We start from the raw sequence: 227,106 nt of genomic DNA, 5'->3' as shown, positions 1-227,106 counted from the left end.
TGGATGTCCTCAATGCGGTTCTGAAAAATCCATTCGCGGATTTAGTCGGCCTCAAGCGATGCTCAAGGCCATGAATGAAGGATTACTGAAGAACGAAGTAATCGTAGCGCATTGACACGCTGACCTCGAACGGCTCGGCCTGTTCGATGACATTCGCCCGCCGTTCGGCACTGGCGCGCCAGCCGTGGGGTGTCATGGCCAACAGGTTGGCGCGGTCCTGACCGCTGGCCAGGATCAACTTGAAGTCCAGGGTTTCGCTGTGTTGCAACTGCATGCCTTCGGGCACCAGTGCCAGATGCTTGTCATCGGTGTATTCACGCACCTCATCGTACAGGCGCTCGCGCAATTCCATCAGATGGCCGCTGGTCGGCCCGACCTTCATCAAGCCACCGCCGGGGCTGAGCAGGCGCTTGGCCTCCAGCCAGTCGAGGGGGCTGAACACGCTGGCGAGGAACTGACAGCTGGCATCGGCCAAGGGCACACGGGCCATGCTGGCGATCAACCAGGTCAGCTGCGGATTGCGCCGGCAGGCGCGTTTCACCGCTTCGCGGGAGATATCCAGGGCGTAACCTTCAGCGTCGGGCAGGGCTGCGGCGATTTGCGCGGTGTAATAACCCTCGCCACAACCGATGTCCAGCCAGCGCTGCGGCGCGACTTCTGCGGCCAGTTCGGCCAGACGCTTGGCTACCGGTGCGTAGTGACCGGCGTTGAGGAAATCGCGACGGGCTTCGACCATCGCCTGGTTATCCCCAGGGTCGCGGCTGTTCTTGTGCTGCACCGGCAACAGGTTCAGGTAACCCTGGCGGGAGCGGTCGAAACGATGCCCGGCGGGGCAGGCCACGCCGTTGTCCACCGCTTTCAGCGGTTCGCTGCAGATCGGGCAGGCGAGCATCAGGCGAGCAACTTGATCAGGGTCTGGTAGTAGATTTCGGTCAGCACGTCGAGGTCGCTGGCCAGCACGCGCTCGTTAACCTGATGGATCGTCGCGTTGACCGGGCCCAGTTCGACTACCTGGGTGCCCATGGTCGCAATGAAGCGCCCATCGGAGGTGCCGCCGCTGGTGGAAGCCTGGGTTTCACGCCCGGTGATTGCCTTGATGCTCGCCGACACCGCATCGAGCAGTGCGCCCGGTTCGGTGAGGAATGGCAGGCCGGACAGCGCCCACTCCACATGCCAATCCAGGCCATGCTTGTCGAGGATATCGGCGACGCGCTTTTGCAGGCCTTCGACGGTCGACTCGGTGGAGAAGCGGAAGTTGAACACGGCGACCAGATCACCGGGGATCACGTTGGTCGCGCCGGTGCCGGAATTCAGGTTGGAGATCTGGAAGCTGGTCGGCGGGAAGAAGCTGTTGCCGTGGTCCCAGTGCTCGGCGGCCAGTTCGGTCAGGGCCGGAGCGGCGAGGTGGATCGGATTTTTCGCCAGGTGCGGGTAGGCCACGTGGCCCTGTACACCGCGTACGGTGAGCCTGGCGCCGAGGGAGCCGCGACGACCATTTTTGACCACATCACCGACCAGCGTCGTGCTCGACGGCTCGCCGACGATGCACCAGTCCAGGCGCTCTTTACGAGCTACCAGACGTTCGATCACCGCTTTGGTGCCGTGATGGGCCGGGCCTTCTTCGTCACTGGTGATCAGGAAGGCCACCGAGCCTTTGTGGTCCGGGTAGTCGGCGACAAAGCGCTCGGCCGCCACCAGCATCGCCGCGAGGCTGCCTTTCATGTCCGCCGCGCCACGGCCGCAGAGCATGCCGTGTTCGTCGATCAATGCGTCGAACGGGTCGGTCTGCCAGGCTTGCACGGGGCCGGTCGGGACCACGTCGGTGTGGCCAGCGAAGCACAGCACCGGGCCATCATGTTTGCCGTGGGTCGCCCAGAAGTTATCCACATCTTCAATGCGCATTGGCTCCAGCTTGAAGCCGGCATCGCCCAGGCGCTGCATCATCAGCTTCTGGCAATCGGCGTCGATCGGCGTCACCGAGGGACGGCGGATCAGGTCGCAGGCGAGTTGGAGGGTCGGCGAAAGGTCGGCGTGGGCCGTCATGTAAAAGCTCCGGTGTGCGCAGCACGATAAACCGTTGAAAAAGGCGACCATTCTAAAGCAAAACGGCGGCCCGAAGGCCGCCGTTTGACGTTATCTAATAACGGATCAAGCAGGTGCCGGCTCGCTCGCCGCCACCGGTTTTGGCAGCGAAGACAGGAAGGCCATGATCAGCGCCGCCAGGTACGGCAGCGACTGTACCAGCAGCATGGCGACCCAGAAGCGCATGTCGTAGCTTGGCAAGCCCTGCACCAGGCAGATGCCCAGCGCCGCGCCCCACAACATCAGCATGATGAACATCTCTTCCCGGGCTTCCGAAATCGCTACCCAAAAACCGTGATTGTCGGCATTTTTCGGCGTACGGAAGAACGGAATGCTGCTGGTGAAGAACCCGTACAACACCGCTTTGGCGATGGTGTGAGACAACGCCAGGCCGGCGAGTGCCGCTGCGAAGGCATCTTTCAGGTTGACCCCGACCGCACGACGGTAGAGGAAGATGATCTTGCCGACCTTGAATACGAACAGCGCCAGGGGCGGGATCGCGAAGATCAGCAGCGGCGGATCGACCCGTTGCGGCACGATGATCATCGCCGCCGACCACAGCAGGGCACCGACGGTGAAGAAAATGTTCATGCCGTCCGCAACCCACGGCAACCAGCCCGCGAGGAAGTGATAGCGCTGGCCACGGGTCAGTTCGGTGTCTTTACCGCGAATCAGGCTGGCGGTGTGCCGCTTGATGATCTGAATCGCCCCATAGGCCCAGCGGAAACGCTGTTTCTTGAAGTCGATAAAGGTATCGGGCATCAGGCCTTTGCCATAGCTGGTGTGGTAATACGCAGCCGACAAACCTTTTTCGAAGATCCGCAGACCCAGTTCGGCGTCTTCACAGATGCACCAATCGGCCCAGCCCAGTTCTTCGAGCACTGAACGGCGGGTCATGGTCATGGTGCCGTGCTGGATGATCGCATCACGGTCGTTGCGGGTGATCATGCCGATATGGAAGAAACCCTTGTATTCCGAGTAGCAGAGCTTCTTGAAGGTGCTTTCGTTCTGGTCGCGATAGTCCTGCGGTGATTGCACCACGGCGATTTTCGGGTCGGCGAAGTGCGGCACCATGTGCTTGAGCCAGTTCGGGTCGACGCAGTAATCGGAGTCGATCACGGCGATGACTTCTGCATCGGGAGCGGTGTGCGGAATCAGATAGTTCAGCGCGCCGCCCTTGAAGCCGGCCAGTGGCGCGACATGGAAGAACTTGAAGCGCGGACCGAGGGTTTCGCAGTAGGCCTGCACCGGTTCCCAGACCGCCGGGTCCTTGGTGTTGTTGTCGATGATCAGGACTTCGAAGTCCGGATAGTCGAGGTTGGCCAGGGCGTTGAGGGTCTGTTTGACCATCTCCGGTGGCTCGTTGTAGCAGGGCACGTGGATCGAGACTTTCGGTCGGTAGTCCGAATCGCCCACCACGGGCAGGAATTCACGCCGGCGTTTATGGGTCCAGACTGCCTCGGCCAGTTCGTGGGCCTCGGTCAGCAACACGATAAACACCCCGAGCGCACCGAGGGCGAGCAGGAAGCCCACTGTCAGGCTGAACCAGGTGCTGTATTGCTGGCTGTAGTCGTAACCGATCCACACCAGCACCGAACCGCAGAGGAACGCGATAAAGGTCAGGAAGGTCCGGCCACGCTGGCGCAGGGCCGAGCCGTCGATCAACAACAAAGCCAGCGAGAGCATCGCCAGCACCACTGAGCCGACGGCCAGGACCCGCCACTGCGGGATCGCGACCACGGGTCCTTCGAAGTTGAATTTCTGCTGGCGTGCGGCGTTGTACACGCCCCAGTAGGCGCCCACCGAACCTTCATCGCTGGCCTTCCACGGCTGGTCGAAGGCTTCGATCACGAAGTAGTTGTAACCCTGGCGATTGAGCTTGTTCACCAGGGTGCGCAAGTAAATCGCCTGATCGGCCGGGGTCGCGTCAGCACCGCCACGCATGCGGCCATTGCTCGGCCAGCCGACCTCGGACAGCAGCAAAGGTTTTTTCGGGAACATCTTTTTCAGATCACGGGCGCGATCGAGGACAAACTGACCGGCCTCTTCCACCGGCACAAACTCCCAGTAGGGCAGGACGTGGGCAGCGATCAGGTCGACGTGCCTGGCCAGGCTCGGGTTCTCTTCCCAGACGTGCCACTGTTCGGAAGTGGTCACTGGCACTTTGACTGCCGCGCGCACTCGATCAAGCATCACGCTCAATTGCTCAGCGGTGATTTCCTTGCGGTAGATCGCTTCGTTACCGACAACGACTCGCACCACGCTGCGGGAACTGTTGGCGATCTCGATGGCGCGCTGGATTTCGCGTTCGTTGCGCTCCAGATCCGGACTGATCCAGATCCCAAGGGTCACTCGCAGGCCAAACTCTTCGGCCAGCTTGGGAATGTCGCCCAGGGTGCCGTCCACCGAGTAGGTGCGGATATTGTCTGTCTGCTTGCTCATGATCTCCAGGTCGCGACGCATTTCATCGTCGGACGGGTACTGGTTTCTCTGTGGGTACTGGCCTTGCTGGAAGGGCGAGTAAGAAAAACCGGAGATTTGTTCAGGCCAGTTGGGCGTTGTGACCGGGCGGTTGACCAGCGCCCAGAAACCGGTGAACAGCGCGGCAATTGCCAGCACCACCACCAGATTGAGTCCAAATTTACGCGATGACATAGCTATTTCGGGTTCCAAAGGGTGTGGAACGAAGAACTGCCGGCAGGTGCCAAACGGCGCGCATCCTACACTGGCCCTCAATTGACCGTACAGCGGACAGGGAAAGGTCCGAACTTGGGCAATTCAAGTCGATTAAAGTTCTTGGCTTGCGGTGTTGTAGCTTAAATCGCAGTGATGCGTAGCCCATTAGAACAGGCTTGGCTGCCGTTCATAGCGTAAAGATGCTCTTGGCGGGCATCGGGCCTATAATGCGCGCCGGTTTTTGGGGTAATGGTCATGAGTGCAGAAGATCCGCGGTTTGCTGGCGTCGCCCGTTTGTATGGCATCGAAGGCCTTGCGCGTTTGCGCGCGGCCCATGTGGCAATCATTGGGGTGGGCGGAGTCGGCTCCTGGGCGGCGGAAGCCATCGCCCGCTGCGGGGTGGGCGAGATCTCGTTGTTCGACCTTGATGACGTGTGTGTCAGCAACAGCAATCGCCAGTTGCACGCATTGGACAGTACTGTCGGCCGGGCCAAGGTCGAGGTGATGGCCGAACGCCTGCGCGGGATCAACCCGGATTGCACGGTGCATGCGGTGGCTGACTTCGTCACTCGCGAGACCATGGCCGAGTACATCACCCCGGACATCGATTGCGTGATCGACTGCATCGACAGCGTCAACGCCAAGGCGGCGCTGATCGCCTGGTGCAAGCGCCGCAAGATCCAGATCATCACCACCGGCGGTGCCGGCGGGCAGATCGATCCGACGCTGATTCAAGTCTGTGACCTGAACCGCACCTTCAATGACCCGCTGGCTTCCAAGGTCCGCTCCACCCTGCGCCGCGATTACGGCTTCTCGCGCACCGTGACCCGTCATTACAGCGTGCCCTGTGTGTTTTCCACCGAACAACTGCGCTATCCGAAACCGGATGGCAGCATTTGCCTGCAGAAAAGTTTTGTCGGTGATGGGGTAAAGCTCGACTGCGCCGGTGGTTTTGGCGCGGTGATGATGGTCACGGCGACCTTCGGCATGGTCGCGGCGACCAAGGCGGTGGACAAGATTGTTGCGGGCGTGCGGCGGCCGGCGGAACGGGTTAAACCTGTGGTTTGAAGGTTGACCGGGAGCCCCTACACGTCGCTGAGGCTCTGCATCCGCTGCAACACCGCATTCAAGCCATTGCTGCGCGATGGCGACAACTGCCGCGACAATCCCAGCTGGTTGAACCATTCCGGCAAATCCACCTGCTGTAATTCTTGCGCCGACAACCCGTTGACCCGCACCAGCAGCAGCGCCACCAAGCCGCGAATCAACCGCGCATCGCTGCTCGCAGCAAACTGCCAGTGACCGTCCTGCAAGGTGCCGATCAACCAGACCTGACTTTCACAGCCATGCACCCGGCTGGCATCGGTCTTGTCTGCCTCGTTCAAGGCCGGCAGCCGGTCGCCCCACTGCATCAGCAGACGTGCGCGCTGCTCCCAGCCGGCGGCGGCCTGGAAGGTTTTCAGCGCGCTCAGTGCTTCACCGGGCAGGCTCATCGCAGCAGCTCCAGGGCTTGATCCAACGCGGTAAAGAAGCGCTCCAGGTCTTCGGAATCGTTATACAACGCCAGGGAGACCCGAATCGCCCCCGGCAGGCCGAAGCTTTTCAGCAATGGCATCGCGCAATGATGGCCGGCACGCACGGCAATGCCCTGCTCGGTCAGCAAATGCGCAACGTCAGAGTTATGCACACCCTCGACGACAAAGCTGGCCAGCGCCAACTGCGGTTTGCCCAACAGGCGAATGCCTTTGCGCGCCTGTAGACCGTGCAGCAGATAGGCATGCAAGGCGGCCTCATGGGCGTTTACCGCTTGCTGATCGAGCCCGCTCAGGTAATCGAGGGTCGCGCCAAGCCCGATAACGCTGGCAATCGGCGGCGTTCCGGCTTCGAAACCGAGCGGGGCTGGGCGGAAGGAAGCGTGCTGATAGTCGGCGTTCTGCACCATTTCACCGCCGAATTGCCAGTGCCGCAGCTGGCGCAATGCCTCATTGCGGCCATACAGCACGCCGAGCCCGTCCGGCCCATAGAGCTTGTGACTGGAAAACACATAGAAGTCGCAACCTAGAGCCTGCACATCGTGGCGGCCATGGACGACGCCCTGAGCGCCATCGACCACGGTCAGCGCGTCATGGGCCTTGGCCATCGTCAACAGTGCCGGCAATGGCTGCCAGGCGCCGAGTACGTTGGACAACTGGCTGACCGCCAGCAGGCGAGTGCGCGGGCCGATCAGGCTGGCTGCGGCCTCGAGATCGATCAGGCCATCGGCGTTCAATGGCAGGACAATCAGCTCAAGGTCGCGACGCAGGGCCAGCTGTTGCCAGGGCAACAGGTTGGCATGGTGTTCCAGGGCGCTGATGACGATTTCATCGCCCGGATTGAATTGGTGTTCCAGGCCATAGGCCAGGAGGTTCAGCGCGGAGGTCGCGCCGTGGGTAAAAATGATCTGCCCCTGATCGCTGGCATTCAGCCACTGGGCAACCTTGCCGCGACTGTCCTCGAACGCCTGGGTGGCGTGAGCGCCGGGCAGGTGTTGGGCTCGATGCACATTGGCCGCGCCGTTGGCGTAGTAGTGCGTCAGGGCATCCAGCAGGGCTTGGGGTTTCTGAGTGGTGGCGGCGTTGTCCAGATAGGTCTGGTCTTGCCGTTGCAGAGCGGCGATGGCCGGAAAGTCGGCGCGCCAGGGAGAGGGCACAAGCATGGTGGTCGAGACTCGTTTGAGCAGGAGGCCGGGCGCTGATGATACGCGCCCAGTCACTGCTGTGGCATCGAGTCGCTGCTTAGTTGTGAGCGTGCAGCGCTTCGTTCAGTTCGATGGCCGATTTGTGGGTTTTGCATTCCACGGCACCGGTCTGCGAATTGCGGCGGAACAGCAGGTCGGATTGACCGGCCAGTTCGCGGGCCTTGACCACTTTGACCAGTTGATTGTTTTCGTCGAGCAGCGCCACTTTGGTCCCGGCGGTCACGTACAGGCCGGACTCGACGGTGTTGCGGTCGCCCAATGGAATGCCGATCCCGGCGTTGGCGCCGATCAGGCAGCCTTCGCCGACCTTGATGGTGATGTTGCCACCGCCGGACAACGTGCCCATGGTCGAGCAGCCGCCGCCCAGATCCGAACCCTTGCCGACGAATACGCCCGCCGAGACGCGGCCTTCGATCATGCCCGGGCCTTCGGTGCCGGCGTTGAAGTTGACGAAGCCTTCGTGCATCACGGTGGTGCCTTCGCCGACATAGGCGCCCAGGCGAATCCGCGAGGCATCAGCGATACGCACGCCGGCCGGTACCACGTAGTCGGTCATTTTCGGGAACTTGTCCACCGAGAACACTTCCAGCAACTCGCCGCGCAGACGGGCTTCGAGCTGATGCTCGGCCAGTTCGCTCAGGTCGATCGCGCCCTGGCTGGTCCAGGCCACGTTAGGCAGCAGCGGGAAGATCCCTGCCAGATTCAGGCCGTGGGGCTTGACCAGGCGATGGGAGAGCAGGTGCAGCTTGAGATAGGCCTCAGGGGTGGAGCTCAGCGCTGCGTCTTCTGCCAGCAAGGTGGCGACCAACGGCTTATGGCTTTCAGCCAGGCGGGTCAGCAACGCGGCTTGAGTGGCATCGACGGCCTTCAAGGCTTCGGCCAGTTGCGCGGCTTGAGCGGTGGTGAAGGCGATGGCCTGGTTACCTTCGGTGTAACCCAGGATCGGAGCAACGGCGGCAATCAGCTCGGCCGATGGATTGAGCAAAGGCTGGGCATAAAACACTTCCAGCCACGCGCCTTGACGATTCTGGGTGCCGACACCAAATGCCAGGCTGAACAGGGTAATGGACATGTAGTTACCTCTTACAATAATGAACGGGCAGGCTTATGCAAAAGCTGCCGCGTAGATATCTGGCTTGAAGCCAATCAGGGTTCTGTCACCGAGATCGAGCACCGGGCGCTTGATCATCGAGGGTTGTGCGAGCATCAGTTCAATGGCTTTCGCCTGGTCGAGATCGGCTTTGCGTTCGTCTTCGAGTTTGCGAAAGGTCGTGCCTGCACGGTTCAATACCACTTGCCAGCCGTGCTCGTTGCACCACTGGGTCAGGTGTTCACGGTCGATTCCGACCGTTTTGTAATCATGGAAGTCATAGCTGACAGCGTTTTCATCGAGCCAGGTGCGCGCCTTTTTCATGGTGTCGCAGGCTTTGATGCCGAAAAGGTGCAACGTTTTGCTTGAAGCGGTCAAGGAATTGCCCCCTTTGCAGGTGCTGGAAACGAAAGGTGAAGGATTATGCCATGACCGGGCGGTTTCGGCGTCGGCGTCGGACGACCTTTGTCGCATTGTGTTACCAGGTCCCGGGTCAACCGCGACTTTTGTGCAGCGGTCAGCTGGAAGCATAAGCGACAAATATGGCACTTCAATGGCGAACTCTTGCCTGGTGTGTGCTATTTCAGTGCCTGGAGCTGTATAGGCTGAGTCGCCACAATCGGATGAGTGATGATGTGTTGTGTGAGGTATTGGGTGAGCTGGATTTGAATGAGGCGAATCTGGGATAAGTGAAATAATCGGGCCCAATGTTCAACGAAGAACGTTGAACATTGGTTCTATCCACTGGAGTTATTTGGGGTAAGCCTTGCGCATCAGCGCGATATCGCCAGCGCTAATTTGCCCGCTCGCTGATTGTCCCCAGTTTCCAGTTGTCCAGTCGTCGATGATCTCGTAATGCATGACCGAGTCTCCGTCATAGGGTTCGTAAGTATATTTTTCGTCTCTAGGTAGGGGTAAAAGGTTGTTGTCTACGTGCTCTTTCGTCCAGCCAAATTTTTGCTTGCAGCTCTCATATGTCTTGGGTATATCCCAGGGAATTCCTGAGTCTGGATGTTGGTGTGCATGTGCTGCACCTAATGCGTGCCCAAATTCATGCAAGACAATATATTCGAATCTAGAGTCGTTGGGTTTCCAGTCCAGAGACATGGTTGGGAGCCCAGGGGCAATGGTTAGCGCATCTGTTCCTATTACAGTGCTGCCACCGCCTGCGCCGCGGTAATTAATGGCTATTCGAATATCGCCATCTTCACCTTCTACAAACTCGAATTCAAGGTTGATACAGGGTAGCCATTTGCTGGCGGCTGTTTTGACGGCCTGTGTGACTTCTTCGTCAGCGTCATACATCGCAATTTTAAGCGTCCTTCCCGGCGTCCAGTACTTGGTATGGACACCTATGTTGCGTTTTGGTCTTTTAGAGTTGCTTTGCGGGGCATTATTTTGCCGTTCATTGATGGCTGCTTCATACGAAGCCTGTTGGCTAACAGGCGTTGTCGCTTTGCAGGGAGGCGATGATGTCATTGTCAATATTCCCGAAAACTGGTTAATGTCTGGTCTATATGAAATAAGCCCGTTCGTGAGCAAGGGTTGATTCTTGCTTTAACGTGTTTGCCGATTGTTTGGCGCATGACCTGACGGAGAGTGTGATGTTTTCTCAGTTGAAGAGTAGCTCGGGATAAGGATCAAGTTAAATTAAATGCTGGAGGGTGTGTGACTTGATATTTAAATAGAGGGAGTCCCGCATTACATTGCGTAATGCGGGACTCTAATTGGATTACTTGTTGCGAGTAATAAAAGAACGAATTCGCTGTGCAGCTTCAACACACTCGGCCAAAGGTGCAACCAACGCCATCCGCACGCGGCCGGCGCCCGGATTAAAACCGTCGACTTCACGGGACAGGTACGAGCCTGGCACCACCGTCACGTGCTCCTGCGCAAACAGTTCGCGGCAGAACTCGGCGTCGTCGCCTTCTACGTTAGGCCATAGGTAAAAGCCGCCATCCGGGCGCTGTACATCAAGTACCGGGCTCAGTATCTCCAGTACCGCATCGAATTTTTCCCGATACAGCGTGCGGTTGGCGCGTACATGTTCTTCGTCGTTCCATGCCGCAATACTTGCGAGCTGAGTCTGAACCGGCATGGCGCAGCCATGGTAGGTGCGGTACAGCAGGAACGCTTTGAGCACCTCGGCATCGCCGGCGACGAAACCGGAACGCAGGCCAGGCAGGTTGGAGCGTTTGGACAGACTGTGGAACACCACGCAGCGCTTGAAGTCCTTGCGGCCCAGTGCGACGCAGGCGCTGAGCAGGCCGGGAGGTGGCGTTTGTTCGTCGAAGTACAGCTCGCTGTAGCACTCGTCGGCAGCGATCACGAAGTCGAATTCGTCGGCCAGGGCGATCAGCTTTTTCAGGGTGTCCAGCGGGATCAGCGCGCCGGTCGGGTTGCCCGGCGAGCACAGGAACAGGATCTGGCAGCGCTGCCAGATTTCGGCCGGCACCGCGTCGAAATTCGGGTTGAAGCCGTTTTCGTCGAGGCATGGCAGATAATGCGGCTGGGCCCCGGCAAGGAAGGCTGCACCTTCGTAGATCTGGTAGAAGGGGTTCGGGCTGATCACCAGCGCTTCATCGCTGCGATCGACCACGGTCTGGGTGAAGGCGAATAGCGCCTCACGAGTACCGTTGACCGGCAGCACGTTGCGCGCCGGGTCGAGCCAGCCGGCAGGAACGCTGAAACGGCGCTCGCACCAGTGAGCGATCGCTTCGCGCAGGGCTGCAATACCCAGTGTGGTCGGGTACACCGCCATCTGGTCCAGGTTGCTGGCCAGCGCTTCGGCGACAAAGCCCGGCGAGCGGTGTTTCGGCTCACCGATGGACAGGGCGATCGGGCGTTTGTCTGCTGCGGGCTGCACGGCCCCGAGCAGAGCGCGAAGTTTTTCGAACGGGTAGGGCTGCAACTGGTTCAGAGCGTTGTTCATTGCTGGCGGATCTCACTCAGGTCATGGCGCGCGGCTAAATGCTGATGCGCGACAGTTCGATATGCGGTTCATGGCTGACGCTCAGCTGTTCGACGATTGCGTCCTGCAAACGGCTGCACAACTGCGGGTCTGAAAGCGGCTGGTTATTGGCATCGGTAATGAAAAATACGTCTTCCACTCGCTCGCCGAGGGTGGCGATCTTGGCGTTCTGCAGCGACAGGTCGAACTCGAGGAAGATGTTGCCGATCCGCGCCAGCAGGCCAGGCCGATCCGGGGCACTCAGTTCGAGAACCGTCACCGGACGCTGGGCATCGTTGTGGATGGTGACCTGGGGCGGGAAAGCGAAGTGCTTGAGCTGGCGCGGTACCCGGCGCTGGATGATGGTCGGGTAATCGTCCGGGTTGCGCAGGGCTTCGGTCAGGCCGTCGCGAATCTGCTTGACCCGTGTCGGGTTATCGCCGATCGAGTCGCCGTCGGTGTCGAGCACAATATAGGTGTCGAGGGTGAACTGACTGCTGGAGGTGATGACTCGAGCGTCATGAATGTTCAGGTTGAGCTGGTCCATTGCGGCCACGGTCACGGCAAAGAAGTCGTGCTGATCCGGCGCATAGATGAAGATCTGGGTTCCACCCTCGAATTCGCGCTGGGTGGTTTCCTTGATCAGCACCAGCGGGCCGCCGTCGGCCGGTTGCTGCAGGATCGCATCGCTGTGCCAGGCCACGTCGCCGGCGGTATGGCGCAGGAAATAGTCATCGCCCAGTTGCGCCCAGAGTTGCTCGACGTCGTCCGGATCGGTGCCGCCGCGCACCAGGATATCCAGAGCGGCACTCTGGGTCTGGCGGATTTGCTCTTCGCGGTCCACCGGGTTTTCCAGGCCGCGGCGCAAGGCGCGCTTGGTCTCGGTGTAGAGCTGACGCAACAGGCTGGCGCGCCAGGAATTCCACAAGGTCGGGTTGGTCGCGTTGATGTCGGCGACGGTCAGCACGTACAGGTAATCAAGATGGGTTTCGTCACCGACGATCTGCGCGAAGTCATGGATTACCTGCGGGTCGGAAAGATCCTTGCGCTGGGCAGTAGTCGACATCACCAGATGGTTCTGCACCAGCCAGACAATCAGCCGGGTGTCCCATTGCGGAAGTTGATGGCGCGCGCAAAACGCCTCGGCATCCACCGCGCCGATATCCGAATGATCGCCATGCCGACCCTTGCCAATGTCGTGATACAGGCCGGCCAGGTAGATCAACTCGGGCTTGGGCAGCTTGCCCATGAGTTTGCTGGCCAGCGGGAATTTCTCGGAAGCCTGGGTGTACTGCAGTTTGCGCAGGTGTTTGATCAGGTTCAGGGTATGGGCATCGACTGTATAGATATGGAACAGATCGTGCTGCATCTGGCCGACAATGAAGCCGAACTCCGGCAAATAGCGTCCGAGGATGCCGTACCTGTTCATCCGTCGCAGGTTGCGGTGGATGCCGATCTCGCACTTGAACAATTCGATGAACAGGCTGGTGTTGCGAATGTCATTACGGAAATCATCGTCGATCAAGTGACGGTTTTCCCGCAGCAAGCGCACGGTATCGGCGCGAACCCCTTTGATCTCCGGGTGCTGGGCCATTAGCAGGAACATTTCCAGCATGGCGAATGGAGTGCGTTTGAACACATTGACCCGGGTGACTTCGATGTAGCCGTCATGCAGCTGGAAGCGCGAATTGAGCGGTTGCGGTGGCGTTTCATCTTCCGGCGCGAGAATGATTTCCTCGAAGTGCTGGATGATCAGGTCGCTGAGCTGGGCGATGCTCATGACCACCCGGTAGTACTGCTGCATGAAGCTTTCGATGGTGTGCTTGGCGTCCTCGCCCTCAAAGCCCAGCAAGCCGGCGATCGAGCGTTGGTGGTCGAACAGCAGACGGTCTTCGGAGCGACCGGCCAGCATGTGCAGGGCGTAGCGGACTTTCCAGAGGAATTCCTGGGACGATGCCAGCAGGGCGTTCTCGCTCTCCACCAGAAAGCCTTCGCCAGCCAGCGCGCGCAGGTTCAGCGTGCCGTACTGGCGCCGGGCGACCCAGAGCAGGGTCTGGATATCCCGCAGGCCGCCGGGCGAGCCTTTGACGTTGGGTTCCAGGTTGTATTCGGTATCGTTGTACTTGTGGTGGCGGGCCTTTTGTTCGGCGCGCTTGGCCAGGAAGAACTCCTTGCTCGGCCACATATGAGCGGTGCTGGTGACTTCCAGCATGCGCTGGCGCAACCGCTCGGGGCCGGTAATGGTGCGGCTTTCCATGAGGTTGGTGACGACTGTCAGGTCGGCTCGGGCCTCCTCTGCGCATTCGTCCACCGAACGCACGCTTTGCCCGACTTCCAGACCGATATCCCACAGCAGCGTCAGAAAACGCTCGATGGAGTCACGGAAGATTTCGTGATCGGCGCTGTCCAGCAGGATCAGCAGGTCGATGTCGGAGTAGGGGTGCAACTCGCCGCGCCCGTAACCGCCGACAGCGACCAGAGCGATGTCGGCGTCTTCGCTCCAGTCGAACTGTTCCCAGGCCTTTTGCAGGATGTTATCGACGAACCAGGCGCGATCCTCGATCAGCCGGCGGATATCCCGACCGCTGCGAAAGCGTCCATCAAGCACCTCGCGGGCCTGACGGATAGCCTTTTTGAAGGCCGCAATCGGGCTTGCCTTCAAGGCCAGTTCAGCCTGGAACTGGCCGCGGTCGAAGAGTTCTGGATCCACCTGCGGCATCGATTGGCTTTCCTTTCTTTCTATAGGGAGCAGCGGGGCAGATCAGGCCGAGACGCGAGGGATGGTGTCATCGCTGCGCAGGGTGAAGATCTCGTAGCCAGTAGCGGTCACCAGCAGGGTGTGTTCCCACTGGGCCGAAAGCTTGCGGTCCTTGGTGATCGCGGTCCAGCCATCGCCCAGGACCTTGGTGTCGGCCTTGCCCTGGTTGATCATCGGCTCGATGGTGAAGGTCATGCCTTCCTTGAGCTCCATGCCGGTGCCGGCGCGACCGTAGTGCAGGATCTGCGGTTCTTCGTGGAACACCTTGCCGATGCCGTGGCCGCAGAACTCGCGAACCACCGAGAAACCGTTCTTCTCGGCATGCTTCTGGATGACTTCGCCGATGTCGCCGAGGCGGCAGCCGGGCTTGACCAGTTCGATAGCCTTGTACATGCATTCCTGGGTCACGTGCGACAGACGCTCGGCCCATACTGGCACAGTGCCAACGTGGAACATCCGGCTGGTGTCACCGTGATAGCCATCTTTGATGACCGTGACGTCGATGTTCAGGGTGTCGCCATCCTTGAGCGGTTTCTCGTTCGGGATGCCGTGGCAGACCACGTGGTTGATCGAGGTGCAGATCGACTTCGGGAAGCCTTTATAGTTGAGCGGGGCAGGGATGGCTTGCTGCTCGTTGACGATATAGTCGTGGCAGATGCGGTCCAGCTCTTCGGTGGTGACGCCGGGTTTGACGTGTTGGGCGATCATTTCCAGCACATCGGCGGCCAGTTTGCCGGCGACTCGCATTTTTGCGATGTCCTCGGGGGTTTTGAGGGTGACGGTCATACAGGCTCTCTAGCGCTCAATGGCGCAAATAAATACGGAAGAGGGATTGCGTGACTGAATGTTGCGTCTAGCGCAGTCCCAAAAATGCGATTCTAACAGACGGTCGAGGCAAATCATGACCGCCCGACCTTCGCTTCACTCTATAATAATGGTGCATTCTGATCCGATTCCAAGGTCAGGGCAAAAGCGGACACGAGGAAGTGTGAATCCTGGTTTCGTTTTCGCCTTTCCTATGGTATAAAATGCGCCGCTTTCCGGGGATGCCCCGAAAGGCTTAAACCCACACACGTGTCGACACGATGACCTGGGTGCCTTCAGCTTGATGCTGCTGGTTGGTCATTGGGATACGTGGAGGCCTAACCCGACTTATCAAGGAACTATCATGTCCCAAGTCAACATGCGCGATATGCTGAAGGCCGGTGTCCACTTCGGTCACCAAACCCGTTACTGGAACCCGAAAATGGGTAAATACATTTTCGGCGCGCGTAACAAGATCCACATCATCAACCTTGAAAAAACCCTGCCAATGTTCAACGAAGCTCTGACTTTCGTAGAGCGTCTGGCCCAGGGCAAAAACAAGATTCTGTTCGTCGGCACCAAGCGTTCCGCTGGCAAGATCGTTGCTGAAGAAGCAGCACGTTGCGGTTCGCCGTACGTCGATCACCGCTGGTTGGGCGGCATGCTGACCAACTTCAAAACCATCCGTGCTTCCATCAAGCGTCTGCGTGACCTTGAAATCCAGGCCGAAGACGGTACTTTCGCCAAGCTGACCAAGAAAGAGGCGCTGATGCGCACTCGCGATCTTGAGAAGCTGGATCGTAGCCTGGGTGGTATCAAGGACATGGGCGGTCTGCCAGACGCACTGTTCGTTATCGACGTTGATCACGAGCGCATCGCGATCACCGAAGCCAACAAGCTGGGCATCCCGGTTATCGGCGTTGTCGATACCAACAGCAGCCCGGACGGCGTTGACTACATCATCCCAGGCAACGATGACGCAATCCGCGCTATCCAGCTGTACATGGGTTCGATGGCTGACGCGGTAATCCGTGGTCGCAACCACGTTGCTGGCGGCACCGAAGTGTTCGTCGAAGACGCTCCGGCAGCGGTAGTTGAAGGCTGAGTAACTAGCGCTTAGCGTTTACTCAGTACGCAAAAAGGGGGCTTGGCCCCCTTTTTGCCACCTCGAAAACCATCTGTTGCAAATGCCCGTGGCGGGTTTTGTCATGCGGCGGTTGCCAGGTGTGCTCGGGGCAAGAATTGAACGCCCGTTCGCTCGGGTGGAATGGTTGAAAACCTATCCAAGAGGATTTTGAAAATGGCAGAGATTACTGCAGCGTTGGTCAAAGAACTGCGTGAGCGTACTGGCGAAGGCATGATGGATTGCAAAAAAGCCTTGACCAAGGCTGACGGCGACATCGAAAAAGCCATTGATGACATGCGTGCCTCGGGCGCTATCAAGGCTGCCAAGAAAGCAGGCAACATTGCTGCTGAAGGCGCAATCAGCATCAAGGAAGACGGCAAGGCTGCCGTGATCATCGAAGTCAACTCGCAAACCGACTTCCTGGCTCTGCAAGACGACTTCAAGAACTTCGTCGCTGCCAGCGTTGAAAAAGCTTTCGCCGACAAACTGACCGACGCAGCTCCGCTGATCGCCGCTCAAGAGCCGGCTCGTGAAGCACTGGTTGGCAAAGTAGGCGAGAACGTCAACATCCGTCGTCTGGCGCGTATCGAAGCTGACGTAGTGGGTTCTTACCTGCACGGCAACAAGATCGGCGTAGTCGTGGCACTGAAAGGCGGCAACGTTGAACTGGCCAAGGACATCGCTATGCACGTAGCGGCCAGCAACCCTGAGTTCCTGCTGCCGTCGCAAGTTTCCGCTGAAGCCATCGAACGCGAAAAAGGCGTTTTCATGAGCCTCAACGAAGACAAGATCAAAGGCAAACCTGCTGAAATCGTCGAGAAAATGGTTGCTGGTCGTATCAGCAAGTTCCTCGCCGAAGCCAGTCTGGTCAACCAGGCGTTCGTCAAGAACCCTGAAGTGACCGTTGGCGAGCTGGCCAAGAAAGGCGGCGCTGAAATCGTTTCCTTTACCCGCTTCCAGGTAGGCGAAGGCATCGAGAAGCCGGTCGACAACTTCGCTGAAGAAGTTGCTGCCCAGCTGGCTGCCAGCAAGAAGTAAGACGGTTTTTGACTGTCGCCCTGAAGAGGCTGCCCGCTCACGCGCGCAGCCTCTTTTCAAATGGGGTGATCAATTTGATTGGTTTCCCTTCGGAACTGGCTTACAAAGCCGTGTTCCGATGGCGCTGTGATAGCGTCAAGCTAGAGTGAACGCTGGCTGTAAACAGCTTGCAAAGAATTTTTGAAAATACGCCGCAGGAGAGATTCGCAATGGCTCAGCAGGGCAGTGGTTATCAGGCTCGCTATAAACGCATTCTACTCAAGCTTAGCGGCGAGGCCCTGATGGGCTCGGAAGAGTTCGGGATCGATCCGAAGGTGCTGGACCGCATGGCGCTGGAAGTCGGCCAGCTGGTTGGTATCGGCGTTCAGGTCGGTCTGGTGATCGGCGGTGGCAACCTGTTCCGTGGTGCCGCGCTGAGTGCTGCCGGGATGGATCGGGTGACAGGCGACCACATGGGCATGCTGGCCACTGTGATGAACGCTTTGGCCATGCGTGACGCGCTGGAACGTGCGAATATCTCGGCCATCGTGATGTCGGCTATTTCCATGGTAGGCGTGACGGATCACTATGATCGTCGCAAAGCCATGCGTCACCTGAACGCCAAGGACGTGGTGATTTTCGCGGCCGGTACCGGCAATCCGTTCTTTACCACCGATTCGGCAGCCTGCCTGCGGGGCATCGAAATCAATGCCGACGTGGTGTTGAAGGCCACCAAGGTTGACGGTGTCTATACCGCTGACCCATTCAAAGACCCGCATGCCGAGAAGTTCGATCATCTGACCTACGATGAAGTGCTGGATCGCAAGCTGGGGGTGATGGATCTGACGGCCATTTGCCTGTGCCGTGACCACAAGATGCCGTTGCGCGTATTTAATATGAACAAGCCCGGCGCCCTGCTGAACATCGTGCATGGCGGCGCTGAAGGGACCCTGATCGAGGAAGGCGAATAATGATCAATGAAATCAAGAAAGACGCTCAAGAGCGCATGCAGAAATCCCTGGAATCGCTGCATCACGCATTCAGCCGGATCCGCACAGGCCAGGCTCACCCGAGCATCCTGGGTGGCGTGATGGTGCCTTACTACGGCGCCGATACTCCGCTGAACCAAGTGGCCAACGTCACCGTCAAGGACTCCCGTACCCTGCAAGTCGTGGCTTTCGAGCGCAACATGCTGCAAGCGGTCGACAAGGCAATCCAGAGCTCTGGCCTTGGCTTCAACCCGACCAACCTGGGGGAGTTGCTGCTGATTTCGATGCCTGCCCTGACCGAAGAAACCCGCAAGGGCTTCACCAAGCAGGCGCGTGAAGCGGCAGAGGACGGCCGTGTAGCAGTGCGCAACATTCGTCGCGATGCCTTGAGCCAGTTGAAAGACCTGGTCAAGGAGAAGGAAATCAGCGAAGACGAAGAGCGCCGTGCGGCAGACGACATCCAGAAACTGACTGACAAGTTCGTGGCGGAGATCGAATCGGCTGTGAAGCAAAAAGAAGCGGACCTGATGGCCGTATAAGGGTCGCGTTTACATGGAAAAGACCAAGCAGGCTGTAGTGTCTTCGGTGCCACGTCACGTGGCGATCATCATGGATGGTAATAATCGCTGGGCGAAAAAGCGCTTTATGCCGGGTGTTGCCGGGCATAAAGCCGGCGTCGATGCTGTTCGTGCGGTCATTGAAGTGTGTGCTGAGGCCAAGGTCGAAGTATTGACCCTGTTTGCCTTTTCCAGTGAGAACTGGCAGCGCCCGGCCGCCGAAGTCAGTGCCTTGATGGATCTGTTCTTCAAGGCGCTGCGTAGGGAGGCCAGGCGCCTCAACGACAACAACATCAGCCTGCGCATCATCGGTGACCGCTCGCGCTTCCATCCGGAGCTGCAGGCGGCCATGCGGGAAGTCGAAGCGTTGACGGCGGGCAGCAATCGTTTTGTCCTGCAGATCGCGGCCAACTATGGCGGCCAGTGGGATATTGCCCAGGCTGCCCAGCACCTGGCGCGCGAGGTTCAGGCCGGGCATCTGCGCCCCGAAGACATCACTCCCGAATTGTTGCAGACCTGTCTGGCAACGGGCGATCTGCCCCTGCCGGACCTGTGCATCCGTACGGGTGGTGAACACCGCATCAGCAACTTCCTGTTGTGGCAGTTGGCGTACGCCGAACTGTATTTCTCCGACCTGTTCTGGCCGGACTTCAAACACGATGCCATGCGCACTGCGCTGGCCGATTACGCTTCTCGCCAACGCCGCTTCGGTAAAACGAGCGAACAGGTCGAAGCGGGAGCCCGGGTTTAATGCTTAAACAACGAATCATCACCGCGCTGATCCTGTTGCCGATCGCCTTGTGCGGGTTTTTCCTGCTGGAAGGCACCGGTTTTGCGTTATTTATTGGATTGGTGGTGACCCTGGCTGCCTGGGAGTGGGCTCGGCTGGCTGGTTTTACTGCCCAGCCGGTACGGGTTGCCTACGCGGCCCTGGTCGCGCTGCTGCTGTTTTTCATGCATGTGCTGCCCGGTCTGGCGCCGTGGGTGCTGGCTGCGGCGGTGATCTGGTGGTCGCTGGCAACCTTCCTGGTGCTGACTTATCCACGCACCAGTGAGCAATGGGCCAGTGCGGCTAGCAAGTTGGTGATTGGTCTGTTGATCCTGTTGCCGGCCTGGCAAGGGCTGGTCCTGATCAAGCAGCAGCCTTTGGGCAACTGGCTGATCATGGCGGTAATGGTGCTGGTCTGGGGGGCTGATATCGGCGCCTATTTTTCCGGCAGGGCCTTTGGCAAGCGCAAGCTGGCGCCGAAGGTCAGTCCGGGCAAGAGCTGGGAAGGGGTTTATGGCGGTTTGCTGGCCAGCTTGCTGATCACTGCCGTTGTCGGCCTGGTCCGTGACTGGAGCGCGGCGCAGATGCTGATGGGCTTGATCGGCGCGGCGATTGTCGTGCTGATTTCGGTGGTCGGTGACCTGACCGAAAGCATGTTCAAGCGTCAGTCAGGGATCAAGGACAGCAGCAGTCTGTTGCCGGGCCATGGCGGTGTGCTGGATCGCATCGATAGCCTGACCGCGGCCATTCCGGTATTTGCCGTCCTGTTGTGGATGGCTGCGCCGTGAATCGCCCACAGCAGATTACCGTGCTGGGCGCGACCGGCTCGATTGGCCTGAGCACCCTCGATGTCATTGCCCGGCATCCCGAGCGTTATCAGGTGTTCGCCTTGAGCGGATTCAGTCGGCTGAGCGAGCTGCTGGCCTTGTGCGTGCGCCACACGCCGCGCTTCGCGGTCGTTCCTGAGGTCGGCGTTGCACGCAGGCTGCAGGACGATCTGCGGGCGGCGGGTCTGCAGACCCGTGTTCTGGTGGGGGAGGAGGGTTTGTGCCAGGTCGCGGCCGATCCTCAGGTCGACGCGGTAATGGCGGCGATCGTCGGGGCGGCGGGTTTGCGTCCGACCCTGGCGGCGGTCGAAGCCGGCAAGAAGATTCTGCTGGCCAACAAGGAAGCGCTGGTGATGTCCGGCGCCTTGTTCATGCAGGCGGTGCGCAAGAGCGGTTCGGTGCTGTTGCCGATCGACAGCGAGCACAACGCAATTTTTCAGTGCATGCCCAATGACTTTGCCCGCGGGCTTGGGGCTGTCGGGGTCCGGCGGATCCTGCTGACCGCATCGGGCGGTCCGTTCCGCCAGACGCCTCTGGCCGAGCTTGAGCATGTAACGCCCGAGCAGGCCTGCGCCCATCCCAATTGGTCGATGGGTCGCAAGATTTCGGTGGATTCGGCAAGCATGATGAACAAAGGCCTCGAGTTGATCGAGGCTTGCTGGCTGTTCGATGCCCTGCCTGCGCAAGTCGAAGTGGTGATTCATCCGCAGAGCGTGATTCATTCGCTGGTGGACTACGTCGACGGCTCGGTATTGGCACAATTGGGCAACCCCGATATGCGCACGCCGATCGCCAATGCCCTGGCCTGGCCGGAACGAATAGATTCCGGTGTGGCGCCTCTTGATCTGTTCTCTATCGCGCGCCTGGACTTCCAGGCGCCTGATGAACAGCGCTTCCCCTGTCTGCGGCTCGCCCGTCAGGCGGCGGAGGCGGGTAACAGTGCGCCCGCCATGTTGAACGCAGCAAATGAAGTAGCGGTAGCAGCCTTTCTCGAACGGCGCATCCGCTACCCGGAGATCGCGAGTATCATCGAGGAAGTATTGAACCTCGAGCCTGTGGTAGCCGTCGAAGAGCTCGACGCGGTGTTCTCGGCTGACGCCAAAGCCCGCACCCTGACCGAGCAATGGTTGAGTCGCCACGGGCGATAGACGTTGCGGCGGGTCCGAGCGTATCGGCACTGGATAGGAATGCGGAGAAAGTAGATGAGCGCGCTCTATATGATTGTCGGCACCCTGGTTGCTCTGGGCGTGCTGGTCACCTTCCACGAATTCGGCCACTTTTGGGTGGCGCGCCGTTGCGGCGTCAAGGTTCTGCGCTTCTCTGTGGGTTTCGGTATGCCACTGCTGCGCTGGCATGATCGCCGCGGCACGGAGTTCGTGATTGCTGCCATTCCCTTGGGTGGCTACGTGAAAATGCTCGACGAGCGCGAAGGCGACGTGCCGCTCGATCAGCTCGATCAATCCTTCAATCGCAAGTCGGTTCGCCAGCGTATCGCTATAGTCGCGGCCGGTCCGATAGCCAACTTCTTGCTGGCCCTGGTGTTTTTCTGGGTCTTGGCCATGCTCGGCAGCGAGCAGGTGCGGCCGGTCATTGGTAACGTTGAAATCGGCAGTATTGCCGCCAGGGCCGGGTTGAGTCCGGGCCAGGAAATCGTCGCGATCGATGGTGAACCAACTACGGGTTGGGCCGCGGTGAATCTGCAACTGGTACGCCGGTTGGGCGAAAGTGGTTCCCTGCAGGTGCTGGTGCGTGAAGAAGGTTCGACCGCCGACTCGCCTCGCGAGCTGGTGTTGGACAAGTGGCTCAAAGGTGCTGACGAGCCCGATCCGATTCAATCCCTGGGGATTCGTCCGTGGCGTCCGGCCTTGCCGCCGGTGTTGGCTGAGCTGGATCCCAACGGACCGGCCCAGGCTGCCGGGCTGAAAACCGGTGACCGCCTGTTGGCACTCGATGGCCAGGCGTTGAGCGATTGGCAGCAAGTGGTTGATCAGGTCCGTGTACGTCCTGAAACCAAAATTGTGCTGCGGGTCGAGCGTGACGGTGCTCAAATCGACGTCCCTGTTACTTTGGCTGCCAAGGGCAAGGCGAAAGTCGCCACCGGATATCTCGGCGCAGGGGTAAAAGCTGTCGATTGGCCATCGTCCATGATCCGCGAGGTCAGCTACGGTCCCCTGGAGGCGATTGGCGAGGGTGCTCGACGTACCTGGACCATGAGCGTCCTGACCCTTGATTCACTAAAGAAAATGTTGTTCGGCGAGCTCTCGGTAAAAAACTTGAGTGGACCGATAACCATTGCTAAAGTGGCGGGCGCTTCTGCCCAGTCGGGCGTCGCTGATTTCCTGAATTTCCTGGCTTATCTGAGTATTAGCCTGGGTGTTCTGAATTTGTTGCCCATTCCTGTACTGGATGGGGGGCATTTGTTGTTTTATCTGATCGAGTGGGCGCGTGGTCGTCCCTTGTCAGATCGGGTGCAGGGTTGGGGGATACAGATCGGTATCAGTTTGGTGGTCGGGGTGATGTTGCTTGCTCTGGTCAACGATCTGGGACGACTGTAACGCTTCGCTGAATTGCGAATCTGCCGCATTTTGCGGCAGTTTGTTTATTGCCAGTTGGAATAAGAAAGGACTTCATGAAACGTCTGCTGCTAACTGCGGTTCTCTCCGTATTGATGATCGCCGAAGTTCACGCTGAGTCCTTCACTATCTCCGATATTCGCGTCAATGGCCTCCAGCGGGTCTCCGCGGGTAGTGTCTTTGGTGCCTTGCCGTTGAACGTCGGCGAGCAGGCGGACGATCGTCGTCTGGTGGAATCCACTCGTGCGTTGTTCAAAACCGGTTTCTTTCAAGATATCCAGCTGGGCCGCGAAGGCAATGTCCTGGTTATCACTGTAGTCGAAAGACCCTCGGTCGCCAGTATCGAGATCGAGGGTAACAAGGCGATTTCCACTGAAGACCTGATGAAAGGTCTCAAGCAATCCGGTCTGGCCGAAGGCGAGATCTTCCAGCGTGCGACCCTTGAAGGGGTGCGTAACGAGCTGCAGCGTCAATATGTCGCGCAAGGCCGCTACTCTGCGACGGTCGATACCGAAGTGGTGCCGCAGCCGCGCAACCGCGTTGCCTTGAAGGTCAATATCAACGAAGGCACGGTCGCTGCCATCCAGCACATCAACGTGGTGGGTAACACGGTCTTCCCCGATGAAGACCTGATCGACCTGTTCGAGCTCAAGACTTCCAACTGGCTGTCGTTCTTCAAGAACGATGACAAGTATGCCCGTGAAAAACTCTCCGGTGACCTGGAGCGTCTGCGTTCCTACTACCTGGATCGCGGCTATATCAACATGGATATCGCTTCGACCCAGGTATCGATCACCCCGGACAAGAAACACGTCTACATCACGGTGAACGTCAACGAAGGCGATAAGTACAGCGTTCGTGACGTCAAACTGAGCGGTGACTTGAAAGTGCCTGAAGACCAGGTCAAGTCGTTGCTGCTGGTGCAGAAGGGCCAGGTATTCTCGCGCAAGCTGATGACCACTACCTCCGAGTTGATCACCCGTCGCCTGGGCAACGAAGGTTATACCTTCGCCAACGTCAACGGCGTGCCGCAGCCCCATGAGGAAGACCACACGGTCGATATCACTTTCGTGGTTGACCCGGGCAAGCGTGCCTACGTGAACCGTATCAACTTCCGTGGCAATACCAAGTCGGAAGACGAAGTGCTGCGTCGGGAAATGCGTCAGATGGAAGGCGGCTGGGCTTCGACCTACCTGATCGACCAGTCGAAAACCCGTCTGGAGCGCCTGGGCTTCTTCAAGGAAGTCAACGTCGAGACGCCGGCCGTACCAGGCACCGACGACCAGGTCGACGTCAACTACAGCGTCGAAGAACAAGCTTCCGGTTCGATCACCGCCAGTGTCGGTTTCGCCCAGAGCGCCGGCCTGATCCTCGGTGGTTCGATTACCCAGAACAACTTCCTCGGTACCGGGAACAAGGTCAGCGTCGGCTTGACCCGCAGCGAATACCAGAGCCGCTATAACTTCGGTTATGTCGACCCCTACTGGACTGCTGACGGTGTCAGCCTGGGTTACAACGCGTTCTATCGCACCACTGACTACGACGAGCTCGATGTCGATGTTGCAAGCTATGCGGTAGACAGCCTGGGTGCTGGCGTCAGCGTCGGTTACCCGATCAGCGAGACCGCGCGTCTGACCTTCGGCCTGACTGCGCAACAAGACAAGATCAAGACCGGTCGCTACACCGTTGACGAGATTTTCGACTTCGTTGAAAAGGAAGGCGATAACTACCTGAACTTCAAGGCTTCGGCCGGTTGGTCCGAGTCGACCCTGAACAAGGGTGTGCTGGCTACTCGTGGTCACTCCCAAAGCCTGGTGCTGGAAGCCACTACCCCTGGCAGCGACCTGTCGTTCTTCAAGCTCGACTACCGCGGCCAGCTGTTCCAGCCGTTGACTGAAAACTACACCATGCGCCTGCACACGGAGCTGGGTTATGGCGATGGCTACGGTTCGACCGATGGTCTACCGTTCTACGAGAACTATTACGCCGGTGGTTTCAACTCGGTTCGCGGTTTCAAGGACAGTACTCTGGGGCCGCGTAGCACGCCTAGCCAGGGCACGAATCCGGGTACCCTCAAAGACCCGGACCAGGATCCGCTGCCGTTCGGTGGTAACGTGTTGATTCAAGGTGGTGTGGAACTCCTGTTCCCTCTGCCATTCGTGAAAGATCAACGCTCGTTGCGGACCTCGGTGTTCTGGGACGTGGGTAACGTGTTCGACAGCAATTGCAGTTCGAGCAAGCTATCTGCTTCCGGCAAAAAGGTTGATTGCAACGACATCGGCCTTGACGGTCTGGCCAGCTCCGTCGGTGTCGGCGTGACCTGGATTACCGCTCTTGGACCGTTAAGTTTTGCTTTGGCGATGCCGATCAAAGAACCGGATGACGCTGAGACCCAGGTGTTCCAATTCTCCCTCGGCCAGACTTTCTAAGAGTCTGACCCAAGATAACGACAATGGATTTTGTAGGAGTGCATCGTGCGTAAGTTGACTCAATTGGTTCTCCTGGCGACAGTCCTGGTAGCGACCCCGGCATTTGCCGAAATGAAAATTGCAGTACTGAACTACCAAATGGCACTGCTGGAATCCAACGCGGCGAAAAAATACGCAGTGGATGCCGAGAAGAAATTCGGCCCGCAGCTGAGCAAGCTGAAAAGCCTGGAAAGCAGCGCCAAAGGCATCCAGGACCGTCTGGTCAGTGGGGGTGACAAGATGGCCCAGGGCGAGCGTGAGCGCCTTGAGCTCGAGTTCAAGCAAAAGGCCCGTGACTTCCAGTTCCAGTCCAAGGAATTGAACGAAGCCAAAGCCGTTGCCGACCGTGAAATGTTGAAACAGCTCAAGCCGAAACTGGACAGCGCTGTGGAAGAAGTCATCAAGAAAGGTGCTTTTGACCTGGTCTTCGAGCGTGGCGCAGTAATTGATGTCAAGCCTCAGTACGACATCACGCGCCAGGTTATCGAGCGCATGAATCAGCTGAAGTAATCCATGGCCGCGACTATAAAGCTCGGCCAGCTGGCCGAGTTCCTCGACGCCACCTTGCGTGGCGACCCGGAGAAAGAAATCACTGGGCTGGCCACCTTGCAGGAGGCAGGCCCAGCTCAGTTGAGTTTTCTGGCAAACCCCCAATACCGTAAATACCTGGCCGACAGCCATGCCGCAGCCGTGTTGCTGAAGGCCGCTGACGCCGAAGGTTTTGCAGGCGATGCACTGGTGGTGGCCGACCCGTACCTTGCCTATGCACGGATTTCCCATCTGTTCGACCCCAAGCCCAAGGCCAGTGCCGGTATTCATCCGACCGCGGTCGTGGCTGAGGGCGCGGTGGTTGATCCGGCGGCGAGCATCGGTGCCTTCGCGGTGATCGAAAGCGCTGCACGGATTGCCGCTGGCGTCACGGTCGGGGCTCATTGTTTTGTCGGAGCCCGCTGTGAAATCGGCGAAGACGGCTGGCTGGCACCGCGGGTAACGTTGTACCACGACGTGCGGATCGGCAAGCGAGTAGTCATTCAGTCCGGCGCGGTGCTGGGCGGTGAAGGCTTCGGCTTTGCCAACGAGAAAGGCGTCTGGCAGAAAATTGCCCAGATCGGTGGCGTATTGATCGGTGACGATGTGGAGATTGGCGTGAATACCGCTATCGACCGCGGCGCGTTGGCCGACACCGTGATCGGCAATGGGGTGAAACTCGATAACCAGATTCAGATCGCTCACAACGTGCAGGTCGGTGATCACACCGCCATGGCGGCGTGCGTGGGGATTTCCGGCAGCACCAAAATCGGCAAGCATTGCATGCTTGCCGGTGGCGTAGGGCTGGTTGGGCACATCGAAATTTGCGACAACGTGTTCTTGACCGGAATGACCATGGTCACCCATTCGATCACCGAGCCGGGTTCCTATTCATCCGGTACAGCGATGCAACCGGCTGCCGAATGGCGCAAAAGCGCGGCGCGGATCCGTCAGCTCGATGACATCGCGCGACGTCTGCGACAACTGGAAAAGCGTGTAGGGGACGTGACCCCTGGCGGTAATGCTTCATCAGATGGCTGATACCATTTCCATATCAAGTGTGCACAGCCGCTAGACTGCCTCCTTGATTTGCTAGAGGAGAGCGCGTCAATCGCGCGCTCCCAATCTTTACATAGGCTTCCCCCCGAAATGATGGACATCAACGAGATTCGCGAATACCTGCCTCATCGTTACCCGTTCCTGCTGGTGGATCGTGTAGCGGAGCTGAATGTGGAGGCCAAGTACATTCGTGCCTACAAGAATGTCAGCATCAACGAACCTTTCTTCAATGGTCACTTCCCGGCGCATCCGATCATGCCGGGCGTACTGATCATCGAGGCGATGGCTCAGGCTGCCGGTATTCTTGGTTTCAAGATGCTGGATGTGAAGCCTGCCGATGGCACCCTTTACTACTTCGTCGGTTCCGACAAGCTGCGCTTCCGCCAGCCGGTAACGCCAGGTGACCAGCTCATACTCGAAGCCACATTCTTGAGCTGCAAGCGTCAGATCTGGAAGTTCGAATGCCGGGCTTCGGTCGACGGCAAGCCGGTCTGTTCCGCGGAAATCATCTGCGCGGAACGCAAACTATGAGTTTGATTGACCCTCGCGCAATCATCGATCCGACGGCCATTCTGGCCGACGACGTCGAGGTCGGCCCTTGGTCGATCGTCGGCGCTGGTGTGGAAATCGGCGAGGGTACAGTGATCGGGCCGCATGTGATTCTCAAGGGCCCGACCCGAATCGGTAAGCACAACCGCATCTACCAGTTTTCCTCGGTAGGTGAGGACACGCCCGATCTGAAATACAAAGGCGAAGAAACCCGCCTGGTGATTGGTGACCATAACGTCATCCGCGAAGGCGTGACGATTCACCGTGGGACCATTCAGGATCGTGCCGAAACGACCCTGGGCGATCACAATCTGATCATGGCCTATGCCCACATCGGTCACGACAGCGTCATCGGCAACCACTGCATCCTGGTCAACAACACCGCGTTGGCTGGCCATGTACACGTTGAAGACTGGGCAATCCTCTCCGGTTTTACCCTGGTTCACCAGTACTGCCATATCGGCGCCCACAGCTTTTCCGGTATGGGTACCGCCATCGGCAAAGATGTTCCGGCTTATGTCACGGTGTTCGGCAATCCTGCCGAGGCCCGCAGCATGAACTTCGAAGGCATGCGCCGTCGCGGTTTCAGCGAAGACGCTATTCACGCCCTGCGTCGTGCCTACAAGGTGGTTTACCGCCAGGGGCTGACTGTCGATCAGGCGTTGGCTGAGCTGGCCGAGTCGTCTGCACAGTTTCCTGAAGTCGCCGTGTTCCGAGATTCGATCCAGTCTTCGACTCGCGGCATTACTCGCTAATCATGGCCACTTTGCGTGTTGCACTGGTGGCAGGCGAAGCTTCCGGCGATATTCTCGGCGCGGGTTTGATGCGCGCGCTCAAGACCCGGCATCCCTCGGTTGAATTTATTGGCGTCGGCGGTCCGCTGATGCAGGCCGAAGGCTTGACCTCCTATTTCCCGATGGAACGCCTGGCCGTCATGGGGCTGGTCGAGGTTCTGGGGCGTTTACGCGAGCTGCTGGCTCGGCGCAAACAGCTGATCAAGACACTGATCGCCGAAAAGCCGGATGTATTCATCGGTATCGATGCACCGGACTTCACCCTCAATATTGAACTCAAACTGCGTCAGGCCGGGATCAAGACCGTACATTACGTCAGCCCGTCAGTCTGGGCCTGGCGTCAGAAACGCGTACTGAAGATCCGCGAAGGCTGCGATCTGATGCTGACGCTGTTTCCGTTCGAGGCGAAATTCTACGAAGAGAAGGGCGTGCCGGTGCGTTTTGTCGGGCACTCCCTGGCCGATGCGATCCCGCTGCAAGCGGATCGTGCCGCGGCTCGTGCCGAACTCGGATTACCCGCCGGCCCGCTGGTGGCGTTGATGCCAGGCAGTCGTGGCGGGGAAGTCGGCCGGCTCGGCGGGCTGTTTCTCGATGCCGCCGAGCGCCTGCGTGCCATGCGTCCGGGTGTGCGGTTTGTCATGCCCTGCGCCAGTCCCGAGCGCCGCGCGCAGCTCGAAGAGTTGCTGGCCGGCCGCGACTTGCCGCTGACCCTGCTCGACGGTCGCTCCCACCAGGCACTTGCCGCCTGCGACGCAGTACTGATTGCCTCTGGCACCGCGACCCTGGAAGCCCTGCTGTACAAGCGGCCGATGGTGGTTGCTTATCGCCTGGCGCCGCTGACGTTCTGGATTCTCAAACGCATGGTCAAAAGCCCCTACATCTCTTTGCCCAACTTGCTGGCGCAGCGTTTGCTGGTGCCCGAGTTGTTGCAGGACGATGCAACTGCCGAGGCTCTGGCGCAGACATTGTCTCCATTGATCGAAGACGGTGAAGAGCAGACCAGAGGCTTCGACCAGATCCACCGGACATTGCGTCGCGATGCCTCGAATCAGGCTGCTGAAGCGGTACTGAAGCTGATCGGCACACTACAATGAGTAAGTTAAAGATGCAGATGGGGTTGGATTTTACCTTGGTCGCCGATGCTGAAGATCTGGTTGCAGGTGTCGATGAGGTCGGTCGTGGCCCGTTGTGTGGTGCCGTGGTTACCGCGGCGGTGATTCTCGATCCGCGCCGGCCGATTCTCGGCCTCAACGACTCGAAGAAGCTCACTGAAGCCCGCCGCGAAAAGCTTTACGACGAAATCTGCGAAAAGGCTCTGAGCTGGTGCATTGCTCGCGCCGAAGTCGAGGAAATCGACGAGTTGAACATTCTGCATGCCACCATGCTGGCCATGCAGCGCGCGGTGGAAGGGCTGAGCATCACACCGAAACTGGCAATGATCGATGGCAATCGTTGCCCGAAGCTGTCGATGCGTGCCGAAGCGGTCATCCAGGGTGATGGCAAGGTGCCGGCAATCGCTGCGGCTTCGATCCTGGCCAAAGTCAGCCGTGACCGTGAAATGGCTGCTTTCGAATTGATTTACCCGGGTTACGGTATCGGTGGGCACAAGGGCTATCCGACTCCAGTACACCTGGAGGCCTTGGCCCGCCTGGGGCCGACGCCGATTCATCGACGCTCTTTCGCTCCGGTGCGGCTGGCTTATGAGGCCCTCGAAGGTTTGATCAAGGTTTAGTCAACAGGCTGATGTTTTGCTCAGGGCCCGGTACAATCCGGGCCTTGTCGTTTTCGAGTTCTACACAGGATCACTATGCCGGCTTCATTCGTTCATCTACGCCTGCACACTGAATACTCCCTGGTCGACGGTCTGGTGCGGATCAAACCGCTGGTCAAGACCCTGGTCGGCATGAACATGCCTGCCGTGGCGGTCACCGACCAGAACAACATGTGTTCGCTGGTCAAGTTCTACAAGGCGGCCATGGGCGCCGGGATCAAGCCGATCTGTGGTGCCGACCTGTGGTTGTCGAACAAGGATCCTGAAAACTCCCTGAGCCGCATCAGCCTGCTGGCCATGAACGGTGTCGGCTATCGCAACCTCACCGAATTGATCTCCCGCGGCTTTATCGACGGTCAGCGCAATGGCTCGATCATCATCGAGCGCGAGTGGGTGGCCGAGGCCAGCGAAGGCGTGATCATGCTGTCGGCGGCGAAGGAGGGCGAAGTCGGTATCGCCCTGCTTGGCGGCAATCCGCAGGAAGCCGAAACCCTGGCGCGTGACTGGATGGCGGTGTTCCCGGATCGTTTCTATCTGGAAGTGCAGCGCACCAACCGCCCGAACGACGAAGAGCATCTACACGCGGCCGTGGCCCTGGCCGAGAAGCTCGGCGCGCCATTGGTCGCGACCAACGACGTGCGCTTTATCAAGCAGCAAGACTTCGAGGCCCACGAAACCCGCGTCTGCATCGGCGAAGGTCGCGCCCTCGACGATCCGCGGCGGTCGAAGAACTACAGCGATCAGCAGTACCTGAAAAGCGCCGAGGAAATGGCCGAGCTGTTCAGCGATTTGCCCGAGGCGCTGGAAAACTCCGTCGAGATTGCCAAGCGCTGCAACATCGAAGTGAAGCTTGGCAAACACTTCCTGCCTAACTTCCCGATTCCCGATGGCATGACCATCGACGAATATTTTCGCAAGGTGTCGTTCGACGGCCTCGAGGATCGCCTGAGCGTTCTGCTGCCCAAGGACACTACCGAGGACTACGATGCCAAGCGTCAGGTCTATGTCGATCGGCTGAATTTCGAGCTGGATATCATCATCCAGATGGGCTTCCCCGGTTACTTCCTGATCGTTATGGACTTTATCCAGTGGGCCAAGAACAACGGCGTGCCGGTAGGTCCTGGCCGTGGGTCGGGCGCCGGGTCGCTGGTCGCCTATGTACAGAAGATCACCGACCTCGACCCGTTGGAATACGATCTGCTGTTCGAACGTTTCCTTAACCCGGAACGGGTCTCCATGCCCGACTTCGACGTCGACTTCTGCATGGACGGTCGCGATCGGGTGATCGATTACGTGGCCGATAAATACGGTCGCAACGCGGTGAGTCAGATCATCACCTTCGGCTCCATGGCGGCGAAAGCGGTGATCCGTGACGTTGCGCGGGTGCAAGGCAAGTCCTACGGCCTGGCGGATCGGCTGTCGAAGATGATTCCCTTCGAAGTCGGCATGACCCTGGAAAAAGCCTACGAGCAGGAAGAGATCCTGCGGGACTTCATCAAGATCGATGAAGAGGCCGCGGAAATCTGGGAGATGGCCCGCAAGCTCGAAGGCGTTGTGCGTAACGTGGGTAAACACGCCGGTGGCGTGGTGATCGCACCGACCAAGCTCACCGACTTCTCACCGATCTATTGCGATGAAGCCGGCGACGGCCTGGTGACCCAGTTCGACAAGGACGACGTCGAGGCGGCCGGTCTGGTGAAGTTCGACTTCCTCGGCCTGCGGACCCTGACGATCATCGACTGGGCGTTGAAGACCATCAACCGCGAACGCGCCAAGGTCGACCAGCCGCCGCTGGACATCGCCTTTATCCCGCTGGATGACAAGCCGACGTACCAGCTGCTGCAAAAGGCCGAAACCACCGCGGTGTTCCAGCTCGAGTCCAGGGGCATGAAAGAGCTGATCAAAAAGCTCAAGCCCGACTGCCTGGAAGACTTGATCGCCTTGGTGGCCCTGTTCCGTCCCGGCCCGCTGCAATCGGGCATGGTGGATGACTTCATCAACCGCAAGCACGGTCGTGCCGAGCTTGCGTACCCGCATATCGACTATCAGTACGACGGCTTGAAGCCAGTACTGGCGCCCACCTACGGCATCATCCTGTATCAGGAACAGGTGATGCAGATCGCCCAGGTCATGGCCGGTTACACCCTCGGTGGCGCGGACATGCTGCGCCGAGCCATGGGTAAGAAAAAACCCGAGGAAATGGCCAAGCAGCGCGGCGGTTTCATTGAAGGTTGCGCGACCAACAATATCGATGCCGACCTGGCGGGTAACATTTTCGACCTGGTGGAGAAATTCGCTGGTTACGGCTTCAACAAATCCCACTCCGCCGCCTATGGCCTGGTGTCGTACCAGACTGCGTGGCTCAAAACCCACTATCCGGCGCCGTTCATGGCGGCGGTACTGTCAGCGGATATGCATAACACCGACAAGGTCGTGACCTTGATCGAAGAAGTGCGGACCATGAAGCTGCGCCTCGACGCCCCGGACGTGAACACCTCCGAGTTCAAGTTCACGGTGAACGATGAGGGCCGTATCGTTTACGGCCTCGGCGCGATCAAGGGTGTGGGCGAAGGTCCGGTGGAAGCCATCAGCGAGGCGCGCCAGGAAGGTCCGTTCAAGGATCTGTTCGACTTCTGCGCCCGTGTCGACCTCAAACGTATCAACAAGCGCACCCTCGACGGCTTGATTCGTAGTGGCGCACTGGATCGTCTTGGTCCGTACTTCCATGATGAGCCTAAAGCCTGGCAAGCGAGCATCGACCAGAACCGGGCGGTGTTGCTGGCCGCGATGGAGGAGGCGATCAAGGCTGCGGAACAAACGGCTCGCACCCATGACAGTGGGCATGCGGATCTGTTTGGTGGCCTGTTCGTCGAAGCGGACGCCGACGTCTATGCTACTCACCGCAAGGCCAAGGAGCTAACCCTCAAGGATCGTCTGCGCGGGGAAAAAGAAACCCTGGGCCTGTACCTGACCGGCCACCCGATCGACGAATACGAAGGTGAAATCCGCCGTTTCGCCCGACAGCGCATCATCGACCTGAAGCCGGCCCGGGATACCCAGACGGTCGCGGGAATGATCATCGCCCTGCGGGTGATGAAGAACAAAAAGGGCGACAAGATGGGCTTCATCACCCTCGATGATCGTTCGGCGCGGATCGAGGCATCGCTGTTTGCCGAGGCGTTCCACTCGGCACAGTCGCTGTTGCAGACTGATGCGATGGTGGTGGTCGAAGGCGAAGTCAGCAACGACGACTTCTCCGGTGGCTTGCGCCTGCGGGTTAAGCGGGTGATGAGCATGGAAGATGCTCGCACCAATTTGGCCGAAAGCCTGCGTTTGAAGGTCGGCACCGAGGCCCTGAAAGGGGATCGGCTGCGCTGGCTGGGCGAGTTGTTCAAGCGTCATCGCGGAGCCTGCCCGATTACCATGGAGTACACCGGCCAGGACGCCAAGGCTTTGCTTCAGTTTGGCGAGACCTGGCGAATCGACCCGGCAGACAGCTTGATTCAAGCCCTGCGTGACCAGTTCGGGCGAGACAACGTCTTCCTCCAATACCGTTGACGGTCAGGTGCCGTTCTTTGCCATTAATGAGCGCGCCCTGATCTCGACCAAATTTTTAATCTCGACCTGAACGCGCCTGTCCCTTAAGGTAGGGCGCGAATAGACAACCGGCCGGCCCAAGCTCCCTTGGACGTCGACCCAAGACGGACGCCTATGAACCCGAATTTTCTTGATTTCGAACAGCCGATCGCCGACCTGCAAGCCAAGATCGAAGAGTTGCGCTTGGTCGGTAATGACAATTCGCTGAATATCGGCGATGAAATCTCTCGTCTGCAAGACAAGAGCAGCACGCTCACCGAAGACATCTTCGGCAAGTTGACCAGCTGGCAGATCGCCCGCCTGGCGCGTCATCCGCGACGCCCGTACACCCTGGATTACATCGATCACATTTTCACCGAGTTCGATGAGCTGCACGGCGATCGGCACTTCTCCGATGACGCCGCCATTGTCGGTGGCGTTGCCCGTCTGGACGACCAGCCGGTGATGATCATCGGTCACCAGAAAGGCCGCGAAGTGCGCGAGAAAGTTCGCCGCAACTTCGGCATGCCGCGTCCGGAAGGCTATCGCAAGGCTTGCCGCCTGATGGAAATGGCCGAGCGTTTCAAGATGCCGATCCTGACCTTCATCGACACCCCGGGTGCCTACCCGGGTATCGACGCCGAAGAGCGCAACCAGAGCGAAGCGATTGCCTGGAACCTGCGGGTCATGGCTCGCCTGAAAACCCCAATCATCGCCACCGTGATCGGTGAGGGTGGTTCCGGCGGTGCGTTGGCGATCGGTGTCTGCGATCAACTGAACATGCTGCAGTACTCGACTTACGCGGTGATCTCGCCGGAAGGCTGCGCCTCGATTCTGTGGAAAACCGCCGAAAAGGCCCCGGATGCCGCAGAAGCCATGGGCATCACTGCCGAGCGCCTGAAAGGCCTGGGCATCGTCGACAAGGTCATCAGCGAACCGCTGGGCGGCGCGCACCGTAATCCGGCCGCTGCCGCGGCTTCGATCCGTGCCGAGCTCAGTTCGCAGCTGGCGATGCTGAAGAAGTTCGATACCGAAGAGCTGCTGGCCCGTCGTTACGAGCGTCTGATGAGCTACGGTCTATGATTCGCGGCTGACTTTTTGCCCGAGGTTGTCTTTGAAAGATCGCAGCCTTCGGCAGCTCCTACGGATTCGGATGTACCCGATAATCAGCGTAGGAGCTGCCGCAGGCTGCGATCTTGGCGATCTCGCCGGCAAAGGTGATTCAAATGGCTGTCCACTCGAGTATGAACAATGATCTGCCAGCCAGGCTTCTTCTGAATCTGGCCCTCTGGCGCAACGCCTCGACCTGGCGCATCGCCTTCTCCGGCGGCCTCGACTCCACCGTCCTGCTGCACCTTCTCGCGCAACTGGCGAAAACCGAATCCCTCCCGACGCTGACCGCCATTCATGTCCACCACGGCCTGCAGGCTGTGGCCGACGCGTGGCCGGAGCATTGTCAGTCGGTCTGTGAGGCCTTGGGTGTGCCGCTGCAGGTGGTTCGCGTGCAGGTCCGGCCCGGCGCCAGTCTTGAGCGTGCCGCCCGGGATGCGCGTTATGGCGCCTTCATTTCGGCGACCGGGCCCAATGATGTGCTGCTGACCGCCCAGCACCGTGACGATCAGGCGGAAACGCTGCTGTTTCGCCTGCTGCGTGGGGCAGGGGTGAGAGGGCTGGCGGCGATGCCGCAACAACGTCCGTTGGGCGCAGGACATCTGCTGCGGCCATTGCTCGATATGTCTCGAGCCGAGTTGCAGGCCTATGCCTCTGAGCAGCAGTTGAGCTGGATCGAGGATCCCTCCAATGACGATCGGCAGTATTCGCGCAATTATCTGCGCCATCAGCTATTCCCGGTGCTGACCGAACGCTGGCCGCAGGCGGTGGTGACCATCGCCCGCAGTGCTGCGCATCTGAGCGAGGCGCAGGGCTTGCTTGACGAGCTGGCAGAAATGGATCTGCGCGAGGCCGTGACGTCCAGCCAGTTCGCTTGGCTGGGATTGCCTTCGCTGGCATTGGCGCCTCTGGAAAAACTCTCGCTGGCGCGCCAGCGCAATGCGTTGAGTCATTGGCTGGCAGCGCTGAGTCGTTTGCCCGACAGTGACCACTGGAGCGGTTGGCAGACCTTGCGCGACGCAACCGGCGATGCACGACCGGTCTGGTGTCTGGCCGACGGCGAGCTGCATCGGGCCGGCGGGCGAGTCTGGTGGTTGTCCGGTGGTTGGCTGCGAGCGGTCGAGCCGGCGCCTGTCTGGGCCGACCCTGGAGCGCCCCTGCAGTTGCCCGGTAATGGTCAGCTGCGCCTCAGTGGCCAGATTCCCGAAGGTCCCTTGCAGGTTCGCTACCGCCAGGGTGGCGAAGTCATGCAGCTGCCGGGACGTGGTCATCGGGACCTGAAGCGCTTGCTCAATGAAAGCGGCCTGCCGCTGTTTGCCCGTGGCAGATTGCCGCTGCTGTACCGCGAAGAGCAACTATTGGCCGTGGCAAACCTTCCCGGACTGGATGCAAGTGCCCATGAATGCTGGCAATTGCATTGGCAGCTACCGACGAGCGATCAAGGTTTGAGCTGAAAGGGGCTTTCCGGTAGACTACGCTCCCTTCTTGATACAACTTCTGCAGATTCACCAGAATTGCAGCAGTTGCCGATTACCAAGCAGTCTTTGCTGGGCGATTCTCAAAAAATGTGTAGCGCGTACCGCATCGGTGTTCAGTGCCGATCTGTTCCAACGCAGCAGTTTTTCGAAAGATGCACTGTAATTAATGCAGGTGATCGGGGGCTTCGGCCTTCCTTCGCTTTCCCCGGCGGCTCTGACCGCTTTAACGCAGACTTCTAGGGTTTTTCATGACGCGCTACATCTTCGTCACGGGCGGTGTTGTTTCTTCATTGGGGAAAGGCATTGCCTCGGCTTCATTGGCGGCCATCCTGGAGGCGCGGGGACTTAAGGTCACCATGCTCAAGCTGGACCCCTACATCAACGTCGATCCGGGCACCATGAGTCCGTTCCAGCACGGTGAAGTGTTCGTCACCCACGACGGCGCCGAAACCGACCTGGACCTGGGTCACTACGAGCGGTTCATCCGCACGACCATGACCCAGAACAACAACTTCACCACCGGCCGTGTCTACGAACACGTCCTGCGCAAGGAGCGCCGTGGTGATTACCTGGGCGCAACCATCCAGGTGATTCCGCACATCACCGACGAGATCAAGCGCCGGATCATCAAGGGCGCCGGCGATGCCGATGTGGCCATGGTCGAGATCGGTGGCACCGTGGGTGACATCGAGTCGCAACCGTTCCTCGAAGCGATTCGTCAACTGCGTTTCGAAGTTGGCGCCAAGCGCGCGATGTTGATGCACCTGACGCTGGTGCCATACATCGCCACTGCCGGCGAAACCAAAACCAAGCCTACTCAGCACTCGGTCAAGGAACTGCGATCCATCGGCCTGCAGCCAGACGTGCTGGTGTGCCGTTCCGACCACCCGATCGACATCGCGTCGCGTCGCAAGATCGCGCAGTTCACCAACGTTGAAGAACGTGCGGTCATCGCGCTGGAAGACGCCGACACCATCTACAAGATTCCGGGAATCCTGCATTCCCAGGGCCTGGATGATTTCGTCGTCGAGCGTTTCGGCCTGGAATGCAACGGTGCCGATCTGTCCGAGTGGGAAGCCGTGGTCGATGCCAAGCTCAATCCTGAGCACGAAGTCACCATCGCCATGGTCGGCAAGTACATGGAGCTGCTGGACGCCTACAAGTCGCTGATCGAAGCGATGAGTCACGCCGGCATCAGCAACCGCACCAAGGTCAACCTGCGTTATATCGATTCCGAAGACATCGAGAACCAGGGCACCGCGCTGCTCGAAGGCGTCGATGCAATCCTGGTTCCGGGCGGCTTCGGTCTGCGTGGCGTGGAAGGCAAGATTACCGCCGTCCAGTTCGCTCGCGAAAACAAGATTCCATACCTGGGCATCTGCCTGGGCATGCAAGTGGCGGTGATCGAGTTCGCGCGTAATGTGCTGGGCTGGAAAGACGCCAACTCCACCGAGTTCGATCGCAACAGCGGTCACCCGGTAGTCGGCCTGATCACCGAGTGGGAAGATGCCACCGGCGCGGTCGAAACCCGTACCGAAGCCTCCGACCTGGGCGGCACCATGCGTCTGGGCGCGCAGGATTGTCTGCTCGAAACCGGCTCGCTGGTTCACGATTGCTATGCCAAGGACGTCATCGTCGAACGTCATCGTCATCGTTATGAAGTGAACAACAATCTGCTGCCGAGCCTGATCGAAGCCGGTCTGAAAATCTCCGGTCGTTCCGGTGATGGCGCGTTGGTCGAAGTGGTTGAAGCACCGGATCATCCATGGTTCGTCGCTTGCCAGTTCCACCCTGAGTTCACCTCGACTCCGCGCGACGGCCATCCGTTGTTCACCGGTTTCGTCAAGGCTGCTTTGACCCAACATCAGAAGAAGGCTTGAGCTCGGAGATGAAAAGCATGGCACAGAAAATTATCCGTGTAGGCAACATCGAGATCGCCAACGATAAGCCGATGGTGCTGTTCGGTGGCATGAATGTGCTGGAAAGCCGCGACATGGCCATGCAGGTCTGTGAAGAGTACGTGAAGGTCACCGAGAAACTCGGTATCCCTTACGTATTCAAGGCCAGCTTCGACAAGGCCAACCGTTCGTCGGTGACCTCTTACCGTGGCCCCGGCCTGGAAGAGGGCATGCGGATTTTCCAGGACATCAAGCAGGCGTTCGGCGTGCCGATCATTACCGACGTCCACGAGCCTGAACAGGCTGCTGTGGTCGCGGAGGTCTGCGACATCATCCAGTTGCCGGCCTTCCTGTCGCGTCAGACCGATCTGGTGGTGGCCATGGCCAAGACCGGCGCGGTGATCAATATCAAGAAAGCCCAGTTTCTCGCCCCTCATGAAATGAAACACATTCTGAGCAAGTGCGTAGAAGCGGGTAACGATCAGTTGATCCTCTGCGAGCGCGGTTCGAGTTTCGGCTACAACAACCTGGTTGTGGACATGCTCGGCTTCGGCATCATGAAGCAGTTTGAATACCCGGTATTCTTCGACGTGACCCACGCGCTCCAAATGCCCGGTGGTCGCTCCGATTCCGCCGGTGGTCGTCGCGCCCAGGTCACTGACCTGGCCAAGGCCGGCATCAGCCAATCGCTGGCCGGCCTGTTCCTCGAAGCGCATCCGGATCCGGACAATGCCAAATGCGACGGCCCTTGCGCCTTGCGTCTGGACAAGCTGGAGCCATTCCTGGCTCAGCTCAAGGCTCTGGATGAACTGGTGAAGAGTTTTCCGACGGTAGAAACCGCGTAACTCTGATTTCTCCGGTAAAGTACCCCACGATTATTGCTCAGGCCTTCGGGTCTGAGCCTTATCGTCCGCAAGTCTGTCCTCTGTCCAACACTTGCCGACGATAAAAGATTTCCTTCAGCTGCGTCGTTTTCGTCAACTTTGGAGTGTTTACAACAATGGCAAAAATCGTCGACATCAAAGGTCGTGAAGTTCTCGACTCCCGTGGCAATCCCACCGTCGAAGCGGACGTGCTTCTCGATAACGGCATCATCGGCAGTGCTTGCGCGCCATCCGGTGCTTCCACTGGCTCGCGTGAAGCACTCGAGCTGCGTGATGGCGACAAGAGCCGTTATCTGGGCAAAGGCGTGCTCAAGGCAGTAGCCAACATCAACGGTCCGATCCGCGACCTGTTGCTGGGTAAAGACCCGGTTGACCAGCAGGCTCTGGACCGCGCGATGATTGCGCTGGACGGTACCGAAAACAAGGCAACCCTGGGCGCCAACGCGATCCTCGCCGTTTCCCTGGCCGCGGCCAAGGCCGCAGCCCATGACCAGGACCTGCCGCTGTACGCACACATCGCCAACCTCAACGGCACTCCGGGTGTCTACTCGATGCCGGTGCCGATGATGAACATCATCAACGGTGGCGAGCACGCCGATAACAACGTCGACATCCAGGAATTCATGGTTCAGCCGGTTGGCGCCAAGACATTCTCCGAAGCGTTGCGTATGGGTACCGAGATTTTCCATCACCTCAAAGCTGTGCTGAAGGCTCGGGGTCTGAGCACTGCCGTCGGTGACGAAGGTGGTTTCGCGCCAAACCTGGCTTCCAACGAAGACGCGTTGAAAGTGATCTCCGAAGCCGTGGCCAACGCCGGTTACAAGCTGGGCACCGACGTGACCCTGGCTCTGGACTGCGCCGCCAGCGAATTCTACGAAGACGGTCAATACAACCTGTCCGGCGAAGGCCAGGTGTTCAACGCTGAAGGTTTTGCCGACTACCTCAAAGGCCTGACCGAGCGTTACCCGATCATCTCCATCGAAGATGGCCTGGACGAGTCCGACTGGGCTGGCTGGAAAATCCTCACCGACAAGATCGGCGAGAAGGTCCAACTGGTAGGCGACGACCTGTTCGTGACCAACACCAAGATCCTGAAAGAAGGCATCGATAAAAAGATCGCCAACTCGATCCTGATCAAGTTCAACCAGATCGGCACCCTGACCGAAACCCTGGAAGCCATCCAGATGGCCAAGGCCGCTGGTTACACCGCAGTGATCTCGCACCGCTCCGGCGAAACCGAAGATTCGACCATTGCCGACCTGGCCGTGGGTACTGCGGCTGGCCAGATCAAGACTGGTTCGCTGTGCCGTTCCGACCGCGTTTCCAAGTACAACCAACTGCTGCGTATCGAAGAGCAGTTGAATGGCAAAGCCAAATACAACGGCCGCAGCGAGTTCCGCGGCTAAGCGGTAGATGGTAAAAAGACAGCGGATTGTGTCGGAAAAGTCGCTACGGCGATGGATTTGCCACTAATCTGATGCCTTATCAAGCACAAGCCTGGTTCTTCCAGGCTTCGTGCTATCAGTCGCTTCAAAGTTGTTGGCATGGCTGTCTTTTTTCACTGGAAACCCGATATTCGATGCGCAGTCCCAATTGGTTGTTCCTCGTCTTGCTCTTGCTGCTGGCTGGCCTGCAGTACCGCCTGTGGGTGGGAAATGGCAGTCTGGCGCAGGTGGCTGACCTGACTCAGCAAATTGCGGATCAACATGCCGAAAACGACGTGTTGCTGGAGCGCAACCGCGTGCTCGACGCTGAAGTCATGGAACTGAAAAAGGGCATGGAGACCGTTGAAGAACGGGCTCGCCATGAGTTGGGCATGGTCAAGGAGGGCGAAACCCTCTTCCAGTTGGCCCAATGATTCAGCCGCTACCGGCCTTCTGGGCCGTTATTCCTGCCGCGGGCGTCGGTGCCCGTATGGCCGCGGACCGTCCCAAGCAATATCTGCAACTGGGCGGGCGCACTATTCTCGAACACAGCCTCGGCTGTTTCCTTGATCATCCTTCCCTGAAGGGGTTGGTGGTCAGTCTTGCTGTTGATGATCCTTATTGGCCGAATCTGGCGTGTGCTGCTGATCCGCGTATTCAGCGGGTTGACGGCGGTTCCGAGCGTTCCGGTTCGGTGCTCAATGCGTTGCTGCATCTGCACGCCCAAGGCGCTGCCGATGAGGATTGGGTACTGGTCCATGATGCTGCGCGGCCGAATCTGGCGCGTGACGATCTGGACAAGTTATTGACCGAACTGGCGGACGACCCCGTCGGCGGTTTGCTGGCGATTCCTGCCCGTGACACCCTCAAACGCGTCGACAAACAGGGCCGTGTGCTGGAAACCATCGATCGCAGTCTGATCTGGCAAGCTTATACACCACAGATGTTTCGCCTCGGCGCGTTGCATCGAGCCCTGGCCGATAGTCTGGTGGCGGATGTGATCATCACCGATGAGGCTTCGGCCATGGAGTGGGCCGGTCTGGCGCCACGGCTGATCGAAGGCCGCGCAGACAACATCAAGGTCACCCGGCCTGAAGATCTTGAGTGGCTGCGCTTGCGTTGGGCTAACCGCCGCTAAAAGATCGCAGCCTGCGGCAGCTCCTTGGGGAATGCGTTCGGCGTAGGAGCTGCCGCAGGCTGCGATCCTTTGATCTTCAACCCATCAAACCCGATACTCCGGCCTCTTGGCCAACCCATCTTTCAGATAATCCACCAGCTTGCGCACCTTCGGCGACAGATGCCGCTGCTGCGGGTAAAGCGCCCACACCGCGGTGTTAGGTGGTTGATGGGCCTCAAGCAAAGAAATCAGCGCCCCACTGTTCAAATGCTCAAGCACGTAGTAATCCGGTAACTGACACAGCCCAACCCCTTGCAGCGCCGCATCCAGCACCGCCTGCCCACTGTTGCAACGCCAGTTTCCCTGTACCCGTTGGGAAAATTCCCGCCCGTTCTGTTCCAGTTGCCACATGTCCGAGCTACCGATGAGGCAGTTGTGGCGGCTTAGTTCCGACAAGCTGTGTGGGCGACCATACCGTTCCAGGTAGGACGGCGATGCGCACAGATACATCCGTCGAGGTGCCAGGCGAGTGGCCACCAGTCGCGAGTCTTGCAGGCGGCCCAAACGAATCGCCAGGTCCAGGCCTTCATGTACCAGGTCGAGTTGGCGGTTGCTCAGTTCGATGTCGACTCGCAATTGCGGATAGAGTCCCATGAAGCGGGTCACCAACGGCACGATGAAGCGTTCGCCGTACGCCACGGCGCAGGTCATGCGCAGCATGCCTTTGGGTTCGCTGGTCAAGTCGCTGACTGCGCGCAAGGCTTCTTCGCGACCATCCTGCAATCGTTGGCAGTGCTGCAGGAACGTCTGCCCGGCTTCGGTCAGGGTGACCCGGCGAGTGCTGCGGTAGAGCAGGCGGGTTTGCAGGCGCTCTTCCAGGCGTACAATTTGTCGACTGATATGCGAGGAAGAAACCCCAAGGCGTTCTGCGGCGGCGGTGAATTGACTGCACTCGGCCACGGCGACGAACTCGTCGATGCCTTCCCAGCGGTTGTCGGTCATCAAGGATTATCCCTGTATGGCAATAATGTTTTGCTTTTGTCCGGATTATTCATCGTAAAGCGCTGTATTACACTCCTTGTCTCGTTTTTATTCACTGGAGAATCCACATGATCAAGTCGCGCGCGGCCGTTGCCTTCGAGGCCAAGAAACCCCTCGAGATCGTTGAAGTCGATGTCGCCATGCCCAAGGCCGGTGAAGTCCTGCTGCGCGTGGTGGCCTCCGGTGTTTGCCATACCGATGCCTACACCCTTTCAGGCGCGGATCCGGAAGGCATCTTTCCGTCGATTCTCGGTCACGAAGGTGGCGCGGTGGTTGAAGCGATCGGCGAGGGCGTAACCTCCGTGGCTGTCGGCGATCATGTAATCCCGCTGTACACCCCGGAATGCCGCCAGTGCAAATTCTGTCTGTCAGGTAAAACCAACCTCTGCCAGGCGATCCGGGCGACCCAGGGTAAGGGCTTGATGCCCGATGGCACATCGCGTTTCTCCTACAAAGGCCAGCCGATTTTCCATTACATGGGCACCTCGACTTTCTCCGAGTACACCGTGCTGCCGGAAATCTCCGTTGCCAGGATTCCTAAAGAAGCGCCGCTGGAAAAAGTTTGCCTGCTGGGCTGCGGTGTCACCACCGGCATCGGCGCGGTCCTCAATACCGCCAAGGTAAAACCAGGTGACACCGTCGCCATCTTCGGTCTCGGCGGCATTGGCCTGTCGGCTGTCATCGGCGCGGTCAAGGCCAAGGCCGGGCGGATCATTGCCATCGACATCAACCCGGCCAAGTTCGAGATCGCCAAGCAGCTGGGTGCCACCGATTGCGTGAACCCGAAAGATTTCGATCGTCCGATTCAGGAAGTTATCGTCGACATGACCGACGGCGGCGTCGACTTTTCCTTCGAGTGCATCGGCAACGTCCAGTTGATGCGTGCTGCACTTGAGTGCTGCCACAAGGGGTGGGGCGAGTCGGTGATCATCGGTGTTGCCGGTGCCGGCCAGGAAATATCCACCCGTCCATTCCAGCTGGTCACCGGTCGCGTCTGGCGCGGTTCGGCATTCGGCGGCGTGCGTGGTCGTACCGAGTTGCCGAGCTATGTCGAAATGGCCGAGACCGGCGAAATCCCCCTGGATACTTTCATCACCCACACCATGGGCCTGGAAGATATCAACAAGGCATTCGACCTGATGCATGAAGGCAAGAGCATCCGTAGCGTCATTCATTTCTGAGGAGCAGCTGCAAGCTTCAAGCTTCAAGCGGCAAGCCGATCGCATCGGCTTGGCGTTTGAGGTTTGGGCTTCCAGTGGGGAGTTTGTTATGAGCCTGGAAAATATCTCCTGCCAGAAAAGCTTCGGCGGCTGGCACAAACGCTACAGGCATCGCTCCGACGTGCTCGGCTGCGACATGGTGTTTGCCGTGTACCTGCCGCCGCAAGCGGAGCAGGGCGGCAAATTGCCGGTGCTGTACTGGTTGTCTGGCCTGACCTGCACCGACGAGAACTTCATGCAAAAGGCTGGCGCCATGCGCATGGCCGCCGAGCTGGGGCTGATCATCGTTGCGCCGGACACCAGTCCTCGCGGCCCCGATGTGCCGGGTGATCCGGATGGCGCCTGGGACTTCGGTCTCGGCGCCGGGTTCTATCTGAATGCCACCCAGGAACCCTGGTCCCGGCATTATCGGATGCATGACTATGTCGTGCAGGAATTGCCGGCATTGGTCGAAGCGCATTTCCCGGCGTCGGACAAGCGCGGCATCAGCGGTCATTCCATGGGCGGCCACGGTGCACTGGTCTGTGCCTTGCGCAATCCGGGGCGTTATCAGTCGGTGTCGGCGTTCTCGCCAATCAATAATCCGCTGGACTGCCCCTGGGGTCAGAAGGCCTTTTCCCGCTACCTGGGGGAAGACCGATCGAAGTGGCGCGAGTGGGATGCCTGCGCGTTGATTGCCGAGGCAAACGAGAAGCTGCCGCTGCTGGTGGATCAAGGCGATCGCGACGATTTCCTGGCCACCCAGCTCAAGCCTGAAGCCTTGCAACAGGCGGCGAAACTGGCCAGCCATCCGCTGACGTTGCGCCTGCAACCCGGCTACGACCACAGCTATTTCTTCATCGCCAGCTTCATCGAAGATCACCTGCAGCATCATGGGCAAGCTCTAGGCGCCTAATGTCGGACAAAGCAGGTAGAATCACGCCCTGACAAAAATCGGGGCGTTTTTTTATGCGTATTGGCCACGGCTATGATGTGCACCGTTTCGCTGAAGGCGATTTCATTACTCTGGGCGGTGTGCGGATTGCCCACAGCTTCGGGCTGCTCGCTCACTCCGACGGTGACGTCCTGCTGCACGCCTTGAGCGATGCCTTGCTCGGCGCCGCCGCGCTGGGCGATATCGGCAAGCACTTCCCGGACACCGACCCGCAATTCAAGGGCGCCGACAGCCGCGCGTTGTTGCGTCACGTGGTTACACTGATCCATGCCAAAGGCTGGAAAGTCGGCAATGTCGATAACACCATCGTTGCCCAGGCGCCGAAAATGGCCCCGCATATCGAATCGATGCGCGCGCTGATTGCCGCGGATCTTCAAATTGAGTTGGATCAAGTGAACGTGAAAGCTACCACCACCGAAAAGCTCGGCTTTGTCGGTCGCGAAGAAGGCATTGCCGTGCACTCCGTTGCCTTGTTGCTGCGCGCATGAACGAACTGCAATTGCTCGGCCCGCGGGCCTATGGCCAAGCCCTCGGCACCGCGGTGCTGAAAGCGACCGCGGAAGATTTCCAGGTCGATGAAGTCCTCGATATTCCCCTGAGCGGCGAAGGCGAACACCTGTGGATCTGGGTGGAAAAACGCGGTCTGAATACCGAAGAAGCGGCGCGGCGGATTGCCAAGGCAGCGGGCGTGCCATTGCGCACCGTCAGTTACGCGGGCCTCAAGGACCGTCAGGCGTTGACTCGGCAGTGGTTCAGTGTGCAGTTGCCAGGCAAGGCCGATCCTGATTTGTCGGCGGCGGAAAACGACACGCTGAAAATCCTCAAGACCGGCCGGCACAAACGCAAGCTGCAACGCGGTGCCCACTCGGCGAATGGGTTCACCTTGCGCCTGACCCGGTTCGCCGGTGACAAGGCGGCGATCGAAGAGCGTCTGCAATTGATCGCCAAACAAGGCATCCCCAACTATTTCGGCGCCCAGCGCTTCGGGCATGACGGCGGCAACCTGGGCGATGCTCGTGATTGGGCCGCACGCAAGGCCCTGCCGGAACAGCGCAACGTGCGTTCGCGCCTGTTGTCCACTGCCCGCAGTTTTCTATTCAACCAGGTATTGGCGGCGCGCGTCGCCGACGGTACCTGGCAGCATGCTCAAGTTGGCGATCTGCTGGCCTTCACCGACAGCCGAAGCTTTTTTCCGGCGGGCGTTGCCGAGTGCAGCGATCCACGTCTGGCGATTCTCGACCTCCATCCAACCGGACCGCAGTGGGGCGAAGGTGACTCGCCGGCGACTGGCGCTGTCCATGATCTGGAGCAGCAAATCGCCGCTCGTGAAGCGGATTTGCGCGATTGGTTAATTAACGCCGGAATGAGCCACGAGCGACGGATCCTGCGGCTGCCCATTGGCGGGTTGACGTGGCATTATCCCGAACCTGACATTCTGCAACTGGAATTCGTCCTGCCGGCCGGATGCTTCGCCACCGTATTGGTGCGCGAACTAGTCGATCTGGTGCCTGTGGGGCAGACGGACAACCCATGCGTATTCTGATTTCTAACGACGATGGGGTAACAGCACCCGGTCTCGCCGCGCTTTATGCTGCGCTGGCGGATTACACCGAATGCGTGGTTATCGCCCCGGAGCAGGACAAAAGTGGCGCCAGCAGTTCGCTGACGCTCGACCGTCCGTTGCATCCGCAAACCCTGGCCAACGGTTTTATCAGCATCAACGGGACGCCGACCGATTGCGTGCACCTGGGCCTCAATGGCCTGTTGGAGCAACAACCGGACATGGTGGTTTCCGGGATCAACCTGGGTGCCAACCTGGGCGACGACGTGCTGTATTCCGGTACCGTCGCCGCTGCACTGGAAGGGCGTTTCCTGGAGCTGCCATCGTTCGCCTTTTCGTTGGTGTCGCGCCAGGTCGAGAACCTGTCGACCGCCGCGTACTTCGCGCGCAAACTGGTAGCGGCTCATGCCCAGCTGGAGTTGCCGCCGCGTACGGTGCTGAATGTGAATATCCCCAACCTGCCTCTCGATCACATTCGTGGCATTCAGCTGACCCGCCTGGGCCATCGTGCCCGTGCTGCGGCACCGATGAAAATGGTCGATCCGCGGGGCAAGGCCGGCTACTGGATTGCAGCGGCAGGCGACGCCGAAGACGGCGGTCCGGGCACTGACTTTCATGCGGTGATGCAAGGTTATGTTTCGATCACCCCGTTGCAGCTCGATCGCACCTTCAACGATGCCTTCAGTAGTCTCGATGGCTGGTTGGAGGGGCTGAACTGATGCGGCGTGAACCAGACGACCTGATGCGCCGAGGTATCGGTATGACTTCTCAACGAACCCGCGAGCGCTTGATTCAGCGGCTGTACGAGGAAGGTATTACCAACACCCAGGTGCTGGAGGTGATCCGTCGTACCCCGCGTCATATGTTCGTCGATGAGGCACTGGCGCACCGCGCCTATGAAGACACCGCGTTGCCCATTGGCCATAACCAGACGATTTCCCAGCCGTATATGGTGGCTCGCATGAGCGAGCTGCTGCTGGAAGCCGGTCCCCTGGACAAAGTGATGGAGATTGGTACCGGATCGGGTTATCAGACGGCGGTGCTGGCACAACTGGTTGAGCGGGTGTTTTCGGTCGAGCGGATCAAGGTGCTGCAGGATCGCGCCAAGGAACGCCTGGTGGAGTTGAAGCTGCGCAACGTGGTGTTCCGCTGGGGCGATGGCTGGGAAGGCTGGCCGGCGCTGGCTCCCTACAACGGCATCATCGTCACCGCCGTCGCCACCGATGTTCCTCAAGCCTTGCTCGATCAACTGGCTCCCGGAGGGCGCCTGGTGATCCCGGTCGGCGCAGGTGAAGTGCAACAATTGATGTTGATCATCCGTGAAGAACAGGGCTTCTCTCGGCATGTACTGGGCGCCGTGCGCTTCGTGCCCCTGCTCAACGGGCCATTGGCCTGAGTATTTGTTTAATAGCGATGAATTCTGTTTGGTCGCGTTTGTCTTACAGCGGGACTGTTCGGATAAACGCGATTGAACGCCAGTCAGCGGCCGTATGCTGCTCCGGAGTGCGCTTTGTCAGCGGTAAACCCGGAGCGGACGGTTATACTGGCGACACTCCAGGCCTGAACAGGCAATCTTTATTATCAGCCACCACATAGGGAGCGGCGGGTGAGTCTCACAGTCATTGCGCAGCGTATGGATATAACAAGCTTTCAGCGACTGGTGATTGGCCTTGTCTTGAGTACCATGCTGGTTGCGTGCTCCAGCAAACCTTCAGGTAGCGCGGGAGTGGTCGACCGCAATAACGCGGCGGCCCAGCGGCCAGCCGTGACCACTGGCCAGTATGTTGTTCGCCGCGGCGATACGTTGTTCTCGATCGCCTTTCGTTATGGCTGGGACTACAAGGCCCTGGCGGCACGCAACAATATTCCGGTGCCTTACACCATTCACCCGGGTCAGACGATTCGCTTCGACGGCCGTTCAGGCTCAACGCCGACAGCGGTGGTTACCAAGGTCGATTCAACACCATCTTCTGCCAGTAAAACCACGGTATTTCGTCGCCCGGTCGGTGCTGCCGCCGGCACAGCAGTCGGCCCTGCATCCAGCGTTGCGAGCAAACCGGCAGCGCCTCCATTCGCGCCTGCCGGGCCTGCGCCCACTGGCTGGGGCTGGCCTTCCAGCGGTATTTTGATTGGTAAATTCTCTTCAAACGGAAGTTTGAATAAAGGCATTGATATCGCCGGAGATTTGGGACAGCCTGTTTTAGCTGCGTCTGATGGCACGGTTGTATACGCCGGGAGTGGCTTGCGGGGCTACGGCGAATTAGTCATTATCAAACACAGCGATACTTACGTAAGTGCTTACGGCCACAACCGTAGGCTTTTGGTTCGGGAGGGGCAGCAGGTCAAAGTCGGACAGGCTATTGCCGAAATGGGGTCAACTGGAACAGACCGGGTGAAACTGCACTTTGAGATTCGCCGTCAGGGTAAACCTGTAGATCCGCTGCAATTCTTGCCACGTCGTTGATCGGTTACCAGCCTGTTCCCTTGCGTAGGAGGAACAGGCTCCAGCGTTGCCAAGGATAAAGGCGTCGCTTGAGCTTGAGGTCGAACTCACCAAAGGACTATAACAATGGCTCTCAGTAAAGAAGTGCCGGAGTTTGACATCGACGATGAGGTTCTCCTGATGGAGACCGGCGTCGCTACGGATACGATGCCGAATGAGGGGGCTGTTACACCCTCGGTTCGCGCTAAATCCAAACACTCCGCTTCACTAAAGCAGCACAAGTACATCGATTACACCCGGGCGCTCGATGCGACCCAGTTGTATCTCAATGAAATCGGTTTTTCCCCCTTGCTCTCCCCGGAAGAAGAAGTTCATTTTGCACGCTTGTCGCAAAGTGGTGATCCGGCTGGGCGCAAACGCATGATTGAGAGCAACCTGCGGCTGGTGGTGAAAATCGCTCGACGCTACGTTAATCGTGGGCTATCACTGCTCGACCTGATCGAAGAGGGCAACCTCGGTTTGATCCGTGCAGTGGAAAAATTCGATCCGGAACGCGGCTTCCGCTTTTCGACCTACGCAACCTGGTGGATTCGTCAAACCATCGAGCGTGCGATCATGAATCAGACCCGAACCATTCGGTTGCCGATTCATGTGGTCAAAGAGCTCAACGTCTACCTGCGGGCTGCACGTGAGCTGACACAAAAGCTCGATCATGAACCTTCCCCTGAAGAAATCGCCAACCTGTTGGAAAAACCAGTGGGAGAGGTCAAGCGCATGCTGGGCCTCAACGAACGGGTTTCTTCGGTCGACGTTTCCCTTGGCCCGGATTCGGATAAAACCCTGCTCGATACCTTGACTGATGATCGTCCAACCGACCCTTGCGAGTTGTTGCAGGACGACGATCTGTCACAGAGCATTGATCAGTGGCTCTCGGAACTGACGGACAAGCAGCGTGAGGTGGTGATACGCCGCTTCGGGTTGCGCGGTCACGAGAGCAGCACACTGGAAGACGTAGGCCTGGAGATTGGTCTGACCCGCGAGCGGGTGAGGCAGATTCAGGTTGAAGGCCTCAAACGCCTTCGAGAAATCCTGGAGAAGAACGGCCTGTCGAGTGAGTCGCTGTTCCAGTAAGCGGAGCGCGTCACTCGACAATAAAAAGCCCCGACTGGCTCGGGGCTTTTTATTGGGCTCAAGATCACCGAATGACAGGACGCTGGCCTTTCGGTCTTTCAGGTTTAGTCTTCAGGTGGTGTAGGTCTTTGCCTACTCTCTCGTACGTGTTTGGTTTTCTTGTCTGAGGGCAGGGGTCCATTGAACTCGGCGTTTTTTCTTATTGGTTTGATTTTGAAGCTTTTTTTTAAAGTGCCGCGGTGAACGCTCAAGCATTGTCGGGCCCGGCGCAGTGATTGCGCTTGGCGGGGAACCTTCTAGTATCAGTGTTGTGTCAAGGGACAGGCACAGCCATCAAGGATGATGGTCAAAGGACATCGCAGGAAGCGATTCATCAGGACGATGAAAAGGAACACAGGGACTAAGGAAAAATGTGGGCGGGTCAAACCGCCCCTTTTTTTTTGCCTGTCCTACAAAGCAAAAAGGCCCACAAGGGGCCTTTTCCAGCACACGGCATATATCAGCGTTCGAGGTCTTTGATCTTGCCCTTAACGCCATCCCACTCTTCTGCATCCGGCAGCGATTCTTTCTTCTCGGTGATGTTGGGCCAGATTTCGGCCAGCTCAACATTCAATTGAATGAATTCTTGCATATCTTCCGGAACTTCATCTTCGGAGAAAATGGCCACTGCAGGGCATTCTGGCTCGCAAAGCGCGCAGTCGATGCACTCATCCGGGTGAATTACCAGGAAGTTCGGTCCTTCGTAAAAGCAGTCCACCGGACAGACTTCTACGCAGTCGGTGTACTTGCACTTGATGCAGTTGTCGGTGACGACGAAGGTCATTTCTAGTTCTCTCCTCAGGCGGCGGCAGCGGAGCCCCTACAGGACGGGGTTCGCCAGGTTCGGGAGCGATAGTCTGCAGACCAGGCTAATAGCCTGCAGCATCCCAAACCGCGCGAGATTCTAACAGCTTGTACCGTTATGCGTTAGATCCGTGTCTTCAATGTATAGAGCATTTCCAGTGCTCTGCGCGGAGTCAAGTCATCCAGGTCAAGCTTGGCCAGTTCATCCAGCACCGGATGTGGCAGGCTGGCGAACATATCGCTTTGCTGTGGGACGGATGCCTTGCTCTTTGTAGGACTTGGCGCTTCATGGGGCAGGCTGTTGGTTTCCAGACGGCTCAGATGCTCGCGAGCCCGTACGATCACCTCCGTGGGTACACCGGCCAGTTGGGCAACCGCCAAGCCGTAGCTCTGGCTGGCAGGGCCGGGCAGAACGTGGTGCAGGAAGACGATCCGCTCGTTGTGCTCGGTGGCATTGAGGTGAACGTTGGCCACCAGTGGTTCGTTTTCCGGCAGTACGGTCAATTCGAAGTAGTGGGTGGCAAACAGCGTGTAGGCGCGCAAATGGGCGAGGCATTCGGCTGCAGCCCAGGCCAGGGACAGACCGTCGAAGGTGCTGGTGCCGCGACCGACTTCGTCCATCAGCACCAGGCTGCGTTCGGTGGCGTTGTGCAGGATGTTCGCGGTTTCGCTCATCTCGACCATGAAGGTCGAACGTCCGCCGGCCAGGTCATCGCTGGAGCCGATCCGGGTAAAAATCCGGTCCACCAGGGACAGCTCACAACTGGCGGCCGGTACGAAGCTGCCGATGTGCGCCAGTAACACGATCAGCGCGGTCTGGCGCATGTAAGTGGATTTACCACCCATGTTCGGACCGGTGATCACCAGCATCCGGGTACTGTCATCCAGGTTCAGGTCGTTGGCCACGAATGGCGTGGTCAGTACTTGCTCGACCACCGGGTGACGGCCCTGGGTGATGCGCATACACGGCTCGCTGACGAAGCGCGGGCAGTTCAGGTCCAGGTTCAGTGCACGCTCGGCGAGGTTACTCAGCACGTCCAGCTCGGCCAGTGCCGCGGCGGTGTCCTGCAGCGGCGGCAATTGGGCAATCAGGTCTTCGAGGAGTGCTTCGTAGAGCATCTTCTCCCGCGCCAGGGCGCGGCTCTTGGCCGACAGCGCCTTGTCTTCGAAAGCCTTCAATTCCGGCGTGATGAAACGCTCGGCACCTTTGAGGGTCTGGCGGCGAATGTAGTCGGCTGGCGCCTGTTCGGCCTGTTTGCTCGGTAACTCGATGAAGTAACCGTGAACTCGGTTGTAGCCGACCTTGAGGTTCGCCAGGCCGGTGCGGGCCTTCTCCCGCGCTTCGAGATCGATGAGGAACTGCCCGGCGTTCTCGCTCAGCGATTGCAGGTCATCCAGTTCGGCGTCGTAGCCGGTTTTCAACACGCCGCCGTCACGGATCACCGCTGGCGGGTTGTCGATGATGGCTTTTGCCAGCAGCGCCGCCAGTTCCGGGTAAGTGCTGGTGGTCGTAGCCAGTTGGTTGAGGTGGGGTGCCTCGAGTTCGATCATCGCCACTTGCAGTTCCGGCAAGGCCGCCAGCGCATCGCGCAGACGCGCCAGATCCCGTGGGCGGGCGTTACGCAGGCCGATCCGGGCAAGGATCCGTTCGATATCGCCGATTTCCTTGAGCTGCGGTTGCAGCTTTTCGAAGCGATAGTTATCCAGCAGACAGGTGATCGAGGTCTGCCGCGCCTGCAGGATCTGCAAGTCACGCAGCGGACGATTCAACCAGCGGGTCAATAGACGGCTGCCCATGGCGGTCTGGCAACGATCCACCACCGATTGCAGGGTATTGTCGCGGCCACCGGCAAGGTTGGTGTCCAGCTCCAGGTTGCGCCGGCTGGCGCCGTCCAGCACCACGGTGTCGTCCAGGCGTTCATGGCGCAGGCGGCGCAAGTGCGGCAGGGCAGTGCGCTGGGTTTCCTTGGCATAGCTGAGCAGGCAGCCGGCAGCGCCGATAGCCAGGGTCAGGTTCTCGCAGCCGAAGCCTTTCAGGTCCTGAGTCGAGAACTGCTGGCAGAGGCTTTTGAGCGCCGAATCCCGCTCGAAATCCCACGGTGCACGACGGCGTACACCACGGCGCTTCTCGGCCGGCAGGTCCTTTGGCCAGTCATCCGGGATCATCAGTTCGACCGGGTTGACCCGCTCCAGCTCCGCCAACAGGTTTTCCCAACCTTTGATTTCCAGAACCGTGAAGTTCCCGCTGGTGATGTCCAGCACGGCCAGGCCGAACAGACGTTCATCGCCCAGTACGGCGGCGATAAGGTTGTCCCGGCGTTCGTCGAGCAGCGCTTCATCGCTGACCGTGCCTGGAGTAATGATGCGCACCACCTGGCGGTCCACCGGGCCTTTGCTGGTCGCTGGATCGCCGACCTGCTCGCAGATCACCACCGACTCGCCGAGTTTCACCAGCTTCGCCAGATAGCCTTCGGCGGCGTGATAAGGAATCCCGCACATCGGAATCGCCTGACCGGCCGACTGCCCGCGCGCGGTCAGGGTGATGTCCAGCAACTTGGCGGCTTTCTTCGCGTCTTCGTAGAAGATCTCGTAGAAGTCACCCATGCGGTAGAACATCAATTGATCCGGGTGCTGGTTCTTCAGGCGCCAGTACTGCTGCATCATCGGCGTGTGGCTGGATAAGTCTGAAAGTGCTTTATTCATCAGTGGTTTTATGAGCGATTCGTCAAAAGTGGGGGGCAAAAACGGGACCTTTGGCCCGGCTTTTTCGCGATGGGCGCAAGGTTACCACGGGCAGTCCGCCCTTCGCAGGCATGAAGGTGCAGCTCACCTGGGCGCAGGTCTATGCATGATTTATGCAAATCAGCATTTGTCTTCGCCCTGAAGAACCTTCACTATGCGAATTATGCAAAAACGCAACGTTTCTACTGTCTTGAGAGAGCTGCTCGATCGCCACGGGATCTCCCCCACGGAGCTTCACCGTCGAACCGGCGTGCCGCAATCGACCCTCTCGCGCATTCTCGGCGGCAAGATCGCCGATCCGTCGGATAAGCACATCTCGCGGATCGCCGAGTACTTCCGGGTGAGCACCGATCAACTGCGCGGACGCGTGGATGTTGCGCCGACCGAAGGCGTGGCGCGCGACGAGCCGCACTCGGAACTCAAGGATATAAGCCTGTGGGATGACGATACTCCCGTCGACGATGACGAGGTGTCGATCCCCTTTCTGCGCGAGGTTGAATTGGCTGCTGGATCAGGAAGATTCGTCATCGAGGAAAGCGAAAAGGCCAGCCTGCGCTTCGGCAAGCGCAGCCTGCGGCACAACGGCGTGCAGTTCGACCAGGCCAAGTGCGTGACCGTTCGCGGCAATAGCATGCTGCCGGTGCTGCGGGACGGCGCTACGGTCGGGGTCAATGCCGGCAAGTGCGGGATTGGCGATATCGTCGATGGCGACCTTTATGCAATCAACCATAACGGCCAGCTGCGGGTGAAGCAGCTTTACCGCCTGCCTTCCGGGATTCGTCTGCGCAGCTTCAATCGCGACGAACATCCGGACGAGGACTACAGCTTCCTGGAAATCCAGGAGGAGCCGATCACCATCCTCGGTCACGTCTTCTGGTGGGGCATGTACGCTCGATAACCACGGCTTTTGAGATCAGGCCCGCCACTGAGCGGGCTCTCTCTCGTCTGTAGAAAACTGCCAGGACCTTTGTCTGATTGGGTTTATGCATTGGTGCATTGACTGTATATGCATACATGCATATTCTTGGTCTCAAGCCGCTCGATAACGGCTCGAAACCAGGCTCTTTGGTTCCACGGCAACAGGCTGGCATCCAGCCAATTCGTTGGTGTTTCTCGATTCAGGAGGCGTGACATGACATACGAGCTGCAAGCGTTGCTGGACATGCCGATCTGGCTGGTCACCATCCTCGCCCTTATCGGCGGGGTGTCTGGCGAAATGTGGCGCGCCGACAAGGAGGGCGCCCGCGGCTGGTCGCTGGTCCGGCGTCTGATCCTGCGCTCCGGCGCCTGCATGATCTGTGGGGTATCGGCGATCATGCTGTTGTATGCCGCCGGTCTGTCGATCTGGACCGCCGGCGCCTTCGGTTGCCTCACCGCGATGGCGGGGGCTGATGTCGCCATCGGGCTTTACGAGCGTTGGGCCACGCGCAAGCTGGGGATTTGCGAAGTCCCGCCGCGTGATTCCAGCCGGGATCGCTAGGCAGTTTTCAGTCGCGGTCACGGGGTGAGCGGCGCCCCTCCTGGTAGCTCAGTGCGCGAGCAAGGGTAGGGTGATGCCTACGTTGGCAGCCGTTCACATTTTGATCGAGCCTGAACCTTGCAAGCGCTATCCGCTCGTGTACGGTAGGCCTCACGCCAGCCTGATCAGGAGAGGTCCGTGAACGAAGTCACCCAGCTTGCCGCCGAACTTGGCCGGCGTTTGCAGGTTCTCAATGCACACGTCAGCACCGCCGAGTCCTGCACCGGTGGCGGAATCGCCGAAGCCATTACCCGGATTGCCGGCAGCTCGGCCTGGTTCGAGGCCGGTTATGTCACCTATTCCAATCGTCAGAAAACCCTGCAATTGGATGTTCCCGCTGAGTTGTTCGCTGAAGTGGGCGCGGTCAGTCGAGAAGTGGTCGAAGCCATGGCTCGCGGTGCTCAAGCAAAAAGTCGCGCGCATTTTTCCGTGGCGGTCAGCGGCGTGGCCGGGCCGGACGGTGGAACGCCGAACAAGCCAGTAGGCACGGTATGGCTGGCCTGGGGAGTGGGCGAGACGATGATTACCGAGTGCCGGTACTTCCCCGGCAGCCGCGATGAAGTCCGCCGACAAACGGTGAAGGCCGCGCTAGAGGGGCTGCTGCAACATGCTGCGGGAGAAATCTCAAATCAGGGGTAGGCGATCCTCAAACGCTGTGGAATAATACTGGCTACTTATACAGGTGTTGGCCGTCAGGCCTTATTGATTACGTGAGGACTTTAATGGACGACAACAAGAAGAAAGCCTTGGCTGCGGCCCTGGGTCAGATCGAACGTCAATTCGGCAAGGGTGCCGTGATGCGTATGGGCGATCATGACCGTCAGGCGATCCCGGCTATCTCTACTGGCTCTCTGGGTCTGGACATCGCTCTCGGCATCGGTGGCCTGCCAAAAGGCCGTATCGTTGAAATCTACGGTCCGGAATCTTCCGGTAAAACCACCCTGACTCTTTCCGTGATTGCTCAGGCACAGAAGATGGGCGCCACCTGCGCCTTCGTCGACGCCGAGCACGCACTGGACCCGGAATATGCCGGCAAGCTGGGGGTTAATGTCGACGACCTGCTGGTTTCCCAGCCGGATACCGGCGAGCAGGCGCTGGAAATCACCGACATGCTGGTGCGCTCCAATGCCATCGACGTGATCGTCATCGACTCCGTGGCGGCCCTGGTGCCAAAAGCCGAGATCGAAGGCGAGATGGGCGATATGCACGTGGGCCTGCAAGCCCGTTTGATGTCCCAGGCGCTGCGCAAGATCACCGGTAACATCAAGAACGCCAACTGCCTGGTGATCTTCATCAACCAGATCCGGATGAAAATCGGCGTGATGTTCGGCAGCCCGGAAACCACCACCGGTGGTAACGCGCTGAAGTTCTACGCTTCGGTTCGTCTGGACATCCGCCGTACTGGCGCGGTGAAGGAAGGCGACGAAGTCGTTGGTAGCGAAACCCGCGTCAAAGTCGTCAAGAACAAGGTGGCTCCACCGTTCCGTCAGGCCGAGTTCCAGATTCTCTACGGCAAAGGCATTTACCTGAACGGCGAAATGATCGACCTCGGGGTACTGCATGGTTTCGTGGAAAAATCCGGAGCCTGGTATGCCTACAACGGCAGCAAGATCGGTCAGGGTAAGGCCAACTCGGCCAAGTTCCTGCAGGAAAACCCGGATATCGCGGCGACCCTTGAGAAGCAGATCCGCGACAAGCTGCTGACTCCTGCGCCGGACGTGAAAGCCAATGCGACCCGCGAGACTGTCGACGATCTGGCTGACGCTGATATCTGATTGATCCGATGACCGTCGTACTCGATACACTCGTCGCGGTGCGACGAACCGCAATGGACCTGCTCGCGCGACGCGAGCACGGTCGAGTCGAGCTGACGCGTAAACTACGTCAGCGCGGCGCCCCTCCCGAAATGATCGACACAGCACTTGACCGTCTGACGGAAGAGGGCCTGCTGTCCGAATCCCGTTACCTCGAAAGCTTCGTCTCATACCGTGCCCGAGCCGGCTATGGTCCTTTGCGTATTCGCGAAGAGTTGAGCCAGCGCGGCTTGCAACGTGCCGATATCGAACTCGCGTTGCGTGAGAGTGGCATCAGTTGGCAAGAGCAACTGGAAGACACCTGGCGTCGCAAGTTCGCCGGGCATTTGCCAATAGACGCCCGTGAGCGGGCCAAGCAGGGCCGCTTTCTGAGTTATCGGGGTTATTCAATGGAAATGATCGGCCGCTTGTTTAGCGGCCGCGGGCTGGATGACTGACGGGTGTGGCTCGGGAACGCTGTGTCTGAGCGTGGGAGCCACTGAGTTGCTTGTCGATCAAGTGACCTTGATCGGTTCTCGCGCGCGTTGCTGCGCCTTGGACTGAGTCTGGGCCCAGTTTTCCGGCAGGTTGATGAAGTCGACCAGTTCACGCAGGCGGCCATGATCGCGGGCGTTGAAGGTGAACGAAAGTCGCGCCAGGTGACTGAACTGTGCTTCGTCGTGTTCCTCTCCACTGTAGGCATGTTGGTGAAAGTGATCGCTCAGGCACAAGTCGGCAAAGGCCGTTTGCATGTGCTCGAGCGCCTGCTCGCTGAGTTTATGGTTCATGCGGATTACAAACTGATGCTTGAGCCAGCGACTGGAGTGGAAGTTGCTGTAGAACTGGTTGATTTGCTCAACCGCGTCTTCGGCGCTGTGCACCAGGCGGATCAGCTTCATGTCGCTGGGTAGAATGTAGCGGTTGTCCTCCAGTTGATTGCGAATGAAGTCCAGGGCGCCTTGCCAGAAATTGCCGCCCGGAGCATCCAGTAGCACCACCGGCACCAGCGGGCTTTTGCCGGTCTGGATCAGTGTCAGTACTTCCAATGCTTCATCCAGGGTGCCGAAGCCGCCAGGGCAAAGAACCAGAGCATCGGCTTCCTTGACGAAAAATAGCTTGCGAGTGAAGAAAAAGTGGAAAGGCAGCAGGTTGCCTGTGCCTTCGACTGTTGGATTCGCATGCTGCTCAAATGGCAGGGTGATATTGAATCCAAGGCTATGTTCGAGGCCGGCGCCTTCATGGGCAGCAGCCATGATGCCTCCGCCAGCACCGGTGATGACCATCAGGTTCGAACGCGCCAGTGCCGCGCCGAGTTCCCGGGCCAGACCGTAGAGAGGGTGTTCGATCGGGGTGCGTGCCGAGCCAAAGACAGTGACCTTGCGTCGACCTTTGAACTGCTCCAGCACACGGAAGGCATGCTCCAGTTCGCGCAGGGCTTGCAGCGTGATCTTGGCATTCCAGCGATTGTGGTCTTCCTGGGCCATGCGCAAGACAGTCAATATCATGTCGCGATAAATCGGAATGTTCGGGCTATTGGGTGAAACCAGGTTGAGTTGCTCTTCGACCTTGCTGGTGAGGTCGATACCGTTGCTTTGAAAATGACGGCTTAGGAGGTCATTCGGTTCATAAGGCATTCAGCTTCTCCTTCTGCACAGAACCTTTGGCACGGGCGAGATATTCGTCAGCGCCACGACACTGCATGTGTCGCTGTCAGATCAGGCTAACGCCTGAGCACTACAACTGACTCGACAAGGCCGTGTAGCACTGATGTGGCGATCGAGTCATCCATACAGGTTCTGTTTTTTTCTTGGATGAAAGAAACATTCGCACTGCAAGACGCGAGCGGGCAACCCCCTTTCCTGCCCCGAAAAAATTAGCGGCAACACACTGAATCTAGACCCTCTCGGCGATTTTTGCTGACTTGATCATGTGCCGGGAAAGTCTTGGCTGGCAATAGTTTATTGCCGATTCGAAATGCAGTTTCACCACTCGTCAGAACTTGCGCCAGGCGGCTTGGGCTCTGATTTACTAAGTGACAACTGTCTTCAAGGAGCGCACGCAAGGTTCCACGCCTGAAGCTTTGATCGCGCAAGCATTCGCGAATCAGCGGGCGGGAGGCTGGAAATGGCCAGGGTGGTCTGGAAATCGATACGCAGCTGTATCGATGGTGCAATTGGCGCCGCAGGTCATCCGAGCGTGAAGATGTATGCCTGCGGCGCTTGCATGAGTTGCAAGCACTGGTGCGTGCTCGCGTCGCAGTATTTATTTTTTCTTCTTCTGCTGTGGGCAGTCGGATTCCTTGAAGCGTTCGGTGGCCACCGGGCGGTTGGTTTTAACCTCGGTGAACTCGTAACGCATGATCGCGCCCTTGGCCATCAGCTTGCGCATGCCCGGGTTGTTGCAGACGGTAGAGCCCAGTTGAAAGTAGACCGCCTTGGGGTCGGCGCGCATTTTGTCGGCATGACTGCTTTGCACGCTGAGGTGATTGATCAGCTCTTTGCCTTCGACGGTATAGCCTTGGTCGAGAATGTCTTCGTTGATCGCCCGCGGCGTGCCGATGCTGCTCTGGGTGGCCACGTTTTGCAGCATTTTGCTCAGCTCCATGTCTTTCAAGGAAGCAGCTTGAGCACTGAAGGACGACGCCAGCAAAACGGCAGCGGTGGGAACGATAAGGCGCAGCATGAAACTCTCCTGGTTCAGTGACTGTTGCTTCGACCAGCCACCGGACTGTGCGTTCAGTGGCGGGGAATTATAGGGGAGCAGGTGTGGACGGTACAGGCTTGCGCGGGCCGCTCTGGTAAACTGCAAGCACTTTTTGCCCCTGCCGAGTGCTCTTTCGTGTCGATTATTTCCCCTTGCCAGCCTTGCCAGCCATGAGTCACGCCGTTTTCCGCTTGCGTGCCCAGCGCCTGGCCCGTGCCATCAGACCCTTCGTCGCACGGGGTTCGCGAGCGGAGCGTTGCCCGGGGTGCCGGGTGATTCCCAGTCATTGCATGTGCGCATGGCGCCCGCAAGTTTCGGCCAAATCGGCGATGTGCCTGATCATGCATGATGTCGAACCGCTGAAACCCAGCAATACCGGCTGGCTGATTGCCGATGTGATTACTGACACCAGCGCCTTTCCCTGGTCGCGCACGGAAGTCGAACCGGAGTTGCTGGCACTGATCGCCGACCCGCAGTGGCAACCCTACATTGTGTTCCCTGGCGAGTTTGTCGCGCCGGAGCGTGTGGTGACTGAGGTCAAGCTCCAGGAGGGTAAGCGTCCGCTGTTCATCCTGTTGGACGCCACCTGGAGTGAAGCACGCAAGATGTTCCGCAAGAGTCCTTATCTGGAGCACTTGCCGGTGCTCAGCCTGGAGCCCGAGCAGCTCTCGCGCTACAAGCTGCGGCGCTCCAAGCGTGACGATCACTTCTGTACCGCGGAGGTCGCGGCCTTGTGCCTGGAGCTGGCCGAGGATCAACCGGCCAGTGAAGTGCTGGACGCCTACCTGGATGTGTTCAGCACCCATTATCTGGCGGCGAAATTCCAACAGCCGATCGATCCGGACGACCAGCCCCATAGCCGCCTGAAGCCTTTTCTCTAGGACTCAGGCGCTCACCAGCTGCGGCTTCCTCGGCCAGAGCTGCGCTACCAGCATGCCTGTCAGCATCAGCGCGCAGCCGAAATAGCCGCGCAGCTGCAAGGATTCATCGAGCAGCCAGGCGCCGGCTATGGCGGCGAAGACCGCCTCCAGTGAGAAGATGATCGCCGCATGGGAAGCGATCGCGTCCTTTTGTGCGATAACTTGCAGCGTGTAGCCGATACCCACCGCAACCATACCGCCATACACAATGGCCGGTCCGGCAGCGATAATGGCGTTCCATTGGAAGGTCTCGAAGACCAGCGCAAGGACCAGACTGACCACTGCGCAGGTGGTGAATTGCAGGAAGGCCAGGCGTATCGGGTCATGGCGACTGGCGAAAACCCCAACCAGCACCACGTGTGCGCCCCAGACAAAGGCTCCGATCAGCTGCAGCCAATCTCCGGAGGCGACCTGGAAATTCTCGCCGACGCTGAGCAGAAACATCCCGACCACCGCCAGCAGTGCGCCGAGCCAAGTGCCCAGGCCGGTCTTATGCCCGATCACCAAACCCAATAGTGGCACTACAATGACATACAAGCCGGTAATAAAACCGGCGTTGGTCACGCTGGTGAACAGCAAGCCGACCTGCTGGAGGTTGATTCCGAGGGCCAGTGCCAGTCCCATCAGGCCGCCTCCGACGAGCAAGCCTTGGGTGAGGAAGGGTTCGTTGTTGGCGTTCTGGCGATTGCCCCGCAACACCAGCGGTAGCAGGCAAAGCGAGCCAAGCGCAAAGCGCAGACCGGAATAGAGGAAGGGGCCGATATGATCCATCCCAGAGGTTTGTGCGACAAATCCCGAGCCCCAAATCATGGCAGTCACAAGCATCAAGACATCGGCACGCAAGGCTCGGCTTCGCATGATGGCACTCTGTATTAGTCAGCCGATGACTTTGCCGCAAAGCATCCAGCTTGACCACCCCGGCTTCGCTGGGCATGCTTGGCGCCGATTAGGGCGCGACCGAGGTTTTAAACGCTGGCTTTCCGGGCTCTTGGCGTTGAACGTGCCCTGTGGGTACGGCCTTTTGACTGTCACCTAGTGTTGCGTTGGCGAGGACTGAATTCTTCAGACCCCCCATAAAAAAACGGGATCATTTGAAAAATGGCCACATACGAAATCCTGATTGCCGATGACCACCCTTTATTTCGTAGCGCGCTGCATCAGGCGGTGACCCTGGGCCTTGGTCCTGAAGTTCGTCTGGTGGAAGTTGCGAGCATTGCCGAGCTGGAAACCCGTCTGACCGAAAAAGCTGACTGGGATCTGGTGCTGCTGGATCTGAACATGCCGGGTGCTTACGGTTTTTCCGGGCTGGTGTTGTTGCGCGGCCAATATCCGCAGATCCCCGTGGTGATGGTTTCGGCACAGGAAGAGGCATCGATCATGGTGCGCTCCCGTGAATTCGGCGCGAGCGGTTTCATTCCCAAGTCGAGTTCGCTGGAAGTCATTCAGAAAGCGGTGCGCAGTGTGTTGGACGGCGACGTCTGGTGGCCGCCGCAAGCCTTCGAGGAGATCAGCGTTTCAGCCGAGGCCAAAGCCGCCAGTGCCGGTCTGGCGAGTCTGACTCCGCAGCAGTTCCGCGTACTGACCATGGTCTGTGAAGGTTTGCTGAACAAGCAGATCGCCTACGAATTGAGTGTTTCGGAAGCGACGATCAAGGCCCACGTTACGGCGATCTTCCGTAAGTTGGGGGTGCGGACCCGGACTCAGGCGGCTTTGCTTTTGCAACAACTTGAGTCAATTTCAAGTAACCAGTGACCTGTTCCTTCACGCTATTTTGACTTTGGTTAAATTAGCTTCCCCACTCCTTTTTGTTCAGTTGCCTACCTTATGTCGCCTTTCAAGGGTCAAACCGGTCTTAAACGCATCCTCAACGCCTCCGGCTACTCTCTCGACGGCCTGCGTGCGGCCTTTACGGGGGAAGCGGCGTTTCGCCAATTGGTAATGCTCAACGTCTTCCTGATTCCGTTGAGCTTCCTGTTCAACGTCAGCCGGGTCGAGCGGGCAGTGCTGATCGCCGTGTGCCTGCTGGCATTGATCGTCGAGCTGCTCAATTCGGCGGTGGAAGCGGCCATCGACCGGATTTCCCTGGACCTGCACCCCCTGTCGAAGAACGCCAAGGACATGGGCAGCGCCGCTCAGCTCGTCGCCTTGAGCATGATCGCCGTGGTCTGGGCGGTCATTCTGCTTTAACGGCTGTTCACGCGATCGTCGGCAGGACGATCTCGTCGCTGCGCTGCACTCCGGCGGTGAAGGCGCGGCACAAATCGAGAAACTCGCGTATGGCCGAGGTCTGGTACTTCTGTTTGTGCCAGATGAAATAGAACTGGCGCAGCAGGTCCAGGTCCGGCGTTTCTAGCGCCACCAGGCTGCCGCGGCGGAACGCATCGCGTAGTGCCAGGCGCGAGATGCAGCCAATCCCCAATCCGGATTCCACCGCGCGCTTGATCGCTTCGGTGTGTTCGAGCTCGAGGCGGATGTTCAGCGTGCTGCGGTGGTGACGCATGGCCTGGTCGAAGGTCAGCCGGGTTCCCGAGCCTTGTTCGCGCAGGATCCAGGCTTCGCGCGTCAGCTCTTCCATGCTCGCCTGACCGCGTTGTGCCAAGGGATGCTGGGGCGCGCAGAACACCACCAGCTCATCTTCGACCCAGCTTTGCACCTCGATATCCGGGTGGCTGCAATCGCCCTCGATTAGACCCAGATCAATTTCATAGTGGGCAACCTGCTGCACAATGTTGGCGGTATTTTGCACATGGAGCTTCACCTGGCTTTCCGGGTGCAGCTGCATAAAGCTGCCGATCAGCAAGGTCGCCAGGTAGTTGCCGATGGTCAGCGTCGCGCCGACCGCCAGTGAACCGAAGCCGGACTTGCCGTTGAGCAGGTCCTCGATTTCCTTGGCCTGATCCAGCAGGGCGACGGCCTGCGGCAACAGTTGTCGACCCAGGGCATTGAGGCTCAGGCGCTTGCCGGCGCGATCAAATAGCTGACAGCTGGTTTGGCGCTCAAGCTCGGTTATAGAGGTGCTGGCGGCCGATTGAGAAAGCGCGAGTAAACCCGCAGCACGGGAGACGCTTTCCTGCTGGGCAACGGCGACGAATACCTGAAGTTGACGGAGAGTAAATCGCATATCTATATAACCGATAACCCTTATCTTAATAATCCATTTAACAGATATTGTCGCCGCCATTAGAATGCGATGCAATTGCGCACATTGTCGGCGCAGGCAATTTCTAGGAGCCCCCGTACATGAGCAACATGAACCACGAACGTGTTCTCAGTGTTCATCACTGGAACGACACCCTGTTCAGCTTCAAGTGCACCCGCGACCCGGGCCTGCGCTTCGAGAACGGTCAGTTCGTGATGATCGGCCTGCAACAGCCCAACGGCCGGCCGCTCATGCGCGCTTACTCGATTGCCAGCCCTAACTGGGAAGAGCATCTCGAGTTCTTCAGCATCAAGGTTCCCGATGGTCCGCTGACTTCCCAGTTGCAGCATCTGAAGGAAGGCGACGAGATCATCATCAGCAAAAAACCGACCGGCACCCTGGTGCTGGACGATTTGAAGCCGGGCAAGCACCTGTACCTGCTCAGCACCGGCACCGGCCTGGCGCCGTTCATGAGCGTCATCCAGGATCCGGAAACCTACGAGCGTTTCGAAAAAGTGATCCTGTGCCATGGCGTGCGTTACGTCAACGAAGTCGCTTACCGCGAGTTCATCACCGAGCATTTGCCGCAGAACGAGTTCTTCGGCGAAGCGCTGCGTGACAAGTTGATCTATTACCCGACCGTGACCCGCGAACCGTTCGAGAACGAAGGACGTCTGACCGACCTGATGCGTACCGGCAAGCTGTTCAGCGATATCGGTCTGCCACCGATCAATCCGCAGGACGACCGCGCCATGCTGTGCGGCAGCCCGAGCATGCTCGACGAAACCAGCGAAGTGCTCAACAGCTTCGGCCTGAAGGTTTCTCCGCGGATGCGTGAGCCCGGCGACTACCTGATCGAGCGCGCCTTCGTCGAGAAGTAAAGCGAGTCCGATCAATGAAAAGCCCGCGCTGCCTGAGAAGGCAGCGCGGGCTTTTTCGTTTTCGGGATTATGCGACGGGAATGACTTCCAGCACGCGGATCAGGCCGGGCTCGGGGTAATGCCAGCGCACATCCAGATCCCAGAACTGTGCGCCGTATTCGCGCTCGGCTGCAGGAACCTGGTAGGCCGGGCGCGGATCCTGGGCCAGACACTGCTCGATCAGCTCCAATAATGGCTCTTGCAGGCGCTGAGCGTGCGTGTGGGCCTGCTGCAGCGCTGTGTCCGTCCACTGCACGGGAATCAGCTCGGGCGCGGCGCTGGCGATGCTGTTGGACGCTGTATCGACGATGTCGGCATAGGGCACGTAGGGTTTGATATCAAGAATCGGCGTGCCGTCGAGCAAATCGATACCGGAGATCCACAGACGATTGGCTTCGACTTTATCCAGCTTGACCACGGATTGGCCGATGCCGTTCGGGCGATGGGTGGCGCGGGTGGCGAAGACCCCCATGGATTTGTTGCCGCCCAGGCGCGGCGGGCGGACCTTGAGTCGCGGTTTGGCTTCCAGGGCCTGATGGAACAGGAACAGCAGCCAGATATGGCTGACCTGCTCAAGCCCTTGCACGGCATCGCCCTGATCGAACGGCGCCACCAGTTCCAGAACGCCACGGGCGGCCGGCGCCAGTTGCGGCTGGCGGGGAATGGCGAATTTCTCCTTGAAGCAGGAGCGCACGAAGCCGATGGGGGAAACGCTGTAGGTCATGGTCTGGGGTCGGAGCGGGGGTGAGATGCGGGCATCATAATCGATGTGAAGATCAAAAGATCGCAGCCTGCGGCAGCTCCTACAGGGAATGTGTTCGGCGTAGGAGCTGCCGATAGGCTGCGATCTTTTCAGGGGTTGCAAGATTTCAGAGGCTGAACCCGCCATCCAGCGGAATGATATTCCCGGTCATGTAAGCCCCGGCGGTACTCGCCAGGCTGATGGCCAGTGCGGCCATCTCTTCCTCGCGCCCCCAGCGTTTCATCGGGATCAGCGCGGTGTCTTCGGCCAGTGCCTGTTCATCGCTGCCGATGTGCTGGGTCATTTTGCTCGGGAAGCGTCCGGGGGCGATAACGTTGACGTTGATGTGCTGGCTGACCAGCTCGCGGGCGAGAATCCGTGACAGGTGATGCAGGGCGGCCTTGCTCGGGCCGTAGGCGTAAGCCTGTTCGCCAAACGAGGAGATCCCGGCCACCGAACCGATATTGATGATCCGTGCCGGGCTCGCCGCTGAGCCGGCCTTGCGCAGCAATGGCAAGAACTGCTGGATGCAGTTGAACACCGAGGTCACGTTGAGTTGCATGACCTTTTCCCAGCCCTTGACCGGGTAGCTCTCCAAAGGCGCGCCCCAGGTGGTGCCAGCATTGTTGACCAGGATATCCAGCTGGCTGATGTGTTCGCCCAGACGGCTGGCCAGTTGCTGCACGCCCTCTTCATCGGCGAGATTGGCGGCGATAGCATGACAGCGGCCCAGGGCGCTCAATTCGTCGGCGGTCTGCTGACAGGCTTGCGCATCGCGGCCACAGACATACACCGTCGCCCCGGCTTCGACGAAGGCCTTGGCGATCATTTTGCCGATACCACGGGTGCCGCCGGTCACCAGGGCGGTGCGGCCTTGCAGGGAGAAGTAAGGGTGCATGGCGAATCCTGAGCGCGATAGGGAATGCATACCCTAGTCGTCAGGCGCGAAAAGCGGAGCCATTATTGTGCAGCGGAATGAACAGGCATGCAGTTTCAGGTGGCCGGGCCCAGCCACCTGAAACCAGGGTAATCAGCCGCGAACGCGCAGGGTCAGACCCTTGAGGAAGTTGCGCAGCAGTTGATCACCGCAGGTGCGGTAGTTGGTGTGGCCGAACTTGCGGAACAGCGCGCTCAGCTCAGGCTTGGATACCGGGAAATCCGAAGCCTTGAGGATCGCGTGCATGTCGTCTTCCTTGAGTTCGAAGGCCACCCGCAATTTCTTCAGAATGATGTTGTTGGTGATCGGCAAGTCGACCGGTAACTGCGGACGGCTGTCGTCCTTGCCGCGCTTGAAGAACACCAGGCCATCGAGAAAATGCGCCATGACCTCGTCCGGGCATTGGACGAAACCTTCTTCCTCATCCTTTTTCAGGTAAGTGAGGACGTCTTCCTTGGTGACTTCCAGACCGCCGAGCTTGATCAGCTCGACGACTTTGTTGTCACTGATGTCGAGCATGTAGCGCACGCTGCGCAGTACATCGTTATGAATCATGTTGGCAATCCTGATCAATCAGCTGTGAACACCGCAAACAAGCGTGCGGCGTCGAAATGTATGGCAACGCAAGAAGCTGTTAGAACTTCTCTTTGCTGGACAGATAGCGCCATTGGCCGACCGGCACTTTGCCGATGGAGACTCCACCGATGCGAATACGACGAACGGCAACGACCTTGAGGCCGACGGCTTCGCAGAACAGCTTGATGACACCCGGCTGTGGGTTTTTCATCGCAAAGCGCAGGCGGTTTTCGTTCTGCCAGCTGGCCTTGACCGCCGGCAGTTCCTTACCCTTGTAGGTCAGGCCGTGGTTCAGGCGGTTGAGGCCGTGGGCGACCATGTCTCCCTCGACCTCGACCACATACTCCTGCTCGATCTTGCTGGCGTCGGCGGTGAGTTTGCGCAGAATCTTCCAGTCCTGGGTGAACACCAGCAGGCCACTGGCGTTGGCTTGCAGGTCCGAGCTGGCGGTCAGGCGCAGGAAGTGCCCTTTGAGCGGACGCTTGCTGTAACGGTGTTCTTCGCTCAGGGTTTCAGGGCCGATCAGCTGCATGGCGCTTTCCGCATCCATGCCCGCCGGCGCATGAAAAAGGATGGTCACCGGCTCCGGCGCAGTGGCCTTGGCTTCGGGATCGAGCTCGACTTTCTGGGTATCGACCTTGAACTGCGGCTCATCGATGACTTCGCCGTCCACCGTGACCCAGCCGCCCTCGATGAACAGCTCAGCCTCCCGACGGGAACAGCCGACGAGTTCGATGAGGCGTTTGGAGAGACGAATCGGGTCATTCATGACAGGGGCCGTAACAAAAGGGGGCGCCCATTGTACCTGCCTGGCGCCGGTTAATCGCGGGTCCATTTGAAGACTGTGGCTTTTAGCCGCTTTGTGCCCGCTGATTTGCCTGTTTCAGGCGCATATGCAGCAACGGATAGGGTTGGCCCATGCCGTCGTGCTCCGAACGGCCGATCACTTCGAAGCCCTGTTTGTGGTAGAAGCCCAAGGCCTGCGGGTTCTGTTCATTGACGTCCAGCTCATCGGCATTCAGGTGATCGATGGCGTACTTGAGCAATTGTTTGCCCAGGCCCTGACCGCGGTGGTCGGGGTCGATAAAGAGCATTTCGATCTTGCCCGCAGCGATGCCGGCAAAACCGGTGATGCGTTGGCGATGATCCCTGGTGCAGACCAGCATCACGGCATCGAGGTAACGGGTCAGCACCAGGTTCTTCAACAGGTCGATGTAGCTGTCGGGCAGGAAGTCATGGGTGGCCCGCACCGACGCCTCCCAGATTCTGGTGAGTTCCGCGTAGTCGCTCTGTTTCGGCGTGTGGATGACTGCGTGATGACGCATGTCGCCGGTTCCTTATGCGGGTGGTGGCGGATGTCCCTTTATTTCACAAAACGATAGACCTAAAAAAGCCCCGCATCTCGTCAGGAGAGCAGGGCTTTTCAATTTTTTACAGTTTAGCGCTTCTCAGCCCACAGGTCGTACTCGTCGGCGTCGGTCACCCGGCACCAGACCTTGTCACCTGGTTTCAGGTCGCTGGCGTCGTCGATAAAGACGTTGCCGTCGATTTCCGGGGCATCGAAGAAGCAGCGGCCAACCGCGCCTTGCTCGTCGACTTCGTCGATCAGTACTTCGATTTCCTTGCCGATGCGCAACTGCAGGCGAGCCGAGCTGATGGCCTGCTGGTGCGCCATGAAGCGATCCCAGCGGTCCTGCTTGATGTCGTCCGGTACCACTTCCAGGTCCAGGTCATTGGCCGGTGCGCCTTCGACCGGCGAGTACTGGAAGCAGCCGACGCGGTCGAGCTGGGCTTCGGTCAGCCAGTCGAGCAGGTACTGGAAGTCTTCTTCGGTTTCGCCGGGGAAGCCGACGATGAAGGTCGAACGGATGATCAGCTCCGGGCAGATGACGCGCCAGTTCTTGATCCGGGCCAGGGTCTTGTCTTCGAAGGCCGGGCGTTTCATTGCCTTGAGGACTTTCGGGCTGGCGTGCTGGAACGGTATGTCCAGGTACGGCAGGATTTTCCCGGCGGCCATCAGCGGAATCAGTTCGTCGACGTGCGGGTAAGGGTAGACATAGTGCAGGCGTACCCAGACACCGAGGCTGCTCAACGCTTCGCAGAGTTCGGTCATGCGGGTTTTCACCGGCGCGCCGTTCCAGAAGCCGGTGCGGTACTTGACGTCGACGCCATAGGCGCTGGTGTCCTGGGAAATCACCAGCAACTCTTTGACACCGGACTTGACCAGGCGCTGGGCCTCGTCGAGCACGTCACCGACCGGACGGCTGACCAGCTTGCCGCGCATCGACGGGATGATGCAGAAGCTGCAGCTGTGGTTACAGCCTTCGGAAATCTTCAGGTAGGCGTAGTGGCGCGGGGTCAGCTTGATGCCTTGTGGCGGCACCAGGTCGATCAGCGGGTTGTGATCCTGACGCGGCGGGACCACGTCGTGCACGGCGTTGACCACTTGCTCGTATTGTTGCGGGCCGGTCACCGCGAGCACGCTCGGGTGGATCTTGCGGATGTTGCCTTCTTCGACGCCCATGCAGCCGGTGACGATGACCTTGCCGTTTTCCTTGATGGCTTCACCGATCACTTCCAGGGACTCGGCCTTGGCGCTGTCGATGAAACCGCAGGTGTTGACCACCACGACATCGGCGTCCTGATAGGTGGACACGACTTCGTAGCCTTCCATACGCAGTTGCGTAAGGATGCGCTCGGAGTCGACCAGTGCTTTCGGGCAACCCAGAGATACAAAGCCGACCTTGGGGGCGGCCGGCGTGGTGACGGTGGACATAGCTAACCTCGGTTTTGTGACGCCTCAAGCCGCGGATGGCAAAGCGACGGATGGGCGCTTGGTGCGCCTCTGATCAAAAAGTGCGCAATTCTAGCGATGGGCAACGCACTTGACCAGCTTTATGCGGGGAATTACGACGAGTGCTGCGCTATGCTTCGCGCCGTTGCGCTGAAATGAATTGTTACGACCCTGTAACCGCAAGAAAAACAGCGCATGCTGCACCACAAAGCATAGTGCTTCTTATAGAGAAGCCCGGGTTTGAGTAACAGGAGTGGTTGATGGGTCAGGCAAGTAGTCAGGCGGCGGGTGCCGAGCATTCAGCGGCGAAACCGTTGAGCATGCTGGTAGCGGCGGTCGGGGTGGTTTATGGCGATATCGGCACCAGCCCTTTGTACACCCTCAAAGAAGTGTTTTCCGGCGACTATGGTGTGCCCGTCAACCATGACGGGGTCCTGGGCATTCTGGCGCTGATTTTCTGGTCGTTGATCTGGGTCGTTTCGATCAAATACATGATGTTCGTGCTGCGCGCCGACAACCAGGGCGAAGGCGGCATCATGGCCTTGACTGCGCTGGCCCGGCGGGCGGCGGCGAACCATCCGCGTCTGCGCACCCTGCTGGTGGTCTGTGGCTTGTGCGGTGCCGCGCTGTTCTACGGTGACAGCATGATCACCCCGGCGATCTCGGTTCTTTCGGCGATTGAAGGGTTGGGGCTGGCATTCGAGGGCATTGATCACTGGGTCGTGCCGCTGTCATTGATCGTGCTGGTGGCGCTGTTCCTGATTCAGCGCCATGGCACGGCGCGCATCGGCATCCTGTTCGGGCCGGTGATGGTCGCCTGGTTTCTGGTACTGGGTGCGCTGGGGGTCTATGGCATCGTCCAGCACCCGGAAGTGCTCAAGGCGATGAATCCCGTCTGGGGCGTGCGCTTCTTTGTCGTTCATCCGGGCATGGGCGTGGCGATTCTCGGCGCGGTAGTACTGGCGTTGACCGGTGCCGAGGCACTGTACGCCGACATGGGCCACTTCGGTCGCAAGCCGATAGCCCGTGCCTGGTTTATCCTGGTACTGCCGGCTCTGGTGCTCAATTACTTCGGCCAGGGCGCGCTGCTGTTGGGCGACCCGGAAGCGGCGCGTAACCCGTTCTACCTGCTGGCGCCAAGCTGGGCGTTGATCCCCCTGGTGGGGTTGTCGACCCTGGCGACGGTAATCGCCTCCCAGGCAGTGATCTCCGGTGCGTTTTCCCTGACCCGTCAGGCGATCCAGCTCGGGTATATTCCGCGGATGCGTATTCAGCACACCTCCAGTGCCGAACAGGGTCAGATCTACATTGGTGCGGTGAACTGGGCGCTGATGGTTGGGGTGATTCTGCTGGTACTGGGCTTCGAGTCCTCGGGCGCGCTGGCTTCGGCCTACGGTGTGGCGGTGACCGGCACTATGCTGATGACCACGATCCTGGTTTCGGCGGTGATGTTGCTCTTGTGGAAATGGCCGCCGCTGCTGGCAGTCCCGGTGTTGCTGGGTTTCTTGTTTGTGGATGGTTTGTTCTTCGCCGCCAACGTGCCGAAAATATTTCAGGGCGGGGCCTTTCCGGTGCTGGCGGGGATTGTCCTGTTCGTGCTCATGACCACCTGGAAACGTGGCAAGCAACTGCTGGTCGAGCGTATCGACGAAGGCGGTCTGCCACTGCCGATTTTCATCAGCAGTATTCGGGTGCAGCCACCCCATCGGATCCAGGGCACGGCGGTGTTCCTCACCGCGCGACCGGATGCCGTACCCCATGCCCTGTTGCACAACCTGTTGCATAACCAGGTATTGCACGAACAAGTGGTGTTGCTGACGGTAGTCTACGAGGATATACCGCGGGTTCCAGCGCAGCGGCGCTTTGAAGTGGCGTCCCATGGTGAAGGGTTCTACCGGGTGATCCTGCACTTCGGCTTTACCGATGAGCCGGATGTGCCGCAGGCATTGAAACTCTGCCATCTCGATGAGCTGGACTTCAGCCCGATGCGCACCACCTACTTCCTCAGCCGCGAGACAGTGATCACCTCCAGACTGGTGGGCATGGCGCGCTGGCGTGCGGCGCTGTTCGCCTTCATGTTGCAGAACGCCAACGGCAACCTGCGATTCTTCAACCTGCCGCTCAACCGGGTGATCGAGCTGGGTACTCAGGTAGAGATGTAAGTACGTGCGCCCCCAAAAGATCGCAGCCTGCGGCAGCTCCTACAGATTTTGCGTACACCTGATGATTTGCGGGTGTACGGAGCCCGCGTAGGAGCTGCCGCAGGCTGCGATCTTGGCGATCGCAACCGCGCCGAAGGTCTCTGGTTTGCGTCGAAAAATAAAAAGCCCCCGTTGCCTTGCGGCAGCGGGGGCTTTTTCATGGGCGATGCTCAGGTCACTCTTCGGCGACCCGGGTCTTGCCCTGGCGTTTCTCGATCGCATCGACCAGGCGTTGAGCCAGGGCGGGATAGTTCTCGTCGAAGTGGTGGCCACCAGGCAGCTTCATGGCTTCACCGACGGCGGTTTTTTCGGTGCAGCCGCTTTCGTCGACTTCTTCTTCACCGTAGATGCACAGCACTTTGTTCGCTGGCAGTTTGGCCATTTCCGGGCCGGTGGCGGCTTCCTTGCCGGCGTTGCCAAGCCAGCCTTCGACTTCGATTTCGAAGCTGCCGGTGCGGGCGAAGGCCAGCAGGATAATGGCGTCGACCCGTTGCTGTTCGGCTTCCGGCAGACGGTTGTAGATGGCTGGCAGCACGTCGGCACCGAAGGAGTAGCCCGTCAGCACGAAGCGTTTGGTGCCCCATTTCTGCCGATAGTGTTGCATCAGTTCGCTGAGGTCGGTGGCGCTTTGTTCCGGGCTCTTGTGCTGCCAGTAGTAGCGCAGGGTGTCGATGCCGACCACCGGGTAACCGATCTTGGCCATTTCGCCGGCCACGTCGCGGTCCAGGTCACGCCAGCCGCCGTCACCGGAGAGGAACAGGGTCACGGTGTCCTTGGCCTGGCCGGCCGGGACTTCGACCACCGGGATGTTCAGGCCGCCATTGCCCTTGTCCGAGCCCATGAGTATTTTGCGCAGCTCATTGTTCAGCACTTGCGGCAGGTTGATGTCGTAGTCGCTGATGCTGGTTTCGGCGTTGGCTTGATCCCGGACGAAGCCGGCACTGGTGTCGTCGGGGTTGTCGTTCCAGGCCACCAGCCAGTGACCGTGGGCCGCGGCTTTTGGCAGCAGATGAGTGCAACCGGGTTTTTCCAGGGCCAGATCCACCGAGATGGCCCGGGCCTTGTCATCTTTCTGCTCGGCCAGCCAGCGCCAGGCCAGGACCGCCCCGGGACCGATGCCGCTGACCAGGGTGGCCGGACCTTTGAGTTGCTTGAGGGCCGATTGCAATGCGCGACCTTGCAGCACGCAATCCTTCGGCAGGATCACCTGAACGATCTGCGCCGCACCGCCACGGCTCAGGGTCAGCAGCTGTTGGTCGTTGAGCTTTTGCTCGGCGGTAACGGCCACCACCACCTGCGCGCGGGCAGCGCTGCCAGGAGTGACGCGGGTCATGGTCGAGCCATCGGTCGGTGTCAGGTGTTCAAGCGTCGGCTCCGGTGCCGGGCGGTTCCAGAACCAATAGCCACCACCGAGGATCAGGGCAAGCACCCCCAGAGTGGCCAGTAAATACCGCCAGTAGCGTTGAATCATCAGCGTTTCACCAATCCAGTCAAGCCGCCCGCAATCAGGGCGGCGGTATCGGCCAATGCCACCAGCGGATCGAGTCCGGCGGGCACGGCCATGTAACGGGGTTCCCAGTCAGGCTGGAACTTGTCTTTGAAGCGGCGCAACCCCTGAAAGTTGTAGAGTTGCTCGCCACGGCGGAACACCATCGAACCGAGGCGCTGGGTCAGTGGCGCCCCGCGCCGGGGTTGTAGCCCCGACAGCGGCACCATGCCCAGGCTGAAACGTGCATATCCGTGATTTTTATAATGTTGAATCAGGCCGACCATCATGAATTCCATGGTCAGCTTTGGCGCTTCAGGATGGGCGCGCATCAAATCGAGGCTGGCCAGGTCATGGTTGTAGGTCTCGAGCAGGTTGGCAAAGGCCACCGGGCGCCCTTCAAATCGGATGATCGCGACGCGAAAGTGCTTCATGTAATCATCGCTGAAACGGCCGAGGGAGAAGCCTTTCTCGCGCACGTTCTTGCCGGTCAGCCAGGCATCGGAGATGACTTTCAGTTCGTCCATCGGCGACTGACCCGGATCAAAGATCTCTAGAGACAGCCCGTCGCGAGTGCCACGATTCCAGGTGTAGCGCAGGTCTTTCATCTCTTTGCATTTAGCCTCGAGATCAAAGCGTTTCAGATTGACCCGGGCTTCTTCGCCGAGTTTGATCGCCGTCAGGCCGATGTCCATGTAGTGCGGCAGATTCTCGGCGCGCACTTGATAGAACACTGGGCGGGCGTGATGGATGTCGCACAGGTCGCGGAATTGCCAGATCATTTCGGCCCGTTGTTGGGGCGGGCCGATGGGGTCGTACAACGCTACCAGGCTGCGACCACGGCGCGCGTACATCAGGAACGCGTCGTCATTGGGGTGAAACAGCAACGCCTTGTCACCCGTCAGGGCCAGGCCGCCGTCCGGTTGGGCCGAGGCCATGAGAATTTTTAGCGCCTTGTCCATTTCTTCAGCGGTCGGCAGATGGATCACCGGGCGCGCGGTGCGCAGCAACCAGGTCAGAGAAACCGCTGCCAGCAGTACCGCGGCGCCGAGTAACGAGCGCAAGCCGCGCGGAGCATTGGCGTCGAGGGTGAATTGCCACCAGAGTTCCCGGCTGTAGGGCACATCCTGGTAGGCAAACAGCAGCAGCCAGATCGACGCCCCCAGCACACAGACGCTGGCCACCAGATATAGCGGCGAGAACGGCAGTTCGGTCAGTCGGCTCGGCCGATAAAACGAGCTGCGGAATACCGCCAGCAGACAGGCAGTCAGGGTCAACAGGCTGGCCTCTTCCCAGTCGAAACCCTTGAGCAGGGAGAGCAGGGCGCCCACCAGCAGCAGAACGATGGTCAGCATCCAGGCCGCCGACAGTCGCCGACGCAAGCCTTGAGCCAGCAGCAGGCAAAGCACGCCGATCAGGCTCGCACCGAAGTGTGAGGCATCGACCAGGCGGGGGGGGATCAGAAAACCGATGTGTTCCAGGCGAGTGTCGATTTCCGGTGTGACACCGGAAAACAGCAGCACAACGCCGGACAGAAACACCAGTACCGCAAGGATCGGTGCGGCCAGACCCGAGGCTGCCCGTAGGGATTGACGAGACTGAAACAGGCGTTGGGCTTCGCTGATCAGTAGCAGCAGGCAGGCCACCAGCAACGGCATGACCACGTAGATCAGCCGATACAACAGCAAAGCCGCGGCCAGGGGGGCGGCGCCCAGTGTGTCGGCGAAGGCTGCCAGCAGAACGGCCTCGAACACCCCGACGCCGCCAGGTACATGGCTCAGTACGCCAGCGGCCAGCGCCAGCAGATAGACCAGCAGAAAAGCGCCGAAGGGCGGGGCCTCGGGCAGCAATAGATAGAGCACGGTAGCCGCGGCGGCCACGTCCAGTGCGGTGATCATCAGTTGCAGGAAGGTCAGGCGGCGCCCGGGCAGACGCAGGGTCCGGCGGCCGATTCGAATCAGCAGGTTGTCCGCCAATGGTTGATCGGGCAGGCGACGGCGGTAGATGCCGATCGCCAGCACCGCGCCAAGGAGCAGCACCGCAATGGCGATCACACCCAGCAGGGGTTCGGGCAGGCGCAGCGCGGCAGAGGCGGCTGGCAGCTCGCTCAGTGTAGCCAGGGCAGCCAGCGGTGGCAGCGCGCAACCCAGCGACAGGCTGGCAAACAGTGTCATGTAGGCGACTTCAGAAGCCCCCACACCAAAGCGCGCATATAAGCGGTAACGCACCGAGCCGCCGGACAGCAGCGAAAGGCCCACGGCATTGCCGATTGCGAAGGCGCTGAATCCTCCGAGGGCCAGGATGCGCGGCGACAGCTTCACGCCGGCATAGCGGCTGGCCGACCACTCGTAGCCCAACATGATGATGAAGCCGACCACGGTTGCCGCCACTGCCCCAAGCAAGGCCGGTTTCGGCACTTCAAGGATGGAGTCGTGCAGGGCATTCAGATCGAGATCGCTCAGCAGGTGGCGACAGGCAATCAGTGCAATAACGAATAACAACAGAGTGACCGCCAGACCGATGGGCTGGCGGTATTTGCTCAACAGATCGAGCCAGCGCAGACGAGTGGCAGGGATCGGTTGGGTCGCTGTGACGGTGTCTTGTGGATCAGACGAGTTGGTGCGCATCAATCACCTCTTGGATCGTGCGCGACAGGATGGGGGTATCCAGCCAAGTTACCAATCCCTATGGAAAAATAATTTCATAATGTTAACGCGTCTCGTGGGGAGGGGGATTGCCTCAGGGTTTTTCGACAGACACAAAAAAGGCCACTCTTTCGAGTAGCCTTTTTTGATGTTTGGTTGCGGGAGCCGGATTTGAACCGACGACCTTCGGGTTATGAGCCCGACGAGCTACCAGACTGCTCCATCCCGCGTCTGTGTGGCGGCATTCTACAGGCGATCGCTTGAGTGTCAACCGTTAATGGCCTGAGGGGTCAAATAAGCGCAAATAGGTCGGAGCAGAGGCTTAAGTGTCAGAGGCGCAACGGATTTTCCTCGCGCGCCAGTTTTTGATGGCTGCGGCGCAGGTTGTGCCAGGGGAGGGTAGAAAGGCACGCGCACAAAAAAGGCCACTCTTTCGAGTAGCCTTTTTCGATGTTTGGTTGCGGGAGCCGGATTTGAACCGACGACCTTCGGGTTATGAGCCCGACGAGCTACCAGACTGCTCCATCCCGCGTCTGTGTGGCGGCATCCTACAGGGGTGCGCTTGAGAGTCAACCATTAATGCTCTGGTGAGGCAAATAAGCGCAAATAACTCGGCTTTTGCTCGTTTCTGCAGAGTAAGTGCCAGAATCACAAAGGTTTTTCACATTAGGCCAACTGCAGGAGGGGTGTGATTGTAAAAGCGACACATACAAAAAAGGCCACTCTTTCGAGTAGCCTTTTTTGATGTTTGGTTGCGGGAGCCGGATTTGAACCGACGACCTTCGGGTTATGAGCCCGACGAGCTACCAGACTGCTCCATCCCGCGTCTGTGTGTCGGCATTCTACAGAGGATCGCCGGCCTGTCAACTTAAATCTTATAAAAACCTGTTCCTGTTCAATCGCTTAGCTTCTCAGAAGGGCAGATCAATATGCCCCGGAGGCTTACTGCGCAAGGCCTCCAGCTCTATTGGACCGCCTGTCCTGATTGAAAAAACGAATCCACTGAGGTTTTTTCCTACATAGGCAGGCGAAGATTCAAAGCACTGGTGCTATATACAGGTGTCGGTGAGATACTGCCGAACAGTTTCATCTTGAACTCTTTTGCCCTTAACGAACACTGCCTTTATATGACGCAGCGCAAAATCATCCACGTCGACTGTGATTGCTTCTATGCCGCTATCGAGATGCGTGACGACCCGAATCTGGCCGGTAAACCGCTGGCTGTTGGCGGGTCGGCGGAGCGGCGTGGGGTGATTGCTACCTGTAACTATGAGGCGCGGGCCTATGGGGTGCGCTCGGCCATGTCTTCGCGGCATGCCTTGAAGTTGTGTCCGGACCTGGTGATCGTCAAGCCGCGCATGGAGGCCTATAAGGAAGCCTCGAAAGAGATCCAGACGATTTTTCGCGATTACACCGAGCTGATCGAGCCCCTGTCACTGGATGAGGCCTATCTCGATGTTTCCGATAGTCCGCATTTTGCCGGCAGCGCCACGCGCATCGCGCAAGACATCCGCCGGCGCGTGTCTAATCAATTGCATATCACAGTGTCGGCCGGGGTGGCGCCGAACAAGTTTCTGGCCAAGATCGCCAGCGATTGGAAAAAGCCCAACGGCCTGTTTGTGATTACCCCGGATCAGGTCGAGGATTTTGTTTCCGCGCTGCCGGTCAGCAAGCTGCACGGGGTGGGGAAGGTGACGGCGGACAAATTGGGCCGGCTGGGCATCGTCAATTGCCTGGATCTGCGGGACTGGAGCAAGTTGGCGCTGGTGCGCGAATTCGGCAGCTTCGGCGAGCGGCTCTGGGGTCTGGCTCGCGGGATCGATGAGCGGCTGGTGCAGAACGACAGCCGGCGGCAGTCGGTCAGTGTCGAGAATACCTACGATGTGGACCTGCCGGATCTGGCCAGCTGCCTGGAAAAGTTGCCCGAGCTGCTGGAAACCCTGAGCGGGCGCATGGCGAGGATTGACAGCAGTTATCGGCCGGGCAAACCCTTCGTCAAAGTGAAATTCCACGATTTTACCCAGACCACGCTGGAACAAGCAGGGGCCGGACGGGATCTGGAGGGGTATCAGCAGCTGCTGACCCAGGCGTTTAACCGAGGCGACAAACCGGTGCGGTTATTGGGGATTGGCGTGCGTTTGCTGGATCTAAGTGGTGGGCATGAGCAGTTGGAGTTGTTTAGCCGGTAGGAGCTGCCGCAGGCTGCGATCTTTTTGCGGGCGCCCTGATATTGGAATTGCCCGCAATCGTAACTGACCTCATCAGGCCCCTGGATCTGCCACCAATCGCCCGGCATCCTTGGTCAATGACTTGAGGAATTCCTGCTGCAACTCGGGATCGTTGCGGGTCAATTCGATCAGGCTCTGTTCCAGTTCGCTGGCTTCTTCTTCCAGGCCCAGTTCCGACAGGCGTTTCACCCTGTGTACCCACTGGCTGACTTCGTCATCCTCGAGGTCGTCGTAGATCAGGCCGTGAGCTTCCAGCATCTTGCCGCGCAAGGTGCTGCTGATGGCCAGGGATGAGTCCGAATGCACCTCGTCCTGGGCATCTTCGACACTGATCTGCAGCTTGCTGAGGTGGTTCAGGTCGTGTTCGGCAAACGGACTGTCCAGCAGGTTCAGGCGCAGAACACCGTTGCGGTCGGTGCTCAGATTGAAAGTGAACTTGCCGGTCTTGACCTCAACCGGGCGCTCGCTCCATGGCAGGCTCGAGTATTCCAGGCGTTTGTCGCGCTGGGTTTCGTCGATACCGGCCAGGTTCTGCTGCGCACGACCATGGGACTGCACGTTCATGAACGGGTTGAGCCCGGCCACGCCGTAACTGATCCAGTCCATGGTGACGCTGTCCGGCAGGTTGCCGAGGGCAAACACGTTGACCACGTTCGCGCCGACGCCAGCCACTACCGCCACGGCACCCAGCGGGATCTCGTAGACCTCCCGCCAGGGTTGGTAAGGCGTGTAGCGATCATAGCGCCGGGTGACTTCGAATTCGGTGACCTCGAAGGTCTTCTGTTCATGGATCCGCACACGACGTTGCGGCAGCTCAAGCACCTTAGGCTCGCCAACATCGATCTGCAGGCTGTGCTCGAGCAATTTGCGCTCGATGCGCTCCTCGTGCTCGCTGCGTTGAGACATCTGGTTGGCACAGCCGCTGAGCAGCAGGGTGCCGCACAGGGCGGCACCACCGAGGCTTAAGGTGTTTCGCTTGAGCATGACTTCTCTTGATCTGGTTTCAGCGGCGGATACGGGCCTGGAGGAATGACAGTACGTCAGCGACCGGCAGCGCATGCGCCTCGGCCTCGGTACGGCTCTTGTATTCCAGGTTGCCTTCGGCGAGGCCGCGGTCACTGACCACGATCCGGTGTGGAATGCCGATCAGCTCCATGTCTGCGAACTTGATGCCCGGGCTGGTTTTCTTGTCGCGGTCGTCCAGCAGTACTTCGAAGCCGGCTGCAGTCAGTTCTGCATAGAGCTTGTCGGTGGCTTCGCGAACCTGTTCGGTTTCGTAGCGCAGTGGTACCAGCGCAATCTGGAACGGCGCCAAAGTGTCGCTCCAGATGATCCCGTTGGTGTCGTTGTTCTGCTCGATGGCCGCAGCCACCACGCGGGAAACGCCGATGCCGTAGCAGCCCATTTCCAGGGTGACCGGCTTGCCGTTTTCGCCCAGCACTTCGCACTTCATCGCTTTGCTGTACTTGTTGCCCAGCTGGAAGATGTGCCCGACTTCGATGCCGCGCTTGATTTCCAGGGTGCCTTTGCCGTCCGGGCTTGGGTCGCCGGCCACGACGTTACGCAGGTCGGCAACGGTCGGAACCGGCAGGTCGCGCTCCCAGTTCACGCCGAAGTAGTGCTTGTCGTCGATATTGGCGCCGATGCCGAAGTCGCTCATCAACTCGACGGAACGGTCGATGATGATTGGCAGCGGCAGGCTCAACGGACCGAGGGAGCCGGCACCGGCGCCAATGGCGTCGCGCAGTTCGGCTTCGGAAGCCATGACCAGCGGGCTGGCAACGCCAGGCTGGTTGGCGGCCTTGATTTCGTTCAGCTCGTGGTCGCCACGGATGATCAGGGCAATCAGCTTGCCTTTCTCTTCAGCGTGAACCACCAGAGTCTTGATGGTCTTCTCGATCGGCAGGTTGAAGCCTTCGACCAGTTGCGCGATGGTCTTGGCGTTCGGCGTGTCGACCAGACGCAGATCTTCGGTCGGTGCGGCGCGGGAGAGTTCGCGCGGCACGGCTTCGGCTTTCTCGATGTTCGCGGCGTAGTCGGAACCGTTGCTGAAGACGATATCGTCTTCGCCGGATTCGGCCAGTACGTGGAACTCATGGGAGCCGGCACCGCCGATCGAGCCGTTGTCGGCTTCAACAGCACGGAACTTCAGGCCCAGACGGGTGAATACGTTGCAATACGCCTGGTACATGCGGTCGTAGGTGATCTGCAGCGAAGGCTGATCAGCGTGGAACGAATAGGCGTCCTTCATGATGAACTCGCGGCCGCGCATCAAACCGAAGCGTGGGCGGATTTCGTCACGGAATTTGGTCTGGATCTGATACAGGTTGATCGGCAGCTGTTTGTAGCTGCTCAACTCGTTACGCATCAGGTCGGTGATGACTTCTTCGTGAGTCGGGCCGGCGCAGAAATCGCGACCGTGGCGATCCTTGAAGCGCAGCAATTCAGGGCCGTACTCTTCCCAACGACCGGATTCCTGCCACAGCTCAGACGGTTGTGTGCTCGGCATCAACACTTCAAGAGAGCCGGCGGCGTTCATTTCTTCACGAACGATGGCTTCGACCTTGCGCATCACTCGCAAGCCCATCGGCAGCCAGGTGTACAGGCCCGAGGCGAGTTTGCGGATCATGCCGGCGCGCAGCATCAGCTGATGGCTGATCACTACCGCATCGGAAGGCGTTTCTTTCTGTGTGGCGAGCAAATATTGACTGGTGCGCATGGTTGGCCGTTGTCGGTTGCTGATGACTAGAAATGACGGAGCATTGTACGGGCGAGATCCGTTGGCGTACAGGATTGCAGCCGGACGAACCGGGGTAGGGCGACCAAAGTCGCCCACTTGGGAGCTTGTCAGGACTCTTCGGTCACCGTGGCGTCATTGGCTATGCGGGCGCGGCGGTGTTCTTGACGCCACTGCAAGCCGATCAACAGCAAGGTGGGCACGCCGAGCAGGGCGGTGATCAGGAAAAAGTCGTGATAGCCGAATTTTTCCACCATCACCCCGGAGTAACCGCCGATCAGCCGTGGCAGCAACAGCATGATCGAGCTGAGCAGGGCGTATTGAGTGGCAGAGAACTTCAGGTTGGTCAGACTCGAAAGGTAAGCGACAAACGCCGAAGTGGCCAAGCCCGAGCTGAAGTTATCCAGCGAGATGGTGGCGATCAGCATGTTCAGGTTGGCGCCCATGTCGGCGAGCATCAGGAACAGCAAGTTGGTGGCGGCCGAGGCGATACCGCCGATCAGCAGGATCGGCAGGATGCCGAAGCGCACGATCAGCAGCCCACCCATGCCGGCGCCGACCAGGGTCATGATCAGGCCGAAAATCTTGCTGACACTGGCGATCTGATCCTTGGTGAAGCCCTGGTCGATATAGAACACATTGGCCATGACGCCCATGACCGTGTCCGACATCCGATAGGTGGCAATCAGGCCCAGCAGCAGGAAGGCCTGCCAGCGATAACGCAGGATGAAGTCGTTGACCGGTGTCAGTACCGGAGCCAGGCCGCGGCGGCCCATGCTCGAGAGGCACAGGCTAGTGAGCGTGACATAGAGGATAGCCCGCAGGAAGGCGCGGTCTTCCAGCAACAGGTCGAGCGGGCTGGTGCCATCGAACAGTACGCTGGAGAAGTCGGTGTTATAGAGCTGGGTAAACATCGCCGGTACGGAAACCAGCAGTACGATCAGGACGAACACCGAGGCCAGTTGATGCGCGAAGCTGTAGCGCCCCGCAGACAGTTGAGTGCGCAGCGGTACGGGCGGTTCACGCATGAAGAAGCTGGTGAGCAGCGCCGGGACCATCAGCGCACCGAACAGGATATAGGTGCCGGCCCAGGCTGAGTGCTTGTAGTTGAATCCGGTGGAGCCGAAACCTTCGGCGAAGAACAGCGCGCCCGCCGTCGCCAAGAGTGCTGCAATTCGATAACCGGACATATAGGCGGCGGCCAGTGCAGCCTGGCGACTGTCTTCGGCAATTTCCAGGCGATAGGCGTCGACTGCAATGTCCTGGGTAGCCGAGGCGAAGGCCACGACTACGGCGATGGCAATCAACCACGATAGGTGTTTCTGTGGGTCGCAGAAGCCCATGCCGACCAATCCGAGGATGACCAGCGCCTGGGCCAGGACCAGCCAGGATCGACGACGACCGAGTTTGCCGAGAAACGGCAGGCGCCATTGATCGAGCAGCGGCGACCATACCCATTTAAAGGCATAAGCGAGGCCGATCAGGCTGGCGTAGCCGATGGTTTCGCGGGCCACGCCGGCTTCACGCAACCAGACTGAAAGCGTCGAAAACACCAGCATATAAGGCAGGCCGGCGGCGAATCCAAGCAGCAACAACACGAGTGTCGAAGGGCTGGCATAGGCGGCAAGTGCGGCGCGCCAGGTTTTACGGGGCATGGACTGGAGTCTGCCTCAGATTACGGAAACAAAGCGCGCACTCTAACCGCTGTGCTCTACCGGGCGCCAGCCATGGCGCTGAATATCAACACGATTGTTCAGGATACTAATGCCCTCCATACGTAAACGTGCGCGCTGCTCATCCCCGGAAGCGCTACCGGCCGGCAGGCTCAGACGCCCGCCAGCACCGAGCACGCGATGCCAGGGTAATTTGCTGTCGCCGGGCAACTGGCTGAGGGTGCGCCCGACCCAGCGCGCGGCACGGCCGAGCCCGGCCAGCTCGGCCAACTGACCATAGCTCACCACTTTGCCCACAGGGACTTGGGCGAGGGTCAAATAGAGCGCCGTGCGTCGGATTTGCGCCGGGCTTTCGGATTCGGCAGATGCGTCAGTCACGCTCAGGGTTCCTGAAGGAGGGGATTACCGTCTGTAGAGTAAGTCCTCAAATGCTGGATGAGAAATGAACTCAATACAAATCGTCGGGTCAGTCTTAGCCAAGGCTTTCTCTATGGGGATAATGCCGCCTTTTTTTCGCGAACCTGAGTCTTGTTTTGCTTATGTTGTCCAGAACTCTGCTGTGCCTCGCTGTTGCAAGTGCCTCCGCCCCTCTGCTCGCCGATACGGTCTGGTTGAAAAACGGTGACCGTCTGAGCGGCAAAATCAGTGTCTTCGATGGCGGGAAACTGCTGATCCAGACCGAATATGCCGGGGCTGTCCCGATTGACTGGAAAGAGGTCAAGACCCTTGAAAGCGATCAGCAGCTGCTGGTCAAACAGGATGCCTATACCGGCGAGAAGGCTAAGGCCTTGCATGCGGCAGAGGACGGCAAGGTGACCCTGGCCAACGGTGATGCGCCCAAGACCGTTGAGCTGGCGAGTATCCAGCAGATCCTCAAGCCCAAGCCGGTCGTCGAAGATCTGGTGTTGAAGGGAAATATTGATATGGCGCTGGATTATCAGCGTGCAGACAAGGATACCGACGATTACGACGTTGGTTTCAAGACCAGTGCGCGTCACGGCAAGTGGCGGCATACGGCTGAAGGCGAATACAACCGCGAGTTCCAGGACGATGTGGTGACCACTGACAACTGGCAGGCCGAATATGCGCTCGATCGCTTCCTGACCGAGAAGTGGTTCTGGCAGGGGCGTGCAATCTACAAGCGCGACAAAGTCGAAGACCTGGCTCGCCAGCGTACCGTGGGTACCGGCCCGGGTTATCAATTCTGGGATAATGAATTGGGCGCGTTTTCCCTGGGCTCGTTGGTAAACCATACCGACTATGAGTATGCGGACGGCGGCAAGGACGACTTCTATTCCCTGGCGATGAAGTGGGACTACAACCGTTTCCTGATCGGCAAGAAGGTCGAGTTCTTCACCAACGGCGAAGTCGGCAAGCCACTATCGGGCGTGGCCGATTACTCGCTTGATGCCGAGCTCGGCTTGCGCTATCGGGTCACGGATTGGGCGTCGCTCAACCTCAAGGCGGAGAAGGATATTGTCAGTGGTGCCGAGGAGGGGGACTTGAGCAAAACCCGTTACACCGCTGGGTTTGGCGTTACCTGGTAAGCGTATTCCCTTCGCCGGCTCCTGCAACGGATGTACCCCGACCCATTGTGGGAGCGAGCTTGCTCGCGATAGCGGCCCGACAAGGCCAAACCGTGTTGACGGAAAGGCTCAGGGCGTGAAGGCGGCCTGGTAGCCGGCCTATTTCTCACTGGTGTACATATCCATTCCTGCGGTAACGGCCACTTAGGGTTTCGCCCTTACGGCGAGGCACTTTTGGCAAACGCCCGGAGTGCCGGCCCAGCCAAAAGTACCCAAAAGGTCTCGCCCCGAGCGTTCGGCCCCTCGCCTAGGCTCGGCGTTCCCTCGCTCCGGCGTCCATCATGGGGCGCCGCGCCGCGGCGGAGTCAGCTTCGCTGACGGCGCTACGCGCCACCCCCCCCTGATGAACACCTCCACTCGGCCTTCCGAAGGGGCGGGTAGATCAAAAGCAAAAGCAAAAGCAAAAGCGAGGCGGCCGGCCCGTTTGTGCGGGGTACGCGCACGCCCGTGTAGGAGCTGCCGCAGGCTGCGATCTTTTGATCTTTGCTCCTGGGCAATCCCCAGAACCGCCAAAAGATCGCAGGCTCTAACCGGGTACACCTGAAGGACAAAACAGACAGGCACAAAAAAGCCCCGCTTTTAAGGGCGGGGCTTTTGCTGTATCAGTTACAAGTTAGATAACTTGAACTTCTTCAGCTTGCATGCCTTTCTGGCCGCGGGTAGCGACGAAAGAGACCTGTTGGCCTTCTTTCAGGCTTTTGAAGCCGTCAGATTGGATAGCTTTGAAGTGAACGAACAGGTCGTCACCGGATTGTGGAGTGATGAAGCCGAAGCCTTTTTCATCGTTGAACCACTTAACGGTACCAGTTTGGCGATTAGACATGGTGTATCTCCTTGGACAAAGTTAACTGCGACTCAGGAAAAGCCCTGGCCGAGACTGAGTGCAAAGAGCAGGAAAAATTCTTGGAGATGGTTGGATCGAAATTCAACATATCGTGTAGAGATTCTCAGTGACACAAGCAGCACAGTGGCACTACCTTAACCCGTTTTCCGGAACGTGCCAATGGTCTTTGCGAAGGTTTCTCTATTTTCGTGACTGACGGTGCGCTGCTCATGGCTGTGTACCGTAACTATTGCTGGGGATCGACGAGAAAAGCCCCCCAGACTTTGAACCCGGCGGCGCGCCCCGGTAAGATGCCGGACAGAATTTTTCCACCTCGCTATTCAGGACACCCGCCATGAGCATCAAATCGGACAAGTGGATTCGCCGCATGGCGCAAGAGCACGGCATGATCGAGCCCTTTGTAGAGCGTCAGGTGCGCGGCGAAGGCGCTGACCGGGTGATTTCCTACGGCGTCTCGAGCTACGGCTACGACGTGCGTTGCGCGGATGAATTCAAGGTGTTCACCAACATCAACTCAGCGACCGTCGATCCGAAGAACTTCGATGAGAAGAGCTTCGTCGACGTCAAAAGCGACGTGTGCATCATCCCGCCGAACTCTTTCGCCCTGGCCCGTACCGTGGAGTTTTTCCGTATACCGCGCAATGTGCTGACGATCTGCCTGGGTAAAAGCACCTACGCGCGCTGCGGCATCATCGTCAATGTCACACCGCTCGAACCTGAGTGGGAAGGCCATGTGACCCTGGAGTTTTCCAACACCACCACGCTGCCGGCGAAGATCTACGCCAATGAAGGCGTGGCGCAGATGCTGTTTTTCGAGTCCGATGAAGAGTGTGAAGTCTCCTACAAGGACCGTGGAGGCAAGTACCAGGGTCAGCTTGGCGTCACCTTGCCGCGTACCTGATCCAGGTATCTGACGAACAGTGGGAATTCTTGAGCGGGCAGATACTCTATTGAAAGTACTGCTCCGGTTCGCGCAATGCGAGCCGGGCCAACGCTCAGGAGTGCCCTATGAAACTCGATCCGCGAATAAGTGCCGAACTGGCAAGGCTTGAGCCCAATCAGGTCGGTGTGCTGGCCTGGTCTCTGTTGGCGCATCCGTCGGTCACGGCGGCGGGCGGCATTCCTGGTCAACCCGATCCGGATACCCCGAACGAACAACCGACCGAACCCGGTGAGCCAACCCTGCCGGATGAGCCGCCTCCCGCGCCTGTTGCCTGACGCAAGGGGTTTGCGGCTCCGCACATTCCTCCCGTAGCAGCTGGCGCAGTCTGCGGCAGCTGCTACATGGACCGCGAAAGGCGTGACCGGCAACAGAGTAGCCGGGGAGGGGGAGCTATTTCAGGTTGCCGCTGAGAAACTGCTTCAACCGTTCACTCTTCGGATTGCCCAGCACCTCATCCGGCGTACCTTCTTCCTCGACCAGCCCCTGGTGCAGAAACAGCACCTGGCTCGACACCTTGCGGGCGAAGCTCATTTCGTGGGTCACCATGATCATGGTCCGGCCTTCTTCGGCCAGGCCCTGGATCACCTTGAGCACTTCGCCCACCAGTTCCGGGTCCAGGGCCGAGGTCGGTTCGTCGAACAGCATGACTTCCGGTTCCATCGCCAGGGCCCGGGCGATGGCCACGCGTTGCTGTTGACCGCCGGAGAGAAACGCCGGGTATTGATCGGCGACCCGGGCGGCCAGACCGACCTTGTCCAGATAACGCCGGGCGCGGTCTTCGGCGTCTTTCTTGCTGCAACCCAGCACCCGGCGCGGAGCCATGGTGATGTTTTCCAGTACCGTCATGTGGCTCCACAGGTTGAAGTGCTGGAACACCATTGCCAAACGGGTGCGGATCCGCTGCAGCTCGTCCTCGTCGGCCACACGGATGCCATGCCGGTCCTTGATCAGGCGGATCGGCTGGTCATCCAGGGTCATGGCGCATTCGTTGGGCTGTTCGAGAAAGTTGATGCAGCGCAAAAAGGTACTCTTGCCCGAGCCGCTGGCGCCAATCAGGCTGATGACGTCGCCGGTTTTGGCCTTGAGCGAAACACCTTTGAGTACTTCATGGTCGCCGTAGCTTTTATGCAGGCCTTCAATGGTCAGTTTGTACATGGGGCATGCATCCTCAAGGCGAAAGTAGGTAGCCGCTGCGATAGGCTTCGGTGCCTGCGACATGGGCGATCACCATGCCGGCGGTGGCCATGCGCCGCAGCGAACGGGCGTACATCAACCCGGCGTTCTTGCAATGGATGGGCGTGACGCGGTCGGTGATCGGGTCGATGACTTCGGCGATCAGTTGCCCGGCCTCAAGGTATTCGCCCGGCAGCGCAGCAAATACCAGCAGGCCGCCAACCGCCGTGGTCACCGGTTCGACGCCCGCCAGCGGGGTGGCCGGGTAGGGCAGCTCGGGCAGAGCCGCCGGTTCGCCGGCGATGGCACCGAAATGTGTCAGATAGTCAATGATCGCCTGGCAGTCCAGGCTGGCCAGCCCGTGATTGACATCCCCCTGTCCACGCAGCTCGACGGTGACCGAAAAGCTGCCCGGCGGAATCTCGAAATGCTCGCCGAAGCGCTGTTGCAACTGCCACCAGAGCAGGGTGAAGCATTCATCGAAGGACTGTCCGCCCGAGTCGGTCGCCAGCAGGCTGGCTTCGGCACCGATGTAGCGTGCCAAAGGCTCGACTTGCGGCCAGGCCTCAGGGGTGGTGTACAGGTGCGCGACGGCTTCGAAATCGCAATGCAGATCCAGCACCATGTCTGCATCGCAGGCCAGTCGTTGCAGGGTCAGGCGCTGGGATTGCAGTTGGGTGCCGGGGGTTTGCCGGGCCAACGCCTTGCGCATACTGCTACGGATCAGTTGGAGGTTATATTTAGGGTCATCCGTGAGCTGCCCCTCGATCTCGTTACCGACTTCTTCACTCAGGTCGACAAACCAGCGATTGAAGTTCTGCCCGCTTTCCAGCTCGTAGCGGCCCAGCGGCAGGTCCATCAGCACCTGTTCCAGGCCGACCGGGTTGGCCACCGGCACCAGCACGATTTCACTGCGCAGGCGGCCTTGAGCTTGCAGCTCGGCCAGCCGCAGCTTGAGGTGCCAGGCCACCAGCATGCCGGGCAGTTCGTCAGCATGCAGGGACGACTGGATGTAGATCTTGCCTTCGGCCTGCTGCGGACCGAAGTGGAAACTGTGAATCTGTCGTGCAGTGCCCGGCAGCGGGGCAAGCAGGTCATGAATCTGGTGGCGCATTGGAAGGTCCTAGTGGGTCGGCCCGAGGAAAGCCAGCCATCGGCGTTCGGCGAGGCGGAACAGACCGACCAGCGCAAAGGTGACGGTCAGGTAGATCAGCGCGGCGATGCCGAACGATTGAAAGGTCAAAAAGGTCGCCGAGTTGGCGTCGCGGGCGACTTTCAGGACATCCGGGATGGTCGCGGTGAAGGCCACGGTGGTCGAGTGCAGCATCAGGATCACTTCGTTGCTGTAGTACGGCAACGAGCGGCGCAGTGCCGAAGGCATGATCACATAGGCATACAACTTCCAGCCGCTAAGGCCATAGGCTTTGGCCGCTTCGACTTCACCGTGGTTCATGCTGCGGATTGCCCCGGCAAAAATTTCCGTGGTGTAGGCGCAGGTGTTCAGGGCGAAGGCGAGGATGGTGCAGTTCATCGCATCGCGAAAAAACGCATCGAGCACCGGTTGCGAACGCACGGCGGCCAGACTGTAGATCCCTGTGTAGCAGATCAGCAACTGGATATAGAGCGGCGTACCGCGGAACAGGTAGGTGTAGAACTCCACCGGCAAGCGGATGTAAAACTTGGGTGAAACCCGGGCGATGGACAGCGGGATCGACACCAGGAAGCCGATGAAGATCGAGGCGCTGAGCAGCCACATCGTCATCGCCAGGCCGGTGATGTGGTAGCCGTCGCTATAGAGGAAGGGTCTCCAGTACTCCTGCAGAAGTTCGATCATCGGACGGCCTCCCGGGAACCGGCCGAGTAACGGCGTTCGAGCCAACGCAGGACAACGTTCGAGGCACTGGTGATCATTAGGTAGATCAAGGCTGCCAGCACCAGAAAGTAGAACAGTTGATAGGTGCTTTTGCCGGCATCCTGAGCCGCCTTGACCAGGTCGGCCAGGCCGATGATCGACACCAATGCCGTAGCTTTGAGCATTACCATCCAGTTATTGCCGATGCCCGGCAGGGCGAAGCGCATCATCTGCGGGAAGACCACCAGGCGAAAGCGCTGGCCGCGTTTGAGCCCATAGGCGGTGGCGGCTTCGACCTGACCACGGGGCACGGCGAGAATTGCACCGCGGAAGGTCTCGGTGAAATACGCACCATAAATGAAGCCCAGGGTAATCACCCCGGCGCTGAACGGGTTGATCTCGATGTATTCCCATTCCATGAAGTCGGTAAAGGTGGTGAGCCAGGTTTGCAGGCTGTAGAAAATCAGCAGCATCAGCACCAGGTCCGGTACACCGCGAATCAGCGTGGTATAGAGCTGGGCCGGAACCCGCAACAGCTTGATGGGGGAAAGCTTGGCACTGGCGCCGATCAGGCCGAGCAGAACGCTCAGCAGCAACGACAACACCGATAGTTGGATGGTCATCCAGGTGCCTTCCATCAGCAGCGGGCCGAAACCCTGCAGGCTGAAGGCGGAAAGTCCCAAGGTTTGTAACAAGTCTTCGAACATGGGTCGTGCCTTTGACAATCGAAAAAACGCCCACCGTTTTCGGTGGGCGCCAAGGGGTTATTTCCCGCTGTAAAGATTCAGATCGCCAAAGTGTTTCTTCTGAATGGTGGCGTAGGTGCCATCATCGTGTAACGCTTTGATACCCTTATCGAGTAGTTCCTTGAGCTCTTTGTTACCTTTCGAGATACCGATCGCGGTCTTGGCTGGCAACAGTGGGCTGTCGACTGGTTTGCTGACTTCGAAATCAGCGCCTTGTGGGGACTTCAAGAAGCCCAGTTCGGCTTGCAGCATGTCCTGGATCGAGGCATCAAGACGGCCGGAAAGCAGGTCGGCGTAGACCTGGTCCTGATTCTGATAGGCCTGGGTTTTAACCCCGGCCTTGTCCAGCACGGCTTTGGCGTAGGCTTCCTGAATGGTGCCTTGCTCGTAACCGACGGTTTTACCCTTGAGCGAAGCGGTGTCTTCGGTCAGCCCCGAGCCCTTCTTGAACACAAAGGAGGTCGGGCCGGAGAACAGCTCGTTGGAGAAGTCGATGACTTTCTCACGGGCTGGGGTCACGGTCATGGAGGAGATCACACCGTCGAATTTATTTGCTTTGAGGCCCGGGATCATTCCGTCGAAATCGCTTTCGACCCATTTGCACTTGACCTTCAATTCGGCGCAGATCGCATTGCCCAGATCGATATCGAAGCCCACCATGCTACCGTCAGCCGCTTTGGACTCGAACGGTGCATAAGAGGGGTCAACACCAAAACGCAGCTCTTTATATTCCTTGGCCAACGCGGAACCGGCTGCCATGCACAACGCCAGTGCAGAAAAGGTCAGCAATGCTTTTTTCATTATTCAATCCCTAAAAACCAATATGAGCGCTTGTGGCGCAGAATTATTGTTACTGGAAAGCGTAAGACCCATAGAAGGTAGCAATTTCCGAACCATAGTCCCGAACAAGTGTTTTAAAAGCTGCTTTTCGCCAGAGGTATTGCTGTAGCGTGCCCGAAATCGGGCAGGTGAAAATGACTGCACCAGGCTGGCGCTTATGATCGTTCCCACGTTTTGCGCAGGAACGATCATCGGCGTTTACTTGCCAGGTACCAGGGTCAATCGCGTCTTGCCGTAGACCTTGTCCAGGTTCTGCGGCTGCATCGGGAAACTCGTGTACTGGCCCTTGAACCAGGGATCGATGCTGTTGAGGTAATGCGGGCTGGCCGGGTTTCCGGATTGGCCGGTGCTGTTGAGGCCCATCATCGGTTCGGCCTGGCCGAAGTCGACGACAAAGCGCATGGCCGGGATCAGTGTGGTATCGAAACTCTCACCCCAGGAGTAGGCGGCGGTATTCAGCGTGGTGTGATCGCCGCCCGCAGGTTGTGGGCCGCGCACTGTCTGGCCACCGGCGTTTTTCCACTCGTAGCGGTGCAGTTTTCCCCACTGCCAGGCCCGGCGATCGGCACCCATCTGGCTGTCACCGGCAGTAACTCCTGCTGCCAGGCTGCGGGCGAGGATCGCCGGTTTGTCTTCTTTGCCCGGCGTGCGGCTGTCGTCCCAGAACGGACTGTCTTCGCGGCCGAGCAAGTGGTCAGCCTGAGCCGAGTAGGACAGATTGCCGTTGGCGACGAAGGCTTTCCAGGCCGGACTGGATTCCGGGCCCAGCTCGTCGAGGAAGATCTGCCGGGCGCTCTCCTGTAGGAACAGTTCATAGATGGCGGCATCAGCCGAAGTCGGACTGAGTTTGCCGTCGAACGCCATCAAACGGCTATAGGCTTCGCGGGCCTTGCCCCGTTCGGCTTCGGGCAGGGCTTCGATGGCCTGCTTGAGCGGCTGGGACATGCCCGGGGTCTCGAACATTTTCTTCAGCTTGGCGGCGAAGGTGGTGGTCTGGTCGTATTGCATGGCGATCATGCTGCGAGTGTCGTGCTTGCCGGCACCGGCCAGTTCAGCGATGCGCTCACCGCGCTCCGGGTAATACCAGGAGTTGGATAGCTGCATGCCATAGCCGTGGGGGATGATTCGCTGATTGGCAGTGCCGAGCCAGCCCTGAGCCGGATCCTGGTCATACGGATGCAGCATCGGGTCGGCGTAACCGTCCCAATCGTAGCGACCTTCCCAGCCCGGTGACGGCAGCAGGCCTTCACCTTCGCGACGGTTGGGGAAGCGGCCGGTCACTTGCCAGCCGATGTTGCTCGCGTCGGCGAACACCATATTCAAGGCGATGGCGCGAATCTCGCGGCTGGCGTCGGAAGCCTTCTCGACGTTTTGTGCGCGGGAAAGGTCGAAGAACGCATCCAGGCTCTTGTCGTCCTTGAGGTCCGGCATTTGCAGTGCCAGGCCATAACCACTGCTCAGCGTGGTGCCCAGCCCACTGTTAAGCAGTGGACCGTGACGGGTTTCGTACACCACTTCGCGAAGCGGCCGCTGACCTTTGACGAAGTAGGTTTCATTACGAACGATAGCCGGCTGCCATTTGCCGCCAACCTCGTAGTAGAGCGCGCTGCCCTGGCGTTTGAGTTTTTCGAGGAACAGGTCCTGATTGTCGCCCATGACCATGCTCATGCTCCACGCGACCTTGCCGTTGAAGCCGGCAATGATGGCCGGGATCCCGGCGACCGATACCCCGGCGGCCTGGTATTTCGGTGCGCGCAGTTGCACGTAGTTCCAGAGCGACGGGACGGCGATCGGCAGATGGCTGTCGCTGGCCAGCAGGCTTTTACCGCTGCGGCTGCGCTGTGGTGCAACGGCCCAGTTGTTCGAAGCCGCGACGCTCAGCAGATTCAGTTTGGAAAGTTGATCGGTGACCTTGCCAAGGCCAGCCAGGCCCGGGACTTGTCCGCTGAGATTCAGGCCCTTGAGCTTTTCCGCTTCGGCGAAAGGCAGCTGTTCATCCGGGTACGACGGGGTCAGCCAGGCGAGCTTGTCGGTACTGACATTCTGCGCCAGTACCAGCGAGGAGATTTCTTCCTGCAGGTTGGCCGATTGGCTGAAGTTGAGCAGGCAAAAGATCAGCGCCGAATCTTCCGGTTTCCAGTATTCCGGCGTGTAGCCAGTGGCAGCCAGGTCCGGCGGCAGCTTATCGCGGTAGCGGAACAGGTAGGCGTTGACGCCGCGCGCATAGACTTCGAAGAAGCGCTTGATACGTGGCGAGGCGGCGGTATAAAGCTCACCAGCACTTTTCTTCAGATTGACCGCTCGCATCAACCGGTCGGCTTCCAGCACATCGGGGCCGGACATTTCGGCCAGACGGCCCTGAGCCAGCAGGCGCATGGTGACCATCTGGGTGATGCGGTCACTGGCGTGCACGTAACCCAGGGTAAAGAGTGTGTCGTGGAAACTGTTGCTCTCGATCAGCGGCATGCCCATGGCATTGCGCCGCACCGATACATTCTGTGCCAGTCCTTTGAGCGATTGCACGCCGGTAGTGGGTGGCACAGTGTCTTGAGTGTTCCAGGTCTGACACCCGGTCAGGCCCAGAGCACCGGCTACTGCAGCGGCAACGCCGAACCGGGGAATAAAATGTGTGAAGGCTGGCGAGGCCATGGCAAAGCTCCTGCGGGGGTAGTGCTGATAAAGGCGCTACGTTAGTGAGCAGGAGGTTGCCGCGCAAGCGGGATGCGAGTGTTATTTCTACTTTGTCAATTAAACCGCTTTCGCGGACAAGCCCGCTCCCACAGGTTTTGCGGTGTTTTTGTGGGAGCGGGCTTGCCCGCGAATGATCCAATGACCGCCGAAAAGCTCAGGATTTAGGCGGATTGATTTTCGCTGCCAGGGCATAGGCCCTTACCGTCGCCGGCCGATCCTGGATGTGATTGAACCAGCGCTGCAGATTGGGGAAGTCCTCCAGGTTCTGGCTTTGCCACTTGTGCGAAACGATCCAGGGGTAGATCGCCATGTCGGCGATGCTGTATTCGGTCCCGGCGACAAAATCACGGTCGGCCAGTTGCTTGTCGAGGACGCCATACAGTCGGGCGGTTTCGTCGGTGTAGCGCTTGATCGCGTAAGGGATTTTTTCCGGGGCGAACTGGCTGAAGTGATGATTTTGCCCGGCCATCGGCCCCAGGCCACCCATTTGCCAGAACAGCCATTGCAGCGTTTGCTGGCGACCGCGCAGGTCCTTGGGCAGGAACTTTCCGGTTTTTTCCGCGAGGTACAAGAGAATCGCGCCGGATTCGAACAGCGCCAATGGCTCGCCACCATCCGCCGGCTGCTGGTCGACGATGGCCGGGATTCTGTTGTTCGGGGATATCTTCAGAAACTCAGGCTTGAACTGCTCGCCGTTGCTGATATTCACCCCGTGCACCTTGTACGGCAGGCCGGCTTCTTCCAGGAACAGGGAGATTTTATGGCCGTTAGGGGTGGTCCAGTAATACAGGTCGATCATGGAGTTCTCCAGGTGAGATGCGTCTTTGTATACGGACAGCAAACTCCGGCATCAGGTCGTCCTGTTTGCTTTCGATGGCTTGCCAGTAGGAATAGGTGATGTTGAAGTGCGGAAAATTCAATGACCCAGCAAGAGAAAAGTCGGCATGGAACTCAAGGCAAACGCGACGCTGATTCTGATCGATCAACAAAAAGGCATTCTTCACCCCAGACTCGGACGGCGCAACAATCCCCACGCCGAGAAGCGGATGGCCGAATTGCTGGGTCATTGGCGCAACACTGCGCGGCCGGTGATTCATGTGCAGCATGTGTCCCGCTCACCCGACTCGGTGTTCTGGTCGCAGCAGTCGGGTGTCGAGTTTCAGCAGCGATTTATGCCATTGCCCGGTGAGCGGGTGATCCAGAAACAGGTGCCGGATGCGTTTTGCGCAACAACGCTGGTTGAATGCTTGCGAGAGGCGGGGATCGAGCAACTGATCATCGTCGGCGTGGCGACCCATAACTCGGTCGAGTCCACCGCACGGACGGCGGGCAATCTGGGGTTTCAAACCTGGGTGGTGGAAGACGCCTGCTACACCTTCGACAAGGCTGATTATTTTGGCAATGCGCATTCAGCCGAAGCGGTGCACGCGATGTCGTTGGGTAATCTGCATGGGGAATATGCGACGGTGGTGGCGACCGAGGAGATTCTGAACAGAAATTGATGCTAAGCGGCTATAGCGGCTATAGCGGCTATATGGGGCGGCTATTGTAGGAGCGAGCTTGCTCGCGATGGACTCAAGGTTGGCGCGTTTATTCAGAAAACACGCGTTATCGTTAACGACCATCGCGAGCACACTCGCTCCTACAAGGGGAGCTAGTGCATCAAGCGCCGTGGCACTTCTTGAATTTTTTGCTGCTGCCGCACGGGCAAGGGTCGTTGCGGCCGACGTCTTTCAACGCATTGCGCACGGGTTCCTGGTGAGCGTGACCGCAGTCGGGGCCGTGAACATGGCCATGGTCGTGATCATGGTGCTGGTGCTGGTCATGATCGTGGTTGCAGTCAGGGCCATGGACATGAGGTTCTTGGGTCATCGAGGTCACTCCGGATTAAAATCGGCGGGAATTATCTCGCCATTACGCTTCAGGTGCACGTCATAGCCGATGAATAATCCGGTTTCCAGTACACCTTCCAGGCGATAAGGGATGGGTTGCTGGGGGTTTCGCAGCAGTTTCACTACTTCGCGCACCTTCGGCCAGAGATTGGTGCGGATCGGCACTTGGTAATAGCCGCTGCTTTTCGGCTTCACGGTGAACCACTTTCCGTAATCGCCTTCAGTCAGCAACATGTGGCCCAAGTGAATCCGATACTCCAGTCCGCGGACCGTCAGGTCACTGTCGTTGGGATTGTCGACGCGAAAGTACAGACGAAACCTTTGCTCCAGGAGTTTGGCCCGGACCACTTCAACCTTGACCAGATGCACTTGCGGCTCCTTCCAGTCCTCGTCGATAAACCAGGACACGCAGCCGCCAAGTGTCAGCGCCAGGAGCAGGCTGATTATCCTTAACGCTCGAAAATCAGAGACCATGCCATTACCCCCTTGATACCCAGTCTAGCTAGCACCAGGTGTTCGGAGTGTTGGAGGTGGCCTGTATCGAAACTCAGCTGGCGAAATAGCTCGAGCAGCACTTCTTGAATTTTTGACCGCTGGCACAGGGGCAGGCGTCGTTGCGTCCGGCCTTGAGCGGCACCGTGGGATCGATAAAGTACCAATGGTCGCTGTGCTGCACGAACGACGAGCGTTCGCGGTGGCTGTGTTCTCCGCCGCTGTCATGCCAGCGCGCGGTGAAAGTCACGAAAGCATGTTCGGGTTGGCCACCAAACACCTCGGAGCTTTCCACTTCCAGGCCCAGCCACGTGCTTTGGGCGCTCCACTCACTGATCGATTGACGATCCAGACCGGCCTGCTGCGCGGGCAGGGTAGTCGCCACCAGATAATCCACCAGGCCCAGCACATAAGCGCTGTAACGCGAGCGCATCAAGGATTCGGCGCACGGCGCCGGGTGGCCTGCATGGTAGTGGCCGCAGCAGACATCGAGCAGGTTGCCGCTACCGCAGGGACAAATCGAGGTACTCATCGCATTACCACCAATACTTGCCAAAGTTTTCCGGATTGGCCCAGAACCGGGCATTCAGCCAGTCTGGCACTTGTTTGTATTCAAGCAGATCGTAGGTGAACAGGGTCAGCTCCTGGTCCTCGCGCTGGAAGCGTTCGCTGGCCTGCAAAGCCAGGGAGAAAAAGTCGGTTTCCCGCCAGCCACAGGCCGAAAGATCCGCCAGCACGGCAATGCGGCTGGCATTGAGGTTGCGGATCCCCCCTAGCAGGTTCAGACCATCGCGCTTGGGCAAATGCTCAAGGCAATCGACCACCAGAGCCAGGTCGAAGCGCCGCGCCGCCAGCTCTGCCGGTAGAGGGCCGGGCGCGGCTTGTGCAACACAGGTGTCCGGATGCGCCAGCTTGAAGGCTTCGAGTGCCGGGAAGTCGCTGGCACCGATCAATAACAGACGATGGGGTGCATAGCGATCGAGCAAAGCGGCGAGGGCTTGCTGGGGCGTGCGCGTAGAAATACCTGCGGTCATCGAAAATCCTCAATCAGAACAGCGAAGACTAGCGCGCTCGAACGGTCGGGCCTAGCCGGTTTTATCTAAATGACGGCATCTGCGGCGAATACCGGATAAAAACGCAGATGGCGTATGGCGCTGTACCAAGAATTTTTTGTTGCCTCTGGCTAATCTCTCGTGGAACTCGGTACTGTGCGTGCAAAGAATAATTCTCAACGGGGGAGCGTATGAAGGTGTTTTGGGGGCTCGGGAAGTTTTTGACCTTGCTGTTCTGGCTAGTGGTAGTAGTCAATCTGCTCAGTCCGTTGATCAATCCGTTTAATCTATTGCTCAATATTGTCGGCAGCCTGTTGTTGCTGACCCATCTGCTGGAATTGGTGCTGTGCAATCGAAGCCTGAGGGGTCGCGCCCATCCCTGGCGTGATCGCTGGAAGATTTTGTTGTCGGGCGTTTTTCATCTGCAAACCATCCCGGAGCGCAAGCATGCGTAGTCTCTGTCTGCTGGCCGCTTTGTGCAGCCCATTGGCCTATGCCCAAGTGGTAACGGTCGAAACCAATTCGTTGCTGCGCTTGCCCAATACCACCAGCGTCCTGCACCTGGAACGACTGGAAGTCGCCGACTACGGCACTCTGTTGATTCCTTCCAACGTAACCGAAGTGACTGTCGGCGAACTGCATCTGGGCCACGAAGCACGGATCGCTATCGTACCCGCTGCCCAAAGCCTGCAATTGAACGTCAGTCGTGCTCAATTAGGCAGCGGCAGCCAGATCACCTCGCGCGGTGCGCCCGGTACATATCTCAAGGCGGCCAAGCCAGGGCGAAATCTCAACCTGCGGATCAACTCGTTGAATGCTCCGCAATTGTCGGTCGATGCTCGCGGCGGCGCTGGTGCGCCGGGTTATGCGGGTCTGGATGGCGCCAACGGTAAGGCGCCCGGTTGCACCTGGGGCCAGGCCGGTCGTGGTGCCGATGGCGACAATGGCGGTGATGGCCATCCCGGAGCAAGCGGTGCGCAGGTTCGGGTGGAGTTGCCAAGAGACTATCCGGCTGCGCAGATCAACGTCCGGGTCGACGGTGGCGCCGGTGGGTTGGCCGGAGCGGCTGGCAAGCCAGGCGCGGGCGGCAAGTCGAAAGGTTGCTTCGTTTACCGCGCCGATGGCGGCAAGAGCGGGCGTCCCGGCGTTGAAGGCCAGCCAGGGCCTGCCGGTGAGGCAGGATCGGTGACGGTGCTGCGGTTGTAGGCCCCCCTGTAGGAGCGAGCTTGCTCGCGATGGACGTTAACGATAACGCGTATTTTCTGAATAAACGCGCCGCCCTTGAGTTCATCGCGAGCAAGCTCGCTCCTACAGTAGCTCTTGATCTAACTCAAAACATCGGCCTTGCCGAAGCCACCGCTACCAGCAACAACCCGATCACCAGATTGATCCCCACCAGACGCCGGATCTTGCCCAGGGTCGCCGCGCCGTTCGGCCAGTCTTGCGCCAGCACCGCTATCCGCAGCTCCGGCAGTTGCAGCGCCGAAATACGGATAAACAATGCCGTCATCACCACATACAGTCCCATCATCACCTGCACGTAACGCGGTGCGGTTTCAAAGCCGTTGAAGCGTAAATGGATCAGGCCGACCCCACTGATCGGCAAAAGCACCACCGCGACCCAAACCCACACAAAAAAACGTTGAAACACTTCTACCCACAGCTTCAGTCGTGCCGGACCTTCGAGTGCCGCCATAGCGGCCGGACGCAGGACCAGCCAGGCGAAAAACATGCCGCCGACCCAGACAATGGCCGCCAGTACATGCAGGGTGTAAGCAAGGCTAAAGGGTGTCATTCGGTTACTCCGTTCTGCGCGGGATGAATTAGCGGGTTATGATAGCGACCGATTCGAACCACTGAAAATTTATCCAGCATTTCTCGCGCCCGAAGACCATGATCAGCAACGAACTCAAATCCCAGATCCAGGGCGCTTATTCGCGTTTTCTCGAAGCCAAGAGCCTCAAGCCGCGTTACGGCCAGCGGTTGATGATCGCTGAAGTGGCCAAAGTCCTTGGTGACATCGATACCGATGACGAAGGCCGGCGCAGTGGCGACCCCGCGGTAGTGGCGGTGGAAGCCGGCACCGGTACCGGGAAAACCGTGGCCTACAGCCTGGCGGCGATTCCGACCGCCAAGGCCGCGGGCAAACGCCTGGTGATTGCCACCGCGACCGTCGCGTTGCAAGAGCAGATCGTCTACAAGGATCTGCCGGACCTGATGCGCAACAGCGGCTTGAACTTCACCTTCGCCCTGGCCAAGGGCCGCGGGCGCTACATGTGTCTGTCCAAGCTCGACATGTTGTTGCAGGAAGGCCACGCGAAAACCGCCACGGCGCAGCTGTTCGAGGAAGAAGGCTTCAAGATCGAGGTCGATGAGACCAGTCTGAAGCTATTTACCAGCATGATCGAAAAACTCGCCGGGAATAAGTGGGACGGCGACCGTGACAGCTGGTCCACCGCCCTCGAGGATCAGGACTGGGCGCGGCTGACCACCGATCATAGCCAGTGCACCAACCGTCATTGCCCGAACTTTGGCCAGTGCGCCTTCTACAAGGCCCGTGAAGGCATGGGCAAGGTCGACGTGATCGTCACCAACCACGACATGGTCCTGGCCGACCTGGCGCTGGGCGGCGGTGCGGTGCTGCCGGACCCGCGCGATACCCTCTACGTGTTCGACGAAGGGCATCACCTGCCAGACAAGGCCATCGGCCATTTCGCCCATTACACCCGTCTGCGCTCCACTGCCGACTGGCTGGAACAAACCGCCAAGAATCTCGCCAAACTGCTGGCCCAGCATCCGTTGCCCGGCGATCTGGGCAAGCTGATCGAGCAGGTTCCGGAGCTGGCGCGCGAGATCAAGACCCAGCAACAATTCATGTTCACCGCTTGCGAGCAAGTGGCCGACTTCAAGCCCGGTGAAGACGTGGAGGGCCGTGAACGGCCGCGCCATCGTTTCGTCGGTGGGGTGATTCCCGAGCACATGCGCGAAATGGGCGTCGAACTGAAGAAGGGCTTTTCGCGCCTGACCGACGTCTTCACCCGGCTCACCGAGCTGCTCAAGGAAGGCATGGATGGCGAGGTCAACATCGGCATCGCCAGCAATCAGGCAGAAGAATGGTACCCGTTGTTCGGTAGCCTGCTGTCGCGCTCCCAGGGCAATTGGGAGCTGTGGACCGCATTCACCGCCGAAGATCCGCAAGACAACCCGCCGATGGCCCGTTGGCTGACCCTGGCCGAGAGCGGTTCGCTGTTCGATATCGAGGTCAATGCCAGCCCTATCCTTGCGGCAGAAATGCTTCGGCGCAACCTGTGGAACGTCGCCTACGGCGCGCTGGTGACCTCGGCCACCTTGACCGCCCTCGGTACTTTCGACCGCTTCCGCATGCGCGCCGGGTTGCCGAAAAAAGCCGTGACGGCGGTGGTGCCAAGCCCCTTCCATCACGCCGACGCCGGTGTGCTGCGGGTTCCGGACCTGCGTGCCGACCCTCGGGATGCCCCGGCGCATACGGCGGCGATCATTCGCGATCTGCCGTCGCTGGTCGAAGGCTCGCGCGGCACTCTGGTGCTGTTTTCCTCGCGCAAACAGATGCAGGACGTGTTCGACGGCCTGGACCGCGACTGGCGCAAACAAGTGTTCATCCAAGGCAACCTGTCGAAACAGGAAACCCTGAACAAGCACAAGGCGCGGGTTGATAGTGGCGAATCCAGTGTGCTGTTCGGCCTGGCCAGTTTCGCCGAAGGCGTGGATTTGCCCGGCGCCTATTGCGAGCACGTGGTGATCGCCAAGATTCCGTTCTCGGTACCGGATGATCCGGTCGAAGCGGCACTGGCGGAATGGATCGAGGCCCGCGGCGGCAATCCGTTCATGGAAATCTCCGTGCCAGACGCCTCGCTGAAACTGGTCCAGGCCTGTGGCCGGCTGCTGCGCACCGAGGAGGACCGCGGCACCATCACATTGCTCGACCGGCGCCTGGTCACCCAGCGCTACGGCAAGGCCATCCTCAATGCGCTGCCGCCATTTCGTCGGGAAATTTCTTGAGACAGGGTGGGCGAAATTCGTCCACCCCGTTGTCTATCTCCTATCACCGATTTTCCCCAGGCCGTTAACTGGTCGTTAGAGAGAACCTCGTTCCTATGATTCGCCGTTCGTTGCCCGCCGTTTTTGCTCTGTTGTTCGCTGCGCCGCTGTTGGCCGCGCCTGCTGGACAACAGACGCTGTTCAATTTTGTCCGCCCCGCCGATGTAGTGCAGGTGGCAACTGAAGATGCCAGCCTGCCGCAGTCCAACGCGGAGCAAACGGCTGAAGGCGAAGTGTTGCGTCGGGTGACTTTCAACCCGGCAACCCGGCCGAACCTGCGCCTGACACCGCAATCCGGTGCCTGGGACTGGTCGCAGTCGGGAGCCATGAGTCTGCGGATCCAGAGCGCGATGAACTGGGCGCTGACCCTCTACGTGACCATTCAGAGCAATGACGGCAAGACCCTGGTCAGCCGCATCGACCTGCCAGCCGGGCCGGTCCAAACCTTGTTGGTGCCATTGCAGGCCAGCTCGCCTCTGAGCCAGGGCATGAAAGCCGGGCCACCGATGCCGATGACAGTCGAGGGTCAACGGCTTTTGCTCGCAAGCAGCAGCGGTGAGCTGGATCGCAGCCAAGTGGTGTCGGTCACGCTGTCGATGGACCAGCCGAAAGTGGCGCAAAGCATCATGCTCGAGCGCTTCGGCGTGCAGGACGGCGAAGCCGTGGTGAAAGCTGCTTACAGCTCGCTGGTCGATGCCTACGGTCAATCCACTCGGGCCAAATGGCCGGAGAAAGTCGCCAGCGACGAGCAGCTCAAAAGCGCCGCCGGCAAAGAACAGCAGCAGCTGAAAACCTGGCTCGCCGAGCGTGAACGTTCATCCCTGGACACCTATGGTGGCTGGAACAAGGGCCCGGCCTTTGAGGCGAGCGGCTTCTTCCGCACGGAAAAGCGTGACGGGCGCTGGTACCTGGTGACCCCGCAAGGTCACCCGTTCTATTCCCTGGGGGTCAACGCGGTCACCGCCGATACCAATCAGACCTATGTCGCCGGCCGTGAGTGGATGTTCGGCGCGCTGCCCAAGGCCGATGAGCCATTGGCCAGCTATTACGGTGAGGGTGACAACCGTGGTGGGAACGGTGTCGACAAGGGCCGCGGCTTCAACGCCGGCCAATGGTATGACTTCTATGGTGCCAACCTGCAACGGACCTATGGTCAGCCTTGTGTGCCGACCAGTGAAACCCAGGCCGGCGTAGCGGCGGCAGCCCAAGCCGATGCCAATGAGGCGCAGGCCGAGAAACTCGACGACACACCGGCGTCTGCGCCTTGCGCCGCGCCAGCCTTTGACGAAAAGCGCTGGACCGGACATACCCTTGATCGTCTGCAAGCCTGGGGCTTCAACACCATCGGCAACTGGAGCGCCCCGGCGCTGGGCCTCAGCGATCGGGTGCCGTACACCTTGCCGTTGTCGATTGTTGGCGACTACACCAGCATCAGTACCGGCATCGACTGGTGGGGAGGCATGCCCGACCCATTCGATCCGCGGTTTGCCATGGCCACCGAGCGCGCCGTCGCTATCGCCACGCGCGATCATCGGGATGATCCCTGGGTGATCGGCTATTTCGCCGATAACGAGCTGGCCTGGGCCGGCCCCGGTGATGATCCGAAGGCTCGTTACGCATTGGCTTATGGCACGTTGCGGATGACCACCGACGTCCCGGCCAAACGCGCATTCCTCAAGCAGTTGCGTGACAAATACCGCAACCAGGCTGGCCTGTCGAAGGCTTGGGGTATTGACCTTCCGGCCTGGGAACTGATGGAAGACCCGGGTTTCGAGCCGCCGCTGCCAAGCCCGGAATATCCGGAAATCGAAGCCGACTTCAAATACTTTCAGAAAGTCTTCGCCGATACCTACTTCAAGACCATTTCCGACTCGCTGAAATGGCATGCACCGAACCACCTGTTACTGGGTGGTCGATTTGCCGTCAGTACCCCTGAAGCGGTGGCATCCTGCGCGCAATATTGCGACGTAGTGAGCTTCAACATGTACACGCTCAAGCCGCAGGACGGCTATGACTTCGCCCGGTTGCGCGAGCTGGACAAGCCGGTGTTGATCACCGAGTTCAACTTCGGCTCTCGGGATCGTGGTCCGTTCTGGGCCGGTGTCACTGAAGTGGCGAAGGAGGAAGATCGTGGTCCGGCCTATGCCAACTTCATCAAGCAGGCGCTGGCCGAGCCGTCGATTGTCGGTGTGCACTGGTTCCAGTACCTCGATCAACCGGTGACCGGTCGTCTGCTGGATGGCGAAAACGGCCACTTTGGTCTGGTGGGGATTACCGATGTGCCGTTCCAGGGCTTTGTCGACAGGGTGCGCAAGAGCAACCTGCAGGCGGTCGATCAGCTGGGCAAAGAGACCGAGCAGGCCAAGGCCGCTGCCGATAAAATCGCGACCCACAAGGATGAAGGTGGCAAGCAAGGCAGCCCGGGCAAGAGCGCGGGGCAGGGCGGACATACCGGTGGGCATTCGGCGAATGGCCACTAAAGGCTGATTTTCCACAGCAAGACCGAGTCAGTCGAGCGCGACCCCGGGTCTTCGCGAGCAAGCTCGCTCCCACAGGTCCAGCGCGGCCTTTGTGGGAGCGAGCCTGCTCGCGAAAGCGTCCTGACCGGCAGCGAAAATTTCGGATCCAGCCCCCCAAGGGCGACCGCCCAGCCCGAGTCGGTTCCCAAAACCCTCTAGGGCTGGAACAATGCATAACTTTGTAGTGTGTTTGTCTGGAGAGGTGTGGGTGCAGATTCAGGGTCATTACGAACTAAAGTTCGAAGCGGTGCGCGAAGCCTTTGCGGCACTCTTCGATGATCCCCAGGAACGCGGCGGCGCGTTGTGTATTCAGATCGGCGGGGAAACCGTAGTCGACCTCTGGGCCGGCACGGCAGACAAGGACGGCACCGAGGCCTGGCATAGCGATACTATCGCCAACCTGTTCTCCTGCACCAAGCCCTTTGCCGCCGTCACTGCCCTGCAATTGGTGGCCGAAGGCAAGTTGCAACTGGATGCGCCCGTTGCCAGGTACTGGCCCGAGTTCGCTGCCGCCGGCAAGGAATCGGTCACCCTGCGCCAACTGCTCTGTCATCAGGCCGGCTTGCCGGCATTGCGCGAGCTGCTGGCGCCCGAAGCGCTTTACGACTGGCAAACCATGGTCGATGCCCTGGCCGCCGAGACGCCCTGGTGGACGCCCGGCGAAGGCCACGGTTATGCGGCGATCACCTACGGCTGGCTGGTTGGTGAGCTATTGCGCCGCGCCGACCGCCGCGGCCCGGGAGAGTCCATCGTGGCGCGGGTTGCGCGGCCATTGGGGCTGGATTTTCACGTAGGCCTGGCAGACGAAGAATTTCATCGTGTCGCGCATATCGCTCGCGGCAAGGGCAATGTCGGCGACGCCGCTGCCCAGCGCTTGCTGCAAGTGACCATGCGCGAGCCGACGGCCATGACCACGCGGGCATTCACTAACCCGCCGTCGATCATGACCAGCACCAACAAGCCGCAATGGCGGCGTATGCAGCAACCGGCGGCCAATGGCCACGGCAATGCCCGCAGCCTGGCGGGGTTCTACAGCGGACTGCTCGACGGCAGCCTGCTGGAGGCCGAAATGCTCGACGAGCTGACCCGTGAACACAGCATCGGGCCGGACAAGACCTTGTTGACCCAGACCCGCTTCGGTCTGGGTTGCATGCTCGATCAGCCGGATGTCGCCAACGCGACCTACGGCCTCGGCCCCCGGGCGTTTGGCCATCCGGGTGCCGGCGGTTCCATCGGCTTTGCCGACCCGGAGTACGACGTGGCCTTCGGCTTTGTAACCAATACCCTGGGCCCGTACGTCCTGATGGACCCACGGGCCCAACAGCTGGTGCGAGTGTTGGCCGGCTGCCTGTAAAGGGCGGCTGATCGACAAGGATTCGCAAATGCCGCGGAAAAATCCCCGGGCGGAACCCGGCGGTTTTTCTGCTTTCAAAGCGTCAGTTTATGTGGGGCCTGGTGCCCGATTTTTCTTCATCTCATTTTTGTGGACTATCTAATGTCATCGAACAAATCTCTCGCTCTGGTGCTTTGCCTGGCAATCACCGGTTGCGCACAAACTCCGCAGAATGATGCTGAAGGCGGTCACAGCTGGTGGCAATTCGGCTCCTCCGACAAGGTTGCCAGCAAGCGGCCGGTCCCTGAGCCACTGAAGCCGGCCCCCGAGCCACTCAAGCCCGCGGCCCCGGCCCCCGTTGCCAAGGCTGAAAGCACCAGCAATTGGTGGTGGCCATTTGGGTCCGACGAGGCGGCTAAAAAGCCTGAAATCAAACCTGAGGCCAAGCCTGAAGTTAAAGCCGCCGTTCCGGCAACAGTCGCTAAAGCCGATGCCGATGCAGGAAAAAATTGGTGGTGGCCATTCGGTGGCAAGCAACAGAACACGGCCAAGGTCGTGCCGATGCCCGATCCGAAAGTCACTCAAGCCTGGCTGGATGACTATGAGCCGCGCCTGCGTACGGCAATCAAGGACAGCAACCTGCAACTCGAGCGCCGCGAAAACGTGCTGGTAGTGACGGCGCCGGCCGATAGTTCGTTCAACCCGGATCGTCCGGCCATGCTGCTGCCGGTCACCCTGGGGCCGTTCACCCGGCTGGCGAAGATCCTCGAAGCCGATCCGAAAACCTCCGTACTTATACTCGGCCACGCCGATTCCTCGGGCGCCGCCCCAGCGAACCTGAAACTGAGTCAGGAGCGTGCGCAGTCGATTGCCGCGATCTTCCGTCTCAGCGGCTTGCAGCGTGACCGCCTGATGCTGCGTGGCATGGGCTCGGAAGCGCCACGTGCGGCCAATGACAGCGTAGAAGGCCGTGCCTTGAACCGTCGGGTGGAAATCCTGCTGACGCCGCAAGACACCATGGTCGCGCTGCTGAGCAAATACAACATGCCAGCGCCGCGGCCGCTGACCCAGGTTACCGTCCAACAGGTCAAGCCGGTTGCCAAGCCTGTGACGCCGGTCGTTGAAACGAAAAAAGCCGTTCCGGCGAAAAAGGCCGCAGTGGTCAAGAAAGCCGCGGTGAAAACCCCGGCCAAAAAACAACCGGCCAAGACCGCGACTCCGGCGAAAAAGCCAGTCCCGGCCAAAGCTGCCGCGCCAGCGAAGAAAGACGTAGCGGCCGAGCCAGTCAAGAACTGATTATTCACGCACAAGGAAAGCGCCATGACCCAAAGTCTGGCTGATATGCGTCGCGACTACACCCGCGATGGCTTGACCGAGGCCCAGGCCCCGGCCGAGCCCTTCGCGCTGTTTCATCATTGGTTCGCCGAGGCGGTGAAAACCGAACAGCCGCCGGTCGAAGCGAACGCAATGACCCTGGCTACCGTCGATCAGGACGGTCGCCCGCATTGCCGCATCCTCCTGCTCAAAGGTCTCGATGAGCAGGGCTTTACCTTCTTCACCAACTACGACAGTGCCAAGGGTCAGCAGCTGGCGGTTCGTCCGTTCGCTGCCATGACCTTTTTCTGGCCGACCCTGGAGCGCCAGGTGCGCATCGAGGGCGGCGTGGTCAAGGTCACGCCTCAGGAATCCGATGCGTATTACCAGGTGCGCCCGCTGGGCAGTCGCCTGGGCGCCTGGGCTTCACCGCAGAGCCAGGTGATTGCCGGTCGCGAGGAGCTGGAAGGTCTGCTCAAGAATACCGAACAGCGTTTCAGCGACACTCAGCCCCACTGCCCCGAGCATTGGGGCGGCTACCGCCTGCTACCGGAGCGTATCGAGTTCTGGCAGGGCCGTCCGAGCCGTCTACATGATCGGCTCAACTACCGTCTACAGGGCCGCGACTGGGCCCTTGAACGCCTGGCGCCTTAAACAGTCTACTGATTGAGATATTCGGCCGCGGCGGCTTCAAGCCAACGCGGCAGATCCTTGCGTTTGATTTTCTGCTGCCGAGCGCTGGCCAGTTGCCGCAACATAAAGGCTTTTTTCGGTTCGTCGCCATTGGCCAGCGACAAAGCCAGGTCGCGGTCCATCCAGCGTTTGATCCGTACGTACAACCACCAGTGGAAATACAGTCCGGCAACGGTGGTGGCGATAATGATGAAGTAGTCCATGGGAATCCTTTAGCCGGCGGCGCACATTGGTGAAGTTGACGCTACTGAGGTATGCCGGTCCTGTACTGTTGCTGAATGAAACCAATTTTATCTGGTCGATACCGTGACAGGCGTCAAGCTGCGGAGTTTAATGAATACCTGTCCTTTGGAGTTGATGCTATGCGTAAGTCTGTTCTGCTGGTTGCTTCTTTCACCACCATGGCGATGTTGCTCGGTGGCTGCCAATCCAGCCTGACCGGTGACTCTTACTCCCGTGACGAAGCGCGTCGTGTACAGACGATTCGCATGGGCACCATCGAAGCATTGCGTCCGGTGAAAATCGAAGGTACCAAGACCCCGATCGGCAGTGCTGCCGGTGCGGTGGTCGGTGGTGTGGGTGGTAGCTCCATCGGTGGCGGTCGCGGCAGCATTGTTGCGGCAGTGATCGGTGCGGTGGCGGGCGGCCTGATAGGCTCGGCCACTGAAGAAGGTTTCACCCGCACTCAAGGTGTGGAAATCACTGTTCGCGAAGACGACGGCAGCATGCGTGCCTATGTGCAGCAGGTTCAGGAAAACGAAGTTTTCCGCGTCGGCGAGCGCGTCCGTATCGCGACGGTCGACGGTACCAGCCGCGTTACCCACTAAGCGAAAGCGCTGCAAACAAAACCCCGGCCAGGCAACTGGTCGGGGTTTTGTGTTTTGCGCGGTTGGAACCATCGAAGTTTACAAATGCGGCGATGGATTCTTGCGACTGGCCGCCGCAGTCACGGCATAGCCGATCAGCGCGGCAAGTATGGAGCCGGTGAGGATGCCCATGCGGTCCATCCCGGCGTAATCGCTACTGCCCGGCACAAATGCCAGGGATCCTACAAAGAGGCTCATGGTAAAGCCGATCCCGCAGAGAATCGCCACGCCGAACACCTGGCCCCAGTTCGCACCGGTGGGCAGGGCGGCGATGCCGATCTTGACCGCCAGCCAAGTCAGGCCGAAGACACCGATGGTCTTGCCCAGCAGCAAGCCTGCGGCGATGCCCATTGGCACATGGTGAGTGAAGCTTTCGAGATTGACGCCGGCCAGCGATACCCCGGCATTGGCGAAGGCGAACAGCGGCAGGATACCGAACGCCACCCACGGATGCAGCGCGTGTTCCAGGCTCAGCAGGGGTGAAGGCTCGGCGTTTTTGGTACGCAGCGGAATGCAGAACGCCAGGGTCACACCAGCCAGGGTCGCGTGGACGCCGCTCTTGAGCACGCAGACCCAGAGGATCAGGCCGATGATCATATACGGCCCGAGTTTCACCACGCCTAGCCGATTCATTGCCACCAGTGCCACCAGACAAGCTGCCGCCAGCATAAGTGACAAAGTGGAGAGTGCGCCGGAGTAGAAAATCGCAATGACGATGATCGCGCCAAGATCGTCAATGATCGCCAGGGTCATCAGGAACAGCTTCAACGAGACCGGCACGCGTTTGCCCAGCAGGGCGAGTACGCCCAGGGCGAAGGCGATATCGGTGGCCATCGGAATGGCCCAGCCGCTCAACGCCGCCGGGTCGTCTTTGTTGAGGAACCAGTAGATCAGCGCTGGCACGACCATGCCGCCGATGGCCGCAGCGCCCGGCAGGACGATCTGCGAAGGCTTTGACAGATGGCCTTCGAGGACTTCGCGTTTGACTTCAAGGCCAATCAGCAGGAAGAACATCGCCATCAGGCCGTCGTTGATCCACAACAGCAAGGGTTTGGCGATTTTCAAGGCGCCGATCTGGGCGACCACAGGGGTGTCCAGCAGGCCGTTATAAAGCCAGGACAGCGGCGAGTTGTTGATGATCAGAGCCAGAGCTGCAGCGGCAATCAATAACAGACCGCTGGCAGCTTCCAACTGAAAGAAGCGCGTGAAAGTGCTACGCAGAGGCAAGGTCGCTCTCCATCAAATATTCAAAAGGTGGCACACCCTAACCCGTACTGTTAGTTGTTAAAACAAAAGTTATATTCTATTTTGTTATATGCGTGGGGCGAGTGTCGAGTTGCCAAGGAGCCTAGCAGTTGTGTGTCTAATTGAGACGTGACTGTATCTTTGCGTTGCGTAGGAAATTTCCTAAGATTGAGGTATATCCCTTGCGGCCTGGCCCGTGAATTTCCTTTTTCGGTATGGCCCAGCGGCCAATGGCGCAGCCAAATCGTCAGCGCCTTCGAGCGTGCCCGCTTCATAGAGAAACCAATCATGAGCGACAACCGACAGTGGGCCCGCGAAGCCATCCGCATCATCGAAGCTGATTTCCAGCGCAGCGCCGATACTCACTTGATTCCCTTGCCTCTACCGGGCCTGCCAGGCATCGAGCTGTATTTCAAGGATGAGTCCAGCCACCCCACCGGTAGCCTGAAACATCGTCTGGCGCGCTCGTTGTTCCTCTATGCACTGTGTAACGGCTGGCTCAAACCCGGCGCGCCGGTGATCGAGGCGTCCAGTGGTTCAACGGCGATTTCCGAGGCGTATTTCGCGCAATTGCTGGGCTTGCCGTTCATTGCCGTGATGCCCGCCACCACCTCTCAGGAGAAGATCGCGCAAATCGCTTTCTATGGTGGCAACAGCCATCTGGTCGATGACCCGACGCAGATCTACGCCGAGTCCGAACGTCTGGCCCGTGAGAGTGGCGGGCACTTCATGGATCAATTTACCTACGCCGAGCGTGCTACTGACTGGCGGGCGAACAACAACATCGCCGAATCGATCTTCCAGCAACTGCGCTTCGAACGTTATCCGGCGCCGAGCTGGCTGATTTCCAGCCCCGGCACCGGCGGCACCACGGCGACCCTCGGACGTTATGTGCGTTATCGCCAGCATTGCACCCGGGTACTGTGCGCCGATCCCGAGCGTTCGGTGTTCTTCGACTATTACCAGAGCGGTGACGCCAGCCTGCGTCTGGACTGTGGGTCGGGGATCGAAGGCATCGGTCGGCCACGGGTCGAGGCGTCGTTCCTGCCCAAGGTCATCGATGCGATGGTCAAAGTGCCGGACGCCTTGTCCCTGGCGGCCATGCATTACCTGGCGCAACGTTTTGGGCGGCGAGTGGGCGGGTCCAGTGGTACCAACCTGATCGGCGCCTTGATAGCGGCCCGGCAGATGGTCGAGGCAGGGGAGGCGGGGTCGATCGTGGCGATTCTATGTGATGGCGGTGAGCGCTATGCGACCACCTACTATGACCAGGATTGGCTGAAAGCCCAGGGGTATGAGTTGAGTGGCTTGATCGACGCGGTCGCGGCGAGTGTCGAGCGCGGTGAAGCGTTGCCGGCCAGCGTGTTGCGTGCGGGAATTTGAAAGATCGTATTTTGCGGTGTGCCCGAAAAGATCGCAGCCTGCGGCAGCTCCTACAGGGCCTGCGTACATTCACACATTCTGTGGGTGTACGCCGTCTATGTAGGAGCTGCCGCAGGCTGCGATCTTTTGATCTTGAGCCTTAAGCCTCGATCCCGAGCATATCCCGCGCCACCGCTTCGGCGATGCGGATCCCGTCGACACCCGCCGACAGAATCCCGCCGGCATAGCCTGCGCCTTCGCCGGCCGGGAACAGGCCTTTGACGTTCAGGCTCTGCATCGTCTCGTTACGGGTAATCCGCAGCGGCGATGAGGTGCGGGTTTCGATCCCGGTCAGCACGGCGTCGTGCAGGGAGTAACCCTTGATCTGCTTGTCGAACGCCTGCAAGGCTTCACGAATGGCTTCGATTGCGTAGTCCGGCAAGGCCAGCGCCAGGTCACCCAGTGCCACGCCCGGCTTGTAGGACGGCTCGACGCTGCCCAGCGCGGTGGACGGCTTGCCAGCAATGAAGTCGCCGACCAGTTGCGCCGGAGCCTCGTAGTTGCTGCCGCCGAGGATAAAGGCGTGGGACTCCAGGCGTTCCTGCAACTCGATACCGGCCAGCGGACCGCCCGGATAATCGACTTCCGGGGTGATGCCGACCACGATCCCCGAGTTGGCGTTGCGCTCGTTGCGTGAGTACTGGCTCATGCCGTTGGTGACCACCCGGTTCGGCTCGGACGTTGCCGCCACCACCGTACCGCCAGGGCACATGCAGAAACTGTAGACCGAGCGTCCGTTCTTGGCGTGGTGCACCAGCTTGTAGTCGGCCGCACCGAGTTTCGGGTGCCCGGCGTATTTGCCCAAACGCGCGCTGTCGATCAACGATTGCGGGTGTTCGATGCGAAAACCCACCGAGAACGGTTTGGCTTCCATGTACACCCCGCGGCCGTGAAGCATGCGGAAGGTGTCCCTGGCGCTGTGGCCAAGGGCGAGGATCACGTGCCGGGAATGGATCTGTTCACCGCTGGCCAGCTCAATGCCCTTCAACTGGCCGTCTTCGATCAACACATCAGTCACCCGCTGCTGGAAGCGTACTTCGCCGCCCAGGGCTTCGATCTGATGGCGCATGTTCTCGACCACGCCGGTCAGACGGAACGTACCGATATGCGGCTTGCTGACGTAGAGGATCTCTTCCGGCGCGCCGGCCTTGACGAACTCATGCAGGACCTTGCGGCCGTGATGTTTCGGATCCTTGATCTGGCTGTAAAGCTTGCCGTCGGAGAAGGTGCCCGCGCCGCCTTCACCGAATTGCACATTCGATTCAGGGTTGAGCACGTTTTTGCGCCACAGGCCCCAGGTGTCCTTGGTGCGCTGACGGACTTCGGTGCCACGCTCGAGGATGATCGGCTTGAAGCCCATCTGTGCCAGCAACAACCCGGCGAAGATCCCGCACGGGCCGAAGCCGACCACGATCGGCCGCTCGCTCGAGTCCTGGGGAGCCTGGCCAACGACTTTGTAGCTGACATCCGGTGCCGGGTTGACGTTGCGGTCGTCGGCGAACTTGTGCAGCAGCTTCGCCTCATCGCGCACGCTGAGGTCGATGGTGTAGATGAAGCACAGTTCGGAAGACTTCTTGCGCGCGTCGTAACTGCGCTTGAACAAGGTGAAATCGAGCAGGTCATCACTGGCGATGCCCAGGCGCTGCACGATGGCAGGCCGCAGGTCTTCTTCGGGATGGTCGATGGGCAGCTTGAGTTCAGTGATTCGTAACATGACAAGGTCCGATATGCGGCGCAGTCAAGTGCGCAGGCAGTTTTACAAAACCAGCGATTATAAGCCTCAACGGCGGTTTTCCGTGAGGCTAAAACCCCCGGTTCGTCGAATCAGTCGTCCCGCGAGCCGCCAAACGACGCGCAACCGCGCTGTACCTGGCCGTTGACCCGCAGTTCGGCGCTCATGTGTTGCACGCTGCCGGTGACGTTGTCGACGCAACGCTGGGGTACCGCCCAGAGTTCGACATGCTGGCCATTGGCTTCGGTGGCGAGGTTGAAACGCCCTTCACCCAATTGTTCTTCCAGGTAAGGCACCGCCAGAGCGGCCTGGCCTTCGCGCTCCAGGACCATGCCCTTGCCGCTGGCCTTGAGACTCCACTCCGGCTTGTGGCCACTGGCGCGCAGAATCATGCGCTTGAACTCCGGGTCATCGCAGGCGGTGTTCGAACGTTCTAGGCGATAGAGCTGCTGCAAATCAACCTGGCCTTCGGTGCCGGCAGCGGCGGCGGATAACTTGCCTCGCAGGTCGGCGAAAATCTTGCCTGGCTGGTCGGACAGATCCGCTGTTTCCTGCAGGACACTAGTGCCGCTGGTGTCATTCACCACATAACGACGAGTGTCCTGGCACGGCTGGAACAGCAATTTCCCATTGGCGGCGCTGAGTTCGCCCTGCATGCGGGTCAGTCCTGCCTTGGAAGGGGTTGCAGGTTGACTGCTGAACATCTGGCAGCCGGCGAACAGCGGCAGCAGGGCAAGAATCGCTATGGAACGGGCAACATGCATCGAGTGGTCTCCTGACAAGTGCCGTCACGTTACGCAGGCTGGCGGAGCATCACAAGACCGCCGTTGAACCGGATCTGGCGGGCAAGGATTTTTCCGCAACATTCTGAGCATTAACAGAGGCTGCTTTAGCGTGGTGCAAAAGCTAAGCTTCGAAACTGTTGAAAAATTGCGAGGGGCAGAAGATGCCAGCGGATTGGAGATGGGTTGTATTGTCACTGGCGATGATGGGCGTGATGCCCAGTCAGGCCGCCGAGATCAATTTTTTGTCGGCCTCGGACTTTATCAAAGTGGACGCGCAGCTAAAGGATATCGACAGCCTCAACCCCGACAGGGTGGAGTTGAGCGTCACGCTCAGCCCTCAAGCGGCCGAGCGAATGCGCAAGATCAGCCTTGACTCGATGAAGCAACCACTGACGGTACTGATCAATGGCCGGTATATAGCCACGGCGACCGTGCAATCGGAGCTGGGCGCGCAGTTCAGGGTTGGGGTGCCACGGGCGATTGCCCGCGACCTTTTGCCCACGCTCATCGAATGACTAGAGTCCAGCGCGCCTGATGCTCGCAGTCGTCAGCCGACGTGAAACGTCTGACCCGTCTGCAAGCCTTCCACACTTTTCGCATAGGCCAGCGCCACGTCAACCGCTGGGACCGGTTTGAATCCACGGAAGTACGGTGCGTAGCTGTCCATGGCTTCGACCAGTACGTTCGGGCTCACCGAGTTGACGCGCAGCCCACGTGGCAACTCGATGGCGGCGGCGCGAACGAAGCTGTCGATGGCGCCGTTGACCAGCGCTGCGGAACTGCCAGTGCGAATCGGGTCATGACTGAGGACACCGGTGGTGAAGGTGAACGAGGCTCCGTCATTGGCGAACTCGCGGCCGATCAGCAGCAGGTTGACCTGGCCCATCAGCTTGTCTTGCAGGCCCAGGGCGAAGTCTTTCTCGGTCATCTCGGCCAGAGGGACGAAGTTGACATTGCCGGCGGCGCAGATCAGCGCATCGAATTTTCCGGTCTGTTCAAACAGCTTGCGGATCGACGCGCTGTCGCTTATATCCACCTGGAAATCCCCGCTTTTACGGCCGATTCGGATGATTTCATGGCGCGGCGCCAGCTCACGATCAACGGCTGAACCTATGGTGCCGGTGGCGCCAATCAAAAGAATTTTCATCGTGCTGTTCCTCAAGCGGTTGGATGAAGTTTCAGTCTAGAGTGGTTTTTTCCATTGATAAGCGCGCTAATAGGCAACCTTTGGTTTTCAAACGGAAACAATCCATGAGTGAAATGGATGACCTGGCGGCGTTCGCGGTGCTGATCGAGGCTGGCAGTTTCACACTGGCGGCGCAGCAACTGGGTTGCAGCAAGGGCCAGTTGTCCAAGCGCATCAGCCAGTTGGAGGGACGATTTGCGGTGGTGTTATTGCAACGCACTACCCGACGCCTGAGCCTGACGGCAGCGGGGGCGGCGCTATTGCCGCAAGCCCAGGCGCTGGTGGTTCAGCTCGAGCGAGCGCGCCAGGCCCTGGCTCGCTTGAAGGACGACATGGTCGGTCCGGTGCGCATGACTGTCCCGGTGTCCCTGGGCGAGACCTTTTTCGATGGCTTGTTGCTGGAGTTTTCCCGGCAATATCCCGAAGTGCAGATCGAACTGGAGCTGAACAACAGCTACCGCGATTTGTCCCGGGACGGCTTTGATCTGGCGATTCGCTCGGACGTGGCCAACGATGAGCGACTGGTGGCCAAACCGCTGCTGGCCTGGCATGAAATGACCTGCGCTAGCCCGGCGTATGTTAAACAGTACGGCGAGCCACAGACGCCAGCAGATCTGGCCGAGCACCGCTGTCTGCTCAACAGTCATTACAGCGGCCGTGAAGAATGGCTCTACCACCAACAGCATGAGTTGCTCCGAGTCCGCGTCTCGGGGCCGTTTGCCAGTAACCACTACAACCTGCTGAAGAAAGCCGCGCTGGTCGGTGCCGGTATCGCTCGACTGCCTTCCTACATGCTGCAAACGGAACTGGCCGATGGCCGTCTGCGCTGGCTACTGCGCGACTATCAGACCCGCAGTATGCCGATGTATCTGGTGCATCCCTATCAGGGCGGCCTGCCCAAACGCACGCAGGTGTTGGCCGATTACCTGGTCGACTGGTTCAAGCGCAGTGGCGAGGCCCTGGATCGCCTGTAGCACCTGCCGAAGGCTGCTCTACTGTAGGAGCGAGCTTGCTCGCGATGGACTCAAGGTCGGCGCGTTTATTCAGAAAGCACGCGTTATCGTTAACGTCCATCGCGCCCTGAGCCTTTCCGTCAACTCGGTTTGGCGTTGTCCGGCTCGCTGATCAAAGGCGAGCCATGCCGGAGCAAGGCCTGTAGATAAACGTTTTCGTCGTACACGGTGCTGGTCTTCCAGCACCGATAAACGATCCGTATCCACTTGAACGCCAGTGCCCTGAGGGCCGCTTGATATGAGCAGCCTTTGGCTCTTTGCTGGCGATAATACGCCTCGGCCCATACCGACTGGTTGATGCTGTGTGCAGCCCATTCAACAAAGGTCTGGCGCAAAAACGTTGCGCATTGATAGCGCCAGTGGACGACTTTTTTCTTGCCACTGCGTTCGGTGACCGGGGCGATCCCGGCATATCGCTGCACGGCACTGGCATCGCTTGAAGCGATCCCGCTGCTCCCCAAAGGCCACCATCAGCCGCGGCGCAAGATGCTGTCCCGCGCCGGGCAAGGCCTTGAAGAGACGGTAGTCGGCCAGGGTGTTGGCGGTTTTTTCGATCTCCCGATCAAAGTCTTTGATCGCCGTGATGATCCCTTTCAGTTGCGGCACCAGGGCCCGCACATACAGTGCTGAAGGGCTGACCACTCCCGGATCGTCAGTCAATGGCATGGCGTTGGCGATCAACGCCAAACGCTGCTGATTGAGCTGGAAATGGCGAACATTATGCGCGTGGAGGAACTTCAAAACGGTAGTTGGCCGAGCGCGCTTAAGCATTTCAAACGTCGACCAGCGCGTCAGGAACTCACAGAAAACCAGCGTGTCATGGTCGTGGAACAGCTCCAGGGCCAACGGATAGTACTGTTTGAGCATGCAGACCAGGCGATTGCTGATCTTGACCCGGTCATCGACCAAGCCGCGGCGATGCTCGGTCAGGCTGGCCAGCGAACGCATGGCCGGGCTTTGCCGGACCAGCTGAGGAAACCGTTCGGGGTGATTGAGCAACAGCTCGAGCGCCCATTGAGCATCCGTCGGATCATCCTTGGCGCCACTCGGCACAAAGGTTTTACGGTGCCGGGCCAGGGTGCTCGGATTGATCGGAAACAGGCAAAAGAACTCATATTTTTGCAGAGCCGCTATCAGCGGCCCTTTGTCCAACTCCACGGCAATCGCGATCGGGCCACCGTAGCGTTGATGCAGCGACTTGGCCCACCGATCAATCGACTCCGGCTTGTGATCGATGACCTCGAAACTCCGCTGAGTCTCTCCAGCTACCTGCAAACAGGTGTCGTGCTTGGCGTCCGCCCAATCAATTCCGACATAAGCAGTGAAATTCTGAGCTAGGAGCGGCTGCATGGAAAACCTCCACAAGAGCGCTAAAGTACATGCAGGGACATGCATGCTTGCGTCCAGCGAAGGCGATATAGAGAGCCGTGTGTGGCTTTCCCTGAGAATTCGTTATCGGGCGCAAGCGCACCTGTGGGCTCGAAGGTGATGGACTAATCATCGAGTGCTTCGCGAGCATATTCGTAGCTCGCAGGTGCATGTTCCTTCCTCGCCGACAGCTGACTTCCAGCGATGTCAGTATGGAAGAGAAAGGAACGGACTACCTATATCGCGAGCAAGCTAGCTCCTACAGGGACGCGAGCCAAAAAAAACGGCCCAAAGGCCGTTTTTTTTTAAGCGAGTGCTTAACCGCCCAGATAGGCTTCGCGCACTTTTGGATCAGTCAGCAAGTCTTCCCCAGTGCCTTGCATCACCACCCGACCGTTTTCCAGTACATAGGCGCGGTCGGCGATTTTCAGCGCCTGGTTGGCGTTCTGCTCCACCAGGAACACCGTCACGCCATCGCGGCGCAGCTGTTCGATGATGTCGAAGATCTGCTGGATAATGATCGGTGCCAATCCCAGCGACGGCTCATCGAGCAGCAACAGCTTGGGTTTGCTCATCAGTGCCCGGCCGATGGCGAGCATCTGCTGTTCGCCGCCGGACATGGTGCCGCCGCGTTGGGTGAAGCGTTCCTTGAGCCGCGGGAACAGCTGCAGCACCTTGTCCATCTGCTCCTGATAGTCGCCCTTGTCGGTGAAGAAACCGCCCATGGCGAGGTTTTCCTCCACGGTCAGGCGAGCGAACACCCGGCGACCTTCCGGCACCACGGCGATGCTCTTGCGCATGATCCGCGAGGAGTCCTGGCCGACCAGTTCTTCGCCCATGTAGCGGATGCTGCCGCTATGGGCTTGCGGCGAACCGCAAAGCGTCATCAGCAGGGTGGACTTGCCCGCGCCGTTGGCACCGATCAGGGTCACGATCTCGCCCTGGCGGACTTCGACGTTGACGCCGTGCAGCGCCTGGATCTTGCCGTAGAAGGTGGAAACGTTTTCGAATTGCAGCATTTACGCTTCCCCCAGGTAGGCTTTGATCACTTCAGGGTTATCCCGGATCTGCTCCGGTGTACCGTTGGCCAGAGGCGTGCCCTGGTTGATCACGAAAATGTGGTCGGAGATGCTCATGACCAGTTTCATGTCGTGTTCGATCAGCAGCACGGTCACGTCATGCTCTTCACGCAGGGTTCCGATCAGCGCCTTGAGGTCTTCAGTTTCCCGCGGGTTGAGGCCGGCAGCCGGTTCGTCGAGCATGAGGATCCGCGGACGGGTCATCATGCAGCGGGCGATTTCCAGGCGGCGCTGCTGACCGTAGGCCAGGGTGCCGGCCGGACGGTTGGCGAATTGGGTCAGGTTGACCTTGTCCAGCCAGTACGCGGCGTAGTCCATCGCGTCGCTCTCGCTTTTGCGGAACGCCGGGGTCTTGAACAGACCGGCCAGGAAGTTGGTGTTCAAGTGACGGTGCTGGGCGATCAAGAGGTTCTCGATCGCGGTCATGTCCTTGAACAGGCGCACGTTCTGGAAGGTCCGGACTACGCCTTTATGGGCGATCTTATGGCCCGGCAAGCCCTGGATTTCCTCGCCGTCCAGCACAATGGTGCCGGCGGAGGGCTGGTAGAACCCGGTCAGGCAGTTGAACACGGTGGTCTTGCCGGCGCCGTTGGGGCCGATCATCGACACAACCTGTTTTTCCTTGACGGTCAGGGCCACGCCATTGACCGCCAGCAAGCCGCCGAAGCGCATGCTCAGATCAGTTACTTTCAGGATCTCGCGGCTCATTTGCGCAGCTCCATGTGGGGACGTTGCATGGGCAGCAGACCTTGTGGGCGCCAGATCATCATCAGCACCATCAAGGCGCCGAACATCAACATGCGGTACTCGCTGAAGTCACGCATCAGCTCGGGCAGCAGAATCATCACGACCGCGGCGAGGATTACCCCCAATTGCGAGCCCATGCCGCCCAGTACCACGATGGCGAGGATGGTCGCCGACTCCAGGAAGTTGAACGACTCCGGGGTGATCAGGCCTTGGCGCGCGGCGAAGAAGCTGCCGGCGAAACCGGCGAAGCTGGCACCCAGGGTAAAGGCCGAGAGTTTGATCACGGTCGGGTTCAGGCCCAGGGCACGGCAGGCGATCTCGTCTTCACGCAGCGCTTCCCAGGCACGGCCGATCGGCATGCGCAGCAGGCGGTTGATGATGTACAGGGCGCACAGCGCCAGCACCAACGCGATCAGGTAAAGGAAGATCACCTTGTTGATCGAGTTGTAGGGCAGGCCGAAATACTCGTGGAAGGTCTGCACGCCTTCAGCGGCCGTGCGATCGAAGGACAGGCCGAAGAGGGTTGGTTTCTCGATGTTGCTGATGCCGTTCGGGCCGCCAGTGAGGCCGGTCAAGTTACGCAGCAACAGACGGATGATTTCACCGAAACCCAGGGTCACGATCGCCAGATAGTCACCGCGCAGGCGCAGCACCGGGAAACCGAGCAGGAAGCCGAAGGTGGCCGCCATCAACCCGGCAATCGGCAGGCAGATCCAGAAGCTCAGTCCGTAGTAGTGCGACAGCAGCCCATAGCTATAGGCGCCGACGGCATAGAAACCGACGTAACCCAGATCGAGCAGCCCAGCCAGACCGACCACGATGTTCAGTCCAAGGCCGAGCATCACGTAGATCAGGATCAGCGTGGCGATATCCACCGCGCCGCGCGAACCGAAGAACGGCCACACCAGGGCAATCATGATCAGGCCGAGAATGATCCAGCGCTGGGTCGACGGCAAGGTCAGGAAGTTGCTGGCCTTGGCCGGGATCAGCGGCATGCTCGGCGAGGACTTCCAGGCCGCGCTGATCTGCGTGTCGAACAATACCCGCACGAACATCAGCACCGAACAGGCCGCAATGATGAACAGCGTGACGGGGCTGGTGTTGTGAACGGCGAGGTTGATACCGACGATGGTCAGCTTCAAGCCAAGCACCGGATAGGCGACCGCCCAGACCAGCAGGGCGCTGAAGAACGCCGATTTAAGATTCTTAGTCATACTTTTTCAATCTCCGGACGACCCAGCAGACCGGTTGGCCGGAAAAGCAGCACCAGTACCAACAAGGCGAACGCGACGACGTCCTTGTATTGGTCGCCGAAAATATCGGCACCAAAGGCTTCGGCCACACCCAGCACCAACCCGCCGAGCATTGCGCCGGGGATGCTGCCGATACCGCCCAGAACAGCTGCGGTGAAGGCTTTGAGCCCGGCCATGAAGCCGGCGTTCGGGTTGATCACGCCGTACTGCATGCTCAGCAGAACCGCAGCGATCGCAGCCAGTGCAGCACCAATGACGAAGGTCAGGGCAATGATGTTGTTGGTGTTGATGCCCAGCAGGTTGGCCATCTTGATGTCTTCGGCGCAAGCGCGGCAGGCACGGCCCAGGCGCGAACGGGAGATGAAGAAGGTCAACGCGAGCATGGCGATCAGCGTGACGACAAACACCATGATTTGCATGTACGAGATCAGCACTTCATGTGCACCACCTGGACCGAAGCTGAAGTTGCCCGGGATCAGGTTGGGGATGGATTTGTCCTTGGAGTCTTGCGATAGCAGAACCGTGTTCTGCAGGAAAATCGACATGCCGATGGCCGAGATCAGTGGGATCAGGCGGTTACTGCCACGCAAGGGGCGGTAGGCGATCCGTTCGATACTGTAGCCGTAGGCACTGCAGACGACGATGCTCGCAACGAAGGCTGCGGTCATCAACAGCGGCAGGCTTTCCAAACCAAACGCAGCCAGCCCGGCAAGGGCGATAAAAGCCACGTAGGAACCAATCATGTACACCTCGCCGTGGGCGAAGTTGATCATTCCAATAATGCCGTAAACCATCGTATAGCCGATGGCGATCAGGGCATATGTGCTACCAACGGTCAGACCGTTAACCAGCTGTTGGAAGAAGTGATAGATGTCAGGCATTACAGCGCTCCTAAAAACCTGATACGCATTTCACTGGTCGAGTCATTTTCCCGCTCATGCCCTGTGGAACTGTATCCACTTCGAACATGAGTTTTGCCAGCGAACCGCTGATGACGGTTTTGAGATTTTCAGGTGGGGAGGCTTCCGGATCACGGATGCACGGCCCATTACCTCGTAAAACAAAGCCCACGGCTCGCGCAGTGGGCTTTGGCTCAAGCTAAGTCAATTACTTGGCTTCGGTTTTGGTGCCGTCTTTGTGCCAGGTGTAGACCACGAATTTGAAGTCTTTGAGGTCACCATTCTTGTCGTAGCTCAGGTCGCCGGTTGGCGTCTTGAAGGTACCGGAATGGATGGCTTCGGCCACTTTGGCAGTGTCTTCGCTTTTGGCTTTTTCGATACCGCCGGCAATCACCTGGACCGCGGCGTAGGCCGGGAACACGAATGGGCCGCTCGGGTCTTCTTTCTTCGCGTTGAACGCTTCTACCAGGGCCTTGTTTTCAGGAAGCTGGTCGAAGGATTGCGGCAGGGTCACCAGCAGGCCTTCGGAGGCGTCCTGGGCGATTTGCGAGATCGAAGCGTTACCCACGCCTTCCGGACCCATGAAGCCGGCTTTCAGGCCTTTTTCCTTGGCCTGACGCAGGATCAGACCCAGCTCAGGGTGGTAACCGCCGTAGTAGACGAAGTCGACGTTGGCTTGTTTGAGCTTGGCAATCATCGAGGAGAAGTCTTTGTCGCCGGCGTTGATACCTTCGAACACGGCAACTTTGACGTTTTTGCCTTCGAGGGTTTTCTTCACCGCGGTAGCGATGCCTTCACCGTATTGCTGCTTGTCGTGGATGACCGCAACAACTTTCGGTTTGACGTGATCAGCGATGAAGTTACCGGCGGCAGGGCCCTGGGCGCTGTCCAGACCGATAGTACGGAAGATCATTTTGTAACCGCGGGAAGTGATGTCCGGGCTGGTGGCAGCCGGAGTGATCATGATGATGCCTTCGTCTTCGTAGATGTCCGAAGCCGGTTGAGTGGAGCTGGAGCACAGGTGACCGATTACGAACTTGACGCCGTCGTTGACGACTTTGTTGGCTACGGCTACGGCTTGTTTTGGATCGCAGGCATCATCGTATTCTTTGGCGACGAGCTTTTTGCCATCGACGCCGCCTTTGGCGTTGATCTGCTCGATGGCCATTTTCGCGCCACTGAACTGCATGTCGCCATATTGCGCCACGGCGCCGGTTTTCGGGCCGGCAATGCCGATGGTGATGGTGTCAGCTGCGAACGAATGGCTGGCAACCCCGGCCAGAACCATAGCGGCAAACAGTTTGGAAATCTGCTTAGTAGCCTTATTCATAGTGCTCCACTCTTACTGTTGTAATTTTTATAGTCCTGGTAGCCAAAGCTTCAGAACCGGATCAGATAACGTAAGTCTCTTTCCGGAAATGCCCCTGGCAACTGTACCGGTACAGTGTAGAGCGCCGGTTGTTCGCTTGAAAAGCTGGCTGCTGGGGACAAAACCCGGGGGTGTCGCTTAATTGAAAGAAAAAGACAGAATTGCGGCGGGTCTGACCTTAATTCAGCAGACAATCCTTGGCGTTCCTGAACTTTTGTATCAATCACTCATTTGTAGCTGGGTTTTTCTGCCAGGCCAGCGACGTTATGATTGCGTCGTTTTCTTTTCTGGTGAAACCCATGACTCAAGAACCTAGCACCCTCTATGCCAAGCTGCTTGGTGAAACCGCATCTATTACCTGGAAGGAGCTTGAACCGTTCTTCGCCAAGGGTGCCCTATTGTGGGTCGACGCCTCTCTGGATTTGATCGAAGCAGCAGAAGCCGTGGCCGAGAACCAGGCCGGGAAAGTGGCTGCCTGGTTGGCCGGCGAGGAGCTTGGCAAGGTGTCTGCGTCGCGGGCGCAGGATCTTCTCGAGCGTGATCCGCAGCTCTGGGCAGTGGTGGTTTCGCCATGGATTCTGATCCAGGAAAGGGCGCAGGCTTGAATCTATGCACCAATAAAGTGCGTGCAATCGGCAGGTAAAAGTGTGTAGGCGAGTAACCGCGAACAGAGTGATGGCACGATGCCGTAGAGAAAGGCCACAGCTCGGATCTGGCGAGGGTGACGTGCACGTAACGGGAACAGTTGAGTAGGGAATCGACGAGCTGCTTAATTGTTACTGATTGTGAGTCGGGGCGGGGGGGGTTGGTGTCTTTTCTACCGCTATCGCGAGCAAGTCGGATCGCCGCACCGCCGCTCCCACACTTGAACTGCGTCATGCAAACCGTCGCATACATACCGCAGTTCCAATAATCGACATTCTTCAGTTCGGCAGGAGTGAGTTATGAGTGCTGCATTACCTTCTTTGGCCTTTGCCGGCATCGGTTTGATGGGCTTGCCAATGTGTCGCCGCCTGTTGGCTGCAGGCTATCCGTTGGCAGTCTGGAACCGCAATCCGCAAAAGTGCGCGGCGTTGGTCGAGGCCGGAGCGCGGCAAGTGGCAACTCCTGCTGAGCTGTGCCAACAGGCCGATATAGTGATGCTGTGCCTGGCCGACACGGCGGTAGTGCGGGAGGTGGTATTTGCTACGGCGGGTGTGGCGCAGGGGGCAACGGCCGGGAAGTTGCTGGTGGACTTTTCCAGTCTGGAGCCGACCGCAACCCGGGAGATGGCCGCACAATTGTTCAGCGAAACGGGTATGGGCTGGCTCGATGCACCGGTCTCGGGTGGCACCGCTGGAGCCGAGTCCGGCAGCCTGGCGATCATGGTTGGTGGGCACGCGACGGATGTCGAGCGGCTGCGGCCAATCCTCTTGACCCTGGGGCAGCGGGTGACGCACATGGGCGCAGTGGGGGCAGGGCAGGTAACCAAGACGTGCAATCAGATGATTGTCGCTTGCAATGCACTGGTGATCGCCGAAGTGGTGGCCCTGGCAGAGCGCTCAGGCGTCGATGCAAGATTGATTGCCGAGGCACTGGCCGGTGGTTTTGCCGATTCCAGACCGCTGCAGATTCTTGCCCCGCAAATGGCCGAAAGCCGTTTCGAACCGGTGAAGTGGCATGTGCGCACCTTAGTCAAGGACCTGGACACTGCCGTGACGTTTTCCCGCGAGCAAGGCTCGGCCACCCCCATCAGCGGACTGGCTGCCCAACTGATGCGCTTGCACAGTGGCCAGGGCAACCAGGAAAAAGATCCCTCGACGTTGGTCAAACTGTACCGTGGGCAATCCCCACAAGACTGAGGGTCGCCGGGCTGCGCTGTTTACGCAGGTTGATTTCGTTCAGCACCGGATGCAATTCATCCAGCGGGACCGGCGGGCTGAGCAAATAGCCCTGAACGAAATCACAGCCGTAGAGCTTGAGGAAATCGTATTGCTCAACGGTTTCGACGCCTTCGGTGACTACTTGCAAGTGCAGTGTGTGGGCCATGACGATAATGGCCTGGACTATCTCCATGTCCTGGGTCGACCGGGGAATGTCCTGGATGAATGAACGGTCGATTTTCAAGGTGTCCAGCGGTAACCGCTTGAGGTAGGCCAGGGACGAGTAGCCGGTGCCGAAATCGTCGATCGATAGTGAGACGCCGAGTGCACGAATCTGCCGCAGCAATACCAGCGTATTGGCGATGTTGCCCATCAGGGCGTTTTCGGTAACCTCCAGTTCCAGCCGTTGCGGGGCGACACCATTGGATCGCAGGGCGCTTTCTATCTCGTCGACGAGTTCTTCGCGTGCCAGGTTGAGGGCCGAACAATTCACTGCGATTTTCAACTCCGAACAGCCCTGGCGGGATAGCGTGCTCAGGTCCTCGCAGGCTTTGCGCAGCACCCAATTGTCCAATTCGGCGATCAGCCCGTTGGCTTCGGCAATACCGATAAACCGATCAGGCGCCAACAAGCCATGGGTGGGATGTTGCCAGCGCACCAAGGCTTCAAGCTTGCTGACCTTGCCGCTTTTCAAGTCAAGAATCGGCTGGTAATAGAGCATCAGCCCGCTTTCCTCGCGCAATGCATTGCGCAACTCTTCTTCCAGTTGCAGTTCGAGGGTGGCCTTGGTTTTCAGATTGGGACTGAAAAAATGCAACCCGTTACGACCACTGCCTTTGGATTGATAGAGCGCCAGGTCAGCATTCTTCAGCAGTTCCTCGCAGGTCTTGCCATCGTCGGGAAACACGCTGATGCCAATGCTGGTGGTCATGACCATGCGCCGCCCGGACAGCTCGATCGGCTCCTTCATTTTTTGCATGATCCGTTGCGCCATGTGCCGTGCTTCATCACGATGGTGGAGGTTGATCAGGATGCAAAACTCGTCACCACCAAAGCGCGCAACCACATCCTCATGGCTGCGGGTCGCGCCCTTGATGTGGCTGGCGAGTACTTTTAACAACTCGTCGCCAGCGTCATGACCAAGACTATCGTTGATGCGCTTGAAGTGATCGATATCCAGAAACAACACCGCCAGCATGCCGCCGTGGGTAGTTTTATCGATGAGCTTCTCGGCGAAGATCTGATTGAAGCCGCGGCGATTGGTCAAGTTGGTCAAGGCATCGTAATGGGCCACATGTTGAAGCGACATGCGGGCCTGATCCAGTTGGCTGAGCAGCGCGTTGACCCGGCGCAGATCGTGCTCCTTGTTCTGCAGTTTCTTGTCCGCCAGTGCGGCGCTGATGCTGCTGCCGATAATCAACAAGGTGATGACGGCGATGGTCAGACCCAATTGCATGTGGTTGTTGTCGGCGGGGAGTTGCTCAAGGTTGCCGGCGGGCAGTACCAGGATCATTGACCACATGCCGGTGAAGTGCATGCTGACGATACCGGCCCCGAGCACCAGGCTGGCGCTGTATTTGAGCAGTTGGTGAATAAAGCCACTGCCGTCACGCAAATGACGAGACAGCAACAAGGCGGCGAGGCTGGCACCAATGGCGATCACGATGGACAAGACAAACAGCATGGGCTGGTAGTAGGCAGTGGCATTCGAGCGCATGGCGGCCATGCCTGTGTAATGCATGGCGGCAATTCCCAGGCCCATCCATACCGAGGCTTGCAGGTACTGCAATAGATTGAGGTGGGCGTGACTGAGGGTGTACATCGCCAGCAATGACGCGACCAAGGCAATCAGCAATGAGAAGAGGGTAATCGGCAGCTCATAGTGGATTTCAATCGGCGCCTGGAATGACAGCATGCTGATGAAATGCATGGCCCAGATACCGCCAGCCAGACAACAAGCTCCGACCCAGCACCAGATTCGTTTGGAAGCGAATTTTTCCACATGGCCGACACGCTCGGTCATATCCAGAACTGCAAAGCCGGCCACGCACGCAACCACATAAGCCAACAGCACCAGAAAGGGGTTATGACTGCAATCAAGTACAACTTGCCCGCTCTCTGGAAGCTCGGTAACAAAACGCAAACCAAGCCAATCCATAGCATGCTCCATCTCTGATTCAGTCAGCGCCCAGCGCCATAAGTGCTGATGAGTCGTTGGAGTATAGATGCCGTGTATGGACCGCAAGGGGTGATGGCACATTAATCTCAAGCATTTTGCAATGAGTTCGGGAATGCTTAGAACCGAAAGTAAATCAGCCCCCGCACCCGTCTCCATGAGGGGGTATCAGCTTTACGAATAATTACAGACAGGTCTGGCGGGTCTGACTAGATTGCTGATTCCGGGTGGCAGCCACGCCCCAATAACAATAAAAGAGACAGACCTATGCAGAACTCGAACCAAGCGGCGAATGCCTGGCGCATTCTGTTCCTGCTGTTTCTGGCCAATCTGTTCAACTTTTTCGATCGCACCATACCGGCCATCATCATCGAGCCGATCAGAATGGAATGGCACCTGAGTGACTTCCAGATCGGCTTGATCGGCACTGCCTTTACCATCGTTTACGCGATCGCCGGGCTGCCTCTGGGGCGGATGGCCGACACTGGTTCTCGCCGCAAGTTGATGGGCTGGGGGCTGGCGGCGTGGAGTGGGCTGACCGCGGTCAATGGCCTGGTGGGCAGTTTCTGGGGCTTCCTGCTGGTACGCATGGGGGTGGGTATTGGTGAGGCCAGCTACGCGCCGGCCGCCAACTCGCTGATCGGCGACCTGTTTCCGGCCCATCGCCGGGCTCGGGCCATGGGCATCTTCATGCTTGGCTTGCCGCTGGGACTGCTGCTGGCGTTTTTCACCATCGGCGCTATGGTCCAGGCGTTCGACAGTTGGCGCGCACCGTTTTTTATCGCTGCGGTGCCGGGATTGCTGTTGGCAGTGTTCATGTTCTTCATCAAGGAACCGAAGCGTGGCGCGGCAGAAGCCGTCCAGGTCTCCCAGGAACCGGTCGATCGACCAATCCGCCGGGTGCTGGCGATCCCGACCTTTCTGTGGCTGGTGTTGGCGGGGCTGACTTTCAACTTCGCCACTTATGCCTGCAACTCCTTTTTGGTGCCGATGCTGCAGCGTTATTTCCTGATGCCCTTGCAGGAAGCGGCAGTGGCGACCGGGGTGATCGTCGGCGTGACCGGACTGATCGGCCTGACCCTTGGCGGCTGGGTGGCCGACAAGATTCACCAGCGAGTGGCTAACGGTCGACTGCTGTTCGCTGCCGGCAGCCTGATCATCTCGACCCTGGCCACCGCTTGGGCGCTGCACGCCGGACGGATCGAGATCGGGGTGTTTGTCGCGGTGTTCAGCCTGGGCTGGCTGTTTGCCTATAACTTCTATACCTGCGTCTATACCGCGATTCAGGACGTGGTCGAGCCACGTTTGCGGGCCACTGCCATGGCGTTGTTCTTTGCCGGGCTGTATCTGTTGGGTGGTGGGATGGGGCCGATTGTGGTGGGTGCTCTGTCCGATCACTTCGCCCATGCCGCGATGCTCTCGGCCGGTGCCGAGCAGATGACCGAGGCGTTCAAGGCCGTTGGCCTGCATGACGCGATGTACCTGATCCCGGTGGCGTTGTTCCTGACCATGCTGTTTCTGTTCCAGGCTTCGCGTTGTTTCGTTCGGGATGCGCAGCGGATGAAGGAAGGGTTGGTTGCCGTTGAGCCGCAGATTCCGGTGGTGACTGCTTAAGATCAAAAGATCGCAGCCTACGGCAGCTCCTACAGTGATCCTGCACACCCGCGAAGTTGCGGGTGGACACAAATTCTGTAGGAGCTGCCGCAGGCTGCGATCTTGGCGATCTTCCTCACACTGATGGTTTTCAGTGGTAACAAAAAAAGGCCCGCATCGCGCGGGCCTTTTTTTGTCGGGGGAGGGAGCTGCTAATCAGCCCGCTACCAACACCCGTATCGCTTCCAGACGCAAAGCCGCTTTGTCGAGCATGGCCAGGCCTTGCTCGCGTTGCTGGCGCAGGGCGATCAGCTCGCTGTCGCGCACGGTCGGGTTGACCGCTTGCAAGGCAGTCAGGCGCGCCAGTTCTTCGTCGGTATCGGCAGCCAGGCGACGTTGCGCTTCGGCCACCCGTTCGGCATGACGTGGTGCGATTTTCGCTTCGCCGGCGTTGATCTTAGGCGTCAGCTGATCGCGCTGAGCCTGGATGAACTTGTTGGCGCTGGCCCGTGGCACGCTTTCGAGCTGGTCGTTCAAGGTCTCGAAGGACACGCGGGTCGACAAGTCGTTGCCATTGGCATCGAGCAGGCAGCGCAGCGCGGCCGGAGGCAGGTAACGACCCAGCTGCAGCGAGCGTGGGGCAACCACTTCGCTGACGTAGAGCAGTTCCAGCAACACGGTACCGGGTTTGAGCGCCTTGTTTTTGATCAGCGCGACGGCGGTGTTGCCCATCGAACCGGACAGCACCAGGTCCATGCCGCCTTGCACCATCGGGTGTTCCCAGGTGATGAACTGCATGTCTTCGCGAGACAGCGCCTGGGTGCGGTCGTAGGTGATGGTCACGCCTTCGTCGTCGCCCAGCGGGAAGCTGGCGTCGAGCATTTTTTCGCTCGGCTTGAGGATCAGGGCGTTTTCCGAATGGTCTTCACTGTCGATGCCAAAGGCGTCGAACAGGGTTTCCATGTAGATCGGCAGGGCGAACTGATCGTCCTGTTCGTGGATCGCCTCGACCAGCGCATCACCTTCGCCGGCGCCGCCGGAATTGAGCTCCAGCAAGCGGTCACGACCGCTGTGCAGCTCGCTTTCCAGTTGCTCGCGGGCGCTGCGGGCTTCGTCGATCAGGCTCTGCCATTCATCGTCATCGGCGCTTTCCAGCAGCGGCAACAGGCGCGGACCGAATTGATGCTGCAGGGCGTTGCCGGTGGGGCAGGTGTTGAGGAAGGCATTCAGCGCTTCGTGGTACCACTGGAACAAGCGTTGTTGCGGGCTGGTTTCCAGGTACGGCACGTGCAGTTCGATGGTGTGTTTCTGGCCGATCCGGTCCAGACGTCCGATCCGCTGTTCCAGCAGATCCGGATGCGCCGGCAGATCGAACAGCACCAAGTGGTGCGAGAACTGGAAGTTGCGGCCTTCACTGCCGATTTCCGAGCAGATCAGCACCTGGGCGCCAAACTCTTCATCCGCGAAGTAGGCGGCAGCGCGGTCACGCTCGAGGATGTTCATGCCTTCATGGAAGACCGTGGCCGGGATGCCCGAGCGCACGCGCAAGGCGTCCTCGAGGTCCATCGCGGTTTCGGCGTGGGCGCAGATCACCAGCACTTTGGTGCGCTTGAGCATCTTCAGCGTGTCGATCAGCCACTCGACCCGCGGGTCGAAGCGCCACCAGCGCTCTTCTTCATTGACGTCCGGCTGGGACTGGAAGCTGACTTCCGGGTACAACTCGGCGTGATCACCCAGCGGCAACTCGAGGTATTCGTCCGGGCACGGCAGGGGGTACGGATGCAGCTTGCGCTCCGGGAAGCCTTGCACGGCGGCGCGAGTGTTACGGAACAGCACGCGGCCGGTGCCGTGGCGGTCCAGCAGTTCACGGACCAGGCGCCCACTGGCTTCGATGTCGCCATCGTTGACGGCGGTGAGCAGGGCTTCGCCTTCGTCGCCGAGGAAGCCTTGAATGGTTTTATGCGCTGCCGGGGACAAACGGCCCTGGTCCAGCAGCTCCTGAACGGCTTCGGCCACCGGGCGATAGTTTTCGCTTTCGGCGCGGAACGCGTGCAGGTCATGGAAACGATTCGGATCGAGCAGGCGCAGACGCGCGAAGTGGCTGTCCTGGCCCAATTGTTCCGGGGTCGCGGTCAGCAGCAGCACGCCAGGAATCACTTCCGCAAGCTGCTCGACCAGCGCATATTCCGCGCTGACCTGATCTTCATGCCAGACCAGGTGGTGCGCTTCGTCGACCACCATCAGGTCCCAGCCGGCCGCGAACAGCGCGTCCTGGGCCTTCTCGTCGTCTACCAGCCATTCCAGAGCAACCAGTGCGAGCTGGGTGTCTTCGAACGGGTTGGCGGCATCGCTTTCGATGAAGCGTTCTTCATCGAACAAGGCAACCTGCAGGTTGAAGCGCCGGCGCATTTCCACCAGCCACTGGTGCTGAAGGTTTTCCGGGACCAGGATCAGCACCCGATTGGCGCGACCGGAGAGCAGTTGGCGATGGATCACCAGGCCTGCTTCGATGGTCTTGCCCAGACCCACTTCGTCGGCCAGCAGAACTCGTGGCGCAATCCGGTCGGCCACTTCGCGGGCGATGTGCAGCTGGTGGGCGATCGGTTGCGCACGCACGCCACCCAGGCCCCAGAGTGAGGATTGCAATTGGCGGCTGGTGTGTTCGAGGGTGTGGTAACGCAGCGAAAACCACGCCAGCGGGTCGATCTGCCCGGCGAACAGACGGTCGCTGGCCAGGCGGAACTGAATGAAATTCGACAGCTGGGTTTCCGGCAGGGTCACCACGTCGTTCTGCCCGTTGAGCCCGTGGTAGACCAGCAGGCCGTCAACATCGTCGACCTCGCGCACGGTCAGTTTCCAGCCTTCGAAGTGAGTGATCGAGTCACCCGGCGAGAACCGCACACGAGTGAGGGGCGCATTCCGTAGCGCATACTGACGAGTGTCGCCAGTGGCCGGATAGAGCACGGTCAGCAAGCGACCGTCCTGTGCCAGAACGGTGCCTAAACCTAGCTCGGCTTCGCTGTCACTAATCCAGCGTTGCCCCGGTTGATACTGCTGCGCCATGCTGCCTGACTCCCGCCTTGAAAAAGCCGACTATATTAACGGATCGAGGCCTCCAGACCAAAGGGTTACGGTGATGAGCGGGTCACAAGTTTGCGCCCGATGGCTCAAGTCGCCACCCTGGCAGCCGACAGCCTGCTGACAGGAGACTAATAATTATGCTGCCACCGATACTTCCCTTGAGTGTCGTGCCAATCACTTCTCAGCAGGATCCGGTCCGCTCCACTCCGGATATTCCGCCTGTAGTGCCGGTGCAACCGAGCTCCAATGAAAGCACCATCGATCTGCAAAAACGCGATGCCGAACATTCGGCGTTGATATTACGTGAAGAGCAGCAACGTCAGCAGCAACGCAATAAACGTCGGCGCGAAGCCGATGAAGATCCGCAGTCGCATCTGGCCGTGCCCGGTGACGAGCTCAACGCAGACAACACCGTGCCCGTGGTGCCGCTGATGGACGATCAGCCGCGTCAGGGATTGTGGGTGGATGTCGAGGTTTAGCGTCGTGCAAGGTGTAAAAGTTTGCTGCCGACTCCGCTGGCGACTGGTCAGCACCGGCATCACACCGCATTATGGGCAGACTCCGGGGTGCAGTGCGGTTGCCCTGCTGCGCCTGAATTCGACCGACAGCCAGACGATGCAATCAACGCCATGAGCCAAGACGACAAGCTGATAGACCTGAACTCCGAGCGTGCCAAGCGCGTGCATGACCTCAATGAAAAACGCCTGAACGAAGTCCGCCAGGCTTTCGAACAGGCCATGCCGTTGGGAAAAGCCAGGAAAAAGCCGAAAAACAAACCGAAAAAGCGTTGAATCCCCCTGCGTCCGTTGACGCAGGTCAGTTATTTCCCTTCTTTACATCTTCTTTCGGGCGCTATTGATCCCGGTCAATTTTTATTGAAGCCTGATTGGTTAACTTAGCCCTATCGCAACAGGGCAAGAGCAGGAGGCCAGTCATGTTTTTCGACAACGTAGTGATCGCCGGAGTGGTTACAGTCGGCCTTATGGTGGTGTTTTTCGCAGGGTTTGGATTCTTTATCTGGAACGATGCACATAAGAGCAAAAAGCCTTAAGTCTTTCCGGTACACGAGCACGCAAGGCATTTTGGGCGACTTCGGTCGCCTTTTTTTTTGAGTGCGAGAAAGTGCCGGAGCTGCCGCAGGCTGCGATCTTTTCAGGGCTGATTACATTCCGGCGGGCATAAAAAAAGGTGCGATCCAGACGGATTGCACCTTTTTTGCAACAAGCTGAAGATCAGCTACCGAGGACTTTCGATGCCAGCCAGAACAAACCGGCCGACAGGCCTACCGTTGCTGGCAGGGTCAGGATCCAGGCCAGCAGGATGGTCCTCACGGTGCCGCCTTGCAGACCGCTTTTGTTTGCCACCATGGTCCCGGCGACACCCGAGGACAGCACGTGGGTGGTGGATACCGGCAGGCTGAAGATGTTGGCCATGCCGATGGCGCAAGCGGTGGTGATCTGGGCCGACATGCCCTGAGCGTAGGTCATGCCTTGTTTGCCGATCTTCTCACCGATGGTCAGCACCACGCGCTTCCAGCCGACCATGGTGCCGAGGCCGAGGGCCAGGGCTACTGCAAGAATTACCCAGAACGGCGCATATTCGGTCGTTGCGGTCAGGTCTTTGCGCAGCTTGTTCAAGTCAGCCTTTTCACGGGCATCCAGGGCCGGCAGCTTGCCGACTTTCTTCGCCGTGTCATCCAGGCAGAGCAAGTAGCGACGCACTTCAATACGGCTTTCCGACGGCAGCGAGTGATAGTCCGCTACACCTTTGAGCGTGCCGAGGAGCGCGGAAATGGTCGGTTCGGTCTGTTGCGGATTGCAACGGAATTTCTCCGGCAGATCGCCTTTGACGCTTTTGCCCAAGGCCAGGAATTCACCGAGCGAGGCATTGTTGCGCTGATAAAACTGGCTCAGGTGCAAGGTCGCATCGCGGGTTCGTTCGATCTGGTAGGTGGTGCTGGTCAGGTCGAGCACGAACTGCGAAGGGACGATACCGATCAATACCAGCATGATCAGACCGATGCCTTTCTGGCCATCGTTGGAGCCGTGGACAAAGCTCACCGCCATCGCGGAGATCACCAGGACCAAGCGATTCCAGAACGGTGGATGTTTCTTGTCGTCGAGCTTGCGGCGCTCGTCCGGGGTCTTGTGCATCTTGGACAGCGGACGCCACCATTTAAGGCCAACGAGCACCAGGCCCGCGACCAGGAAGCCGGCCATCGGCGAGAACACCAGAGAGGCACCGATATCAATGGCTTTCTGCCAGTTGACACCATCGGCCAGCGGAATGTCGTTGATCAACGCATTCGCCAGGCCCACACCAAGGATCGAACCGATCAAGGTGTGCGAACTGGAGGCCGGGATACCGAAGTACCAGGTGCCCAGGTTCCAGGTGATGGCGGCGGCGAGCAACGAGAACACCATCGCCAGCCCGTGGCCAGTGTTCACATTGATCAACAGCTCTACCGGCAGCAGGTGGACGATTGCATAGGCCACGCCGACCCCGCCCAGCAATACACCGAGGAAGTTGAACACACCGGAAAAGAACACGGCCAGGTGGGGGGGCATGGCTTTGGTGTAGATAACAGTGGCCACCGCGTTTGCAGTGTCATGAAAGCCGTTGATGAACTCGAAGGCGAGGACAAAGGCCAGGGCGAGCAAGAGGCTCACAAGCACCCAAGCATCCAGTCCGCTGAATAAATCGATCATGAAGAAATTCTGACCCGGTCGTAAGGGGGCGCGATTATGCCAGAAAACCGTAGTAATCGATGCACTACGTGTTCATCGGTAACATTCTTCAATGAATTAGTTTGTAACAGCCCCCCAGGCCTCGGGTTTTTTCCTGGTCCGGCAAGCTATTGATTTTGCTGATTATGACCGAAATGCCAGGGTTTTTTGGGGAATAGGCGAAGCGCTGAAATAGTCGTAGGAAATTTCAGTGGGTGAGGCCGGCGATGAGCCATTTGCCTCTTCCTGTTGGGGCGAGGCGGCAGCCGCCCGCTTGTAGCGAGCGGAACAGGGTCGATGATCCAGCCAGCTGTTAACTGACAGGCATGGTCAGCCCTGAAGGATTCAAACCGGAGCGATCATGGCTCTTCGGCTTTGAGTTCCTTTTCCATTTTCTGCAGTTCTTGAGTAAAGGCCTGATCAAGAATGCTGGCGCGCTTGCGCCAAGGTTTGCGTTCCGGTTCGGGCTGAGCGGCGTAGGTGGTGATTTCCCCGCCGTAAACATCCTTGTAGCGTTGTTCCTGGCGCTCAAGTTCCGCGCGCAGTTCGTCTTTCGTCACATTATTACCTAACTGAGTTGAGATGAATCCTGGTGATACGCCTTGCAGCATCGTTGTTTATCAAGGGAGTGTCCCAGACCAGGTTATACAAGCCCTTGGCTTTTGACAGCAATTCGATAAACAGCATCCTTGTGGCAAGCGGTCACGGCACCAGAGAAGAACAACTGCCGTGCAACAGTTCTTGTGCAAGCGTTTTGGCTGGGCATTTGAATGGGCGCCAGGCGCTTGCTGCAGGAAGTGCCACTGGAACTGGCGCTACCTGGGTAATTGGATCCGAGGGTGTAAAGAAACCGCGGTCATCACATGATGCATTATAGCGGTCGGTTTGAATAACACTATCACCAAGAAGTTAAAACTCGTCAACTTTGTGCGAGGTTTTGTTACGGACAATTTTCCATTGTAAGTACGTTTTTCCCCTCTGGACAGTTGTGCTCTGTGTTTGCTGCGAGATTAATGCGCGCAAAGTTGTGAGGGGTAAGCACCCGACTCCGGGGGCTATGCCTGTTCATCCCGAAAAGTGTGAACTTTTGTATATTTGCGACGTCGCGCATGAGTCACGGGAGAAGAAATCCGACCCGTGCGAGCGAAAGGCGCTAATTGCGATTATCGATTAATGGTTCGATAATCGCCCAACCTCGACTGCCCGTAGCTTGCGTATCTGCTGCGCAGCAGCCTGTAATAGATGTCGATCTGTGGGCAAAGGACCTGAAATGAACGATCAACTGCGCAATTCATTCGCTTCAGTGGCTCCGCCGATCGTCGCCTCGCCGGCCAAGCGGATCCAGGCGCTGACCGGTGACCCGGATTTCATGACCTCCCTGGCGCGCGGTCTGGCGGTGGTGCAGGCCTTTCAGGAGCGCAAGCGCCATCTGACCATCGCGCAGATTAGCCACCGCACGGAAATTCCTCGGGCGGCGGTGCGTCGTTGCCTGCATACGCTGATCAAGCTGGGTTATGCGACCACCGATGGGCGTACCTATTCGTTGCTGCCCAAGGTGCTGACGCTGGGCCATGCCTATCTGTCCTCGACGCCGCTGGCAGTTTCGGCCCAGCCTTATCTGGATCGCATGAGCGAGCAACTTCACGAGGCTTGCAACATGGCGACGCTGGAGGGTGATGACATTCTATATATCGCCCGTTCCGCGACGACTCAGCGTCTTATCTCGGTCGATCTGTCAGTGGGCGGGCGTCTGCCAGCCTATTGCACCTCCATGGGACGGATCCTGCTGGCGGCACTGGATGATGCCTCGCTCCACGAATACCTCGACCACGCCGAGTTGCAAGCCAAGACCAGTCGCACCTTGCACACCCCCGAAACACTGCTCGAATGCCTGCAACAGGTTCGCCAGCAAGGTTGGTGCATTGTCGATCAGGAGCTCGAGCAAGGTCTGCGCTCGATCGCCGTTCCGGTGTACGACGCTTCCGGGCAAGTGCTGGCGGCGTTGAATGTCAGCACCCATGCCGGGCGTGTGAGCCGCAATGAGCTTGAGCAGCGTTTTCTGCCCAGTCTGCTGAGTGCCAGTCGCGATCTGAGTGCGCAGTTGTTTGCTTGATACCTAAGCTGTTCGGTAAACGCACAGATACGTGTTTGGCGAATTGACGCTGTTTCCCTTGCTTCATTAATGTCGCCGCAGAGCCATCCGGCGTAGTCGGTTACCTGCCAGCAGCCAGGCGGCGATTCAATAATAATGAAGAGGCCAACCCCGCCATGAGTACTGTTTCCTCCAGCTGTTGCCTGCACCGGTTCTGCCTGCGGGCCAAGGTTGCCTGACTCCGGTATTGCGCCCCCTTTGTGAACCCGCTGGCCAGTGCCGGCATCCGATCGCCTGCATATTTGGTGTGGAATAATAATAATGAGTCTGCCTCAGTCTGCTGTAGGGAACTGCCTCGACGTGCAGTCCTTTATCAATGCTCAACCGCTGTCCCGCTATCAGTGGCGGGTGGTGATCCTGTGTTTTCTGATTGTCTTCCTCGATGGCCTGGATACCGCGGCCATGGGCTTCATTGCGCCGGCGCTGTCGCAGGACTGGGGGATCGATCGCGCCAGCCTCGGTCCGGTGATGAGTGCGGCGTTGATCGGCATGGTCTTCGGCGCCTTGGGTTCCGGACCGCTGGCCGATCGTTTCGGTCGCAAAGTGGTGCTGGTGGGCGCGGTGCTGCTGTTCGGTGCGTTCAGCCTGGCATCGGCCTACAGCAGCAACGTTGACCAACTGCTGATGCTGCGCTTTTTGACCGGGCTGGGTCTGGGTGCCGGCATGCCGAACGCCACCACGCTGTTGTCCGAGTACACCCCGGAGCGGCACAAGTCGCTGCTGGTCACCAGCATGTTTTGTGGATTCAACCTGGGCATGGCGGGTGGCGGGTTCATTTCGGCGAAGCTGATTCCGGCGTTCGGCTGGCACAGCCTATTGCTGATCGGCGGGATCTTGCCGTTGATCCTGGCGCTGGTCTTGTTGTTCTGGCTGCCGGAATCGGCGCGGTATCTGGTGGTGCGCAATCGCGGTACCGACAAAGTGCGCAAGGCGTTGGCGCCGATCGAGCCGACGGTCGTCGGCCAAGCCGCCAGCTTCAGTGTGCCGGAACAGAAAACCGTGAAGGCCCGCAATGTGTTCGCGGTGATTTTCTCCGGTACCTACAGCGCCGGGACCTTGTTGTTGTGGCTGACCTATTTCATGGGGCTGGTCATCGTCTACCTGCTGACCAGCTGGCTGCCGACGCTGATGCGAGACAGCGGCGCGAGCATGGAACAGGCAGCGTTCATCGGCGCGTTGTTCCAGTTTGGCGGAGTGCTCAGCGCGGTGGCGGTGGGCTGGGCGATGGACCGGTTCAACCCGCACAAGGTGATCGGTATTTTCTACTTGTTGGCGGGGGGCTTTGCCTACGCGGTCGGGCAGAGTCTGGGCAACATCACCCTGTTGGCAACCCTGGTGCTGGTCGCTGGTATGTGCGTCAACGGTGCGCAATCGGCGATGCCGTCATTAGCGGCGCGCTTCTATCCGACCCAGGGTCGGGCGACCGGGGTTTCCTGGATGCTCGGGATCGGTCGGTTTGGCGCGATTCTCGGGGCGTGGATGGGCGCTACGCTGCTGGGGCTGGGCTGGAACTTCGAGCAAGTGCTGACCGCACTGGTGATTCCAGCAGCGCTGGCAACCACCGCGGTGCTAATCAAGGGCATGGTCAGTCATGCGGATGCGACCTGATCAGGTTTTGAAAAAGTCACTGTCGATTTGGCGAGCGGGCTTTTGTGGCGAGTGGGCTTGCCCACGCTCGAGCGCGAAGCGGTCGTCATTCGGTCACCGCGTTTTGCCTGACGAATCGCGGTCGCCGGAATTACGACTGCTTCGCAGCCGAGCGGGGGCAAGCCCCCTCGCCACAGGTACCGTGTATTGGCAGAGATTCCTGTGGGAGCGGCGATGCGGCGATCCGACTTGCCCGCGAAGCTTTTTGGTAGCCACGCAGAACCGATAGGCTGACAACAATCTGTTCGATAATCGAACAGTTAGTCGATTATCGGATTGTTTGACGATTTTTAGAGGCTTAATCTTCAGTCATCCGGCGCTGCTCATCGCGCCATCTCTTCCACGTCGGTTTACTGAATTCGGGAGTCCACTCCATGGCTGAAATCCTTTCGCTGCATGACGCGGTGAAGCAGTTCGTCAACGACGGCGATACCGTCGCGCTCGAAGGCTTCACTCACCTGATCCCGACAGCGGCGGGTCATGAAATCATTCGCCAGGGCAAGAAAGACCTGACCCTGGTGCGGATGACGCCTGACCTGGTCTACGACCAGCTGATCGGTGCCGGTTGTGCTCGCAAGTTGATTTTCTCCTGGGGCGGTAACCCGGGTGTGGGCTCGCTGCACCGTCTGCGTGACGCGGTCGAGAAACAATGGCCGCACGCGCTGGAGATCGAAGAACACAGTCACGCCGACCTGGCCAATGCCTACGTGGCGGGTGCCTCTGGCCTGCCGTTCGCGGTATTGCGCGCCTACGCCGGTTCCGACCTGCCGAAGGTCAATCCCTTGATCAAAAGCGTGACCTGCCCATTCACCGGTGAAGTACTGGCGGCGGTGCCTTCGGTGCGCCCGGATATCACCGTGATCCACGCCCAGAAAGCCGACCGCAAAGGCAATGTGTTGCTCTGGGGCATCCTCGGCGTGCAGAAGGAAGCGGCACTGGCGGCCAAACGCTGCATCGTCACCGTGGAAGAAATCGTCGATGACTTGAAGGCGCCGATGAACGCCTGCGTGTTGCCAACCTGGGCCCTGAGCGCTGTGTGCCACGTGCCGGGTGGTGCGCATCCGTCCTACGCTCACGGATACACCGAGCGTGACAACCGTTTCTACCAGGCTTGGGATGCGATTGCCCGCGACCGCGAAACCTTCACCGCCTGGATCAACGAATACATCCATGGCAGCGCTGATTTCAGTGAATTCCAGGCCAAGCTGGCCCGTGCTTCGGAGGCCAAATAATGACTTACTCCACCAATGAAATGATGACCGTCGCCGCCGCCCGCCGGTTGAAGAATGGTTCGGTATGCTTCGTCGGCATCGGTCTGCCTTCCAAGGCCGCCAACCTGGCGCGGCTGACCTCCTCGCCGGACGTGGTGCTGATCTACGAATCCGGCCCGATTGGCGCCAAGCCAACTGTACTGCCGCTGTCGATCGGTGATGGCGAACTGGCTGAAACCGCTGACACCGTCGTAGCGACCGGAGAGATTTTTCGCTATTGGCTGCAGGGCGGGCGCATCGACGTCGGCTTCCTCGGGGCCGCACAGGTCGACCGCTTCGGCAACATCAACACCACCGTAGTCGGCGACTATCACCAGCCGAAAGTCCGCCTGCCCGGTGCCGGTGGCGCGCCGGAGATCGCCGGTTCGGCGAAAAGTGTGCTGATCATCCTCAAACAGTCGGCGCGCTCGTTTGTCGACAAGCTCGATTTCATTACCTCGGTCGGTCATGGCGAAGGCGGCGATTCGCGTCAACGTCTCGGCTTGCCAGGCGCCGGACCGGTGGGGATCATCACCGACCTGTGCATTATGGAACCGGAAGCCGGCAGCCACGAATTCGTGGTCACCGCGCTGCACCCGGGTGTGACCCGCGAGCAGGTGATTGCCGCCACCGGTTGGGCCGTGCGCTTCGCCGATCAGGTCGAGCACACCGCCGAACCGACTGAAGTCGAGCTCACCGCTTTGCGTGATCTCGAAGCACGCACCGCGGCGGCCCATGGCCAAGCACCGGGAGAAGCCTGATGCGCGAAGTCTTTATCTGTGACGCGATCCGCACCCCCATCGGCCGTTTCGGTGGCGGCCTGGCGGCTGTCCGTGCCGACGACCTGGCCGCTGTGCCGATCAAGGCGCTGATGGAGCGCAACCCTTCAGTGGACTGGAACGCGGTGGACGAGGTGTTTCTCGGCTGCGCCAACCAGGCCGGCGAAGACAACCGCAATGTCGCGCGCATGGCGCTGCTGTTGGCCGGTCTTCCAGAAAGCATTCCCGGCGTGACCCTCAACCGTCTCTGCGCTTCGGGCATGGACGCCATCGGTACCGCGTTCCGGGCGATTGCCAGCGGTGAGATGGAGCTGGCGATAGCCGGCGGCGTCGAGTCGATGTCTCGCGCACCCTTTGTCATGGGCAAGGCTGACGCGGCGTTCTCGCGCAACATGAAGCTGGAAGACACCACCATCGGCTGGCGCTTTATCAACCCGCTGATGAAGGCCCAATACGGCGTCGATGCGATGCCGCAGACCGCCGACAACGTCGCTGATGATTACCGGATTTCCCGCGCCGATCAGGACGCTTTCGCCTTGCGCAGTCAGCAACGGACTGCGGCCGCGCAAGCCGCCGGGTTCTTTGCTGAAGAAATCGTCCCGGTGCGCATTGCCCACAAGAAGGGCGAGAGCGTGGTCGAGCAGGACGAGCACCCGCGCGCTGAAACCTCGCTGGAAACCCTGAGCAAACTCAAGCCAGTGAACGGCCCGGACAAAACCGTCACCGCCGGCAACGCCTCGGGCGTCAATGATGGTGCTGCGGCGTTGATCCTGGCCTCGGCCGAAGCCGTGAAGAAACATGGCCTGACCGCCCGCGCCAGGGTGTTGGGCATGGCCAGTGCCGGTGTTGCGCCACGGGTGATGGGCATAGGCCCGGTGCCGGCGGTACGTAAATTGACCGAGCGCCTGGGGCTGGCTGTCAGCGATTTCGACGTGATCGAACTTAACGAAGCGTTCGCCAGCCAGGGCCTGGCGGTGCTGCGTGAACTGGGTCTGGCCGATGACGCCGCGCAGGTCAACCCGAACGGCGGCGCCATTGCCCTGGGTCACCCGTTGGGCATGAGCGGGGCACGACTGGTGCTGACCGCGTTGCACCATCTGGAAACGACTGGCGGCAAAAAAGGCCTGGCGACCATGTGTGTCGGCGTCGGCCAGGGCCTGGCTTTGGCGATCGAACGCGTTTGACGCGTTCGCTAACAAGAAAGAGGAGTGCTCCATGACTGACAAGCCTGGTTACCGTCGCCCGCAAGCGGGCACCCAGCCGGAGTATCTGCACCCGGCCTACAAATCCACCAACAGCCGCTCGCCGTCAAAGCCCTTGGTGTTTTTGCCCCATTCGTTGTCGGAAATCACCGGCCCGACCATCGGCGCCGAGTACCTGCAAGACCTGGATAACGACCTGACCGCCCAGCATAAGGGTGAGCCACTCGGTGAGCGAATCATCATTCACGGTCGCGTGCTGGATGAAGACGGTCTGCCGGTGCCGGGGATTCTGGTAGAGATCTGGCAGGCTAACGCTGCCGGTCGCTACAACCATGACCGCGACCTGCACGATGCGCCACTGGACCCGAACTTCACCGGTACCGGCCGCACCGTTACCGACGCGGATGGCTGGTACCAGTTCCAGACCATCAAGCCCGGTGCCTACCCGTGGGGCAACCACCACAACGCCTGGCGCCCGGCGCATATTCATTTTTCGCTGTTCGGCCCAAGCATCCTCACGCGCCTGGTAACCCAGATGTATTTCCCCGGCGATCCGTTGCTGGCCTACGACCCGATCTACAACTGCGTACCCGATACCAGCGCCAAAGAGCGTTTGATCGCCAGTTTCGATCTGGAAAAAACCATCCCTTCCTATGCCCTCGGTTATCGCTGGGACATCGTATTGCGCGGCCGTGAAGCCACGCCGATGGAGAAATAAGATGACGCTCACAGCGACCACTTCACACACCGTCGGCCCGTACTACCACATCGGCCTGACCTGGCTGAACCGTGAAAACCTGACCACTCCCGAGACCCTCGGCGAGCGTGCGGCGATTACCGGGCAGGTCGTCGATGGCAACGGCGACTTCGTCAACGATGCAATGCTGGAAGTCTGGCAAGCCAATGCTGCCGGCAAGTACCGGCATGCCGAAGACGATCAGGACAAACCCCTGGACCCGAACTTCGAAGGCTTTGGCCGGGTGCCAGTGGACGCCGAAGGACGCTTCCGTTTCACCACCATCAAGCCAGGCACTGTGCCGGGCCTCAATGGCACGACCCAGGCCCCGCATCTGGTGGTGCTGGTGTTCGCTCGCGGGCTGGTCAAACACCTGCTGACGCGCATCTACTTCGACGGCGAACCGGCCAACATCGCCGACCCGCTGCTCGAATGCGTACCGGCAGAACGCCGCGACACACTGCTGGCCAAGGCGGATGCCTCAGGCACTTATCAGTGGAATGTGATCCTGCAGGGCACGGATGCCGAGACGGTGTTTTTCGATTACTGAGTGCACTGTGCTTTCTGTGATGTGGGGATAGTGGAGAGGGGGCTTTTTGTGGGGAGGGGGCTTGCCCCCGCTGGCTTTCTACACCTTTACTACCTACATGCAGAAGTACCTGGTGAACACCGCCGGGATGCACGCCAAGACCGCCAGCTACATCATGACCGGCGCACTCTTCCTTTATATGTGCATGCAGCCGCTGTTCGGCATGCTCGCCGACAAGATTGGCCGACGTAACTCGATGCTCTGGTTCGGTGCGCTGGGCACCTTGTTCACCGTGCCGATTCTGCTGACCCTGAAAACCGTGACCAACCCGTTCATGGCCTTTGTGCTGATCACCCTGGCGCTGGCGATTGTCAGTTTCTACACCTCCATCAGCGGTCTGGTGAAAGCCGAAATGTTCCCGGCACAGGTTCGGGCATTGGGGGTAGGCTTGGCTTATGCGGTGGCGAACGCAGTATTCGGAGGTTCGGCGGAATACGTGGCCCTGGGCTTGAAAACCATGGGCATGGAGAACAGTTTCTACTGGTACGTCACGGCGATGATGGCGGTGGCCTTCCTGTTCAGCTTGCGTCTGCCAAAACAGGCGGCTTATCTGCACCACGATCTTTGATCTGTCCGCGTGCGCCCGTTGCGGGTGCACGCCTCCAAGGGATTGTTTATGAGCGAACGACCGAGCAATCAATTGTTCGATGCCTACTTCACTGCCCGCGATATGCGTGAAGTGTTTTGCGATCAGGGCCGGGTACAGGCGATGCTCGATTTCGAAGCGGCGCTGGCCCGGGCGCAGGCGCGGGTCGGATTGATTCCGCAGACAGCGGTCATGCCTATCGAAGCGGCGTGCCGGGCAGAACACTACGACTTCTTCGCGCTCGGCGAGGCGATTGCCACGGCGGGCAATTCGGCGATCCCGCTGGTCAAGGCGCTGGGCAAACAGATCGCCAGCCAAGACGTCGAAGCCGAGCGTTATGTGCATCTGGGGGCCACCAGCCAGGACGTGATGGACACCGGTCTGGTGCTGCAACTGCGCAGCGCCTTGCTGTTGATCGAGGCTCAACTGGCGCGACTCGGCGAGAGCCTGGCAACCCAGGCGCAACGCTATGTGGCGACGCCATTGGCCGGACGCACCTGGCTGCAACACGCGACACCCGTGACCCTGGGCATGAAAATCGCCGGCTGGCTGGGGGCCGTGACCCGCAGCCGCCAACGCCTGCAGGAACTCAAACCGCGTCTGCTGGTGCTGCAATTCGGCGGCGCTTCCGGGACCCTCGCGGCGCTCGGTGAGCAAGCAATGCCGATTGCCGAAGCGCTGGCGCAGGAACTGCAACTGGCGCTGCCGGAACAGCCCTGGCACACCCAGCGCGATCGACTGGTGGAGTTCGGCGCGGTGCTGGGGCTGATCGCCGGCAGCCTGGGCAAGCTCGGTCGCGACATCAGCCTGCTGATGCAGACCGAGGCCGCGGAGGTGTTCGAACCTGCGGCGCCGGGCAAGGGTGGTTCATCGACCATGCCGCACAAACGCAATCCGGTGGGTGCAGCAGTGCTGATCGGCGCCGCGACCCGGGTCCCGGGCCTGCTGGCGACGCTGTTCAGCGCCATGCCCCAGGAACACGAACGCAGCCTCGGCCTGTGGCATGCCGAATGGGAAACCCTGCCGGAAATTTGCTGCCTGGTGTCCGGTGCCTTGCAGCAAGCCCTGCTGGTGACTGAAGGGCTGGAGGTCGATGCCGAGCGCATGGCGAAGAACCTCGAGCTGACTCAGGGGCTGGTGCTGGCCGAAGCGGTGAGCATTGTCCTCGCCCAACGGGTGGGCCGCGATACGGCTCATCACCTGCTCGAACACTGCTGCAAGCGCGCGGTCGCCGAGCAGCGCCACTTGCGTGCGGTCCTCGGCGATGAGCCGCAAGTGACCGCTCAACTATCGGCCGATGAACTCGATCATCTGCTGGACCCTGCCCACTACCTCGGTCAGGCCCATACCTGGGTCGAGCGAGCCGTGGCTGAACATTTTGCCTTGAGCGCATGAAGGAGACTGCTGTGGGATTCGTACAACTCGCCGATGGCGAACTGAACTATCAACTCGACGGCCCGGAAGATGCGCCGGTGCTGGTGCTGTCCAACTCGCTGGGTACCGATCTGCACATGTGGGACCTGCAGATTCCGGCCTTTGCCGAGCATTTCCGGGTGCTGCGTTTCGACACCCGCGGCCATGGTCGTTCGCTGGTGACGCCAGGGCCGTACAGCATCGAGCAATTGGGCCAGGACGTGCTGGCGCTGCTGGATGCCTTGCATATCGAACGGGCACATTTCTGTGGCTTATCCATGGGCGGGCTGATCGGCCAGTGGCTGGGGATCAATGCTGGCGAGCGTCTGCGCAAGCTGGTGGTGTGCAACACCGCGGCGAAAATCGGTGATCCTTCGGTGTGGAATCCACGGATCGAAACCGTGTTGCGTGATGGTCCGGCAGCTATGGTTGCACTGCGCGATGCGTCGATTGCCCGCTGGTTCACCGCGGACTTTGCCGAAGCCAATCCGCAGCAGGCCAAGCAGATCACCGACATGCTCGCCGCCACCTCACCGCAAGGCTATGCCGCCAATTGCGCGGCGGTGCGCGATGCCGATTTCCGCGAGCAACTGTCGTCGATCAAGGTCCCGACGCTGGTGATTTGCGGCACTGAAGATGCGGTCACCCCAGCAGCGGGCGGGCACTTTATTCAAGAACAGGTGCCGGGCGCCGAATACGCCGAGTTCTATGCCGCGCACCTGTCCAACGTCCAGGCCGGCGCTGCGTTCAGTGACCGGGTGCTGGAATTCCTGTTAGCTGAGCTTTCTATTAGTGAAGACGGCGTCTAAGGAGCTGTCCATGGACGAGAAACAACGTTATGACGAAGGCCTGCAGGTGCGCCGCGCGGTCCTCGGCGATGCCCATGTCGACCGCAGCCTCAATGCCCTGACCGAGTTCAACTCGGAGTTCCAGGAAATGATCACCCGCCATGCATGGGGCGATATCTGGACCCGCCCGGGCCTGCCTCGGCACACCCGCAGCCTGATCACCATTGCCATGCTGATCGGCATGAACCGCAATGAAGAGCTCAAACTGCATCTGCGCGCGGCCGCCAGCAATGGCGTAACCCGCGCCGAGATCAAGGAAGTGCTGATGCAGAGCGCGATCTACTGCGGCATTCCAGCGGCCAACGCGACCTTCCACCTGGCGGAGTCGGTGTGGGATGAGTTGGGGGTTGAGTCGAGGGAATAATCCGGGGCGGCAATCTCGGGGTGTTCCCAAAAGATCGCAGCCTGCGGCAGCTCCTACAGGATTTGCGTACACCTTTGGTCACGGTGTATGCGGTCGGTGTAGGAGCTGCCGCAGGCTGCGATCTTGGCGATCTTGCCCGCGAAGCTGTTTGTGGCTTACAGCAAGCTGATCGGGTAGCTGACGATCACCCGGTTCTCATCGAACTCATTGTTGCTGTAGTCGCGGCGGATGCTCGAGTTGCGCCATTTGAGATTGAGATTTTTCAGTGCGCCGCTTTGCACGGTGTAGGCCAGTTCGGTCTCGCGGCCCCATTCCTTGCCGTCGGTGATGGTCCCGGTGTGCACAGTGTCGCCGCTGATGTAGCGGTTCATCAGGGTCAGGCCGGGCACGCCCATGGCGACGAAGTTGTAGTCATGGCGCAGCTGCCAGGATTTTTCCCGGGCGTTGTCATAGCTTGAGTTGTAGCTGTCGTTGGCCAGGGTGCCGCCACTGGTGCCGTTAACCCGCATCCAGGGGCTGTCGCCGCTGACTTTCTGCAGGCCGACATAGAAAGTGTGGCCGCGGTATTTGGCCGAGAACAGCCCGGACCAGGTCTTGTTGTCCAGATCGCCGGCCAGCGCGCTGCCGTCCTCCTTGCCATAGAAGAACCCCAGATTGGCGCCCAGGGTCCAGTCACCCAGGGGCTGAGTGTGGGTCAGGTTGAGGTATTGCTGGCTGTAGATGTCCTGGAGTTCGGCGTTCCACAGACCGATCTGGGTGCGTTTTTCATTGAAGGCGTATTCGGCGCCTTCAAAGTTGAAACGGTCGGAAGTGAACCCGGCTTTGCCGGTCATCGACATGTCGCTCATGCTGCTGTCGTCACGCGGGCTGTTGGCGCGGAACTGGCCGCCGTATAGCGTCAGACCGTCGATTTCCTTTGAGGTGATCTGGCCACCACGGAAGGTCTGTGGCAACGAACGCCCATCATCGGAACGCAGGATCGGCAACACCGGCATCCATTCGCCGACTTTCAATTCGGTCTGGGACAGCTTCGCCTTGAAGGCCACCCCCAGTCGGCCGAAATTGTCCGCCGGGCGTCCGTCGTGATCCAGCGGCAGCAACTGTGTTCCGCCGGTACCGCGTCCGCCGTCGAGTTTCAACGAGTACAGACCGAGCACGTCCACGCCAAAACCAAGCGTACCCTGAGTGAACCCGGACCTGGCATCAAGGATGAAACTCTGGGTCCATTCTTCGGCCTTGCCCTGGGTCTTGGTCGGGTTGGTGAAGTTGCGGTTGAGGTAGAAATTGCGCAGGTTCAGGTTGACCTTGGCGCCTTCGAGAAAGCCGGACTCCTCGGCCATGACCGGCAATGCCGTGCTCGCCAGCGCGATGAACATCACGGCGGGCGCAGTAGCTGAGTAAGAGGTGAATGGCTTCATGGTGATCGGGCTCTCTAATTGTTAGGGATGAAGCAGGGCGCTGCCGCAACCTCGGGTCGCAGACAAGTAGTTGAACTGGGTGGGAAGATCGGGCCGGATCAGCCGGAGCGGGCAGGGCGCGCAGTCATGGGGTCGAACCTGTTGTTATTGGTTGTTGGCGGTGCGAGGGAATGGTGCGTTGGATGGTCGGAGCGGTTCAATTGGCCGTGGCGGGTTTTGGGCGGTAATCGAACGGAAGAGGGGCGACGTTCAGACATAAAAAATCCGGAGCCCATATCGGACTCCGGATTATTTGCTGCTTAGGAATTAACTATAGAGACAGTTCCAGAACATCAGTTGGAACTGATCGCCGAACGAGGAATGACTGGCTGGTTGTCGTTGGAAATGGTGACTTCCACACGGCGATTCATGGCGCGGCCGGAAACGCTGGCGTTTTCGGCAACCGGGTATTCCTTGCCATACCCTTGGGCGACGATGCGCGCAGGGTCTACGCCCATTTTCACCAGGGCCATGCGTACCGAGCCGGCGCGGCGCTCGGACAGCGACTGGTTGTAGGCCTCTGAACCGGTGGCGTCGGTGTAGCCTTCGACTATTACTTTACGGTCGGGGTTTTCCGAGAGGAATTGCGCCAGCTTGTTGATGTTGACCAGGCCGCTGGACTTCAGGTCCGCCTTGTTGGTGGCGAACAGCACGTCACCGAAAGTGACCAGGGTGCCGCGATCGGTCTGCTTGGCGTTGAGGCTGTTTTGCAGTTGCTTGATCTGCGCGTCGCGGGCATCCAAACGCGCCTGAGCGCGCTGGGCCGCGGAATTTTTCAGGTTGGCTTCAGCGGCGCGCAGGCTGATGGTCTGCTTGGCCACTTCCACTCGTTGATTGGTCAGGTAGGCGAGTTGATCGACTTTCGCCTGGTCTGCCTTGTTCTGATACGCCTGGTCGGCCTTGTCCAGCCACTCGCTGGCGTCTTTGGTTTCCAGGGCCGCAACCTTGCTGGCTTGTGGATTGGCTTGCAGCGCCGAGTAGTTGGTCCGGGCTTGCTCAAGATTCACGTTGGGTTGTGAAGAGCAGGCCGCCAGGCCAACGCTCAGAGCCAGAAGGGCAGGGATCATCAGTTGCTTACGCATAATAGTTCGTCCTTTTCATCTATTAAGGGTGCAGGCTTTACGAGGTCGCGAGGTGCTTACTGCACGCTGCGCATGCCTTCCTGACGTAGTTCCTGAACACCTTTCTCGGAGTCCTTGAGGGCTTGCTCGGCTTTGCTGGCCTGGGCTTTACGCTCGGCTACGCGAGCATCCCATTCGGCCTGTTCGGCCAGAAGCTTGGCTTCATCGTAATTTTTGTCGTGCATGGCCAGTTCAGCCTGCTTGAGCTTGTCCTGGGCCGACTTCATCTCCACCGCAGCGAACTCGGTACCGCCAGCACTGACCGCGCTGTTGACCGCGGATTGCGTCACGGCGTACTGCTCGGACGGTGGATTACCGGCACAACCGGCGAGTACCAGGCTGCTACCCAGTGCCAAGGCGGTGAGTTTCAGCCCACGCAGGTAGCGGAACGAGGATTTGCCAGTACTGATTTTCATAGTCTTCAACTCCATTGGATAACTCCTGAAAAGCTTCACATTCCATCCTGGTACTGGACCCGTCACGTCGATTCGGCGGCTTGGCCAAGGGCGCTTTTTAAACGGCCGTTCCAGTCATGGCGTACTGGCTGTGACCCGAGGCTTTTTTGAATAGTTCAGAGAAGATGGCTAATTGCTTGAAAAAACTTTGACCGAACGGACAAGGCTCTAGACCGGGATTTTTTGCCGCGCACAGGGGTATTCCTGGCCCTGGACGGGCTCAGGAATACGCATTTTCTGCCAGGGAAGGGACGGAGTAATCAGTGTTTTTGCTTGTCTGGCTGAGCGGACAAATCGTGCAGATGGCGTCGTGATAACTCGAGAAAGCGGGGTGTGGGGCCGACATCTTCGTAAAGCGGGTCACCTTCTTCGTCGGTGGCGATTACATGCGGACCTTTAACGTAGGGAAAGCTCGCTTCGAGTTCTTCCAGCGCGGCCCCAATCAGTTCGCCGAGCAGTTCTTCAGGATGCCGTTTGGGATACATCTCGGCTATCGCTGCCAGGCGTGCGGCGGCTTCTACGTCCAGGCGGATTGTATAGGCAGTCTTGGTCAAGCGGCCTTTGGCATTTTCTTCCCAATGTTGGGCGAGCTCACGGATTTTCATGGCGACCTCAATAATCACCTGCTCGTGGCAGGCAGTGGTGAATGACCGGCGTCAACCGGTGGCAAGCCCTTGTGTGGCTTACTGTTGAGACTAGCTTTATCGCGCAAGGTTTAAAGTTGATTCGTCGCGCGCTTGTAGGAACGTGACGCGAACGGCACTCTTGAGCCTTCCGAGCCGCCCCGAGTCTGCTGGAGAACACCTGAATGACCGATATTGATGCACGCTTGCGCGAAGACGTACACCTGCTGGGTGAACTGTTGGGCAACACTATTCGTGAACAGTACGGGGAGGCGTTTCTCGACAAGATCGAGCAGATCCGCAAGGGCGCCAAGGCCGATCGCCGTGGCTCGGCGAATGCCGAACTGAGCGCCAGCCTGAATCAGTTGAGCGAGGACGAATTGCTGCCAGTGGCGCGGGCGTTCAATCAGTTTCTCAACCTGGCCAACATCGCCGAGCAGTATCAATTGATTCATCGGCGTGACGAGGCGGAACCGGCGCCATTCGAATCGCGGGTATTGCCGGAGCTATTGACCCGTTTGCTCGCTGAAGGGCATAGCGCCGACTCGCTGGCCCGGCAGTTGGGCCGCCTCGAGATCGAACTGGTGCTGACCGCGCACCCGACCGAAGTGGCGCGGCGTACCCTGATCCAGAAATACGATGCCATCGCCGCGCAACTGGCGGCGCAGGATCACCGCGATCTGACCACCGCCGAGCGCGAGCAGATCCGCCAGCGCTTGCAGCGGTTGATCGCCGAGGCCTGGCACACGGAGGAAATCCGCCGCACCCGACCGACGCCGGTAGATGAAGCCAAGTGGGGCTTTGCGGTGATCGAGCATTCCCTGTGGCAGGCGATCCCCAACTACATGCGCAAGGCGGACAAGGCGCTGCATGCGGCAACCGGCCTGCACCTGCCCCTGGAAGCCGCGCCGATTCGTTTCGCCTCGTGGATGGGCGGCGACCGCGACGGCAACCCGAACGTCACGGCGCCGGTGACCCGCGAGGTGCTGCTGCTGGCGCGCTGGATGGCCGCCGATTTGTACCTGCGAGATATCGATCATCTGGCCGCCGAGCTGTCGATGCAACAGGCCAGCGCCGAATTGCGGGCCAAGGCTGGAGACAGCGCCGAACCCTATCGCACGGTCCTCAAGCAGTTGCGTGAGCGCCTGCGGGCGACCCGCGCCTGGGCCCACGCATCGCTCAATGGCGCGTCCGTGGCGAGCACCGATGTCTTGCAGAACAACCGTGACCTGCTCGATCCGCTGGAGCTCTGTTATCAGTCGCTGCACGAGTGCGGAATGGGCGTGATCGCCGACGGTCCGTTGCTCGACTGTCTGCGCCGCGCGGTGACCTTCGGTTTGTTCCTGGTGCGCCTGGATGTGCGTCAGGATTCTTCGCGACATACTTCGGCGATGACCGAAATAACCGATTACCTCGGCCTGGGACGCTATGGCGACTGGAGCGAGGAGGAACGCATCAGCTTCCTGATGCGAGAACTGAACAATAGACGGCCATTACTGCCAGCGTATTTCAAACCGTCCGGCGAGACCGCTGAAGTGCTGGCGACCTGCCGGGAAATTGCTGCGGCGCCGGCTGCCTCGCTGGGTTCCTATGTGATCTCCATGGCGGGTGCGGCTTCCGACGTGCTTGCCGTGCAACTGCTGCTCAAAGAGGCCGGGGTGCTGCGGCCGATGCGCGTGGTGCCGCTGTTCGAAACCCTCGCCGACCTGGATAACGCCGGCCCGGTGATCGAGAAACTGTTGCTGCTGCCGGGCTATCGCTCACGATTGCAGGGGCCGCAAGAAGTGATGATCGGTTACTCCGATTCGGCCAAGGACGCCGGCACCACGGCGGCGGCCTGGGCGCAGTATCGGGCGCAGGAACGCTTGGTGGACATCTGTCGCGAGCAGCAGGTCGAACTGCTGTTGTTCCATGGTCGCGGCGGCACGGTGGGACGCGGCGGTGGCCCGGCTCACGCGGCGATCCTGTCGCAACCGCCGGGCTCGGTGGCGGGGCGCTTCCGCACCACAGAGCAGGGAGAAATGATTCGTTTCAAGTTTGGACTGCCGGATATCGCCGAGCAGAACCTCAACCTGTACCTGGCCGCAGTGCTGGAAGCCACCTTATTGCCGCCTCCGCCACCGGAACCGGCCTGGCGAGTACTGATGGATGAATTGGCGGCTGATGGGGTCAAGGCCTATCGCGCCGTGGTGCGGGACAATCCACAATTCGTCGAGTATTTCCGTCAGTCGACTCCGGAGCAAGAGCTAGGCCGTTTACCGCTGGGCAGTCGTCCGGCAAAACGCCGTGCTGGCGGTATCGAAAGTTTGCGGGCGATTCCGTGGATCTTCGGCTGGACCCAGACGCGCTTGATGCTGCCGGCCTGGCTCGGCTGGGAAAGCGCGTTGAGCAAGGCGCTGGAACGCGGTGAAGGCGAGCTGCTGGCGCAGATGCGTGAACAGTGGCCGTTCTTCCGCACCCGCATCGATATGCTGGAAATGGTCCTGGCCAAGGCTGACGCGGACATCGCGCAGTCTTACGATGAGCGGTTGGTAGAGCCACAATTGCTACCTTTGGGTGCGCATTTACGCGACCTATTGTCGCAGGCCTGTGCCGTGGTGTTGGGTTTGACCGGTCAGTCGCAGCTGCTGGCACATAGCCCTGCCACCCTTGAATTCATCCGTCTGCGCAACACCTACCTGGACCCGCTGCATCTATTACAGGCCGAACTGCTGGAGCGTTCGAGGCAACAGGACGCGGAGCAAGGCAGCCCGCTGGAACAGGCGCTGCTGGTGTCTGTGGCGGGGATTGCCGCCGGTTTGCGCAATACCGGCTAAAGGCTTTTTCGGCAGTGTGCAGTGACCTGGCGCATCACCCTGACGGTCGGTTCAAGCGGGGTGATCGCTACTGCCAGGCGACACTTTGTTGTGGGGTTGCGACTTGGAGCACCTCGTCGCAGTGGTAAATTTGTCGCGGGTTTCTGCTACTTTCGGCGGCTTGTGTGGTCCCGGTCGGCTGTGTATCTTGATCAGCCTTTGGCCGTTTGGGCGGCCACTAATCCAATTTTGAGGTTGGCCCCACGAGGCGAATCCGACGTTATCTAAATAAAAATTGAGGAGCACATCGATGCGCGTAATTCTGCTGGGAGCTCCCGGGGCCGGTAAAGGTACTCAGGCAAAGTTCATCACCGAAAAATTCGGCATCCCGCAAATCTCCACCGGCGACATGCTGCGTGCTGCCGTCAAGGCCGGCACCGAGCTGGGCCTGATCGCCAAGAGCGTGATGGACAGCGGCGGCCTGGTGTCCGATGACCTGATCATCAACCTGGTCAAGGAACGTATCAGCCAGGCCGACTGTGCCAACGGTTTCCTGTTCGACGGCTTCCCGCGCACCATTCCGCAGGCCGAAGCACTGGTCAAGGCCGGTGTCGAGCTGGATCACGTGGTTGAAATCGCCGTCGATGACGAAGAAATCGTTCAGCGTATCGCCGGTCGTCGTGTACACGAAGCCAGCGGTCGCGTTTACCACACCATCTACAACCCGCCAAAAGTAGCCGGCAAAGACGACGTTACCGGCGAAGACCTGGTGCAGCGCAAAGACGACACCGAAGAAACCGTGCGTCATCGCCTGTCGGTCTACCATTCCCAGACCAAGCCACTGGTGGCCTTCTACCAGAATCTGGCCGAAGGCCAGGGCAAGCCGAAGTACAGCCACATCGTAGGCGTCGGCTCGGTTGAAGCGATCACCGGCAAGGTGCTTGAAGCGCTGAGCTGAAAAGTCTGCTGACGCTTCATCTTCAACGGCCCGCTTGCGGGCCGTTGTTGTTTATACTGGCGGACTTTTTTCACACCGATGGAAACACCGATGAGTACCTTGCTGGCCCTGGACACCGCGACTGAAGCTTGCTCCGTTGCCTTGCTGCATGACGGCAAGGTCACGAGCCATTACGAGGTGATCCCGCGCCTGCATGCGCAGAAGCTGCTGCCGATGATCAAGGAGCTATTGGCCGAGGCGGGGACCACCCTGCAAGCAGTCGATGCGATTGCCTTCGGTCGTGGGCCGGGTGCCTTTACTGGCGTGCGCATCGCCATCGGCGTGGTTCAGGGGCTGGCCTTTGCTCTGGAACGCCCGGTATTGCCGGTGTCCAACCTGGCAGTGCTGGCCCAGCGGGCATTTCGCGAGCACGGTGCGTACCAGGTCGCTGCGGCCATCGATGCGCGGATGGATGAAGTGTATTGGGGCTGCTACCGAGAAATCGCCGGTGAAATGCGCTTGGTCGGCGCTGAAGCGGTATTGCCACCGGAAGTGGCTGCTTTGCCGGCCGACGCCAGCGGCGAGTGGTTCGGCGCGGGTACCGGCTGGGGTTATGCCGAGCGGATCGACGCCAATCTGACGGGGCAGGACGCGGGCATGTTGCCCCATGCCGAAGACCTGTTGACCCTGGCGCGGTTTGCCTGGGAACGCGGCGAGGCGATTCCCGCCGATCAAGCGCAGCCGGTGTACCTGCGCGATAAAGTGGCGACGCCTAAAGCCAGGTAACACTCGACCAGCTTTTTGTGGCGAGGCGCCCGCTGCGCCCCTGTAGGAGCGAGCTTGCTCGCGATGGACGTTAACGATAACGCGGGTTTTCTGAATAAACGCGCCGCCCTTGAGTCCATCGCGAGCAAGCTCGCTCCTACAAGGGGCGCTCGCCACAGGATCTGACAAACACCGCCAATCATCAGTTTTCCCAGCAATTTTCGCCCGCTTTTAAACCTTTTGCGTTTTCTGTGTTCTATTTATCACTTGGGCATTTGCTTAGTCGGTGATGTGCCGCTAAATTGCCATCATTGATACCGAGCATACAGTTATGCGTATAAACGGCCTTTCATCTCAGTCTTACCCCATCAAACGCGCGCCTCGCAAAGGCAATGCGCTGGTGGACGAGTCCCGTGAGGACCTCGATGGCGAGATTGATCTGCAGGCCGATACGCCACTCAGTGCACGCTCTCAGACTTCAGCCGGGCGAACCGCTAATCTCCCGGCCCGTCAGCAAGACATGATTTTCCATCGCACCATGAGCAAAAACGTGGCCGATGCCCTGGCCAGCTACCTGACCACTGCCGGTTTTGTCGATTGGGACATGGAAGTGCTGGGGCTCGATCTGCACATCTGATGCTGCTCCCTTATTACCTCGGTTGCCCTTCCTGGAGCGAAAACGCCTGGCGTGAGTACCTGTACCCGGAAAACGCGCGGCCGGCGGAATTTCTCGGCCTGTACTCCCAAGTGTTCAATGCCGTGGAAGGCAATACCACCTTCTACGCGCGTCCTGCTGCCTCCACGGTGCAGCGCTGGGCCGAGACCATGCCCGAACACTTTCGCTTCACTGCCAAGTTCCCTGGCGACATCAGTCATGGCGGCGACCTGCGCGAACAATTGACCGCCGCCGAGACCTTCCTGCAACTGCTCAGCCCGCTCGGTGCGCGGGTCTCACCGTTATGGCTGCAATTGCCGGCGAGCTTTGCGCCGCAGCGGCTGGCGGAGTTGGCCGGTTTTATCGACGGCCTGGAACGACCGCTGGCAGTGGAAGTGCGCCATCGCGAGTTCTTTGCCAAAGGCGATGCCGAGCGGATGCTCAATCGGCTGTTGCTGGACCGTGGCGTCGAGCGCATCTGTCTCGATCCTCGGGCCTTGTTCAGCTGCACCTCGAGCGATCCGGCGGTGCTGCATGCGCAAGCGAAAAAGCCCAAAGTGCCGCCACGTCCGGCGGCCTTCAGCCAGTTTCCCCAAGTGCGCTTTATCGGCCATCCCGAGCTTGAGGCCAATGATCCGTTCCTGCTGCCATGGGTGGAGAAAATCGCCGGCTGGATCGAAGAAGGGCGCACGCCTTACATTTTCCTGCACACCGCCGATAATCTGCTGGCGGCTAAACTGGCACAGCGCTTCCACGCCAGGCTGATGCTGCGATTGCCTGGCTTGCCGGCGCTGCCTGAGCTATACAGAGAGCCCGCGGCGGAGCAACTTGGCTTGCTCTGAGGTGGACCAATCCCCTGTTCAGGAGCGAGAAAATGGATGCGCAACACCTTCGTGCCCAGGCCTTCAAGGCCCTCCATGAGCGTGACACTGCTTTCGTGATCCCCAATCCGTGGGACGCCGGCTCGGCCAAGATGCTTGCCAGTCTTGGCTATGGGGCGTTGGCGACCACCAGTGCCGGTTTCGCCTTTTCTCGAGGTCGTCCGGACGGGGCGATGTCGCTGAGCGAAACTCTGGAAAACGTCCAGGCAATTGTTGGCGCAACGGATTTGCCGGTGGCGGTGGACCTGGAAAACGGCTTCTCCGACAGCCCCAAGGGCTGCGCGGAGGCAATCTTGCGCGCAGCGGCTGCCGGAGTGGTCGGTGGCTCGATTGAAGACGCCACGGGCCACGCCGACGATCCCATCTATGATTTCCTGCACTCTGTCGAACGGATCGAAGCCTCGGTCGCGGCGGCCCACAGTCTGCCGTTCCCCTTCATGCTGACGGCCCGCGCCGAGAATTTCCTGCAGGGCAAACCCGATCTCGCGGACACCATCCGCCGCTTGCAAGCCTATGCCGAGGCGGGTGCCGACGTGCTCTACGCACCGAGCTTGCGCAGCGCTGAAGAGGTGCTGGCGGTGGTCCGGGCAGTGGCGCCGAAACCGGTCAATGTACTGATGTCGGGCGGGCTGAAACTGAGCGTGGCGCAGCTCAGCGAGATGGGTGTCAAACGCATCAGCGTCGGCTCGGCCCTGGCATTGGCGGCCTATGGCGAGTTCTTCCGGGCGGCCCAGGAAATTCAGGAGCGGGGGACCTTCACCTTTACTGCGCAGTCCATGCCGTTTCAGCAAGCCAATCAGCTATTCAAGGATTGATTCATAGGGAGTTGCCGTGCGGTTTCTGAAAGTGCTCGGGCTGTTGCTGCTGGTCGCTGGCGGCTTGCTGCTCGGCGTCTGGCGTGGCTGGTTGCCGTTGTCCGCCGCATGGAATCCCTGGGCACCTTTGGATGTGCGAGCCTCGCCGAACCTGTGGACGCGCTTCAAGTTGATGCGCTTGCGCGACGACCCGGCGCTGTGTGATCAAGCGCTAGGCAGCTCCGGTTTGCGCGTGACTCGCCTGCGTGACAGCGATCCGCAGGCGGCTTGCCCGTTGCGCAATACCTTACGCGTCGAGGGCGGCGAAGTGGCGTTGAACAGTAGTTTTCTTGCCAGTTGCCCATTGGCGGTGGCGTTCGCGCTGTTCGAGCGCCACGCCTTGCAACCTGCTGCGCAGGCGGTGTACGGGCAAGCGGTGACGCGGGTCGAGCATCTGGGCAGTTTCGCCTGCCGCAATATGTACAACCGCGAGGATGGCGCCCGCAGTCAGCATGCGACGGCCAACGCCCTGGACATTGCCGGGTTTCGTCTGGCCGATGGGCGAACCATCAGCGTGCTCAAGGATTGGCCGAAAGAAAATGCGGATGCACGCTTTCTGCGGCAAGTCCGCGAGGGGGCCTGCGATACCTTCAGTGTGGTGCTGAGCCCGGATTACAACGCCGCCCATCACAACCATTTTCATCTGGACGTGGGGCCGTGGTGGATATGTCGTTGAGGCAGGGCTGAGGGTCAGGCGGCGAGGCGCAGGTTGTGCAGAATCAGCGGGCGAGCCCAGCCGTTATCGAAATCGAATTGCTTCTGTTGCTCGACCAGTTCTTGCGGCGGATAGGGGATGGCCGGTTTGTCCAACAGCTCGAGTTCGAACTCGGCAATCGGCAGGTGCAATGGACGGGGTTGCGGCGCCGGACCGGGTTCAGGCAGCGGCTGGCCGGAGTTGAGCACGATTGGCCGAACCCAGCTGATATCGAAATTCTGCTGCTGTTGTTGCGCGATGATTTCTTCTGCCGGGAACGGGATGGCCGGCTTGTCGGCCAGCTCCATCTCGAATTCGGCAATCGGCAGGAACAGCGGCTCAGGCGGGCGGATCACGGTGTCCTGAACGTCGCAAAGGCGTTGGGAAACGATTTGCGTGAGCAGATCAGTGCCGCCACTTGGCTCGATCGGCCCATCGATGGCGACCTGGGGTTTTTCGCCAGTAACACTCGGCGCATCGCCCAACTGATCGGCCAGTGCCCGGGCAAAGAAATCCTGCCACAGATGGCTGATGCCGCTCAGTGCCTGGGAATTGCGCAGGCCGTAGTCGCCGTGGGGCGAGATAAAACCTATCGATAGGGGGCGAATGTCTGACATTTCTCTCGGTCGACGCTCAGCTCTGGCAAAATGCCTGATAGTTCTTTTATCGGCAGTTTTTGCCGATCATTAATTTTTTGAGCGTGTTTCCCCATGATTGAGCAACCAGCGGCCTGCCGCATCAAAGTCGAGGCGCTAGCCGGAGCCTCTGCCGCGCAAGCGCAGGAGTGGGCCGAGCGACTCGGTCTGCCTTTGACGATGGACGATGCCGAGTTCGCTTTACAGCTCACGGAGCAGGGTTTGCAATTGCAACAGCTCGGCCCGGATGCGCCGGGACCGGTGCGCGTGGACTTCGTCGAAGGTGGCGCTGCCCATCGACGGCTGTATGGCGGTGGCAGTGGTCAGATGATCGCCAAGGCGGTTGGCGTCGCTCAGGGCGTACGCCCGCGGGTGCTGGATGCCACGGCAGGGCTCGGCAAGGACGCTTTCGTACTGGCCAGCCTAGGCTGCGACATGAGCCTGATCGAGCGTCAGCCGTTGATCGGCGCGTTGCTGGAGGACGGGCTGGCCCGTGGTCTCCAGGATTTCGAGGTGGCGCCCATCGTTTCCCGGATGCGCTTGCTCAAAGGCAACTCGATCGAGGTGATGCGCAACTGGGAAGGCGAGCCACCGCAGGTGATCTACCTTGATCCGATGTTTCCCCATCGTGAGAAAACGGCGTTGGTGAAGAAGGAAATGCGTCTGTTCCGGCCGTTGGTTGGCGATGATCCCGATGCACCGGCGCTGCTCGAAGCGGCTTTGGCGCTGGCCAGTCACCGTGTGGTGGTCAAACGTCCCCGTAAAGCGCCGTGTATTGAAGGACCCAAGCCGAGCCATTCGCTGGACGGCAAGTCCAGCCGCTACGATATCTACCCAAAGAAAGCGCTCAAGGGTTGAGATCCGAGGTTAAGCCTGGAAGATCAAAAGATCGCAGCCTGCGGCAGCTCCCACGGGATTTGCGTACACCCGGGTGAACGCGGTCGGCGTAGGAGCTGCCGCAGGCTGCGATCTTTTTGGCTCAGACCCGATACGCCCGCATAAACAACTCCACCACGTCCCGCACATGGGCCTCGGCCGCGTCACCGCTCAGGGGCGCGCCGCAGCCGTAGAGCAGGCGAAAATTCGCCGCGCCCTTGAGCAGGCAGAAGAAGTGCTCGGCGGCATTGCGCGGTTTGTCGATGCGCAAGGCGCCGACCTGGTCGATCTTCGTCAGTAACCGTTCCATGCCGTGCAGCATGCGCTGCGGCCCGGCCTCGAAAAAAATCTGTGAGAGCTTCGGATCCTGGCTACCCAAGGCCATGATCAGGCGATGCAGGTTCACCGATTCATCGCTATTGATCAGCAGGTGAAAGCGCCGTGCGATGTTCAGCAGCACATGTTCGATCGGGATGCCGTCCGGCAACTCGAAAAACAATGTCGGCAGTTGTTCTTCGCACTTGGCCACCACGGCGGCCGAGAACAGCGTCTCCTTGTCGTTGAAATGGCTGTACACCGTGAGCTTCGACACACCGGCCGCCGACGCCACCGCATCCATGCTGGTGTTGGCGTAGCCATTGCTCAGGAACAGATTTTTCGCCGCGTCGAGGATCGCCTGGCGTTTTGCCAGGTCCTTGGGGCGGCCGGGACCATTGGATGCAGAAAGATTGTTCGACATTCTTCGCTTTTAATACTGGACTGGTGAGTTTGCTATTAATAACATACCCATCAGTATAATTATTCAAAGCACCATTAGCGAAAGGTCGTTCACCATGTTCCGCTATGCCTTGCCCCTCGCGTTGCCAGTCACCCTGGCTTTTTTGTTGTCGGCGTGCGGTCACGAAGAACCGGCGCAAGTCACCGTGCGCCCGGCCATGGTGGTGCAGCCAGAGCCTTCGGCCCAGACGATGGACAGCTATCCCGGTGAAGTTCGCGCGCGTTACGAGCCCGATCTTGCGTTCCGCATCGGCGGCAAGGTCAGCCGACGACTGGTTGAAGAGGGCGAGCGGGTCAAGGCCAATCAGCCGCTGGCGGAGCTCGATCCCCAGGATGTACGCCTGCAACTGGAAGCCACCCGTGCTCAGGTCGCAGCGGCCCAGGCCAACCTCAACATGGTGCGCGCCGAGCGAGATCGCTATAAGACCCTGATGGAGCGGCAGATGGTCAGCCGTTCGCAGTACGACAATGCCGAAAACCTCTATCGTGCAGGCGAAGCCAGGCTGAAGCAGATCAAGGCCGAATTTGATGTTTCCAGCAATCAGGCCAGCTACGCGGTGCTGCGTGCGCCGCAGGATGGTGTGGTGGCCAAGCGCGCGGTTGAAGTCGGGCAAGTGGTGGGGGCTGGGCAGACGGTGTTCACCCTGGCCACCGATGGCGAGCGGGAAGTACTGATCAGTCTGCCAGAGCAGAACTTCGGTCGTTTCAAGGTTGGTCAGGAAGTCTCGGTGGAGTTGTGGACCCAACCGGATCAGCGCTTCGCCGGGCGTATTCGCGAACTGTCACCGGCCGCCGACCCGAAATCCCGGACCTTTGCCGCGCGTATCGCCTTCAGCGCCGGCAAGGTCCCGGCCGAACTCGGTCAGAGCGCCCGGGTGTTCATCCAGACCGCAGGCATCGTATCGCTGTCGGTGCCGCTCTCGGCACTCACTGCGGAAAACGGTGAGACCTACGTCTGGGTGGTGGACGCCAACAACACCCTCAAGCGCGCTCCGGTGCGCGTCGGTGCCTTCGGTGAAAAAACCGTGCCGGTCCTTGAAGGTCTGAGCGCCAGCGACTGGGTGGTGGCCGCGGGTGTGCACGTGTTGCATGAAGGCCAGCAAGTGCGTCCGGTGGATCGCTCCAATCGCTCGGTCAATCTGGCGGTCAAGGAGTAGTCCCCGATGGGTTTCAATCTTTCCGAATGGGCGTTGCGCAATCGCCAGATCGTGCTGTTCCTGATGCTGTTGCTGGCCGTCGTCGGCGCGCTGTCCTACACCAAGCTGGGGCAGAGCGAAGACCCGCCTTTCACTTTCAAGGCCATGGTTATTCGCACCAACTGGCCGGGGGCAACGGCCGAGGAGGTGTCGCGGCAAGTCACCGAGCGCGTTGAGAAGAAGCTGATGGAAACCGGTGAGTACGAACGGATTGTCTCGTTCTCCCGGCCCGGTGAATCCCAGGTGACCTTCATGGCCCGGGACTCGATGCATTCGGCGCAGATTCCCGAGCTGTGGTATCAGGTCCGCAAGAAGATCAGCGATATCCGCCATACCTTGCCACCGGGGATTCAGGGACCGTTTTTCAACGATGAGTTCGGTACCACCTTCGGCAATATCTATGCGCTGACCGGCAGCGGTTTCGACTATGCGGTGCTCAAGGACTACGCCGACCGGGTGCAGATCCAGCTGCAAAGGGTCAAGGATATCGGCAAGGTCGACCTGCTGGGGCTGCAGGACGAGAAGATCTGGATCGAGCTGTCCAACGTCAAACTGGCCACCCTCGGGCTGCGATTGGCCGTGGTCCAGCAAGCGCTGGAAGAACAGAACGCGATGTCCACCGCAGGCTTTTTCGAGACGCCCGGCGAACGCCTGCAACTGCGAGTCTCGGGGAATTTCCAGACAGTCGAAGAGATCAAGGGCTTCCCGATCCGGGTCGGCGATCGCACGTTTCGCATTTCCGATGTCGCCAACGTGCACCGCGGTTTCAACGATCCCCCGGCGCCGCGCATGAGATTCATGGGCGAGGACGCTATCGGTCTTGCGGTGGCGATGAAAGAAGGCGGCGACATTCTGGTATTGGGCAAGGCGCTGGAAGTCGAGTTCGCCCGGATCCAGAAAAACCTCCCGGCCGGCATGGAGCTGCGCAAGGTTTCCGATCAGCCGGCCGCGGTGAAGACCGGCGTCGGTGAGTTCGTTCGGGTATTGGTGGAAGCGCTGGCGATTGTCTTGCTGGTGAGCTTCTTTTCCCTCGGAGTGCGCACCGGCATGGTGGTGGCGCTGGCGATTCCGCTGGTGCTGGCGATGACCTTTGCCAGCATGTATTACCTGGGGATCGGCCTGCACAAGATTTCTCTTGGGGCGCTGGTGCTGGCGCTGGGCCTGCTGGTGGACGACGCGATCATCGCTGTGGAAATGATGGCGATCAAAATGGAGCAGGGCTACGACCGGATCAAGGCCGCCAGCTATGCCTGGACCAGCACCGCGTTCCCGATGCTCACCGGAACCTTGATCACCGCCGCCGGCTTTCTGCCGATTGCCACCGCGCAATCGGGTACCGGCGAATACACCCGTTCGATCTTCCAGGTGGTGACCATCGCCTTGGTGGCTTCGTGGATCGCCGCCGTGGTGTTCGTGCCGTATCTGGGGGAGAAACTGCTGCCGGACCTGGCGAAAATCCATGCCGCCAAACACGGCACCGGCAATGGGCAGCCCGACCCGTATGGCACGCCCTTTTATCAACGGGTGCGACGCCTGGTGGAGTGGTGTGTACGCCGGCGCAAAACCGTCATCGGCCTGACCATCGTACTGTTCGTGGCTTCGGTGGTGCTGTTTCGTTTCGTGCCGCAACAATTCTTCCCGGCATCCGGGCGCCTGGAATTGATGGTCGATCTCAAACTGGCCGAAGGTGCCTCGCTGAGCAACACCGCCGAGCAGGTCAAACGTCTGGAAGGCTTGCTCAAGGACCACGCCGGGATCGATAACTACGTGGCCTATGTCGGCACAGGTTCGCCGCGTTTCTATCTGCCGTTGGACCAGCAACTGCCGGCGGCGAGCTTTGCGCAGTTTGTGGTGCTGGCCAAGACCATCGAGGATCGCGAAAGTCTGCGTAGCTGGCTGATCGAAACCCTCAACGAACAATTCCCGGCGCTGCGCTCGCGGGTCACGCGGCTGGAGAACGGCCCGCCGGTCGGCTACCCGGTACAGTTCCGGGTGACCGGCGAGCACATCGAACAAGTCCGGGCGCTGGCGCGCGAAGTCGCGGCCAAGGTGCGGGAGAATCCCCACGTGGTCAACGTGCATCTGGACTGGGAAGAACCGAGCAAAGTCGTGTATCTGAACGTCGATCAAGACCGTGCCCGGGCCTTGGGCGTGAGCACCGTGAACCTGTCGAAATTCCTGCAAAGTTCGCTCACAGGTTCCAGCGTCAGCCAGTATCGCGAAGACAATGAGTTGATCGAAATCCTCCTGCGCGGCACCTTGCATGAACGCACCGAGCTGTCCTTGTTGCCGAGCCTCGCGGTGCCGACCAACAATGGTACAAGCGTGGCCCTGTCGCAGATCGCGACCCTGGAATATGGCTTCGAAGAAGGCGTTATCTGGCACCGCAACCGCCTGCCGAACGTCACGGTGCGCGCGGACATCTATGGTAAAGAACAGCCGGCCAGCCTGGTCCAGCAGATCCTGCCGACCCTGGAACCGATTCGCGCGCACTTGCCCGACGGCTACTTGCTGGACGTTGGCGGTACCGTCGAAGACTCGGCCCGTGGGCAAAACTCGGTCAAGGCTGGGGTACCGTTGTTCATTGTCGTGGTACTGACTTTGCTGATGCTGCAACTGCGCAGCTTCTCGCGCACGGTCATGGTGTTTCTCACCGCGCCCCTGGGGTTGATCGGCGTCACCTTGTTCCTGATGGTGTTCCGCCAGCCTTTCGGCTTCGTGGCGATGCTCGGCACCATCGCGCTGTCCGGGATGATCATGCGCAACTCAGTGATCCTGGTTGACCAGATCGAACAGGACATCGCCGCCGGACTGAAACCCTGGCAAGCGATCATCGAGGCCACGGTGCGACGCTTCCGACCCATCGTGCTGACCGCACTGGCCGCCGTGTTGGCAATGATCCCGCTGTCACGCAGCGTGTTCTTCGGGCCGATGGCGGTGGCGATCATGGGCGGGCTGATTGTCGCGACAGCGCTGACCCTGCTGTTCCTGCCAGCGCTGTATGCGGCGTGGTTCAGGGTGAAGAAAGAGCAGGCGTAGGAGCTGCCGCAGGCTGACCCGGTACACCCGTGATCCAACGGGTGTACCTCCAGGCTGTGATCTTTTGATCTTGATCTTCGCGTTCTACAGCGTACCAAACACCTTCTTCGCCAGGCTGGTAGCTGCTGCTGCCGGGTTCTGGCGAATGGTTTCTTCTTGCTTGGCGATCATTTCGAACAGTCCGTTCAGCGCCTGCTCGGTCACGTAACCTTCGATATTGGCGCTTTTCGCGTCCAGTACTCCGAGGGTCGCGGCCTGGCCGGCGAATGAGTTGTATTGTTTGGCCAGGCCGACCTGGTCGGTAGCTTGTTTGACGATCGGCAGGAACTTGGTGCGGATCTGCTCGCGGCTGGTTTTGCTCAGGTATTGGGTGGCTGAATCCTTGCCGCCTTTGAGAATGGCCTTGGCATCGTCCACGCTCATTTTCTTCACCGCATCCACCAGCAACGCCTGGGCTTGCGGCACCGCGGCTTCAGCGGCTTTGTTCATACTGGCTTCCAGCTCGTCAACCTGGGCGCCCATGCCGAACTGCTTCATCTTCTTGGCGACCTTGCCCAGTTGTCCCGGCAATCCGATCTTTACTTGCGGGTTGTTGCTGAAACCGCCTGGAGTGCCCAGTTGCTTGACGGCGACTTGCGCGCCCTGAGTCAGTGCATCCTTGAGCCCACCGGTGGCATCTGTCTGCGACAGATCGTTCAGGGACAAGGCCAGCGCACTGGCGGATATCAGCAAGCCCGCGCACAGGCCGGCGAAGCGAAGGGAAGGACGGAGCATGGCAGCTTCCTTAATCAAGAGAGAGAGTCAACGTACCGCATCGACGCGGATTTTCAACGGCTGCGGATCCTTGCCGTCGAGTTGTACGGCGTGATGTTCAGTGGAAATGAACATCAACTTGCCATCCACTTCGATTCGCGCGCTGACCGAATAACGATGACCGGGTTTGACGTGGGCCGGGTTAAAACTGAGATGGAAGGGCAGTGGCACCTGACCCTTGACCGGGCCACTCTGTTCGTCCAGCACCACCGCTGGGGCGTCGGCGAGGGAAACGTCCTGCAGGCTGACGTTCAGGATCGCGTTCGGCGGCAGAGCGATGCGTTGCAGATAGAACACTTCACCGTCGAGGCTGGTTTTGGCGGCAGGTTGCATGGTTTGGCAGGCACTGAGCAAAGCTGCTAGTCCAAATAGCGAAAGTTTTTTCATGAATTTATCCCTGTCGTTGACGCTGAAGAAGATCGGCGCCAACGATAATTTAAAGGATTTTTCCGGAAAAGGTGCCGGCAATCATGTGAAGCGGTGAGTGGTTGGAGCTTCAATACATAAATGCTGCGCGGCATTTTTTGATCAGACTTTTCTGACCAGGATTTCCAATGGTTGCAGGTAAGCTGCATTCAACACTACCGGGTGACGGTCTACTGTGCTGAAGATCAGTTGGTCGTTTGTTTTGATGCATGCACGGATTGCATAAGTGTGGCCGGGGATATCATCCGCTGGCCTATATGCAAGTTCAAAGTTCAGGCCAGCAGTTTCTGCATTGCGGATTGCGCAGCGGGAAAGTTCCTTGGCCGGAGCATCGGCTAGAGAGACGTCTTCCAAGGAGACGTACAGCGTTGAGTTCGGCAACAGTCCTATCCTTTCCAGATAATGAACTTTGCCCGTGAGGATTTGTACAGGTTCGCTACTCATTGTGATTTCCTTATCGTTAGCGTCGAAAAGCCGACGTATTGAGCAGCGTAGTCAGGATTTCAGGTGGGAATTCCTTCAAGGAAGCATCCTTGCTTCATTGCCGAATTATCTGACGTTTCAGCAGCTATTTATCCGACGTTTTCTGGCTGATCGGCCGCATCTTCACTGCGATGCAATGCCACCTGACGAATCGATAAGCGGATTTCCGCCGGCAATACACGCTTGGCCGCGCCTTCGGCCAGCTCGCCGAGCAGTTTGTGATAGCTCAGCTTTCCGGCTTCATCGCGACGCAGTACGTCGAGATCCAGCAGCGTCTGAATGAAGTGGCGGAACAGGCTCTTGTCGAAGAATTCCGGCGCGTTCAGGCCATGCAGGATCGACAGGCGCTGGGCCATGACGGTGCAGAGGTCTTCCAGTTCTTCAGCGCTGATGCTGTTCTGGCCGCTGTTGAGCAACAGCGAGATGGCCATGTAGAAGCGTTGCAGGGTTTGCGCGATGCTCCTGGACAGCAAGGTCAGCAGGACAAAGTGCCGGGAACTCGGCGCCGGACGCAGGTACACCTCCTTCTCGAAGCGCAGCAGGCCTTGCTCGACGAAGGCTTCCAGCCACTGATCGACCACCGCGTCCAGCTCGTCCAGCGACCAGCGGATGAACAGCTCCGATTGCAAGTACGGATACAGCGCCCGGGTGTAACGCAGGATCTGCTCGCGGCTCATGCGCGAGCTGCTCTGGAAGAAGCTCGCCAGCAGCGCCGGCAGGGCAAAGATGTGCAGCACGTTGTTGCGGTAATAGGTCATCAGGACGGCGTTCTGCTCGTCCAGATAGAGGATCTTGCCCAAGGCATCGCTCTGCTCGGAAAGCAGGTCCATGTCTTTGACGTGCTCGATCAACTCGCGGCCATCACCTTCCGGCAGGGTGGTATGGGGCGAGTAGGGTACGCGGCGCAACAACGCCAGATACAGATCCAGGACCCGCGCCATGGCCCGATCATCCAAAGCCAGGCGGCTGGTGGAGAGCAAGGCCAGTGCCACCAGATTGACCGGGTTGATCGCCGCGGCTTCGTTCAAGTGCCGGGCTACTCGCTCGCCGAGGCGATTGGTGGTTTCGTTCAGCCACGCCGGGCGGAACTGCGGGCCGAGCTCCTGAGAGCGCCAGTCGGGCTGTTCGCTGTCGAGGAATTCCGCCAGTTTGATCGGCTCGCCAAAGTTCACTGCGACCTGACCGAAGCGCTGCTTGAGGGCGCCGATGACCTTGAAGATGTCGAAAATCGATTCTTTCTTCTTGGTCGCGCCGCGCAACTCGCCGAGGTAAGTCCGGCCTTCGAGGACTCGCTCGTAACCGATGTACACCGGGATGAAAACAATCGGCATTCGCGATGAACGCAGGAAGCTGCGCAGGGTGATCGCCAGCATCCCGGTCTTGGGTTGCAGCATGCGTCCGGTGCGCGAGCGGCCGCCTTCGACGAAGTACTCCACCGGGAAGCCTTTGGTGAACAGGGTATGCAGGTATTCGTTGAACACTGAGGTGTAGAGCGGGTTGCCCTTGAAGGTGCGGCGCATGAAAAACGCCCCGCCGCGACGCAGGAGGCTACCGATCACCGGCATGTTCAGGTTGATTCCGGCGGCAATGTGCGGCGGGGTCAGGCCATTGCGAAACAGCAGGTAGGACAGCAGCAAATAGTCGATATGGCTGCGATGGCAGGGCACATAGATTACTTCGTGACCCTGGGCGACGGCTTGTACGCCTTCGATATGGTTGACCTTGATCCCATCGTAGATCTTGTTCCAGAACCAGCTCAGTACCACTTCGAGAAAGCGGATCGCGGTGAAGGTGTAGTCCGAGGCAATTTCATTGCCGTAGCGCAGGGCCTGAGCCTTGGCTTTCTCAGGGGAGATGTTCTCGCGTTCGGCTTCTTCGAGGATCGCTTGCTTGACCAGCGGTTGGTTCAGCAGGCCCTTGACCAGATTGCGCCGGTGGGAAATGTCCGGGCCGATCACCGCCGCTTTGAGGTTGCGCAAGTGCACCCGCAGAATCCGCTGGGCCATGCGTACGGTGCGCTCGTGACCTTTGTTATGTTCGATCAGTTCGCGCAGATGAATCGGCGCCGAGAACTGCACGCGGGTCTTGCGCCCCAGAATCATGATGCTCAGCAGCCGGCGCAGGCGTCCGGTGACGGCCCAGCTGTCGGCGAACAGCAGTTTCCACGGGCTCGATTCGCTGTCCGGGGACTGCCCCCAGAATACGCTGACCGGGATGATCTGGGCGTTTTCGGCGGCGTTCTGGCTCAAGGCACTGACCAGTCGCGTCAGGGTCGGCGGTGCGCCGCGTTTATCCTGGCGGCCAAGCCAGTCGGGCTCAGGCGTCAGGTAAAAAAACGCTGCCGGTTCCAGCAAATTGCCGACCGATACCGGTAACACCGGGCGTGGCAGGCCGGCCTTGGTGCACTCGGTGTCGAGCACCGCCAGGTCAGTCAGCGATGGGCTTTGCAGGACGTAGAACACCGGACGGCTGCGGTCGAGGTTGAGGGTGAAGGACGACTGGTTGATCGTCTCCGAGCGAACCCAGAGGTACAACAGTCGGCGCAAGGTGCCAAACACAAGACGGCGGAACGGGGAGCGGGTCATACGGCTTCTGCGTTAGTTGAAAAAAACCGAGCAGCTGCTCGGGTCCGGTAGTGTGCCGTATTCACCGAAAATCGGCAAAAAAGCAGGGAAGTAAAGTTTATTCGAGAGTTTTTCCCGGTTTTGTACCTGGCTCCGTTCAGACCAGTATCCAGATCGGGTGTTACAGGCATAAAAAAATCCGGAGTCCTTAACGGTTTCCGGATTTCTCGGTGGCTAGTTGGAAACTTCGATGGTTACAGCAAGAACTTCGCGAAATTCACCCCGGTACCGGCTGGACGCACGTCTTCAAGGAAGGCGTCTTTGTCCGCACTCAACTCCAGGCTCACGGTCGGCTTGCGTTTGCCTTGATTGCGCACCACCAGGCCTTCCATCTTCTCGCGCAGGAACACCGTCGGCACTTTCAGGTGCAGCAGCTGGTCGGTGCTTGGGGTGTGCAGCAACAAGTGAATCCACTCGTACTGACCGATGGCCAGGCGACTGACGGGAATATCGAACCACCAGATATTCTTGTTGCGGTTCAGTTCGGTGAAGTGGCAGTTGTTGACGCCCAGCACGTTGCCACCGAGTTCCTGGTTTCTGCGGGCGATGGCCTGCGTTTTATCGAGTTTCATAACATTCCTACGGATTGGATCTTCAGCGCCACGGCCTGAATACGTTGCGCATTCTCGTGGGTTGATGGGTAAACATAAAGTCAAACCTGCGCGTGACGATGAAATGACGCAGTGAAAATAAATGAAACTCCGCGCAACGGCCTCAGGTCAACCCTTACGTAGCGTCCATGACCCCTTGAACCGTTACAGGAGAACTACCATGAGCAGTACTGGCGATAAAGTGAAAGGTGTGGCCAATGAAGCGGTCGGCAACGTCAAACAAGGTGTAGGCAAAGCCACCGACAACGACCGGTTGCGCGCTGAAGGCAAGGTCCAGGAAAAGAAAGGCGAAGCCCAGCAAGCCGTCGGCAAGGCCAAGGATGCGATCAAGAAAACCGTCGATGACGCTTGAGGTGGACGGCTTGGTTGCAGTAGAACGGCCATCCGCGGATGGCCGTTTTTATGTCAGTTACAGTTATCAATGAATCGAAATTGTTTCAACGCGGTCAACTGAGCTACTTTGATGTACAAATCGACCCTGAGTCGGCATCGAATTCAACCTTTTGCGGCGAAAGAAGACGCTATGTTTTTTCCTGACTTGAAAGGCTTGCCGCTGCATCGCGTCCTGACGCGCACGGTCACCGAGTTCGTCGACGACGAAATGTCGACCTATGCCTCGGCGCTTGCCTATCAGATGCTGTTCTCGCTGTTCCCGTTCCTGCTGTTTCTGATCGCCCTGATCGGCTTCCTGCACCTGCCGGACTTTTTCTCCTGGTTGCGTCTGCAGTCGGAGCTGGTACTGCCCCCGCAAGCCCTCGAGCAAGTGAATCCGGTGATCGACCAGCTCCAGCAATCCAAGGGCGGGCTGCTGTCGGTAGGTATCGTGATTGCACTGTGGACCGCCTCGGCCGGTGTGCGGCTGATGATGAGCGCGATGAACGCGGCGTACGATGTGGTCGAAGGGCGACCGATGTGGAAACGCTTTCCGCTGTCGATTATCTACACCATCGGCATTGCCGGCATGCTGTTGGTCGCCGCCGCGCTGATGGTCCTGGGGCCGCAAGTGATGGGCTGGCTGGCGGGGCAGATCGGCATGGAGGAGTTTATCGTCACCGTCTGGACTCTGGTGCGCTGGCCATTGATCGTGGTGCTGTTGATGGTCGCGGTGGCATTGATCTATTACGTCACACCCGACGTGAAGCAGGAGTTCCGCTTTATCACCCCGGGCTCGGTGCTGGCGGTGGTGGTATGGATCATCGCGTCCCTGGGCTTTGGCTATTATGTGAAAACCTTTGCTGATTACAACGCCATGTATGGCAGTATCGGTGCGATCATCGTGCTGTTGCTGTACTTCTATATTTCTGCGGCGGTGCTGTTGCTCGGCGCGGAAATGAACGCGGTGATCGAGCACATGTCGACCCATGGCAAGAATCCTGGCGAGAAGGACTTCGGGGACGACGAAAAACACCACGTTTCGGGATTGGGACGGGACCACTCGCTCAAACCGACCACTGACGAAGCCTGAACATGATCCGTGAAATTCTGAAAATGGGCGACGAACGCCTGCTGCGCATTGCCCCGCCGGTGCCGGCCGAGATGTTCGACAGCCCGGAACTCTGGCAGTTGATCGATGACATGTTCCAGACCATGGAGCACGTGGGCGGCGTCGGCCTGGCCGCACCCCAGGTGGGTGTCGACCTGCAGCTGGTGATCTTTGGCTTCGAGCACAGTGAGCGCTATCCGGACGCGGAAGCGGTACCGCAGACCATCCTGATCAACCCGCTGATCACGCCGTTGGGGCCGCTCCTGGAAGAGGACTTTGAAGGTTGTCTGTCGGTACCCGGCATGCGTGGCGCAGTAGAGCGCTATCAGCAGATTCGCTACGAAGGGTTCGACCCCAAGGGTGAGCCGATCGTGCGCATCGCTTCAGGCTTCCATGCCCGCGTCGTGCAACACGAATGCGATCACCTGATCGGCCGGCTGTACCCGTCGCGGATCAGCGACTTCAGCAAGTTCGGCTTTATCGATGTGATGTTCCCGGATCTGGATCCTGCCGCGGGCGAGTGAGGCGTTCTCTGCCGAGGGCAATCATGGGTTTACTGCGAGTATAGCGAGCCAGACGATCTGCCAGTGACTGGGGCAGTCGTGGCTCGATGGTAAACCCCAGACCCGCGTAAAACCCTTGCAGATCCGGATGGCAAAACAGCCAGACCGGCCCCTCGACAGTTCCACACGCATGTTCCACCAGCTGCGTGGCAATCCTTTGACCTCGGCAGGCCGGATCGACAAACAACCCGGTCAACCACTGCCCTTCGGCAACCGGTGTCAGGCACAGACCGGCAATGATCTCCAGCCGTTTGGCTACCCATAACTCTCCCTTGCTGGCCGCGCGCATTGGCGAGTTGTGCTGGCGATAGAACTTGTTCAGCAGGGGGCGTAGCGGCTCGGCAAGCGGGCTGAAATGAAGCTCTGGCATGGTTTGAGTGAATTTCTATGAAGGGCGGTGAGCAGCAAAAAATTATAAATCGCTGAAATAAAACTCTGCTACGTAATAGGTGTTATACCTCATGTTACATCCCGTATGAGTGGAGCGTGCATCATGGCCAAAGGCATGGATTCAAAGAAAGCAGCAAAGAAAAAACCATCGAAAACCGCCGATGAAAAACGCGCGGACAAGAAAGCCAAGAAAGTCGGTGTGTTCGGTCACTGAGTCGTCTTTAACGGAGCCCGTCCATCGGGCTCCGCTTTCACTTCTGAATAAATAATCAATCGATCTGCAAGATTTCCCTGGGCTATTGCACAGAGGGGGATGAAGTCGACGTTCGTTTGTCGGCGCGATCCCTGCTCTGAGCCACGCCATGCCCAATTATCTTGATCAAGCCCAACGAGAAGAAATCGAAACCCTGCGCCTGAGTTTCACCGGCCGCACGCAATGGCCGACCTGGCTGTTGCTGATTGGCGTTTACGGCGCCTGGTTTGGCGTACTGCTGGCGAGCCCATGGCTGGGCTTGTGGCTGAGCACGGCATTACTGATCCCCATCCTGGTGCTTTGGATGTCGGTGCAGCACGAGCTGTTGCACGGGCATCCGACGCGTTTTATCTGGCTGAACAAGCTCCTCGGTTATGCGCCGTTGGCGGTCTGGTATCCCTACACGCTGTACCGCGACAGCCATTTGTTGCATCACCGAGACGAAGACCTGACCTTGCCTGGCCGCGACCCGGAAAGCCGGTACCTGAGCCGACACCGGTGGCAGACCAGCTCAATACTCGAACAAGGCCTGCACTGGCTGGATAAAACACTGTTCGGCCGCCTGCTAGTGGGCGCGCCGTTGGCCTTGCTGGGGCTGGCGAAGGAAGAGCTGCAGCGCTTGCGGCGAGGCGAACGCCAGGCCTGGCTGATGTGGCTGACCCATGGCGCGCTGTCCGTGCTGATGCTCGGCTTCATTGCTCGTTACAGCGCGGTGCCGGTCTGGCACTACCTGTTGCTGATCAGCGTGCCGGCGTTGTCGCTGGCGATGATCCGTTCCTACTATGAACACCGCCCGCACACCCAGGCCGAGCAGCGCACGGTGATCAATGAAGCGGCATGGCCCTGGACCTGGCTGTTCCTCAATCTGAACCTGCACCTGGTGCATCACGACCTGCCGGGTCTGCCCTGGTTTTACCTGCCTCGCGTGTACCTTGCCCGTCGAGAGCAGTGGCTCAATCGCAGTGGCGGATTTCTGGTGCAAGGCTATGGTGAACTGTTTCGTCGACATGGGCTGGCGGCGGTAGACAGTCCGGAGCATCCGTTTGGTTGAGAACACAAAAATGACTTCAGGCTACGCAGAACTACTGATGTACGTCGCTCCCGAGCAGATACGCCAGGCCAGTGAACAATGGCTGACCCGGATCCTCGAACGACTCAAGGTTACCCGTCAAAACGCCGAAGGCCTGGAGCTGATGCAGCTCTGGCTCGCCCCGCAACTGCTGCTGACCCAAACCTGCGGTTATCCGCTGATGACCGCCTTGCGTGGACAGGTCCGGGTGATTGGCCGACCGCGCTATGAACTGCCCGACAGCTCGGGTGGTAACCATTGCAGCCTACTGCTGACCCGCGCCGTTGACCCGCGCCGAACCCTGACGGGATTTTTCGGCAGCCGTGGGGTGATCAATGGCGAGGACTCCAACAGCGGCATGAACCTGCTGCGTCACCGGCTCGCGCCACTGCAGCAGGACGGCCGGTTTTTCTCCAGTGTTGCCATCAGCGGCAGCCACCGCGAAAGCCTGCGCTGGTTGCGTGAAGGCAAGGCGGATCTGGCGGCCATCGACAGTGTCACCTTTGCCTGTCTGGCGCGGTATGCCGAAGAGGAAGTGGCGGGATTGCGAGTGGTGGCGCGCAGCGCCTTCAGCCCGACCTTGCCGTATATCGGTGGTGCCGGGCTGACGGATGAACAGGTCGAACGTATTCGTGAAGCGATGAACCTGGCTTTGCAGGAACTGCCACAGGTGGCTGAAACCCTCGGGCTGCAGGAAGTGTTGCCAGCCTCTGAAAGCGACTACCAGATCCTGCTCGACTATCGGCAAGAGGCCGAGGAATTGGGGTTTGCTCGGTTGCGCTGAGACTTGAAAGATCGCAGCCTGCGGCAGCTCCGACAATGTTTCACCCGCAATATGGCAGGTGTACGCAAAACCCCCGTAGGAGCTGCCGCAGGCTGCGATCTTTTGATCTTTCGAGTCAATCCTATAAATTCCATAAATGCATATAAAAATACTTTTTAAGTATTATTAATGAATAAGGCTCCTTGCTAGGATCGCCTCACCGGAACTCCGGACATACAGAGCAACCCTTTGCATTGGAGCCTCCATGTCCGGCGCCGACCCTTCTCACCGCGAATACGTGGGCGGATTGTTCCGCAATCATTACCAGTGGCTGTGCGCCCGATTGCGCCGCCAACTGGATTCCAGCGCCAGTGCCGAAGACATTGCCGCCGAAACCTTCGTCCAGCTGCTAAACGCCCCCGGGTTGATGCCGATCCGCCAGCCGCGGGCGTTGCTGACCACCATTGCCCAGCGTTTGATGTACCAGCTATGGCGCCGGCGCGATCTCGAGCGCAATCACCTTGATTCCCTGGAGCAGGATGAAGCGCTCCAAGGGGCGTCACCTCAGGATCTGGCCCAGGCACTCGAAGCCCTGGATGGCATCGACCGCCAGCTCAACCGCTTGCCGGCCAAGGTCCGGGCCGCTTTCCTGCTGGCCCGGGTCAACGGCCTGACCTATCCCGAAGTCGCAGCCGAACTGGGGATTTCCCAACGCTCGGTGAGCGATTACATGACCCGCTCAATGGCGGTCTGTGCGCCGTGGAGTGCGACGAACAAACCGAGCGCCAACCAGCCATTACTCAGACAATCATCCCTTCAGAGGTCCGCATGAGATCGATCAAAACCCTGCTCGGCAGCTCGCTGCTGGCGCTCAGCCTGCTGGCGCAACAGGCCCCGGCCGTTGAACAGCCCGTACCTATTCACTTCGGCGACATCACCTGGGAAAGCGGCAGCCTGATTACCGAGATCCTGCGTTTGATCGTCGAGAAAGGTTACGGCTACCCGACCGACACACTGCCGGGTAGCACCGTCAGCCTCGAAGCGGCCCTGGCCAGGAACGATATCCAGGTAATCGGCGAAGAATGGGCCGGGCGTAGTCCGGCGTGGATCAAGGCCCGAGCCGAGGGCAAGGTGTTTGGCCTCGGTGACACGGTCAAAGGCGCTACAGAGGGCTGGTGGGTCCCGGAGTACGTGATCAAGGGTGACCCGGAGCGCGGCATCAAAGCCCTGGCTCCGGAACTGAAGTCGGTCGCCGATCTGGCGCGCTACAAAGATGTGTTCCGCGATCCGGAAGACCCGGCTCGCGGGCGCTTCCTCAACAGTCCGACCGGCTGGACCTCGGAGATCGTCAACAGCCAGAAACTCAAGGCCTACGAACTGACCGACAGCTTCGTCAACTTCCGCACCGGCTCCGGCGCGGCCCTGGACGCCGAGGTCGCTTCATCGATCCGCCGCGGCAAACCAGTGTTGTTCTACTACTGGTCGCCGACGCCACTGCTGGGGCGCTTCAAACTGGTGAAACTCGAAGAACCGGCGTTCGATGCCGAAGCCTGGAAAACCCTGGCCGATGCCAACAACCCACATCCCAAAGGCACCCGCTCGATGCCCGCCAACCTGGCCATCGGCGTCTCCGCACCGTTCAAAACTCAATATCCGGACCTGGTGGCGTTCTTCGAAAAGGTCGACCTGCCAATCGACCTGCTAAACCAGACACTCGGCCAAATGAGCGAAAAACGCCTGAAGCCGCGTCAGGTTGCCGAAGCCTTTTTGAAGGATCAGCCGCAGGTCTGGCAGCGGTGGGTGCCGATAGAGGTGGCGACAAGGGTGAGTGGGAGTTTGTAGAGGAATTCGATTATTTGCCTGACGTTTCAAGGGCGTCTGAGACTTTGCTTTCGCGGGTAAGCCCCAATGCCAGTCAGTTAAGGATTTTCAGATGAACATCAAACCTGTGGCGAGGGAGCTTGCTCCCGCTGGGTCGCGTAGCGGCCCTGAAACTTGCAAACCCGTTGTGTCAGACACACCGCATTGTCAGGTTTTACGACTGCTTCGCCCGAGCGCGGACCGGCCTACGGGAGCAAGCTCCCTCGCCACAGTTGATCGCCCGACCATAGATTTCTGTTACTGACTTGCCCGCGAATGATCCAACGGCTTGCGCTTCTGTTCGGTCCGACTCAGACCGCAGCCAGAAACTTGTCGGTAACCTGTTTGTCGGTCGTGCTGCTGTCTTTTTCGGCCTAAGCCAGCTTGATCTTGTCTTGGAGGAGGCGAGCGATTTCCTGGCCGATTGCCTGTTGTTGCTCCGGCGGCATCTGCTCAAATTCTTCCTCGGTAATCCCCCAACTCCTTGAAAATACTATCGCGCATCCGCTCTTCAGGGGACTTGCTCATGTAGTCCTTGAATTCGGCCAGCGCGCCGCTCTCGGGGGCGGTGGTCGCTTCCGGTGTGAACACCTGAATTATGGTTATCGACAGGTATAGAGCACATTGCATGCCGGTGCTGCCAGCGCCCCGGTTTTGCAGGGGATGACAGCCTGGTGACTGCCGGTAGGGCAAGGTCGAGCGGCCAGATTTTGCCGCTTTCGGCCGCTTCGCCATCAAACGCGTTCAGCGCCGATGGCTTGAGAGCAGTCATTTAATATGCCCGGTGACCCCGCAAAAACCAGTCTAAGTACTCTCGCGAATCATCAACTCAAACCCCATATCCTGCACCGGTTTGGCCACAGTGTTGCCAGCCATCAAGGTCAACATCTGCTCGGCGGCGCGGCGGCCAATGGCTTCTCGCGGGGTGCTGATGCTGCTCAGACGCGGCACCATATGGGCCGAGGCGGGCAGGTCGTTGAAACCGAGGACCGCCACTTGCTGGGGGATTTTGATCCCGCAGCGCATGGCTTCCAGCAGCGCGCCGTGGGCCAGGTCGTCGTTACCGAAGAAGATCGCGTCGACTTGCGGATGGCTGTTCATCAACTGCAGAAACAGTTCGCCGCCCAGACCCACCGATGAGGGCCGTGGAGTCAGGATTTCCAGGTCCGGATCATATAGACCGGCTTTTTGCAGGGCTCGGCGGAAACCTTCACCACGCAATAGGGTGCGCTGGTCGAGTTGCGCGCCGATGTAGGCCAGACGCCTGCGACCACGTGAGATCAAATGCTCGGCCGCGGTCTCGCCGGCGCTCATTTGCGAGAAGCCGACGCAGTTCAATCCAGCCCCGGGGTCCAGGTCCATCATGTAGACGCAGGGAATGTTGCTGACCTCGACCATCCGTCGGGCGCTTTCGGTGCGATCGAAACCGGTCAGCAGCAAACCACGTGGCTGATAGGCCAGGTAATTGCGCAGCAGATTTTCTTCTTCATCGCGCGAGTAGTGATAGTTGCCGATCAGCACTTCGAAGCCTTTGGGACGCAGTATGGTGTGAATGGCTTCAAGGGTATCGATGAACAGCAGGTTGGACAGCGACGGCACTAAAACCACCACCGAATGGCTCTGAGCGGAGGCCAGGGCACGGGCCGCGGGGTTGACCACGTAGTTCAGTTCGAGGGCTGCCTGCTGGACTTTTTCCACCAGTTCGGTGGCCACGCTGGTGATGCCGCGCAGGGCCCGGGAAGCGGTGATCGGACTGACGCCCGCCAGGCGCGCGACTTCATTGAGAGTAGGGCGTCCCGTGGTGCGGGTATTTTTATCGTTTTTAGAAGAGGTCATCGGACGGCTTGCCAAACAAAATTCAAGGTACTAAGGTAGCGCTGTCTCGATGCCGCTGCAAATGCTTGAGTGTGGCGTGCCTGATCCCACTCGCAAGCGTCGAAACAGAACGCGCTGCAACCCATAAAAATGACAAGAAGGCGTCGGCAGAATCTATTTTTGCACTAGAGTTCAATGAGCAAAGGTAGCGCTGTCTACGTGCTGAGGTGTTACATGAATCAACCCATCACCGCCCTGGTCATCATGGGCGTCGCCGGCTGCGGCAAAACCTGCGTAAGCGAGGCCCTGTGCCAGCTTAGCGGCGCTACCGCCATTGAAGGCGACTCTTTCCACCCTGCCGCCAATATCGAAAAGATGAGCGCGGGCATCCCTCTTACTGACGAAGACCGTGCCGGCTGGCTCGATAGCCTGTGCGATGAATTGCGCCGCGCCGTCGCTGCCGGTCAGCATCCGGTCCTGACCTGCTCGGCCCTTAAATTGCGTTATCGCGAACGCCTGCGCAGCGCCGTGCCGGGCCTGGGCTTCGTGTTTCTCGAACTGACCCCCGAAGTCGCGGCGCTGCGAGTCTCCCATCGACCCGGCCATTTCATGCCCTCGACCCTGATCGACAGCCAGTTCGCTACCCTTGAATCGCCAGTCGGCGAACCTTTGACCCTGGCCCTCGATGCTTCCTCCCACAGTGTGGAAAACCTCGCCGAGCAGACTTATGCCTGGTGGCTGCAACGTGGCCTGGAACCAATCCAGTAGTGCCTGACTCGAAGAGATAGCGCTGTCCCATTCAGCAATCAATTCACAACCGTTTTAATAACAACAACAAACAGGAGTCACCCCCCATGTTTGGCATGTCCCAAGAGACCTATCTGCTAGTCGATGCAGTGGTCACCATCATCGGCCTGATCGTGTTGATCACCCGGTTCAAGATGCACCCGTTCCTTGCACTGATTATTGCCGCCGGTTTCCTCGGGCTGACCTCGGGCATGCCGGTGGACAAGATCATCAAGTCCTTCCAGGACGGCTTCGGCGGCGTTCTCGGTTTCGTCGGCATCATCCTCGCGCTGGGCACCATGCTCGGCAAAATGATGGCCGAATCGGGCGGGGCGGATCAGATCGCCCGCACCCTGATCCAGGCGTTCGGTAAAGAGCGCGTGCAATGGGCAATGATGTTTGCGGCGTTTCTGGTCGGCATTCCGTTGTTCTTCGAAATCGGCTTCGTGCTGCTGATCCCACTGGTGTTCATCGTCGCCAAGCGTACCGGCGTGTCGCTGATCAAGATCGGTATCCCGCTGCTCGCCGGTCTGTCAGCGGTTCACGGTCTGGTTCCGCCACACCCGGGTCCGTTGCTGGCCATCGGTATATTCGGTGCTGACATCGGCAAAACCATTCTCTATGGTCTGATCGTCGCGCTGCCGACCGCCATCATTGCCGGTCCCTTGTTCGGTACGTTCATCGCCAAATACATTCCGGGTCATCCGAATCAGGAGTTGGTGGATCAACTGGCCCATGAGCCGGAAGCCTCCACGCTGCCAAGCTTCAGCATCACCCTGATCACCGTGCTGTTGCCGGTGTTCCTGATGTTGCTCAAAACCTTCGCCGATGTGGTGCTGCCTGAAGGTAATGGCGTGCGCAACTGGATGGACATGATCGGCCACCCGATCGCTGCCTTGCTGCTGGCCCTGCTGCTGTCGTTGTACACCTTTGGCTACAGACGCGGTTTTGATTCGAAGAGAATTCTCAAACTGCTCGACTCCAGCCTTGCGCCAACGGCCGCGATCATCCTGATCATCGGTGCTGGCGGTGGCTTCAAGCAGATGCTGGTAACCAGCGGCGTGGGTGATGTGATCGGCCATATGGCGGTGAACGCGCAGATCTCGCCGATTTTGCTGGCGTGGCTGGTAGCGGCGGTGATTCGTGTCGCCACCGGTTCGGCGACCGTGGCAACCATTACCGGTGCGGGCATTGTGGTGCCGGTGGTGGGGATGGTTCCAGGCGTCAATCTTGAATTGCTGGTACTGGCAACGGGCGCAGGCTCGTTGGTTCTGTCTCACGTCAACGATGCGGGCTTCTGGCTGGTCAAGCAGTACTTCAACATGACCGTCCTCGAAACCTTCAAGACCTGGACCGCGATGGAAACCATCCTCTCCGTCGTTGCGCTGATCTTCATCCTGCTGCTGTCGTTGGTGGTTTAAAAAACTGTGGCGAGGGGGCTTGTCGGAACGCCGCATCGCCCCGTTGGACCGCGAAGCGGTCCTGAAACCATGTATCGCGATTCTTCAGGTAGAACGCGGTAGCCGGTTTTACGACTGCTTCGCAGCCGAACGGGGCGATGCGGCGTTCCGACAAGCCCCCTCGCCACAAATCAGACGGCGCTGGTTTTCGGTACCAAACCATCCGCCCTGAACATTCCACGGATCCCGCGCACTGCCTGGCGAATTCGGTCCTGGTTCTCGATCAGGGCAAAGCGCACATGGTCATCACCATATTCACCAAACCCCACTCCCGGCGACACACAGACCTTGGCCTGCGCCAGCAGTTTCTTGGCGAATTCCAGCGAGCCGAGGTGCGCGTAGGCTTCAGGGATCTTGGCCCAGACGTACATCGCGGCCTTTGGATTCTCGACCATCCAGCCCAGTTCATGCAGGCCTTTGACCAGTACATTGCGACGCTGCCGGTATTGCTCGGCGATGTCTTTCACGCATTGCTGATCGCCTTCCAGTGCCGCGATGGCCGCGACCTGCAGCGGAGTGAAGGTGCCGTAGTCGTGATAGCTCTTGATCCGCGCCAGGGCATTGACCAGTTCGGCGTTGCCGACCATGAAACCAATACGCCAGCCAGCCATGTTGTAGCTCTTGGACAGGGTGAAAAACTCCACCGCGATGTCCTTGGCGCCCGGCACCTGCATGATCGACGGGGCTTTATAGCCGTCGAAGACGATGTCGGCGTAGGCCAGATCGTGGACCACCAGCACATCGTATTGTTTGGCCAGGGCGATGACCCGCTCGAAGAAATCCAGTTCCACGCACTGCGCGGTCGGGTTGGACGGGAAGCCGAGAATCATCATCTTCGGTTTCGGGATCGAGCCGCGAATCGCCCGTTCCAGTTCGGCGAAGAAGTCTACGCCCGGAATCAGCGGCACCGAACGCACTTGGGCACCGGCAATCACTGCGCCGTAGATGTGGATCGGGTAGCTGGGATTGGGCACCAGTACCGTATCGCCCTGGTCGAGGGTGGCGAGCATCAAATGCGCCAGACCTTCCTTGGAACCAATGGTGACGATGGCTTCGCTTTCCGGGTCGATGTCGACCTCATAGCGATCCTTGTACCAATTGGAAATTGCCCGACGCAGGCGTGGAATGCCCTTGGACGTGGAATAGCCATGGGTATCTTCGCGCTGGGCGACGGTGCAGAGTTTTTCGACGATATGCGGCGGTGTCGGGCCGTCGGGGTTACCCATGCTGAAGTCGATGATATCTTCGCCACGACGACGGGCGGCCATCTTCAGCTCGGCAGTGATGTTGAATACGTAAGGGGGGAGTCGATCTATGCGCGCAAAGCGGCGCGGCGAACCTTGGTCAGCCATTGTTGCCTCTGGTACGTAAGCGCCCGGAACCGTCCGAGCGACGTCGGCCACTGCGGTGGCCTGAGGCGCACGATAAGGGCTGGAGCGGCAGGTTGTCCAGCGTGTCGTTAAACAACCAGGACTTGACTGGGGAAATTCGGGTGGGCTTCTATACTCCCAGCCGAACCTATCTTCCACTCATTGAGGTTGCTTTCATGGACGAGCAAAAAATTTCCGATCTGGCTGAACCGCGTTTTGAACATGGACATTTTCTGTTGATCGCGGGGCTTGGCGGGCGCTTTACTAGCGAGACAACCCAAGGCATCCCGCAACTTTGGGAAAAATTCATTCCGCACATCGGCAAAGTCCCGGGCCAAAAGGACGACGTGACCTACGGCATCTGCTGTAACCCGGATGGCAAAGGCGGTTTCGAATACATCGCCGGAGTCGAGATCAGCAAGCTCGATGACTTGCCTGATCAGTACCGCTGGATCGAAGTACAGCCACAGTACTATGCGGTGTTCGAGCATAAAGGCTCACTGGATACCTTGCCCCGGACCTTCCAATACATCTGGAAAACCTGGTTGCCCAAATCCGCCCATGAAGCCGCGGATGCACCGGAGTTCGAGCGTTACAGCGCCGACTTCAATCCGCAGACCGGGGAAGGGACTCTGGAGATATGGCTGCCGCTCAAGGAGGGCTGATCCAGCTTACAGGCAGTCGCGGCCGGCAAGGAAAGTCCAAAAAACCGGCCGCTGCGCCTATCGTTTTCCGCCTGACAGGGTAGCTGTTGTCTTCTATGAAATCGTCAAACGCTGTTATCCGCCAGGTCACGACTGCTGATCTGGACCGCTGTTTCGCCATCGAATCCGTTGCCTACGAAGGCGACGAAGCCGCGACCCGAGAGAAAATCGCCACGCGCATCGCCACCTGGTCTCAAGGATTTATCGTGGCTGAAATCGATGGCGTGGTCGCAGGCTTTATCAATTCCGGTGCCGCCTGGCAGGTGGAAATGGCTGATGAAGCCTTCAAGGAACTGATCGGCCACGATCCGGACGGCCCGCATGTGGTGGTCATGTCGGTGGTGGTGCATCCGGACTATCAGGGGCAGGGCTTGGCCAAGCGGTTGATGAGCGAGTTCATCGCCCGCATGCGAGGCCTGAACAAGGCGAGCATCCACCTGATGTGCAAGGAGCGGCATGTACCGTTTTATGCACAGTTCGGTTTCATCTACCTCAAGGCTTCAGACTCTGATCATGGCGGGATGGCCTGGCATGAAATGGAGTTGAATCTGCAAGGAAAGACAGAATGAAACGCGGGCATTTTGTAGGAGCGAGCTTGCTCGCGATGGACGTTAACGATAACGCGTAATGTCTGAATTAACGCGGCGCCCTTGAGTCCATCGCGAGCAAGCTCGCTCCTACACTTCAGGGTTGGCCGGGGCATTCGTGTCCTCTTCAGAACGCCAGCGCCAACCTGCGCTCATAGCCGATCCGGCCCTTGTAGGCTTCGCCGGTATCGACCCATCCGAGCTTGAGGTACAGGTTGAGCGCCGCTTCGTTGTGAGCGTCCACCGAGAGCATCAAGCCGTTGATCTCCGGCCAGGCTTGGCGAGCGACTTGTGGCAGGGCTTGCAGGCAGGCTTTGCCATAACCTTTGCCCTGGACGCGGTGGTCGACTTGCAGGGCGTGCAGGGTGGCGGTGTCTTTATCGGCCCAATGGGGAAGGCACGGCGGGCGTTTGAGCAGCAGGAAGGCTACTGGAACCTCCTGCGACAACAGGGCAAAGCCTTTAACTCCGGGGTTGGCATTGGACAGCAGGGCGTGCAAGGCGCCATGGATATCGCCGGAGAATTCCCTTTGCTGCGGGAGGATTTCGATGGCTTCGACTTGTTGGCGCTGAACCGGGGTCAGGCTTTCGTAGGGCACAAGTTGAGTAGTCACTGGCGGTGTCCGTTTTCCGGCAAAGGTGAGAGGCAGATTCTATCGAGTTTGCGGCAGACAAAAATATTTTTGTGGCAACCATCCGAACGTGTCGATTTCGGTTTTTGTCATACGACTATGGGTGTCTTCACGATTTACACCTCGCCCATCAGGCGACTCGATGACCCTCTGCAACTCAATCGCAAGGAGAACCATCATGAGCACTCATAACGCTGAAACTGAAATCCGCGCCTTGATCGAAACCTGGCAGCAAGCCGTGATCGACAAGGATATCGATAAAATCGTCAGCTTCTACGCGGACGATATCACCTCGTTCGACGCCGTGACTGCACTGCAATTCAAGGGCAAAGAGGCCTACCGCGCGCACTGGGAAGAGTGCATGAAAGTCTGCCCCGGCCCCGGCATTTTCGAGTTCCACCAGCTGCATGTCGTACCGGCTGCCGATACCGCATTTGCCCACTGGCTGGCCCATTGCGGCGGGACCGACGAAAAAGGCGAAACCAAAGCCTGCTGGATGCGGGTGACCGCAGGCTACCAGCGCATCAATGGCCAATGGTTGGTGGTGCATGAGCACTGGTCGGCACCGTTCGACATGATGAGCGGCACGGTGCTGTTCGACCTGCAACCCTGATCGTCGGGTTTTTCGCCAAACCCTGAATCAGCAGCCATAGTTGATCAGCTTGATGACGGAGAATTTCATGAAATACCTATGCTTGGTCTACAGCGAAGAGCTCCTTCTCCACAGCTTGCCTGAAAGCCCGAAGGATGCTGAATGTATGGCCTACGCCGAGTCGATTCAGGGCAGTGGCCGGATGCTCGCCGCCGAGGCGCTGCAGTCGGTGCAGACCGCCACCACGGTGCGCATGCGCAACGGCAAGTTGTCGATCACCGATGGCCCTTTCGCTGAAACCAAGGAGCAATTGGCCGGGTTTTATCTGATCGATGCCAAGGACCTCAACGAAGCCCTGCAGGTCGCCGGGAATATCCCGGCGGCCCGAGTCGGCAGTGTCGAGGTGCGCCCGGTACGTGAATTGAATCCCTGAGAACAATCATAAGCAGGAGATCCCCGATGATCGCCCAACTGGCCAAGCCTCAGCCCGCTGAGTTCGAGCTATCCATCAGCCGTTTGATTGATGCGCCCCGGAGCAAGGTTTTCCGCGCCTGGACCGAGCCGCAGTTGCTGGCGCAGTGGTGGGGGCCCCATGGCATGACGACGCCGGAGTGTGAGATGCAACTGTGGGTCGGCGGCCTGTTCCGGACCTTGATGCGCGCGCCGGACGGCAGCGAGTATCCGACCCAGGGTGTTTACCTGGAGATTGTCGTGCCGCAGCGGATTGTCTTCACCGACGCCTTCAAACCGGGCTGGATTCCATCGGGCAAACCCTTCATGACCGCCGAAGTGACCTTCGACGATATCGATGGCAAGACCCTCTACACCGCGCGCGCCATGCACTGGACTGAAGAGGATCGCCAGGCCCATGAGGCGATGGGCTTTCATGATGGCTGGGGGCAAAGTCTGGATCGGCTGGTGACACTGGTTACCGAAGGCATGCCCGACTGATGGCGGGCGAAGCGAACGGCTCGGTCAAGGCTCTGGTCGAGACGGTCTATCGCACCGAGTCGCGACGGATTCTGGCGACCCTGATTCGCTTGCTCGGCGATTTCGATCTCGCCGAAGAGGCGTTGCACGAAGCCTTCTTCGTCGCGGTCGAGCGCTGGCAGCGTGACGGGGTGCCGGATAATCCACGCACTTGGCTGGTGTCGACCGGGCGCTTCAAAGCCATTGATGCATTGCGTCGGCGAGCGCGTTTCAGTGCCTCCCGGGCGGCCCTGGTCAGCCAGCTGGGAGAACTCGAAGAGACCGACTGGAGTGAGGACGACGTGGAAGACGATCGCCTGCGTTTGATCTTCACCTGTTGTCACCCGGCCTTGGCGGCGGATGCTCAGGTGCCGTTGACGCTTCGGGAAATCTGCGACTTGACCACCGAGGAAATCGCCCGGGCTTTTCTCACCGCGCCGGCCACCATCGCCCAGCGCATCGTGCGTGCCAAGGCGAAGATTCGCGATGCGAAAATTCCTTATCAGGTGCCATCCCTGGCCGAACTGCCCGAGCGTCTGGACAGCGTGTTGCGAGTGATTTATCTGGTGTTCAACGAAGGGTATTCGGCGTCGATGGGCGCGCAGTTGACCCGCGAAGACCTGACCGCAGAAGCCATCCGCCTGGCTCGATTGTTGATGGAGCTGCTGCCGGAACCGGAGGTGATGGGTTTGCTGGCGTTGATGTTGCTGCATGAGTCGCGCCGCCCGGCACGGACCTCGGCGGCGGGTGAACTGATTGTGCTGGATGAACAGGACCGCTCGCTATGGAATGCCGAACAGATCGCCGAGGGCTGTGGGCTGGTGGAGAAGGCATTGGGTACGCGGCGCTTTGGCCCCTACTGCCTGCAAGCGGCGATTGCCGCGGTGCATGCCGAGGCGTCGACTGCCGGGGAAACCGACTGGGTACAGATTGTCGGCCTGTATGACGTGCTGCTGCGGGCGCTGCCTTCGCCGGTGATCGAATTGAATCGCGCGGCGGCCCTGGCCCAGCGCGATGGCCCGCTGGCGGGGTTGGAATTGGTCGAGGGCATCCTGGCGCGCGGCGAGTTGCTCGACTACCACCTGGCGCATTCGGCTCGGGCGGAGTTTTGCCGGCAGCTGGGGCGGGTCGAGCAGGCGAGAGCGGCCTATCAGCGAGCCCTCGAACTGACCCGGCAGTTGCCTGAACGGCGGTTTATCGAGCGGCGCCTTGAAGAGCTGTAGATACCGTCTTAACCCTCACCGGCCAACGCATTGCCCGCCGAAAAGATCGCAGGCTACGCCAGCTCCTACGCCGACCGCGTTTGCCCGTCGGTTCGCCGATCCCCTGTAGGAGCCGCCGCAGGCTGCGATCTTTTGATCCTGGCGTCCGCCCGGCCAACGCATTGTCCGCCGAAAAGATCGCAGGCTACGCCAGCTCCTACGCCGACCGCGTTTGCCCGTCGGTTCGCCGATCCCCTGTAGGAGCCGCCGCAGGCTGCGATCTTTTGATCCTGGCGTCCGCCCGGGCAACGCATTGTCCGCCGAAAAGATCGCGGGCTCCGCCAGCTCCTACGCCGACCGCGTTTGCCCGTCGGTTCGCCGATCCCCTGTAGGAGCCGCCGCAGGCTGCGATCTTTTGATCCTGGCGTCCGCCCGGCCAACGCATTGTCCGCCGAAAAGATCGCAGGCTACGCCAGCTCCTACGCCGACCGCGTCTGCCCGTCGGTTCGCCGATCCCCTGTAGGAGCTGCCGCAGGCTGCGATCTTTTGATCCTGGCGTCCGCCCGGCCAACGCATTGTCCGCCGAAAAGATCGCAGGCTACGCCAGCTCCTACGCCGACCGCGTTTGCCCGTCGGTTCGCCGATCCCCTGTAGGAGCCGCCGCAGGCTGCGATCTTTTGATCCTGGCGTCCGTCCGGGCAACGCATTGCCCGCCGAAAAGATCGCGGGCTACGCCAGCTCCTACGCCGACCGCGTTTGCCCGTCGGTTCGCCGATCCCCTGTAGGAGCCGCCGCAGGCTGCGATCTTTTGATCCTGGCGTCCGCCCGGCCAACGCATTGTCCGCCGAAAAGATCGCAGGCTACGCCAGCTCCTACGCCGACCGCGTTTGCCCGTCGGTTCGCCGATCCCCTGTAGGAGCCGCCGCAGGCTGCGATCTTTTGATCCTGGCGTCCGCCCGGCCAACGCATTGTCCGCCGAAAAGATCGCAGGCTACGCCAGCTCCGCCGACCGCGTCTGCCCGTCGGTTCGCCGATCCCCTGTAGGAGCTGCCGCAGGCTGCGATCTTTTGATCCTGGCGTCCGTCCGGGCAACGCATTGCCCGCCGAAAGATCGCAGCCTTCGGCAGCTCCTACGCGCTTTCACTCCAGCATCTTCCCCAACAACCAGCTCCCCGCCGGCCCTGGCGGATGCAGGCGTGACCAGAGGGCATCGACCGCCACCGGCCGCGGCCAGCCGCGCACTTTGAGTTCCTGCAGCGAACCGGCGCCAAAACGGCCCACCAACCAGCGCGGCAAGGGCGCCCAGCCGAACCCGCGCTGGGCCATTTCCAGCAGCATCAGGTAACTCGGCGCCGACCAGACCCGGCCCTGGGCGCGGGTTTCATAAGGGTTGACGATGGTCGCCAGGCGCAACTCGCGGTGCTGTTGCAGGCTGTCCTTGTCGACCTTGCTCAGTGCCGCCAACGGATGATCACGAGACACAAACAAGGCAATTTCAGTGCGTTCGTCCACCGTCGAGCTAGCGAGGTCCGCCGGATAGTTCGGTTGCATCTCGGCGAAGGCAATCTGCGCTCGGCCACTCTGAACCAGAGCGATCAGGTCGGCGGATTCGGCGATCAGGCATTCCAGTTCCAGGTCCGGGTAACGCTGCTCGAACGCGCTCAGGCTCACCTCGAAACGGTCGGACTGATAGGTGTCGGAAATGGCTACGGTCAGCTTCGGTTCGAAACCTTGGGACAGCTGGCTGGCGGCCATTTCCAGGCGACTGGTGGCGGCCAGGATGTCTTCGGCGCGCTGCAGCATGACGTGCCCGGCCGGGGTGAGGGTCGGTTTGCGGCTGCGGCGGTCGAACAGCACCACATCCAGGTCGATTTCCAGGCTGGCAACGGCGGCGCTGATAGTCGACTGACTCCTGCCCAGCTTGCGCGCAGCCGCGGAAAACGAGCCTTGGGTCGCGGCATGGACAAAGGCCAGTAACACTTCGTGGGAGGCCATGAACTATCGCCCTGATCGATGGTTATTGGTTATGAAGTATCGGTCTGGAAGGCGATGATGGCAACCATAGTCAACCAGGGAGCCCAGTCATGAGTGCCAACAAATCCATTACTGAACGTTTTTTCCAGGCCATCGGATTCGAGCTGCTCGCGGTCCTGTTGTGTACCCCGTTGCTCGCCTGGCTGATGGACAAATCGGTGGTCGACATGGGTGTCGCGACCATCGCCATCGGCCTGATCGCCCTGGGCTGGAACGTCCTGTTCAACGGCCTGTTCGACCGTTTGCTCAAGCGTCTTGGCATGACCCAGAACAGCTGGACCCGCATGTTGCACGCGCTGTTGTTCGAGGGCGGTCTGGTGGCGGTCAGCGTGCCGCTGATAGCCTGGTGGCTGAACATCAGTCTGTTGCAGGCATTAATTCTGGACCTCGGCGTGCTGCTGTTTTTCCTGCCGTACACCTACGTCTATCACTGGGCGTATGACGTGCTGCGTGAGCGACTGCTGCTGAGGCGGATAATCTGACCCAACGCGTTCAGCGCGGGGGGGGAAGGCGCTGCGGATACTTGTGGCGAGAGAGCAAGCTCGCGCTGGGTTGCGAAGCGACCCCAAACCTGCGACCGCATTTTGTCAGGCACAACTCATTCACAGGTTTTGCGACTGCTTCGCACTCGAGCGCAAGCAAGCTCCCTCGCCACCAAAAGCCTGGTCAGTAGTCCTGGCGCTTGCGAAACGCCCAGCGCCCGGCCAGCACGGTAAAGGTCGCCACCAGCGCCACCAGAATCCAGAAACCTTCCGGGTCGGCCGAGAGCGGAATCCCGCCGACATTCATGCCGAAGAAACCGGCAATGATGTTGATCGGCAGCGCTAACACCGTCACCACGGTCAGGGTGAACAGGGTGCGGTTGCTTTGTTCGTTGAGGTTGGCGGCGATTTCTTCCTGCAGCAGCTTGATGCGCTCACCCAGGGCGGTGAGGTCGTTGATGATCAGCGCAAACTCCTCGGTGGATTTGCGCAGTTCCTTGACGTCCTCTTTCTGCAGCCATTGCGGCGGGCGATTGAGCAGCCGCAGCAACGACCCCGGCTCCAGTGCCAGCAAGCGTTGCAGGCGTACCAGCACCCGGCGGTTGGTACCCAGTTCGGCGCGGTTGGTGGACAGGCGTGAGGACAATAACTGGTCCTCGATCTGATCGACGCTGATGCTGGTCTTGCGCACGATCTGGGTCAGCACTTCGCCCTGGTCGCGCAGCAGATGCACCAGCAGTTCCAGCGGTGAGCGGAAGCATTCACCGGCCTTGACCGAGGAGCGCAGCTTGTCCACCGAGTGCAAGGGTTGCAGGCGGGCGCTGATGATCAGGCGGCTGCGGGCGCAGACCCACAGGGTCGAAATATCCGAAGAGACCATGTTGCTCAGGTTGAACACCACATCGTTGACCACCGCCAGCAGCGCCGAATCGACGTGTTCGATACGGGTCGAGCGCGAACCTTCGTGCAACGCTTCGAAGAACTCCTGCGGCAGTTCCAGGTTGGTTTTCATCCAGCGTTCGCAGGCGGCATGGGCCAGGTTCAGGTGCAGCCAGAGAAATTCCTCGGGATCACCGGGTTGCCGCAAACATTCCAGGGCGCTCGCCGAATCGATTTCGCGCCCCCGTTCGCCAGGGCGAAAACTGAACCCGTAGAGCAGACCGAACAGATCAGTGTCGCGATGGCTTTGGCCGATGCTGTGGTTCATGGAGTCTCGCTGGCGGGACGCGTCTGTCACAGATTTCACAGGTTCGCTTGAACCGCATCATGACAAGGCTGTTTGACGGTTTTGTGACAGCTTGGCGACATCGGTAAGAGCGCCATAACCAGTGGTCGGAGCCATTAAAGAATGCGAGCGGAGTGCCGATCAAGCTCAGGTAGTCTTTCGCTTTTTGGCCAAAGGCTTGGTGTTTATGACAGGGATGTCTGGACGTCATGCATGCCTCTGGTTGGCCTGCTTTATCCCTGTCATGAGATCCCACTCGATGTTTGTGCAGAAATCCCTGAGAACTCAAATCCTGGCACTGCTGAGCGGAAGTCTGTTCGCGATGCTGTTGATCGCCCTGGCGTGCTTCCACTTTCTTTCCAGCGGTGTTCAAAACTATCGCAATCTGATTGAAGGCCCGCTGCATACTTCGCAACTGATCGATGAAGCCAACCTGCAATTCAAGGTTCAGGTTCAGGAATGGAAAAATGTCTTGCTGCGCGGCAAGCGGCCGGAAGACTTGAACAAGTACTGGAAGCAATTCGAAGATCGCCAGCGCGATGTACAAGGCATTCTCGGACAACTGGGCAGCGCACCGGGAATTGATGCGCAACTCAAGACTCGTATCGAGCGGCTACGCGAAGAGCACCGCGTTTTGGGCACGGCCTATCAGAAGGGCCGTGACGCCTATCTGGCCGCCGGGACCGACGCCGCTGCCGGCGATAGCGCAGTCAAAGGCGTGGACCGCGCCGTCAGCGAGCAAATGAGTGAACTGGTCAACGAACTGCGCAAGCAGGGTGCCGAGAAATCGATCCGGATCAGTGCCGATGCTGATCGCACCGTGCTGCTGGGGATTGTGGTGATGCTGGCTTCGGGCCTGTTGATCGGCCTGCTCAGCTTGTGGCTGGTCAACCGCAATCTGGTCGAACCGATCCGCAAGCTGATTGAATACGTCGCCCAGCTCAGCCAGGGTCGCTTCGTCGAACGCGTCGCAAGCGATCGTCAGGATGAATTGGGCAGGCTGGCTGTTGCCGCCAATACCTTGCGGGATTTTCTCGCGCAAACCTTCAGCCGCTTGCAGCGCAGCGCCACCGATCTGGACAGCGCCAGTGGCGAGCTGAATTCGATCGCCAGCCAGATGAGTCAGGGCGCCAGCGAGCAATTCAACCGCACCGATCAAGTGGCCACGGCGATGAACGAGATGTCCGCCACGGCGCAGGAAGTCGCCCGGCATGCCGCGGATGCGGCACGGGCTGCCGATGATGCCGATCACTCTGCTCAGCAGGGCGAAAAGGTCATGCAGGGGACAATTCACACCATCACCCGGATGCGTGGCGAAATCGCCAATACCGCCACCGTCATCCGTCAGCTGGAGACCGACAGCGGGCGGATCGGCAAGGTGCTGGAAGTGATTCGCGCCATTGCCGAACAGACCAACCTGCTGGCGCTCAACGCCGCCATCGAAGCGGCCCGCGCCGGCGAGGCCGGACGCGGATTTGCCGTGGTCGCCGATGAGGTTCGCAGCCTGGCTCAGCGCACGGCAGCGTCGATCATCGAGATCAATCAGATTATTCAAACGGTGCAAAAGGGTGCGGTGGATGCGGCCCAAGCCATCGACAGCGGCCAGTCACGCAGTGAAGAAAGCGTCGAACAAGTGACTCAGGCCGGCGCGATGCTGGAGCGGATCACCGTTGCGGTGGAATCGATACGCGACATGAACCGGCAAATCGCTACGGCCGCCGAAGAGCAGACTTCGGTGGCTGAAGACATTTCGCGCAACCTCACTGAAATCACCACCATCGCCAGTACCAATCTGGACAACGTGCAGCGCACTGAAGCGGCGAGCCGGAATTTGCACGGGTTGTCGGGACAGTTGAATGAGGTTACCGCGCGTCTGAGCGCATAAAAAAAGCCGCGCGACCCGAAGGCCGCGCGGCTTTTGCCGTGATGCAGTTACTTGTCTTGTTTGTTGCTCAATACCTGACCGGTCTTGGCGTTCAGGTCCACGTCCCACTCGACGCCTTTGGCATCGCGAATTTCTACCTGATAGATGTAGTCAGCACCTTTTAGCTCAAGCTCGGTGTCGGTGATGTTGGCCGCCGTTGTGCCTGGATGCTGGGCGAGGGCGGCCTGGTTGAGTTTTTCCAGGTCCATGATAGTGCCGGCTTTGAGCAAGCCCGGAATCTGGTCAGGACGGACGTCGGCCTGGGCCAGGCCAGCAGTCAGGGTCAAGGCGGCAGCGGCGAACAGGGCAGTCAACGTTTTCATGGGATTCTTTCCTTGGGGTGAACTGTTTAAGTGGGATCAGATTAGCTCGCTGAACTTAATTCACCCTTAATTTCATTTCGGCTCGGTTAATAACCGTTGGCCTCAAGCAACTGCGCAACAGTGGCCGGAGCCGGGCGCTTGAAGTACTTGAGCAGCTCGGAGGTGCGGTTGGTGAAGATGCCATCGACGCCGGCATCCATCACCTTCTGGTAATCCACCGGTTCGTCGATGGTGTAGGCATGCACCAACAGGCCTTTGTCGTGAGCGAAGTTGTTCATCCACGGCTGCACCAGGTCCGAGTAGCTTTGATCGCCACCGGCGGTCAGGGCTGCCGAAGGTCCGGTGCCAATGGCGCCTTGAGCCTTGGCGTAGTCGACCCACTTCTCGAATTCGGCTTTGTCCTTGGGTTCCTGCCTGGCGTAGAAGGCGGCCTTATCCTTTTCCCCGCTGTCGGCGAAAGTGACGTTGGACTTGGGTTCGATACTGCCTTCACCGACCCACAGCAGGAGGATTTTCGGGACCTGCGGCATCTCTTTTTGCAAAAGCTCCAGGCTGCTCTTTTCGAAGGTTTGCAGCACGACCTTGCCTTTGCCCTGGCCGACGGCAATATCGCCTTTCGCCAGTTTCGAGCCGATCGGGCTGAGCCAGCCGCTGTCCTGCAATTTATCCTTGAGGTCGCGCTCCAGGCCCGGAAACTGCTTCGGCTCTTTGGTTTCGATATACAGCCCGGGCTTGTGCAACGGGTTGCCTTGGGCGATATCGATGATTTCGTCGAGGGTCAGAATTTTCAAGCCGGCATAGGAAGGGCGCGCGCGGTCCGGGTAAGCAGTATTGAACCAGCTGCCGGCATCCAGGGTTTTCAGTTCGGCCAGGGTGAATTGGTTGGCGGGACTGTCCTTGCGCTCGGGGAATTTGCTGGCGACATCGGTGGTGCGTTGCAGGTTGTCGTCATGCAGGGCGAACAGCACGCCGTCCTTGCTGCGTTGCAGGTCCAGTTCCAGGTAATCGGCACCCAGGTCGCGGGCCAGTTTGTAAGCGGCCGCTGTGGATTCCGGAGCATCGAAGGATGCGCCACGGTGGGCAATGACCGCCGGGCGCGGAATGCCCGTTGCGGTGGCCAGGGCGCTGGGGCTTGGCGGGCTGCTGGCCTGTGCCTGGCCCAGGCCGAGCATCAGGCTCAGCAGCAGGGCACTTTTGTGGAAGGTGGCAGGCATAGTCGAGATCCTTTCGTTGGGAGCGATTTCAAAGGACTATGTTTTAACAACTGAGCGCTGCCAGTGCTATCGCCAAACCGACATAAAGCTGCATCTGAAGCATTTTTTCAGCGCTTTTGTGCGGCTCTTTGCAGTACTCTTCGACTCAGCAGTTTCCCCATCAGAGGGAAACCTGAAAAAATGCTGCTCCTGCCTGGCGTGCAAACCATCGATCACCTGTCCCTCGGGACCTACCGTGAGGTTTAGCATGCGCATCACTTCCGAGCTTATCTGCCAGGCCGCCGACCAACTCAAAGGATTCGTTGGTTTTAATCGCAAGACTGGCCGGCACATCGTTCGTTTCAGCGAAGACTCGTTCGGCATGGACGTTGCGGATGACGCGATTATCCCCTGCAGCGAATTCGTCTGGCAGCCGGCGATCCATCAAACCATGACCCTCAAGCGCGAGCTGATTCAGCTGCTGCTGGACCAGAATATCGACGAAAGCATCAACATCACCGAACCGCTGCGGGTGTACATGCGTCGTGAGGATGTGCCGGAGATTTCGGCACAGCGCAGTCTGGTGGCGCCGGTGGTGGGGTGACAGTTTGTCTGCTTCGAGGTAGAGGGCGTCTGGTCTGACGTCTTCGCGGGCAAGCCCCTGTAGGAGCGCGCTTGCTCGCGATGGACGTTAACGATAACGCGTGTTTTCTGAATAAACGCGCCGCTCTTGAGTCCATCGCGAGCAAGCTCGCTCCTACAGGGGGAGTGCCCGCGAAAGCAATCTGAAGAACGCCGCAGCGCTCGACTACTTCTCGAATCGATAGGCCCGCTCAACCTTGCACACCCTGGTGTGACAGGCCGCATACCAGGTCGAGCGTCCGCGTTCCCGGACTTCGGTGTGTTCGGCGTGCTGTTTCCAGGCGAGAATCGCGGCTTCGCTGGCCCAATAGGACACCGTGATCCCGAGTCCGACTTCACCCCGGGCCGACTCAACGCCGAGAAACCCCGGCTGTTGGCGCGCCAGTTCGACCATGCGTTCGGCAGCTTGGCCATAGCCTTGGTCCACCTCGGTGCGCAGCGAGGTGAAAATCACCGCGTAGTAGGGCGCTGCCGGAGTCTTGGCAATCATGCCCGGTACCTCGCACAAGCCGAGAGAAAGGCCCTGACCAGCGGCGGGATGGTCCCGGCGAGCGCCGCGCGCTCGGGCTGGAACAGGGTGGCAACAAAAAACCGATGATCGCGCAGCTCGACAGCCCGGAGCTCACCTGCCGAATCGCGCCCGGTGGCCCACAGGCTTTGGTCCAGTAACTGCCCTTCGAACTCGGCATTGACCCCATAACGGCAGCGATAACCTTCGCGGGTATGCAGTGCGCCATAGGCATTGGCGATCAGCGAGCCTTCAACCAGCCCAATACTGTCGACGGCCTCCACCAACGAGCAATTCAGTGGTGTGAGCAAGGCGCGTTCTGCATCCGGTGAGGTCTCACCATGCTCGGCATCGGCCCAGCCGAGCACGTTGCGTGCGTACTCAAGGACTGCGTGCTGAAATCCGCCGCAGGTCCCGAGGAACGGTCGTTGCTGTTCACGGGCATACCGGATGGCCAGAAGTGCGCCGTCCATATCGCGGTAAGGGCTGGCGGGCACGCACCAGAAACCGTCGAAGCCGTTCAGCTGGCTGGCCGCGCGGATGGTATCGGTGGGCAGCCACTGAAACTGCACCTGCAGACCGGCGCTCTCGGCCGCCATGTTCAGCGCTAGCGGGATCGCCTGATGGGCGATGACTTCGCGGTTGTAATCACCGATCAGTGCGATGTGGAGGGCAGGTTGAGGTGAGTCTGTTGCCATTGGGATCTCCTTGAACTCGGTGGTGGATTGACCTGTGCAGGAAGGACTTTGGTCCTTTCGCAGGCAAGCCAGTCAGGGGCGCCGCCAAAAGATCGCAGCCTGCGGCAGCTCCTACAGGTTTTGCATACACCAGATAATTTGCGGGTGTGTAGGAGCTGCCGCAGGCTGCGATCTTGGCGATCTACCTGTCGCAGCCGAACGACCAGCTTGTTGATTCCTGAGCCCCACTATAGATTGGCGTCCACGCAATCAATATTGGCATTCACCCAAGTGTTCAATGCACCGGCGCACTATCAACTGGACTACCCCGACCTGTCGCTGATCCTCGCCCTTGTGCGCGGCGGTTCCCTGGCCCGCGCAGCAGCGCTGTTGAAGGTCGATGTCTCGACGGTGTTCCGTGGGGTTCGCCGACTGGAGGCGGCACTCGGTCAGGAGTTGTTCGAAAAGAGTCGCGCCGGCTATCTGCCGACCACCCTGGCGCAAGCCTTGGCCGAACAGGCCGAGCGTGCCGAGCAAGCACTGGAAGCAGCGCGCATTGGCGTGGAGCAGGGCGGCGAAGTTATCAGCGGCACGGTGCGCCTGACCTGCACCGACTCGGTGCTGCAAGGTCTGCTCTTGCCGGCGCTGGCGCAGTTCATGTCGGCATATCCGGCCCTGACCCTGGAGTTGAGTACCTCCAACGATTTCGCCAACCTGAGCCGCCGCGATGCCGATATCGCCTTGCGGCTCACGCGCTTACCGCCCGAGCATCTGGTCGGGCGCTGTCTGGGCGCGGTGTCGTATCGGGTTTGCGCCAGTGCGGCCTACCTGCAAACGGTTGACTCGAGCGACCTGGCCCGGCTCGCCTGGATCGCCCCGGACGACTTCCTGCCGGATCACCCCACCGTCGCCTGGCGTCGCCAGCAGTTGCCCGGGGTGCTACCGAGTTACCGCTGCAACAGCATGCTGTCGGTTACCGAACTAGTGCGTGCCGGGCTTGGCGTTGCAGCACTGCCGGACTTCCTGATCGGCGAAACCGGGCTGCAAGTCTTGAGCGAACCGCTGCTTGGTTATGACACCAGCCTGTGGTTGCTGACCCGTCCGGATTGCCGCGCCTTGCGCTCGGTGGTAACGCTGTTCGATGAGTTGGCGCGTAGCGTGCGATTGCCTTAGTTCTGTTGGTTCGACGCGATGGGTTCAAGCCTTGGGCTCATCCTTGCGCACAAAATGCTGATGCATTTCAGAGGTCAGGCTTTCGATGCGCTCGGTCAACGACTTGGTCATCTCGGTCAAGCGAGTGTTCTGCTCAAGCAATTCCATTAACTGCGCGGTGTTGTGTGCTGCTTGTTCCTGGCGCTTGGTATTGGCGTTGGCCAGGGCTTCCCGGTGGCGGGCATCGGCGTCGGACTTGGCTTTGTCGCGAGCCGCCTGGCGGGTCTGCGCCAGCAGAATCAGTGGTGCGGCATAGGCCGATTGCAGGCTGAACGCCAGGTTGAGCAGGATGAATGGGTAAAGATCGAAATGTGTGAAGCCAGACAGATTGAGACTGACCCAGATCACCACGATAAGGGTTTGTGCGCCGAGAAAGGTCGGCGTGCCGAAGAAGCGCGCAAAGGCTTCGGCCCTCAAGGCAAAACGGTCAGTGCCGAAGGTCGGAGCCAGATGAGCATGGGGGCGGTGAAAACGCAGGTGGTCAACTGATTCCGTAGACTCTAATTCGGGTTTGCTCGAATTCATGGTGCTCTCTGCAATGCCGTGGGACTGGGGCCTACTATAGCCCCGAGGCCTCTAAACTGAGGCAAGCCGTCAGGGGGTTGTGTCGGCTGAGGCTGAAAGAGCCCGCGCGCTGGTTATCCATTATCCAATTTATTCAGAAATATATTGTCGTGTTTTAGTGGGCGCGACCGTTTACCGCGAAATGTCAGGAATAGTGTCATTTATTCCAGACACCCTAGAGCTGCGTAGAAGCCCTGCAGGAAGAAATAACTGGTCTGACGGCGGCCTCGGCCTACAGCTGATAACAGGTCAGGAACATGTCCAGGGTCGACTCCACAACGCTGGTCTGCATCTCTGCCGACAATCCGGGCTGGCCCATGGAAATCTGCGGCCAGAAGGCGAAAGACTTGATCAGCCCTTGCACCTGATGCGCGGCAAAAACCGGGTCGACAGCTTTCAACCGGCCATCTGCCTGGGCTGCACGAATCCACACCGTAAGACCTTCTTCCCGTTCGCCCAGACGCGCGACCATGTTTTGGCCGCGCTCGGGAGAGTGAATAGTGGCGGCGATCGCCACTCGAGCCAGGTCGAGAAAATTATTGTCCGAGAGCGTTTGCAGTTTGGCCCGCAGCACCGCTTCGAGTTGCGGGCGTAGCGGCTGGTCATTGCGGTATGGCGTTTCCTGTTCCGCGCAGATGCTGTTCCACAATTTGTTCAGAATCTCGGCGAACAGCTCTTCCTTGCTGGGGAAGTGGTTGTACACCGTGCGCTTCGACACCCCGGCCGTCGCCGCAATCTTGTCCATGCTGGTGATATCGAAACCGTTGGCACGGAATTCGACAATGGCCGCCTGAATGATGGCGTCGCGTTTACGGTCGGTGAGACGCAGTGGAGCTGTCATAAATAGGCTTCGGCGGCGATAAAGGAAACTTACACTCTGCAGTTTACTTACTCTCGGGTTTGTTGCAATCTAGAAACTACACCGTGCAGTGTAATTGCTCGGTAAGAATAGAGTCCTCGACCCAAGCGTGCATGCATTGGCCAATTATCGTCCAGCAACGGAGCGCGACAAACTCGTCGTATTCCTTGGAGCCACATCAATCATGGCCACTCCCTCATCCCGCGCCGACCGCGCTGTCGGCCTTGAAGCGTCTTTGCAGGATCAAGGTCACTACCGCAACCACGCGCCGGTGCAGCGCGAAGGCTTGCGCAAAACCTTGCGGATATTCTGGAGCATGCTGTTTCATAAACCGCGTAATACCCGCCCGGCAGGGGATATCCCGGTTCAAACCCTGACCCGCGAAGCGCTCTTGGCCGCGCCGAATCACAGCGTGTTCCGTCTCGGCCACTCCACCGTGCTGCTCAAAATGCACGACAAGTTCTGGCTGACCGACCCGGTCTTTGCCGAGCGCGCATCGCCGGTGCAATGGGCCGGCCCGCGGCGCTTCCATCAGCCCCCCATCAGCCTCGAACAACTGCCACCGATCGAGGCGGTGATCCTGTCCCACGATCACTACGACCATCTCGACCATCAATCCATTCTCAAATTGGCCGACAAAACCCGCTACTTCCTCACGCCGCTGGGTGTGGGCGATACCCTGATCAAATGGGGTATCGAGCCCGGCAAAGTGCGCCAACTGGATTGGTGGCAGGGCACCGAGGTGGACGGCATTCGCTTCATCGCCACACCTTCGCAACACTTTTCCGGTCGCGGCCTGTTCGATGGCAACCGCACGTTATGGGCGTCCTGGGTCATGATCGATGGCGACACGCGGATCTTCTTCAGCGGCGACACCGGCTATTTCGATGGCTTCAAGCGCATCGGTGAACAGTACGGACCCTTTGACCTGACCCTGATGGAAACCGGTGCCTACAACGTCGACTGGCCGCATATCCACATGCAGCCCGAGCAAACCCTGCAGGCTCATATCGACCTCAAAGGCCGCTGGCTGCTACCGATCCACAACGGCACCTTCGATCTGTCGATGCACGCCTGGCACGAACCTTTCGATCGCATCCTGGCCCTGGCCTGGGAGCGCAACGTGTCCATCACCACGCCGCAAATGGGTGAAGCCTTCAACCTGAAACAGCCCCTGCGTGGACGGGCCTGGTGGCTGGAGGTCGAAAGCGGGACGGAGCAAGTCATCGTCAACAACCTGTAACCAGCTGCCCAGCCGCCTTTATGCGCCGAAATATTGCCATGACGGCGGCTACGGGTTATGTAAAGGCCGTGAATGAGACAGTCAGCAACGGACCCTGCCATGACCTACAGAATTCATCTCTTTGGAGCTTCCGGCTCCGGCACCACCACACTCGGCCAGGCACTGGCCGAGCGACTGGCTATTGCCCACTTCGATTCGGACAACTTCTACTGGCACTCCACCGAGAAGCCTTTCAGCAGCCGACGCACTCGCGACGAACGCATTCAGCTGCTGCAAGAACAGGTCGCAGGCCTGGAGAACTGGGTGCTTTCCGGTTCCCTCTGCGGCTGGGGCGATCCGATAACTTCCGAGTTCACCCACGCCATCTTCGTCCGCCTCGATCCACAGGTCCGCTTGCAACGCCTGCGCACCCGGGAATTCCAGCGCTACGGCGAACAGATCTTCGAAGGCGGAGCACGTCACGGCGAAACCCAAACCTTCCTCGCCTGGGCTGCCGGCTACGACGAGGGCGGCCACGGCACCCGCAGCCTGCGCCGACATGAAACCTGGATCAAAACCCTGCACTGCCCGGTGATACGGCTGGACTCAACGGATTGTTCGGTTGAGGAACTGATGAAGCAGGTATTGGAGAAGTTGGATGGGCATGTTCGCCAGATCGCTGGGAAGGAAGGTCATATCCACTCGGCCTGAGACTGGGGGCTTAAGTGAAAACAACCTCAATCCGCCCTTCACGCCTTGATCTTGGGGCCGATTTGACGATGATTTGCACATCACGTCCAAGCCGGGAAAGGCATTCCATCATCTTCGCTTCGCTGATGCCGCGAAACTTTCCGCGAAGCATTTCTGAGAGTTTCGGTTGCGACAGCCCGAGAATCTCCGAAGCTTGAACCTGAGTCAGATGTCGTGCCTTAATGATTTCACCGATCTTCGCGGCAAGTTGGGCCTTAACCCGCATCTCATTGGCGTTGGCATGCCCAAGGTCTTCGTAGACATTACCGGTGCTTTCTTCGATTTCAATCATGTTCTGATCCTGTGGCATGATCTTGGGCCGCCCGAAGTCTCTTCTTGATCAGGTCTATATCGCAGTGTGCGGTTTCGATGCCCTTGGTCGACTTCTTCTGGAAGCAATGAAGTACATAAATGGCCTTACCAAATCGAACGGTATAAACCGCTCGATAAGTATTTGTGTCGAAGTCTTCAACTACCTCAAGCAAGCCTGCGCCACCAAAGCCCTTCAATGGTTTGGCTTGCGGATGCTTTCCGCCGTCTTGTGCCAAGTGAAGGGCAAATCCAAAGACGTCCTGGACGTCTGCGGGCATTTGCTTGAGGTCTTTTTTGCTGCTGCTAACCCACAGGAGTGGCTTCCATGTACTCATGCAAAAATATACCTAAATGGGGATAATCGTCAACAAAGGGACGTTGCTCACTCAATCATCGCGTAATCAGCCCGCCCGACCGGATTCGGCGTTGCACCTCTGACGTTCATCCCTCTGCCCGGCGCAAAACCCCGGAAAAACACCAGGCCTTCAGCTTCAAGCCGAAACGACAGGGCCAAACGGGTGACGTCCAGCAAATCCCCGCGGGCTTCAAACAGCTGGATGGCTTCTACTGAAACCCCAGACTCCCGAGACAGACGCTCCAGGCTCCAGCCCAGTAAATCGCGGGCCTGGGCACAGTGTTCGGGGGTGAATTGAAACAGAGCGATACGTTCGAGGGTGACTTTCATCGCTAGAGAGTCCATGGTTTTCTCCGGGGCACGAGAGTGGCGATTCAATAAAACACTGTGTTTTTGTACAGTTGTTTTATGCCTGGATCAAACTCAATTTTTTGATCGATTCAGTTCTTTCTCGTTCGGATAAACCGTTTGGCGTTCTTGCCCAGTGCCAGTCAGTTAACAAAAATCTACGGATTGGCGATCAATTGTGGCGAGGGAGCTTGCTCCCGTTGGGGCGCGCAGCGGCCCTAAAACCTGCAAGCCGGTTCTGCCAGCCACACCGCATGCGCAGGCTTTTACGACCGCTTCGCGGCCGAGCGGGAGCAAGCTCCCTCGCCACAGGTTTGGATTCGGCCCCTATTCTGCTGCCAGACTGGCCTTGGGCTAGCCACCATGCTGGGCATGTCCCTGGCCCCTTCGATGGCCTGGTAAGGTTTTTTTGACCCTTGGGAAAGCGGTAGCTACCCCTGTTTTCCAGCCGTTTCACTGTTAGAACTACCAGTAGACATCGAGCCCCCATTGGCCGAGTCTAGGGTTCAGCACCTCATTGCTGGTCCGAGGATGGACAAAAATGAAAATGCTAACGGGGATCGGCTTGATCACTCTGCTGCTTTGCCAGCCGGGATGGGCTCAGACGGGTTCCGTTCCCGGGGATGACAAAGCCTTGTTCATCGCCGATCTGCTGCAGCGCATGACCATTGAGGAAAAAATCGGTCAGCTCAGACTCAATTGCATCGGCCAGCAAATGCCTCAAGAGACATTTCTAGAAGAGGCTACCCAAGGGCAAGTCGGTGGCCTGTTTTATGTGACTGGCCGTTCGGATCTGCGAGCGTTTCAGGACGCCGCCTTGCGCAGTCGTTTGAAAATCCCTTTGTTCTTTGCCTACGACGTCATTCACGGCCATCGCACGCTGTTTCCGATCGGCCTCGGCCTGGCTTCCACCTGGGACGTGGATGCCGTTGCCTTGAGCGCACGCATTGCGGCAAAGGAGGCGAGTGCCGATGGTCTGGACATGGTGTTCTCCCCCATGGTCGATATCACCCGCGACCCGCGTTGGGGGCGGATGTCCGAAGGTCTGGGCGAAGATACCTATATGGCCTCGCGTTATGCCCAGGTGATGGTCAACGCGCTGCAAGGATCGAAACTGGGTGCAGTGGACAGTGTCATGGCCAGCGCCAAGCATTTTGCCTTGTACGGTGCGGCAGAAGGCGGCCGCGACTACAACTCGGTCGATATGAGCCTGCCGAAGATGTATCAGGACTACCTGCCACCTTACCGCTCTGCGGTGAACGCTGGCGTGGGCGCCATGATGCTGACCTACGTCGCCATCAATGGCACGCCCGCCACCTCCAATACCTGGTTGATCCATGATCTGTTGCGCAAGCAGTGGGATTTCAAAGGCCTGACCATCAGCGATTTCGATGCGGTCAACGAACTGGTGACCCATGGCGTCGCGCGCGATGGCCGTGAGGCTGCCCTGCGGGCGATCAAGGCCGGGGTCAACATGAGCATGACCGACACCCTTTATCGCAAGGAGCTGCCGGGGCTGTTGACATCAGGCGATGTCTCGCAGGAAGAAATCGACGACGCTGTACGAGCAGTGCTGGGCGCCAAGTACGATCTGGGGCTGTTCGCGGATCCCTACCTGCGAATCGGCGCCGCCCATGATGATCCACCAGACAACAATGCCGAGGACCGCCTGCACCGCGCGCAGGCCCGTGAAGTCGCGCGCAAGAGTCTGGTGTTGTTGAAGAACCGGGCCAATGTACTGCCGCTCAAGAAGGACGGCGTGGTAGCCGTCGTCGGGGCCTTGGCGAAAAGCCGTCTCGATATCCTCGGTACCTGGAGTTCCATCGGCTCGCCGATGCAGGCGGTATCGGTCTATGACGGTATCGCCAATGCGCTGGGCGACCCAAGCCGACTGCTTTACGCCCGGGGCGCCGATATCACTGACGACCAATCGGTCCTCAGCTACCTGAACCAGCCCGGCGCCAACCCGTCCGACGTCGAAATCGATCCACGCCCGGCACAACAAATGATCGAAGAGGCGGTCAAGGTCGCAGAGCAGGCCGAGATCGTCGTCGCAGTGGTTGGAGAGTCCCGTGGCATGTCCTATGAAGGGGCGAGCCGAGCCAGCCTGGGGTTACCAGGCTATCAATCCGATCTGATCAAAGCCCTGAAGGCCACCGGCAAACCCTTGGTGCTGGTGCTGATGAACGGCCGTCCACTGTCCATTGGCAAGGAACAGGATGCCGCCGATGCGGTGCTGGAAACCTGGTACAGCGGCACCGAAGGCGGCAACGCAATCGCCGATGTGCTGTTCGGCGACTACAACCCTTCCGGCAAACTGCCGGTTTCATTCCCACGCTCCGTGGGCCAGATTCCGATGTACTACAACCACTTGAACACCAGCCGACCACACCTGCTGGAGAATCCTCGTGCAGTGACCTCGCGCTATTTCGACGAGGCCTACGGCCCGCTATATCCCTTTGGTTTCGGCCTGAGCTACACCCAATTCAGTCTGTCCGACGTGACCTTGACCAACAAACAGCTGGAGCGCAGCGATACCCTGGGTGCGAGCGTCGTGGTGAAAAATACCGGGCAGCGAGAGGGCGAGACAGTGGTGCAGCTATATGTGCGGGACGTCAGCGCCTCCATCAGTCGCCCCATCAAGGAATTGAAAGGCTTTCAAAAGGTCATGCTCAAGCCCGGGGAAGAGAAAGTCATCCAATTCACCCTCAACGAAAATGACCTGAAGTTTTACGATGCGCAGTTGAAGTACGCGGCGGAATCCGGTGAGTTCAGGGTGCTGATCGGGCTGGATTCGCAGAATGTGAAGGAACGGAGTTTTGAGCTGCTTTGAAAAGTTGATATTTGATTGGGGCGAACCACAGGGCACGGCGCGTGAATCCAGCAGAGCAATCGACGTGTTGCACATCGAAGCGATGCATTTCGCGGTCGGCGTAAATGAAAACATTATTGGCTGTATGACCGGCGACACGGCAGTGTTACTCGAGTTTGGCGTCGCGTTTTTAAAGGCAAGTAGTGGGTGTGTGCCATACCGGTTTTTTTCAAGGAAGGACAATATGAAAGGATTACGTCTGCTGTGTATCCTGGTCGGTTTTGTAAGTCTGCCGGTTCAGGCCTCCGATACGGCATCTTTAAATAAAGATGTCTTCGTTACTAACCTGATTAAACAGATGACCTTGGAAGAAAAGATCGGCCAGCTGCGGCTGATCTCTATTGGTGACAACATGACTCCCGAAAGGATCCGCCAAGAGATCGCGGCTGGACAAATCGGTGGTACGTTCGGTTCTGTGAACCGTTACCAAAACCGCCCCATGCAGGACGCAGCTCAACGTAGCCGACTGAAAATACCGATGTTTTTCGGCTTTGACGTGGTTCACGGTCATCGAACCATTTTTCCTATTGGTCTGGCATTGGCCTCCAGCTGGGATATGGACGCTATCGAGTTGAGCGGTCGAACGGCGGCGAAAGAAGCCAGTGCGGACGGTATAGATTTGACCTTTGCACCAACGATAGATATCGCCCGTGATCCTCGATGGGGGCGCACATCCGAAGGATTCGGTGAAGACACTTATCTGGTTTCCCGCATTGCCAAAGTGATGGTTCAGGCCTTCCAGGGCAAAAGCCCAAGTGCACCTGACAGCATCATGGCCAGTGCTAAACACTTTGCGATGTATGGTGCTGTCGAGGGTGGACGCGACTACAACAGCGTCGACATGGGCCTGGCCAGGATGTACCAGGACTACCTGCCACCTTATCGTTCGGCGATTGAGGGTGGTGCGGGAGCGGTGATGGTGGCGCTTAACTCGATAAATGGTGTGCCAGCAGCTTCCAATACATGGTTGATGCAAGACCTGCTGCGCAAAGCGTGGGGCTTCAAGGGGCTGGTCATCAGTGACCATAATGGGGTAACCGATCTGGTTCGGCATGGTGTTGCGAAGAATGATCGTGAAGCTGCCAGGCTCGCAATCAGGGCTGGCGTTGATATGAGCATGAACGACTCCTCCTACGGTCCGGAGCTACCCGGGCTGCTTGAGTCCGGCGCTATTTCCCAGAGTAATATTGATAACGCGGTGCGGGAAGTCCTGGGTGCCAAGTACGACATGGGGCTGTTCGAGGACCCTTACCGACGCATTGGCATTGCCAGTGAAGACCCCGCTGATAGCAACGCCGAAAACCGTCTGCACAGAGCACAGGCCCGTGAGGTGGCGCGCAAGACGCTGGTGCTGCTGAAGAATGAAAATGGGATCTTGCCGCTAAAAAAAGAGGGTGTGATCGCGCTCATAGGTCCGTTGGCAAAAAGTACCGTTGACATCCTGGGCAGTTGGTCTGCAAGCGGTGTGGCTTCGCAATCGGTGACGATCTACGACGGGCTGAAAAGCGCTATGAACAACGGCTCACTGATTTATGCCCGAGGCGCTAATCTCACGGAGGATCTGGAGGTTGTCAAATACCTGGGAGTGTCCGAAATCGAGAACGACGCTCGTCCGGCAGCAGAAATGATTGAGGAAGCGGTCAAGGCTGCACAACAAGCCGATGTTGTGATTGCAGTGGTGGGCGAGCCCCGCAGTATGTCCCATGAAGCGGCCAGTCGAACCAGCCTCGATCTGCCTGGGCGCCAGAGTGAATTGATCACCGCCCTGAAAGCCACCGGCAAGCCGCTGGTACTGGTATTGATGAATGGCCGGCCACTTTCCATCGGCAAGGAACAGCAACAGGCCGATGCGATTCTGGAAACCTGGTACAGCGGCTCTGAGGGAGGCAACGCCGTTGCCGATGTATTGTTCGGTGACTACAACCCGTCCGGCAAGTTACCCATCACCTTTCCACGCTCCGTGGGGCAGATCCCGAATTACTACAGCCACTTGAATACCGGTCGCCCCTACCTGCCCGGTGGGCCTCGCAACTATACGTCTCAATATTTCGATCAGTCCCATGGACCGCTTTATCCCTTCGGCTATGGGCTGAGTTATACCGATTTCAGCCTTTCTGAAGTCACCCTGTCGTCTCAAACACTCCAGAGCGACGGCAATGTCAATGCCAGCGTCATCGTGCGAAACATCGGCCAGCGCGACGGCGAAACGGTGGTTCAGCTGTATATCCGCGACGTCGTTGCATCGGTCAGCCGTCCGGTCAAAGAACTGAAGAACTTTCAAAAAATCATGCTCAAGGCAGGGGAGGAGAAAGCAGTCCACTTCAGCATTGATGAGAGCGACTTGAAGTTCTTCAATGCCGAGCTGCAATACGCCTCCGAGCCGGGCGAGTTTCAGGTGCAAATCGGTCTGGATTCTCAGAATGTGAAGGAGCAGAGTTTTGAGCTCCTGTAAGGCGGTAGCAGCTGCCGAGCCTGCGAGGCTGCGTTCGGGCTGCGCAGCAGCCGTAAATCTTGCGTACGCGGTTTGCCTGACAGATCGCTGCGCCTGGTTTTACGACTGCTTCGCAGCCGGACGCAGCCTCGCAGGCTCGGCAGCTGCTACAAGTGGGTTGAAGAAAACGTGCGCCAGGAGTGACGGGAGTGGTTTAGAGTACGGCCGTTTATCAAAGAGGAAAGGGGATGTTGGTCTTCAACTGCAGCGAGGCAGCCAGCGATTTTTTCAGTCGCGTTCACAAGGGTAAAAAAATCACGCCTGTCCAACGTCCGCCTTCGACCACTATCGACGACGATCAGCCGGGCGACTCGACGTCAGCGCCTTCGCAATGGCTGGTGCATGCCATTACCGTCCAGCGTAAGCACGTACTGCTGGCGATTCACCTGCAAACGCGATACTGCATGATCTTCGCCGACATGAAAAAAGCCGATGTAGACGGCTTTGTTCAGGCCTTCGCCCAGCGCTGGATGAACAACATGCTGAATCATGCGATGCACAGGGGCGTACTGGAGTGGGTCGAGTACCCCTCCATGCTTGAGCGTTTCACGGAACTCAATCGCGAGTTCAGTTTTTACCGGCGCAGCGACCGAAGTGCTCAGGGGCACCTCAATGAAATAGTCTGGATGTTCAAAGGGGATGTCGCCGATGCGGGGTGCCTGCCACTGGATGAAGCGGCCGCATCCCGTTACGACACCAGAACCAACCACTTTCTTCGGAGCAGAAGACTTAAAGACTATTTCTACCCTGATGAGGAAATGCTCATCCACTGGCTACAGAAGTTCTGCGGCGAAAGCGAGGTCAGAGCCCGTGAGGCCGGAGAGCTTAGCAAACAGTTAAATAGAGAACGTTCTGATCAGGAATGGGCGCTTTCGCAGAGCTGAGGTGCACTTTATCTACTCATACACCGTCACCCGATTGCGCCCGGCCTTCTTCGACGCATACAGCGCCTGGTCCGCCCAGGCGATCAGGTCGGCGTAGTTGCTCGAGGGCTGGCTCAGGTCGGCCACCCCCAGGCTGATGGTGAAACGGATGCTCTGGCCGTTGTGCAGCACTTCCAGCCCTTCGACTGCCTTACGCAGACGCTCGGCGAAAACCCGTGCACCGTTCTTGTCGGTATCTGAAAGCACCACGCCGAACTCTTCACCGCCATAACGCCCAGCCACATCGGTTTCGCGCTCATGCTCGCGGATCAGTCTGGCGACTTGCTCGATGACCTTGTCGCCCGCCTGGTGACCATAGGTGTCATTGACACGCTTGAAGTGGTCGATATCTAGCATCACCAGGCTGGTGGCATTGCCATAACGCTGGTGCCGAGCATAGGCGACTTTCAGGCTTTCTTCCCAATGACCGCGGTTGTACAGGCCCGTCAGCCGATCGGTTCTGGAGAGTTGCTGCAATTGCGCATTGGCGGCCTGGAGCTGATGCCGGTTGGTGGCAACGTCGGTGACGTCATAGATCACCAGGCAGATATGGTTAATTTTGCTGTCGGTGGAGCGCAGCGGTAACAGCGTGGTGTTCTGGTACATGAACTCTTCCTGGCCGGTGATCGGCTGGTAGTTCTTGAACCGCACCAGATACGGGCGCTGCTCCCAGACAGTGAACGCTGGCGTGCCCAGGGTGGCGACGCTTTCCACTTTGCGGCTGAACCATTGGCGGTCGATTTCGGGAAATAGACTGAAGAAATTCTGATTGTGGGCGTCCTTGGGCTGCACCCCGGAGCGGTTCTCCATGAAGGTGTTCCAGACCTGCACGCGGTAGTCGCGGTCGAGCACCACCACACCGACGTCGATGCTCTGGGCGATCGCCAGCAACCAGTGAAACTCGTTCAGATCGATAGGGTCGTTCATGGCTCAGTTCATCAAGTAGGCGAGTTTGTGGGTCAGCCGCTCGATGGAGTCTTCCGTGAACAGCAACAATAGGTCGAAACGAATATCATGCCCTTCCAGGCTGTAGCTGATTTCCACCGCCAGAGTCTTTTTCCAGCGCTTGTGGTTGACCCGGATCAGCTCATCGATGGCCGCGTGCTGGCCGAGGATCTGCGGGTGGCCTTGAGAAAACACCACATCGATCTGTTCGGCAATGCTGCTCAGGCAAGCACCGATCAGAACGCTGGAGAGGTCCAGCAGCATTTCCAGGTCCGAATAATCGGTGCTCTGACGCTGCATCAATTGCGCTATATCGGCGATTTCCGAGTCGTGAAACATCAGCAGGGCTTCGCCGGCGATGCCACTGCCGATAAAACCCTGGCAGATGGCCGTGAGTTGCTTGCTGCTGCTGGCATCGGTCAGCGCCATGTGCAACTCGCCGACTTCGAGGATGTTCACGTTCGGCACTGGCAACTGCACAAAGACGCCCAACACCTGGGCTATCAGGGCGGCCGCCCGGCCGATGGCAACGTTGACCGTTTCGCGGAACGCATCGTGAAAACTGATGACCGTATTCGCTGCCGGACGACTCCCCGGCGACGGCTGGCCGGGTTCCGTCAGAAGCCCCAGCTGACTGAGTGTCTGGCGCAGCTGATTTTCGTCGAAAGGCTTTTTCAGGAACGCCAGCGCGCCCAGCTCACGCACGCGGCGCACCGCTTCTTCCTGAATGTCACCGGAGATCACGATGACTTGCGCCTTCAATCCTTCGGCGCGCAAGGCGCTCAATACCTGATAACCATCCATCTCCGGCATGGTCAGGTCGAGCAGCACCACCTGCCCCAAACCCCGGCGTATGGCATCCATTGCCTCGCGACCATTACCGGCCTCGGTGACTGAAACCGGCCAATCCGCCGGCAGCGCCCGTAACACCTGCTTACGGGCCATGTTGGAGTCGTCACAGACCAGTAGGGGAATCACTGACACAAGATAGGGCACTCATCGGCGTTGGACATCAGGGAAAGCACTGCGGCCCATCATGCCCCATAAGCTTGCAAAGACCACCTTATAAACAGGGTTTCATTTAAAACGACGTCCAGCATGGTGAGCCAATGACTATTTACTCGCCAACCCTGGCGCCTCACGGATGATGAAGTGATCCAGGTTCTCAATATCGGCACTGAACACCCCGAACGTCTGCTCGGGGTTTTTCTTGCTCGGCACCTGCTTCAACTCCGGCGTCACGCCGTAAAAGAAGCAATACAATTCCTGCTCGCTGTCGATGGCATGCTTGATCTCCTCCAGAAACGCTTTGCGCTTGCGGTAGGTGTCGATCAGCTTCTTGCTTAAGTAAACGTTGACCGGGTAGGGCTTCTTCTCAAACCAGACCTTCTTCTCGAAGTCGATGCGAAAGCTCAGGGTGTAGTCCTTGATCTCCTTGATCTTGCCCCAGTAAATCAGCCCCTTGTTGTCTTGTAGGTACTCGATCTTCTTGAAGAACGACCCGTAGGGCGCGGTGTGCTCGCCGATCTTCAGCGGCATGCGCTTGAGCAGATCCTTGTCCTCGAAGTTCGACACAAAGCACTCCACCGGATGGGCGAAGACGCTGGTCTTGTCCGGGGCCGTTTCTCGGCTCGGGGGCTCGACATCACTGGCCGTCGAAGAGGGTTTCGGATCATCCCCCACCACATCCGCCGCCACCGCAGGGTTCGACGGCTTACGCACATACTCACGCCGAGTCAGCAACAACTCCGACGGGAAATGCTCCTCGCGACTGTCTTCCGTTTCCGCACCATCGGCGTCCACACCTGACGCCGACGCCTTGAGACTGGCATAAGGACAATCCGCCACATGCCGGGTGCTGGGCGTGTTCTTGAAATGCGGGGTGCGAACGTAATTCACGTTCTTGGCGTTGAACGTCGTCAATACATTCGCCGCATCGAAAGCCGCCCTGCATGCGTCATTGGGACATTGGAAGTGTTCTTTTGCGGAATCGAACTCCATGGTTTCGTCGAAATTCAAATCGCGTACGTCATAGATCGACAGCTTGTCGTCGAGGCTGAGGCAATAGGCGAGGTCGAATTTCATGGTGGGCTCAGGTCTGTGGGAGGTGGGGAGGATATTAATAGCGGGTAGAGAGTTATGGCGCACGTGCTATTGAGCAATAGCGCTTAGAAATAGTGGCTTTTCGCCCTATTCCATAATGAAACCCTTTGGTACTTTGGCGGGTGTAGGAATTTTCCTACGGCAATTGTCGATAAAGGGCAGCGCTCGTGGCGATCAAAGCGGTTTCGAAGGAACGAATAGACAAAGCGATGCTGGAGTTTGATCGTAAGTATCGGAGTAGACGTGAGTGGCAGGGTTGGGAAAATAACCTAGCTCACCGTTATGCCGTTCACGCGGGCGGTGAACTGTATCCGGCGAAGAAAATCGTCTCTTTGGCGACCGGCATTGCCGTAGGCGAATTCTCCGGTGGGCGCCCGACCAACAGTTACCTAGAAAAGCGAGGCTTCACTATTGTGGAGTTACCGCGTGGGGAAGGCGAGCCGGTGTTGCAGTTCACGCCGGAGGCTGTTTACGACCGAAAAACTGAGATCAATGGACCGTTCGGTGGGAGCTTACAAAGCGGCATTGCAGCGTCCGCTACCTATCCTGCGATATTTTTGTTTACGGGCGATAGTGGTGAGCAATACGGGTATGCCGACGATTGGGAAAATGGCGCCTACCTTTATACCGGTGAAGGACAACGCGGGCCGATGACTTTGATCCGAGGCAACCGAGCCATCGCTGAGCATGCTGAGGATGGCCGAGCGCTGCACTTGTTTAAGTCGCTCGGCAAAGGTAAAGGCAACGCTTACTTGGGCGAGTTTTCTTGCGCCGACATGTTTGAGCGGACCCAGCCGGATGTGAGCGGCCAGGATCGGACGGCGATTGTTTTTCGGTTAGTCCCTGTGGGTATTCCTGGTGAAATAATTGAATCTGAAGAGCAGGATGAAGATGAGGCTGACCTTTCCGGGTCTCTGGCTGCTGCGAGGTTGGCTGCGCTGGCTGCATGTAAGCCTAGCAGCGATGAATTAGGGCAATCCGCTCCGCGTAAGATCTATCTGCGCAGCCGTAAGGTTGCGCACTATGTGCTGATGCGCGCCGAGGGTGCATGCGAGAGCTGTGAGAGGCCGGCTCCTTTTATGAAAAAGGATGGCACACCCTACTTAGAGCCGCATCACGTAAACCGGCTCTCAGATGGTGGGTTAGATCACCCACGCTATGTGGGGGCTGTATGCCCAAGTTGCCATCGTGAAATTCATTCTGGAGTGCACGGGGCGTTGGTGAATGAGAGGCTGAAGCAGCGGTTGGAAGTAATTGAAAGCTGATTGAGCGATACGCCAAGGCAATTGGCCCTAATCTCAAGAGCGCTCCAGTCGCTTTCTTTCTTCTTTACGCTTATAACATCGCCGAGGGTTGAAAACCCTCGGACGATACTGAGTGGCCTGTCTACAAAAATTCCTACAGAGAACTGCGACGCTTCTTTCTGTCGATCCTAAAAGGTCTAACCGACCGAATGCTTCGAAGAGTGAAACGCCTCGAAGACCTTACGCCACCAAGGCTTAACCGCTGGAACGCGCCTTCGCGTTCGATTCAGCAATAGATAAGGCATATCCCGCAGCCGAATCCAACCTTCATCCTGCCAATGCAGCAGACTCAACGACATCTCCGGCCAATCCAACAAACTCAACATCGGCCGATCCGCGGTTCGCGATTGCCGCGCATCACGCAACGTCGGCACCACCTGATGAGTCAACCATTCCCGCAGCAATCGATGCCCCGGCGCATAGTGATACACCAGCAACGCATACACACCAGACTCGCTGAGCATGAGCATCGTTTCCGGCTGACCGTGGTAGCTAATCGTCAACGTTTGCCGTTGATCCTCGTCGAGCTTGCTGACCATGCGTTCGTTTAGATACACGCCCATCAGCCGACCTAGATCGCGAGCACAGAACCATGGCTGGTTTTCTAGGAGGAGGGCGTGAAGATGGAGGTTGTGGCGGGTGAAGACAGTGGGGGTGAAGGGCTCAGACATGGCGGGCCTCCTGGTAAGGAGGAACATTAAACGAGCGCTGGGTATACATATCCCGTGACCTCTACGTATGCGTGTGGAAAAGAGCCAAGCCCAGACGTAGAGAGAGGACTTAAGAAATCCCAACTGGCAAAAACACCCGACAGATATGAATTATGTTCAGCCGCGTAGCGGTTATCACATTCGTATCTGTGAATTGAGGCTCTTGCTTTCTACGTTGGGCGTTTCTTAGGCACCTACAGTCAAGGTAGGCAGTTGATAAAGCTTGGTCAATCCGACTTTGCTCTTTTAAATGCGTAGGAATATTCGTAAGCGAACGGCGAACCCACCTTGCGTGATTACGCCGGCTGCCACTTATGCGGCAGCAACTCGTCAATCTGACTTATCTTCTGCGTCGGCAGCCGCGCCAGTACGTCTTTCAAATAGGCATACGGATCATGCCCGTTGAGCCGTGCCGACTGGATCAGGCTCATCAGCGCCGCCGCACGTTTACCGCTGCGCAAGGAACCTGCGAACAGCCAGTTCGAGCGCCCGATTGCCCACGGTCGGATCTGGTTCTCCACCCAATTATTGTCTATGGGTACCGCGCCATCGTAGAGGTAACGTGACAACGCCGTCCAGCGTTTAAGGCTGTAATCCAGGGCCTTGGCGATGGCCGAGCCTTCGGGCACGAGCTGGCGCTGGCCGATCATCCAGGCATGCAGTGCATCGATGACCGGTGCGGTTTTTTCCTGGCGTATTCGGCGCCGTAAATCCGGCTCCAGGTCACGTACTTCGCGTTCGACTTCGTAGAGGATCGCGATGTAATGCAGGGCCTTTTCGGCGATCTGGCTCTTGTGGGTCACATGCAAATCGAAGAACTTGCGCCGAGCGTGAGCCATGCAGGCGATTTCGGTCACGCCCAGGTCAAAGCTGGCGCCGTAACCGGAGAAGCCGTCGCACACCAACTGACCCTTCCAACCGTGCAGGAAAGCGCGGGCATGTTCACCCGCGCGGCTGGGCGCGAAGTCGTAAACGACAGCGCTCAGCTCGGCAAACGGTGTCGTGGCATAGGCCCAGACATACGCTCGATGGGTTTTCCTGGCGCCCGGTGAGAGCATCGGCACCGGCGTTTCGTCGGCATGGATTACGTTGTGTTGGAGCACGACGTCACGCAAGGCATCGACCAGCGGTTGCAACTGTACGCCGCAGGCGCCGACCCATTGCGCCAGCGTCGAGCGCGGTATGGCCAGGCCGGCACGGCCGAAGATTTTTTCCTGGCGATACAGCGGCAAATGATCGGCGTACTTGGCGATCATCACCTGGGCCAGCAGCCCGGCGGTTGGGATGCCTTTGTCGATCATCTGCGCCGGTACCGGTGCCTGAATCAGGGTTTCGCACTGATCGCAGACCCATTTGCCACGGATATGACGTTCGACGGTGAACACGCCGGGCGTGTAGTCGAGTTTTTCGCTGACATCTTCGCCGATGCGCTTGAGGGCGCAGCCACAGGTGCACTGGGTGTTGTCCGGTTCGTGATGGATCAGGGTGCGGGGAAACTGCGCGGGCAATGGCGCGCGCTTGGGATTTTGGCGTGTCTCGGACGAAGCGGGGGCGGGTTGCAGAGCCGCAAGTTCAGCTTCGATGGCGGCAATGTCGGTGTCGAGCAGATCATCGAGGAGGCTGGCTTGCGCCGGGTTCAACTGTTCACTGCGCTTGGCAAAGCGATGGCGCTTGAGCAGCGCGATTTCGTGGGCGAGTTGTTCGTTGACCGTCTTGAAGTGATGGACTTGTTTGTCGAGCTTTTCGACGTGTTGATCCAGGTTCTCGACACGCTGCATCAACTGCGCCGCCAGGGTGCGCAGTTGTTCAGCATTCAATCGGTCGAGAGCAGGGGCAGAAGTCATGCCGCCGATTTTGCCAGAGCGGACCATAATCGACGACAGACTGATCGGACAATGACTCAGGCAATCCTGCTAAACCGCAGATCACAGCACAGTGATCGCTCCACTGGGGCCAACCCTCTGCCACGGCAAACCCAGCACCAGCGCCTGAAGTTGTTCGCTGTTCAATTCGGCTTGCGCGCCGTGTCGAGGGTTCGGCCAGACGAAGCGACCCTGGTTGAGCCGCCGGGCCGCCAACCAAACGCCCACGCCGTCATGCACCAGCACTTTCATGCGATTGGCGCGGCGGTTGGCAAACAGATAAGCACAGTGCGGCTGCGCCGCACCGAACACCGCCACGACCCGCGCCAAAGCCGATTCCGTACCGGCGCGCATGTCCATGGGCTCGGTGGCGAGCCAGATCGAATCGATGCGGATCATCGCAACAGGTCTCGAAGAAAGGTGGCACAGGCGGCTGCGCTTTCAGTCGGCCAGTTCACTACGACAGTCCCGCGAGGGTGTGGAATTTCGACGCAAATAGTGGCTGGTGCGGTTTCTGATCTTGCCGCAGGCGACTGCAATTTCAGCGGGATGAAAGCGGGTTGCAGCGCCACGTTTTTCTGAGATTGCACTCGAATCCACTTATGGACGAGGTTCGCATTGAGGCTGTGGTTCAGCGCGATATTGGCAATCGAGGCGCCGGGCTGGGAGCACTCTTGAATGATTTGGGCTTTGAAGGATTTGGAATAGGAACGGCGCGTTGGCTGCATGGAGGATCCGCTTAAAAAGGCTAGAAATGGTGTCCACTTAAATTTAGGTGGACACCATGTCTGGGCTTGGCGGAGCCGGCTAGATGACTTTGCCGGACGCATACGAATATTCGTTGTTTTTTATCCTTGAGTTCCAGTTGGGTATCCATCTTTGCTTGGGTAATTTCAACATCTTGCCTAGCGTGAGCTTACGGACTAGGTTGGTTTGGCCAGCCATGGGAGAAGCGCGCGATGAGCGAACGGGTACAGTTCACGATGAATCAAGAAAAATCCCAACTTTCACTGCTTGCCAAGCGCGCTTGGGCCGGTGATAGGGTTGTGATTACGAAGGACGGTAAGCCTTATTTGGATGTGCTGCCGCATGTTGATGTTGTACGCCAGCGCAAGCCCGGGCGGCTTAAAGGGCAGATTCACATGTCAGCGGATTTTGATCGGGTTCTTCGGGATTTCATTGAATAGCATTTTTGCGATTCTGGATATTGCCGAGGAGCAAGATCAAAAGATCGCAGCCTGCGGCAGCTCCTACGCGGGGGGAGGTTTGTTCTTCCAATAAAAAGCCCTGAACAAGTCAGGGCTTTTTGGTTTTTGCGATTTGCCGATTCAGGACATGATCGGCAGATCGTGGTCAGCGCAAGGAATCAATCCCAGCTCAGCGCGCCGCCTGTTTGGTACTCAATAACCCGAGTCTCAAAGAAGTTCTTCTCTTTCTTCAAGTCCATGATTTCACTCATCCACGGGAACGGGTTAGTGGTCCCTGGGTATTCTTCTTTCAAACCGATCTGGCTCAAACGACGGTTGGCGATGAATTTGAGGTAGTCCTCCATCATCGCGGCGTTCATGCCCAGTACGCCGCGCGGCATGGTGTCGCGGGCGTATTCGATTTCGAGTTGAGTGCCTTGCAGGATCATCTGCGAAGCTTCTTCCTTCATTTCAGCATCCCACAAATGTGGGTTTTCGATTTTGATCTGGTTGATCACGTCGATGCCGAAGTTCAGGTGCATGGATTCGTCGCGCAGGATGTACTGGAACTGCTCGGCGACGCCGGTCATTTTGTTGCGGCGGCCCATGGAGAGGATCTGGGTGAAGCCGCAGTAGAAGAAGATGCCTTCCAGAACGCAGTAGTAGGCGATCAGGTTGCGCAGCAGTTCTTTGTCGGTGTCGACGGTGCCGGTTTCGAACTTCGGATCGGAGATCGAACGGGTGTATTTCAGGCCCCAGGTGGCTTTTTTCGCGACCGATGGGATCTCGTGGTACATGTTGAAGATTTCGCCTTCATCCATGGCCAGCGATTCGATGCAGTACTGGTAGGCGTGGGTGTGGATCGCCTCTTCGAAGGCCTGGCGCAGGATGTACTGGCGGCATTCCGGGTTGGTGATCAGGCGGTACACGGCCAGGACCAGGTTGTTGGCAACGAGGGAGTCGGCGGTGGAGAAGAAGCCGAGGTTGCGCATGACGATGCGGCGTTCGTCGTCGGTCAGGCCTTCCGGGTCTTTCCAGAGGGCGATGTCGGCGGTCATGTTGACTTCTTGCGGCATCCAGTGGTTTGCGCAGCCGTCGAGGTACTTCTGCCAGGCCCAGTCGTATTTGAACGGGACGAGTTGGTTGAGGTCGGCGCGGCAGTTGATCATGCGCTTTTCGTCGACGGCAACACGGGCGGAAGCGCCTTCGAGTTCGGCCAGACCTTCGGCGATGTCGAGGTTATCCAGGGCTGCCTTGGCGCGGATGATCGCGGCGGAGTCATTGGCGGTCACGGCGCGGGCTTCGAGCGCGGCGGCACCGCCGGCGCTGTCGAGGCGGTCCATGTTGGCTTCAGAAGCGTGGCCGGCGTTGGCGCCTTTGGCGGCAACTTCGCCGTCTTCTTTGTCGAATTCGTCCCAGCTCAGCATGACGTGTCGTCTCCTGCGTGAGGGCCAGAAGCCCGTGTGATTAACACTTATGGTGGGTTTGTCACACGGCTAGTGGCCGCTTTGGATCTAAAGGATTGTTGAGTGCAGTGGCGGTGAACGCACGCAAAAAACATAAATTTGGTTGGGGTTGGCCCCGGAGTCGCTGATGGGAGGCGGGCGCTGGGCCTTTCCCTATGGCCTTTGAAGGCTGAATCAGCGTGGGTCTATAGCCCGACTAGGGGTTATTTCAAGCCCTTTTGACTGCGCCAGTATAAGGGTTTTCATCAGGGTATTTCAGCCAGTTTTTAAGTTCCGGTGCGGCGGATTGGCTCAGTAGGAGGGGTGGCCTGGGCTTTGTTGAGGCGGGGCAAGGGTTTGCGGGGGATTGGGGTTGGAGAGAAATTTTTGTCGGCTTGGGTGTTGCGAAAGGGCGGGAAATTTGGGTGGCTTTTAGGGGGACCGCTGCGCGGTCATCGCGAGCAAGCCCGCTCCCACAGGATGTGCATGGATTGTTGGGTTTTTGTTCCTCCAGAAACAACTAAGCCCGGCCGGGGCCGGGCTGTGACGTCGCGGTCAGCTATTAGCTGAGGCGGTTGGTGCCGGTGCGGTCAAAACCATCAGCAGCGAGGGTGGCAGAACCGGTGTGGTCAAAGCCATCAGCAGCGAGGGTGGCGGAACTGGTGCGGTCGAAGCCGTCGGCAGCAAGGGTGGCGGAACCGGTGCGGTCGAAACCATCAGCAGCAACAGTGGCAGAACCGGTGCGATCGTAGCCATCGGAGGCGATGGTGCGGTCATAACCGTCGGCGGCGAAGGTGTTGGCGGCCAGTACGGAGAGGGTCAGGGCGATGATCAGTTTGGTTTTCATGGTGGTGGCTCCGGGTTGTTCGTTTTGTTCAGTGGGTGTGAAGCTCATACTACTCGGACTAATTCGATTAAAAAGCGCATAAAAATGCTAAAAACAATCGTATAAATAGATATATGGTGCCAGGCTTTTCTTGCTGCCTGCAGCCAGGAAGCTGAGCAGCGCGATAAAAGCAATCGGTAGAGAATCAGCTGAGTGCGAGTGCCGTGGTCGCACTTCATTAGGCGATGCTGTGCAACAGTCCCGTGGGCGGGGGTGCACCTGGCATCTTTGCCGCGAGAGTGATTTCTTGTGGTCGGCGGTTATAAAGAGTGTCTGGGTCTAATCCGGGCGTTTAGCCGTTAGAGCATCCATTACCCATGACGCTGTATTGCAGAATATGCCGTTGGCCTTTGGAGTCTTCATATTCCATGCGGGCCGGTACAACTTCGCAGACATTCGGAACTTCGCTCATCGATACCACTTTGGCGATGTCCAGGTGAGTCGAGTAGCTGTACTCCATCACCGGTGTTTGCTGGCTGGCGACGTCTGTCGGTGCCTCATCTGCCATTGCGGTGGCGCAAAGACTGCTGAGGGCCAGCACTGCTAAAGCTTTCATTTCAGTTTTACCTTTCTTGGGTCGTGAGGGGGCACGCAACCTTTTTCAGGTTGCGTGTGGAACTTGAAAAAAGAACCTGCCTTCGTGGGGGCTGCCAACTGGGTTAATCACGTTGCCGTTGTTGGCGAGGTTGATTTTAGGCGGCGCAATGGCATTCATATAGCCGTGCTTTTGATAAAGACTATTGACGGATTCTGTAACAATCGACCGAAAAGCGCCCTGCAGGAGCTGCCGAAGGCTGCGATCTTTTGATCTTTGGCGTTTTTTTGGGCGCCAAAGATCGCAGCCTGCGGCAGCTCCTACGGGGCTTGCGGGGCAGACACGACACTTTGTAGGGGCTTGTTACTACCATCGTCGAATGGTTCTATAGGCCCGCCCCGGCTACAACTGGGGCATACAAAAACAACTATGTCACCGAGGTAAAAAAGATGAGTGCGGCTTCTCTGTATCCCGTTCGTCCCGAGGTTGCGGCCAACACGTTGACTGATGAAGCAACCTACAAGGCCATGTACCAGCAGTCGGTGGTCAATCCCGACGGTTTCTGGCGTGACCAGGCCAAGCGCCTCGACTGGATCAAGCCTTTCACCACGGTGAAGCAGACTTCCTTCGATGATCACCATGTCGACATCAAATGGTTCGCCGACGGCACCCTGAACGTTTCCTACAACTGTCTGGATCGCCACCTCGCCGAGCGCGGCGACCAGATCGCGATTATCTGGGAGGGCGATAACCCTGCCGAGAGCCGCAACATCACCTACCGCGAGCTGCATGAAGAAGTCTGCAAGTTCGCCAACGCCCTGCGTGGCCAGGATGTGCACCGCGGCGACGTGGTGACTATCTATATGCCGATGATTCCCGAAGCCGTGGTCGCCATGCTGGCCTGCGCCCGGATCGGCGCGATTCACTCGGTAGTGTTCGGTGGTTTCTCACCGGAAGCCCTGGCCGGTCGGATCATCGACTGCAAATCCAAAGTGGTGATCACCGCTGACGAAGGTCTTCGTGCCGGGAAAAAAATCCCGCTCAAGTCCAACGTCGATGATGCGCTGACCAACCCGGATACCCACAGCATTCAGAAAGTCATCGTGTGCAAGCGCACCGGTGGCGACATCAAGTGGAACCAGCATCGCGATATCTGGTACGAAGACTTGATGAAAGTGGCGGGCACTGTCTGCGCGCCGAAGGAAATGGGTGCTGAAGAAGCGCTGTTCATCCTTTACACCTCCGGTTCGACCGGCAAGCCGAAGGGCGTGCAGCACACCACCGCTGGCTATCTGCTGTACGCCGCGATGACCCATGAGCGCGTGTTCGACTACCGTCCGGGCGAAGTCTACTGGTGCACCGCCGACGTCGGCTGGGTCACTGGCCACACTTACATTGTCTATGGCCCGCTGGCCAATGGCGCAACCACCTTGCTGTTCGAAGGCGTGCCGAACTACCCGGATATCACTCGGGTGGCAAAGATCGTCGACAAGCATAAAGTCAATATCCTCTACACCGCGCCGACCGCAATCCGCGCGATGATGGCTTCGGGCAAGGCCGCGGTTGAAGGTGCTGATGGCAGCAGCTTGCGTCTGCTGGGTTCGGTCGGCGAGCCGATCAATCCGGAAGCCTGGGACTGGTACTACAAGAACGTCGGCCAGTCGCGCTGCCCGATCGTCGATACCTGGTGGCAGACCGAGACCGGGGCCACCCTGATGAGTCCGCTGCCGGGTGCTCACGCGCTCAAGCCGGGTTCTGCGGCACGACCATTCTTCGGTGTAGTGCCGGCGTTGGTGGATAACCTGGGCAACATCATCGAAGGCGCTGCCGAGGGCAACCTGGTGATTCTCGATTCGTGGCCAGGCCAGGCGCGCACCCTGTATGGCGACCATGACCGGTTCGTCGACACCTATTTCAAGACGTTCCGTGGCATGTACTTCACCGGTGACGGCGCTCGTCGCGATGAGGATGGCTACTACTGGATCACCGGCCGTGTGGATGACGTGTTGAACGTTTCCGGTCACCGTATGGGGACTGCCGAGATCGAAAGCGCGATGGTCGCTCACCCGAAAGTCGCCGAAGCGGCAGTGGTTGGCGTACCGCACGACATCAAAGGGCAGGGCATTTATGTCTACGTCACCCTCAACGGTGGCGAAGAGCCGAGCGAAGCGCTGCGCCTGGAGCTGAAGAACTGGGTACGTAAAGAGATCGGTCCGATTGCCTCGCCGGATGTTATCCAGTGGGCGCCGGGCCTGCCGAAAACCCGTTCCGGGAAAATCATGCGCCGTATCCTGCGCAAGATTGCCACCGGCGAATATGACGGCCTGGGCGATATCTCCACCCTGGCAGATCCGGGTGTAGTGGAACATTTGATCGAAACTCACAAGGTCATGAACGTCGCGTAAAGCGAGTTCAGCGTCATCGAGCCCCATCCGGTGTTGAGCCGGGTGGGGCTTTTTTGTGGGTTGGGGTTTTTGGATCGGCTCGAGGTTTTGGGTGGTTGGGCTATTGCTATCGCGAGCAAGCTCGCTCCCAAAGGAGTTGCGCACGCCGCCGTACATGTAGGAGCGAGCTTGCTCGCGATAGCGGTTTGTCAGGCAGCGGTGGAGTAGTGCCCCGAACCAATAATTATCGGTTTGCGCATAGGAAGCCTCTTATTGTTACCCAGTCCCTTTCAAGTAACCGAATGTGTAACCGAACGAATGTTTTCGGGGCGATGCGAAACGCCAAGTCCCATTTAAGGGCCACCTCATCTCCGATGAAAAATAAGATAGAACGCTACACTTGCCGCAATAGAAGGGTTTGCGAATAATAGGCCCGCTATTTGCAACACAGATCGGTTATTCGTCTTTTGCTTCTGCATAAACTTGCAGGGCTGTCAATGAGCTCGGTCGGCTTTTTCAGTGCTTCTGTAAATTGTTGTCGCATTGAAGAAATATCGACTTCGGGCCTGTCGTTAGAATGCCGATCACTTGCTCGTCGTTGCTTGTGTTGAATTCAACCCAAGGTTTCTGCGCCGCAGCACCGCTATCAGGTTCCACCCATTCGCATATTGGGCTGTCGCTCACTCTGCCGTTTTAGCCCTTTACCGATGGAGTCCTAAAATGAAGAAACTCGTGCTTCTAGGCGCCCTGGCCCTGTCCGTGCTGTCCTTGCCAACTTTCGCTGATGAAAAGCCCCTGAAAATCGGCATCGAGGCGGCCTACCCTCCGTTCGCATCGAAAGCGCCGGACGGCAACATCATTGGTTTCGACTACGACATCGGCAACGCTCTGTGCGAAGAGATGAAGGTCAAGTGCGTCTGGGTCGAGCAAGAGTTCGACGGTCTGATCCCGGCACTCAAAGTGCGCAAGATCGACGCGATCCTGTCGTCCATGTCGATCACTGAAGATCGCAAGAAGTCCGTTGACTTCACCAACAAGTACTACAACACCCCGGCGCGTCTGGTGATGAAGGCCGGTACTCAGGTCAGCGACAACCTCGCCGAGCTCAAAGGCAAGAACATCGGCGTGCAGCGCGGTTCGATCCACGAGCGTTTCGCTCGCGAAGTCCTGGCTCCGCTGGGTGCTGAAATCAAGCCGTACGGTTCGCAGAACGAAATTTACCTGGACGTGGCGGCCGGTCGCCTCGACGGCACCGTGGCAGACGCTACCCTGTTGGATGACGGTTTCCTGAAAACCGACGCTGGCAAAGGTTATGCCTTCGTTGGCCCGGCCTTCACCGACGTCAAATACTTCGGCGACGGCGTGGGTATCGCAGTCCGCAAAGGCGACGCGCTGAAAGACAAGATCAACACCGCCATCACGGCCATTCGTGATAACGGCAAGTACAAGCAAATCCAGGACAAGTACTTCGCTTTCGACATTTACGGCAAGTAATAGCTCGCAGCGGTAAGTCCGAAATGGCGCAAGCAACAGGATCGCTGAGGTTTGCGCCATTTTTTCATCCCAACTTTCGAGGACCTGAATCATGTTGAAAGGCTACGGGGCTGTCATCCTCGATGGCGCATGGCTGACGCTTCAGCTCGCCTTGTCGTCCATGGCCTTGGCCATTGTTCTGGGTCTGATCGGGGTCGCGTTGCGCCTGTCGCCGGTACGCTGGCTGGCCTGGCTGGGCGATCTGTATTCCACGGTGATCCGCGGGATTCCCGATCTGGTGCTGATCCTGCTGATTTTCTACGGCGGCCAGGACCTGCTCAACCGCGTTGCACCGATGCTCGGCTTTGACGATTACATCGACTTGAATCCGTTGGCGGCCGGTATCGGCACCCTGGGTTTCATCTTCGGTGCGTACCTGTCGGAAACCTTCCGCGGGGCCTTCATGGCGATCCCGAAGGGTCAGGCAGAAGCCGGCATGGCTTATGGCATGAGCAGTTTCCAGGTGTTTTTCCGGGTGTTGGTACCCCAGATGATTCGCCTGGCGATTCCGGGCTTCACCAATAACTGGCTGGTTTTGACCAAGGCCACCGCGCTGATTTCGGTAGTCGGTCTGCAAGACATGATGTTCAAGGCCAAGCAGGCGGCAGATGCCACCCGCGAGCCTTTCACCTTCTTCCTCGCAGTGGCGGCGATGTACCTGGTCATCACCAGTATTTCGTTGCTGGCATTGCGTCACCTTGAGAAGCGCTACTCGGTAGGCGTAAGGGCGGCTGATCTATGATCTTCGACTACAACGTCATTTGGGAGGCCCTGCCGCTGTACTTCGGCGGCTTGCTGACCACCTTGAAACTGCTCGCGCTGTCGCTGTTTTTCGGCCTGCTGGCGGCCTTGCCGCTGGGGCTGATGCGCGTCTCCAAGCAGCCGATCGTCAATATGAGCGCCTGGCTCTTCACTTACGTGATCCGCGGCACGCCGATGCTGGTGCAGCTGTTTCTGATCTACTACGGTCTGGCGCAATTCGAAGCAGTGCGTGAAAGCTTCCTCTGGCCGTGGCTGTCGAGCGCGACGTTCTGCGCTTGCCTGGCATTTGCCATCAACACCAGCGCCTACACCGCTGAAATCATTGCCGGTAGCCTGCGCGCTACGCCCAATGGCGAGATCGAAGCGGCCAAGGCCATGGGTATGTCGCGCTATAAACTGTATCGCCGGATCCTGCTGCCGTCGGCCTTGCGCCGGGCACTGCCGCAGTACAGCAACGAAGTGATCATGATGCTGCAGACCACCAGTCTGGCCTCCATCGTGACCCTGATCGACATCACCGGGGCCGCGCGCACGGTGAACGCTCAGTTCTACTTGCCCTTCGAAGCCTATATCACCGCAGGCGTGTTCTACCTGTGCCTGACGTTCATCCTGGTGCGCCTGTTTAAAATGGCCGAGCACCGCTGGCTGGGCTATATGGCCCCACGCAAGGCGTGACCATGGAACGTATCGATCATCCATTGCCGTGGAACCACTTGGGCAGCGAGCGCCAGGTATCGGTGTTCCGCTTCGGCAGCGGCGAGCGCAAGGCCTATATCCAGGCCAGCCTGCACGCCGATGAACTGCCGGGGATGCGCACTGCCTGGGAGCTGAAAAAGCGCCTGACCGAACTGGAAGCCCAGGGCGCCTTGAATGGCGTGATCGAACTGGTGCCGGTGGCGAACCCCATGGGCCTCAGTCAACTGTTGCAGGGCAGCCATCAAGGGCGTTTCGAGTTCGCCAGTGGCAAGAATTTCAACCGCGATTTCTTCGAGCTGAGCGAGCCGGTAGCGACGCAGCTGGCAGGCAGTCTGGGCGATGATCCCCACGCCAATATCGAGCTGATCCGCCTGGCCATGACCGATGCGCTAGCCGCGTTGCCGCCGGCCGCAAGCCAGTTGCAAGGCATGCAGCGAGTGCTGCTGAGTCATGCCTGTACCGCGGATGTGGTGCTCGATCTGCATTGCGACACCGAGGCGGCGCTGCACATGTATGCCTTGCCGCAACACTGGCCGCAGTGGCGTTCGCTGGCGGCGCATCTGAATGTACGGGTCGGGCTGCTGGCTGAAGAATCCGGTGGCAGCTCCTTTGACGAGGCCTGTTCGCTGCCGTGGCTGCGTTTGTCGCGCCTGTTCCCGGAGGCGAAGATCCCATTGGCTTGCCTGGCAACTACCATTGAATTGGGCGGTCAGGCCGATACCGGTCGCCCGCAAGCCGAGGCTCACGCCGAAGGCATTCTGGCGTTCCTCGCCGAGCAGGGTTTGATCAGCGGCGAATGGCCGAAACCTGCCCGGGACGCTTGCGAAGGCATGCCGTTCGAAGGCACCGAGTTGCTGTTCGCGCCGCACCCGGGTGTGGTGAGCTTTTTGCGTCAGCCCGGTGAGTGGGTTGAAGCCGGCGATGAAATTTTTGAAGTGATCGATCCTTTATCCGATCGGGTCAGCACGGTGTGTGCTGGTACGTCCGGGGTGCTGTTTGCCATTGAACGGCTACGTTATGCCCAACCCGGTTTCTGGCTGGCCAAGGTGGCGGGGCGCGAAGCGCTGCGTCACGGGCGCTTGCTCAACGACTGACTGACTGTTTTTGTGAGAACCGACCGCATGTACAAACTTGAAGTCCAAGACCTGCATAAACGCTATGGCAGTCACGAAGTGCTCAAGGGTGTGTCCCTGAAAGCGGCGGCTGGCGATGTGATCAGCATCATCGGCTCCAGTGGCTCCGGCAAAAGTACTTTCCTGCGTTGCATCAACCTGCTCGAGCAGCCTCATGCGGGCAAGATTCTGCTCAACAACGAAGAGTTGAAGCTGGTGCCGAACAAGGAGGGCGCGCTGAAGGCCGCCGACCCGAAACAGCTGCAGCGCATGCGTTCGCGGCTGTCTATGGTGTTCCAGCATTTCAATCTGTGGTCGCATATGACCGCGATGGAAAACATCATGGAAGCGCCGGTGCACGTGCTTGGCATGTCCAAGGCCGAAGCCCGGGAAAAGGCCGAGCTGTACCTGGCCAAGGTTGGCGTGTCCCATCGCAAGGACGCCTATCCGGGCCATATGTCCGGCGGCGAGCAGCAGCGCGTGGCGATTGCCCGGGCGCTGGCGATGGAGCCTGAAGTCATGCTGTTCGACGAGCCGACTTCGGCCCTCGACCCGGAGCTGGTCGGCGATGTGCTCAAGGTGATGCAAGCCCTGGCTCAGGAAGGCCGGACCATGGTCGTGGTCACCCACGAAATGGGCTTCGCCCGCGAAGTGTCGAACCAGCTGGTGTTCCTGCACAAGGGTGTCGTGGAAGAATCCGGCAACCCCCGTGAAGTGTTGGTCAATCCGCAATCCGAACGTCTGCAACAATTCCTCTCGGGCAGCCTTAAGTAATCGCTCCCGTTACGCACCAAATTAGGTCATGCTGCGCACCGCGCGCCAGATGGTCTAATTTGGTTGCTGCCGCTTCCGGCTTCTAACACTGTTTTGTTTTCGGATTGCTCGCCATGACTGCCCATCGAATTGGTTTCCTGATTTGGCCCAGCACTAAAGCCTTGACGCTGGCGCTGGCTGAGGAGGCCTTGCGTGTTGCTCAGCGCGTGCATCCGGATGTTGTTTACGAACTCTCGTTTCTGCAGGCCGAACCACCCATCGAAGGCGCCTGGCAGTTGCCGGGTGAGCCCTGGGCCGGAAAGCTCGAAGGTTTTCAGAAGCTGTTTCTGCTGGCGGACGAGCCGCCGACGAGCCTGGCTCCAGCCCTGAGCAGTGCGCTCAAGCAGCAGGTGCGAGCGGGGTGTGTGATCGGAGGTTTGTCCGCCGGTGTTTATCCTCTGGCGCAACTGGGCCTGCTCGATGGCTACCGCGCCGCGGTGCACTGGCGTTGGCAGGATGACTTCACCGAACGCTACCCGAAGGTCATCGCCACCAGCCATCTGTTCGACTGGGACCGTGATCGCCTGACCGCTTGCGGTGGCATGTCGGTGCTGGACCTGCTGCTGGCGGTGTTGGCCCGCGACCACGGCGCCGAGCTGGCGGGCGCGGTGTCCGAAGAGTTGGTGGTGGAGCGGATTCGCGAAGGTGGCGAGCGCCAGCGCATTCCCTTGCAGAATCGCCTGGGTTCGAGCCATCCGAAGCTCACGCAAGCCGTGTTGCTGATGGAAGCGAACATCGAAGAGCCGCTGACCACCGACGAAATTGCCCAGCATGTCTGCGTGTCCCGTCGCCAACTGGAGCGGATCTTCAAGCAGTACCTCAACCGCGTGCCGAGCCAGTATTACCTGGAGCTGCGCCTGAACAAGGCCCGGCAGATGTTGATGCAGACCAGCAAGTCGATCATCCAGATCGGTTTGTCCTGCGGCTTCTCCTCGGGGCCGCACTTCTCCAGCGCCTACCGCAACTTCTTCGGCGCTACCCCGCGTGAAGACCGCAACCAGCGCCGCAACAGCAGTCCGTTCGAATTGTCGTCGGCGCCTTCAGAGCGCGGTTAAGTTTCAATATCTGTTGTGTCTTTGATATAGCTATCGCGAGCTTGCTCGCGATGAGGCCATCATAGGCGCCACACCTCTAAAGCTTGTGCAAATCAAATTCCCCAACCCAGCCGCAAATCCCCGCCGGCAGTTTAAACTGCGCCTTTGCGACGCTATTTGTCGCATTGCCATAAACCCGGGTAAAAGCCGGTTTGGCGCTATAAGAAGTTGTCGCTTGGCGGCAAGGCCAAGCTCAAAACTGTCCTTACAATCCCCCCATCGCTTGCCAGTTTCAGGCAGGCGTTCCTCTTCAGGAGACTCCGATGTCCGTTGAGCAAGCTCCGGTGCAACGCGCCGATTTCGACCAGGTAATGGTTCCCAACTACGCGCCTGCTGCTTTCATTCCTGTGCGCGGCGCCGGCTCCCGAGTCTGGGATCAGTCGGGTCGTGAGCTGATCGATTTCGGCGGCGGGATCGCGGTTAACGTATTGGGCCATGCGCACCCGGCGCTGGTCGGTGCCTTGACCGAACAAGCGAACAAGCTGTGGCACGTCTCCAACGTATTCACCAATGAGCCGGCCTTGCGCCTGGCCCATAAGCTGATCGACGCCACCTTTGCCGAGCGGGTATTCCTCTGCAACTCCGGCGCCGAAGCCAACGAGGCCGCCTTCAAGCTGGCCCGTCGTGTTGCCCACGATCGTTTCGGTCCTGAAAAGTACGAAATCATCGCCGCGCTGAACAGCTTCCACGGTCGTACGCTGTTCACCGTGAACGTTGGTGGTCAGTCGAAGTACTCCGACGGCTTCGGCCCGAAGATCGTCGGTATCACTCACGTGCCGTTCAACGATCTGGCCGCATTGAAAGCCGCCATCTCCGACAAGACCTGCGCCGTGGTGCTGGAACCGGTCCAGGGCGAGGGCGGCGTGATGCCGGCCGAACTGGCTTACCTGCAAGGCGCCCGCGAGCTGTGCAATGAGCACAACGCGCTGCTGGTGTTCGACGAAGTGCAAACCGGCATGGGCCGCAGCGGCGAGTTGTTCGCCTACATGCATTACGGCGTGACCCCGGACATCCTGACCAGCGCCAAGAGCCTGGGCGGCGGTTTCCCGATCGCGGCGATGCTGACCACTGAAGAGTTGGCCAAGCACCTGGTAGTCGGTACTCACGGCACCACTTACGGCGGCAACCCATTGGCTTGCGCCGTGGCGGGTGCGGTGATGGACGTAGTCAACACTCCAGAAGTGTTGAATGGCGTCAAAGCCAAGCACGACAAGTTTAAGACTCGCCTGGAGCAGATCGGTGGCAAATACGGTCTGTTCACTGAAGTTCGCGGTCTGGGCTTGTTGCTCGGCTGCGTCCTCAGCGATGCCTGGAAAGGCAAGGCCAAAGACATTTTCAACGCTGCTGAAAGCGAAGGCTTGATGATCCTGCAGGCTGGCCCGGACGTGATTCGTTTCGCGCCAAGCCTGGTGGTTGAAGATGCCGATATCGATCAGGGCCTGGAGCGTTTCGAGCGCGCCGCGGCGAAACTGACTCAAGCCTGATACCGCCACCTCCCCCTGTAGGAGCGAGCTTGCTCGCGATGGACGTTAACGATAACGCGTGTTTTCTGAATAGACGCGTCGCCCTTGAGTCCATCGCGAGCAAGCTCGCTCCTACAGAGATCAGGGGGTCCCCGTTTTTTTTAAGTCGGCCATTCGGGCCGACCTGTTCTGGAATTAAGGAGTGACACCATGCTGGTGATGCGCCCCGCGCAAATGGCTGATCTGGGCGAGGTACAGCGTCTGGCTGCGGACAGCCCGATTGGTGTCACTTCCTTGCCGGATGATGTCGAACGCCTGAGCGACAAGATCGCTGCGTCCGAAGCCTCGTTCGCCGCTGAAGTCAGCTTTAACGGCGAAGAAAGCTACTTTTTCGTGCTCGAAGACACCGGCACCGGGAAACTGGTCGGCTGTTCGGCGATCGTTGCCTCGGCCGGTTACTCCGAGCCGTTCTACAGCTTCCGTAATGAAACCTTCGTTCACGCCTCCCGTGAGCTGAAAATTCATAACAAGATCCACGTGCTCTCCCAATGCCATGACCTGACGGGCAACAGTCTGCTGACCAGTTTCTACGTGGTCCCGGATCTGGTGGGTTCGCCGTGGTCGGAACTCAACTCCCGTGGTCGTCTGCTGTTCGTTGCTAGCCACCCGGAGCGCTTTGCCGATTCGGTGGTGACCGAGATCGTCGGTTACAGCGACGAGAATGGCGATTCGCCGTTCTGGGACGCCATCGGCCGTAACTTCTTCGACCTGAACTACGCCGCCGCCGAGCGTCTGTGCGGCTTGAAAAGCCGGACCTTCCTCGCCGAACTGATGCCGCATTACCCGATCTACGTGCCGCTGCTGCCCGACACCGCCCAAGAGGCAATGGGCCAAGTGCATCCACGGGCGCAGATCACCTTCGACATCCTGATGCGCGAAGGCTTCGAGACCGACCACTACATCGACATCTTCGACGGTGGCCCGACTCTGCATGCCCGCGTGTCGGGGATCCGTTCGATCGCTCAGAGCCGTGTGGTGCCGGTGAAAATCGGCGAGCCGGTCAAAGGCGCCGGTCGCCAATACCTGGTGGCCAATGCGCAGTTGCAGGATTACCGCGCGGTATTGCTCGAGCTGGACTACGCGCCGGGCAAACCAGTGACTCTGGATCTTGAAGCGGCCGAAGCCTTGGGCGTCGGCGAAGGTGCCAGCGTGCGCCTGGTTGCGGTTTAACGCCTGCTGCCATGCCTATAAAGAGTGCCTGGAAAGAATCCTGGAAAGCAGTGAGTTTCGCGGGTGGCGCAAGCCGCCTGTCTGAGGAGATAGCATGATCGTTCGTCCCGTACGCAGCAGCGATTTACCCGCTCTGATCGACCTGGCCCGCAGCACCGGCACCGGCCTGACTACCTTGCCGGCCAACGAAGAGCGCCTGGCGCATCGGGTCGGCTGGGCGGAAAAGACTTTTCGCGGCGAAGCCGAGCGCGGTGACGCGGACTACTTGTTCGTGCTCGAAGACGACGACGGCCGGGTGGTGGGCATTTCGGCGATTGCCGGTGCGGTTGGCCTGCGTGAGCCCTGGTACAACTTCCGG

The 227,106-nt window shown here is 59.1% G+C and carries 215 protein-coding genes, 3 tRNA genes and 4 pseudogenes (2 of these 222 running past the window's edge); 123 read left to right on the top strand and 99 right to left on the bottom strand.

Translation table 11 applies throughout. The features are described 5' to 3' along the window. The 4 genes from ACA064_RS26205 to ACA064_RS26190 form a co-directional block, all read right to left on the bottom strand. Position 1, bottom strand: a 1-nt sliver of a protein-coding gene (locus tag ACA064_RS26205) for a hypothetical protein (RefSeq protein ID WP_497670717.1). 377 nt of this gene lie to the left of the window's left edge; just 1 of its 378 coding nucleotides falls inside the window; the start codon is cut by the window's left edge — 1 of its three bases falls inside, at position 1; its stop codon lies off the left edge, out of view. 81 nt (positions 2–82) lie between these two features. Then, the gene (locus tag ACA064_RS26200) at positions 83–892 is read right to left on the bottom strand and encodes a putative RNA methyltransferase (RefSeq protein ID WP_497670716.1); all 810 of its coding nucleotides are present in this window, start codon (positions 890–892) and stop codon (positions 83–85) included. Next, a complete protein-coding gene (gene dapE, locus ACA064_RS26195; protein ID WP_497670715.1) occupies positions 892–2,043 on the bottom strand; it encodes a succinyl-diaminopimelate desuccinylase in 1,152 nt (383 codons plus the stop codon). The genes ACA064_RS26200 and dapE overlap by 1 nt, the downstream gene beginning before the upstream one ends. Before the next feature lie 105 nt (positions 2,044–2,148). After that, positions 2,149–4,737: a glycosyltransferase gene (locus ACA064_RS26190; protein WP_497670714.1), complete on the bottom strand. Its 2,589-nt coding sequence runs from the start codon at positions 4,735–4,737 to the stop codon at positions 2,149–2,151. Positions 4,738–5,013: 276 nt separating this feature from the next. Between ACA064_RS26190 and tcdA the strand changes: the two genes are divergently transcribed. After that, positions 5,014–5,826: a tRNA cyclic N6-threonylcarbamoyladenosine(37) synthase TcdA gene (gene tcdA, locus ACA064_RS26185; RefSeq protein WP_497670713.1), complete on the top strand. Its 813-nt coding sequence runs from the start codon at positions 5,014–5,016 to the stop codon at positions 5,824–5,826. 17 nt (positions 5,827–5,843) lie between these two features. Here tcdA and ACA064_RS26180 read toward each other — a convergent pair whose 3' ends face one another. From ACA064_RS26180 to map, 8 genes are all read right to left on the bottom strand, one after another. After that, a complete protein-coding gene (locus ACA064_RS26180; RefSeq protein ID WP_497670712.1) occupies positions 5,844–6,251 on the bottom strand; it encodes a SufE family protein in 408 nt (135 codons plus the stop codon). Then, positions 6,248–7,453 (bottom strand): aminotransferase class V-fold PLP-dependent enzyme, encoded by a 1,206-nt coding sequence (locus ACA064_RS26175; RefSeq protein ID WP_497670711.1) that lies wholly within the window; start codon positions 7,451–7,453, stop codon positions 6,248–6,250. The genes ACA064_RS26180 and ACA064_RS26175 overlap by 4 nt, the downstream gene beginning before the upstream one ends. 79 nt (positions 7,454–7,532) lie before the next feature. Then, positions 7,533–8,567 (bottom strand): 2,3,4,5-tetrahydropyridine-2,6-dicarboxylate N-succinyltransferase, encoded by a 1,035-nt coding sequence (dapD, locus tag ACA064_RS26170; RefSeq protein WP_497670710.1) that lies wholly within the window; start codon positions 8,565–8,567, stop codon positions 7,533–7,535. Positions 8,568–8,600: 33 nt separating this feature from the next. Beyond that, positions 8,601–8,963: an ArsC family reductase gene (locus tag ACA064_RS26165; RefSeq protein WP_497670709.1), complete on the bottom strand. Its 363-nt coding sequence runs from the start codon at positions 8,961–8,963 to the stop codon at positions 8,601–8,603. Positions 8,964–9,335: 372 nt separating this feature from the next. Continuing rightward, positions 9,336–10,064, bottom strand: coding sequence for a matrixin family metalloprotease (locus tag ACA064_RS26160; protein WP_497670708.1), 729 nt, complete (start codon positions 10,062–10,064; stop codon positions 9,336–9,338). 253 nt (positions 10,065–10,317) lie between these two features. Next, positions 10,318–11,517 carry a succinyldiaminopimelate transaminase gene (gene dapC, locus ACA064_RS26155; protein WP_497670707.1) on the bottom strand — a complete coding sequence of 400 codons (1,200 nt, stop codon included), beginning with the start codon at positions 11,515–11,517 and terminating at the stop codon, positions 10,318–10,320. A gap of 34 nt (positions 11,518–11,551) precedes the next feature. Beyond that, positions 11,552–14,254, bottom strand: coding sequence for a [protein-PII] uridylyltransferase (locus tag ACA064_RS26150; protein ID WP_497670706.1), 2,703 nt, complete (start codon positions 14,252–14,254; stop codon positions 11,552–11,554). A gap of 42 nt (positions 14,255–14,296) precedes the next feature. Further along, positions 14,297–15,079, bottom strand: a complete 783-nt coding sequence (gene map, locus ACA064_RS26145; protein ID WP_497670705.1) for a type I methionyl aminopeptidase — start codon at positions 15,077–15,079, stop codon at positions 14,297–14,299. Between the two features lie 382 nt (positions 15,080–15,461). Between map and rpsB the strand changes: the two genes are divergently transcribed. The 23 genes from rpsB to ispD all read left to right on the top strand — a co-directional run bounded on the left by rpsB (position 15,462) and on the right by ispD (position 41,632). Continuing rightward, the gene (rpsB, locus tag ACA064_RS26140) at positions 15,462–16,202 is read left to right on the top strand and encodes a 30S ribosomal protein S2 (protein ID WP_150644508.1); all 741 of its coding nucleotides are present in this window, start codon (positions 15,462–15,464) and stop codon (positions 16,200–16,202) included. Between the two features lie 195 nt (positions 16,203–16,397). Further along, a complete protein-coding gene (tsf, locus tag ACA064_RS26135) occupies positions 16,398–17,261 on the top strand; it encodes a translation elongation factor Ts (RefSeq protein WP_497670704.1) in 864 nt (287 codons plus the stop codon). A 209-nt stretch (positions 17,262–17,470) separates the two neighbouring features. Further along, positions 17,471–18,211 (top strand): UMP kinase, encoded by a 741-nt coding sequence (gene pyrH / locus ACA064_RS26130; RefSeq protein ID WP_150644510.1) that lies wholly within the window; start codon positions 17,471–17,473, stop codon positions 18,209–18,211. Further along, entirely contained in the window at positions 18,211–18,768 is a 558-nt protein-coding gene (gene frr, locus ACA064_RS26125) for a ribosome recycling factor (protein ID WP_497670703.1), read from the top strand. Before pyrH ends, frr begins: the two co-directional genes overlap by 1 nt. A 13-nt stretch (positions 18,769–18,781) precedes the next feature. Beyond that, positions 18,782–19,537: a polyprenyl diphosphate synthase gene (gene uppS / locus ACA064_RS26120; protein WP_497670702.1), complete on the top strand. Its 756-nt coding sequence runs from the start codon at positions 18,782–18,784 to the stop codon at positions 19,535–19,537. Further along, on the top strand, positions 19,537–20,343 hold the full coding sequence (locus ACA064_RS26115) for a phosphatidate cytidylyltransferase (RefSeq protein ID WP_497670701.1): 807 nt from the start codon (positions 19,537–19,539) through the stop codon (positions 20,341–20,343). The genes uppS and ACA064_RS26115 overlap by 1 nt, the downstream gene beginning before the upstream one ends. Continuing rightward, positions 20,340–21,530, top strand: coding sequence for a 1-deoxy-D-xylulose-5-phosphate reductoisomerase (gene ispC, locus ACA064_RS26110; RefSeq protein ID WP_497670700.1), 1,191 nt, complete (start codon positions 20,340–20,342; stop codon positions 21,528–21,530). Before ACA064_RS26115 ends, ispC begins: the two co-directional genes overlap by 4 nt. 54 nt (positions 21,531–21,584) lie before the next feature. Further along, positions 21,585–22,937 (top strand): sigma E protease regulator RseP, encoded by a 1,353-nt coding sequence (gene rseP, locus ACA064_RS26105; RefSeq protein ID WP_497670699.1) that lies wholly within the window; start codon positions 21,585–21,587, stop codon positions 22,935–22,937. A gap of 74 nt (positions 22,938–23,011) precedes the next feature. Continuing rightward, on the top strand, positions 23,012–25,384 hold the full coding sequence (bamA, locus tag ACA064_RS26100) for an outer membrane protein assembly factor BamA (protein ID WP_497670698.1): 2,373 nt from the start codon (positions 23,012–23,014) through the stop codon (positions 25,382–25,384). A 45-nt stretch (positions 25,385–25,429) separates the two neighbouring features. Further along, positions 25,430–25,933, top strand: a complete 504-nt coding sequence (locus ACA064_RS26095; RefSeq protein ID WP_497670697.1) for an OmpH/Skp family outer membrane protein — start codon at positions 25,430–25,432, stop codon at positions 25,931–25,933. A 3-nt stretch (positions 25,934–25,936) separates the two neighbouring features. Beyond that, the gene (gene lpxD / locus ACA064_RS26090) at positions 25,937–26,992 is read left to right on the top strand and encodes a UDP-3-O-(3-hydroxymyristoyl)glucosamine N-acyltransferase (protein WP_497670696.1); all 1,056 of its coding nucleotides are present in this window, start codon (positions 25,937–25,939) and stop codon (positions 26,990–26,992) included. A gap of 108 nt (positions 26,993–27,100) precedes the next feature. After that, positions 27,101–27,541 carry a 3-hydroxyacyl-ACP dehydratase FabZ gene (gene fabZ / locus ACA064_RS26085; protein ID WP_150803690.1) on the top strand — a complete coding sequence of 147 codons (441 nt, stop codon included), beginning with the start codon at positions 27,101–27,103 and terminating at the stop codon, positions 27,539–27,541. Further along, on the top strand, positions 27,538–28,314 hold the full coding sequence (gene lpxA / locus ACA064_RS26080) for an acyl-ACP--UDP-N-acetylglucosamine O-acyltransferase (RefSeq protein WP_497670695.1): 777 nt from the start codon (positions 27,538–27,540) through the stop codon (positions 28,312–28,314). The genes fabZ and lpxA overlap by 4 nt, the downstream gene beginning before the upstream one ends. A gap of 2 nt (positions 28,315–28,316) precedes the next feature. After that, on the top strand, positions 28,317–29,447 hold the full coding sequence (gene lpxB / locus ACA064_RS26075) for a lipid-A-disaccharide synthase (protein WP_497670694.1): 1,131 nt from the start codon (positions 28,317–28,319) through the stop codon (positions 29,445–29,447). 11 nt (positions 29,448–29,458) lie between these two features. Continuing rightward, on the top strand, positions 29,459–30,085 hold the full coding sequence (gene rnhB / locus ACA064_RS26070; protein ID WP_489362468.1) for a ribonuclease HII: 627 nt from the start codon (positions 29,459–29,461) through the stop codon (positions 30,083–30,085). A 75-nt stretch (positions 30,086–30,160) separates the two neighbouring features. After that, entirely contained in the window at positions 30,161–33,682 is a 3,522-nt protein-coding gene (gene dnaE, locus ACA064_RS26065) for a DNA polymerase III subunit alpha (protein WP_497670693.1), read from the top strand. A 153-nt stretch (positions 33,683–33,835) separates the two neighbouring features. Further along, on the top strand, positions 33,836–34,783 hold the full coding sequence (gene accA, locus ACA064_RS26060) for an acetyl-CoA carboxylase carboxyl transferase subunit alpha (RefSeq protein ID WP_497670692.1): 948 nt from the start codon (positions 33,836–33,838) through the stop codon (positions 34,781–34,783). A 143-nt stretch (positions 34,784–34,926) separates the two neighbouring features. Further along, a complete protein-coding gene (gene tilS / locus ACA064_RS26055; protein ID WP_497670691.1) occupies positions 34,927–36,264 on the top strand; it encodes a tRNA lysidine(34) synthetase TilS in 1,338 nt (445 codons plus the stop codon). 272 nt (positions 36,265–36,536) lie between these two features. Beyond that, on the top strand, positions 36,537–38,168 hold the full coding sequence (gene pyrG / locus ACA064_RS26050) for a CTP synthase (RefSeq protein ID WP_497670690.1): 1,632 nt from the start codon (positions 36,537–36,539) through the stop codon (positions 38,166–38,168). Positions 38,169–38,185: 17 nt separating this feature from the next. Then, a complete protein-coding gene (kdsA, locus tag ACA064_RS26045; protein WP_150645060.1) occupies positions 38,186–39,031 on the top strand; it encodes a 3-deoxy-8-phosphooctulonate synthase in 846 nt (281 codons plus the stop codon). 155 nt (positions 39,032–39,186) lie between these two features. Beyond that, entirely contained in the window at positions 39,187–40,476 is a 1,290-nt protein-coding gene (gene eno, locus ACA064_RS26040) for a phosphopyruvate hydratase (protein ID WP_497670689.1), read from the top strand. Between the two features lie 173 nt (positions 40,477–40,649). Further along, a complete protein-coding gene (gene ftsB / locus ACA064_RS26035) occupies positions 40,650–40,928 on the top strand; it encodes a cell division protein FtsB (protein ID WP_150645058.1) in 279 nt (92 codons plus the stop codon). Next, on the top strand, positions 40,925–41,632 hold the full coding sequence (gene ispD / locus ACA064_RS26030) for a 2-C-methyl-D-erythritol 4-phosphate cytidylyltransferase (RefSeq protein ID WP_497670688.1): 708 nt from the start codon (positions 40,925–40,927) through the stop codon (positions 41,630–41,632). Before ftsB ends, ispD begins: the two co-directional genes overlap by 4 nt. Positions 41,633–41,716: 84 nt before the next feature. On the opposite strand, the gene ACA064_RS26025 is transcribed toward ispD, so the two are convergent. Then, positions 41,717–42,613: a LysR family transcriptional regulator gene (locus ACA064_RS26025; protein ID WP_497670687.1), complete on the bottom strand. Its 897-nt coding sequence runs from the start codon at positions 42,611–42,613 to the stop codon at positions 41,717–41,719. Between the two features lie 107 nt (positions 42,614–42,720). On the opposite strand from ACA064_RS26025, the gene ACA064_RS26020 reads away from it, so the two are divergent. From ACA064_RS26020 to rpoS, 8 genes are all read left to right on the top strand, one after another. Then, positions 42,721–43,833: an S-(hydroxymethyl)glutathione dehydrogenase/class III alcohol dehydrogenase gene (locus tag ACA064_RS26020; protein ID WP_497670686.1), complete on the top strand. Its 1,113-nt coding sequence runs from the start codon at positions 42,721–42,723 to the stop codon at positions 43,831–43,833. An 88-nt stretch (positions 43,834–43,921) separates the two neighbouring features. Further along, a complete protein-coding gene (gene fghA / locus ACA064_RS26015; RefSeq protein ID WP_497670685.1) occupies positions 43,922–44,767 on the top strand; it encodes an S-formylglutathione hydrolase in 846 nt (281 codons plus the stop codon). A gap of 53 nt (positions 44,768–44,820) precedes the next feature. After that, positions 44,821–45,294, top strand: a complete 474-nt coding sequence (gene ispF, locus ACA064_RS26010) for a 2-C-methyl-D-erythritol 2,4-cyclodiphosphate synthase (protein ID WP_497670684.1) — start codon at positions 44,821–44,823, stop codon at positions 45,292–45,294. After that, positions 45,291–46,349 (top strand): tRNA pseudouridine(13) synthase TruD, encoded by a 1,059-nt coding sequence (gene truD, locus ACA064_RS26005; protein ID WP_497670683.1) that lies wholly within the window; start codon positions 45,291–45,293, stop codon positions 46,347–46,349. Before ispF ends, truD begins: the two co-directional genes overlap by 4 nt. Then, a complete protein-coding gene (gene surE, locus ACA064_RS26000; RefSeq protein ID WP_150803674.1) occupies positions 46,337–47,086 on the top strand; it encodes a 5'/3'-nucleotidase SurE in 750 nt (249 codons plus the stop codon). The genes truD and surE overlap by 13 nt, the downstream gene beginning before the upstream one ends. A gap of 41 nt (positions 47,087–47,127) precedes the next feature. Continuing rightward, positions 47,128–47,763 (top strand): protein-L-isoaspartate(D-aspartate) O-methyltransferase, encoded by a 636-nt coding sequence (locus tag ACA064_RS25995; RefSeq protein WP_497670682.1) that lies wholly within the window; start codon positions 47,128–47,130, stop codon positions 47,761–47,763. A gap of 210 nt (positions 47,764–47,973) precedes the next feature. Beyond that, positions 47,974–48,831 (top strand): peptidoglycan DD-metalloendopeptidase family protein, encoded by an 858-nt coding sequence (locus ACA064_RS25990; RefSeq protein WP_497670681.1) that lies wholly within the window; start codon positions 47,974–47,976, stop codon positions 48,829–48,831. 105 nt (positions 48,832–48,936) lie between these two features. Further along, positions 48,937–49,941, top strand: coding sequence for an RNA polymerase sigma factor RpoS (gene rpoS, locus ACA064_RS25985; RefSeq protein WP_497670680.1), 1,005 nt, complete (start codon positions 48,937–48,939; stop codon positions 49,939–49,941). A 499-nt stretch (positions 49,942–50,440) separates the two neighbouring features. On the opposite strand, the gene fdxA is transcribed toward rpoS, so the two are convergent. Both fdxA and mutS read right to left on the bottom strand, forming a co-directional pair. Next, a complete protein-coding gene (gene fdxA, locus ACA064_RS25980; protein ID WP_003222178.1) occupies positions 50,441–50,764 on the bottom strand; it encodes a ferredoxin FdxA in 324 nt (107 codons plus the stop codon). 143 nt (positions 50,765–50,907) lie between these two features. Beyond that, a complete protein-coding gene (mutS, locus tag ACA064_RS25975; RefSeq protein ID WP_497670679.1) occupies positions 50,908–53,487 on the bottom strand; it encodes a DNA mismatch repair protein MutS in 2,580 nt (859 codons plus the stop codon). 193 nt (positions 53,488–53,680) lie between these two features. Between mutS and ACA064_RS25970 the strand changes: the two genes are divergently transcribed. The 5 genes from ACA064_RS25970 (at position 53,681) to recX (ending at position 57,296) form a co-directional block, all read left to right on the top strand. Beyond that, positions 53,681–54,424, top strand: a complete 744-nt coding sequence (locus tag ACA064_RS25970) for an XRE family transcriptional regulator (protein WP_497670678.1) — start codon at positions 53,681–53,683, stop codon at positions 54,422–54,424. A 234-nt stretch (positions 54,425–54,658) separates the two neighbouring features. Beyond that, complete coding sequence (locus ACA064_RS25965) at positions 54,659–55,006, top strand: phage holin family protein (protein ID WP_497670677.1); 348 nt, start codon at positions 54,659–54,661, stop codon at positions 55,004–55,006. Positions 55,007–55,183: 177 nt separating this feature from the next. Further along, positions 55,184–55,684 carry a CinA family protein gene (locus ACA064_RS25960; protein WP_497670676.1) on the top strand — a complete coding sequence of 167 codons (501 nt, stop codon included), beginning with the start codon at positions 55,184–55,186 and terminating at the stop codon, positions 55,682–55,684. A gap of 83 nt (positions 55,685–55,767) precedes the next feature. Further along, positions 55,768–56,820: a recombinase RecA gene (recA, locus tag ACA064_RS25955; RefSeq protein WP_150641674.1), complete on the top strand. Its 1,053-nt coding sequence runs from the start codon at positions 55,768–55,770 to the stop codon at positions 56,818–56,820. Between the two features lie 8 nt (positions 56,821–56,828). Then, positions 56,829–57,296, top strand: a complete 468-nt coding sequence (gene recX, locus ACA064_RS25950; protein WP_497670675.1) for a recombination regulator RecX — start codon at positions 56,829–56,831, stop codon at positions 57,294–57,296. Positions 57,297–57,353: 57 nt separating this feature from the next. On the opposite strand, the gene ACA064_RS25945 is transcribed toward recX, so the two are convergent. Both ACA064_RS25945 and ACA064_RS25940 read right to left on the bottom strand, forming a co-directional pair. Further along, positions 57,354–58,472, bottom strand: a complete 1,119-nt coding sequence (locus tag ACA064_RS25945; protein ID WP_497670674.1) for an LOG family protein — start codon at positions 58,470–58,472, stop codon at positions 57,354–57,356. A 628-nt stretch (positions 58,473–59,100) separates the two neighbouring features. After that, positions 59,101–59,520 carry a PA3611 family quorum-sensing-regulated virulence factor gene (locus ACA064_RS25940; RefSeq protein ID WP_497670673.1) on the bottom strand — a complete coding sequence of 140 codons (420 nt, stop codon included), beginning with the start codon at positions 59,518–59,520 and terminating at the stop codon, positions 59,101–59,103. A gap of 191 nt (positions 59,521–59,711) precedes the next feature. On the opposite strand from ACA064_RS25940, the gene ACA064_RS25935 reads away from it, so the two are divergent. Next, entirely contained in the window at positions 59,712–60,422 is a 711-nt protein-coding gene (locus tag ACA064_RS25935; RefSeq protein ID WP_497670672.1) for a tRNA-uridine aminocarboxypropyltransferase, read from the top strand. A gap of 3 nt (positions 60,423–60,425) precedes the next feature. Here ACA064_RS25935 and ACA064_RS25930 read toward each other — a convergent pair whose 3' ends face one another. Beyond that, positions 60,426–61,319 carry a DMT family transporter gene (locus ACA064_RS25930; protein WP_497670671.1) on the bottom strand — a complete coding sequence of 298 codons (894 nt, stop codon included), beginning with the start codon at positions 61,317–61,319 and terminating at the stop codon, positions 60,426–60,428. Between the two features lie 240 nt (positions 61,320–61,559). Here ACA064_RS25930 and erdR point away from each other — a divergent pair, with 240 nt between their 5' ends. Both erdR and ACA064_RS25920 read left to right on the top strand, forming a co-directional pair. After that, positions 61,560–62,213 (top strand): response regulator transcription factor ErdR, encoded by a 654-nt coding sequence (erdR, locus tag ACA064_RS25925; protein ID WP_150803662.1) that lies wholly within the window; start codon positions 61,560–61,562, stop codon positions 62,211–62,213. A 72-nt stretch (positions 62,214–62,285) separates the two neighbouring features. Next, positions 62,286–62,648 carry a diacylglycerol kinase gene (locus tag ACA064_RS25920; RefSeq protein ID WP_497670670.1) on the top strand — a complete coding sequence of 121 codons (363 nt, stop codon included), beginning with the start codon at positions 62,286–62,288 and terminating at the stop codon, positions 62,646–62,648. A gap of 7 nt (positions 62,649–62,655) precedes the next feature. Here the strand turns inward: ACA064_RS25920 and ACA064_RS25915 are convergent, their stop codons facing one another. Beyond that, positions 62,656–63,582 (bottom strand): LysR family transcriptional regulator, encoded by a 927-nt coding sequence (locus ACA064_RS25915; RefSeq protein WP_497670669.1) that lies wholly within the window; start codon positions 63,580–63,582, stop codon positions 62,656–62,658. Positions 63,583–63,701: 119 nt separating this feature from the next. Between ACA064_RS25915 and fpr the strand changes: the two genes are divergently transcribed. Next, the gene (gene fpr / locus ACA064_RS25910) at positions 63,702–64,481 is read left to right on the top strand and encodes a ferredoxin-NADP reductase (RefSeq protein ID WP_489357511.1); all 780 of its coding nucleotides are present in this window, start codon (positions 63,702–63,704) and stop codon (positions 64,479–64,481) included. A gap of 67 nt (positions 64,482–64,548) precedes the next feature. Here the strand turns inward: fpr and tsaA are convergent, their stop codons facing one another. The 6 genes from tsaA to rimO form a co-directional block, all read right to left on the bottom strand. Continuing rightward, the gene (tsaA, locus tag ACA064_RS25905) at positions 64,549–65,244 is read right to left on the bottom strand and encodes a tRNA (N6-threonylcarbamoyladenosine(37)-N6)-methyltransferase TrmO (protein ID WP_497670668.1); all 696 of its coding nucleotides are present in this window, start codon (positions 65,242–65,244) and stop codon (positions 64,549–64,551) included. A 145-nt stretch (positions 65,245–65,389) separates the two neighbouring features. Further along, positions 65,390–66,160 (bottom strand): SDR family oxidoreductase, encoded by a 771-nt coding sequence (locus ACA064_RS25900; RefSeq protein WP_497670667.1) that lies wholly within the window; start codon positions 66,158–66,160, stop codon positions 65,390–65,392. A gap of 132 nt (positions 66,161–66,292) precedes the next feature. Then, positions 66,293–66,754 carry a YehS family protein gene (locus tag ACA064_RS25895; RefSeq protein WP_497670666.1) on the bottom strand — a complete coding sequence of 154 codons (462 nt, stop codon included), beginning with the start codon at positions 66,752–66,754 and terminating at the stop codon, positions 66,293–66,295. Positions 66,755–66,833: 79 nt separating this feature from the next. Next, entirely contained in the window at positions 66,834–67,544 is a 711-nt protein-coding gene (locus ACA064_RS25890; RefSeq protein ID WP_497670665.1) for an rRNA pseudouridine synthase, read from the bottom strand. Positions 67,545–67,626: 82 nt separating this feature from the next. Further along, positions 67,627–68,100: an acetyltransferase gene (locus tag ACA064_RS25885; RefSeq protein WP_497670664.1), complete on the bottom strand. Its 474-nt coding sequence runs from the start codon at positions 68,098–68,100 to the stop codon at positions 67,627–67,629. Positions 68,101–68,213: 113 nt separating this feature from the next. Beyond that, the gene (rimO, locus tag ACA064_RS25880; protein ID WP_497670663.1) at positions 68,214–69,551 is read right to left on the bottom strand and encodes a 30S ribosomal protein S12 methylthiotransferase RimO; all 1,338 of its coding nucleotides are present in this window, start codon (positions 69,549–69,551) and stop codon (positions 68,214–68,216) included. Between the two features lie 338 nt (positions 69,552–69,889). On the opposite strand from rimO, the gene ACA064_RS25875 reads away from it, so the two are divergent. After that, entirely contained in the window at positions 69,890–71,731 is a 1,842-nt protein-coding gene (locus ACA064_RS25875; protein ID WP_497674330.1) for a potassium transporter Kup, read from the top strand. Positions 71,732–71,945: 214 nt separating this feature from the next. On the opposite strand, the gene ACA064_RS25870 is transcribed toward ACA064_RS25875, so the two are convergent. The 5 genes from ACA064_RS25870 to ACA064_RS25850 all read right to left on the bottom strand — a co-directional run bounded on the left by ACA064_RS25870 (position 71,946) and on the right by ACA064_RS25850 (position 76,727). Beyond that, a complete protein-coding gene (locus tag ACA064_RS25870) occupies positions 71,946–73,241 on the bottom strand; it encodes a virulence factor family protein (protein WP_497670662.1) in 1,296 nt (431 codons plus the stop codon). Next, positions 73,241–75,883, bottom strand: coding sequence for a bifunctional lysylphosphatidylglycerol flippase/synthetase MprF (mprF, locus tag ACA064_RS25865; protein WP_497670661.1), 2,643 nt, complete (start codon positions 75,881–75,883; stop codon positions 73,241–73,243). Before mprF ends, ACA064_RS25870 begins: the two co-directional genes overlap by 1 nt. A gap of 171 nt (positions 75,884–76,054) precedes the next feature. After that, positions 76,055–76,131 (bottom strand) — tRNA-Met (locus ACA064_RS25860). Positions 76,132–76,356: 225 nt separating this feature from the next. Continuing rightward, positions 76,357–76,433 (bottom strand) — tRNA-Met (locus tag ACA064_RS25855). Positions 76,434–76,650: 217 nt separating this feature from the next. After that, positions 76,651–76,727 (bottom strand) — tRNA-Met (locus ACA064_RS25850). A 301-nt stretch (positions 76,728–77,028) separates the two neighbouring features. On the opposite strand from ACA064_RS25850, the gene dinB reads away from it, so the two are divergent. After that, positions 77,029–78,090: a DNA polymerase IV gene (dinB, locus tag ACA064_RS25845; protein WP_497670660.1), complete on the top strand. Its 1,062-nt coding sequence runs from the start codon at positions 77,029–77,031 to the stop codon at positions 78,088–78,090. Between the two features lie 72 nt (positions 78,091–78,162). Here the strand turns inward: dinB and ACA064_RS25840 are convergent, their stop codons facing one another. The 4 genes from ACA064_RS25840 to ACA064_RS25825 form a co-directional block, all read right to left on the bottom strand. Continuing rightward, entirely contained in the window at positions 78,163–79,113 is a 951-nt protein-coding gene (locus tag ACA064_RS25840) for a hypothetical protein (protein ID WP_497670659.1), read from the bottom strand. Between the two features lie 19 nt (positions 79,114–79,132). Continuing rightward, positions 79,133–80,848 (bottom strand): proline--tRNA ligase, encoded by a 1,716-nt coding sequence (locus tag ACA064_RS25835; RefSeq protein ID WP_497670658.1) that lies wholly within the window; start codon positions 80,846–80,848, stop codon positions 79,133–79,135. A gap of 128 nt (positions 80,849–80,976) precedes the next feature. Next, positions 80,977–82,521: an AmpG family muropeptide MFS transporter gene (locus ACA064_RS25830; RefSeq protein WP_497670657.1), complete on the bottom strand. Its 1,545-nt coding sequence runs from the start codon at positions 82,519–82,521 to the stop codon at positions 80,977–80,979. Between the two features lie 42 nt (positions 82,522–82,563). Further along, complete coding sequence (locus ACA064_RS25825) at positions 82,564–82,917, bottom strand: MGMT family protein (RefSeq protein WP_497670656.1); 354 nt, start codon at positions 82,915–82,917, stop codon at positions 82,564–82,566. Positions 82,918–83,078: 161 nt separating this feature from the next. Between ACA064_RS25825 and ACA064_RS25820 the strand changes: the two genes are divergently transcribed. Continuing rightward, a complete protein-coding gene (locus ACA064_RS25820; RefSeq protein WP_497670655.1) occupies positions 83,079–84,086 on the top strand; it encodes a DUF481 domain-containing protein in 1,008 nt (335 codons plus the stop codon). A gap of 652 nt (positions 84,087–84,738) precedes the next feature. On the opposite strand, the gene ACA064_RS25815 is transcribed toward ACA064_RS25820, so the two are convergent. Continuing rightward, entirely contained in the window at positions 84,739–84,948 is a 210-nt protein-coding gene (locus tag ACA064_RS25815) for a cold-shock protein (protein ID WP_014336857.1), read from the bottom strand. 355 nt (positions 84,949–85,303) lie between these two features. Here ACA064_RS25815 and dcd point away from each other — a divergent pair, with 355 nt between their 5' ends. After that, the gene (gene dcd / locus ACA064_RS25810; RefSeq protein ID WP_201114238.1) at positions 85,304–85,870 is read left to right on the top strand and encodes a dCTP deaminase; all 567 of its coding nucleotides are present in this window, start codon (positions 85,304–85,306) and stop codon (positions 85,868–85,870) included. A gap of 107 nt (positions 85,871–85,977) precedes the next feature. Further along, the gene (locus tag ACA064_RS25805; RefSeq protein WP_497670654.1) at positions 85,978–86,187 is read left to right on the top strand and encodes a hypothetical protein; all 210 of its coding nucleotides are present in this window, start codon (positions 85,978–85,980) and stop codon (positions 86,185–86,187) included. 115 nt (positions 86,188–86,302) lie between these two features. Here ACA064_RS25805 and ACA064_RS25800 read toward each other — a convergent pair whose 3' ends face one another. From ACA064_RS25800 to ACA064_RS25770, 7 genes are all read right to left on the bottom strand, one after another. Beyond that, positions 86,303–87,067: an ABC transporter ATP-binding protein gene (locus ACA064_RS25800; protein WP_497670653.1), complete on the bottom strand. Its 765-nt coding sequence runs from the start codon at positions 87,065–87,067 to the stop codon at positions 86,303–86,305. A 13-nt stretch (positions 87,068–87,080) separates the two neighbouring features. Beyond that, on the bottom strand, positions 87,081–88,199 hold the full coding sequence (locus ACA064_RS25795) for a succinylglutamate desuccinylase/aspartoacylase family protein (protein WP_497670652.1): 1,119 nt from the start codon (positions 88,197–88,199) through the stop codon (positions 87,081–87,083). 9 nt (positions 88,200–88,208) lie between these two features. Beyond that, positions 88,209–88,919, bottom strand: a complete 711-nt coding sequence (locus ACA064_RS25790; protein WP_497670651.1) for an ABC transporter permease — start codon at positions 88,917–88,919, stop codon at positions 88,209–88,211. Then, on the bottom strand, positions 88,916–89,644 hold the full coding sequence (locus ACA064_RS25785; protein WP_497670650.1) for an ABC transporter permease: 729 nt from the start codon (positions 89,642–89,644) through the stop codon (positions 88,916–88,918). The genes ACA064_RS25790 and ACA064_RS25785 overlap by 4 nt, the downstream gene beginning before the upstream one ends. Positions 89,645–89,701: 57 nt before the next feature. Next, the gene (locus ACA064_RS25780; protein WP_497670649.1) at positions 89,702–90,484 is read right to left on the bottom strand and encodes a transporter substrate-binding domain-containing protein; all 783 of its coding nucleotides are present in this window, start codon (positions 90,482–90,484) and stop codon (positions 89,702–89,704) included. Positions 90,485–90,721: 237 nt separating this feature from the next. After that, entirely contained in the window at positions 90,722–93,172 is a 2,451-nt protein-coding gene (locus ACA064_RS25775; RefSeq protein ID WP_497670648.1) for a penicillin acylase family protein, read from the bottom strand. A gap of 196 nt (positions 93,173–93,368) precedes the next feature. Beyond that, complete coding sequence (locus ACA064_RS25770; protein ID WP_497670647.1) at positions 93,369–94,013, bottom strand: glutathione binding-like protein; 645 nt, start codon at positions 94,011–94,013, stop codon at positions 93,369–93,371. Between the two features lie 145 nt (positions 94,014–94,158). On the opposite strand from ACA064_RS25770, the gene ACA064_RS25765 reads away from it, so the two are divergent. After that, a complete protein-coding gene (locus ACA064_RS25765) occupies positions 94,159–94,716 on the top strand; it encodes a cysteine hydrolase family protein (protein ID WP_497670646.1) in 558 nt (185 codons plus the stop codon). A gap of 160 nt (positions 94,717–94,876) precedes the next feature. On the opposite strand, the gene ACA064_RS25760 is transcribed toward ACA064_RS25765, so the two are convergent. The 4 genes from ACA064_RS25760 to ACA064_RS25745 form a co-directional block, all read right to left on the bottom strand. Next, positions 94,877–95,086: an SEC-C metal-binding domain-containing protein gene (locus ACA064_RS25760; RefSeq protein WP_497670645.1), complete on the bottom strand. Its 210-nt coding sequence runs from the start codon at positions 95,084–95,086 to the stop codon at positions 94,877–94,879. Positions 95,087–95,091: 5 nt separating this feature from the next. Then, the gene (locus tag ACA064_RS25755; RefSeq protein WP_497670644.1) at positions 95,092–95,580 is read right to left on the bottom strand and encodes an LEA/WHy family protein; all 489 of its coding nucleotides are present in this window, start codon (positions 95,578–95,580) and stop codon (positions 95,092–95,094) included. Positions 95,581–95,653: 73 nt separating this feature from the next. Continuing rightward, complete coding sequence (locus ACA064_RS25750) at positions 95,654–96,130, bottom strand: YchJ family protein (protein ID WP_497670643.1); 477 nt, start codon at positions 96,128–96,130, stop codon at positions 95,654–95,656. 4 nt (positions 96,131–96,134) lie between these two features. Further along, complete coding sequence (locus ACA064_RS25745) at positions 96,135–96,632, bottom strand: DUF6231 family protein (protein WP_497670642.1); 498 nt, start codon at positions 96,630–96,632, stop codon at positions 96,135–96,137. Positions 96,633–96,841: 209 nt separating this feature from the next. On the opposite strand from ACA064_RS25745, the gene ACA064_RS25740 reads away from it, so the two are divergent. Both ACA064_RS25740 and ACA064_RS25735 read left to right on the top strand, forming a co-directional pair. Next, positions 96,842–97,105 carry a DUF1145 domain-containing protein gene (locus ACA064_RS25740; RefSeq protein ID WP_497670641.1) on the top strand — a complete coding sequence of 88 codons (264 nt, stop codon included), beginning with the start codon at positions 96,842–96,844 and terminating at the stop codon, positions 97,103–97,105. Further along, positions 97,098–97,856 (top strand): collagen-like protein, encoded by a 759-nt coding sequence (locus tag ACA064_RS25735; protein WP_497670640.1) that lies wholly within the window; start codon positions 97,098–97,100, stop codon positions 97,854–97,856. Before ACA064_RS25740 ends, ACA064_RS25735 begins: the two co-directional genes overlap by 8 nt. A gap of 124 nt (positions 97,857–97,980) precedes the next feature. On the opposite strand, the gene ACA064_RS25730 is transcribed toward ACA064_RS25735, so the two are convergent. Further along, positions 97,981–98,445 (bottom strand): CopD family protein, encoded by a 465-nt coding sequence (locus tag ACA064_RS25730; protein WP_497670639.1) that lies wholly within the window; start codon positions 98,443–98,445, stop codon positions 97,981–97,983. 98 nt (positions 98,446–98,543) lie between these two features. Between ACA064_RS25730 and dinG the strand changes: the two genes are divergently transcribed. The 5 genes from dinG (at position 98,544) to pdxH (ending at position 106,547) form a co-directional block, all read left to right on the top strand. Then, positions 98,544–100,688, top strand: a complete 2,145-nt coding sequence (dinG, locus tag ACA064_RS25725) for an ATP-dependent DNA helicase DinG (RefSeq protein ID WP_497670638.1) — start codon at positions 98,544–98,546, stop codon at positions 100,686–100,688. Between the two features lie 95 nt (positions 100,689–100,783). Beyond that, the gene (locus ACA064_RS25720) at positions 100,784–103,207 is read left to right on the top strand and encodes a beta-agarase (protein WP_497670637.1); all 2,424 of its coding nucleotides are present in this window, start codon (positions 100,784–100,786) and stop codon (positions 103,205–103,207) included. A gap of 247 nt (positions 103,208–103,454) precedes the next feature. Continuing rightward, positions 103,455–104,600 (top strand): serine hydrolase domain-containing protein, encoded by a 1,146-nt coding sequence (locus ACA064_RS25715; RefSeq protein ID WP_497674329.1) that lies wholly within the window; start codon positions 103,455–103,457, stop codon positions 104,598–104,600. Positions 104,601–104,741: 141 nt separating this feature from the next. Further along, the gene (locus tag ACA064_RS25710; RefSeq protein WP_497670636.1) at positions 104,742–105,875 is read left to right on the top strand and encodes an OmpA family protein; all 1,134 of its coding nucleotides are present in this window, start codon (positions 104,742–104,744) and stop codon (positions 105,873–105,875) included. Positions 105,876–105,899: 24 nt separating this feature from the next. Continuing rightward, positions 105,900–106,547: a pyridoxamine 5'-phosphate oxidase gene (gene pdxH, locus ACA064_RS25705; protein ID WP_497670635.1), complete on the top strand. Its 648-nt coding sequence runs from the start codon at positions 105,900–105,902 to the stop codon at positions 106,545–106,547. Positions 106,548–106,552: 5 nt separating this feature from the next. Here the strand turns inward: pdxH and ACA064_RS25700 are convergent, their stop codons facing one another. Continuing rightward, positions 106,553–106,789, bottom strand: a complete 237-nt coding sequence (locus ACA064_RS25700; RefSeq protein ID WP_497670634.1) for a hypothetical protein — start codon at positions 106,787–106,789, stop codon at positions 106,553–106,555. Between the two features lie 159 nt (positions 106,790–106,948). On the opposite strand from ACA064_RS25700, the gene ACA064_RS25695 reads away from it, so the two are divergent. Further along, on the top strand, positions 106,949–107,413 hold the full coding sequence (locus ACA064_RS25695; protein WP_150641629.1) for an outer membrane lipoprotein: 465 nt from the start codon (positions 106,949–106,951) through the stop codon (positions 107,411–107,413). A 78-nt stretch (positions 107,414–107,491) separates the two neighbouring features. Here ACA064_RS25695 and nhaA read toward each other — a convergent pair whose 3' ends face one another. Beyond that, positions 107,492–108,679: a Na+/H+ antiporter NhaA gene (gene nhaA / locus ACA064_RS25690; protein ID WP_497670633.1), complete on the bottom strand. Its 1,188-nt coding sequence runs from the start codon at positions 108,677–108,679 to the stop codon at positions 107,492–107,494. Between the two features lie 303 nt (positions 108,680–108,982). Here nhaA and ACA064_RS25685 point away from each other — a divergent pair, with 303 nt between their 5' ends. Further along, on the top strand, positions 108,983–110,080 hold the full coding sequence (locus ACA064_RS25685) for a PLP-dependent cysteine synthase family protein (protein ID WP_497674328.1): 1,098 nt from the start codon (positions 108,983–108,985) through the stop codon (positions 110,078–110,080). Between the two features lie 139 nt (positions 110,081–110,219). On the opposite strand, the gene ACA064_RS25680 is transcribed toward ACA064_RS25685, so the two are convergent. Together ACA064_RS25680 and ACA064_RS25675 are read right to left on the bottom strand one after the other, a co-directional pair. Continuing rightward, entirely contained in the window at positions 110,220–111,833 is a 1,614-nt protein-coding gene (locus ACA064_RS25680; RefSeq protein ID WP_497670632.1) for an NAD(P)/FAD-dependent oxidoreductase, read from the bottom strand. A 110-nt stretch (positions 111,834–111,943) separates the two neighbouring features. After that, a complete protein-coding gene (locus ACA064_RS25675) occupies positions 111,944–112,615 on the bottom strand; it encodes a COG3650 family protein (RefSeq protein ID WP_497670631.1) in 672 nt (223 codons plus the stop codon). A gap of 182 nt (positions 112,616–112,797) precedes the next feature. Here ACA064_RS25675 and ACA064_RS25670 point away from each other — a divergent pair, with 182 nt between their 5' ends. After that, positions 112,798–113,151: a hypothetical protein gene (locus ACA064_RS25670; RefSeq protein WP_497670630.1), complete on the top strand. Its 354-nt coding sequence runs from the start codon at positions 112,798–112,800 to the stop codon at positions 113,149–113,151. Between the two features lie 32 nt (positions 113,152–113,183). Here ACA064_RS25670 and ACA064_RS25665 read toward each other — a convergent pair whose 3' ends face one another. Further along, positions 113,184–113,783 carry a short chain dehydrogenase gene (locus ACA064_RS25665; RefSeq protein WP_497670629.1) on the bottom strand — a complete coding sequence of 200 codons (600 nt, stop codon included), beginning with the start codon at positions 113,781–113,783 and terminating at the stop codon, positions 113,184–113,186. Positions 113,784–113,887: 104 nt separating this feature from the next. Here ACA064_RS25665 and ACA064_RS25660 point away from each other — a divergent pair, with 104 nt between their 5' ends. Further along, positions 113,888–114,796, top strand: coding sequence for a LysR family transcriptional regulator (locus ACA064_RS25660; protein ID WP_497670628.1), 909 nt, complete (start codon positions 113,888–113,890; stop codon positions 114,794–114,796). Positions 114,797–114,915: 119 nt separating this feature from the next. Here ACA064_RS25660 and ACA064_RS25655 read toward each other — a convergent pair. The 6 genes and pseudogenes from ACA064_RS25655 to ACA064_RS25630 all read right to left on the bottom strand — a co-directional run bounded on the left by ACA064_RS25655 (position 114,916) and on the right by ACA064_RS25630 (position 121,511). Next, positions 114,916–116,185 (bottom strand): annotated as a pseudogene (locus tag ACA064_RS25655) (IS110 family RNA-guided transposase). A gap of 335 nt (positions 116,186–116,520) precedes the next feature. Then, complete coding sequence (locus ACA064_RS25650) at positions 116,521–117,222, bottom strand: ABC transporter ATP-binding protein (protein ID WP_497670627.1); 702 nt, start codon at positions 117,220–117,222, stop codon at positions 116,521–116,523. Next, positions 117,223–117,990: a high-affinity branched-chain amino acid ABC transporter ATP-binding protein LivG gene (gene livG / locus ACA064_RS25645; RefSeq protein WP_497670626.1), complete on the bottom strand. Its 768-nt coding sequence runs from the start codon at positions 117,988–117,990 to the stop codon at positions 117,223–117,225. Beyond that, positions 117,987–119,243, bottom strand: a complete 1,257-nt coding sequence (locus tag ACA064_RS25640; protein WP_497670625.1) for a high-affinity branched-chain amino acid ABC transporter permease LivM — start codon at positions 119,241–119,243, stop codon at positions 117,987–117,989. Before ACA064_RS25640 ends, livG begins: the two co-directional genes overlap by 4 nt. Continuing rightward, positions 119,240–120,163, bottom strand: a complete 924-nt coding sequence (livH, locus tag ACA064_RS25635) for a high-affinity branched-chain amino acid ABC transporter permease LivH (RefSeq protein WP_497670624.1) — start codon at positions 120,161–120,163, stop codon at positions 119,240–119,242. Before livH ends, ACA064_RS25640 begins: the two co-directional genes overlap by 4 nt. A 226-nt stretch (positions 120,164–120,389) precedes the next feature. Next, positions 120,390–121,511, bottom strand: a complete 1,122-nt coding sequence (locus ACA064_RS25630) for a branched-chain amino acid ABC transporter substrate-binding protein (RefSeq protein ID WP_497670623.1) — start codon at positions 121,509–121,511, stop codon at positions 120,390–120,392. Between the two features lie 338 nt (positions 121,512–121,849). On the opposite strand from ACA064_RS25630, the gene ACA064_RS25625 reads away from it, so the two are divergent. Together ACA064_RS25625 and ACA064_RS25620 are read left to right on the top strand one after the other, a co-directional pair. After that, the gene (locus ACA064_RS25625; RefSeq protein ID WP_497670622.1) at positions 121,850–122,155 is read left to right on the top strand and encodes a DUF2288 domain-containing protein; all 306 of its coding nucleotides are present in this window, start codon (positions 121,850–121,852) and stop codon (positions 122,153–122,155) included. A gap of 339 nt (positions 122,156–122,494) precedes the next feature. After that, complete coding sequence (locus ACA064_RS25620) at positions 122,495–123,391, top strand: NAD(P)-dependent oxidoreductase (protein WP_497670621.1); 897 nt, start codon at positions 122,495–122,497, stop codon at positions 123,389–123,391. Here ACA064_RS25620 and ACA064_RS25615 read toward each other — a convergent pair. Beyond that, positions 123,357–125,570 carry a putative bifunctional diguanylate cyclase/phosphodiesterase gene (locus ACA064_RS25615; RefSeq protein ID WP_497670620.1) on the bottom strand — a complete coding sequence of 738 codons (2,214 nt, stop codon included), beginning with the start codon at positions 125,568–125,570 and terminating at the stop codon, positions 123,357–123,359. The genes ACA064_RS25620 and ACA064_RS25615 overlap by 35 nt on opposite strands. Before the next feature lie 285 nt (positions 125,571–125,855). On the opposite strand from ACA064_RS25615, the gene ACA064_RS25610 reads away from it, so the two are divergent. After that, positions 125,856–127,202 carry a spinster family MFS transporter gene (locus ACA064_RS25610; protein ID WP_497670619.1) on the top strand — a complete coding sequence of 449 codons (1,347 nt, stop codon included), beginning with the start codon at positions 125,856–125,858 and terminating at the stop codon, positions 127,200–127,202. Between the two features lie 195 nt (positions 127,203–127,397). On the opposite strand, the gene rapA is transcribed toward ACA064_RS25610, so the two are convergent. Then, a complete protein-coding gene (gene rapA / locus ACA064_RS25605; RefSeq protein WP_497670618.1) occupies positions 127,398–130,244 on the bottom strand; it encodes an RNA polymerase-associated protein RapA in 2,847 nt (948 codons plus the stop codon). A 155-nt stretch (positions 130,245–130,399) separates the two neighbouring features. Between rapA and ACA064_RS25600 the strand changes: the two genes are divergently transcribed. From ACA064_RS25600 to ccoM, 3 genes are all read left to right on the top strand, one after another. Beyond that, positions 130,400–130,741: an aspartate-semialdehyde dehydrogenase gene (locus ACA064_RS25600; RefSeq protein ID WP_497670617.1), complete on the top strand. Its 342-nt coding sequence runs from the start codon at positions 130,400–130,402 to the stop codon at positions 130,739–130,741. Positions 130,742–130,891: 150 nt separating this feature from the next. Continuing rightward, positions 130,892–131,053: a hypothetical protein gene (locus ACA064_RS25595; RefSeq protein ID WP_191624241.1), complete on the top strand. Its 162-nt coding sequence runs from the start codon at positions 130,892–130,894 to the stop codon at positions 131,051–131,053. Between the two features lie 143 nt (positions 131,054–131,196). Then, positions 131,197–131,313, top strand: coding sequence for a cytochrome c oxidase subunit CcoM (gene ccoM, locus ACA064_RS25590; RefSeq protein ID WP_318184109.1), 117 nt, complete (start codon positions 131,197–131,199; stop codon positions 131,311–131,313). Positions 131,314–131,494: 181 nt separating this feature from the next. Here the strand turns inward: ccoM and ACA064_RS25585 are convergent, their stop codons facing one another. Continuing rightward, entirely contained in the window at positions 131,495–132,970 is a 1,476-nt protein-coding gene (locus ACA064_RS25585; protein WP_497670616.1) for an inorganic phosphate transporter, read from the bottom strand. Between the two features lie 377 nt (positions 132,971–133,347). Then, entirely contained in the window at positions 133,348–133,548 is a 201-nt protein-coding gene (locus tag ACA064_RS25580) for a hypothetical protein (protein ID WP_150641610.1), read from the bottom strand. 710 nt (positions 133,549–134,258) lie between these two features. Between ACA064_RS25580 and pcaR the strand changes: the two genes are divergently transcribed. From pcaR to pcaC, 11 genes and pseudogenes are all read left to right on the top strand, one after another. Next, complete coding sequence (gene pcaR / locus ACA064_RS25575) at positions 134,259–135,101, top strand: pca regulon transcriptional regulator PcaR (protein ID WP_497670615.1); 843 nt, start codon at positions 134,259–134,261, stop codon at positions 135,099–135,101. 300 nt (positions 135,102–135,401) lie between these two features. Continuing rightward, on the top strand, positions 135,402–136,748 hold the full coding sequence (gene pcaK / locus ACA064_RS25570) for a 4-hydroxybenzoate transporter PcaK (protein ID WP_497670614.1): 1,347 nt from the start codon (positions 135,402–135,404) through the stop codon (positions 136,746–136,748). A gap of 413 nt (positions 136,749–137,161) precedes the next feature. Then, the gene (locus ACA064_RS25565) at positions 137,162–138,019 is read left to right on the top strand and encodes a CoA transferase subunit A (RefSeq protein WP_150803597.1); all 858 of its coding nucleotides are present in this window, start codon (positions 137,162–137,164) and stop codon (positions 138,017–138,019) included. Then, positions 138,016–138,798, top strand: coding sequence for a CoA-transferase subunit beta (locus ACA064_RS25560; RefSeq protein WP_497674327.1), 783 nt, complete (start codon positions 138,016–138,018; stop codon positions 138,796–138,798). The genes ACA064_RS25565 and ACA064_RS25560 overlap by 4 nt, the downstream gene beginning before the upstream one ends. Beyond that, complete coding sequence (gene pcaF / locus ACA064_RS25555; protein ID WP_497674326.1) at positions 138,795–140,000, top strand: 3-oxoadipyl-CoA thiolase; 1,206 nt, start codon at positions 138,795–138,797, stop codon at positions 139,998–140,000. Before ACA064_RS25560 ends, pcaF begins: the two co-directional genes overlap by 4 nt. Before the next feature lie 31 nt (positions 140,001–140,031). Beyond that, positions 140,032–140,736 carry a protocatechuate 3,4-dioxygenase subunit beta gene (gene pcaH / locus ACA064_RS25550; RefSeq protein WP_497670613.1) on the top strand — a complete coding sequence of 235 codons (705 nt, stop codon included), beginning with the start codon at positions 140,032–140,034 and terminating at the stop codon, positions 140,734–140,736. Position 140,737: 1 nt separating this feature from the next. Further along, positions 140,738–141,304, top strand: a complete 567-nt coding sequence (gene pcaG, locus ACA064_RS25545; RefSeq protein ID WP_497670612.1) for a protocatechuate 3,4-dioxygenase subunit alpha — start codon at positions 140,738–140,740, stop codon at positions 141,302–141,304. Positions 141,305–141,374: 70 nt separating this feature from the next. Continuing rightward, positions 141,375–141,911, top strand: a pseudogene (locus tag ACA064_RS25540) (MFS transporter); the annotation flags it as partial. Between the two features lie 48 nt (positions 141,912–141,959). Next, positions 141,960–143,324 (top strand): 3-carboxy-cis,cis-muconate cycloisomerase, encoded by a 1,365-nt coding sequence (locus ACA064_RS25535; RefSeq protein ID WP_497670611.1) that lies wholly within the window; start codon positions 141,960–141,962, stop codon positions 143,322–143,324. An 11-nt stretch (positions 143,325–143,335) separates the two neighbouring features. Continuing rightward, a complete protein-coding gene (gene pcaD / locus ACA064_RS25530; protein ID WP_497670610.1) occupies positions 143,336–144,151 on the top strand; it encodes a 3-oxoadipate enol-lactonase in 816 nt (271 codons plus the stop codon). Between the two features lie 10 nt (positions 144,152–144,161). Further along, on the top strand, positions 144,162–144,554 hold the full coding sequence (pcaC, locus tag ACA064_RS25525; protein WP_150803589.1) for a 4-carboxymuconolactone decarboxylase: 393 nt from the start codon (positions 144,162–144,164) through the stop codon (positions 144,552–144,554). 155 nt (positions 144,555–144,709) lie between these two features. On the opposite strand, the gene ACA064_RS25520 is transcribed toward pcaC, so the two are convergent. The 4 genes from ACA064_RS25520 to ACA064_RS25505 all read right to left on the bottom strand — a co-directional run bounded on the left by ACA064_RS25520 (position 144,710) and on the right by ACA064_RS25505 (position 148,192). Then, positions 144,710–145,972 (bottom strand): OprD family porin, encoded by a 1,263-nt coding sequence (locus ACA064_RS25520; RefSeq protein ID WP_497670609.1) that lies wholly within the window; start codon positions 145,970–145,972, stop codon positions 144,710–144,712. A gap of 332 nt (positions 145,973–146,304) precedes the next feature. Continuing rightward, positions 146,305–147,093, bottom strand: coding sequence for a lipotoxin F family OmpA-related lipoprotein LptF (gene lptF / locus ACA064_RS25515; protein WP_497670608.1), 789 nt, complete (start codon positions 147,091–147,093; stop codon positions 146,305–146,307). 56 nt (positions 147,094–147,149) lie between these two features. Then, complete coding sequence (locus ACA064_RS25510) at positions 147,150–147,563, bottom strand: DUF4398 domain-containing protein (protein WP_497670607.1); 414 nt, start codon at positions 147,561–147,563, stop codon at positions 147,150–147,152. Positions 147,564–147,847: 284 nt separating this feature from the next. After that, positions 147,848–148,192 carry a pilin assembly protein gene (locus ACA064_RS25505; protein ID WP_497670606.1) on the bottom strand — a complete coding sequence of 115 codons (345 nt, stop codon included), beginning with the start codon at positions 148,190–148,192 and terminating at the stop codon, positions 147,848–147,850. Between the two features lie 203 nt (positions 148,193–148,395). Between ACA064_RS25505 and ppc the strand changes: the two genes are divergently transcribed. The 7 genes from ppc (at position 148,396) to ACA064_RS25470 (ending at position 155,773) form a co-directional block, all read left to right on the top strand. Then, positions 148,396–151,026 (top strand): phosphoenolpyruvate carboxylase, encoded by a 2,631-nt coding sequence (ppc, locus tag ACA064_RS25500; protein WP_497670605.1) that lies wholly within the window; start codon positions 148,396–148,398, stop codon positions 151,024–151,026. A 289-nt stretch (positions 151,027–151,315) separates the two neighbouring features. After that, a complete protein-coding gene (gene adk, locus ACA064_RS25495; RefSeq protein WP_150641599.1) occupies positions 151,316–151,963 on the top strand; it encodes an adenylate kinase in 648 nt (215 codons plus the stop codon). 90 nt (positions 151,964–152,053) lie between these two features. Next, positions 152,054–152,728 (top strand): tRNA (adenosine(37)-N6)-threonylcarbamoyltransferase complex dimerization subunit type 1 TsaB, encoded by a 675-nt coding sequence (tsaB, locus tag ACA064_RS25490; protein WP_497670604.1) that lies wholly within the window; start codon positions 152,054–152,056, stop codon positions 152,726–152,728. A 310-nt stretch (positions 152,729–153,038) separates the two neighbouring features. Further along, a complete protein-coding gene (locus ACA064_RS25485) occupies positions 153,039–153,344 on the top strand; it encodes a hypothetical protein (RefSeq protein WP_497670603.1) in 306 nt (101 codons plus the stop codon). Continuing rightward, positions 153,344–154,204 (top strand): DUF72 domain-containing protein, encoded by an 861-nt coding sequence (locus tag ACA064_RS25480; protein ID WP_497670602.1) that lies wholly within the window; start codon positions 153,344–153,346, stop codon positions 154,202–154,204. The genes ACA064_RS25485 and ACA064_RS25480 overlap by 1 nt, the downstream gene beginning before the upstream one ends. 32 nt (positions 154,205–154,236) lie before the next feature. After that, positions 154,237–155,058, top strand: a complete 822-nt coding sequence (locus tag ACA064_RS25475) for an isocitrate lyase/PEP mutase family protein (protein WP_497670601.1) — start codon at positions 154,237–154,239, stop codon at positions 155,056–155,058. A gap of 16 nt (positions 155,059–155,074) precedes the next feature. Beyond that, on the top strand, positions 155,075–155,773 hold the full coding sequence (locus tag ACA064_RS25470) for an extensin-like domain-containing protein (protein ID WP_497670600.1): 699 nt from the start codon (positions 155,075–155,077) through the stop codon (positions 155,771–155,773). A gap of 14 nt (positions 155,774–155,787) precedes the next feature. On the opposite strand, the gene ACA064_RS25465 is transcribed toward ACA064_RS25470, so the two are convergent. Then, positions 155,788–156,408, bottom strand: coding sequence for an energy transducer TonB (locus ACA064_RS25465; protein WP_497670599.1), 621 nt, complete (start codon positions 156,406–156,408; stop codon positions 155,788–155,790). A gap of 93 nt (positions 156,409–156,501) precedes the next feature. Here ACA064_RS25465 and ACA064_RS25460 point away from each other — a divergent pair, with 93 nt between their 5' ends. Then, positions 156,502–157,284 carry a class I SAM-dependent methyltransferase gene (locus ACA064_RS25460; RefSeq protein ID WP_497670598.1) on the top strand — a complete coding sequence of 261 codons (783 nt, stop codon included), beginning with the start codon at positions 156,502–156,504 and terminating at the stop codon, positions 157,282–157,284. A 121-nt stretch (positions 157,285–157,405) separates the two neighbouring features. On the opposite strand, the gene ACA064_RS25455 is transcribed toward ACA064_RS25460, so the two are convergent. Beyond that, positions 157,406–158,041, bottom strand: a complete 636-nt coding sequence (locus ACA064_RS25455; protein WP_497670597.1) for a TetR/AcrR family transcriptional regulator — start codon at positions 158,039–158,041, stop codon at positions 157,406–157,408. A gap of 94 nt (positions 158,042–158,135) precedes the next feature. Here ACA064_RS25455 and ACA064_RS25450 point away from each other — a divergent pair, with 94 nt between their 5' ends. Next, positions 158,136–159,236: an efflux RND transporter periplasmic adaptor subunit gene (locus ACA064_RS25450; RefSeq protein WP_497670596.1), complete on the top strand. Its 1,101-nt coding sequence runs from the start codon at positions 158,136–158,138 to the stop codon at positions 159,234–159,236. Between the two features lie 6 nt (positions 159,237–159,242). Next, positions 159,243–162,314, top strand: a complete 3,072-nt coding sequence (locus ACA064_RS25445; RefSeq protein ID WP_497670595.1) for an efflux RND transporter permease subunit — start codon at positions 159,243–159,245, stop codon at positions 162,312–162,314. 84 nt (positions 162,315–162,398) lie between these two features. Here the strand turns inward: ACA064_RS25445 and ACA064_RS25440 are convergent, their stop codons facing one another. From ACA064_RS25440 to ACA064_RS25420, 5 genes are all read right to left on the bottom strand, one after another. Further along, complete coding sequence (locus ACA064_RS25440) at positions 162,399–163,088, bottom strand: DUF4197 domain-containing protein (protein ID WP_497670594.1); 690 nt, start codon at positions 163,086–163,088, stop codon at positions 162,399–162,401. 27 nt (positions 163,089–163,115) lie between these two features. After that, a complete protein-coding gene (locus tag ACA064_RS25435; protein ID WP_497670593.1) occupies positions 163,116–163,514 on the bottom strand; it encodes a YbaY family lipoprotein in 399 nt (132 codons plus the stop codon). Positions 163,515–163,655: 141 nt separating this feature from the next. Further along, positions 163,656–163,997, bottom strand: a complete 342-nt coding sequence (locus ACA064_RS25430; RefSeq protein WP_497670592.1) for a YbaY family lipoprotein — start codon at positions 163,995–163,997, stop codon at positions 163,656–163,658. 128 nt (positions 163,998–164,125) lie between these two features. Beyond that, positions 164,126–166,621, bottom strand: a complete 2,496-nt coding sequence (plsB, locus tag ACA064_RS25425; RefSeq protein ID WP_497670591.1) for a glycerol-3-phosphate 1-O-acyltransferase PlsB — start codon at positions 166,619–166,621, stop codon at positions 164,126–164,128. A gap of 233 nt (positions 166,622–166,854) precedes the next feature. Further along, positions 166,855–167,232 (bottom strand): hypothetical protein, encoded by a 378-nt coding sequence (locus ACA064_RS25420; RefSeq protein ID WP_497670590.1) that lies wholly within the window; start codon positions 167,230–167,232, stop codon positions 166,855–166,857. A 199-nt stretch (positions 167,233–167,431) separates the two neighbouring features. Here ACA064_RS25420 and ACA064_RS25415 point away from each other — a divergent pair, with 199 nt between their 5' ends. The 3 genes from ACA064_RS25415 to def all read left to right on the top strand — a co-directional run bounded on the left by ACA064_RS25415 (position 167,432) and on the right by def (position 169,278). Then, a complete protein-coding gene (locus tag ACA064_RS25415; RefSeq protein ID WP_497670589.1) occupies positions 167,432–167,623 on the top strand; it encodes a CsbD family protein in 192 nt (63 codons plus the stop codon). A 171-nt stretch (positions 167,624–167,794) separates the two neighbouring features. Next, positions 167,795–168,736 (top strand): YihY/virulence factor BrkB family protein, encoded by a 942-nt coding sequence (locus ACA064_RS25410; protein ID WP_497670588.1) that lies wholly within the window; start codon positions 167,795–167,797, stop codon positions 168,734–168,736. 2 nt (positions 168,737–168,738) lie between these two features. Next, positions 168,739–169,278 carry a peptide deformylase gene (def, locus tag ACA064_RS25405; RefSeq protein WP_497670587.1) on the top strand — a complete coding sequence of 180 codons (540 nt, stop codon included), beginning with the start codon at positions 168,739–168,741 and terminating at the stop codon, positions 169,276–169,278. Here def and ACA064_RS25400 read toward each other — a convergent pair. Beyond that, positions 169,232–169,687: a GNAT family N-acetyltransferase gene (locus ACA064_RS25400; RefSeq protein ID WP_497670586.1), complete on the bottom strand. Its 456-nt coding sequence runs from the start codon at positions 169,685–169,687 to the stop codon at positions 169,232–169,234. The genes def and ACA064_RS25400 overlap by 47 nt on opposite strands. Positions 169,688–170,069: 382 nt before the next feature. Here ACA064_RS25400 and ACA064_RS25395 point away from each other — a divergent pair, with 382 nt between their 5' ends. From ACA064_RS25395 to ACA064_RS25380, 4 genes are all read left to right on the top strand, one after another. After that, positions 170,070–171,011 (top strand): fatty acid desaturase, encoded by a 942-nt coding sequence (locus ACA064_RS25395; protein WP_497670585.1) that lies wholly within the window; start codon positions 170,070–170,072, stop codon positions 171,009–171,011. Between the two features lie 10 nt (positions 171,012–171,021). Then, positions 171,022–171,813: a phosphate/phosphite/phosphonate ABC transporter substrate-binding protein gene (locus ACA064_RS25390; protein ID WP_497670584.1), complete on the top strand. Its 792-nt coding sequence runs from the start codon at positions 171,022–171,024 to the stop codon at positions 171,811–171,813. A 244-nt stretch (positions 171,814–172,057) separates the two neighbouring features. Continuing rightward, positions 172,058–172,624, top strand: coding sequence for a sigma-70 family RNA polymerase sigma factor (locus ACA064_RS25385; RefSeq protein ID WP_497670583.1), 567 nt, complete (start codon positions 172,058–172,060; stop codon positions 172,622–172,624). Then, positions 172,621–173,634: an ABC transporter substrate-binding protein gene (locus ACA064_RS25380; protein ID WP_497670582.1), complete on the top strand. Its 1,014-nt coding sequence runs from the start codon at positions 172,621–172,623 to the stop codon at positions 173,632–173,634. The genes ACA064_RS25385 and ACA064_RS25380 overlap by 4 nt, the downstream gene beginning before the upstream one ends. A gap of 329 nt (positions 173,635–173,963) precedes the next feature. On the opposite strand, the pseudogene ACA064_RS25375 reads toward ACA064_RS25380, so the two are convergent. Continuing rightward, a pseudogene (locus ACA064_RS25375) lies at positions 173,964–174,231 on the bottom strand (hypothetical protein); the annotation flags it as partial. Positions 174,232–174,456: 225 nt separating this feature from the next. Then, the gene (gntR, locus tag ACA064_RS25370) at positions 174,457–175,488 is read right to left on the bottom strand and encodes an HTH-type transcriptional regulator GntR (RefSeq protein ID WP_497670581.1); all 1,032 of its coding nucleotides are present in this window, start codon (positions 175,486–175,488) and stop codon (positions 174,457–174,459) included. A 213-nt stretch (positions 175,489–175,701) separates the two neighbouring features. Between gntR and ACA064_RS25365 the strand changes: the two genes are divergently transcribed. After that, entirely contained in the window at positions 175,702–176,235 is a 534-nt protein-coding gene (locus ACA064_RS25365; protein WP_497670580.1) for a gluconokinase, read from the top strand. Between the two features lie 86 nt (positions 176,236–176,321). Next, positions 176,322–177,674, top strand: coding sequence for a GntP family permease (locus tag ACA064_RS25360; RefSeq protein ID WP_497670579.1), 1,353 nt, complete (start codon positions 176,322–176,324; stop codon positions 177,672–177,674). Positions 177,675–177,844: 170 nt separating this feature from the next. Here the strand turns inward: ACA064_RS25360 and alaC are convergent, their stop codons facing one another. Beyond that, the gene (gene alaC / locus ACA064_RS25355; protein WP_497670578.1) at positions 177,845–179,065 is read right to left on the bottom strand and encodes an alanine transaminase; all 1,221 of its coding nucleotides are present in this window, start codon (positions 179,063–179,065) and stop codon (positions 177,845–177,847) included. 194 nt (positions 179,066–179,259) lie between these two features. Here alaC and ACA064_RS25350 point away from each other — a divergent pair, with 194 nt between their 5' ends. Both ACA064_RS25350 and ACA064_RS25345 read left to right on the top strand, forming a co-directional pair. Continuing rightward, complete coding sequence (locus ACA064_RS25350) at positions 179,260–179,748, top strand: GyrI-like domain-containing protein (RefSeq protein ID WP_497670577.1); 489 nt, start codon at positions 179,260–179,262, stop codon at positions 179,746–179,748. 95 nt (positions 179,749–179,843) lie between these two features. Then, a complete protein-coding gene (locus ACA064_RS25345; RefSeq protein WP_497670576.1) occupies positions 179,844–180,356 on the top strand; it encodes a GNAT family N-acetyltransferase in 513 nt (170 codons plus the stop codon). Between the two features lie 145 nt (positions 180,357–180,501). Here the strand turns inward: ACA064_RS25345 and ACA064_RS25340 are convergent, their stop codons facing one another. Next, positions 180,502–180,987 (bottom strand): GNAT family N-acetyltransferase, encoded by a 486-nt coding sequence (locus tag ACA064_RS25340; RefSeq protein WP_497670575.1) that lies wholly within the window; start codon positions 180,985–180,987, stop codon positions 180,502–180,504. Between the two features lie 196 nt (positions 180,988–181,183). Here ACA064_RS25340 and ACA064_RS25335 point away from each other — a divergent pair, with 196 nt between their 5' ends. From ACA064_RS25335 to ACA064_RS25320, 4 genes are all read left to right on the top strand, one after another. Continuing rightward, positions 181,184–181,618: a YybH family protein gene (locus ACA064_RS25335; RefSeq protein WP_497670574.1), complete on the top strand. Its 435-nt coding sequence runs from the start codon at positions 181,184–181,186 to the stop codon at positions 181,616–181,618. Positions 181,619–181,685: 67 nt separating this feature from the next. After that, positions 181,686–182,030: a YciI family protein gene (locus ACA064_RS25330; RefSeq protein ID WP_497670573.1), complete on the top strand. Its 345-nt coding sequence runs from the start codon at positions 181,686–181,688 to the stop codon at positions 182,028–182,030. A 26-nt stretch (positions 182,031–182,056) separates the two neighbouring features. Next, positions 182,057–182,548 (top strand): SRPBCC family protein, encoded by a 492-nt coding sequence (locus tag ACA064_RS25325; RefSeq protein ID WP_497670572.1) that lies wholly within the window; start codon positions 182,057–182,059, stop codon positions 182,546–182,548. Beyond that, positions 182,548–183,789, top strand: coding sequence for an RNA polymerase sigma factor (locus ACA064_RS25320; RefSeq protein WP_497670571.1), 1,242 nt, complete (start codon positions 182,548–182,550; stop codon positions 183,787–183,789). The genes ACA064_RS25325 and ACA064_RS25320 overlap by 1 nt, the downstream gene beginning before the upstream one ends. Positions 183,790–184,908: 1,119 nt before the next feature. Here ACA064_RS25320 and ACA064_RS25315 read toward each other — a convergent pair. Continuing rightward, positions 184,909–185,763: a LysR family transcriptional regulator gene (locus ACA064_RS25315; RefSeq protein ID WP_497670570.1), complete on the bottom strand. Its 855-nt coding sequence runs from the start codon at positions 185,761–185,763 to the stop codon at positions 184,909–184,911. 89 nt (positions 185,764–185,852) lie between these two features. On the opposite strand from ACA064_RS25315, the gene ACA064_RS25310 reads away from it, so the two are divergent. Continuing rightward, entirely contained in the window at positions 185,853–186,284 is a 432-nt protein-coding gene (locus ACA064_RS25310; RefSeq protein WP_497670569.1) for a multidrug/biocide efflux PACE transporter, read from the top strand. Positions 186,285–186,468: 184 nt separating this feature from the next. Here the strand turns inward: ACA064_RS25310 and ACA064_RS25305 are convergent, their stop codons facing one another. Then, entirely contained in the window at positions 186,469–187,491 is a 1,023-nt protein-coding gene (locus tag ACA064_RS25305; protein WP_497670568.1) for a transporter, read from the bottom strand. Between the two features lie 205 nt (positions 187,492–187,696). Here ACA064_RS25305 and ACA064_RS25300 point away from each other — a divergent pair. After that, positions 187,697–188,461, top strand: a pseudogene (locus ACA064_RS25300) (methyl-accepting chemotaxis protein); the annotation flags it as partial. 165 nt (positions 188,462–188,626) lie between these two features. After that, a complete protein-coding gene (locus tag ACA064_RS25295; protein WP_497674325.1) occupies positions 188,627–189,394 on the top strand; it encodes a methyl-accepting chemotaxis protein in 768 nt (255 codons plus the stop codon). Between the two features lie 47 nt (positions 189,395–189,441). On the opposite strand, the gene ACA064_RS25290 is transcribed toward ACA064_RS25295, so the two are convergent. After that, positions 189,442–189,756, bottom strand: a complete 315-nt coding sequence (locus ACA064_RS25290; protein ID WP_497670567.1) for a PepSY domain-containing protein — start codon at positions 189,754–189,756, stop codon at positions 189,442–189,444. A gap of 86 nt (positions 189,757–189,842) precedes the next feature. After that, positions 189,843–190,970 carry a glycerophosphodiester phosphodiesterase gene (locus ACA064_RS25285; RefSeq protein WP_497670566.1) on the bottom strand — a complete coding sequence of 376 codons (1,128 nt, stop codon included), beginning with the start codon at positions 190,968–190,970 and terminating at the stop codon, positions 189,843–189,845. A gap of 247 nt (positions 190,971–191,217) precedes the next feature. Here ACA064_RS25285 and ACA064_RS25280 point away from each other — a divergent pair, with 247 nt between their 5' ends. Then, complete coding sequence (locus ACA064_RS25280) at positions 191,218–191,553, top strand: DUF2025 family protein (protein WP_497670565.1); 336 nt, start codon at positions 191,218–191,220, stop codon at positions 191,551–191,553. Between the two features lie 204 nt (positions 191,554–191,757). Here ACA064_RS25280 and ACA064_RS25275 read toward each other — a convergent pair whose 3' ends face one another. Both ACA064_RS25275 and ACA064_RS25270 read right to left on the bottom strand, forming a co-directional pair. After that, positions 191,758–192,081, bottom strand: a complete 324-nt coding sequence (locus tag ACA064_RS25275; RefSeq protein WP_497670564.1) for an antibiotic biosynthesis monooxygenase family protein — start codon at positions 192,079–192,081, stop codon at positions 191,758–191,760. Then, positions 192,078–192,797 (bottom strand): CTP synthase C-terminal region-related (seleno)protein, encoded by a 720-nt coding sequence (locus tag ACA064_RS25270; protein WP_497670563.1) that lies wholly within the window; start codon positions 192,795–192,797, stop codon positions 192,078–192,080. The genes ACA064_RS25275 and ACA064_RS25270 overlap by 4 nt, the downstream gene beginning before the upstream one ends. A 207-nt stretch (positions 192,798–193,004) precedes the next feature. Between ACA064_RS25270 and ACA064_RS25265 the strand changes: the two genes are divergently transcribed. Further along, entirely contained in the window at positions 193,005–193,949 is a 945-nt protein-coding gene (locus ACA064_RS25265) for a LysR family transcriptional regulator (protein ID WP_497670562.1), read from the top strand. 24 nt (positions 193,950–193,973) lie between these two features. On the opposite strand, the gene ACA064_RS25260 is transcribed toward ACA064_RS25265, so the two are convergent. Next, complete coding sequence (locus tag ACA064_RS25260; RefSeq protein ID WP_497670561.1) at positions 193,974–194,513, bottom strand: DUF1003 domain-containing protein; 540 nt, start codon at positions 194,511–194,513, stop codon at positions 193,974–193,976. A gap of 271 nt (positions 194,514–194,784) precedes the next feature. Continuing rightward, on the bottom strand, positions 194,785–195,393 hold the full coding sequence (locus ACA064_RS25255; RefSeq protein ID WP_497670560.1) for a TetR/AcrR family transcriptional regulator: 609 nt from the start codon (positions 195,391–195,393) through the stop codon (positions 194,785–194,787). A gap of 202 nt (positions 195,394–195,595) precedes the next feature. Between ACA064_RS25255 and ACA064_RS25250 the strand changes: the two genes are divergently transcribed. Together ACA064_RS25250 and ACA064_RS25245 are read left to right on the top strand one after the other, a co-directional pair. Next, complete coding sequence (locus tag ACA064_RS25250; RefSeq protein WP_497670559.1) at positions 195,596–196,654, top strand: MBL fold metallo-hydrolase; 1,059 nt, start codon at positions 195,596–195,598, stop codon at positions 196,652–196,654. A 99-nt stretch (positions 196,655–196,753) separates the two neighbouring features. Beyond that, complete coding sequence (locus ACA064_RS25245) at positions 196,754–197,344, top strand: AAA family ATPase (RefSeq protein ID WP_497670558.1); 591 nt, start codon at positions 196,754–196,756, stop codon at positions 197,342–197,344. 10 nt (positions 197,345–197,354) lie between these two features. Here the strand turns inward: ACA064_RS25245 and ACA064_RS25240 are convergent, their stop codons facing one another. The 3 genes from ACA064_RS25240 to ACA064_RS25230 are packed head-to-tail and all read right to left on the bottom strand — an operon-like array spanning position 197,355 to position 198,395. Then, positions 197,355–197,675, bottom strand: coding sequence for a helix-turn-helix domain-containing protein (locus tag ACA064_RS25240; RefSeq protein WP_497670557.1), 321 nt, complete (start codon positions 197,673–197,675; stop codon positions 197,355–197,357). Continuing rightward, on the bottom strand, positions 197,668–198,030 hold the full coding sequence (locus ACA064_RS25235; protein WP_497670556.1) for a type II toxin-antitoxin system RelE/ParE family toxin: 363 nt from the start codon (positions 198,028–198,030) through the stop codon (positions 197,668–197,670). The genes ACA064_RS25240 and ACA064_RS25235 overlap by 8 nt, the downstream gene beginning before the upstream one ends. Before the next feature lie 47 nt (positions 198,031–198,077). Continuing rightward, positions 198,078–198,395, bottom strand: a complete 318-nt coding sequence (locus ACA064_RS25230) for an XRE family transcriptional regulator (protein ID WP_497670555.1) — start codon at positions 198,393–198,395, stop codon at positions 198,078–198,080. 544 nt (positions 198,396–198,939) lie between these two features. Between ACA064_RS25230 and bglX (ACA064_RS25225) the strand changes: the two genes are divergently transcribed. The 3 genes from bglX (ACA064_RS25225) to ACA064_RS25215 all read left to right on the top strand — a co-directional run bounded on the left by bglX (ACA064_RS25225) (position 198,940) and on the right by ACA064_RS25215 (position 204,645). After that, the gene (gene bglX, locus ACA064_RS25225) at positions 198,940–201,231 is read left to right on the top strand and encodes a beta-glucosidase BglX (protein ID WP_497670554.1); all 2,292 of its coding nucleotides are present in this window, start codon (positions 198,940–198,942) and stop codon (positions 201,229–201,231) included. A 223-nt stretch (positions 201,232–201,454) separates the two neighbouring features. Next, positions 201,455–203,722, top strand: a complete 2,268-nt coding sequence (bglX, locus tag ACA064_RS25220) for a beta-glucosidase BglX (RefSeq protein WP_497674324.1) — start codon at positions 201,455–201,457, stop codon at positions 203,720–203,722. A 227-nt stretch (positions 203,723–203,949) separates the two neighbouring features. After that, on the top strand, positions 203,950–204,645 hold the full coding sequence (locus ACA064_RS25215; protein ID WP_497670553.1) for a DUF6933 domain-containing protein: 696 nt from the start codon (positions 203,950–203,952) through the stop codon (positions 204,643–204,645). A gap of 12 nt (positions 204,646–204,657) precedes the next feature. Here the strand turns inward: ACA064_RS25215 and ACA064_RS25210 are convergent, their stop codons facing one another. The 3 genes from ACA064_RS25210 to ACA064_RS25200 form a co-directional block, all read right to left on the bottom strand. Continuing rightward, the gene (locus tag ACA064_RS25210) at positions 204,658–205,611 is read right to left on the bottom strand and encodes a sensor domain-containing diguanylate cyclase (protein WP_497670552.1); all 954 of its coding nucleotides are present in this window, start codon (positions 205,609–205,611) and stop codon (positions 204,658–204,660) included. A gap of 3 nt (positions 205,612–205,614) precedes the next feature. Continuing rightward, positions 205,615–206,613: a response regulator gene (locus ACA064_RS25205; protein ID WP_497670551.1), complete on the bottom strand. Its 999-nt coding sequence runs from the start codon at positions 206,611–206,613 to the stop codon at positions 205,615–205,617. A 129-nt stretch (positions 206,614–206,742) separates the two neighbouring features. Next, positions 206,743–207,714 (bottom strand): hypothetical protein, encoded by a 972-nt coding sequence (locus ACA064_RS25200; RefSeq protein ID WP_497670550.1) that lies wholly within the window; start codon positions 207,712–207,714, stop codon positions 206,743–206,745. Between the two features lie 185 nt (positions 207,715–207,899). Here ACA064_RS25200 and ACA064_RS25195 point away from each other — a divergent pair, with 185 nt between their 5' ends. Next, entirely contained in the window at positions 207,900–208,997 is a 1,098-nt protein-coding gene (locus ACA064_RS25195; RefSeq protein ID WP_497670549.1) for an HNH endonuclease, read from the top strand. A 176-nt stretch (positions 208,998–209,173) separates the two neighbouring features. On the opposite strand, the gene ACA064_RS25190 is transcribed toward ACA064_RS25195, so the two are convergent. From ACA064_RS25190 to tnpA, 4 genes are all read right to left on the bottom strand, one after another. Continuing rightward, positions 209,174–209,707, bottom strand: a complete 534-nt coding sequence (locus tag ACA064_RS25190; RefSeq protein WP_497670548.1) for a BRO-N domain-containing protein — start codon at positions 209,705–209,707, stop codon at positions 209,174–209,176. A gap of 335 nt (positions 209,708–210,042) precedes the next feature. After that, entirely contained in the window at positions 210,043–211,590 is a 1,548-nt protein-coding gene (gene tnpC / locus ACA064_RS25185) for an IS66 family transposase (protein WP_497670547.1), read from the bottom strand. 81 nt (positions 211,591–211,671) lie between these two features. Beyond that, on the bottom strand, positions 211,672–212,007 hold the full coding sequence (gene tnpB, locus ACA064_RS25180) for an IS66 family insertion sequence element accessory protein TnpB (protein ID WP_497670546.1): 336 nt from the start codon (positions 212,005–212,007) through the stop codon (positions 211,672–211,674). Further along, positions 212,004–212,336, bottom strand: coding sequence for an IS66-like element accessory protein TnpA (tnpA, locus tag ACA064_RS25175; protein ID WP_497670545.1), 333 nt, complete (start codon positions 212,334–212,336; stop codon positions 212,004–212,006). Before tnpA ends, tnpB begins: the two co-directional genes overlap by 4 nt. A gap of 231 nt (positions 212,337–212,567) precedes the next feature. On the opposite strand from tnpA, the gene ACA064_RS25170 reads away from it, so the two are divergent. Further along, the gene (locus tag ACA064_RS25170) at positions 212,568–212,795 is read left to right on the top strand and encodes a type II toxin-antitoxin system Phd/YefM family antitoxin (RefSeq protein WP_497670544.1); all 228 of its coding nucleotides are present in this window, start codon (positions 212,568–212,570) and stop codon (positions 212,793–212,795) included. 179 nt (positions 212,796–212,974) lie between these two features. Here the strand turns inward: ACA064_RS25170 and ACA064_RS25165 are convergent, their stop codons facing one another. The 3 genes from ACA064_RS25165 to ACA064_RS25155 all read right to left on the bottom strand — a co-directional run bounded on the left by ACA064_RS25165 (position 212,975) and on the right by ACA064_RS25155 (position 215,682). After that, positions 212,975–214,222, bottom strand: a complete 1,248-nt coding sequence (locus tag ACA064_RS25165; RefSeq protein WP_150644931.1) for a ribonucleotide-diphosphate reductase subunit beta — start codon at positions 214,220–214,222, stop codon at positions 212,975–212,977. Between the two features lie 580 nt (positions 214,223–214,802). Next, positions 214,803–215,087 carry a hypothetical protein gene (locus ACA064_RS25160; RefSeq protein ID WP_497670543.1) on the bottom strand — a complete coding sequence of 95 codons (285 nt, stop codon included), beginning with the start codon at positions 215,085–215,087 and terminating at the stop codon, positions 214,803–214,805. Between the two features lie 331 nt (positions 215,088–215,418). Then, positions 215,419–215,682, bottom strand: a complete 264-nt coding sequence (locus ACA064_RS25155; protein WP_497670542.1) for a DUF2790 domain-containing protein — start codon at positions 215,680–215,682, stop codon at positions 215,419–215,421. Positions 215,683–215,745: 63 nt separating this feature from the next. Here ACA064_RS25155 and ACA064_RS25150 point away from each other — a divergent pair, with 63 nt between their 5' ends. The 11 genes from ACA064_RS25150 to astA all read left to right on the top strand — a co-directional run. Beyond that, the gene (locus ACA064_RS25150; protein ID WP_497670541.1) at positions 215,746–215,934 is read left to right on the top strand and encodes a hypothetical protein; all 189 of its coding nucleotides are present in this window, start codon (positions 215,746–215,748) and stop codon (positions 215,932–215,934) included. 176 nt (positions 215,935–216,110) lie between these two features. Beyond that, positions 216,111–218,066 (top strand): acetate--CoA ligase, encoded by a 1,956-nt coding sequence (acs, locus tag ACA064_RS25145; RefSeq protein WP_497670540.1) that lies wholly within the window; start codon positions 216,111–216,113, stop codon positions 218,064–218,066. Positions 218,067–218,765: 699 nt separating this feature from the next. Then, positions 218,766–219,539: an ABC transporter substrate-binding protein gene (locus ACA064_RS25140; RefSeq protein ID WP_497670539.1), complete on the top strand. Its 774-nt coding sequence runs from the start codon at positions 218,766–218,768 to the stop codon at positions 219,537–219,539. Positions 219,540–219,630: 91 nt separating this feature from the next. After that, the gene (locus ACA064_RS25135) at positions 219,631–220,320 is read left to right on the top strand and encodes an ABC transporter permease (RefSeq protein ID WP_497670538.1); all 690 of its coding nucleotides are present in this window, start codon (positions 219,631–219,633) and stop codon (positions 220,318–220,320) included. Further along, positions 220,317–221,015, top strand: coding sequence for an ABC transporter permease (locus tag ACA064_RS25130; protein WP_150806850.1), 699 nt, complete (start codon positions 220,317–220,319; stop codon positions 221,013–221,015). Before ACA064_RS25135 ends, ACA064_RS25130 begins: the two co-directional genes overlap by 4 nt. A gap of 2 nt (positions 221,016–221,017) precedes the next feature. Continuing rightward, positions 221,018–222,130, top strand: a complete 1,113-nt coding sequence (locus ACA064_RS25125; protein WP_497670537.1) for a M14 family metallopeptidase — start codon at positions 221,018–221,020, stop codon at positions 222,128–222,130. 27 nt (positions 222,131–222,157) lie between these two features. Continuing rightward, positions 222,158–222,922 (top strand): ABC transporter ATP-binding protein, encoded by a 765-nt coding sequence (locus ACA064_RS25120; protein WP_150644892.1) that lies wholly within the window; start codon positions 222,158–222,160, stop codon positions 222,920–222,922. 113 nt (positions 222,923–223,035) lie between these two features. After that, the gene (argR, locus tag ACA064_RS25115; RefSeq protein WP_497670536.1) at positions 223,036–224,016 is read left to right on the top strand and encodes a transcriptional regulator ArgR; all 981 of its coding nucleotides are present in this window, start codon (positions 223,036–223,038) and stop codon (positions 224,014–224,016) included. A gap of 302 nt (positions 224,017–224,318) precedes the next feature. Next, complete coding sequence (locus ACA064_RS25110) at positions 224,319–225,539, top strand: aspartate aminotransferase family protein (protein WP_497670535.1); 1,221 nt, start codon at positions 224,319–224,321, stop codon at positions 225,537–225,539. 189 nt (positions 225,540–225,728) lie between these two features. After that, on the top strand, positions 225,729–226,748 hold the full coding sequence (aruF, locus tag ACA064_RS25105; RefSeq protein WP_497670534.1) for an arginine/ornithine succinyltransferase subunit alpha: 1,020 nt from the start codon (positions 225,729–225,731) through the stop codon (positions 226,746–226,748). A gap of 94 nt (positions 226,749–226,842) precedes the next feature. After that, positions 226,843–227,106, top strand: partial view of an arginine N-succinyltransferase gene (gene astA, locus ACA064_RS25100; RefSeq protein ID WP_497670533.1) — the 5' end (the start) only. The gene runs 771 nt beyond the window's last position; 264 of the gene's 1,035 nt are visible here — the first part of the coding sequence; its start codon is at positions 226,843–226,845; its stop codon lies off the right edge, out of view.

Source organism: Pseudomonas sp. LBUM1658, assembly GCF_059716055.1.
This window is presented reverse-complemented; position numbering and strand designations above follow the sequence as displayed.

Bases quoted from the DNA above. Each gene is read 5' to 3' on its own strand.
- ACA064_RS26200 (WP_497670716.1), bottom strand. From the start codon at position 892: ATGCTCGCCTGCCCGATCTGCAGCGAACCGCTGAAAGCGGTGGACAAC.
- dapE (WP_497670715.1), bottom strand. From the start codon at position 2,043: ATGACGGCCCACGCCGACCTTTCGCCGACCCTCCAACTCGCCTGCGAC.
- ACA064_RS26190 (WP_497670714.1), bottom strand. From the start codon at position 4,737: ATGTCATCGCGTAAATTTGGACTCAATCTGGTGGTGGTGCTGGCAATT.
- tcdA (WP_497670713.1), top strand. From the start codon at position 5,014: ATGAGTGCAGAAGATCCGCGGTTTGCTGGCGTCGCCCGTTTGTATGGC.
- ACA064_RS26180 (WP_497670712.1), bottom strand. From the start codon at position 6,251: ATGAGCCTGCCCGGTGAAGCACTGAGCGCGCTGAAAACCTTCCAGGCC.
- ACA064_RS26175 (WP_497670711.1), bottom strand. From the start codon at position 7,453: ATGCTTGTGCCCTCTCCCTGGCGCGCCGACTTTCCGGCCATCGCCGCT.
- dapD (WP_497670710.1), bottom strand. From the start codon at position 8,567: ATGTCCATTACCCTGTTCAGCCTGGCATTTGGTGTCGGCACCCAGAAT.
- ACA064_RS26160 (WP_497670708.1), bottom strand. From the start codon at position 10,064: ATGACATCATCGCCTCCCTGCAAAGCGACAACGCCTGTTAGCCAACAG.
- dapC (WP_497670707.1), bottom strand. From the start codon at position 11,517: ATGAACAACGCTCTGAACCAGTTGCAGCCCTACCCGTTCGAAAAACTT.
- ACA064_RS26150 (WP_497670706.1), bottom strand. From the start codon at position 14,254: ATGCCGCAGGTGGATCCAGAACTCTTCGACCGCGGCCAGTTCCAGGCT.
- map (WP_497670705.1), bottom strand. From the start codon at position 15,079: ATGACCGTCACCCTCAAAACCCCCGAGGACATCGCAAAAATGCGAGTC.
- rpsB (WP_150644508.1), top strand. From the start codon at position 15,462: ATGTCCCAAGTCAACATGCGCGATATGCTGAAGGCCGGTGTCCACTTC.
- tsf (WP_497670704.1), top strand. From the start codon at position 16,398: ATGGCAGAGATTACTGCAGCGTTGGTCAAAGAACTGCGTGAGCGTACT.
- pyrH (WP_150644510.1), top strand. From the start codon at position 17,471: ATGGCTCAGCAGGGCAGTGGTTATCAGGCTCGCTATAAACGCATTCTA.
- frr (WP_497670703.1), top strand. From the start codon at position 18,211: ATGATCAATGAAATCAAGAAAGACGCTCAAGAGCGCATGCAGAAATCC.
- uppS (WP_497670702.1), top strand. From the start codon at position 18,782: ATGGAAAAGACCAAGCAGGCTGTAGTGTCTTCGGTGCCACGTCACGTG.
- ACA064_RS26115 (WP_497670701.1), top strand. From the start codon at position 19,537: ATGCTTAAACAACGAATCATCACCGCGCTGATCCTGTTGCCGATCGCC.
- rseP (WP_497670699.1), top strand. From the start codon at position 21,585: ATGAGCGCGCTCTATATGATTGTCGGCACCCTGGTTGCTCTGGGCGTG.
- bamA (WP_497670698.1), top strand. From the start codon at position 23,012: ATGAAACGTCTGCTGCTAACTGCGGTTCTCTCCGTATTGATGATCGCC.
- lpxD (WP_497670696.1), top strand. From the start codon at position 25,937: ATGGCCGCGACTATAAAGCTCGGCCAGCTGGCCGAGTTCCTCGACGCC.
- fabZ (WP_150803690.1), top strand. From the start codon at position 27,101: ATGATGGACATCAACGAGATTCGCGAATACCTGCCTCATCGTTACCCG.
- lpxA (WP_497670695.1), top strand. From the start codon at position 27,538: ATGAGTTTGATTGACCCTCGCGCAATCATCGATCCGACGGCCATTCTG.
- lpxB (WP_497670694.1), top strand. From the start codon at position 28,317: ATGGCCACTTTGCGTGTTGCACTGGTGGCAGGCGAAGCTTCCGGCGAT.
- rnhB (WP_489362468.1), top strand. From the start codon at position 29,459: ATGCAGATGGGGTTGGATTTTACCTTGGTCGCCGATGCTGAAGATCTG.
- dnaE (WP_497670693.1), top strand. From the start codon at position 30,161: ATGCCGGCTTCATTCGTTCATCTACGCCTGCACACTGAATACTCCCTG.
- accA (WP_497670692.1), top strand. From the start codon at position 33,836: ATGAACCCGAATTTTCTTGATTTCGAACAGCCGATCGCCGACCTGCAA.
- tilS (WP_497670691.1), top strand. From the start codon at position 34,927: ATGGCTGTCCACTCGAGTATGAACAATGATCTGCCAGCCAGGCTTCTT.
- pyrG (WP_497670690.1), top strand. From the start codon at position 36,537: ATGACGCGCTACATCTTCGTCACGGGCGGTGTTGTTTCTTCATTGGGG.
- kdsA (WP_150645060.1), top strand. From the start codon at position 38,186: ATGGCACAGAAAATTATCCGTGTAGGCAACATCGAGATCGCCAACGAT.
- eno (WP_497670689.1), top strand. From the start codon at position 39,187: ATGGCAAAAATCGTCGACATCAAAGGTCGTGAAGTTCTCGACTCCCGT.
- ftsB (WP_150645058.1), top strand. From the start codon at position 40,650: ATGCGCAGTCCCAATTGGTTGTTCCTCGTCTTGCTCTTGCTGCTGGCT.
- ispD (WP_497670688.1), top strand. From the start codon at position 40,925: ATGATTCAGCCGCTACCGGCCTTCTGGGCCGTTATTCCTGCCGCGGGC.
- ACA064_RS26025 (WP_497670687.1), bottom strand. From the start codon at position 42,613: ATGACCGACAACCGCTGGGAAGGCATCGACGAGTTCGTCGCCGTGGCC.
- ACA064_RS26020 (WP_497670686.1), top strand. From the start codon at position 42,721: ATGATCAAGTCGCGCGCGGCCGTTGCCTTCGAGGCCAAGAAACCCCTC.
- fghA (WP_497670685.1), top strand. From the start codon at position 43,922: ATGAGCCTGGAAAATATCTCCTGCCAGAAAAGCTTCGGCGGCTGGCAC.
- ispF (WP_497670684.1), top strand. From the start codon at position 44,821: ATGCGTATTGGCCACGGCTATGATGTGCACCGTTTCGCTGAAGGCGAT.
- truD (WP_497670683.1), top strand. From the start codon at position 45,291: ATGAACGAACTGCAATTGCTCGGCCCGCGGGCCTATGGCCAAGCCCTC.
- surE (WP_150803674.1), top strand. From the start codon at position 46,337: ATGCGTATTCTGATTTCTAACGACGATGGGGTAACAGCACCCGGTCTC.
- ACA064_RS25995 (WP_497670682.1), top strand. From the start codon at position 47,128: ATGACTTCTCAACGAACCCGCGAGCGCTTGATTCAGCGGCTGTACGAG.
- rpoS (WP_497670680.1), top strand. From the start codon at position 48,937: ATGGCTCTCAGTAAAGAAGTGCCGGAGTTTGACATCGACGATGAGGTT.
- fdxA (WP_003222178.1), bottom strand. From the start codon at position 50,764: ATGACCTTCGTCGTCACCGACAACTGCATCAAGTGCAAGTACACCGAC.
- mutS (WP_497670679.1), bottom strand. From the start codon at position 53,487: ATGAATAAAGCACTTTCAGACTTATCCAGCCACACGCCGATGATGCAG.
- ACA064_RS25970 (WP_497670678.1), top strand. From the start codon at position 53,681: ATGCGAATTATGCAAAAACGCAACGTTTCTACTGTCTTGAGAGAGCTG.
- ACA064_RS25965 (WP_497670677.1), top strand. From the start codon at position 54,659: ATGACATACGAGCTGCAAGCGTTGCTGGACATGCCGATCTGGCTGGTC.
- recA (WP_150641674.1), top strand. From the start codon at position 55,768: ATGGACGACAACAAGAAGAAAGCCTTGGCTGCGGCCCTGGGTCAGATC.
- recX (WP_497670675.1), top strand. From the start codon at position 56,829: ATGACCGTCGTACTCGATACACTCGTCGCGGTGCGACGAACCGCAATG.
- ACA064_RS25945 (WP_497670674.1), bottom strand. From the start codon at position 58,472: ATGCCTTATGAACCGAATGACCTCCTAAGCCGTCATTTTCAAAGCAAC.
- ACA064_RS25940 (WP_497670673.1), bottom strand. From the start codon at position 59,520: ATGCTGCGCCTTATCGTTCCCACCGCTGCCGTTTTGCTGGCGTCGTCC.
- ACA064_RS25935 (WP_497670672.1), top strand. From the start codon at position 59,712: ATGAGTCACGCCGTTTTCCGCTTGCGTGCCCAGCGCCTGGCCCGTGCC.
- ACA064_RS25930 (WP_497670671.1), bottom strand. From the start codon at position 61,319: ATGCGAAGCCGAGCCTTGCGTGCCGATGTCTTGATGCTTGTGACTGCC.
- erdR (WP_150803662.1), top strand. From the start codon at position 61,560: ATGGCCACATACGAAATCCTGATTGCCGATGACCACCCTTTATTTCGT.
- ACA064_RS25920 (WP_497670670.1), top strand. From the start codon at position 62,286: ATGTCGCCTTTCAAGGGTCAAACCGGTCTTAAACGCATCCTCAACGCC.
- ACA064_RS25915 (WP_497670669.1), bottom strand. From the start codon at position 63,582: ATGCGATTTACTCTCCGTCAACTTCAGGTATTCGTCGCCGTTGCCCAG.
- fpr (WP_489357511.1), top strand. From the start codon at position 63,702: ATGAGCAACATGAACCACGAACGTGTTCTCAGTGTTCATCACTGGAAC.
- tsaA (WP_497670668.1), bottom strand. From the start codon at position 65,244: ATGACCTACAGCGTTTCCCCCATCGGCTTCGTGCGCTCCTGCTTCAAG.
- ACA064_RS25900 (WP_497670667.1), bottom strand. From the start codon at position 66,160: ATGCACCCTTACTTCTCCCTGCAAGGCCGCACCGCCCTGGTGACCGGC.
- ACA064_RS25895 (WP_497670666.1), bottom strand. From the start codon at position 66,754: ATGATTCATAACGATGTACTGCGCAGCGTGCGCTACATGCTCGACATC.
- ACA064_RS25890 (WP_497670665.1), bottom strand. From the start codon at position 67,544: ATGAATGACCCGATTCGTCTCTCCAAACGCCTCATCGAACTCGTCGGC.
- ACA064_RS25885 (WP_497670664.1), bottom strand. From the start codon at position 68,100: ATGCGTCATCACGCAGTCATCCACACGCCGAAACAGAGCGACTACGCG.
- rimO (WP_497670663.1), bottom strand. From the start codon at position 69,551: ATGTCCACCGTCACCACGCCGGCCGCCCCCAAGGTCGGCTTTGTATCT.
- ACA064_RS25875 (WP_497674330.1), top strand. From the start codon at position 69,890: ATGCTGGTAGCGGCGGTCGGGGTGGTTTATGGCGATATCGGCACCAGC.
- ACA064_RS25870 (WP_497670662.1), bottom strand. From the start codon at position 73,241: ATGATTCAACGCTACTGGCGGTATTTACTGGCCACTCTGGGGGTGCTT.
- mprF (WP_497670661.1), bottom strand. From the start codon at position 75,883: ATGCGCACCAACTCGTCTGATCCACAAGACACCGTCACAGCGACCCAA.
- dinB (WP_497670660.1), top strand. From the start codon at position 77,029: ATGACGCAGCGCAAAATCATCCACGTCGACTGTGATTGCTTCTATGCC.
- ACA064_RS25840 (WP_497670659.1), bottom strand. From the start codon at position 79,113: ATGCTCAAGCGAAACACCTTAAGCCTCGGTGGTGCCGCCCTGTGCGGC.
- ACA064_RS25835 (WP_497670658.1), bottom strand. From the start codon at position 80,848: ATGCGCACCAGTCAATATTTGCTCGCCACACAGAAAGAAACGCCTTCC.
- ACA064_RS25830 (WP_497670657.1), bottom strand. From the start codon at position 82,521: ATGCCCCGTAAAACCTGGCGCGCCGCACTTGCCGCCTATGCCAGCCCT.
- ACA064_RS25820 (WP_497670655.1), top strand. From the start codon at position 83,079: ATGTTGTCCAGAACTCTGCTGTGCCTCGCTGTTGCAAGTGCCTCCGCC.
- ACA064_RS25815 (WP_014336857.1), bottom strand. From the start codon at position 84,948: ATGTCTAATCGCCAAACTGGTACCGTTAAGTGGTTCAACGATGAAAAA.
- dcd (WP_201114238.1), top strand. From the start codon at position 85,304: ATGAGCATCAAATCGGACAAGTGGATTCGCCGCATGGCGCAAGAGCAC.
- ACA064_RS25805 (WP_497670654.1), top strand. From the start codon at position 85,978: ATGAAACTCGATCCGCGAATAAGTGCCGAACTGGCAAGGCTTGAGCCC.
- ACA064_RS25800 (WP_497670653.1), bottom strand. From the start codon at position 87,067: ATGTACAAACTGACCATTGAAGGCCTGCATAAAAGCTACGGCGACCAT.
- ACA064_RS25795 (WP_497670652.1), bottom strand. From the start codon at position 88,199: ATGCGCCACCAGATTCATGACCTGCTTGCCCCGCTGCCGGGCACTGCA.
- ACA064_RS25790 (WP_497670651.1), bottom strand. From the start codon at position 88,919: ATGATCGAACTTCTGCAGGAGTACTGGAGACCCTTCCTCTATAGCGAC.
- ACA064_RS25785 (WP_497670650.1), bottom strand. From the start codon at position 89,644: ATGTTCGAAGACTTGTTACAAACCTTGGGACTTTCCGCCTTCAGCCTG.
- ACA064_RS25780 (WP_497670649.1), bottom strand. From the start codon at position 90,484: ATGAAAAAAGCATTGCTGACCTTTTCTGCACTGGCGTTGTGCATGGCA.
- ACA064_RS25775 (WP_497670648.1), bottom strand. From the start codon at position 93,172: ATGGCCTCGCCAGCCTTCACACATTTTATTCCCCGGTTCGGCGTTGCC.
- ACA064_RS25770 (WP_497670647.1), bottom strand. From the start codon at position 94,013: ATGATCGACCTGTATTACTGGACCACCCCTAACGGCCATAAAATCTCC.
- ACA064_RS25765 (WP_497670646.1), top strand. From the start codon at position 94,159: ATGGAACTCAAGGCAAACGCGACGCTGATTCTGATCGATCAACAAAAA.
- ACA064_RS25760 (WP_497670645.1), bottom strand. From the start codon at position 95,086: ATGACCCAAGAACCTCATGTCCATGGCCCTGACTGCAACCACGATCAT.
- ACA064_RS25755 (WP_497670644.1), bottom strand. From the start codon at position 95,580: ATGGTCTCTGATTTTCGAGCGTTAAGGATAATCAGCCTGCTCCTGGCG.
- ACA064_RS25750 (WP_497670643.1), bottom strand. From the start codon at position 96,130: ATGAGTACCTCGATTTGTCCCTGCGGTAGCGGCAACCTGCTCGATGTC.
- ACA064_RS25745 (WP_497670642.1), bottom strand. From the start codon at position 96,632: ATGACCGCAGGTATTTCTACGCGCACGCCCCAGCAAGCCCTCGCCGCT.
- ACA064_RS25740 (WP_497670641.1), top strand. From the start codon at position 96,842: ATGAAGGTGTTTTGGGGGCTCGGGAAGTTTTTGACCTTGCTGTTCTGG.
- ACA064_RS25735 (WP_497670640.1), top strand. From the start codon at position 97,098: ATGCGTAGTCTCTGTCTGCTGGCCGCTTTGTGCAGCCCATTGGCCTAT.
- ACA064_RS25730 (WP_497670639.1), bottom strand. From the start codon at position 98,445: ATGACACCCTTTAGCCTTGCTTACACCCTGCATGTACTGGCGGCCATT.
- dinG (WP_497670638.1), top strand. From the start codon at position 98,544: ATGATCAGCAACGAACTCAAATCCCAGATCCAGGGCGCTTATTCGCGT.
- ACA064_RS25720 (WP_497670637.1), top strand. From the start codon at position 100,784: ATGATTCGCCGTTCGTTGCCCGCCGTTTTTGCTCTGTTGTTCGCTGCG.
- ACA064_RS25710 (WP_497670636.1), top strand. From the start codon at position 104,742: ATGTCATCGAACAAATCTCTCGCTCTGGTGCTTTGCCTGGCAATCACC.
- pdxH (WP_497670635.1), top strand. From the start codon at position 105,900: ATGACCCAAAGTCTGGCTGATATGCGTCGCGACTACACCCGCGATGGC.
- ACA064_RS25700 (WP_497670634.1), bottom strand. From the start codon at position 106,789: ATGGACTACTTCATCATTATCGCCACCACCGTTGCCGGACTGTATTTC.
- ACA064_RS25695 (WP_150641629.1), top strand. From the start codon at position 106,949: ATGCGTAAGTCTGTTCTGCTGGTTGCTTCTTTCACCACCATGGCGATG.
- ACA064_RS25680 (WP_497670632.1), bottom strand. From the start codon at position 111,833: ATGTTACGAATCACTGAACTCAAGCTGCCCATCGACCATCCCGAAGAA.
- ACA064_RS25675 (WP_497670631.1), bottom strand. From the start codon at position 112,615: ATGCATGTTGCCCGTTCCATAGCGATTCTTGCCCTGCTGCCGCTGTTC.
- ACA064_RS25670 (WP_497670630.1), top strand. From the start codon at position 112,798: ATGCCAGCGGATTGGAGATGGGTTGTATTGTCACTGGCGATGATGGGC.
- ACA064_RS25665 (WP_497670629.1), bottom strand. From the start codon at position 113,783: ATGAAAATTCTTTTGATTGGCGCCACCGGCACCATAGGTTCAGCCGTT.
- ACA064_RS25660 (WP_497670628.1), top strand. From the start codon at position 113,888: ATGAGTGAAATGGATGACCTGGCGGCGTTCGCGGTGCTGATCGAGGCT.
- ACA064_RS25650 (WP_497670627.1), bottom strand. From the start codon at position 117,222: ATGCTGCAATTCGAAAACGTTTCCACCTTCTACGGCAAGATCCAGGCG.
- livG (WP_497670626.1), bottom strand. From the start codon at position 117,990: ATGAGCCGCGAGATCCTGAAAGTAACTGATCTGAGCATGCGCTTCGGC.
- ACA064_RS25640 (WP_497670625.1), bottom strand. From the start codon at position 119,243: ATGACTAAGAATCTTAAATCGGCGTTCTTCAGCGCCCTGCTGGTCTGG.
- livH (WP_497670624.1), bottom strand. From the start codon at position 120,163: ATGCCTGACATCTATCACTTCTTCCAACAGCTGGTTAACGGTCTGACC.
- ACA064_RS25630 (WP_497670623.1), bottom strand. From the start codon at position 121,511: ATGAATAAGGCTACTAAGCAGATTTCCAAACTGTTTGCCGCTATGGTT.
- ACA064_RS25625 (WP_497670622.1), top strand. From the start codon at position 121,850: ATGACTCAAGAACCTAGCACCCTCTATGCCAAGCTGCTTGGTGAAACC.
- ACA064_RS25620 (WP_497670621.1), top strand. From the start codon at position 122,495: ATGAGTGCTGCATTACCTTCTTTGGCCTTTGCCGGCATCGGTTTGATG.
- ACA064_RS25615 (WP_497670620.1), bottom strand. From the start codon at position 125,570: ATGGATTGGCTTGGTTTGCGTTTTGTTACCGAGCTTCCAGAGAGCGGG.
- ACA064_RS25610 (WP_497670619.1), top strand. From the start codon at position 125,856: ATGCAGAACTCGAACCAAGCGGCGAATGCCTGGCGCATTCTGTTCCTG.
- rapA (WP_497670618.1), bottom strand. From the start codon at position 130,244: ATGGCGCAGCAGTATCAACCGGGGCAACGCTGGATTAGTGACAGCGAA.
- ACA064_RS25600 (WP_497670617.1), top strand. From the start codon at position 130,400: ATGCTGCCACCGATACTTCCCTTGAGTGTCGTGCCAATCACTTCTCAG.
- ACA064_RS25595 (WP_191624241.1), top strand. From the start codon at position 130,892: ATGAGCCAAGACGACAAGCTGATAGACCTGAACTCCGAGCGTGCCAAG.
- ccoM (WP_318184109.1), top strand. From the start codon at position 131,197: ATGTTTTTCGACAACGTAGTGATCGCCGGAGTGGTTACAGTCGGCCTT.
- ACA064_RS25585 (WP_497670616.1), bottom strand. From the start codon at position 132,970: ATGATCGATTTATTCAGCGGACTGGATGCTTGGGTGCTTGTGAGCCTC.
- pcaR (WP_497670615.1), top strand. From the start codon at position 134,259: ATGAACGATCAACTGCGCAATTCATTCGCTTCAGTGGCTCCGCCGATC.
- pcaK (WP_497670614.1), top strand. From the start codon at position 135,402: ATGAGTCTGCCTCAGTCTGCTGTAGGGAACTGCCTCGACGTGCAGTCC.
- ACA064_RS25565 (WP_150803597.1), top strand. From the start codon at position 137,162: ATGGCTGAAATCCTTTCGCTGCATGACGCGGTGAAGCAGTTCGTCAAC.
- pcaH (WP_497670613.1), top strand. From the start codon at position 140,032: ATGACTGACAAGCCTGGTTACCGTCGCCCGCAAGCGGGCACCCAGCCG.
- pcaG (WP_497670612.1), top strand. From the start codon at position 140,738: ATGACGCTCACAGCGACCACTTCACACACCGTCGGCCCGTACTACCAC.
- ACA064_RS25535 (WP_497670611.1), top strand. From the start codon at position 141,960: ATGAGCGAACGACCGAGCAATCAATTGTTCGATGCCTACTTCACTGCC.
- pcaC (WP_150803589.1), top strand. From the start codon at position 144,162: ATGGACGAGAAACAACGTTATGACGAAGGCCTGCAGGTGCGCCGCGCG.
- ACA064_RS25520 (WP_497670609.1), bottom strand. From the start codon at position 145,972: ATGAAGCCATTCACCTCTTACTCAGCTACTGCGCCCGCCGTGATGTTC.
- lptF (WP_497670608.1), bottom strand. From the start codon at position 147,093: ATGCGTAAGCAACTGATGATCCCTGCCCTTCTGGCTCTGAGCGTTGGC.
- ACA064_RS25510 (WP_497670607.1), bottom strand. From the start codon at position 147,563: ATGGAGTTGAAGACTATGAAAATCAGTACTGGCAAATCCTCGTTCCGC.
- ACA064_RS25505 (WP_497670606.1), bottom strand. From the start codon at position 148,192: ATGAAAATCCGTGAGCTCGCCCAACATTGGGAAGAAAATGCCAAAGGC.
- ppc (WP_497670605.1), top strand. From the start codon at position 148,396: ATGACCGATATTGATGCACGCTTGCGCGAAGACGTACACCTGCTGGGT.
- adk (WP_150641599.1), top strand. From the start codon at position 151,316: ATGCGCGTAATTCTGCTGGGAGCTCCCGGGGCCGGTAAAGGTACTCAG.
- tsaB (WP_497670604.1), top strand. From the start codon at position 152,054: ATGAGTACCTTGCTGGCCCTGGACACCGCGACTGAAGCTTGCTCCGTT.
- ACA064_RS25485 (WP_497670603.1), top strand. From the start codon at position 153,039: ATGCGTATAAACGGCCTTTCATCTCAGTCTTACCCCATCAAACGCGCG.
- ACA064_RS25480 (WP_497670602.1), top strand. From the start codon at position 153,344: ATGCTGCTCCCTTATTACCTCGGTTGCCCTTCCTGGAGCGAAAACGCC.
- ACA064_RS25475 (WP_497670601.1), top strand. From the start codon at position 154,237: ATGGATGCGCAACACCTTCGTGCCCAGGCCTTCAAGGCCCTCCATGAG.
- ACA064_RS25465 (WP_497670599.1), bottom strand. From the start codon at position 156,408: ATGTCAGACATTCGCCCCCTATCGATAGGTTTTATCTCGCCCCACGGC.
- ACA064_RS25460 (WP_497670598.1), top strand. From the start codon at position 156,502: ATGATTGAGCAACCAGCGGCCTGCCGCATCAAAGTCGAGGCGCTAGCC.
- ACA064_RS25455 (WP_497670597.1), bottom strand. From the start codon at position 158,041: ATGTCGAACAATCTTTCTGCATCCAATGGTCCCGGCCGCCCCAAGGAC.
- ACA064_RS25450 (WP_497670596.1), top strand. From the start codon at position 158,136: ATGTTCCGCTATGCCTTGCCCCTCGCGTTGCCAGTCACCCTGGCTTTT.
- ACA064_RS25445 (WP_497670595.1), top strand. From the start codon at position 159,243: ATGGGTTTCAATCTTTCCGAATGGGCGTTGCGCAATCGCCAGATCGTG.
- ACA064_RS25440 (WP_497670594.1), bottom strand. From the start codon at position 163,088: ATGCTCCGTCCTTCCCTTCGCTTCGCCGGCCTGTGCGCGGGCTTGCTG.
- ACA064_RS25435 (WP_497670593.1), bottom strand. From the start codon at position 163,514: ATGAAAAAACTTTCGCTATTTGGACTAGCAGCTTTGCTCAGTGCCTGC.
- ACA064_RS25430 (WP_497670592.1), bottom strand. From the start codon at position 163,997: ATGAGTAGCGAACCTGTACAAATCCTCACGGGCAAAGTTCATTATCTG.
- plsB (WP_497670591.1), bottom strand. From the start codon at position 166,621: ATGACCCGCTCCCCGTTCCGCCGTCTTGTGTTTGGCACCTTGCGCCGA.
- ACA064_RS25420 (WP_497670590.1), bottom strand. From the start codon at position 167,232: ATGAAACTCGATAAAACGCAGGCCATCGCCCGCAGAAACCAGGAACTC.
- ACA064_RS25415 (WP_497670589.1), top strand. From the start codon at position 167,432: ATGAGCAGTACTGGCGATAAAGTGAAAGGTGTGGCCAATGAAGCGGTC.
- ACA064_RS25410 (WP_497670588.1), top strand. From the start codon at position 167,795: ATGTTTTTTCCTGACTTGAAAGGCTTGCCGCTGCATCGCGTCCTGACG.
- def (WP_497670587.1), top strand. From the start codon at position 168,739: ATGATCCGTGAAATTCTGAAAATGGGCGACGAACGCCTGCTGCGCATT.
- ACA064_RS25400 (WP_497670586.1), bottom strand. From the start codon at position 169,687: ATGCCAGAGCTTCATTTCAGCCCGCTTGCCGAGCCGCTACGCCCCCTG.
- ACA064_RS25395 (WP_497670585.1), top strand. From the start codon at position 170,070: ATGCCCAATTATCTTGATCAAGCCCAACGAGAAGAAATCGAAACCCTG.
- ACA064_RS25390 (WP_497670584.1), top strand. From the start codon at position 171,022: ATGACTTCAGGCTACGCAGAACTACTGATGTACGTCGCTCCCGAGCAG.
- ACA064_RS25385 (WP_497670583.1), top strand. From the start codon at position 172,058: ATGTCCGGCGCCGACCCTTCTCACCGCGAATACGTGGGCGGATTGTTC.
- ACA064_RS25380 (WP_497670582.1), top strand. From the start codon at position 172,621: ATGAGATCGATCAAAACCCTGCTCGGCAGCTCGCTGCTGGCGCTCAGC.
- gntR (WP_497670581.1), bottom strand. From the start codon at position 175,488: ATGACCTCTTCTAAAAACGATAAAAATACCCGCACCACGGGACGCCCT.
- ACA064_RS25365 (WP_497670580.1), top strand. From the start codon at position 175,702: ATGAATCAACCCATCACCGCCCTGGTCATCATGGGCGTCGCCGGCTGC.
- ACA064_RS25360 (WP_497670579.1), top strand. From the start codon at position 176,322: ATGTTTGGCATGTCCCAAGAGACCTATCTGCTAGTCGATGCAGTGGTC.
- alaC (WP_497670578.1), bottom strand. From the start codon at position 179,065: ATGGCTGACCAAGGTTCGCCGCGCCGCTTTGCGCGCATAGATCGACTC.
- ACA064_RS25350 (WP_497670577.1), top strand. From the start codon at position 179,260: ATGGACGAGCAAAAAATTTCCGATCTGGCTGAACCGCGTTTTGAACAT.
- ACA064_RS25345 (WP_497670576.1), top strand. From the start codon at position 179,844: ATGAAATCGTCAAACGCTGTTATCCGCCAGGTCACGACTGCTGATCTG.
- ACA064_RS25335 (WP_497670574.1), top strand. From the start codon at position 181,184: ATGAGCACTCATAACGCTGAAACTGAAATCCGCGCCTTGATCGAAACC.
- ACA064_RS25330 (WP_497670573.1), top strand. From the start codon at position 181,686: ATGAAATACCTATGCTTGGTCTACAGCGAAGAGCTCCTTCTCCACAGC.
- ACA064_RS25325 (WP_497670572.1), top strand. From the start codon at position 182,057: ATGATCGCCCAACTGGCCAAGCCTCAGCCCGCTGAGTTCGAGCTATCC.
- ACA064_RS25320 (WP_497670571.1), top strand. From the start codon at position 182,548: ATGGCGGGCGAAGCGAACGGCTCGGTCAAGGCTCTGGTCGAGACGGTC.
- ACA064_RS25315 (WP_497670570.1), bottom strand. From the start codon at position 185,763: ATGGCCTCCCACGAAGTGTTACTGGCCTTTGTCCATGCCGCGACCCAA.
- ACA064_RS25310 (WP_497670569.1), top strand. From the start codon at position 185,853: ATGAGTGCCAACAAATCCATTACTGAACGTTTTTTCCAGGCCATCGGA.
- ACA064_RS25305 (WP_497670568.1), bottom strand. From the start codon at position 187,491: ATGAACCACAGCATCGGCCAAAGCCATCGCGACACTGATCTGTTCGGT.
- ACA064_RS25295 (WP_497674325.1), top strand. From the start codon at position 188,627: ATGAGTCAGGGCGCCAGCGAGCAATTCAACCGCACCGATCAAGTGGCC.
- ACA064_RS25290 (WP_497670567.1), bottom strand. From the start codon at position 189,756: ATGAAAACGTTGACTGCCCTGTTCGCCGCTGCCGCCTTGACCCTGACT.
- ACA064_RS25285 (WP_497670566.1), bottom strand. From the start codon at position 190,970: ATGCCTGCCACCTTCCACAAAAGTGCCCTGCTGCTGAGCCTGATGCTC.
- ACA064_RS25280 (WP_497670565.1), top strand. From the start codon at position 191,218: ATGCGCATCACTTCCGAGCTTATCTGCCAGGCCGCCGACCAACTCAAA.
- ACA064_RS25275 (WP_497670564.1), bottom strand. From the start codon at position 192,081: ATGATTGCCAAGACTCCGGCAGCGCCCTACTACGCGGTGATTTTCACC.
- ACA064_RS25270 (WP_497670563.1), bottom strand. From the start codon at position 192,797: ATGGCAACAGACTCACCTCAACCTGCCCTCCACATCGCACTGATCGGT.
- ACA064_RS25260 (WP_497670561.1), bottom strand. From the start codon at position 194,513: ATGAATTCGAGCAAACCCGAATTAGAGTCTACGGAATCAGTTGACCAC.
- ACA064_RS25255 (WP_497670560.1), bottom strand. From the start codon at position 195,393: ATGACAGCTCCACTGCGTCTCACCGACCGTAAACGCGACGCCATCATT.
- ACA064_RS25250 (WP_497670559.1), top strand. From the start codon at position 195,596: ATGGCCACTCCCTCATCCCGCGCCGACCGCGCTGTCGGCCTTGAAGCG.
- ACA064_RS25245 (WP_497670558.1), top strand. From the start codon at position 196,754: ATGACCTACAGAATTCATCTCTTTGGAGCTTCCGGCTCCGGCACCACC.
- ACA064_RS25240 (WP_497670557.1), bottom strand. From the start codon at position 197,675: ATGATTGAAATCGAAGAAAGCACCGGTAATGTCTACGAAGACCTTGGG.
- ACA064_RS25235 (WP_497670556.1), bottom strand. From the start codon at position 198,030: ATGAGTACATGGAAGCCACTCCTGTGGGTTAGCAGCAGCAAAAAAGAC.
- ACA064_RS25230 (WP_497670555.1), bottom strand. From the start codon at position 198,395: ATGGACTCTCTAGCGATGAAAGTCACCCTCGAACGTATCGCTCTGTTT.
- bglX (WP_497670554.1), top strand. From the start codon at position 198,940: ATGAAAATGCTAACGGGGATCGGCTTGATCACTCTGCTGCTTTGCCAG.
- bglX (WP_497674324.1), top strand. From the start codon at position 201,455: ATGAAAGGATTACGTCTGCTGTGTATCCTGGTCGGTTTTGTAAGTCTG.
- ACA064_RS25215 (WP_497670553.1), top strand. From the start codon at position 203,950: ATGTTGGTCTTCAACTGCAGCGAGGCAGCCAGCGATTTTTTCAGTCGC.
- ACA064_RS25210 (WP_497670552.1), bottom strand. From the start codon at position 205,611: ATGAACGACCCTATCGATCTGAACGAGTTTCACTGGTTGCTGGCGATC.
- ACA064_RS25200 (WP_497670550.1), bottom strand. From the start codon at position 207,714: ATGAAATTCGACCTCGCCTATTGCCTCAGCCTCGACGACAAGCTGTCG.
- ACA064_RS25190 (WP_497670548.1), bottom strand. From the start codon at position 209,707: ATGTCTGAGCCCTTCACCCCCACTGTCTTCACCCGCCACAACCTCCAT.
- tnpC (WP_497670547.1), bottom strand. From the start codon at position 211,590: ATGACTTCTGCCCCTGCTCTCGACCGATTGAATGCTGAACAACTGCGC.
- tnpB (WP_497670546.1), bottom strand. From the start codon at position 212,007: ATGATCCGCATCGATTCGATCTGGCTCGCCACCGAGCCCATGGACATG.
- tnpA (WP_497670545.1), bottom strand. From the start codon at position 212,336: ATGCAGCCAACGCGCCGTTCCTATTCCAAATCCTTCAAAGCCCAAATC.
- ACA064_RS25170 (WP_497670544.1), top strand. From the start codon at position 212,568: ATGAGCGAACGGGTACAGTTCACGATGAATCAAGAAAAATCCCAACTT.
- ACA064_RS25165 (WP_150644931.1), bottom strand. From the start codon at position 214,222: ATGCTGAGCTGGGACGAATTCGACAAAGAAGACGGCGAAGTTGCCGCC.
- ACA064_RS25160 (WP_497670543.1), bottom strand. From the start codon at position 215,087: ATGAAAACCAAACTGATCATCGCCCTGACCCTCTCCGTACTGGCCGCC.
- ACA064_RS25155 (WP_497670542.1), bottom strand. From the start codon at position 215,682: ATGAAAGCTTTAGCAGTGCTGGCCCTCAGCAGTCTTTGCGCCACCGCA.
- acs (WP_497670540.1), top strand. From the start codon at position 216,111: ATGAGTGCGGCTTCTCTGTATCCCGTTCGTCCCGAGGTTGCGGCCAAC.
- ACA064_RS25140 (WP_497670539.1), top strand. From the start codon at position 218,766: ATGAAGAAACTCGTGCTTCTAGGCGCCCTGGCCCTGTCCGTGCTGTCC.
- ACA064_RS25135 (WP_497670538.1), top strand. From the start codon at position 219,631: ATGTTGAAAGGCTACGGGGCTGTCATCCTCGATGGCGCATGGCTGACG.
- ACA064_RS25130 (WP_150806850.1), top strand. From the start codon at position 220,317: ATGATCTTCGACTACAACGTCATTTGGGAGGCCCTGCCGCTGTACTTC.
- ACA064_RS25125 (WP_497670537.1), top strand. From the start codon at position 221,018: ATGGAACGTATCGATCATCCATTGCCGTGGAACCACTTGGGCAGCGAG.
- ACA064_RS25120 (WP_150644892.1), top strand. From the start codon at position 222,158: ATGTACAAACTTGAAGTCCAAGACCTGCATAAACGCTATGGCAGTCAC.
- argR (WP_497670536.1), top strand. From the start codon at position 223,036: ATGACTGCCCATCGAATTGGTTTCCTGATTTGGCCCAGCACTAAAGCC.
- ACA064_RS25110 (WP_497670535.1), top strand. From the start codon at position 224,319: ATGTCCGTTGAGCAAGCTCCGGTGCAACGCGCCGATTTCGACCAGGTA.
- aruF (WP_497670534.1), top strand. From the start codon at position 225,729: ATGCTGGTGATGCGCCCCGCGCAAATGGCTGATCTGGGCGAGGTACAG.